The organism is Rathayibacter sp. SW19, from assembly GCF_030866825.1.
GTDB lineage: Bacteria > Actinomycetota > Actinomycetes > Actinomycetales > Microbacteriaceae > Rathayibacter_A > Rathayibacter_A soli.
In genome coordinates this window covers 3,098,797-3,329,482 of record NZ_CP133020.1, presented here as the reverse complement: position 1 = coordinate 3,329,482, position 230,686 = coordinate 3,098,797, and the positions used below count along the sequence as shown (strand labels likewise).

Below are 230,686 nucleotides of genomic sequence, written 5' to 3'. Positions count from 1 at the left end.
GTCGAGAACGTACGCGCGGGTCGCGACCGATGGTCATCCCTCTATGATGCAATCTTCGCGCAGATCGACACGATTGCACGTGCCGGCGCGGATGCCCTGGGTCGCGGTGACATTGCGCAGCTCGGCGATCTGATGAACATCAACCACGGGCTTCTGAACGCGCTGCAAGTTTCGAGCCCAGAACTGGAAATGCTGGTGGACGTCGCGCGGCGCGCCGGCGCGCTCGGCGCCAAACTGACCGGCGGGGGCGGGGGCGGCGCGATGATCGCGCTCGCGGAGCTGGACAATACGGCTGCGGTCGCGGCGGCGATGCGCCGGGCCGGGTTTGCGACCTTCGCTACGGAGATCCGCTAGTGGTATGTCTGCGAAATGATTAGTGTTTTGGTTGTTATTGTTGGTGGTTGGGGAGTCCGGCGCCTGCTTTGGTGATGTCCGGTGGTCAGCGTGCGATGCTGGTCGTGTTGTCGAAGTCGCAGACGGCGGCGCGTCGTGAGGCGAAACGGTCGCGTGTTTTGTAGTTGGCGGCCGATGGGGTTGCCAATTCCACGATTGCTCGGACAGTGTAGGTGGCGCCGGCCACGGTGCTCGCTTGGCGTAGCTGGTTCGAGCAGGAGGGGTTGGCGAAGTTCACGCGGGGTGCGTACTGGGCGGGGCGGTCAGCCGGTCATTCCGCGGTCGAAGATTGACGAGATCGTTGATTTGACATGGAGCTCCAAGCCCGGGGGCATACTCGGTGGTCGGTGCGGACGATGGCGGTCAGGGCAGGGGTGTCCCCGGCGCAGGTGCAACGCATTTGGGCGGTGCGCGGATTGGAACCGCACCTGGTCGACTCGTTCAAGCTCTCCAACGATCCGGCCTTCGAGGAGAATCTCATTGACGTCGTCGGCCTGTACTTGAATCCGCCGGAGCAGGCGATCATGTTGGGCATGGACGAGAAGTGCTCGATCCAGGCGTTGGATCGCACCCACCCGTCATTGCCGATGATGAAAGGGCGCGGGGCAACGATGACTCACGACTACAACCGCAATGCCACGACCACTTTGTGCTCGTGGTCGGAGATCGATTTTGCCTCGATCTCGTCACGGACAGGTGCGCTTCTAACGGCGTCCGTGGTAGGTATTGGAGGAACCATTGTGGCCGAAGTGCAATGGGTACAACTCATCATCGGGGTGCAATGGTCGCTGCTGCCCGAAAAAACCAACGCCTGACGCTCGTCTTTTGATGAAACCGACGCTGGGTGAACTACCAAAGCAGACCTGAGGTTCCCACGTCCGTTGTCGATCCATGCTAGATACTTTCGACTGTGTAGGTCACAAGTCGCCGAGCCTCGCGCGAAGCTTCTACGACATCGACGGCACCCAGATACATCATCGAATCACAGCAAGGGCGGATTGCTTGCCCGTTGGACGCACCGCATAGCAGCGGTCGTGGCGCCTCAAAGCCCATAGTTCCATTGTGCCTTCAGGAGACTGTAGATGCCATCAACTCTGAAAGGCACAGACCTTTCTGCTACCCCGTCGCGTAGATACGCTGATCTATTAGCTTGTGGCGCGGACTTGATTTGTCCGAATGGTCGTCGTTCGCCGCGGCCGCCCCTATGCTTCGACCCCTACAAGCCTTGCTCTTCCTCCTCTAATAGTGCTTGCTGGCGGCCCTCCTCGAGACCTGTCACTAGTGTTCGAGCCCACAATCTGACTGCCCGGGACTGTTTAGGTTCGCTTAGCCAGCTACGAACATCGGCGATCTGTCTTCCGAGGTGATCTGAAATGTTTCCGGTCCACATTCCGCTGATGAACTGGCCCCGCAGACGCGATTCAACTTGTGGATCGTTTCCATATTTGTCTATCAAGAAGCGGGCGACGGGGGAGAGCGGTCTGCCGCCGGGCTTTGTTACTCCGGCCAATGCACGAGCGCGTTCGACGCTTGCCCCTACCCACCGTTCTGCAATTTCCACGCTCAAGGCGTTTCCCAGCCAATTGTCGATTGACACAGAAAGCCTCCATTGGCCTTTGTCGAGCCGATCCATCAGGTCTACCCAGGCCGGCTCCCCTCCCAGCCTCACTGCATCCTGCAGGAGCCCCACTTCGGTGCTGCCCGCGAAAGCACTGAGCGCGCCTACGTCAATTAGGTCCGCAATCAGCTGTGCTACTCCCAAGGGGTTCGCCTCGACTTGCCGGGCAACCAGAACCGACCAGTCATAACTCTCGTTCCCGACGTTAGGAAATTCGGTCCTCCGCGCAACAAGCTCTGCAACAGCACGGTCGAGGTCGGGAAGTTGACCCTCTTTCCTGAACACCTGCATCGCGGCAAAGTCGATTGCAGCGTTGTAGTCCGTTTGGCTTTGAATACGCGTGTTCCACTGACTTAGATACCGAGCAGCCTCAGCCTGCTCAGCATCGTGAAGCCAGTAGGACAGAAGACGAGCAGCTTCGGCGACAGTGACTTGATTGATGTATCGCTCTACCCGCGCGATTGCTGCCGGGGTTCTTGCTCCACGGGCCGAGTATTGCAGAATGACTAAGGCTGGCAGACTAGTTTCATCAAGATACCGATCAAAGGCTTCGCTGTCGCCGGCGTCGACGAGTGAATGCAGGTAGGCGATCAAGGCTTCGCCGTTTGGCAGTCCTGCGAACTTGCCCAGCGCACGTAGCCTTATACCCCGGTCGATATCCAAGGATCCGATGGCACGACCGATTGCAAACGCCGCCGGCAGTTCCGGCGACGACTCCAGGAGTCCAACAAGCGCTTCCAGCGGATTGTGTGGATCGACCTGTTGTGCTACCTCAATCAGTTCAGGAACTACGTCGGCCGCTTCTCGGTCCCAGGTGCGGGTGTTTGCAAGAACGATGAGCCGCTCACCTGGCGTCTCGACCGGCAACAACGCTTCGAACTCAGCCAAATCGCTGGGGCGCGCGTCTTGGACGTCAGCCCGAGCAAACAATGTGCGCAACCCATCTACCTCGATACGCGTACGGGCGACGACCTCCGGAGAGAGTTGCCCAACGGCCTGACCGAGGTGACTTCGATTGATGTCGTATTCGAGAAGCCCGTGGATAGATCCGATCAAGCGCTTCTGCGCTTCTTCGGCGACGCCTGGATCGACATCCACTGTGAGATGGGCAAGTATGTCTATTGCAGAGTTTCGATATGCCCAGACTTCGGGCCAGCTATCTGGACGACCTCGGGGTTCGACCACGACGCCACCCTGAACTTCGCCCGAGATCATAATGGACTCGTGCGGGTCGAGCGCCCCACCTGCGGCCCGCGCGACTAAGAGCCGAACCCGCGGATCGCTGGACGCGGCGTACGCTTCCAAGTAGCCCATTCGCAGGGTTGGTGGCGCCGCGGTAGCGGGCAGCATGGTGCCAAAGAATTCTGTCCAAGTGCCTGAGGCATTATTGCTGTACGACTCGTTCTCGGCAATGGCGAGCCTAAGCAGTGCATCAGCGGCAGTGGAAAAGGTGCTGGAGTGCCACGCGAGCTTCTCCAGCGACCAAACCAAGTCTCGCCGTATGCCCAGAGTCCGCTGCAATTCGGCCTCCGAGGCGTCAGCTATGAGCTCGGCGAGGTGATCGGTCAGGAGTTCCGGCGAGAGCACCGCGAAGTGGACGAGCAAACTGGCGTTGTTTCCCTCGACCATCGATGAGAGTGAGTTTAACGGTCCACCGGTACCAAGGACTGCTTCCATAGCTGGGCTACCAGCCTCGAGTTCCCCGATGTCGGCGGCGCGCCTAAATAGACGCTCGGCCAGGTCAGCATCGATCGTTTGGAGCAAATCGGTGATGATTACCTCTCCGAACTGTTGCCATCCTTTGGCAGCCAAGAATATTGCCACGGGATGCGGACTCACGGTTCGGTATCTGCCTTGCCTCGACAGGAGCCCAAGTCGCTCCAATTCCACTAGAGCGCCGCGGAGGTCATCTGGCGAAAGGCCAACCCCGGCTGCGATCTTGTCGAGTTCTTCCCCGACGTCTCCGTCAACTCCAAACCTGCTAAATAGCGCGAGCGCGCAGCTGGCTAAAAAAAGTTGGCCTTCAGGAAGCTCCTGGACAAAGAACGCACGAAGGTCGTCCTCTGTAATGAACGCGCCTGCAGCGCCCGGACCGCGGTCGACGGCCACCTGCGCGAGTTTTAGTGCGTAGTCAATGTTGCCAGCCGCAATCTGAACGACTACTCGCTCGGCCTCGGGCGAGAGACTCGGGCGATTCGCGCGAAGCATTTCCTGCATCGCTTCGTCGGTGAAGTCTGACAGATCAAAGATCGGCGATCGTGTTGATCCCGCGGCCGGTTCCCCAATAGTCACAACGTGAATTCGTGAATCGACCGCGGCCAAAGCCGAGGCGAAAACTTCGTGCTCATTGCGGTCGCACTCGTCGATGACGACCACGGCAACGCGGCCCTGAGACCTAAGCTGGATAAGCACGTCAAGTGGGAAATGATCTGCTGCTGGGGAGTAAACGACAAGCGCCTCGTACGTCTGAGATCGCATCGCCTCGAGTACCATGCGGCTCTTGCCGAGTCCGCTGACTCCTTCGATACGAGAAGCAAACGAGGCGGTGGACTCAATCGAGTTTCGAAGACCCTCGATCTCAGCATCACGTCCAGGCGACGACGTCCAGGTCGTGTTATGTGGGTGTGACCCGCTCCATTCGTCGAAAGTTAGGACCCCGCGGCCAATTCCCCCAAACAGCGGGCTGGCGGCAAGGGCCGGGTACGTTTCGATCCATCGGGCGAGGGCATCAGCAGCGATGACCAGGATCTTGCTTTCAGGGTCAGCCACACCAAGTTCACGGGCTACCTCAACGAGCGCTGCCCTGCGACTAGCAATCATCTGAGAGGTCCGCGTGGCGCCCAGAACCAAGCGGTAACTCCCGCCAGCAGCCAATATCTCTTTCGCCCGGTTCGCCCCACGCAATTCTGTCTTGCATTCCGCTGGTGGTAGGTCTCCAGCCTTGAATTGCCAAGCGCTCTCTCCGGCCGGAATCCATTCCGTTCCAAGTGCGCCGTGCAAACCTGCATCGACGCCTCCGTCACCTAGATTTTCTAGATACGTTGTCTCGAGTGCCGCGCCAGCCATTCCATGAGCCGCAACCTCGGTGGCCAAAAGACGATTGATTGTTCGACCGAAGTTCGCCCCACCCAGAGCTCCGATCCTCGCAGGGTCAACTGAGAACGGGCCATACTCCGGCATCGCACTCCGTCCCATGCGGTTGAGCTTTTCTCCCGAAATTTTCGGGTCAGGTCGTTTCTGCCAGCTTTGCCGCCACTGTGTCGTGCAATGCCTTGACAACAGCTACTGGCGCTGGCTGCTCGATCGATTCGGCTCATGCCGCAGCAAGGCGACTCAAAGGCATACTCAGTTGCGGTCTCGCCAAACAAAATAACACTAGTGGTATGTCTGCGAAATGATTAGTGTTTTGGTTGTTATTGTTGGTGGTTGGGGAGTCCGGCGCCTGCTTTGGTGATGTCCGGTGGTCAGCGTGCGATGCTGGTCGTGTTGTCGAAGTCGCAGACGGCGGCGCGTCGTGAGGCGAAACGGTCGCGTGTTTTGTAGTTGGCGGCCGATGGGGTTGCCAATTCCACGATTGCTCGGACAGTGTAGGTGGCGCCGGCCACGGTGCTCGCTTGGCGTAGCTGGTTCGAGCAGGAGGGGTTGGCGAAGTTCACGCGGGGTGCGTACTGGGCGGGGCGGTCAGCCGGTCATTCCGCGGTCGAAGATTGACGAGATCGTTGATTTGACATGGAGCTCCAAGCCCGGGGGCATACTCGCTGGTCGGTGCGGACGATGGCGGTCAGGGCAGGGGTGTCCCCGGCGCAGGTGCAACGCATTTGGGCGGCGCGCGGATTGGAACCGCACCTGGTCGACTCGTTCAAGCTCTCCAACGATCCGGCCTTCGAGGAGAATCTCATTGACGTCGTCGGCCTGTACTTGAATCCGCCGGAGCAGGCGATCATGTTGGGCATGGACGAGAAGTGCTCGATCCAGGCGTTGGATCGCACCCACCCGTCATTGCCGATGATGAAAGGGCGCGGGGCAACGATGACTCACGACTACAACCGCAATGCCACGACCACTCTATTCGCGGCGTTGGAGGTGGCTGCCGAGCGTGTGACCGGTTCGTGCTTGGCCAAGCATCGTCACATTGAGTTCTTGAAGTTCTTGACAACGATCCAGAGGAACGTGCCGGTAGCGTTGGAGATCCACCTGATCCTGGAAAACTATGCCAGCCATAAGCACGCGAACGTGAAGGCTTGGCTGGCCAAACATCCGTGGTTTCGTCTGCATTTGACGCGGACATCATCGCCTTGGTTGAACCTCGTTGAGCGCTGGTTCCGCGAACTAACAGACAAAGCGTTAAGACGTGGCGGAGTTCCGTTCGGCACCCTCCCTGATCGACGCGATCGAGGACTATATGGCCGCCCACAACGGGAAGCCCAAAGCGCTCGTCTGGACCGCGAGCGCCAAGAGCATCCTAGAGAAGCTCGCCCGCAGACGCATCACCCTCCAAACCATCAACCAAACTGAGACATACCAGTAGCGCCGCCGCCGGAAAACAGGAGGTTGGCGTCACAGCAGGCCGAAATCGGCTGGTCCCGTGCGAACGCGTCAGGATGCCTGTTTTGAGGCGCGGAGCCCGCACGAGCGGCCCGGCGGCGCTCGGCGCTAGATTGGACCGGACACACATCACATTCGTGCCACTCGCTGCGGCCGAAGACGGGCGCACATGGGCTATCTCTTTCTCGGCATTGCGATCGCCGCCGAGGTCATTGCGACGACCTTCCTCAAACTCACCTCTGGCGAAGGCTTTCGATGGTGGGCATATCTCGTCGTGGTGGTCGGCTACATAGGCGCTTTCGCGAGTTTGTCCGCTTCGTTGGCGCACGGCATCCCCCTTGGAATTGCATACGCGATCTGGGCCGGAGTCGGTGTCGTGATGGTCGCGATCATCAGCTGGCTGGTTTTCCACGAAGCGATGACGCTTGCACAACTGGCGGGAATTGCACTCGTTCTTGGCGGGGTCGCCCTGCTGGAACTCGGCGGAGCGCGCTAACCCGCGCACGGACTTGATCGTTTCGCTTGACAGCCGAGCGCGATGAGGAACATGATGTTGCATATATTGAGTCATGTTGTACATGGTGCGAACTGTGTGTGATGCGAACGAAGGAGTTCGATGAGGATCTGCGCTCTCGAAGACATTCCCCTCGGCGAGGCGATGAGGGTCGATGCGGTCACTCCGCCGATCGCAATCTTCCACACTGAGGAGGACGAGTTCTTCGCCCTCGACGACACGTGTACTCATCAGAACGCGTCGCTGGCCGACGGCTGGGTCGAAGACGGCAGCGTGGAGTGTCCGTTGCACGCTTCGAGGTTCGATCTGAGAACCGGAGCAGTCGACGCTCCGCCCGCCAAGAGGCCCGTGCGTGCGCACACGGTTACGATCATCGACGGTGACGTCCACGTGTCGATCTCGGAAGCCGTACCCAACCTGCCGCCAGGCACGAGCTACTAGGGCGCGCGAAATGCGTGGCATCAAGACCGTCACGATCGTCGGCGCAGGATTGGCCGGACACGCGAGCGCCCGTGCACTACGACGGCAGGGCTTCGACGGAGCCATCACGATCATCGGCGACGAGGCGCACCGCCCTTACGATCGGCCGCCGTTGACCAAGGAATTCCTTGCGGGAGCGATCGACGAGGAGGAGCTCTCGCTCGAAGCCGAAGGGGAAGACCTTGGCGCAGACTGGCTTCTCGGAACCCGAGCAATCGGGCTCGACCCCGCCCAGCGCTTGGTCACCCTGGCCGGCGGTGCGACCCTTCGATCGGATGTCGTGATTCTCGCGACCGGCTCCTCCGCACGTACTTTCTCGGAACTGCCACCCGGTGCACATATCCTGCGCACCCTCGAGGAAGCAACCGCGCTGAAGGCTGAGCTTGTTCCGGGCGCGCGGCTTGTCGTCGTCGGTTCAGGCTTTATCGGCCTCGAAGTCGCTTCGACAGCGCGCGGCCTCGGACTCGATGTCACAGTGTTGGGGTCCTCAGACACGCCGCTGTGTCGCACGCTCGGCCATGACGTCGGCGTCGCCGTCCAGCAGCTTCAGCGCAGTCACGGAATCGTGATCAGGAACAACGCGCCGGTCGCTGCGATTCGCGGGTCCGAGCGCGTGACCGGCGTGGAGTTGGTCTCTGGTGAAGTAGTGCCGGCTGACGTGGTCGTCGTTGGAATCGGATCCATTCCTTCGGTGAGCTGGTTGGCCGGCTCAGGGCTGGAGTTGCCCGATGGCGTCGCTTGCGGCGAGTTCGGAGCGACAAGCGCACCGGGAGTCATCGCCGTCGGTGACTGCTGCGCCTGGTTCGATCCGATCCGGGGCCGCCACCACAGAGTGGCGCACTGGACCGACTCTCGGGAACGCCCGGTCGCGGCTGTTCACGCCTTGCTCACCGGGCAGCCGCCCGCCCGCCCGTTGCGGCCAAGCTACGTGTGGTCGGATCAGTGCGGCTCGAGGATCCAATTCGCGGGCCGGCTTCTGGGTGGAGAAGAGCCCGTCACCGAGGCGGGCAGCCTGGAGAGCGGCGATCTGTTCCAAGTCTTCCGGCGCGCCGGCGAGCCGGTGGCGGTTGTCGGGATCAACCAACAGCATCTTGTTGCGACGTGGACGAAACGCCTCGCGGCTGCAGCAGCACGAACCCAGCGTATGCCTGAGCAAGCTCTGGCATGAACCGGCAGGAAAGGGAGAGGCTGCCCGCCTCTCCGGCACGACTGAACAGGAGCAGGACCTACCATGATCATTGAACAAATCGAGGAGCCGCTTGCCGGCTCGCTGATGCCGACGTTGCCGGGATCCGCATACTCGGACCCTGAAGTCTTCGCGATGGAGCAGGAAAAACTGTTCGAGAAGTGCTGGTTCTGCGTGGTCAGAAGCAGCGAGGTCGCAAAGCCCGGCGCATTCAAGACCGTTCAGGTCGGCCGCGAGCGACTCATCGTGAGCCGCAATCGCAAAGGCGAGGCCAGGGCGTTCTACAACGTGTGTCGCCACCGTGGCAAGCAGGTGCTCCTTGGTGAAAGTGAGGATGCTCAGCGGTCATTCCAGTGCGGATATCACGCTTGGACCTACGATCTCGACGGCAAGCTCATCGCTGCCCCGAACCTCACAGACATGCCGGACATCGATCGACACGAACGAGGGCTGATCCCGGTTCATGTGCGCGAGTGGCTGGGCTACATCTGGGTCTGCCTCGCCGACGAGCCTCCCTCGTTCGAAGAGACCGTGCTCGGCGAGGTTGTCACCAGGCTCGGTGAGGTCTCAAACTTGGACCACTACCAGGTCGAGAGCCTGTCCGTCGGCAAGCGGATCACCTACGATGTCGCAGCGAACTGGAAGCTGATCATCGAGAACTTCATGGAGTGCTATCACTGCGCAACCATCCACCCGGAACTGACCGAAGTGCTGCCCGAGTTCGCCAACGGGCTTTCCGCGCAATACTACGTGAACCATGGCGCCGAGTTCGGCGAAGACATCCAGGGATTCACGGTCGACGGGTCTGCCGGCGTAGATCTGCTGCCGGGCGTCGCCGAGGATCAAGCGCGCCGGTACTACGCCATTACGATCAAACCGCAGGTCTTCATCAACATGGTGCCGGACCACATCATCTTCCACAGGATGTTCCCGATGGCTGCTGATCGCACGGTGATCGAATGCGATTGGCTGTACCTGCCGAGTGTTGTAGAAAGTGGCGTGGACCTCACCAAGTCCGTCGAGCTGTTCGATCGGGTCAACCGTCAGGACTTCAAAGCCTGCCAGGAGACCCAGCCGGCGATGTCATCGCGGATCTATGAAAATGGCGGCGTGCTGGTTCCGGCCGAGCACCACATTGGCATCTTCCACGAGTGGCATCGGAACCTCATGGCGTCATGACGGGTCGCTGTGGGTCAGCGCAGGTAACCCATTCGCGCGCTGATTTCCGTGGCGGCTGCCATCACAGTGGCCGCCATCGCAGGGGCGGCCACCGTGATGGCGGCACCCCCGTTCGCCGCCATCGTGCTGGCGGTGCGTTCCCGAGGTTGTTGGGGTTGCATCCGGTAGCTCGGACCCGAAACGGAAAGTGCCGCGACAACAACACCGCCGACACCGCGGATCGGTGCCGCAATGGCATCCAGGCCGACCTCGAGTTCGCTGTGACTTGTGGCGAATCCGTCCGCGACGGCATTGGCCAGTTCGTTCACGAGCACGTCTGGGTCGGTGATGGTGTCCTGCGTGAACGAAGCCAGGGGCCCGCTCAGCAGGTCCGACTTGAACGCCTCCGGCTGCCAAGCGAGCAATATCTTGCCGGAACTGGTGGCATGCAGCGGTGTGGAACGACCGATCCAATTGTTGACGGTTACAGCGCCTTTGCCATCGGCCTGATACACGTTGACGGCGAAGTCGTCTTGAAGGATGGCAATATTCACCGTCTCACCGAGGTCGGCGGCGAGTCGGTCGCAGATCTCTGCACCCTGCACGGTGACCTCGAGTCGCGAATGGATGGAACTGGCAAGGCGCAGCACGGTGGGTCCAAGCCGATAGCGTCCTCGAGCTCCTGCAATGTCCACCACCCCGCGAAGCCTCAGCACGGCGAGCAACCGAGACACCGTCGATCGGTGCACTCCGAGTTCGACCGCGACTTCAGAGACACTCGCCTCGCCGTGCCTGGCGATGATCTCCAGAACTGTTACGGCTCGATCGACGGACTGTGCGCCGGTTACATCGCTGTTCTCGTTGCTCATGGTGCGCCTAACCTACATTCGATGTGCCACCCTACGCCACAAGGAAGACTCGACTGATGATCACAACAACCTTTGACTACGTCATCGTGGGCGGTGGCAGCGCCGGCTGCGTGCTGGCCGACCGGCTCAGCGCCGACGGCACTCGGAGCGTACTCGTTTTGGAAGCGGGTCGCAGCGACTACCCGTGGGATCTGTTCATCCAGATGCCGGCGGCACTGATGTTCCCGAGCGGGAATCCGTTCTACGACTGGCGTTACGAGTCCGACCCGGAACCGCACATGAACGGCCGCAGGATTGCACACGCGCGCGGCAAAGTTCTTGGAGGATCGAGTTCGATCAACGGCATGATCTTCCAGCGCGGCAACCCGCTGGACTTCGAGCGATGGGGCGCAGATCCAGGTATGGAGAGTTGGTCGTTCGCGAATTGCCTGCCCTATTTTCGTCGAATGGAGAACGCTCTGGCGGCCGACCGCGACGACGAATTGCGCGGCAAGGGTGGACCACTCGTGCTCGAGCGAGGGCCCGCGACCAATCCACTGTTCGGGGCGTTCTTCGACGCCGCCGTCGAGGCGGGCTATCCACGCACGGATGACGTCAACGGCTACCGGCAAGAGGGTTTCGCTGCATTCGACCGCAATGTGCACAACGGCAGGCGTCTGTCCGCGGCACGCGCATATCTCCGGCCGAATCGGCATCGCCCGAACCTGACCGTTCGAACTCGGGCTCTGGTCACCGAGATCACGTTTTCCGGCACCCGGGCGACCGGTGTGCGCTTTCGGCACCGCAACCAGACCGAGCACGTCGCCGCTGGAGAGGTCATCCTGTGCGGTGGCGCGATCAACACGCCGCAACTGCTGCAACTCTCCGGAGTCGGCAACGCTGCTGAGCTCGCCAAGCTCGGCATCCGCTCTGTTGTCGATTTGCCGGGCGTCGGCGAGAACCTGCAGGATCACCTCGAGGTGTACATTCAGCACGCCTGCCTGGAGCCGGTCACCATGCAGCCCTACCTGGCGAAATGGCGCTACCCCATGATCGGTCTTCAATGGATGCTGCTGCGGAACGGACCCGCTGCATCCAACCACTTCGAGGGCGGCGGTTTCGTTCGGTCGAACGACGAGGTCGCCTACCCGAATCTGATGTTCCACTTTCTGCCGATCTCCGTTCGCTACGACGGCAGCGGGATGGATCGCAACCACGGGTATCAGGTGCACGTCGGCCCGATGTACTCGGACGCCAGAGGCTCTGTGAGGGTTACGTCGCGCAATCCGCGCAAGCATCCGTCGATCCGGTTCAACTATCTGTCCACTGATCAGGATCGACGCGAATGGGTCGAGGCGGTGCGGGTCGCCAGGGACATCCTCGGCCAACCCGCGATGAATCCGTACAACGGAGGCGAGACGTCCCCCGGCGCAGCCGTTGCGACAGACCAGGAAATCCTTGACTGGGTGGCACGGGATGCCGAGACGGCGCTTCACCCGTCGTGCACCGCGAAGATGGGACCGTCCAGCGATCCGATGGCGGTCGTAGATCCGCTGTCGATGCGAGTGCACGGTGCGGAAGGGTTGCGAGTCGTCGACGCGTCGGCCATGCCGTACATCACGAACGGCAACATCTACGCACCGGTGATGATGCTGGCAGAGAAGGCCTCGGACATGATTCTCGGGCGTGCGCCGCTGTCTCCAAGTGCCGCGCCGTTCTACCGGCGCTAGCGCGGCATCCGAAATCGCGGGCATTGCCGACTTTGCCGCATTGCTTGACATCGTTGCCGCTTCCGCCAGAGAATGTTGCAGACACAGCGACGTGATGCGGAATATGCAACAGTTCGAATTTTTCCGGCATATCGCTTGCCTGAGGCGCTTCCACAGCAACGCTCAGCGATGAAACACCAGGCTGAGCAAAACCCGAAGGACGTAGAACGTGAGTAGTTTGTCACCCGCACCCGCCAACGCTGAAGCGGAACTCAGCGTCGGAGGTCTCTACATCGGGGGCCAGTGGGTGACATCGGCAGGCGGCGGAGTCACGGAGATCCGTTGTCCGGCAGACGGCACCCCCGTCGCCACTGTGGTTCGCGGCAGCCGAGCGGACGCCGAGCGAGCGATAGCGGCGGCGAGGGCAGCGTTCGACAACGGAGTGTGGGCATCCGTCAGCGAGAAAGAGCGCGGTGCTCTGCTTCATCGCGTTGCCGAACTGCTGGCTCGGGACAAGCAGGTGTACGCGCGGGCAGAATCATTGGACACCGGCAAGCGACTGGTCGAGTCCGAATACGACATGGACGACATCATCGCCTGCTTCCGGTATTTCGGCGATGTTGCAGGCACGGACGCAGGTCGGGTTGTCGAGACCGGTAACCCGGATGCGATCAGCAGGATCGTGTATGCCCCCGTGGGGGTCTGCTCCTTGATCACGCCGTGGAACTATCCACTGTTGCAGGTGTCGTGGAAGGTCGCGCCGGCTCTGCTGGCGGGAAACACGTTCGTGCTGAAACCGAGCGAGTTGACGCCGTCGACGGCGATCCTCTTGATGAACACGCTCACAGAGGCCGGTCTGCCGGCAGGCGTGGCCAACCTGGTCACCGGCACCGGAGTCGAGGTTGGTTCGGTACTCACTTCGGATCCACGGGTCGACCTGGTCTCGTTCACCGGCGGCTTGAATACCGGCAAAACGATTATGGCGGCGGGAGCCGCGACGGTGAAGCGGGTCGCGCTGGAACTCGGCGGGAAGAATCCGAATATCGTCTTCGCGGATGCCGATTTCGAGACCGTCGTGGATCACATACTGACCGCTGTTTTTCTGCATTCCGGCCAGGTCTGCTCGGCTGGTGCCCGGCTCTTGATCGCGGAAGAAACGCACGATGACGTGCTGAACGAGGTCGTGCGCCGTGCAGGTCGCATTCGCTTGGGTGGCCCGTTCGACCAGACTGCAGAGGCCGGTCCGTTGATCTCAAACGAGCATCGGCAGAAGGTGCACGCGTACGTGCAGCGCGGCGTCGCAGAAGGAGCAATTCTGCGCTGCGGCGGTATCGTTCCCGACGATCCGGCACTGGCCGGTGGTTTTTTCTACCCACCGACGGTGCTCGACGGCTGCGATGCGGGCATGTCCGTGACCCGAGACGAATCCTTCGGTCCCGTGCTCACCGTCGAGACCTTCCGCAGCGAGGCAGAGGCTGTGCGCCTCGCGAATGACACCGACTATGGGCTCGCCGGCGCGGTGTGGACCTCGGATGCGTCGCGAGCGCAGCGCGTGGCGGGCGCGCTTCGTTGTGGGACGGTCTGGATCAACGATTACCACCCCTACGTGCCGCAGGCGGAGTGGGGCGGCTTCGGACAGTCCGGCAACGGCCGCGAACTCGGGCCATCCGGATTAGCCGAATATCGCGAGACGAAACACATTTGGCAGAACATCAACCCCAAACCGCAGCGGTGGTTTGACGGGTGAGCTCGGCGAGTGACACAAACAGTCCGTAACGCGCGCCTTCGATGACGTAGACCTTCGATAGCGCAGACCTTCGATGACGCAGGGAACGATGATGAGCACAATTGCACCGGCAGCAACAGCGACGGAGAGCGATGCTGCGTCGGAAGGCGCAGACTTCTCCATCAAGAACCTGTGGAAAGTCTTCGGCTCCGATGCGGCGAAGATCGCTGCCGACAGCTCACTGGCAGAACTGAGCGCAGCGGACATCCTGGAGAAGACCGGTTGCGTAGCAGCCGTGCGCAACGTCAGCTTCGACGTCGGGCGAGGCGAAGTGTTCGTGATCATGGGGCTTTCCGGATCGGGCAAATCGACGCTGGTCCGGTGCTTCACACGGTTGATCGAGCCGACCTCAGGTCAAGTTCTCATGGGTGGCCGGGACGTCCTCGGGCTCGGCACCAAGGACTTGCGCGACGTGCGGCGCCGCAAGGTCTCGATGGTTTTTCAGCACTTCGGTTTGCTCCCTTTTCGCTCCGTGATAGACAATGTGTCATTCGGCTTGGAGGTGCGGGGGATCGCCAAGGCAGCCCGCCGTGCCCGTGCGCATGAGGTGATCGAGCTCGTCGGGTTGCATGGTTACGAGGAGCGTTTTCCCGATCAGCTTTCTGGCGGCATGCAGCAGCGCGTCGGGTTGGCCAGGGCGCTTGCGTCCGACCCGGACGTCTTGCTGTTCGATGAGCCCTTCTCCGCGCTGGACCCGTTGATTCGGCGCGACATGCAGGCTGAGGTCATCCGGCTGCACCGCGACATGGGCAAGACCATGGTCTTCGTCACCCATGATTTGTCTGAGGCGCTCAAGCTCGGCGATCGCATTCTGATCATGGGGCACGGGGAATTGGTTCAAATCGGCACCGGTGACGAGTTGGTCGGGGCACCGGCCAACGACTACGTCGCGGACTTCGTCTCTGATGTTTCGCGAGCGCAAGTGCTCACCGTCAAGTGGGTGGTCCAACCGGTCCCAGACGGGCTCCCAGGTGATGGACCGAGCGTCGCGTCGGACACCGTGATCGTCGACGCGATCCCAGCGGTGCTCGGCTCGCCGATTCCGGTGCGCGTCGTCCAGAACGGCACGGTGATCGGCGTCGTCGATCGTGACGCGGTTCTGCGCGAAGTCGCCGGAGTGAAAAGCTTCTAATGTCGGCGAGTGAAATCGTGTCGGATAGCGCGATCAAACCACAACAGCGCGGCAAGCTACCTCGCTGGGTGATCATCGTCGCGATCGTGGTCGTGGTGTGGCTGATCGCGTGGCGTGTGTTCAACAACATGTTGAACTTGCCATTGCAGACCGCGCAATCGACACCCTTCCAATTGTGGCTGAACGAAGTCAACGCCTGGGTCGGGAACAACCGCGACAGCAGCCCGCTTTTCGTGTACTTCTTCGACGCGATCCGCGATACCGTCGGCTGGGTCGCTTCGGTGTTCACGCAACTCTTCGTTCAAACCAATGTCGGATTACAGCTCCCACAGATTGGCTGGCTCGGCGTCGTCGCGCTCGTCACCTGGCTTGCATGGCTGCTCGGAAACTACAAGGTCGCCATCCTCACGGCGGTCGGGTTCCTGATGCTTGGGCTACTCGGACTGTGGACCGAGTCGATGGCGACGCTCGCTCTGACCTTCGCCGCTGTGTTCTTCTCCCTTTTGATCGGGATACCCGTCGGCATCGCTGCAGGGCTCAGTACGCGCGTTGAGCGATGGGTCACGCCGGTACTCGACTTCATGCAGATCCTGCCGTCATTCGTTTACCTCGCGCCTTTGGCCCTGTTATTCTCGATCGGCCCTGCGTCTGCGGTGATCGCAACCGTCATTTACGCGGCGCCGCCGGTGACGCGGTTGACGGCCCACGGCATCCGGACCGTGCCACCAACGATTGCGGAAGCCGCAGACTCACTCGGCATCGGGCGGTCTCAGCGACTCTGGACTGTTCTGCTGCCCCTGGCGCGCCGGTCAATCGTGATCGGTATCAACCAGACGGTGATGGCCGCGCTGTCAATGGTCACCATTGCGGCGCTGATCGCGGCACCCGGCTTGGGCCAACCGGTGTTGCAGGGCCTTCAGTCCCTCAACGTCGGAATTGCGTTCGTTGCGGGCCTTGCGATCGTCATCATGGCCATTGTGCTCGACCGGGTGACAACCGCAACGGGTACCCGGGCCGAGGTTGCCGCACGCAGCGCCAACCCTGCACGCAAACGTGCTCGCCGGATCGGGCTCGTCATTGGCCTGGTCATCACGCTGATCGCAATATATCTGTCGCGCACCTTTCTGTGGGCAGCGCAATTCCCGGCCGGGGTTGACATCGGAGGATGGCTCAGCGACGCGGTCAACTCTTTCAGCAACTGGCTGCAGAGTACGTTTGCATTAGTCACGATCGGCCTCAATCAGGGCTTTACCGTTTGGATCTTGAACCCGTTCCAGGCCATGCTGACCCAAACACCGTTTGTGATCGTGATACTGGTCATCCTCACCATTGCACTGGTGTTCGGCGGGATCAAAGCGGCCGCTGTTTCGGCGGCCTGCCTTGCCGTGATCGTCGCAGTCGGGCTGTGGGAAGACTCCATGATCACGCTTGCTTCAACGATCATCGCCACGATCGCCACCATGATTCTCGGGATCGTGGTCGGGGTGGCAATGGGGCGGTCAGCGCGGATCGATCGGTTCATCCGCCCAGGCCTCGACGCAGCCCAGACAATGCCGTCGTTCGTTTACCTTGTGCCGTTCCTCGGGCTTTTCGGCGCGTCACGGTTCACCGCCATCGTTGCCGCAGTGATCTACGCAGCACCCGTCGCGATCAAGATCATCGCCGACGGTGTCGTGGCGGTCTCGAAAGAGACCGTGGAAGCGGCAGAGTCCACCGGCACCAGCCCATGGCAGACCATCACCAAGGTGCAGCTTCCGATGTCCAAGACGTCTCTCATGCTCGCCACGAATCAAGGCCTCATCTATGTTCTGGCCATGGTTGTTATCGGCGGCCTCGTCGGTGCCGGCGCCCTCGGCTACGACGTTGTGGCGGGCTTTGTCCAACTCCCGCTGTTCGGCAAGGGTCTTGCCGCCGGCATCGCAATCGTGATGCTCGGCATCATGCTCGACCGCATCACGCAAGCAGCGGCAAAGAGGAATGCCCGGGTGCCCGCCGCTGCGGGTGACACTCCGGTGGAAAGACGCACTCAACGCACCAAGAAAGGAATAAACCATGGCACGCAACAACGTGAGCCGGAAGCGCTACCTCAGTAGCGCAGCCGTGCTGACAACAGCCCTGCTGCTGATCACCGGGTGTAGTAGCTCGCTGAATACCGGCGGTGGCTCAACCGCTGCCGCATCGAAATGCGGCAACGTCAACCTCGCAATGAGCGACTGGGTCGGTTACACGGCAGACGCTGCCGTATATACCTATGTCGCGCAAACGCGGCTGGGATGCACGATCAAGCAGTTGCCTCTCGCCGAGCAGGTTGGCTGGCAAGGTCTCGGAGACGGAACTGTCGACGCGATCATCGAAAACTGGGGTCACGAAGACCTGGCGAAGAAGTACATCACCGATCAGAAAGTCGCCGTGGACGCCGGCTTGACCGGAAACATCGGAAAGATCGGCTGGTTCGTTCCGCCGTGGTTGGCAAAGGCGCACCCCGATATTCTCGATTGGAAGAACCTGAACAAGTACGCGGAGAACTTCAAGACGCCGGAATCCGGCGGGCAGGGCCAGTTCCTCGACGGTGATCCCTCGTTCGTCACAAACGACGCGGCGCTCATGACGAACTTGAAGCTCAACTTCAAAGTGGTGTACTCCGGCTCGGAGGCCGCACTGATTCAGGCGTTCCGTTCTGCGGAGACGAACAAGACGTGGATGATCGGTTACTTCTACTCACCGCAGTGGTTCCTCTCCGAGGTGCCCTTGAAGAATGTGAAGCTTCCTGCATACACAGCCGGCTGTGATGCCGTCGCTGCCGCAGTCGCCTGCGACTATCCGACGGACCCGCTGAACAAGATCATGTCGGTGAAGCTGGAGAAGAATAACAAGCCGGCAGCCAACCTGTTGAAGAACTTCCACTGGACCAACGATGACCAGAACCTGGTTGCGAAGTACATCACGGCAGACAAGATGACGCCGGCGGCTGCCGCTAAGAAATGGGTTGACGCTAACAAGAGCAAGGTCGACGCCTGGCTGAAGTAGGGCGCTTGCTCAGGTAGGACACCTGGTTCAGAAGATCCGGCAGCAGCCCGGATCCGATCGGCCAATCATCACAGTACGCGCCGGGCACTCGGGGAACCGGGTGCCCGGCTCTCAAGAGAAAGTGCGTTGCGAAGCGAAATGGTCACATCAACGGCTCAGCCGAGAGTAATAGTCATCGGAGGCGGTGTGGTCGGCGCCGCGCTGGCGGACGAGATCACCGCGAAGGGCTGGAGCGACGTCACTGTGGTGGATGCTGGGCCGTTGCCGGAAGCGGGCGGCTCGAGTTCGCACGCGCCGGGGGTCGTGTTTCAAACCAACGGGTCACAGGTGATGACACAGCTGGCGAAGTACACCGTCGACAAGCTGGGCGGCTTGCAGTGGAACGGTCAGCCGTGCTTCCTGCCTGTCGGCGGCCTGGAAATTGCGACGACGCCGGAACGGGCCAAAGAACTGCAACGGCGCCTGGGCTTCGCCCAGGCCTGGGGTCTGACGGGCGCCAGGCTGATGGACGCCTCAGAAGCTGCTGCGACCTGGGATCTGCTGGACCCGACTGTCGTACAAGCCGGGCTCTATGTGCCAGGAGACGGTATCGCCAAATCGGTTCGCGGTATCGCGGCCCAGCTGGATCGGGCGGTGTCTCGTGGTGCTCGGGTGCTGGACCATCACGAAGTGCTCGGGGTGACGACCTCGGGTGGCAAGGTGACCGGTATCGACACCGACCGGGGACACCTGGACGCAGACATCGTGGTCTGCTGCGCGGGTATTTGGGGGCCGAAGATTGCCGCGCTGGTCGACCAGCGACTCGCCTTGACGCCGCTGGCGCACCAGCACACCTGGACGAAACCGCTCGCTGCACTGTCCAACCGAGGCAGCGCCGAGGCAATATTGCCTGTGCTGCGTCATCAGGACGCCGACCTTTACTACCGGCAGAATTTCCAAGGCCTCGGGATCGGCTCGTATCGTCACCGGCCGATGCCGGTGGCCGTGGACGAGCTGACGCACTGGTCGGATGTGGAGCGCGCCGGATCGATGCCATCGGTGCTGCCGTTCACGCCGGAGGACTTCGAGTTCGCGCTGACCGAAAGCGCGCGCATCCTGCCGGCAACAAGGGGAGCGGAGTTGGAGGGCGAGATCAACGGCGTGTTCTCCTTCACGGTTGACAACATGCCGCTGCTCGGGCCGCACCCGAGCCTCGACGGCTTCTGGTTCGCTGAGGCGGTCTGGGTCACGCATTCGGCTGGAGTCGGCCGAGCGATGGCCGAATGGATCGTCGACGGGCAGTGCACGTCCTTTGACCTGCACGCGTGTGACATCAACAGATTCGAGAAGTTCCAGCTCGGGCCGACCTACGTTGAGGCCACTGATAGTCAGAACTTCGTTGAGGTATACGACATCCTGCACCCGCTGCAACCCAAGGAGCACTCCCGGCCACTTCGCACCACACCGTTCTATCCGCGCCAGCAGGAGCTGGGCGCGGTCTTCTTGGAGGCCAACGGGTGGGAGCGCCCGCAGTGGTACGCGGCGAACGATGGGTTGGTTTGCAGCGACCGGAACACCGGCTGGAATATCCCAAGGCCGGACGAGTGGGCGGCGCGCTTCTGGTCGCCAACCGTCGCCGCCGAGGCGGCCATCACTCGAACGGATGTCGCCATCTACGACATGACCGCGCTCAAGCGACTCGAGGTGACCGGCCCCGGTGCGACGGCCTTCTTGCAGGAGCTGGTCACTGGCAACGTCGACCGGGCCATCGGCTCTGTCACGTACTGCTTGATGCTCGATCAGAACGGGCACATCCACTCGGACGTGACCGTCGCGCGGCTCGGGGAGGAGTTCTATCAGGTCGGAGCGAACGGTGCGATCGATGAGGATTGGATGCGCCGGCGGCTGCCCGCGGCAAGCGCGGTGCAGGTGAGAGACAGCACGCCGGGCACGTGCTGCATCGGCATCTGGGGTCCGAAGGCGCGTGCGGTGGTGCAGTCTCTGACGGACACCGACTTCTCGCATCAAGGATTTGGATACTTCAAGGCCAAGACCGGCTATCTCGGCCTGGTCGAGGTGACGGCGCTGCGACTGTCTTATGTCGGTGAGTTGGGTTGGGAGTTGTATTGCACCGCCGACCTTGGTCTGACCCTCTGGGACACCCTGATGAGCGCAGGAGCGGAACACGGCATCATCGCGGCCGGCAGGGGCGCGTTCAATGCATTGCGCCTTGAGAAGGGCTACCGTTCGTTCGGCGCGGATATGAACAACGACCACACGCCCGCCGAAGCGGGGCTCGAGTTCGCGGTGCGGATGAACAAGCCGTCATTCCTCGGCCGAGATGCGCTGGTTGACGCGCCCGCGCCCGAACGGAGACTCAGCCTTCTTCTCATCGACGACCCGAACGGCGTTGTAGTCGGGTCAGAGCCTGTGTTCCACGGTGACCGCGTCGTGGGCTACGTGACCTCCGCCGGATACGGGTATACGCTCGGCACGCCGCTGGCCTACGCCTGGCTGCCGGCCGAACACGCCGTGCCTGGTACCCACGTCGAGATCGGGTATTTCGGCAGGCGCATACCGGCGACGGTGGCGGTCGAGCCGGCGTTCGACCCGGAGGGCGCTCGACTGCGTTGTTGAACCTAGCCGTGCGGAATGCTCAGAGCACGTCGCGGATGGTCGCCCCGAAGTTGATCACGTGCTCCAGCGCGAGCCGCTCGGCCCGTGCTTCGTCGCCGTCGGCAATCGCCTCCAAGAGTTGTGCGTGCTCGGCAATGTGTCCTGTGACGGTTGGCACTTTGTCGAGCACCAGGCACCAGATCCGGGTGGCGAGGTTGTCGTAGCGCACCAGAACGTCTTCGAGGTGCCGGTTGGCGGCTGCACGGTAGATCAGGCGGTGAACGGTGATGTCATAGCGCATCAGTTCACGCTGATCGCCGGTGGCTGCCGATGCGATGGAGGATATTGTTCCAGCGACCTCGCGCAGCTGTCTGCGCATCGATGGTGTGGACATCTTGGCTGCGCGGCGGGCAGCGAGGGGTTCCAGGAGTTCGCGGATCTCAGACACGTCTGCCAACTCTGTGATGTCGACGGTGGTGGCGAACGTGCCGCGCCGGGCGTATGAGACGACCAGGTGGTCGCTTTCCAACCGCTTGAGTGCTTCACGCACAGGGGTGCGGCCCATCTGCAATTCCCCCGCCAGGAGTCCATCGTTGATGGGGTCGCCCGGCCGGATGTCGAGCATGATCAGCTTGTCGCGGAGTTGCTGGTACGCGGCATCCGCCAAAGAAAGCGATGGTGACTCAGTGCCCGGAAGATCTGTGGTCAGACTCACGATCGAACTCCTTCGCCTCGTCGTTCGAGCGAATTCCCCCGGACGATTGACTTGATACAACATTCACCCTAACATGGAGACACTGCTGATATATCAGATTATTGAGGGCGAAATATCACGCACTCGAAGGGGAAATCTATGGTTGACGTGCTTCCCGAGCATCCTGACTTTCTCTGGCGCAACCCGGACCCCAAGCGCTCCTATGATGCCGTCATCGTCGGCGGTGGCGGTCACGGTCTGACGACCGCATACTATCTGGCCAAGAACCATGGCATGACGAATATCGCCATTCTCGAGCGCGGCTGGCTGGCGGGCGGCAACATGGCACGCAACACGACGATCATTCGGTCGAACTACCTGTGGGACGAGAGCGCGGCGATCTACGAGTTCGCACTCAAACTGTGGGAGAAGCTGCCGGAAGAGCTCGAATACGACTTCCTGTTCAGCCAGCGCGGAGTGCTGAACCTGGCGCACACGCTGTCTGATGTACGGGAAAGTGTGCGACGGGTCAGCGCCAACAAGCTCAACGGGATCGACGCCGAGTGGCTGGACGTCGACCAGGTTCGCGAGGTGTGCCCGATCCTGAACACCTCCGACAACATCCGTTACCCCGTGCTCGGTGGCACCTATCAGCCGCGAGGCGGCATCGCCAAACACGACCACGTTGCCTGGGCGTTCGCGCGCAAGGCCGATGAAATGGGCGTGGACATCATCCAGAACTGCGAAGTCACCGGCTTCGTCAAAGACGGCAACCGCGTCGTCGGCGTTGAGACCACCCGAGGGCGGATCAATACGGGCAGGGTCGGCCTGGCGGCCGCGGGGCACAGCAGCGTGCTTGCAGAAAAAGCCGGCTTCCGGCTGCCGATCCAATCGCATCCCTTGCAGGCTCTGGTCTCTGAACTGAACGAGCAGGTGCACCCGACCGTGGTGATGTCGAACCACGTGCACGTCTACGTGTCGCAGGCGCACAAGGGCGAACTGGTGATGGGGGCCGGCATCGATTCGTTCAACGGTTACGGGCAACGCGGCTCGTTCCATGTGATCGAGAGCCAGATGGCGGCAGCGGTCGAACTCTTTCCGATCTTCGCGCGCGCCCACGTGTTGCGCACCTGGGGCGGCATCGTGGATGTGACCCCGGATGCCTCGCCGGTGATCAGCAAGACACCCGTCGAGAACCTGTTTGTGAATTGCGGCTGGGGCACGGGCGGATTCAAGGCGACACCGGCGGCCGGCTGGACCTTCGCCCACACCATCGCCACCGGCGAACCGCACCCGCTGAACCGGGCGTACGGGTTGGAGCGATTCGTCTCCGGCGCCCTCATCGACGAACACGGCGCTGCTGCCGTGGCTCACTAGGAGAATCACCATGCTTCTGATCACGTGCCCGTACTGCGGCCCCCGTGACGAAACCGAATATCACTACGGCGGGCAGGCGCACATCCCGTTTCCCGCGGCAGAGGACGAGCTGTCCGACACGCAGTGGGCAGAGTACCTGTTCTATCGAGACAACCCGATGGGGCCGTTTGCCGAGCGCTGGGTGCACTCGGCGGGCTGCAGACGTTGGTTCAACGTTGTGCGCGACACCGTGACCTACGAGATCCTCGCCGTTTACCCGATGGGGCAGGACCGACCGGCGCTCGAAACCGGCGGGGGCATCCGATGAGCCCGGAGCAGACAGGGGCAGAGCAGGCCGACGCGGACCAGGCAGACGCGGACCAGCCGAACATCGGGCCGAGGCGGTTGCAGACCGGCGGCAGAATCGACCGCAGCACGCAGCTGAGGTTCACGGTCGATGGGCGGCCGTTCAGCGGGCATCCCGGCGACACCGTTGCGTCTGCGCTGCTGGCAAACGGGGTGATTTCCGTCGGGGATTCGATCTATCTCGGGCGACCGCGCGGCATTGTGGCGGCCGGCGTCGAGGAGCCGAACGCCATGATCAGGGTCAACGGTCGTTGTGCGGAATCAATGCTTCCCGCGCCCACCGTTGAACTGTTCGACGGGTTGGAAGCCGAGACGCTTTCTGGAGTTGGTCGACTGGATCCCGCAGAGGACGAGTCGATCTACGACAAGAAGTACGTTCACACCGATGTTCTGGTGATCGGTGCGGGCCCAACCGGTTTGTCGGCAGCGCGTACCGCTGCCCGCAGTGGAGCGCGCGTGATCGTCATCGATGAGCAGGCCGAGTTCGGCGGCGCGCTGTTGTCTTCGAGATCAGAGACGATCGACGGCGTGCCTGCGTCCGAATGGGTTGACGAAGCCGTGCAGGAACTGACCGCGAATTCAGAGTGCACTCTGCTGAGCCGGACGACCGTGTTCGGCAGCTACGACAGCAACTATTTGATCGCCCTCCAGCGCCGCACCGACCATCTCGGCGAAGCGGCTCCACAGAACGTGTCGCGTCAGAGGATCTGGCACATCCGCGCCCGGCAGGTGATCGTGGCCACCGGGGCGCATGAGCGTCCACTGGTCTTCGCGAACAATGACCTGCCCGGGATTATGCTCGCCTCTGCCGTGCGCACCTACCTGAACCGCTATGGGGTGACCGCAGGCTCTCGCGTGGTCATTTCGACCACCAACGATTGCGCATACGATCTCGCGTCAGACCTGAGGCATGCCGGAGTCGACGTGGTCGCCATCGCGGACACGCGCTCAAAGCTTTCCATTCGGGCTGCCGAGGTCGCTGCCGCCTCCACCCGCGTGTACACGGGCAGTGTCGTGGTTGCGGGCGTCGGTGAAAAGCGGTTGGCCGGTGTGCTCATCGGGGGCCTGAACGCAGACAACACGCTGGACGGTGTGGTGGAAACGGTGGAGTGCGACGTGCTGGCGGTCTCCGGCGGCTACAGCCCTGTTGTCCACTTGCACAGTCAGCGGCAGGGCAAGCTGCGGTGGGACGATGAGCTCGCGGCTTTCGTACCGGATGGCGCGGTCCGCGATCAGCAGGTGGTCGGGGCCGCCCACGGCGACTATGCGCTGGCCGACTGCCTGACCCGTGGTGCGGCCGCCGGTTTCGAGGCAGCGGCCGCTGCGGGATTCGCAGCGCCCGCCGCGTCTGCATCCGCTGCATCCGCGCCGCAAGCGTCAGTCTCTGGAGCATCGGCAGTTGCCATCACAGCAGCGCGGCCGATCTGGCTTGTGCCTGGGCTGACCGGCAAGGCACAGGACTGGGTCACCCACTTCGTCGATCTGCAGCGTGACTCGACGGTCGCAGACGTGGCTCGCGCCACGCACGCCGGAATGCGCAGCGTCGAGCATGTCAAACGCTATACCTCTATTAGTACGGCCAACGATCAGGGGAAGACCTCCGCCGTCAATACGATCGGAGTTATCGCCGACCTGTTGGGCGGCCGGTCGTTGGGCGAGATCGGAACGACGACGTACCGTGCCCCGTATACCCCGGTAGCGTTGGTCGCGTTGGCGGGCCGGCAGCGCGGCGAACTCTATGATCCCGCGCGGCAGACGTCGATTCATTCGTGGCACGTCGAGCACGGTGCCGTGTTCGACAACGTCGGACAATGGAAGCGGCCTCGGTTCTACCCGCAGCCCGGTGAGGACATGGCTGCCGCCGTCGCTCGCGAATGTCGCGCCGCTCGCGAGGGCGTTGCGTTCATGGACGGCACCACACTCGGCAAGATCGAGATCCGCGGTGCGGACGCCGGCGAATTCTTGAACCGCATCTACACCAACGCGTTCAAGAAGCTGGCGATCGGCTCTGTGCGCTACGGCGTGATGTGCCAGCCGGACGGAATGATCTTCGATGACGGCACAACCCTGCGTCTTGCCGAGAACTGCTACTTCATGACGACGACCACGGGAGGTGCGGCAAAGGTCCTCGACTGGTTGGAGGAGTGGTCGCAGACGGAGTGGCCCGAACTCGACGTCTACTTCACGTCTGCCACGGAACAGTGGACCACGATTCCGGTGGTCGGACCGCTGGCTCGCAACGTGATCGCGAAGATGGCTCCTGAGTTGGATGTCTCTGCCGAAGCGTTCCCGTTCATGACCTTCCGATCCACGGTGCTGGCCTCCGGAGTTCCGGCGCGCATCTGCCGGATCTCCTTTTCCGGTGAGCTCGCGTTCGAGATCAACGTCTCCGCCTGGTACGGGCGGGCCGTCTGGGAGGACGTCGCCGATGCAGGCGCCGAATTCGACATCACCCCGTATGGCACGGAGACCATGGACGTGCTCCGTGCCGAGAAGGGTTTCGTCATCGTCGGCCAGGACACGGACGGTACGACCACTCCACAGGATGCCGGCATGGGTTGGGTGGTCTCCAAAGTCAAGGATTTCGTCGGCCGACGCTCATTCAGCCGACCGGACACGGCCCGTGAAGATCGCAAACACCTGGTCTCTGTACTGCCGGTGGACCGCACAACTCTGCTGCCGGAAGGTACACAACTCGTTGCACTCGGGGCAGCGATCACACCCGACGCCGGGCCGGTCCCGATGGAAGGATTCGTAACGTCGAGCTATCGGAGCGTCGCGCTCGGTCGCACGTTCGGCCTGGCACTGATCAAGAACGGGCGAAACCGAATCGGCGAGCGCCTGCTCTCACCCGTCGGCGATGCGCTGGTGGAAGTCGAAGTCGCGCCCACCGTGCTCTTCGACCCGGAAGGAAAGAGACGAGATGGTTGAGCCGACCGCGATGATCAGGCCGGATATGGCCCGCAGCCCTCTTGTGCACCTGCAGTCTGCGATGGCGGGCGCGACAGTTCAGGGCCCCCGTGGTGTTTCGCTGCGCGAGATCCCCTTTGCGACCATGATCTCCGTGCGTATCGCCCCAGGAACACCGCAGGCCACGCGCCTGGCGGGCGTGCTTGGCGCTGAAATCCCGACCGCATGCGGGCGCGTGAGCGCCGGGTCAGTGAACCATGTTCTGTGGCTTGGCCCCGATGAATTCCTGGTGTTCAGCGAGCAAGACGCCACGCAACTGACGCAACTACTCACAGATGCGCTCGGTGAATCTCCGGCCCTCGTAGTGGATCTGTCTGCCAACCGCACGACGTTGGAGTTGAGTGGGCCAAGCGCCCGGGATGTGTTGGAAAAGGGTTGCAGCATCGACCTGCATCCGCGCGCCTTCGCGGCCGGGATGGCCGTGGTCACCATGGTCGGTGCTGCACCGGTGATCCTGTGGCAAACCGACGACACACCCACCTACCGTTTGCTCCCGCGAGCCTCGTTCGCCGACTACACGGCACGGTGGTTGCTGGACGCGATGGCCGAATTCGCCGAGCCGGAGGTGGCGTGAACCATGACCATCACCTATCGCCAGCCCGGCGCGACGGATTCCGAGCCCACCATCGAGCATGTGTTGACGCTGGACTGTCCAGAGGCGCCTGGCATCGTCCGCGCTGTTTCTGCGTATCTTTTCGATCACGGTTGCGACATCATCGACAACAAGCAGTTCGGCGATCGCCGGGCCGGGCACTTCTTCATGCGCGTGCACATCATCAGCGACGGTGACGAATCGACGACGGATGTCTTGCGCAGCGGTTTCGGCCCCGTTGCCGAGCAGTTCTCGATGCGGTGGAACCTGGAGAGGCAAGGCACGAAGCGACGGGTTCTCATCATGGTCTCAAAGTACGGGCACTGCCTGAACGACCTCCTGTTCCGTGCACGTAGCGGTGATCTGCCTATCGAGGTCGTTGCGGTCGTGTCGAATCATCGCGATCATGAGGGCTTGGTTCAGTGGTACGGCATCCCGTTCTTCCATGTGGCCGTGACAGCCGAGACCAAGCCCGAGGCCGAGCGTCGACTGCTGGAACTGATCGAAAGCTTCAACGTCGAACTCATCGTGCTGGCCCGCTACATGCAGGTGCTCAGCGACACGCTGTGCGCGGAACTGGCCGGCAAATGCATCAACATCCACCATTCCTTCCTGCCGAGTTTCAAAGGCGCCAGGCCATACGCTCAAGCCTACGAACGCGGAGTGAAGTTGGTCGGCGCGAGCGCGCACTATGTCACAGGCGATCTCGACGAAGGCCCGATCATCGCCCAGCAGGTGATTCCGGTGGATCACACCCTGGAGCCGAACGGCATTGCCGAGGTCGGCCGAGATGCCGAAACGGCCGCGCTGACCATGGCCGTGCGGTGGCACTGCGAGGGCCGAGTGATTACTCAGGGCCGTCGCACCGTCGTGCTGCGCTGAGCCCGCGACCGCTTGCCACCCGCTGAGGTGCACGACATAATAGTTGTATGACTGATACGTCTGTTACCGATAAATGGTATATCACGGAAAATGCGCGAACGCAGGACTACGTGACACCCGCGGTTCCGCGAGAGATCACGGACTTTCACGTGCAGTTGCCTGGGTATCAGTCGACCGAATTGCGAGAATGCCCCGAGCTCGCAGCGGGCCTCGGCGTCGGTCGCGTCTTCGTCAAGGAGGAAGCTGAACGCTTCGGTCTGCCGTCCTTCAAGATGGTCGGCGCATCCTGGGCGGTCTATCAGACACTGGTCGCCCGCACGGAAGATCCGGATCGCGGGTGGACGTTCGACGAGCTTGCAACGCGATTCGGCGGGGATGCCGGCTTGACGTTGGTCTGCGCGACGGACGGCAATCACGGGCGGGCCGTTGCCCACATGGCCAGGCTGCTGCGGCTGGACGCCCATATCTTCGTGCCGGCACAGATCGGTCAACGGGCAAAAGACGGGATCCTCGGGGAAGGCGCGACGCTGACCGAGTGCGATGCGCCATATGACGATGTGGTCGCTCAGGCGCGAGCAGCTGCCGCTGCCGATCCGCAAGCAATCTTGGTTCAAGACACAGCCTGGGATGGCTATGAGCAAATTCCCGCCTGGATCGTCGACGGATATTCCACGATCTTCCGCGAGATCGACGCACAGCTGGCCGACGTCGGTGTGGCGGGGCCGGATGTCGTCGTCACGCCGTGCGGCGTTGGTTCCCTGATTCAGGCCTGTGCCGCGCACTACCGCGGCACAGACCGCGGAGCGAATGCGACTCGGCCGACGCTGATCAGCGTTGAACCCCGGGACGCCGCCTGTCTGATTGAATCCTTGAGTGCGGGGCATCCGGTTGCGGTCGCAACAGGGCAGACACGGATGGCCGGCATGAACTGCGGCACGGTGTCCACCATTGCCTGGCCGATTCTGAAGCAGAGTATCGACATCGCTGTAGCCGTCACCGACGAGGAAGATGAGCAGGCCGTGCACGATCTCGAACGTCTCGGTGTCGACTCCGGGCCGTGTGGCGCCGCTGCGCTGGCCGGTCTCAGGGTTGCGCTCGGCAATGCTGCGATCCGCGCGAGACTGGGCGACATCAGCGGCAAGGTCATCGTGCTGCTCAGTACGGAAAGCCGTACGGCCAACCCTCTGGTCCAATAGCGGCTGACCCAAGGGCACCGCTCCCGTACACTGGACAGATCGAAAGGGAGTAGCTCCCACCGTCCGCACAGCGGGCGTAACGACGCGTCGACATACTGGCCTCCTCGGATAGGCGGCCCGGTGCGCCACCCGCGCAGCGGGCGAGCGAGACTTTCGGTCAGAAGATTCTGATCGAGGTTCCGTGATCATCCGGGCCGAGGCCGGAAGTTGCCAAGGAGCCGCGATGACTCAGCCGACAACACCACCAGACTCAACACCACCAGACCCAACACCACAAGGCTCAACGCCGAGCCCCGCTCGCACGCCCGCCGACATCCGTCGCTGGCGGCAATATCTGGCCAACGAGCGGGCAGAAGCGGCCGTTTACCGTGACCTTGCCTCGCGACGCCACGGTGAAGAGCGAGAAATCCTGCTTGCGCTTGCGGATGCCGAAACCCGGCATGAACAGCACTGGCTGACCCTGCTCGGTGCGGATGCGGGAAAAGCGCCCCGTGGTGACATTCGCACCCGGCTGATCGGCTTTCTCGCCCGCCGGTTCGGCTCCGTGTTCGTGCTCGCTCTCGCACAACGGGCGGAGTCCCGGTCGCCGTACCGAAACGATGCCGACGCAACGCAGGCGATGGCCGCAGACGAGCAGATTCACGAAGAGGTCGTGCGAGGGCTCGCCGCGCGCGGCCGCAACCGTCTCTCCGGCACGTTCCGCGCCGCAGTTTTCGGCATGAATGACGGACTGGTCAGCAACCTGTCGCTTGTGCTCGGCTTCGCAGCGGCCGGCGCTGCCAATCAGGTCGTGCTGCTGGCGGGCGTCGCCGGGCTGCTCGCGGGCGCGCTGTCGATGGGGGCGGGGGAGTACGTCTCGGTGCGGTCGCAGCGCGAGTTGCTCGAAGCATCCGCACCCAGCCCGCACACGCAAGGCGCACTGCCGCACCTCGACCTCGACGCAAACGAGCTCGCCCTCATGTACCGCGCACGCGGCATGGCCCCAGACGACGCCAAGACGCACGCGACCGAAGTCCTTCGGGCTGTGGCAGACGGTCGGTCCGCAACCGCCGTCGAAACGCCCGATGAGCATGAGGCGCTCGGCACCGGCCTTCAGGCCGCCGTCTCCAGCTTCCTCTTCTTCGCGTCGGGCGCATTGCTGCCCGTTCTGCCTTACCTCTTCGGACTACAGGGCACTGCGGCGGTGCTGACTGCCGCGGGGGTCGTCGGCGTTGCGCTTCTGGCGACCGGAGCGATCGTCGGCCTGCTCTCCGGTGCGCCGCCGCTGAAACGCGCCTTGCGGCAACTGGCAATCGGCTACGGTGCCGCAGCAGCAACCTACATTCTCGGGTTGATCTTCGGCACAACCGGACTGTAGCGATTCCGCTTGCCCAGGCGGAGCGGATGCCGCCACTCGGCTGCCAGTTCTGAGTTGCGCCTATTCTGGCGGCGCGCCCGGATCGCGACCCTCGCGCAACGCGGTCTTGCGCGCCTGCCGCTTCGCCTCCGCGACCGCGGCGACTTCGGGCGTCGGCGCCGTGCCGCCCAGGTGGGCGGGCTGCCACCACTGGCCGGCGCCGCCGCGGGGATAGCGACGCTGCAGTCCGTCGAGCAGCGACTGCAGTGTGTGCCGCAACTGCACGGTGGCCGAGCCGACGTCATCCGTCGACTGCACCGTGATCGGCTTGCCGATCGATACGCCGATGGGTGCTCGCCGCGCCTCGCGCAGCCGTGATTTGTGGTTCTTGGTCCTCAGCAGCTGGCCACCCCAGATGGCGATCGGCACAACGGGAACGCCGGCCTCTGCCGCCATTCTGATCGCGCCGGACTTCAGGTCACGCACAGTGAATGAGGCGCTAACGCCCGCTTCGGGAAAGATCCCGAGGAGTTCGCCGGAGCGCAGCGCATCGACGGCTTCCGCGTACGCTGCCTTGCCTGCCTGCATGTCCACCGAAATGTGCCGCATGCCGCGCAGCAACCAGCCGATGACGGGTTTGTCGAATGCGCCCTTCTGTGCAAGAAAACGGATGCGACGCCGGTTCTGTTTCCAGATCACCCACTCGGTCAGCGCGAAGTCCAGGTATCCGAAATGAGTGATCGCCAGCACGGCCCCACCGTAGTCCGGAAGATTCTCCCGCCCGGCGACCATCGGCTTGAGTGCCAGAACGCCGCCGAAATACAAGCGACCGATGGCGATTGCCGACGCGTATACCGGTTCCCGCTTCACCGGTCGAGGCTTGGCCGGGTCCGGTTTGGTAGCGCTCATGGTCAAACCCTATCCGGGCAGTCTGCAGTATTGCTGCCGTTGTGCGCCAACGTCGCACTGCCATCGGCCGGGATGCGGGCATGCCCGGCAGACGGGCGATGCGGGTCTACCGCCTCTTGCCGCCGATTCCGTAATACGCCATTCCCCACTTCACGGCTCTCTGGAGGTTTGGCAGCGTCTTGGCCGCCAGCGCGTCTACCGCCTCCGCGATGTCACGCTGCGGCCGCGGAAGACTGGCGATGTACGCAAAGACCGGCTTGTCTCCGACAGCCGCCTTCGCAGGGCTTGCCTTGCCGGTCATGGCCTCGGGCAACGACGTGGGCACACAGCAACTTCCGTCGCCCCGGCTGAACCATTCGCAGTCCGCGTGTCACGTGTGTCGTTCTCACTACTGCTCATTTCTTATCCCTCCTCGCTGAGGTAGGGGAGTCGTCGCTCGAACCGAATGAGGCCCCCGTCCGCAGTGCGCTCGAGGGTAGCGAGTTCGGTGGTCATCAGTTCTCCTTCGTGTTTTTGTGGATTTCGGGGGAAGTGCGTTCCAGGTGCCGTTCACGTGCGTTCAGACGGCCTGACCACTCCGCGCGGTAGGGCTCGAGCCAGGCGTCAAGATCGTGAAGCGGCATATCGTTCAGAATTGGTTGTGTCGAGAATTCTTGTGGTTCATTATTTCTCGTCTCGACGAGGGGTGGCGCCGAGAAGTGCGTCAGACGAGCATGTCCAACAGGTGTGCAAAGACGCTCCGCTGATATTCTGGCATTCCTGGCTCATGCGGGTCGTTTGGGTGCGCCTCAACTGGGACAAATGCCCGCCGGTTTCCGCAGAGCACGGTCTTCGGGTCGGCTCACGATAAGGAAATAAATGAACCTATGGATGCGACAAACGAGCCTCTAACCACGTCTGCAGCTGCCGCCGAGCCGCATGTGCGCGACCGCGCGCGTGTCATGCTCTACGTTGTACTGCTCGTCGGCGTGCTCGTCGTGAATGTGGTCGTGTTCGCGTGGGGCATGGTGGCTGGATGGTGGCAGCCGCACGCGACTAGCTTGCAGTTCATCGCGGCGATTTCCCAGCTGAACATCTTGTTCGCGGTTCTGCCGCGCCAGCACTGGATGGTGAACTTCATCTCCTGGGCGGCGACGCGGCCACCGTCGTCGTGGCCGTTGCGGTTACGTTGGCGGTTCGCGCAGTACTATCACGTCGGCGGCCTGCATGTCGGCGGCGCCCTGTCCGGCACGGCCTGGTACGTGCTCTACGTTGTGCTCCTGGCCCCCGCATGGGCCAACGGGGAATTGGGCTACGACGATTTCTCGGTGGGTTTCGCGCTGGCGATCGCGGTCCTGTTGCTCGCCATCTGCGTTCTGGCGACGCCCGGGTTGCGTACCCGACACCATGACCTGTTCGAGGCGTCCCATCGTTTCGGCACCTGGACGGTGTTCCTGTTTTCGTGGATCAACGCGCTGCTCCTTGCGCAACTGCAAACCCCGGCGCGCACCTTCGGCGAGGCGTTGTTCACCTCGCCGATCTTCTGGATGCTCGTGGCGTCGACCGTGCTCGCGGCATGGCCGTGGCTGTTGCTGCGGAGGGTGGCAATCACGGTCGAACACCCCTCTCGTCACGCGGCAATCGTGCGGCTGGATCACGGATCCGTTCCGCCGGTGGGTACGACGCGTGCGATCAGTCGGCATCCGTTGTTCGGCTGGCACCCGTTCGCGTGCGTGCCGGCAGTATCCGGAGACTCCGGTTATCGCATGGTGGTATCGCGGGCGGGCGGATGGACCTCGCAGTTCATCGATCAGCCCCCGACGCACGTGTGGGTCCGAGGCATTCCCACCGCCGGGGTCGCGAATGCGAAGCGGCTTTTCTCCCGGGTACTGTACGTGGTCACCGGAAGCGGTATCGGTCCCGTGCTGGGGCATCTCCTGACCGACACGCAGGGTGCCCGACTGGTGTGGGTCACCAAGGCCCCGCGAGAGACCTACGGCGATGGACTCCTCCACGAGGTGACCACCGCGCAACCCGAAGCGGTGATCTGGAACACCTCCGAGCAGGGCAAACCCGATGTGTTCACGCTGTCCTACGACGCGTATGTCATCTCCGGGGCGGATGCCGTGATCTGCGTCGCGAACAAGTCCGTCACCGACCGAGTCGTCGGCGAGTTCGAACGTCGCGGCATCCCCGCATTCGGTCCAATCTGGGACTCCTGAACTCCAGGCACGTGCTTAGAACGGCACTAGCGCACATCATGATGCGCGACATGCAGGCCGGAATTTGCATGGTTGCGCCCCTGAAGTCGCTTGGGAAAGGCGCTCCCCGGGACCACTCGGCGACCTAACTAGGGCAAGTCGCGCAATCGACCTTTCGTTCCGCACTTGCGGAACTATGATGGACACTGTGACGCATTATCGGATCAGCGAGGCCGCAGAGCTCCTCGGAGTGAGTGACGATACGGTTCGGCGCTGGGTGAGCGACGGCATCCTGCGCGCCACGAAGGATGATGCCGGTCGCCAGGTCGTCGACGGTGCCGCGCTGGCCGCGCATGCGCAGCAGATCGCGGTGGCAGCCGACGATACGAGCGGCGTGCGCCGCAGTGCACGCAACCATCTCGTCGGGCTCGTCACCGGAATCGTCATGGACGCCGTCATGGCCCAGGTTGAGCTGCAGTGCGGGCCGCACCGGGTCGTCTCGCTGATGTCGAGCGAGGCAGTGCGCGACCTTGGCCTCGAGGTCGGGTCCCGCGCCGTCGCCGTGATCAAGGCGACGATGGTGGTCGTTGAGACCGAGGGGCAGAGCACCCAGAGGCAGAGCGCTCAAAAGGAGAGCACAGAATGATCGGTCAATGTGCACGAGTACTCGTCGCCGTTGCGGGTGTCGCGCTGATGGCCGGCTGTGCCTCCGGTCAGAGCGGTTCTGGCCAGAGCGGTTCCGGTCAGAGCGGTTCTGAACAGGCCTCGACCGCGACGGGCTCATCCAGCTCGGACACCCTCAGCGGCGACCTGACGATCTACGCGGCCGCGTCTCTGACCGCGTCATTCAACGATCTGGCTGCGGAATTCGAAAAGGCTCACCCGGCTGTGACGGTGAAACCGATCGACTATGACGGCTCGTCCACCCTGGCGACCCAATTGGTTCAGGGCGCGCCGGCAGACGTCTTCGCCTCGGCCGACCAGGCGAACATGGACAAGGTAGCCACCCCCGGCCTGATCGACGGAACGTCCACCGTGTTCGCCAGCAACACCCTTGAGATCGTCGTGCAGCCGGGCAATCCCAAGAAGATCACCGGTCTCGCGGATCTCGCGAAATCCGACCTGCAGGTGGTGTTGTGCGCCCCACAGGTGCCGTGCGGCACCGCATCGCACAAGCTGCTCGACGCCGATAGTGTGACCGTCAAGCCGGTCAGCGAGGAGCAGAATGTCACAGCGGTGCTCACCAAAGTGGAATCCGGGAACGCGGATGCCGGGCTTGTCTACGTCACGGATGTCAGGGCAGCAGGCTCCGCCGTGTCCGGAGTGACAATTCCGGATGCGGACAAGGCCGTGAACCTGTATCCGATCGCCACTCTGAAAGCAGCCCCGAATGCTCGTGCCGCGGCCGCGTTCCTGAAATTCGTGCTGTCGAAGGACGGGCAGAAAGTGCTCGCTTCCTACGGCTTCGCGAAGCCGTGACGAGCGTGCGCGCATGAGAGGCGCGCAATCGTGACGGGCAGAGTTCCCCGGCTCCTGTACATACCGGCCATTATCGGTCTGACGCTGCTGATCCTGCCGATCATCGGGTTGCTGTTCCGGCTCGACTGGGCGACGGTGCCGCAGGCGATCACATCCCCGGCTGCGCGTGACGCGCTGTCGCTGTCGCTGCGCACCGCGACCATCGCGACGATCATCTGTTTTGTGATCGGAGTTCCGCTCGCGCTCGTCATCGCCCGCAGCCGCACTCGAGTGGCCGGCGTGTTGCGCGCACTGACGACGTTGCCCTTGGTGCTACCGCCGCTCGTCGGCGGCATCGCATTGCTCTACCTGCTGGGTCGCACCGGGTTGATCGGGGCATCGCTGGAGGGCTTTGGCATCCGCATCCCGTTCACGACCGCTGCCGTGGTGATCGCACAGTCATTCGTCGCACTGCCGTTCCTCGTGATCTCGGTGGAGGGCGCACTTCGAACGGCCGGTACGCGGTACGAGGCGGTCGCCGCGACCCTCGGGGCTGGGCGCTGGATCACCTTTCGGCGCATCACGCTGCCGCTGGTCGCCCCCGGACTGATCGCCGGAACCGTGCTCTGCTTCGCACGCGCTCTCGGCGAGTTCGGCGCGACCGCACTGTTCGCCGGCAACGCCGAGGGTGTGACGCGCACCATGCCGCTTGCGATCTACACCGCGTTCAACGGAGCCGGCGTGAGCCAAGACTCCGCGATCGCTCTGTCCCTGCTGCTCGTCGTCGTGGCGATCGTGATCCTGCTCGTGATGCGCAGCTGGAGAGCGGATGTGCCGCGATGAGCATCGGGACCGCGCTCGCAGAGCAACGCGCGCCCGCACTACAGACCGACATCGTCGTCACCCGCGGCAGCTTCACACTTGACGTTGCGCTGACCGTCGCCGATGGCGAGATCGTGGCGCTGCTCGGCCCGAACGGTGCCGGCAAATCCACTTTGCTCGCCGCGCTGAGCGGACTGATCGCGCCAGCCTCTGGCACGGTCACCGTCGCCGGGCGAACGGTCACGAGAAGGACGACGACCGACCGAGCTCACGCAGACAGCGCGGCATCGATTCGCCGCGTTGCCGTACCGCCGGAGCGGCGCAGGATCGGGCTGCTCAGCCAAGAGCCGCTACTGTTTCCGCACCTCAGCGCTCTGGAGAACGTGGCATTCGGGCGGCGTGTGCAGGGCATGCCACGCCACGAGGCGCTACGAGATGCCGCGGAGTGGCTCGCCGCGGTCGACCTCGCCGAGTTCGGAACCCGCAAACCGGCCGCGCTCTCCGGCGGCCAACAGCAGCGCGTGGCGATCGCGCGTGCTCTGGCAGCCCGCCCTGATGTTCTGCTTCTGGACGAGCCGCTCGCGGCACTTGACGTGCAAACCGCGGCCCACGTGCGGCGGCTGCTCGCCGAGCGATTGCGGGCATCGGGCACCACGACGATTCTCGTCACCCACGATGTGCTCGACGCCATCGTTCTGGCCGACCGCTGCGCAATACTGCACGACGGCCGCATCATCGACGACGGGCCGAAGTCTCGCGTTCTCGGGCACCCGAAGAACCAGTTCATCGCGGCGCTCGCCGGGGTCAATCTGGTCACCGGCGTCTCGGACGGTGCCGACGGGGTGCGCCGCCCAGACGGCAGCGTCCTGCGGGGGCAACTGATTGCAGACGGCCCCATTGCGGCGGGCGATCCGGTGTCGGCCGTGTTCGCTCCGTCCGCCATGCGCGTGCGCGCCGCGGCCCTTCCAACTTCCGGCACAGGCCTCGCCGATCAACAGCCCAATCAACTCATCGTCACGATTGCTGGGCTCGAGCCGGCGGCGGCCGGCGTGCGCGTTCGGTTGGTCGAGGATCCCGACCTGATCGTCGAGCTGTCACCGGCGAGCGCCGTGGCGCTCGAATTGAGTGCCGGCGTGCGACTGAACGCGTCGATCGATCCGGACGCCGTGAACATCCGCCCGATCGGGCCCGACATACACGCAACCCGCAGCTGAGCTCAGGCCGCCATACGACTCGTCGAAGGGGGGCGAGCGGAGTCGTATGGCGGCGGTTGCGAACCGTCAGGCCGCGCTTGTTGCGCTGTCAGTTGGCCGCGAGGCTCGCTGTCACGCTGATCGCGGTGCCCGCGAACAGGCGTGAGATCGGGCAGAGAGCGGATGCCTCGGCCACGATCGATTGGAACGTCGCGTCGTCCACCCCCGGCACGACCGCCGCGACGGTGATGTTAGACGAAACGATGGTCGGAACGCCATCGACGGCATCGAGCGTAACCGTCGAGGATACGGTCAGCTTCGTCGGCGTGAGCTTGTGCTCGCCGAGTGTCAGAGACAGCGCCATCGAGTAGCAGGACGAGTGGGCCGCGGCCGCGAGCTCCTCCGGGGAGGTCTTGCCGCCTGGTTGCTCCGTGCGCGCAACCCAGGTGACCGGCAACTCGCCGAGGCCCCCCGTTGCGCCGGTAATGACGCCGCTTCCGGCGGCGAGAGACCCGGTCCAGACGGTTTCAGCCGTGCGTGCTGCGATGCTCATAACGCCCACTTTCTTTTAGAGGAATTGTCTGCTCTAAAACTACCAGAATTGACCTCGCGCTGGCTATGCTCAAACCATGGACACCGCTTCAGAATCGGTTACCCCCGACCGCCCTGCCCCCCTCCCCGCCGACGCCCCGCGTAACCCGCGGTCGCGTTCACCGCGGAGCTTCCGTCACGAGTTGACAGAGGGCGAAGATGTAATCAATCCGGAGACATTCGCCGGATCTATTTCCCAGGATCGAGGCATTGCTCCGCGACTGCGCGTCGGTCGAAGCAAGTGGTTCAATCTGCTCTGGCTGATCCCGATCGGCCTCGTTCTGCTGATCATCGGCATCGCGGTCGCGAAGGGCATCAGGGAGTTGCCCGGTGTCGAAGCGTTCATGAAACAGTACCCGGGCACGTCAGAGCTACCCGCGGATGCTCCGGTCGGCTTCCCGGCGTGGCTGGGCTGGCAGCACTTCCTGAACATGTTCTTCATGATCTTCATCATCCGTTCCGGAGTGCAGATCCTCACAGACCACCCGCGCCTGTACTGGACGCGGCATTCGACTCCGGGCAAGGACTGGTTCCGCGTGCAACGACCGGTGCCGACCGACCCGCTCTGGACGGCGAAGAAAGACTCGATCAGCCTGCCGCAACAGGTCGGCCTGCCCGGCCTTCGGCACTCGATCGGCCTGGCGCGCTGGTGGCACCTCGGCATCGACACCCTGTGGCTGGCCAACGGCATCATCTTCTTCATCCTGCTGTTCACCACCGGGCAGTGGATGCGTTTGGTTCCGTTGCACTGGGACGTCATCCCGAACGCGATCTCGGTCGCCATCCAGTACCTTTCCTTGGACTGGCCCTTGGAGACAGGATGGACCAACTACAACAGCCTGCAGTTGATCGCCTACTTCGTCACGGTGTTCATCGCTGCGCCGCTCGCGCTGATCACCGGGCTCGGCATGTCACCTGCGCTGTCGACGCGGTTCCGCAAGATCAGCTCGGTGTTCAGCATCCAGACCGCGCGATCCCTGCACTTTCTCGTGCTGTGTTGGTTCCTGATCTTCATCGTCGTGCACGTCACGCTCGTGCTGACCACCGGGGCCCTGCAGAATCTGAACCACATGTACGCGAGCCGCAACGACCAATCCTGGGTCGGGTTCTGGATCTTCGCAGCGTCGATGGTCGTGATCATCGTCGGCTGGGTGGCTGCGACCCCGCTCACCCTGCGTTACCCGCGCAAGGTGCAGAGCATCGGCTACGCCCTGATCGGACCGGCACAGCGTCTGTTCGAGCACGTCGACTCGAAACCGGGGCAATACACCGAGAAGGACATCTCGCCCTACCTGTGGCACAACGGCCACTACCCCGATTCGGCGGAGTACAAGTCGCTGCGCGAGAACGACTTCGTCGACTACAAACTGGTCATCAACGGTCTTGTCGACAACCCGGTCGAACTCGACCTGCAACAGCTACGCGGCATGGCGTTCCATGAGCAGATCACGCAGCACTTCTGCATTCAGGGTTGGTCAGGCGTTGCCAAGTGGGGTGGAGTGTCGATGCAGTCGATCCTCGACCTGGTGAAACCGTCGGCGAACGCGAAGTGGGTGGTGTTCTACTCGTTCGGCGACGGGCCGGACAAGGGCATCTACTACGACGCGCACCCGATCGAGCAGATGAGCTACCAGCTGACAATGCTGGCGTTCGACATGAACGGCGAACCGCTCTCGTTCGGGCACGGCGCACCATTGCGCCTGCGCAACGAAGTGCAGCTCGGCTTCAAGATGGTCAAGTGGATCAAGGGCATCGAGTTCGTCGAGCACTACTCGGAGGTCGGCGGGGGTTACGGTGGATACAACCAAGACCACGAATTCTTCGGGTATCGCCAATCCATCTAGGCGCCCGACCGCATTCTGATTGACCCGGACAGAGAGAAACACGAGGCACATGTCATGACCGGCACGCTTGTGGACCGTTTGGGCCGGCCGTTGCGCGATCTGCGGATCTCGGTAACCGACCGGTGCAACTTCCGTTGCGTGTACTGCATGCCGAAGGAGATCTTCGGGCGCGATTACGCATTCATGCCGCGCGAAGAATTGCTGACGTTCGAGGAGATTACCCGCATCGTGCGGGTTGCCATGGGCCACGGTGTGCACAAGGTGCGGCTGACCGGCGGTGAGCCGTTGCTGCGCAAGAATCTTGAAGAGCTCGTCGGCATGCTCAGTGAACTGCGCACGCTTGACGGGCATCCGCTCGACATCGCACTGACGACGAACGGGTCCGCGCTCGCCGTCAAGGCGCAGTCGCTGAAGGATGCCGGGCTGCAACGCATCACCGTCTCCGTCGACTCGCTTGACGACGCGACGTTCCGCCGCATGAACGACGTCAATTTTCCGCTCGAGAAGATTCTGCACGGCCTCGAGGTCGCGCACGATGTCGGGCTCGGCCCGATCAAGATCAACATGGTCGTGAAAAAGGGCCAAAACGACCAGGACATTCTGTCAATGGCCCGGCACTTCAAGGGCACACCGTATGTGCTGCGCTTCATCGAGTACATGGATGTCGGCACCACCAACGGTTGGCAACTGCGCGAGGTGGTGCACTCCGATGAGATCATCAGTCGGATCAATGCAGAACTGCCGCTCGAACCGATCGATCCGACCTACGAGGGCGAGACTGCGGCGCGCTGGCGCTATCGCGACGGCGGTGGCGAGATCGGCGTGATCTCGAGTGTTTCGCATCCGTTCTGTTCCACCTGCAATCGGGCGAGGATTTCAACGGAAGGCAAGGTGTACACCTGCCTGTTCGCCTCGAGCGGGCACGACCTGCGCGAACTGATGCGCGGCGGCTGCACCGATCAGGAGCTTTCCGATGCGATTGCCATCCTCTGGTCGAATCGCACCGACCGCTATTCCGAGTTGCGTAGTTCACTCACGCCCGGGTTGCGGGCACGGCGCAAGAAGATCGAGATGTCCTACATCGGCGGCTGATTCGCTGAACTATTGGCGCTGAGTTACAGTCCGACCCATTCCGAGGTGCCGTCGGTGAACCGTTGGCGTTTCCAGATCGGCACGGTGTGCTTGATCAGTTCGACGAGTCGCTCGCACGCATCGAACGCTTCGGCGCGGTGCGGTGCAGACGCCGCGGCGTAGAGCGCCACATCCCCGATCGTCAAGCTGCCGACCCGGTGGGCAGCCGAGACCGCGCGCCCGGTCTCTTCGGCGATGCGGGTGCAGCAGTCGGCGAGGAATCGCTGCGCGTCCGGATGCGCCTGGTAATCGAGGGCGAGCACCGACCGGCCGACGTCGTGGTTGCGTACGACCCCGCAGAACAGCACGACGGCGCCGCAGTCCGGGGCCTCAACGGCGGCTCGGATGGCGGCCTCGTCGATGGGCCCAGTGGTGATCAGCGCAAGCGGAGACGAATCAGTCATTGTTTTTCGACTCTAGCGCGCCGCATCCAGAAGCGGCGTCAGTACCGCGAGCCAACGCTCGGGTCGAGAATCGCATACGCATTGACCCCACCGGCCAGATAGGAGACATTGTCGTGGCCGAGGCTGCGCATCATGCGCACGGCCTGCAGTGACCGCGGCCCAACGTGACAGTAGAACACGACAGGGATGTCAGAGCGCACGGAGCCGGAGCGCGCGAGGAGGTCGCCGAGCGGGATCAGTTCGTCGTTCGGGATCCGGGAGATCTGCGCTTCGATCGGCTCGCGCACATCGATCAGCTGAACGGCTGTGCCTGCCTGGAGCAGTTCGGCGAGCTGTCCAGGGCCGATCGCTGTTGGAAGCTTCTCGGCCGCGGCGGCCATTGAGGCGGCCGTGGCGGCCGGGGCGACGGCCGGTGTATCGGTGGCAGCTGCCGGCGCCGGGCTCACACCGCAGAATTGCTCGTAGTCGATCAGCGTCGTGACGGGCGCAGCATCCGGAATCGCGCGATAGGAGATCTCGCGATAGCGGCCGGTCAGAGCGTCGAACGTGGTGACGCGGCCAATCAGCGGCTCGCCGGTGCCGGTGATCACCTTGACGACTTCGGTCGCCAGAATCGCGCCGATCGCGGCGCAGACGCCCGGCAGCACTCCGCCGAGTTCGCAGGACAGCACTTCGTCGGCAGCGGGCGGTGTCGGGAACAAGTCGCGGTAGGTGGGCCCGTACGCGGCCCAGGCCACGCTCGCCTGCCCGCTGTAGCGCAGAATTGCGCCCCACACGAGCGGTTTCCCCGCGAGGGTAGCCGCGTCGTTCGTCAGATAACGTGTCGGGAAATTGTCGCTGCCGTCCACGATCAGGTCGTAGTCGGCGAGGATGCCCAGGATGTTGCCGGAATTCAGTCGAACCGGATGCCGCACGACGGTGATCTCCGGATCGATCGATGCGATCGTGTCGGCCAGCGAATCGACCTTGCGCCGACCGATATCGGACATCGAGTGCGCGGTCTGGCGGTGCAGATTGGACAATTCGACAACATCTGGATCGGCAATGCCGATGGTGCCGACTCCTGCGCCGGCCAGGTAGGGCACGGCGGCGCTGCCGAGCCCGCCGGCGCCGACGACGAGAACACGGGCAGCCTGCAGTCTGCGCTGCGCCAGTTCGCCGAAGCCAGGCAACAGCAGCTGCCGACTGAAGCGCGCCATCCGGGCTGCGGACAACGCTGGCCCAGGGGCCACCAGAGGCGGCACGCCCGCGCGCACCGCTGAGTCCGCACGTGACGAGATCTCGGTCGACGTGGCACTAGTCACGGATGCCTCCCTCGCAGCTCGGGCACGGTACTCAGTGCACCGTTCGGGTGATCGCGCTATCGAGTCTACGTGCCCGGCTATGACCTCGATCCAAGGGTAACCTGCGCACGTTGTTCCAACTCGGGAAAGGACAGCAACACGATGTCCGCGAGGGCGTCCAGCGGACGAGTCAACGGGTCGGTCGCAGGCAGGCCGAATTCAAGTTCGAGCTCGTCGATGGTCGTACCGATCTCGTCGGGTGCCATGTGTTCGTGATTGATGGTGATGCCGATGACCTGAGTGTCTGCGAACGTCTCGATGAGTGCGATCTCGCTGGCCAGACTCGGCATCGGCATCGTGGGAAAGTCGTCGAGGAACCCCCGCTTCGGCGCGTGCTGCACGATGACACCAGCCGGTCGGCTACCACGCAGGATGTATGCGGAGGTCAGGTAGGCCGGGTGACTGAGTGCGCCCTGCCCTTCGATCACGATGACATCGGGGTCTTCAGATTCAAACGCGGCCACAACTTGGGCTTCCATTTCGCCTGAACAGAACTGGGGCACGACTGCGTCGAGCGCCACGCCGTACTTGCCGCCCTGGATCAGAGCCGTCTGGCCAGTGCCCACCATGACCGCTTTGATGCCGCGTGCGGTGAGCGCTTGCACCAGCAGGGTGGCGGTGGTGCGCTTGCCGATGGAACCGTCCGTGCCCAGAACAGCGATGCGCGGGCAGGTCACGTCGAAGATCCGACCAGAGAAAACGCGGAGGTCCTTCTTCTCCTTCGGTCGACGGATGTCGATGATGGTCACGCCGGACAGGAGGCTTGCTGCGACGAATTCGGCGTCGTCGTTCAGAAACTCGTGCAGCCCGTTCACGATGTGCATGCCGCGGGCGATCCCGTCGAGAAGCACGGCACGTTGTGCCTGCGAGAGCATTCCGCTGGCAGGCGCCAGGCCGCAGATGAGGTAATCGGGCACCTGACCGGCGTGGCCGATGGCCTCTGCCAGGTTCGCCAGAACCGGGATGCCGTTTGCGACGCCGTCGAGGATCGCGCCGGCATCCGCCCCGGCCTGGCTGCTGTCGATGACGCTGAGGATCTCGTAGCGCTCGGAGTATCTGACGAGACCATTAGCGGTCTTGCCATCGGGGCGACCGAACAGCCCCTCGCAATAGATGATGGCCGTCGCACCGGCTGTGCCGGGCATATTGGAAACAGTTGGGGACATGGTCTTCCTCTGTAATCGCTTCTTCTGTACGCAACAGAGGAGGCGACGGCATCGTGGCCAAGCCTGCAACGGCGGGGCGGTCAACGAGAAGTCTTCCCTGAAAATCGGCGACCTGCCGATGACTGAAAGCTATCAGTGCAGTCTGTGAATCTGGACATGGCCGGCGGACTCGCCGCAGGACCCTCCCGTGAGTTCCTTGTCTTTGGCTGCCTTTGCTGATAGTCCTGAGGTATGGGCAGGGTTACGGCGCGACGCCGAGTCACCCGATTGACAGTGGGCACACCGGCGATTAGGCGAGAAGATTTGTTGGCCGCGGAAGAGCCGCTGGAGATCAGAGTCGGCGGACGGTCGCTTGCAGTGACCATGCGAACGCCGGGTAACGACCTGGATTTGGCGACAGGGTTCCTCGTCTCGGAGGGCATAATTCGACGCGGCGACCAGCTGGCGTCGGCCCGGTTCTGTGCCGGCGAATACGGCTCAACCGAGAACACCTACAACGTGCTCGACGTCACGCTGGCGCCCGGCGTGGTCGCACCGGATCCGGCGCTGGCGCGCGCGTTTTACACCACGAGCTCATGCGGGTTGTGCGGCAAGGCGAGTATCGATGCCGTGCACACGAAGTCGGCATACGAGGTGCGTAACGATCCGCTCGTGGTCGACGCGCAGCTGCTCACGACGTTGCCGAACGCGCTGCGTGCGGCCCAGGATGTGTTCGACAAAACAGGCGGGCTGCATGCGGCTGGCCTGTTCGACGGGCACACCGGCGAGCTGCTGGTGCTTCGCGAGGACGTCGGTCGACACAACGCTGTCGACAAAGTCGTCGGCTGGGCTGCTAAGGAGGGCCTGCTGCCACTCCGCTCCACTGTGCTGATGGTGTCTGGACGGGCAAGTTTCGAGCTCGTGCAAAAGGCGGTTATGGCAGGCATCCCGATGTTGGCCGCGGTTTCAGCACCGTCATCGCTCGCGGCTGAGTTGGCAACAGATTCAGGGATGACCCTGGTCGGCTTCCTCCGCGGCGAATCGATGGTGATCTACGCGGGAGCCGAGCGGATCGCACCTGAAGTCGAGGAAGGGTCGCGTCAGAGGGCGACGATCGAGAAAGGCACGCGCATCAAAGACGACGCGCGCATCACAGAAGGAAGTGCCGCATGACTATCGACGAGCGCAAGCTGGACGTCATCGAAGCTGAGCAACTCGAGGTGACGAAGCCGAAAACGTGGGCCGCGGGCATCCCGGGGATCATGCACTCGGTGGGCCCGGCCGTCAAGGACATGGGTGTGGCGCGTAGCGCGAAGCTGCTCACCTCGATGAACCATAAGGACGGCTTCGACTGCATGAGTTGTGCGTGGCCGGATCCCTCCCACCGCAAGGTTGCGGAGTTCTGCGAGAACGGTGCGAAGGCGGTGACCTGGGAGGCGACACCGGTGACCGTGCCGACCAGCTTCTGGGCTGAGCATCCGGTCGATGACCTGCTGACGCGATCGGACTACTGGCTGGGCATGCAAGGCCGGCTGATGGAGCCTGTCTACAAGCGAGCGGACAGTGACCGTTACGAACCGGTCAGCTGGGAGGACGCCTTCCGAATCATCGCCGACAAACTCAACGGCCTTGATTCCCCTGATCAAGCTGCGTTTTATACCAGTGGGCGCACCTCGAACGAGGCCGCATTCGAATATCAGACATTCGTGCGGGCATTTGGCACCAACAATCTGCCCGACTGCTCCAACATGTGCCACGAGTCCACCGGAGCCGCGCTCGGCGAAGTGATCGGCGTCGGCAAATGCACGGTGTTGTACGACGATTTCGCGAAGGCCGACCTGATCATCATCATGGGTCAGAACCCCGGCACCAACCATCCTCGGATGCTCACCGCCCTGGAAGAAGCCAAGCGCGCAGGCGCCAGCATCGTAGCGGTCAATCCGCTGCCCGAGGCCGGGCTGATGCGGTACAAGAACCCGCAGCGGGTCAGCGGCTGGTTCGGCAAAGGCACCGGCTTGGCAGACCAGTTCCTTCAGATTCGACTCGGCGGAGACATGGCGCTGATGCAGGCGGTGAGCAAGCGGGTGCTCGATGCTGAGGCAGCGCACCCCGGCACCGTTCTCGACCAGGACTTCATCGACCGGTACTGCCAGGGGTTCGACGAGTTGAAGGAGCACCTTGCGCACCTCGACGAACAGGTCGTGCTCGATGCAACCGGGCTGAGCAAACGGGAGATCGACGACCTGGCCGGGCGTTACCTGAAGGCGGACAAGGTCATCATCACCTGGGCGATGGGCCTGACCCAGCACAAGAAGGCCGTGCCGACGATCAAAGAGATCATGAACCTCTTGCTTTTGCGTGGCAACATCGGCAAGCCGGGCGCCGGAGCCTCTCCGATCCGCGGTCATAGCAACGTGCAGGGCGACCGCACGATGGGTATCTGGGAGAAGATGCCACCGGCCTTCCTCGACGCAATGGAAAAGGAATTCGGATTCCCGGTGCCGCGCGAGAACGGTGTCGACAGTGTCGATGGCATTCGCGCGATGGCAGATGGCAAGATCAAGGTCTGGATCGCGCTCGGCGGCAATCTCGTCGCGGCCATCTCGGACACCAGGGCGGCGGAGGCCGCAATGCAGGGCACAGAGTTGACCGTGCAGATTTCAACCAAGCTGAATCGATCGCACGCGGTGATCGGCACAGAGGCACTGATCCTTCCGACGATGGGTCGCACGGAGATCGACAGGCAGGCATCCGGAGAGCAGTTCGTCTCGGTTGAAGACACGGTGTGCGCCGTACACCCCTCGTGGGGCAAGGTCGAGCCGATCTCACCGCATCTGCTCAGCGAGGTGGCGATCGTTTCCCGCATGGCCCGGGCCGTTCTCGGGGACAAAGTCCCGGTGGACTGGGCCGGATTCGAGCGCAACTACGACACCATCAGGGAACACATCGGCCATGTCGCACCGGGTTGTTCGGACTACAACGAGAAGATCAGGCAAGACGGCGGGTTCATCCTGCCACACGGGCCGAGGGATTCGCGCACGTTCCCGACCGCGACGGGCAAGGCGATGCTGACCGTGAACGAACTCGAGGCGATCGAGTGCCCGCCCGGGCGACTGCTTTTGCAGACGATGCGCGCGCATGACCAGTTCAATACGACGATCTACAGCCTCAACGATCGCTATCGCGGTGTGAAGAAGGGGCGCGAGGTCATCTTCGTCAACCCGAAGGATCTTGAAGACCTCGGGCTGACTGACGGGCAAATGGTCGATATCTACAGCGAGTTCCGCGACGACGTGGAACGCGTCTGCCGCAACTTCCGGGTGATCTCCTACCCCTCGGCTCGCGGATGCGCAGCAGCATATTTTCCGGAGGCGAACCCGCTCGTGCCGTTGGACTTCACAGCAGAGGTCAGTAACACGCCCGCATCGAAGTCCGTGGTGATTCGGATCGAGCCGGCCGCCGTCGTGGTCGCCTGACAACGGTTGCGTAGGAATGGTTGCGTAGGAATGGTCGCGTAGGAACGGTCGCGTAGGAACGGTCGCGTAACGGGGGCTGTCGCCGCGGGCCGTAGGCTTGAGCGTTGTGGCCCACCTTCTCGGAGCGGAATCGCTCCACCTCGAATATCCGACACGCGTCATCTTCGACGACGTCACTGTCGGGCTGAACGAGGGCGATCGGGTCGGCGTTGTCGGCCGCAACGGTGATGGCAAGTCGACGCTGCTGTCGCTGCTGGCGGGCCGCATCCAGCCGGATTCCGGGCGGGTCACCCGGCGGGGCGGCGTCACGCTCGGCATGCTGGACCAGGCGGATGAACTGGACCCTGACATCATCGTCGGGCCTGCCATCGTCGGAGACCGTGCAGAGTACGTCTGGGCGGGCGATGCTCGCGTGCGTGACGTGCTCGCAGGGCTCGTGGGAGGCATCGCGTGGGATGCGCGCCTCGGCGACCTGTCGGGCGGGCAGCGCAGGCGGGTCGCGCTCGCTGCGTTGCTGGTCGGCGATCACGATGTGCTTTTTCTCGACGAACCGACCAACCACCTGGACATGGAGGGCGTCGCCTGGCTTGCCGGGCATCTGAAGACCCGCTGGTCGACGAACTCGGGCGGTCTGGTGGTCGTCACCCACGATCGCTGGTTCCTCGATGAGGTGTCCACGGCGACGTGGGAGGTGCACGACCGGATCATCGAGCCATTCGAGGGCGGCTACGCAGCATACATTCTGCAGCGGGTCGAGCGTGACCGGATGGCCGCGGCATCCGAATCGAAGCGACAGAACCTGATGCGCAAAGAGCTGGCCTGGTTGCGTCGCGGTGCGCCGGCGCGCAGCACGAAGCCGAAGTTCCGCATGGATGCCGCGTATGAACTCATCGAGAACGAACCGCCGCCCCGTGACTCCGTCGCGTTGTCGCAGCTCGCCGTTTCGCGACTGGGAAAAGACGTCGTCGATTTGATCGGAGCCGGGGTCGAGTTCCCCGTCGAGGGTCAGGGGCCGAAGACCGTGCTGCGCGACGTCGAATGGCGGATCGCACCGGGGGAGCGCACCGGCATCCTCGGCGTGAATGGCGCCGGAAAATCTACACTGCTCGGTCTGGTGGCGGGAACGGTTCTGCCGACCAGCGGGCGCGTCAAGCGCGGCAAGACCGTGAAGATCGCCGCACTGAGCCAGCAACTCGGCGAACTCGAGGACATTCTCGACGAGCGGGTGAGCACTGTCGTCGGCATGCAGAAGCGATCGTATGTCGCCGGGGGGAAGGAACTGACTCCCGGGCAGCTTCTGGAGCGACTCGGTTTCTCCAGCGCGCAGCTGTCGACGCCGGTCAAGGATCTGTCCGGCGGCCAGAAACGTCGGCTGCAACTGCTGCTGATTCTGCTCGATGAGCCGAACGTGTTGATTCTCGACGAGCCGACCAACGACATGGACACGGACATGCTCGCCGCCATCGAAGACCTGCTCGACTCCTGGCCCGGCACGCTGCTCGTCGTCTCCCACGACCGCTATCTCATCGAACGTGTCACAGACAACCAGTACGCGGTCATGGACGGCGCGTTCCGTCACCTGCCCGGTGGCGTCGACGAATACCTTGCTCTGCGTGGGGTGGCTGTTGCCGCGGGCGTAGCTGCGGATGCTGCTGCCGGGGCGGCGTCTGCGAATGCGAATCACGCGGCATCCGCTGGTTTGCCTGGCATGTCGCTCGGTGGGGCGGAGCGACGCAGCGCACAGAAGGAGCTGGCATCGATCGATCGCAAGCTGTCGAAGCTTGGCCTTCAGATCACTGCGGCGCACGTGCGGCTGGCCGAGCACGATCAGAGCGACTATGAGGGTCTTGGGTCGCTGACGGATGCTTTGCGCGACCTCGAGCGCGCCGTCGCGGACCTCGAGACCCGCTGGCTCGAGCTCTCCGAGGCTCTCGAGCGCTGAGCCGTACGCACATCGCCGCAAGTGGCCCTATCGCGGGTCCTGTAGCCCCCGAGCGCAGCGAGCACCCATCTCGAGACTCTCGTGACCCGCACAGTCAGGTCTCGATACACGTCCTCGCTGGCGCTCGGCCGTTACTCGACCACCGGTACCGCCGCCGCTCACTACCGAACCACCGACGCGTGCGCTCTGGCTCCGCGTCGACTTTGAGAGAGCTCTGGGTCATTTGACGCGGCATCCGCTCTCTCGTTAGAGTTCTGGCTATGGGAAATCGTTGGTATGCGTATTTTGCGTTGGCTCTGGAGGAGCCGACGGTCTAAAGCGCAGACCTCTTTCTCCTTCAGAGCCAACGGGCAGGAACATGATGTTCCTGCCTTTCGCCATTAACAGGCGGGTTGGCCGGATGTGAAAAAAACGGGCTCCGCCGGAAAGTCGGACGTCATGTTCTCAACACCGCACTCATCAACACGGCACTCATCAACACGGAACCTGCGGGTTACCTGCATCGAATCGCTGCCGTTGCCGCGTGATCTGGCGGAGCAACTGCCGCTCACCGACGACCACGCAGCGCTGGTCGACCGCAGCCGGCACGAGATCGAGGAGGTCCTCCGCGGCGAGGACGACCGGCTGCTCGTTGTCGTCGGCCCGTGCTCCGTGCATGACCCGGTTGCGGCGCTCGATTACGCACGCAGGCTCGCCGCCGTCGCCGAAGCGCACCGCGACGAATTGCTGATCGTCATGCGTGTGTACTTCGAGAAGCCCCGCTCGACCGGCGGCTGGAAGGGCCTCATCAACGACCCGTACCTCGATGGAACCCACCGCGTCGCGGACGGGCTTCGGATGGCGCGCTCCCTGCTTCTGGACGTGCTCGACACAGGCCTGCCCGTCGGCTGTGAATTCCTCGAGCCGACCAGCCCTCAGTACATCGCGGATGCCGTCAGCTGGGGCGCCATCGGCGCGCGCACGACCGAGAGTCAGATTCATCGGCAGCTCGCATCCGGACTGTCCATGCCGGTCGGTTTCAAGAACGCGACGGACGGCAATGTGCAGGTTGCCGTCGACGGCTGCACGGTCGCGAGCCAGCACCAAGTGTTCTTCGGGGTCGACGACGACGGCACCGCCGCCATCGTGTCCACGAGCGGCAACGACGCGACCCACGTCATCCTGCGCGGCGGCCGGGGCGCACCCAACTACAGCACTGCTGATGTCGCGAGCGCGGTCGCGCTACTGGCTCGCGCCGGTCGGCCGGGTCGCGTCGTAATCGACGCCAGCCACGCCAACAGCGGCAAGGACCACTTGCGTCAGGTGCGCGTCGCGCACGAAATCGCCAGCCAGGTCGCCGCGGGTGAGCCGATTTCTGGAATCATGCTGGAAAGCTTCATCGAGGCGGGCACGCAAACGCTGACTGACGCCGGCTTGGCCGGCCTGCGCTACGGACAGAGCATCACGGATGCGTGCATCGGCTGGGACGACACCGTCACGGTTCTCGAAGCGCTCGCGCGAGCATCCGCAGTGCGCCAATCGGGTGCAAGCCGATCGACTCGGTTTCAATCGAAGTCGAGGCTGAGCGTGCGCAGCAGCGAAGCGAGTCGGTGCTGATCGGCCGGGGTAAGGGTTGAAAGCAGCTCCGTTTCCGCGTCGAGCAGGCGCGTGATCGCGGCATCCACTCGAGTGAGTCCCTGCGCGGTCATCCTCACCAGAATGCCGCGGCCGTCGTGCGGGTCGGTTTGCCGCTCGACGAGTTTCCGTTCGACGAGTCGGTCGATGCGATTGGTCATCGTGCCGCTGGACACCAAGGTCTGCTGCAGTAGCGCCTTCGGGCTGAGCTGGTAGGGCGCCCCCGCGCGACGAAGTGCCGAAAGCACATCGAACTCCCACGATTCGAGGTCGGAGCGCTCAAATGCCCCGCGGCGGGCGCGATCGAGGTGTTTGGCCAGTCGGCCGACACGGGAGAGCACCTGTAACGGTGAGAAGTCCAAATCGGGCCGCTCGCGTAGCCAGGCGTCGACGATCCGGTCCACCTCGTCGCTGTCGCTTGCCATCCCCCCATTATCCTGTGTGCAGGCCGAGTAGCCAGCGAGCACTCCGCTGGTCGAGAAGTCTGCGAGCGCAGCGAGCAGGCGTATCGAGACCAAGGTCGTCCGCACTGCACAGGCGGGTCTCGATACTCGGATTCGCTGCGCTCATGCTCTACTCGACCACCGGTACCGTGCCCCTGGTGGTCGACAAGGACGGCCACCGACACGTTGGCGTGTGCGACGCGGCGCCGATGATCTGGCAAACTTGATGTCGCGTGGATTGAGAGTCGGCGCGATCCGCCTTGGTGTAATGGCAGCACGACAGCCTTTGGAGCTGTTAGGTCTAGGTTCGAGTCCTGGAGGCGGAGCAGTCGCAATGGAAGGCATCCTATGACAGACAGCTCACTCGCCATCATCGTCCTGGCGGCAGGCCAGGGCACCAGAATGAAGTCGGCGACACCGAAGCTGTTGCATCCGCTCGCGGGAATCCCGATCGTGAGTCACGTGCTCGCCAGTGCCCGCCAGTTGAATGCCGCGCACATCGTGACCGTCGTGCGGTTCGAGCGCGACCTCCTCGCTGAGGTCGTCGCCGCTGACCTTCCCGAGAGCATCATCGTCGACCAAGACGCGACACCGGGAACCGGGCGCGCCGTCGAGCAGGCGCTCACAGCGCTTCCCGCCGATTTCGACGGCGATGTGCTCGTCATCAACGGCGACGTTCCCCTGCTGGATGCCGCGACGCTGACCGACCTCATCGTCGCGCACCGCACGAGCGCGGCATCCGCGACGATTCTGTCGACGTTCCCCGCCGATCCCGCAGGCTACGGTCGGATCTTGCGCTCAGAGACCGGAGCCCTCGACGGAATCGTCGAGCACAAGGATGCGACGGATGCGCAGCGCGAGATCGGCGAGATCAACGCGGGCATCTATATCTTCGGGCTGTCCGCGCTGCGCGACCAACTGGCGTCACTCAGTACTGACAACGCGCAGGGCGAAAAATATCTGACGGACGTGATCCGCCTGCTGCGCGACGCCGGAGCCTCCGTCACGGCGATGCCGGTGGCGGAGTCGTGGAAGGTCGAAGGCATCAACGACCGTGCGCAGCTCAGCGACGCTGCTGCAAAGCTCAATGCGCTCATCATTCGGGGTTGGCAGCTGGCCGGAGTGACAGTGCAAGACCCGGCGACCACCTGGATCGACCTGAAGACAACACTGGCCCCTGACGTCACGGTGAAGCCGGGAACGCAATTGCTCGGCGCGACCGCGATCGAGCGCGGCGCGACCATCGGCCCGGACACCACGTTGGTGGACTGCGAGGTCGGCGAGAACGCGACGGTGAAGCGCACGGACGGAACGCTTGCGGTGATCGGCGCGGGCGCATCCGTTGGTCCGTTCTCCTATCTTCGGCCGGGCACGATTCTCGGTGCGGACGGCAAGATCGGCACATTCGTCGAGACGAAGAACTCGACGATCGGCATCGGCACCAAGGTGCCGCACCTGAGCTACGTCGGCGACACGGTCATCGGCGAGTACACCAATCTGGGCGCGGGTGCGATCACCGCAAACTACGACGACCTCACGAAACATCGCACCGAGATCGGTTCGCATGTGCACGCGGGGTCGCACAACGTGTTCGTCGCCCCCGTTAGAATTGGTGACGGAGCGAAGACGGGGGCAGGCACGATCGTCCGCAAGGATGTGCCGGCCGGCGCACTCGCGATCACTGTCGCATCGCAGCGGAACATGACCGGATGGGTCGAGGCCCACCGGCCGGGCACCGCTGCGGCGGACGCGGCAGCGGCGGCAGAAAACGAGGCGTAGGCTCCGGCAGCGCGAGCGTCCGGAGAGAAACGGGGAATCTCAGTGTCCGGAATCAAAGCCATGGGTCAGAAACGGCTCGTCCTCATCTCGGGTCGCGCCTATCCCGAGCTTGCGCAGGCGATCGCCGATGAGCTCGGCAGCGAACTCGTGCCGACTGATTCCCGCACTTTTGCGAACGGCGAGATCTATGCGCGCTTCGATGAGAGCGTGCGCGGCAGTGACGCGTTCGTCATCCAGTCGCATACCTCGCCGATCAATGAATGGCTGATGGAACACCTGATCATGGTGGATGCGCTCAAGCGCGCGTCTGCAAAGCGGATCACGGTCGTTGCGCCGTTCTACCCGTACGCACGGCAAGACAAGAAGGGCCGCGGCCGCGAGCCCATCTCCGCGCGGCTCATCGCGGATCTGTTCAAGGTGGCCGGCGCAGACCGGATCATGTCCGTCGACCTGCACGCCGCGCAGATTCAGGGTTTCTTCGACGGACCGGTGGACCACCTGTTCGCGATGCCGGTGCTGCTCGAGCACTTCAGGGCCAAGCTCGACGCATCGAAGCTCACGGTGGTGTCGCCCGACATGGGCCGGGTGCGTGTGGCAGACAATTGGAGCGACAAGCTCGGTGCACCGTTGGCCATCATCCACAAGCGCCGCGACCCGCTTGTGCCGAACCAGGTTTCTGTGCACGAGATCGTCGGTAACGTCGAGGGCCGCGTCTGCCTGCTGGTCGACGACCTGATCGACACTGGGCGCACCATCGTGCATGCTGCTCGGGCGCTCAAGGAGGCCGGTGCCACCGCGTGTGTTGTGGCCGCCACGCACGCTGTGTTCAGCGGCCCCGCCATCGAACTTCTGCAGTCGGATGTGATCGACTCCGTCGTCGTCACGGACACCCTGCCCGTGCCGGAAGAGAAGCGGTTCCCGACGCTGACCGTGCTGTCGATCGCCCCGCTTCTGGCGCGCGCGATCGAGCAAGTGTTCACCGACGGGTCGGTTACGTCGATGTTCGACGGTGCTGCGTAGCGCGATTGCCGGCTATTTCGACACCGGTTAATTGGGCGCCGGCCGGGCGACGGATTGGTCTTCAGAAGCCTCGAGCTCGTCGACAAGACGGGAGAGCGCGGGCAGCGCGCCCAACACCGAGCGCCGATCAGCGGCACCCAGCCGGTCGAGGGCCGCGCCGAAGCGCCGCTCGTGAGAGTGGAGCCAATCCTCCAGCACCGACAAACCGTGGGCGCTCACGCTGAGCCTGACAGCTCGACGGTCGTGCGTGTCGGCACTCCGAACAACCAGGTCGGCCAGCACCATCTGCTGAATGAGCGTGCTCACCGTGTTCTTTGCCAGTCGGTGACGCTCGGCGAGTTCGTTCACGCGCTGGCCGGGCCGGGCAGCGAGACCCTGCAAGATCTCGACCTGAGCCATCGGCAGTGACTCCCAGGAGTACTCGCTGCGGATGCTCGCGCGAAGCGTTCGCCTGAGCCGGGTGATGATGAGCGTCAGCGACCAGGCATCGGAGAGGTTGGCATCGTTCGTAGGACGCTCAGTCATTCTTCGATGATAGCAATAAAAGATCTGACATAGACTAATTCTGTGGCAGAGCTAATGCGTCGGATCCCGCACATCTGATGGGCAACATCAAGGCGATGTTCCTCGTCGAGCCGGCACGACCTGCCGCGATTCGTCGACTGCCGAATGCGCGCTGGCTGGCGGTGGGCACCGTCTGCGTCGGCGCATTCATGGGTCAGCTCGACGCCAGCATCGTCACGGTGGCCCTGCCGGACATGCATCGTAGTCTCGGCGTGTCTCTTGGGGCCGTGGCTTGGGTGGCCTTGATCTATCTGCTTGTGCTGGTCGGGATGGTCGCCGCCATCGGCCGGATCGCAGATATGGTCGGTCGGAAGCTGCTCTATTTGTACGGTTTCGCGATATTTACGGCGGCCTCGGTCGGCTGCGGCCTCTCCACGACACTCTGGCTTTTGCTGGCCATGCGCGTGCTGCAAGCGGTCGGTGCTGCCATGCTTCAGGCCAACAGCGTCGCGCTGATCCGCACCAATGTTCGGCGCACGGAGTTGCGTCGCGCCATCGGCATTCAAGGTGCGGCGCAGGCACTCGGGTTGGCGCTCGGCCCTGCGGTCGGCGGCGTGCTCATCGGGCTCGGCGGCTGGCAGTGGATCTTCTGGATCAATCTGCCCGCCGGCATCCTCGGCCTCGCCATGGGCTGGTTTCTGCTGCCGCGCACGCGAGCCAGAGCGCCGCGTGTTCCGCTGGACTGGTTCGGGCTGCTCACACTGTTGCCGGCGTCGGCGGCGATTCTGTTGGCATTCTCTGTTTTCGGACAGGGGGATCAGTTGCCGCTGGCAATCGGGCTCGGCGTCGCGGGCGTCGCGTTGGGCTGGATCTTTCTGCGCCTGCAGCGCAGCCGCGAGCATCCGCTAGTCGATCTGTCGCTGTTCGCTCGCTGGGGCTTCAGCGCCGGGATACTCTCCAGCGTGCTCAGCTACGCGGTGCTGTTCGGCCTCTTGTTCATCACACCGATTATGCTCGAGACGCAATTCGGTGCGACGCCCGCTGCGGCGGGCCTGCAGTTGGCAGTTCTCCCGCTCTTCCTGGGAGTGACCGCACCGGCCGCAGCCTTCCTTGCCTCTCGTGTCTCCACACACGTCGTTACATCGGTGGGGATGACCGTGACCGCTCTGGGCATCGTGCCTTTGGTTTTCAGCGCCGGATCACGCCCGATGGTTGTCATCGGGTTGGCGGTGATCGGAGTCGGCCTCGGCATCTTCACCCCCGCGAACAATGCCGCGGTGGCGGGGGCAGGAGCCGACGAACAAGCAGGCATGGTCAGCGGCGTCTTGAACATGACTCGAGGTCTCGGCACCGCGTTCGGAGTCGCTGCCGCGAGCACCGTCTACTCGTTTGCCGGCGCCGCGTCGACCGGTGCTGTGCCCACGTCCGCGACCATTGCGTTGCTCCTCATGTTCGCGCTGGCCGCGGCCATCGTTGCCGTAACCGGTGGGCGCGGGTCGCGTCGTGAGAACGCCTAACGTTGGACGAGAACGGATGCGACGCCGGCCGCGCACGCGAGCAGCGTCGCGGTGGTCGCCAGCGCGAGCGCTCCGGCAGGCGCGGCCGTCGGGCTGTTCGCTGTGTGCCCGGCCAGGGCCCGCGCACGAATATTGCCATAGACGACCGCAGCGCCGGCACAGAGTAGGAGAACAACGCCGACAGCGGTGAGCACAACCTGTCCGCTGTCCCAACCACTGCGGAGCGCCAGGAGCGCATTGATCGCAAGTGCCAGTGCGGTGCGCGACCACGACAACGCGGTGCGTTCACCTTGCAATCCGGGGTCGCGCGTCAGTGCCATGGCACCACAATCAGAACAGCGATGACGGCGGCAACGAGCAGCAGGATCGCGGCGACCAGCGGAACGGCGATTGTCAGCGGCAGTCGCCGGGCGTGGCGCATCGCGATCTCGTTCGCGCGCCACCGCCGATAGGCGATGACCGACAGTGCGGCGGAGAGAACGGCGAGGATGACGGCCAGAATCACGACCACGACGTGCGGCCCGATTGTGCTGGAGAACTGCTCGAGCAGAACGCCGCCGGCGAGCAGCGCCAGCGCCGTGCGAATCCAGGCAAGGAACGTGCGTTCGTTCGCGAGGGAGAATCGGTAGTCCGGGTCCTGCCCTTCTGAGCGCCACTTCGGTTCTCTCATCGATCCCTCATTTCGAATGCGACGCCCCCGCGCGTCGGCACCCTCGTAGCCTATTGCGGTCGCGCCCTCGGCGGCGCCTGGCCCTGCGGATGTCGGCGGTGCCGGGTACGCTTGATCAGTGACAGAATCCGCGCCGGGCCCGCTGACAACTGCGGGCGCACACCCTGTCGACGCACACGCTGTCGACGCACACGCCGTCGACGTAAACGCTGTCGACGCATCTGCGCTCGGGGTGGCCAGCGCTGCCACGGCCAAGCGCAACTCACGCGTGATCTGGCTGCTGTTGAGCGCCACCTTCGTGGTCATCCTCAACGAGACGATCATGAATGTCGCTCTGCGTGACATCATGCTCGACCTGCACATCGATGCGCGCACGGGGCAGTGGCTGACCACGGTGTTCATGTTGACGACGGCGGTCGTCATTCCGATCACCGGGTTTCTGCTGCAGCGCTTCAATACGCGACCGGTCTACATCACGGCAATGACCTCGTTCTCGCTCGGGACGCTGCTGGCCGCCCTTGCCCCGAATTTCGAGGTTCTGCTTGCGGCACGCATCGTGCAGGCGTGCGGCACTGCCATCATGCTGCCGTTGTTGATGACGACACTGATGACCCTTGTGCCCGCAGCCAGCCGTGGCAAGACCATGGGCAATGTGTCGATCGTCATTTCGGTGGCACCGGCAATCGGCCCGACTATTTCCGGCGTGATCCTCAGCACCCTGACCTGGCGTTGGATGTTCTGGCTTGTTTTGCCGATCTCGGTCGGCATGCTGCTGTTCGGCATCTGGCAGATGAAGAATGTCACTGAGCCCAAGCGAGTGCCGCTCGACGTGTTCTCGGTCGTGCTGTCCGCCTTCGGCTTCGGCGGGCTCGTCTACGGTCTGAGCCTCATCGGGGCCGGCGACCAGGCGGGTTCTGCCAGTCAGGCGTCGAGCTCGAACCTCCTGATGGCGATTGCACTGAGCGTCGGCGGTGCCGCACTTGTTGGTTTCATCGTGCGGCAGCTGGCGCTGCAGCGCAGCAACCGCGCGCTGCTTGACCTGCGCACGTTCCGTGCGCCGATCTTTTCCGTCGCGGTCGCGATGATGGCGTTGGCGACGGCAACCCTCTTCGGTGTGATCATCCTGATCCCGATCTATCTACAGCAGGTGCTGGGAGTCGCACCGCTCGAGACCGGCCTGCTGTTGTTGCCCGGTGGTTTGGTGATGGGACTGCTCGCCCCATTCGTCGGCAGGCTCTACGACCGGTTCGGTCCGATGCCGTTGGCCGCGCCGGGATCGATCATCGTGAGCGCAGGCATGTGGGCCTTGACTACAGTCGGCGCGACCACATCACCGTACTTCGTGCTTGCGGCACACGTCACACTGAGCATCGGGCTCGCCCTTTTGTTCACTCCGCTGTTCACGGCCGGGCTGGGCGCGGTCAAACCGTCTCTGTACTCGCACGGCAGCGCGATCGTCGGCACTGTGCAGCAGATGGCTGGCGCGGCAGGCACAGCCCTGTTCGTCACGGTCATGTCGGTGCAGGCCGCGTCGCTTGCGGGTACATCAACAGCTCAGCAGGCTGCGGCAGGGGGCATGAGTGCCGCATTCTTCGTCGGCGCGATCCTGTCGCTGTTCGTGATCGTTGCTGCGTTCTTCATTCGCAAGCCACCGGATGATGTAGGCGACTAACAGACGACGTGGGCGACTAACAGACGTAGCCGACTAACGGCCCGTGTGCCCGTGCTGGCGTGATTCTGGGTGGGTACCCGACTAGTGGGTCGAGGGCACCGTCGCGATCTCGCTGCGGTCGCCGGCCCACAGAGTGTGGAATACGCCCGGCTTGTCGACGCGCCTGTAGGTGTGCGCCCCGAAGAAGTCGCGCTGCCCCTGCACGAGTGCGGCTGGCAGCCGCTTCGAGGCGAGCGAGTCGTAATAGCTCAGCGCAGAGGCGAATCCCGGAACCGGGATGCCTGAGAGCGCGGCTGTCGAGACGATCCGGCGCCAGGCATCCCCACCGTCTGCGACCGCCTGAGCGAAGTAGGGGTCCTCGAGAAGCGAGGCGATGTTCGGGTTCGCAGCGTAGGCATCCACAATGCGGTTGAGGAACTGCGCGCGGATGATGCAACCGCCGCGCCAGATCTTCGCGATATTGCCCTTGTTGATGTCCCAGTCGTATTCTTTGGCTCCTGCGATGATCGCATCGAAGCCCTGCGCGTACGCAACGACCTTCGACGCGTACAGGGCGGCGCGCACGTCGTCTGCGAAGCCGTCGCCGACCGCGACCGGCGTCGGGCGATGCGTGATCGTGGCCTGCACGGCCTCGCGCTGCTCCGGGTGGCTGGAGACGGCCCGTGCGAACACGGCCTCGGCGATGCCGCCGACCGGCACGCCGAGCGCGAGGGCGTTCTGCACGGTCCACACGCCGGTGCCCTTCGAACCGGCCTGGTCGAGAACGATGTCCACGAACGGTTTGCCGGTTTCCGCGTCGACCTGACGCAACACCTCAGCGGTGATCTCGATCAGGTACGACTCGAGTGCGCCCGAGTTCCACTGCGTGAAGACATCCGCGATCTCGGTGGGCGAGAGCCCGGCAACGTTGCGCAGCAGGTCGTAGGCTTCCGCGATCAGCTGCATATCCGCATATTCGATGCCGTTGTGGATCATCTTCACGAAGTGCCCGGCACCGTCGGTCCCGACGTGCGTGACACAGGGCTCGCCCTCGGCAATGGCCGCGATTGACTCGAGGATCGGCCCGAGAGTCTTGTACGACTCGACCGACCCGCCGGGCATGATCGACGGGCCCTTCAGCGCGCCTTCCTCGCCGCCGGAGATGCCGGCACCGACGAAGTGGATGCCGCTGGCGCTAATCGCCTTCTCACGACGGATCGTGTCTGTGAACAACGCGTTGCCGCCGTCGACAATGATGTCTCCCGGTTCGAACCGTTCGGCCAGCTGGGTGATGACCGCGTCAGTGCCGGCACCGGCCTGCACCATGATGATCGCCGTGCGCGGCTTCGCCAGCGACGCGACGAATTCGTCGACGTTCTCGGATGCGACGAACCCGGCCTCCGGGTGTTCGCTCAGCAGTTCTTCCGTACGGGCGTACGTGCGGTTGTACACGGCAACCGTGTTGCCGTCACGGCTCGCAAGGTTGCGGGCAAGGTTAGAACCCATCACCGCCAGGCCGACGACGCCGATATTTGCTGTTGCTACTTCTGACACGGAAAGACTCCTTCAGGAACAGATGCTGACGGGGAAAGTGGGGTAGGCGGGCCCGACCGATGGTGTGCTCGGCAGCGTGCGCACGTGACCAGCCTAGAACGGTGGCAGCGGATGGGCGTCACTGTGACGAAACAGTAGCGACGAAACGTATGCCTGTGCGACGCTCATGTCCTGCTCGCCGAAGCCTCGATCGACCAGGTCAGAGTACGTGTCGTATGCCGCAGTCAACTGCGGTGCGACGGTGCCGGTCACCTCTGCCTGCGTCCGGGCGAAGCCGAGGTCTTTCACGAGCAGCTTGGCCGCGCCCAGAACGGAATAGTCCTTCTCAATCAGGCGCTGCGCGCGGGTGTCGAGCAGCCGACCGCCGGCGTAGCCACCCTGCAACACAGGCAGCAGTCGTGCGAGGTCGAGTCCGCTGCGTTCTGCAATCACGCTCGCTTCTGCCAGAGCGAGCATTGTGGAGGCGACGATCAGCTGGTTGCATGCCTTCGCGACCTGCCCTGACCCGAGCGGACCGAGCAGTACTGGAGTTCCCATCGCACGCAGGATCGGTTCGACGATCTTGAAGTCGGCGGCGTCACCGCCGACCATGATCGACAATTCTGCGGATGCTGCGCCCTCGGGCCCGCCACTGACCGGCGCGTCGATGACGCGGAGCAATCCGCGTGTGTCGACTGCCAACTGCGCGGCAAGTTCTCGCACGCCTTCAGGCGCCGACGTCGAGGAAATCACGAGGAGCGTGGGGGAGCGGATTCCGGCAAGAATGCTGTGTTCGCTGTGTTCGCTGTGTTCGCCGCCCTCGCCGAGCAGCAGCGTATGCAATTCGGGCAGATCGGGCAGCATGGAGACGATCACGTCGCTTGCCTCTGCCAGGTGCCGCGGCGTCGGGCTCACAGTCGCACCGGCGGCAACGAGGCCCTCGAGCCGTTGTGGCGAACGAGCGTAGAGCAGCACCGCCGAGACTCGGCCTGACCGTAGGAGATTCAACGCCATCGGTTCGCCCATGGTTCCGACGCCGACGAATCCGACGCGGGGCCTCTGCATTCTCGGCTGTTCGCTCGACATGGGGGCCAGTGTACCCAGCGGGTCATCTCACCCGGTCACCGGCCTGGATTGCGTGCTGGACTTTTCGCTACACTGGTCAGCAGTGCTGGCAATCGCTTGCCAAGAACATGGCGACCTGATGCAAGAGCACGACAAAGCGAGGGGTCCGGATGGCGCAGATCGGCGTACAGGCGATGATGCTGAAGCAGAACTTCGCACACGATGGTCCGTTCGAGACGCTGCGCGCGGTCAGTGAGATCGGCTATCACGCGGTTGAGGTCTCACAGATCCCGATGACGCCGGAGAACGTCGCGGAGTTGCAGCGTGCACGCGCAGAGCTCGGCATGAACATTGCGGCGTTGTCCGCCGTGGTCGAAGCCGGCGGCGCGGCCGCCAATGATTCGCTCGACGAGGACTTCGAGAAGGTCGTCGCAGACGCGAAAGCGCTTGACGCATCCATGATTCGCATCGGCATGCTGCCGTACGACGCGATGGCCTCGCTGCCGAAGGTCCTCGACTTCTGCGATCGCAGCAATGAACTGGCCGCACGGTTGAAAGACCACGGCATCGACCTGTACTACCACAATCACCACATCGACTTCGGAAGGTACGACGGCCGCTACCTGCTCGATGTCATTGCGGACCGCGCGCCGCTCATGGGTCTCGAGATCGACGTGCACTGGGTACAGCGGGGCGGGCTCGATCCCGTTGCGGTGTTGAAGAAGTATGGCGACCGCGTCGCGATGGTGCATTTGAAGGACTACCGCATCGGCCGAATTCCCGACGAGGCGTTCGCGGCGTTGGCCGCAGGGGACGGCGGCGCGTTCTCGCGTGCCTTCGCCGGCATCGTACAGTTCGCGGAAGTCGGCGAGGGCAACCTCGACTTCGCGTCGATCATCGAGACCAGTCTGGCCATCGGTGCGCAGTATTTGCTCGTCGAACAGGACGAACAATACGGTCGCACGCCGATCGAGTGCCTTCAGACCTCCTTCGACAATCTGGTCGCGCTCGGCTATGGAAACCTGTTCGCGGAGAAGGAGAAATGACATGAGCCGGGCATCGGCGTTCACGTGGACCCTGAGCGGGTTCGGCGATGAGATCGACCCGGACCCGCGCATCCAGATGGCCGTGCTTCACGCACTGGGTGCCAACCATCTCGAGGTGCGCAGCGCGTGGGGTGTGAACGTCGTCGACCTCGACGATGATCAACTGAATGCTCTGCGCTCGCTGCTTGTCGAGCAGCAGATGGCGGTCTCCGCCATCGCTTCGCCGATCGGCAAGGTGGATGTCTCGCTGGACGCCGAGTTCGAGGTCCAGCGATTGCGGCGCGTGATCCACGTCGCGCACGCGCTCGACACCGCGAACATTCGAGTGTTCTCCTTCTTTCGAGCAGACGGTGTTCCTGTCGGGCGCATCCGCGACGACGTCATGACGCGGATGCGCCTGCTCGCCGACGAGGCGGAGAAGGAGCACATCACCCTGCTGCATGAGAACGAGAAAGCAATCTATGGCGATGTTCCGGAGCGGGTGCTCGACCTGGTCGAGTCCGTCGGGTCGAGTGCGCTTCGCCTGGCCTGGGACAGCGCGAACTTCGTCCAGGTGGGCGTTGAACCGTACACCGACGGTTACGCGCTGCTGCGCCCCTACCTCGACTACCTCCAGGTCAAGGACGCTGTCGCTGCAACGGGGCGCGTTGTGCCGGCCGGAGAGGGAGACGGACAACTGCGGGAAACACTCACTGCCCTGCGCGACGACGGCTACGACGGCTTCGTCTCACTCGAACCGCACCTCGTTGATGCGTTCGAGCTCGGCGGGTTCTCCGGTCCGACCGAGTTCGGCCGAGCGGCCCGCGCCTTCGCAGGTTTGATCGCTGAACTAGGAGTGCACACGCAATGACCACACCTGAATCCACGGCGAAGACGGTTCGGCTGGGCATCATCGGATTCGGCACACAGGGCGCGCTCTATGCGGGTTTCCTGGCGGCGGGCCGGGTGCCGAACATGGCCCTCACCGCGATTGCGGACGTTGATTCTGCGGCCAGAGATCGGGCGCGCGCACTGTATCCGGATGTGTCGCTGTACGACGATCCGCTTGCGTTGCTCGACTCTGACAGCGTGGACGCGGTGGTCACATGCGTGCAGCATTACCTGCATCCCCAGTTGGCAATCGACGCTCTGAGTCGCGGCCTCCACGTGCTGGTGGAGAAGCCGACAGGCGTGTACACGAAACAGGTTGCGCGGTTGAACGCCTTCGCCGCGACGAAGCCGGACCTGACATTCGCCGTCATGTTCAATCAGCGCAACAACCCTCTATACCGTCGAATCAAGCAGATCGTCGAAGCCGGTGAGATCGGTGCGATCCGCCGCACCAATTGGATCATCACAACCTGGTGGCGCCCACAGGGCTACTACGACCAGAGCGATTGGCGTGCAACCTGGGGTGGCGAGGGCGGCGGGGTGCTCGTCAATCAGGCCCCGCACCAGCTCGATCTACTGCAATGGATCTGCGGGATGCCCAAATCGGTGTATGCCAAGGTCGGCTATGGCTTCCGCCGCAACATCGGAGTCGAAGACGAGGTGACAGCGCTCCTGGATTACGGTGAGGGAGCTACCGGCGTGTTCGTCACGGCAACACATGATCTGACCGGCACCGATCGTTTCGAAATTCTCGGCGATGCGGGCAAAATCGTGGTGGCAGACAGCAAGACGGCGGTGATCACCCGGTTGACACGCCCCGAACGTGAACTCAGCGACTCCATCGGCGCGGCTGAAGTGGCGCAACTATTCAGCGGGGCATTGGACACGAAGGACTTCTACACCGAAGAGACCCTAGCATTCGACTCGGCCTGGGGTGCTCAGCACGTGGGCGTGCTCGAGAACTTCGCCGCGAACATCCTGCACGGCACTGCCCTGATCGCACCCGGCTCGGACGGCATTCGCGGAGTTCGTCTCGCCAACGCAATCCACCTGTCGAGCTGGCTCGGGCGTGAAGTACCGATCGACTTCGACGAAGACGAATTCTTAGCCCTGCTGAACCGGCGTATTCGCGCAGAGGGCCTCTTTCCCGAACGTGAGTCATGAACGAGAACAGCGACGCGCCGAACGGGCCGAACACGCCGAAGGCGCCGACGATCTACGACATCGCACGGCTCGCGGGAGTGAACCCGTCGACGGTGTCTCGCGCGCTGAGCAAGCCGGGCCGGATCAGCGCCAAGACGGAGAAGCTCATCCAAGATGCAGCCGAGACTCTGCACTATCGGGTGAACCCAATGGCACGAGCGTTACCAACCGGGCACACCAACACTCTGGGCTTGATCGTGGCCGATATCACGAACCCGGTCTTCTTTCCATTCATCCGCGGCGCCGAGCGGGCCGCAGCACAGGCCGGATACACCCTGGTGTTGGCCGAATCGCACGAATCCGGCGAGTTGGAGATCGAAACGGCGTCGCGCATCGAGCAATCCGTCGACGGGCTCGTTCTCGTCGCGACGCGTTCGAGTGACAACCAGATCCGTGAACTGGCTGATCGCAAGCCGCTGGTTGTCGTCAATCGTCGAATCGAGGGCGTCGACACGCTGGTCGCCGACAGCGAGCCCGGGATCGATCAGGCTCTCGATCTGATCGCGACCTTCGGGCATCGCTCGCTTGCCTACCTCTCCGGGCCCGCGGACTCGTGGATGAACACCGCTCGGTGGCGCCTCATCCTAGCCAAGGCGCGGCAGCGCGGCATGACGATCGTCGAAATCGGGCCAGGGGCTCCAACTCTGGAAGGTGGGCGCGACGCGTACGAGCGGATCATGGCGTGCGGTGCAAGCGCGGTGCTCGCCTACAACGATCTGATGGCAATCGGGTTACTCCGGGCGCTGCAGGAGAATGGGCAACGGGTGCCAGAACGGCTGAGCATCATCGGATGCGACGACATCTTCGGCTCTGATTTCACCGCACCACCGCTCAGCACGATTCGTACACCGCTCGGAGCCCTCGGCGAACTCGCGGTGCTTCGAACGCTCGAGCGCGTCGCGGGCGCGCAGCACGACGCATCCGCCGCCCGAGCGGACGCGCTTGCGCCGCTTGCAACGGAGCTGATCGTTCGCGGCTCCACCGGTCCAGCTCCAACCGGACCAACTCCATCTGCATCTGCATCCGCTATTCGATGAGCAGTCTGCCGGGGCAGAACGATGCGAACGCACATTTTGGCAACCGGTTGACAAAGCTCTTCGCCGGCGATTGAATGGAGCAGTGAGCACGCCGTTAGAGTTGGACCCCGACCGCCTGTTTCCCGTCGATCCCCGAACGCGCGACATTGCTCGCGGCCTCTACGAAACGGTCGAAGCTCTGCCGATCATCTCGCCACACGGCCATGTCGACCCTCGCCTGCTGGTGGCAGACGAAGCGTTCGGCGACCCGGCCGAGCTGTTCATTCGCTACGACCACTACGTGACGCGGCTGCTGCACGCGGCCGGTGTGGACCTCACCGAGCTCGGCGTGGCAGATGAACGCGGTCGCGTCGTCGCGCCGCCGCGCGCGGTGTGGGCCACGTTCTGCCGCAACTGGCACTTGTTCGCAGGCACGGCATCCGGTTACTGGTTGCGCGATGTTTTCGCGCGGCTGTTCGAGATCGGCGAACTGCCCGATTCGCAAAACGCCGACGAGCTCTTCGACACGATCCAGGCGGCGTTGCACACCCCCGCGTTCCGGCCGCGCGCGCTATTCGAACGGTTCGGCATCGAGGTGCTCGCCACCACCGATGACCCCATGAGCGATCTCGCCGCCCACGGCGCCCTCCGTTCCGATCCGACGTTTCATGGCCGTGTCGTTCCGACTTTTCGACCGGATGCGTATCTCGACCCGACCTCGCACGGCTGGGCCGCGCGCGTTGCCGCGCTCGCTCAGTGGAACGGTTCTGCGGATTCGAGTTTCTCCGGCTACCTCGACGCGCTGGCCGGACGCCGACGCTACTTCGTCCAGCACGGTGCCGTTTCGGCTGACCACGCCGTCGTGCAGCCGCTGGCGGTCGAAATCGACCACGCCGAGGGCTCCGCGCTGTTCGCCAAAGGGCTCGAGGGAACGTTGACAGCGGAGGAGGCGCGCGCCTTCAGCGGCCACATGCTGCTTCAGATGGCACGAATGAGCGTCGATGACGGCCTGGTCATGACGATCCACCCGGGCGTGCATCGCAATCACAGCACCGAGACTTTCGAGCGGTTCGGGCCCGACATGGGTGCCGACATCCCGGTTCGCACCAACTATGTCGCACCGCTCAAGCCGCTGCTGGATCGCTACGGCAACAATCCCGACTTTCACCTGGTGCTGTTCAGCGTCGACGAGACGTCATACTCCCGGGAGATCGCGCCGCTGGCCGGTTTCTATCCGAGCGTGTACATCGGCGCACCCTGGTGGTTCCTCGATGCGCCCGATTCCGTGCAACGGTTCCGCGCGGCGGTTACTGAGACAGCCGGGTTTTATCGAAGTTCTGGCTTCATCGACGACACGCGTGCATTCATGTCGATTCCCGCTCGCCACGACATGTCCAGGCGTCTCGATGCGGCGTTCCTGGCGCGGCTCGTGCGCGAGGGCCGACTCGACCAGAAGACCGCGGAGCGCATCGCGCACGACCTCGTCGATACCATGCCACGTGCCGTATTCAAGCTATGAATGCCGCCGCCGCAACACCCGTCCCGCTCACCCGGCAGTCGTACGACCGACGCAGCGGCGTCACGCATGTGACACCGCCGGTGCGAATGGTGCATATCGGCCTCGGTGCGTTTCACCGTGCTCATCAGGCCTGGTATACGGCGAATGCTCGGGACAGCGACAACTGGGGGATTGCCTCATTCACCGGACGCTCCCGGGCGGCCGCCCGGCAGCTCGCCCCGCAGGACGGCCTCTATACCCTGATCGAGCGGTCGGATGCCGAGGACACGGCGACCGTGATCTCCAGCATCGTCGAGGCGGTCGACGGAGCCGATGTTGCCCGGCTGATCGCACTGGTCGCAGCGCCGACGACGGCAGTGATCACGCTGACGATCACCGAGCCCGGCTACCGTCTGACAGCTGACGCGCTGCCGGACCTCGACGATCCACTCGTGGTCGCAGACCTCGAGTTGTTGCAGGCAGCGGGCATGGGCGCCGATACGGGCCCAGGCGCGAGCCAAGGCGTGAGCCCGGTCACGACGCTCGGGCGACTGCTCCTGGCGCTGGATGCGCGTCGACGCGCCGGCGCCGGTGCGCTCGCGATCGTGCCCTGTGACAATGTGCCGAACAACGGCGAGTTTCTTCGGCGTGGCCTGACGGCGCTCGCGGCGAGGGTGAGTCCGCAAACGGCGGCGTGGCTGGCCCACAATGTCAGCTTCGTGTCAACATCCGTTGATCGCATCACCCCGAAGACCACCGCAGCCGACATCGCGACGGCGACGGCGTTGACGGGCTGGGCCGACAGCGCCCCGGTGGTCACGGAGCCGTTCACAGACTGGGTGCTTTCGGGCGCGTTTCCGGCTGGCCGCCCGGCGTGGGAGTCTGCGGGGGCCCGCTTCGTCGAAGACATCGCACCGTTCGAGCGACGCAAGCTCTGGCTGTTGAACGGTGCGCACAGTCTCTTGGCATACGCTGGATTGGTGCGTGGCCACACAACGGTCGCGGATGCGATTACCGATCCGGTCTGTCGAGGCTGGGTGACTGCGCTCTGGGACGAATGCGCGCGAAACCTGCCTCAGAAGGGACTTGATCTCGACGCATACCGGTCAGCGCTGCTGGCTCGTTTCGAGAACACCCGTATCGAGCATCAGCTCAGCCAGATCGGCAAGGAAGGCGCCACCAAACTGCGGGTGCGCGTTGCCGCCGTCGCCCGGGCCGAACGAGACGCCGGCCGTAGCGCGCAGGCCTGTGCCGTGGCCATCGGCGCCTGGATCGCGTCGTTGCGCGCCGGCATCGACCTGGCGGACGCGCAGTCGGCAGCTATTCAACGCGCACGGGAGCCGCGCAACGACGGCGCCCCGCGGCGTCTGCTCGATCTGATCGATCCTGAGCTCGCTCGGGACGACGCTTTTCTGGCGACCGTTGTGGCAGCGGCGGGGTCGTTCAGATAGCAGTTCACGCAACACAATCAGAAACGATGCAACTCGAACTGGAACGACGCAACATGAGCAGAATCGACGCAACGCGAACACAGGACAAGGACCGACATGAAAATTGACAAGGCCGAGGTCATCGTCACGAGCCCCGATCGCAACTTCGTGACGCTCAAGCTCACGACCAACGATGGGCTGACCGGGCTCGGGGATGCGACGCTCAACGGGCGTGAGCTCGCGGTCGCGGCATACCTGGGTGAACATGTTGTTCCGCTGCTGATCGGCCGCGACCCGCAGAACATCGAGGACACCTGGCAGTTCCTTTACCGCAGCGGCTACTGGCGCCGCGGCCCGGTGACGATGGCGTCGATCGCCGCCGTTGACATGGCGTTGTGGGACATCAAGGGCAAGGCGGCCGGAATGCCCGTGTATCAGTTGCTCGGCGGTGCGAGCCGCAACGGGCTGATGGCATACGGCCATGCCTCCGGCAAGGAGCTGCCCGAGCTGTTCGACTCGATCCGCGAGCACCAGTCGCTCGGCTACCGTTCGATCCGGGTGCAGACCGGCGTTCCCGGCCTCGAGTCGATCTACGGGATCGCCTCGAACAAGGGCCTTCCGGGCAATGAGGGCGTGCGCTACGACCATGAACCCGCTCAGCGTGGCGCGCTTCCCGCCCAGGAAGAATGGGACACGCGTGCATACCTGCGCCACGTTCCCACCGTCTTCGAGGCCGTGCGTAACGAGTTCGGTCCGGAACTTCCGCTTCTGCACGATGGACATCATCGGATGACCCCGCTTCAGGCCGCGAAGCTCGGCAAGTCTCTGGAGCCTTACGATTTGTTCTGGCTAGAGGACTGCACACCCGCCGAGAATCAAGAGGCACTGCGCCTGCTGCGGCAGCACACCACGACACCTCTGGCCATCGGCGAGGTCTTCAACACCGCGTGGGATTTCCAGAACCTCATCAAAGAGCAGCTGATCGACTATGTTCGGGCGGCATCCACCCACTTCGGCGGGATCACCCCGCTGAAGAAGGTCATGGACTACGCCGCGATGTACCAGATCAAGTCCGGCTTCCACGGGCCGACCGACATCTCGCCGGTCGGATTCGCCGCACAGTTGCACGTCGGGCTCGCCATTCACAACTACGGCATCCAGGAGTACATGCAGCACGGCGACAAGACCAACGCCGTGTTCGACCAGTCGATGACGTTCATCGACGGCTACCTGCACCCCGGCGAGAAGCCGGGGCTCGGCGTCGAGTTCGACGTCGACGAGGCCGGCAAGTACCCGTACGAAACCGCCTACCTTCCGTACAACCGTCTCGCCGACGGCACCGTACACGATTGGTGACCCGGCAGAATACAGGCATGGCTTCCGAAAACGTGTCATCGTTCGCCGCAGCGTCGTCGTTCGAAAGATCGTCGCATCCGCTTGTCGTCGTGATGGGGGTGTCCGGTTCGGGCAAGAGCACGATCGGTGCCTTGGTGGCGGATGCCCTCGGCGTCGCCTTCGTGGACGGCGATGCCTTGCATCCGCTCGCCAATGTTCAGAAGATGGCTGCGGGCACCCCGTTGACAGATGACGACAGGCGGCCGTGGCTGGCAAAAGTCGGGCGGGTGCTCGCCGACGCAGAAGGGACGGGACTGGTCGTCGCCTGTTCTGCATTGAAGCGGGCATACCGTGATGCGATCCGCGCGGAGGCGCCGGGCGCAATTTTTCTTTTGCTGAATGGATCTCGCGAAGTGTTGTCAGGGCGGCTCGAAGGCCGCACTGGTCATTTCATGCCACCCAGCCTGCTCGACTCACAACTGGCGACGCTCGAACCGTTGCAGCCGGATGAGCGCAGCGTCGTCGTTGATATCGGCGCGAGTATCGAGTTGGTCGTCACCGCGGCCGTCGCCGCCGTGCGTGAAGCCTGACCTGGCGCGCAAGCGCACCCATCTGGCGGTCGAGTAGCGAGCGCCAGCGAGTGTATCGAGACCAGAGGCGTCGCCGGGCGGTCTCGATACGCTCCGATCGACCAGCGGAAGAGCGTACGGCCCGCGGCAGTGTAAGCTTGATCCTTGGACTACGGCGAGGGATTGCCGCGCGACTTCCGGGCATCCGGATCGAGGCATCCGTAATCGACGCGGTGGAGTACGGCTTTGCAGCTATTCCTCACGCTGACATGCGTTCGAGTTGAACAACAGATCGAATATCTGGGCTGAAAGCCCGTAACAAGGAGTGCACCACCATGAGTGACGACAGTAACAAGGTCGCGGCAGAACTACGCGAGAACTTTGGCAAGGGCGCGGCTCGCAAGATCCGGGCCGCTGGCAAGATTCCGGCTGTGATCTACGGTCACGGCACAGCCCCGCAGCATGTGACTCTTCCCGGCCACCAGATCGGCCTGATCCTGCGCAAGGCGAACGCGGTGCTTGAACTGGACATCGCAGGCAAGAGCCAACTCGCACTGGTCAAGGATGTGCAGAAGGATCCGGTGCGCCAGATCATCGAGCACCTCGACCTCATCGTCGTCAAGAAGGGCGAGAAGGTTCACGTCGAGGTGCCCGTGCACCTGGAGGGCGAGTCCTTCCCCGGCACGATCGCGATGATCGACGTCAACACGCTCCGTCTTGAGGCCGAGGCCACGAACATTCCTGAGCGGATCGTCATCAACATCGAGGGTCTCGAAGAGGGTCAGCATGTGCTGGCCAAGGACATTCCGCTGCCAGCCGGTTCGGTGCTGGTCGATGAGCCCGACCTGCTGATCGTCGGCATCACTGTGCCGACAGGCTCCGCTGCGGACGAGGCTGCGGATGCGGCCGTGGCAGAAGCCGCCAGCGAGGCGAGTGCTGCCGCAGCGGCCGAGGCGGCCGCGGAGTAGTAGTCAGCCAGGAACAGAGCAACGAACGGATGCCGGGCCGGAGCGACGCGCTCCGGCCCGGCAGCCGTCTCACGATCTGGCTTGACGATCCGATGTCACGATATGAAGCAAACATGAGCGAGCGGACTTGGCTGGTTGTCGGCTTGGGCAACCCGGGGGCCGAATACGCCAACACCCGGCACAATGTCGGGCAGATGGTGTTGGCGGAATTGGCAAGCAGGGCATCCGCCAGGTTCAAGTCGCACAAGACCAACGCGACAGTCGCCGAGGGCCGGGTGGTGCCGGGCGGGCCGCGGTTCGTGCTGGCGAAGCCGAACACCTACATGAACGTGTCTGGCGGCCCGGTGGCGCAGCTTCTGCGGTTCTATTCGCTGGAGCCGGACCGTTTGATCGTGCTGCAAGACGAGCTCGATATTCCGTTCGACACCCTCAAGCTCAAATTCGGCGGCGGCCACGGCGGCCACAAGGGTGTGCGTGACATCATCGCGGCGATCGGCACCGGGGAATTCACTCGTGTGCGGGTCGGCGTCGGGCGCCCGCCCGGGAGTCGCGCTGCCGCGGACCATGTGCTGCGTGCCTTCAGCAAGGAAGAGCGCGCCCTGCTGCCGTCTCTGATAACGGATGCCGCTGACGCGGTCGAGCAGATCGCCAGCGACGGGCTGTCCGCGGCTCAGCTTCGGTTCCACACCGCCGAGAAGTAGGCTGCTTTCTGTTGGTTGAGGAGCGCCGCGAGCGCAGCGAGCAGTGCGTCTCGAAACCATCGCGTGCATTCCCGTTACGCTCGAAGCCATGACACTTTTCACACGTGAGTGGGGCGACGGCGATCGGTACGCTGTGCTGATTCACGGTGTTATGAGCAGTTCGCGCAACTGGCGCACGACCGGGCCCGCACTTGCGGAGCGCGGCTATCACGTGGTCGCTGTCGACTTGCCCGGACACGGGCAAAGCCCGCGCGCCGAGCACTATACGATGCAGTTGCTGGCCGACAGCGTGTTGGAGAGTGTGCCTGCCGGCCCGGAGTTGGCGATGGGCCATTCGCTTGGCGGGCTCACGCTGAGTCTGATCGTCGAGCGCCTGCAGCCGACGCGCGCGATATACGTTGATCCGGCGTTCGACATGCCCGAAATGGCGTGGTGGCAGCGGATGCTGATGCCGCTGCTGATGCGGCGGATGCTGAAGAGCAGTACTGATGAGGTGGCGGCGAAGAATCCGCGTTGGGATCGGCAGGATGCCCAAATCGAGTCAGAGGATTTTCACGCGTTCGATCGCCGTGTGATGGCCCTACTCAGTCAGAAGGGTGCGTTGCGGGTGCCGGAGCACGCCATGGTTCCGTCCCTAGTCGTGCGGGCGGACACCCGTGGGGTCGTTTCGCCGGAACTTGCTGACCGTCTTACGGCCCTGGGCTTCGAGGTACGCACTGTGGTCGGCACCACCCACACCATCAATCGCGATGACTTCGACGGCTTTCTGCGCGCTCTCGACGGCTGGATCTGAACCGTCCGCGGGAAGCACGAGCCGCATCGCGTCAGTTGCATTGCGTATCGGACGCGCACCGCCGCGCTTTCCGCAGCCGTCGTCGTTGTCGTGGACTCGCGGTCTCTCGCGATGTTAGGAGAGTTGCTAGAAGGCTCGTGGGGCGGTGTTGTGGGTGTGGCCGAGGGCCCTTTCCCATTGGATGGTGCCGTTTTTGTGGCGGATGATCGCCCTGTTGCCTTCGGTTGCGTTGAGCGGGATGAAGGATGCGCGTGTCGTTGTTCACCGGGTGGTCGGGGCCGATTCCGGCGCATCACTGCGGGGTCATGTGCGCATGAGTGTGGTTTGTGATTGGCGTGGTGTTCGGGCGAGTTGTGCGAGCCAGTTCGGGGGGTGGATGGTGGGTGTGCCGTGGTGCATTGTCACGGTCCAGATTCCTGTGTCGAGCATTCTGTGGTGCCACCAGCAGGCGAGCACGCCGTTGTCGACGTGGGTTGGCCCGCCGCGGTGATCGGGCACGACGTGGTGTGCTTCTGAGGCTGTGGCGGGGATGGGGCAGCCGGGCACGATGCACGTCAGTCCGTCTCGCGCGGCCATGGCTCGGCGTTGTGCTTTCGTGAAGTACCTGGACTTGCTGCCCAGCTTGATGATGCGCCCGCCGGGGCTGAGGATCACCGATTGGACGCCACCGTCACAGACGAATTGACGAACGACCGATGCCGGGATTGGGTCTTCGATGCCGGAAATCTTTCCCGTGGAGGTGCCCGTGTCGGGGTTGAGTGTGTTGGTGGTTGTGGTGATCAGTACGGTTGGTGGGGTGCTGAACTCTTGCGAGGCGCCGAAAGATTTGACCATCGCGGCGAACAAGTCGGCTTTCTGCTGTCCGGCCGTGCGCGGATCGGCCGCAATGCCTCGCTCCTCGTTCTCTTCCTTCTCGAGAAATTTCGGTGCGGTCCGCGGGGTGATGACAGCCTCTATCACTGCGAGGGTGATTGCGGCGATCTCTGGTGTGACGGCTCCGCCGAACGGGTGGACACCGTTCTTTGCTGTGCGAGACATCCAGAAGTCACGGCGTTGCAGGGCCTCTTCGGCAGACGGCTCGAGTCCGTCGGGATCCAGAGCGTCCCGCCAGGCTCGCGCCTGGATCCGGATCCGGTCCGCCGGCAGCGGGATACCGGTCATACCGGCCATGCCGGGCACCGGTGTTTCAGACGTGGCGAGCGTTTCGGACGCCACCGGCTCCCCGTCTTGTTGCATGAATTGCTGACCTGTCGCGGCAGCGACCAGGTGTCGCTCGGCGACCAGCAGGTCATCGATCGCGGCTCGGGGTGAAGCCGTCGACAGTTCACGTGTGATGGCCTCGGCCGCGTCCAACCCGATGCGACCCGTTGCCAACGCGGCCCCGACGGTCGAGAAGAGGGCGGGCAGGGCCGCGCCGGTCGCCGATGTGCGCGGCAACACGGTGGCGCCCAGCCTCAACCGTCGGCGAACAGTCCCGGATGCTGCGGCGGTGACGCGTTCGAGCAATTCGACCCCGTTGCGACACCCGCGGGCCGCTGCCAAACCGTTCGAACCGAATGCGGGGTCGCTGCGTTTGTCGACCTCCGTGGCCGTGGCCACCCGGAGCGCGTCGATGACCCGCCCCGCTTCCTCTGCCCGCGCCGTGAAGCGGAGTAGATCATCCGCGCTCATCGCCCACAGCGCGGAAGAATCGATGGTCGACGCGGCGTCGATCATGTTCTCCAGTGCGGCGGTCGGGTTGTCCATACCCGTAAGTCAACCAGGCACCACCGACATTGAGTAGGGCATGAATGCGCAGATCAGAAGCAACTTCCCGAGTGTGTGTCATTCGGACCAGTGTGCGTTATTCGGCGCGTCTGCGTCGTGCTCGCCGGGGTCTCGATACGCTCGCTAGCGCTCGCTACTCGACCACCGGCCCCCCGTTGGTCGAGTAGCGCGCGAGCGCAGCGAGTACGCGTATCCAGACCCGCGTTCACCACTCGACCGGTACCCCCGACCACCAGTCAGTCGACCGCGGTCACCTCCAGCAACCACACCTGCTCCGGATACGAAGCAGGAGCCTGCAAACCCGCGGAGGCCACACCGAGGATGCGCGGGTGCCGGCCCGACCGTGCAGGATCGGGCACGGCGATCGCGCGTCGCTCGAATGAATCCGCACACCTGGTGCAGAAAGGCCCGACAACTGCGCTGCAGTCGCCGGGCCCATGACAGGCTTGCGAGGATGCGCTTTACTCGCTGTCGAGGCCAGCCTCAAGTTCGATCGTGATCGTGACCTTGTCGCCGACCAAGACGCCACCGGTCTCGAGCGTTGCGTTCCAGCTCAGGCCGAAGTCCTCGCGGTTGACGGTGGTGTGCGCGGTTGCGCCGGCTTTGTAGTTGCCGTACGGGTCCGTGCCGAAGCCACCGAACTCGAAGTCGAAGGTCACCGGCTTCGTCGTGCCTTTGATCGTCAGCAGACCGTCGACCTTGTAGTCACCGTCGACGACGCGTGCGCCTGTCGAGACGAACTCGATCGTCGGAAATTCAGGCGCATTGAAGAAATCGTTGGTGCGCAGGTGGTTGTCGCGGTTCACGTCGCCTGTCGTGATCGACTCAACCTCAGCGGATGCTGTGACGCTCGAGTCGAGCGGGTTCTCACCGGTCACGAACGTCGCCGAGAACGTGTTGAACTTACCGCGGACCTTGCTGATCATCATGTGCCGGACGCTGAACCCGATCTCGCTGTGCGCGTGGTCAATGGTCCAGGTTCCGGCCCTGTAGCCGGGGATCTCAGTGGTGGCCGTAGTTGTTGTCATCGGGCAATTCTCCTCATGGTGTGATGGATCGGTTCCATACGTACGTGTATGCAAACGCATGGGGTCGCAGACTATTCCATGCATGTCGATATATTTCCGTCGGCGTCTATCTCCCGCTCGACGGGAGCACGGGAGTACGCGAGCGCAGGAGCACGTGAGCGCTCGGCACAGCACACCACGGTGCCGTGTCTGTGCACCCCCGTACACTTAGACGAGTGATCCTTGAGGGCTTAACACGTGCGCTTTCGCGCGCCCAAACTTTCGATAACGCCCTTGCGCACGCCGCACGCGACGCCGACTTCTCTCTGACCGATGGCCTTCGTGCCCCGCTGCTGGCTGGCCTGCTCGGCAAACGGCCCGAGGGCTTGCGGTCGATGCTGGTGATCACGGCGACCGGGCGCGAGTCGGAAGGCTTGCGAGCCACCCTCGCTGGACTGCTTCCGTCGGCGGAGATCCTCGACTTTCCAGCCTGGGAGACCTTGCCGCACGAGCGGCTGAGCCCGAGTGCTGAAATCGTCGGTCGCCGACTCGCCGCATTACGACGCATGCACGATTGGAACGACGCAGCAGGTGCGGCCACTGGGCAGCGGCCGCTGGTTGTCACCGCGTCGGTGCGGGCGGCCCTCCAGCCGCTTGCGGACAACCTCACCGAGCGTGAACCGGTCACGTTGCGAGTCGGCAGTCGCGGGAATGAGCTCGGCGCCATTGCGCTGCAGCTGGTCGACCTGGCGTACTCACGGGTCGACATGGTCACCCGCCGCGGCGAATTCGCGGTGCGCGGCGGCATCCTCGATGTGTTCCCTTCGGTGGCGGAGCATCCGTATCGCGTTGATTTCTTCGGGGACGAGGTAGAGCAGATTCGCGCTTTCTCGGTGGCAGACCAGCGCTCCTTGCCCGAGGAAGTCAGCGCCGTCACACTGCCGCCGAGCCGTGAACTCCTCCTCAGCACTGCAGTGCGGCAACGCGCCCGCGAGATGGCGAGCGAATTTCCCAATCTCTCCGGCATGCTCGCCAAAATTGCCGAAGGCATCCCGGTTGAAGGGATGGAGTCGCTCGCACCTGCGCTCGTCGATCGCCTGGTGCCGCTGACCCACTATCTGCCTGCCGGTGCCGCCATCGCGGTCATCTCACCCGAACGGGTCGCGTCGCGGGCCGTCAGCCTGGCTGAGACGAATCGTGAATTTCTGTCTGCAGCCTGGAGCGCTGCCACCGTTGGTGCGGCGGCGCCGATCGACCTGGCTTCCGGCGACTTCTTGACGCTCGGCGCACTGCGCGAGTCCGCGCAACGGCTGCAGGCCGGCCCCGCTGCCGCCGCGCACCCGTGGTGGACTCTCAGCAATTTCGACTCCGGCGAGGTGCTGCCGGAGGAACGCACGATCGAAGAACACCTGACGGTGCGCATTCAAGCGGATGCCGTACCCAGCTTCCAGGGCAACGTCACCGGCGCTCTCGATCACATCGCCGCCCTGTTGACAGACAACTGGCGCGTCGTGATCGCCGCGGAGGGCATCGGCCTTGTCGAGCGCGCCGCCGATGTGCTGGCTGAAAACGGTGTCGCCGCGCGTGTGGTGGAGGACTATCCGGATGACGCCGAACCCGGCATCGCCTATCTGGTGCGGGCCGTCGTCGGCCACGGCTTCGAACTTCCGAGCGAGAAGATCGCGCTGATCGGCGAGACCGAGTTCTACGGCCGCACCATCGGCTACGACTCGCGGCAGATCAAGAAGCTCGCGGTGCGACGCAAGAACGTCGTGGATCCGCTGCAGTTGAATACCGGTGACTACGTTGTGCACCAGACGCACGGCATCGGCAAATTCGTTGAACTGACGCAGCGCGAGGTTTCCAGCGGCGGGCGCAAACCCGTGAAGACCAAGCGCGAGTATTTGGTGCTGGAATATGCGCCGTCCAAGCGCGGATTTCCCGGCGACAAACTTTACGTGCCGACCGACCAACTCGACTTGCTCACGCGCTACGTCGGAGGTGAGTCGCCCGCTCTCAGCAAGATGGGCGGCAGCGACTGGTCGGCCGCCAAGGGCCGGGCACGCAAGGCGGTGCGCGACATCGCCGTCGAACTCGTGAAGCTGTATTCGGCGCGGATGGCCAGCAAGGGCTACGCGTTCGCACCGGACACCCCATGGCAGCGCGAGCTGGAGGAGGCCTTCCCGTTCGTGGAGACCCCGGACCAGCTGCAGACCATCGACGAGGTCAAGGCAGACATGGAGCGGCCGATCCCGATGGACCGACTGATTTCAGGCGACGTCGGCTTCGGCAAGACCGAGATCGCTGTGCGTGCCGCATTCAAGGCGGTCCAGGACGGCAAACAGGTGATCATGCTGGTGCCGACCACACTGTTGGTCAAGCAGCACTTCGAGACCTTCCAGGAACGTTTCGCTGGTTTCCCGATTCATCTGCGCGCGCTCAGCAGGTTTCAGAGCGACCGTGAGGCAGCCGAGACGATACGCGGCCTCGCCGATGGAACGGTCGACGTCGTCATCGGCACCCATCGGCTCCTGACCGCCGGCATCACGATCAAGGATCTGGGTCTTGTCATCATCGACGAGGAACAGCGCTTCGGGGTCGAGCACAAGGATGCACTGAAAAAGTTGAAGACCAACGTCGACATTCTGGCGATGAGTGCAACGCCGATCCCTCGCACACTGGAGATGGCGGTGACGGGTATCCGCGAGATGTCGACGCTGGCGACGCCGCCGGAGGACCGGCATCCGATTCTCACCTTCGTCGGCCCATCGTCGGATCGGCAGACCGGTGCGGCAATCCGACGCGAGTTGCTGCGCGAGGGCCAGATCTTCTTCGTTCACAACCGGGTATCCAGTATCAACCGGGTCGCCGCGCATCTGGCAGAGCTGGTGCCGGAGGCGCGCATCGCCGTCGCGCACGGCCAATTGCCCGAGCACGTGCTCGAACAGATCGTCGTCGACTTCTGGGAGCGCAAATTCGACGTGCTGGTCTGCACGACCATCATCGAGACCGGGCTGGACATCGCCAACGCGAACACCATCATCATCGATCGTGCAGACAAATATGGCCTCAGCCAGTTGCACCAGTTGCGCGGGCGCGTCGGCCGCGGACACGAACGGGCGTACGCCTACTTCCTCTATGACGAAAACAAGCCGCTTGGCGAGACTGCGCACGACCGGCTCTCGACCATCGCCGCGAATAACGAGCTCGGCAGCGGCATGCAGGTCGCGCTGAAAGACCTCGAGATCCGCGGTGCGGGCAACCTGCTCGGCGGGGAGCAGTCCGGGCACATCGCGGGAGTCGGCTTCGACCTGTATCTGCGGATGATCGGCGAGGCTGTCGGCGCGTTCCGGGGCGACGTTGCTGAGGGGCAGACCGAGCTGCGGCTCGAGCTGCCGGTCGACGCCCACATTCCAGAAGACTATGTCGATAGCGAGCGGCTGCGTTTGGAGGCATATCAGAAGCTGTCTGCCGCCAGCGCGCCGAATGCGGCAGACGACCAACTTGAGCACGTGCACGATGAGTTGACCGATCGCTACGGCGAGCTGCCGCTGGCGGTGCAAAACCTGTTTGCCGTGTCGCGACTACGTCGGCATGCGCAACGAGCCGGTCTCAGCGATGTCGTCGCAATGGGCTCGAATCTGCGCGTAGCGCCGGCAGCACTGGCCGACTCGATTCAGGTGCGCTTGAAGCGGATGTACCCCGGCTCGCGTTACCTCGCAGCGCAGCATGCCGTGCTCGTTCCAATGCCTCGCATCAATGGGGACGCGCTCGCCGACGCCGATCTGATCGGCTGGACGACGCAGGTGCTGGATGCGATCTTCCCGGTCAAGGAGACTTCCTCGGTGGTCGAGTAGCGAGGAACGAGCGTATCGAGACCCCATAACGAGGTCTCGATACGCGCGCTCGCCCTTCGACAACGCTCAGGGACCGAAGCTCGCGGGCTACTCGACAACCGCCGTCGCAACTAATCTGTGTTATCTTTACCAGAACAGATAGCGCAGATGGTGTGACGGAGAGCTGGAGGCGCAATGCAGATCGACATCGACCCGCTGTCCGATGTGCCGCTCTACCAGCAGCTGCGCGACCGCGTGGTCGAGGGCATCGCTGCCGGTCGTCTCGAACCGGGGGAACAGCTCGCCTCCGTGCGGCAGCTGGCGGTGTCGTTCGGCATCAACGTCGCAACGGTGAGCAAAGGTTACGACCTGCTGAGGCAGGAGGGCCTGATCCGCACCAATCACAAGTCCGGCTCCGTCATCGCGCGCGGACCCGATAGCGGTCCGGCGTCGAGTGAATTCGTTGACGACTGGCGGGCCAGACTCACCACCCTGCTCGCCGAGGCGAGTGCACAGGGGCTCAGTTCTTCCCGGATTTCCGAGTCCGTGGCCGACCTGCTTGCCGGGTTCGGCCACAACGTCAAAGGAGGCCGCGCATGACGTGGTTGGTTCTGTTCTTCAGCCTGCTGATCTGCACCCTGATCGCGGGTCTACTGTTCGCGATGCCCGCGATCGTGCATCCAACGGTGCCGCTCGGCGTCAGTGTGCCGCATGACCGGATCGGCGAGCCGGTCATCCGCACTGCTGTGCGCCGCTATCGCATCGCGATCGTCGGATGCTGGGTGCTCGCCGTCGCCGGCACCGTATTTCTCGCAGACCAAGCGGCTCTCGCGCTCGCCGTACCTGTTCTCGGGCTCCTGGTGCTCTGTACCGTCGCATACCTTGTGGCGCGCTCGTCGATCTTGCGAGCGAAACGCGCCGGCCGGTGGTACGAGGGAGTCCCGGTTCGGTTGACTGCGGATGTCACGGCGCTCGCGTCCCCGCGCCCACCGATCGGCTGGGCGATCGTCTCCGTCCTTCTGTTGCTTGTCACCATCGTGATCGGCGCTGTCGCGTACTCGAGCTTGCCCGACCCGGTGCCGGTGCATTGGAACGCTGCGGGCGAAATCAACGGATACGCCGCCAAGTCGGTCTGGTCGGTGTTCGGTCCGGTGCTGATCGGTCTGGGGCTCGTCGCCCTGTTGTTCGCGGCCTCGTACCTGGGCCGGCTGACGACGGGGCGGACCATCACGTCCGACTCGCTAGAAGAGGCTGCGCATCGGGCGGATGTGCAGCGCCGCCTGCTCGTGTCGATGCTCGGGCAGCTCGGCTTGGTGATCACCCTGATGATTTGCACGCTGACCCTCGCAGGATGGTTCGCGCCGAAATCGAATGTGCTGTTCATCGTGCTCCCGGCGGGGCTGATCGTGCTCATCGCCGCACTGCTCGTCGTGTTCGTTGTCCGCTACTCGCGGTCGATGGCGCGCTCACAGGTTGGTGCGCGCGCCGGCGGTTCGGCCACCGGCGGAACCGCTCGGTCCGACCGCGCGATCGACGCCCCAGACGACGATCGCTATTGGAAGGGCGGGCTGATCTACGTCAACAGGAATGACCCCGCCGTCTTCGTGCCCAAGCGCTTCGGCGTCGGGTGGACCGTCAATCTCGGCAGCGCGGGTGGATTCATACTCGGCTTGGTGCTGCTCCTGATCATCGTCGGCGCCATCACGATGGCCATCGTCGCACCCGGTAGCCAGCACCGCGCGCTCTAGGCGGTTCCTTTCACGGCCTGTATCGCGGTACGCGGATGCTCCCGTCGATACCGACGAGCGAGGGCCGAGACCAGGATGCCCGCAAGCACGATCGACACTCCGGATCCGAGCAGCACGGCAAGCGTGCCCTCGTCGATGATCTCTTGGCTTTCCCTGAAGGCCAACTCGTTCATGAGCAGGGACACCGTGAAGCCGATGCCACCCAGTGAGGAAATGACCAGCAACGCCCGCAGGCTGATCTTCGGCGCTTGCCCGCGCCGGCCGATGAATGAGCCCAGCCAGCCGCCGAGGGTGATGCCGATCAGCTTGCCGACGGGCAACGCGACCAGGATGCCCCAGAACGGCGCAGCCAACTGCCCGACGGAAACCTGAGGGATCGGCACCAGGGCGGCCGAGAACGCGAACAGCGGCAAGACCAGTCCGTTGGACCACGGTTCGAGTGCATGCGTGACGCGCCGCGCCGGAGTGCGTGCCATGACCAGCCCGAGCACGACGCCGGCGATCGTGGCGTGCACGCCGGAGCGGTAGACGAGCACCCAGGTGAGCACGGCCAGCAACACCATGATGACCGCGAGCGGAACGCGCATTCGTCCGCGCAGCATCCGGCTGAGCAGAGCGAACGCGAGCGCACTGATCGCGGCGAGCCCAAGCATCCCCAGATTCGGATTCGAAGTGAAGAACACGGCGATGATGACAATGGCGATCAGGTCGTCCAAGACAGCAAGTGCGAGCAGGAAGACTCGGAGTCGATTGGGCAGGCCGCGGCCGAAGACGGCGAGCACTCCGAGTGCGAATGCGATATCGGTCGCGGTCGGCACAGGCCAGCCCTGCGTGTATCGGCCGCCGGCGGTGAAGGCGAAGTAGATCAGTGCGGGCACGACGACGCCGCCGATCGCGGCGATGGCTGGATGCACCGCCTTGCGCACACTGTTCAGCTCACCGGCGACGAGCTCATGTTTGAGTTCGACTGCAACGATGAAGAAGAAGACAGCGAGAAATCCATCACTGATCCAATGCCCCACCGACAGGTCGAGATTGATGCCGGGAATGTTCAATTGGGCATGTTGCAGGGCGAGCAAGTTGGGTCCCATGGCCGTGTTGGCGAAGATAAGACCCAGTACGGCCGCACCGAGTAGGAGTGCCGCCGCCGAGCGTTCCGAACGAATGAGACTCACGGTTCTCCTGTCGAGAATTCTGCTTCGGCCCGGAGCGAAATGCCGCCGGCCGTACTGCGGTCTCCGCAGGCCGACCAGACTTCCCGGCACTCCGTCGCCCAGTCTAGAGCGCACGTGCTTGCGCGGTGCAAGAACGTGGGTGAGATGATGAACAAGCGTGAAGGGACCGGCCAGATGACCCAGTTCGATGCACTCGATGATTCCGTTAGTGGAGCTGGGTCGAAACTGGATGCGTTCGCGGCTGCGATGGCTGCCGTGCTCGATCGATGCGTGTGGAGCCAGGGGATGACGCACGCGTCGCTCGTGCCCTACCTCATCGAGGAGAGTTACGAACTCGTCGACGCCATTGAGGCCGGTACGGCGGACGAAATCATGGAGGAGCTCGGAGACGTATTGTGGCAGGTAGCGTTCCACTCCGAGATCGCCGCTCGCACAGCTGGTGAGGATTTCGACATCGAGGACGTCGCAGAACGGGTGACGGCGAAGATGGTGCGCAGGCATCCGCACGTGTTCGGCGACGAGGTCGCTCGCACCCCCGAAGAGGTGCTGCGGCTGTGGAGCGCGGCGAAGGCAGCCGAGAAGAAGACGCGCACGAGTGTGCTCGATGGCATCCCTCAAGGAATGCCTGCTCTTGCGCTCGCCGACAAATTGCTCGGACGGGCGGCACTGGTCGGCGCACGGCCCGCGGGCGGCGATCACGACGGAGTCGGCTCCGAGGGGGCGCCCCTTGCCGATGAGAGTGAACTCGGCGAGTTGCTGTTGGCAATCGTCGCATCCGCACGGTCGCAAGGTCTGGACGCCGAACGCGCGCTACGCGTGAGACTGCGCGGCCTTCAGGAAGAGATTCGACTGCGCGAAACGGGTGCCGCTGCTCGCTGAAGACGCGGCTCGCGGAAGACGCTGCTCGCGGAAGACGCTGCGCGCGGAAGACACCGCGCTCTGAAGACACTGCGCGCGGAAGCTACCGCGGCCGACGTTTCGGTTATCCGAATCTTCCGATGAGAGGACCCATTTTCTCACCGTACGGCTTTCGAGTACGTCGACCCTGCGTATCCGACAGCGAACGAGCGCTCAATTGGTGCACGTCCGACTCAAGCCAGGTCCCGTTGGGGACGCCGCCGACACGCGGGGGAGCGTGCTCAGGGCGACAACAACTTCATTTTACGCTCTCTGCCTGACAATTGCCGCCCGGATCTCGTAAAACGCGACTCCGACCGAATCGCTCGGCCGCGGGCGCTCGGCCGCAGATGCTCGGCCGGAATCGCCTCTGCCAGAATTGTCCGTATGGCTCGAGACGTGAATCCTCCCCGCGGTATGCGTGATTTTCTTCCGGCAGAGAAGGCGCGCCGTGAGCATGCGCTGGCCACAATCCGGCGCAGCTACACCGCGCACGGATTCGATGAGATTGAAACTCCGGTCGTCGAGGACGCCGCTCGGTTGCACTCGGGGCTCGGCGGCGACAACGAAAAGCTCGCATTCGGCATCCTGCGTCGAGGGCTCGATGCGGAGACCGTTGCTCGCGCTGCGGCAGCTGACGACATCGCTTCGCTGACCGATCTGGGCTTGCGCTTCGATCTGACCGTACCGTTGGCCCGCTTCTACGCGACGCATCGCGCCGAACTCCCGGGTGTCTTCAAGGCGATACAGATCGCGCCCGTCTGGCGCGCTGAACGCCCGCAGAAGGGTCGCTATCGCCAATTCGTTCAGTGTGATATCGACATCATCGGCGAGCCGGGTCCGCTTGCGGAGATCGAGTTGATCACGGCGACCGCAGCGACGTTGCGCGCCCTCGGAATCAGCGGTTGCCGCATCCGTATCAATCACCGCAGCATCCTGCGCAAGTTGGTCGCTTCGTGGCAGATCGCAGAGCGCGACTATGAGCGTGCCCTGATCACGATCGACAAAGAGGACAAAATCGGCGTCGACGGTGTTGTGGCCGAACTCGTCGAGCAGGGCCTGCTTGCCGAGGAACGTTCGCAAACCGCACGTGAGAACCTCGCTGGGCTGCCGAATGACGGTTGGAACCTGCTCAACACGAGGGCGTTGGTGCCATGGCTCGACGAAGACGCCTACCGAGAATTGCGTGCGATCCGCGACGCCGTTGCTCTCGTGGCGCCGGAGCTCCCTCTCGTCTTCTCGCACAACCTCGTGCGCGGAATGGGCTACTACACCGGGGCGATCTTCGAAATCCAGCATCCCGGCCTCGGCTATTCACTCGGCGGCGGTGGGCGCTACGACGGCATGATCGGCCGCTTCCTCGGCACCGATGTGCCGGCGACCGGGTTCTCGATCGGCTTCGAACGGATCGCCGACCTCGTCAAAACCCCCGCGGATGCCGTGGCCGACTCTGTCGTGCTCGTGCACGACAGTGATGTACCCCTGACCCGCCTAGTGGCGCTGAAGATTTCGTTGATAGCGGACGGCAAGCGCGTGCGGCTGGAGCGCCGCACGAAGAATCTGAAGGGACTTCTAGAGCGGGCAGCGGCATCCGGTTACGGGTCGTTCGCGCTGGTCGACGCCGAAGCCGCGGCAGATGCGGCGCTCGAATTCAAACCGCTGACCGTGCGTCACTAGACTTGCTCGCGGATCATTCCGACGTTTTCAATTTCCACCGCACGAAACCAAGGAGATAGTTGTGGCTCAGATCGAGGCTGTTGGTGCACGTGAAATTCTGGACTCGCGGGGCAACCCGACCGTCGAGGTCGAGGTTTTGCTTGAAGACGGCACCGTCGCACGCGCGGCTGTGCCCTCGGGTGCATCGACCGGCGCGTTCGAGGCATACGAATTGCGCGACGGTGACAAGGCCCGCTATGGCGGCAAGGGCGTCGAGAAAGCGGTCGACGCAGTTCTTGACGAGCTCGGCCCAGTAGTCGAAGGCTATGAGGCATCGGAGCAACGACTCGTCGATGCGGCCTTGATCGAGACGGACGGCACACAGAACAAGAGTCGGTTGGGCGCGAATGCCATTCTCGGCGTGAGTCTTGCCGTCGCCAAGGCCGCAGCAGACTCGGCGGACCTTCCGCTGTTCCGCTACCTCGGCGGCCCGAACGCCCACACGCTGCCGGTTCCGATGCTCAACGTGATCAATGGCGGCGCGCACGCAGACAACAATGTCGACATCCAGGAGTTCATGATCCTGCCGATCGGCGCATCGACCTTCCGCGAGGCCCTGCGCTGGGGCACCGAAACCTACCACAGCCTCAAGGCGCTGCTGAAGAAGCAAGGTCTGAACACCGGCCTCGGTGACGAGGGCGGCTTCGCGCCGGACCTCTCGAGCAATCGGGCAGCGCTCGATCTACTGGTCGAGGCGATCACCGCGGCAGGGTTCACACCGGGAACGGACGTCGCACTCGGAATGGACGTCGCCTCCAGCGAATTCTTCGCAGACGACGCATACACGTTCGAGGGCAAGAAGATCGGTGCCGCCGACCTCACCGCGTACTACGACGAGCTGCTCGCTGCCTACCCGCTCGTGACCATCGAAGACCCGCTCGCCGAAGACGACTGGGAGGGCTGGACACACCTGACCGGCCACATCGGCGGCAAGGTACAGCTGGTCGGAGACGATTTGTTCGTGACCAACCCGACACGGATCGCACGGGGCATTGCCGGCCACGCAGCGAACTCCGTGCTCATCAAGGTCAACCAGATCGGCACACTGACCGAGACCCTGGATGCTGTCGCACTCGCGCAGCGCGCCGGCTATTCGACCGTCATGTCGCACCGATCCGGCGAGACCGAAGACACCACCATCGCCGACCTTGCGGTCGCGACCGACGGCGGACAGATCAAGACTGGGGCCCCGGCACGCAGCGAGCGCGTCGCAAAGTACAACCAGCTGCTGCGCATCGAAGAGGAACTCGGTGACGCGGCGGTCTACGCCGGCCGCGGCGCATTCCCGCGCTTCACCGCGTAGCCCCTCAATGGTGGTCGTCTAGCCCGCGAGCTTTCGGTCCCTGAGCGAAGCCGAAGGGCGAGCAGGCGTGTCGAGACCCCCGACCGATCAGCTCACGCGGTCTCGATACAGTCGCTAGCGCTCCTTACTCGACCAACGGCACCGGTGGTCGAGTAGCCCGCGAGCTTTCGGTCCCTGAGCGAAGCCGAAGGGCGAGCAGGCGTATCGAGACCCGCGCGGCATCCGCGACCTCTGGGCGGCGCCGGGTTAGGCTCGTTTGGCCTAGACGTTGACAGGAGGCTGCGATGGCGGCGGAGGACCCGACGCGCGGATGGTTGCGCGGCATCCGATTCTCATGGTTCACGTTTCTGATGATGGGAATTCTCGTGTTGGGCGTGCTCGTTGTCGCGCCGACTCTGCAGCAGTATATTCAGCAGCGTCAGCAGATCGCCGATGTGCAGGCTGCCAATGCGGCACTGCATTCGAAAGTGAAGGCGCTCGACGCTGACAAAGCCCGGTGGAGCGACCCCAGCTACATCCGTGCGGAGGCGCGCGATCGACTGCTCTACGTGATGCCCGGCGAGACGAGCTATCTCGTGATCGATGATCGGCCGGCGGCCGCGAAGAAGGACACAACACCGGTCAGCAGCTCCATTCAGAAGACGCAGAGCGATTGGCTTGGTTCCCTGTTCGACTCTGTCATGACCGCAGGCCTCAGCACTCAGCCGGTCGGCACCCTTCCGATCTCGAACCCGGCCGGGTGATCCATGACGACACCCCCATTCGAGCCCTTCACCGACCGGGACATCGCCATCGTGTCAGCCCAGTTGGGCAGACCTGCCCGCAACGTGATCGGCATTGCAGCGCGCTGCGTCTGCGGGGCGCCGACCGTGGTTGCAACAGCACCACGGCTGGCAGACGGCTCGCCGTTTCCGACGCTGTATTACCTGAGCCATCCCGCCGCGACGGCGGCTATCTCGCAACTGGAAGCAACGCATGTGATGGTCGAGTTCGGCGAGCTTGTCGAGGCGGATGCTGCGGTGCGCGAGCAATACGCATCCGCTCACGCCGCGTACCTGGCCGATCGCGAAAGCATTGAGTTCGTCGAGGAGATCGCAGGATTCTCGGCCGGAGGCATGCCAACGCGAGTGAAGTGCCTGCACGCACTTGCTGCGCACGCACTTGCGGCTGGACCGGGAGTGAACCCGATCGGAGACCGCTCGCTGGAGCGAGCGGACTGGTCGCCGGACATCTGCCGTTGCCCGGACTACGGCGTCGACTGAGTCGGCATGGGCATCGGCCGTCGTGTGACCGTGTGAGGCGGCTCAATTTCTGGGCTGCTGGCTGTGGGGGTAGATTGAACTGATACTTTTTCTTTGAGGAGACGCTCTACTGTGCCCAAAATCCTGATCGTCGGCGGCGGATACGCCGGTTTCTACACGGCCTGGAAGCTCGAGAAGTGGCTGCGTAACGGTGAGGCAGACGTCACGGTCGTCGACCCGCTGCCGTACCTGACCTACCAGCCATTCCTGCCCGAGGTTGCCGCCGGCTCTATCGAGCCGCGTCATGCTGTCGTCGCTCAGCGCCGACACTTGAAGAAGACCACGGTGATCACCGCCAAGGTGACCTATGTGAACCATGCCGAGAAAAAGGCGACGATCACACCCGCGCTCGGTGAGCCGTGGGAGTTGGAGTACGACATCGTCGTGATCACCGCCGGCGCTGTGAGCCGCACGTTCCCGATTCCGGGCGTTGCCGATCAGGCGATCGGACTGAAGAACATTGAAGAGGCCGTCGCCATCCGCGATCGCGTCTTGACGAACTTCGACAAGGCTGCGGCGTTGCCGCCAGGCCCGGAGCGCGAGCGCCTCCTGACGTTCGTTGTCATCGGCGGTGGCTTCGCGGGCATCGAGATTTTCGGCGAATTGCGCTCATTTGCCAGCGCGCTGCTGTCGAGCTATCCGCAATTGTCGTTCGAGGAGACGCATTTCCACCTAATCGAGGCGATGGGCCGGATCATGCCGGAGGTGTCGCTGCCGACCAGCTATTGGGTGATCAAGAATCTTGCTCAGCGCGGGGCCGAAATCCACTTGGAAACGCAGTTGACCAGCGCCGTCGACGGTCGGATCGAGTTGTCGACGGGGGAGAGCTTCGATGCAGACCTGATCGTTTGGACGGCCGGGGTGATGGCGAACCCGAGCATCATCCGCCACACTGACCTGCCGATCGAGGAGCGCGGGCGCCTCAAGGTGCGCGCCGACCTGCGAGTGGGAGACGAAGACGACTTCATTCCAGACGCGTGGGGGGCCGGCGACGTCGCTGCTGTTCCCGACCTTTCCGGCTTCGGCGTCGGCGGGTACTGCGTGCCGAACGCACAGCATGCGGTTCGCCAGGGCAAGACGCTGGCCAAGAACATCGTCGCGACACTGCGGAGTGAGGGCGTACGCGACTATTTCCACAAGCCTGCCGGCGCGGTAGCCGGTATCGGCCTCGGTATCGGCGTGTTCCAGAAGGGCAAGCTCGGAATCACGGGATTGCCCGCTTGGGTGATGCATCGCGGCTATCACGGATTGGCCATCCCCAGCTGGGAGCGCAAATTCCGCGTGTTCTGGGGTTGGTGGAATAACCTGTGGCTCGGCCGCGACATCGTGTCGCTTGCCGCGACTCTCGAGCCGCGCGCCGCATTCGAGGAGTTCGCGTCGCGTCCGAAGCCGCCGGCTGCGGCTGCTGCCGCTCCGGCAGTCACTGCGAAGGCGCCGGTTAAGGCGAAGAAGGATGCCGCTGCGGAGAAGGTGATCGCAGCCAAGTAGGCCGCGAAACACGTGTCAGTCGAGGGGGTCCATCCGCGGATGGACCCCCTCGGCTGGTCTGCGACGGATGCCCACTGGTCCCGTAGCATGGAGCAGCACGCCCCCGTAGCCCAATGGCAGAGGCAGGCGACTTAAAATCGCCACAGTGTGGGTTCGAGTCCCACCGGGGGTACCTTTACCGGGTCCACGCTCGCCGGGCGCTCAGCGCAATGCGGGCGCGATGTAGCGTTGCCACAGCCACGCGGAGATGCTGATGGCCGCGAAAACGAGTGTGCCGATCGCGAGTGCCAGTGTTCCGGTTCGATGTGTTGCGAGGTCCTGGATCGGGACCAGGATGGCGAACAACAGCGTCTCGATTGCGATCGCGATCAGCAGCCAGATGCCCCGCGACCAGCGCAGGATTGCGCGGCCGGGGAGTGAACCCAGTGGCAGCACCAGCACCGCCGCCGATCCGACGGCCAGGAGAACGGTGGCATTCACGAACTCGGAAACGAACGCCGTAGTCACGGTGTCGGCGCCCGGCAGGAGATCCAGTACCAGCCAGCCGAGCGCGGCGAGAACCGCGAGCGAGCCGAGCTGCAGTGCCGCCAGCTTGCCACGGACGACCGCGGAGCCCGTGACCACTGTGACGACGACGATTACACCGTAGAGCAGCGTCGGCTGCAGTTGGAGGACCCTGCTGAAGGCGGATGCCGCGGCCACAAGCATCAGTGAGTAAGGCGCGAATGCTGCGGTCGCGGTGGTTCCTGCTGCACGTCGAGCGGCGAGCAGCGGTACTCCGATGGCGACCGCGCCGACGACGCCGAGCGCCAGGAACACGGCAGGAACCACGCGGAAGTACGCATCCGCTGTCGCGATCGGGCCGGCGAACGTGATCAGCGCAGTCGCGTAGAACGCTGCCGCAGCGGTGGTCACCCACGGCGGTGGCGTGCGCAGTGCCGGGGCTTGGTCGTATTCATACCTGCCACGGTTGCGCCCGAACAGCCGGAGCGGATAGATCGCCGCAGCCCTGCCGGCGTCCGCGCGCGCGCCGGCCACCGCGCCGGCGAGCAATCGTGCTGGAATCACCAATAGCGCAAGGGCGATCAGGGCCAACAACGCTGCGGGAAGCCAGGTCGACAACGTGTCGAGCCCTGACACGGAACGAACGGCGGCGGTGAACGGTGTCGTCGTCAGCGGGACCACCTGCGGTGCGGCCGGCGGCTGTGCTGCACCGGGCGCGGGCGGACTGCCGGGCGACGGCACGGTGGTCCACGGCGGCGCCTGCACTGTGGCGGACCCGCCGGGGGCGCCGGGTGAGGAGGGCGGTGCGGATGGCAGCACCGGGTTGGACGACGTTGAAGACGGCCCCGACGCTGGCCCCGACCCCGGCGGTGCTGAGGTGGTCACCCGAAGGCTTACCGCGGCACTGGCCGCGCTGGTGTTGCCTGCAGCATCTTGCTGGAGGGCGGAGATCGTGTACGTGCCCGGTGTCAGCGCCGCTCCGACGCAATGCCAGGTGCCCGCGTTGACTGCCGTCGAGCACAGCTGTTGCGAGCCGTGCGGCGTCGATGCCCATACCGTGACCTCGGCGCGGTCTTCGCCGACGCCGGAATAGACGGTCCTTCCATCCGATGCGATCGTTGAGCCTGTCGGAGGTGACGTCAACGTCGGGGCGATCGGTGCGGTCGCATCGAAGATCAGCGGCAACGGCGCGCTACTGTCAGATTCCCGACTACCGAATCCGGTCGGCCCGACCTGGCTGGCGCTGACCGCATAGCGGCCGTCGGCGAGCTTCGCGTCGAGCACGCATGCCCAGTTGCCGTTCGCGTCGGCCGCGAAGCTGCAGGTGGCGCCGGCGGAGTGCGCTCCACTCACTCGCGCGGTCACGACGGCGCCTGGGTAGCCCGTTCCGTGCACGAGGCCGTTGCTGATCACTCCGCCGCTGCCCGACTGGATGGTCGGTGGCCCCAGGGCGGTGACGATTGTCGTCGCGGTCAGCGCGGGGTCGCCGGTCACAACGGCGCGAAGCGTTACCGCGGCGCCATTCGGCAGGCTCACGGCGGCACAGCTCCAATGTGCACCTGCGGCAGCGACGATGCAGGCAGGGTCATCGCCGGCATCACCGACGAAGAGTTGGATCTCGTCACCGGGCGATCGCGTTCCGGACACCGTCGCGCTGCCGGATCCGATGAACGCGCCAGTCGCGGGAGAATCGATTGTTGGTGCGGCCCCCACCGCAACCGCGTCCGTCGCGCCCTCGGCGTTGTCGTTGCGGTCCGCTGACTTCGACGGCATCGCAGTCGGCTCCGAGGTCTGAAACGGTTGCGTCGTACTCGGCGCAGCAGAGGCAACCGCAGTCGGTGACGGCTGCTGGCTCTGCCCGTTCGCGTGCGCTGCTGGCGCGAACGCAAGAGCGAGACCCGCGATCATCAGGGCTCCGGCAATTGCCCCGATCGCTCGCGTCAACCGAGTGCGCCGAAGGTCCCCCGCAGCATGCCTGTGCACTATACCGACTATTCCACGTGTCAATGCCGCGGATGTCAAACCGGACTCGCGCAATAGTGCATACTTAACAACTGGGTCAAACGACCCAGTTGCGGTTGCCCGCAATCATTTTCCGCACGCTCAACGCCGAGCTGGAGGTCCCGTGCCGCGCATCCCCGCAGCTGAACGTCGATCCGCCCTCGTGCGCGCGGCCATGCGCGTCGTCGCGGAGCGCGGCGTCTCCGCTGCGACAACGCGCGCGATCGTCGCAGAGGCCGGGATGTCGCTTGCGAGCTTCCACTACGCGTTCACCTCGCGCGACGAACTGATGGGCGAGCTCATCAACTGGGCCGTCGACCAAGAAGAGCACACGATCGCGTCTGCGCTCGCCCCGGCGCCCGTGCCGGTGCCCATGCGCGACGCCATCCGGGCGGGGCTCGAAGAGTACTTCATCGGCGTGCGGCAGGACCCGCAGCGTGAGAAGGCGATGTTCGAACTGACACAGTACGCACTGCGGTCTCCGGGCATGGAAGAACTGGCGCAGCGGCAGTACCGGCGCTACTACGCGCTCGCCGAATCGACGCTGAAGATTGCGGCAGACAAGAGCGGTCAGTGTTGGACGCGCCCGCTCGCCGAGATCGCGGCTGCGCTCATCGCACTGACCGATGGGTTGACGATGTCGTGGCTTGTCAACCGTGACGACGAAGCCGCCGCGGCTCTGATGGATTTCGCGGCGGATGCGCTCGCTCGCCTTGCCGCAGACCCAACACAACTACCGAACACCTTGAGACGATGAGGTCCTGATGAGTACGACAGCAGCACGTGCAGCCCTGTTCGCCGAGCCCACCCGACGGGTCGGCGGGCGCTGGATCGCCTTCTTCGCCATGGCGTGGCTCGGCATCTGGATGGCGCAACTCACGCCGGTGCAACTGCTACTGCCCGCGCAGATCCAGGCGCAACTGCATACGACCGAGTGGGTGCAGAACGTCGTCGCGTTCGGAATCATCTCGGGGATCTCCGGGCTGTGCGCGGTCGTCGCCTTTCCGCTCACCGGGGCACTGTCCGACCGCACGACCAGCAGATTCGGCCGACGCCGACCGTGGATCGCGATCGGCGCGCTTGTCTTCGCGCTGTCGCTGCTGATCCTCGGCGCACAGACCACCATGGTCGGCATCGGCTTGTTCTGGTGCCTTGCACTGACGGGCTTCTGCATTCTGACGGCGGCGCTGACAGCGACCATCAGTGACCAGGTGCCGGTGGACCAGCGTGGTTACGTCTCCGGCTGGCTGAGCGCGCCGCAAGCGATCGGCACGATCCTCGGCCTCGTGCTCGTGATGACCCTGTTCACCGGCACCTTCTTCGGTTATGCCGCGATGGCCGTTCTCCTGCTGGTGCTCGTGCTGCCGTTCCTGCTGCTTCCGGATGCCGTGTTGTCGCGTGACCTGCGCACCGCCATGTCGATGCGAGGCATCCTCGAAAGCCTGTGGATCAGCCCGCGTCAGTATCCGGATTTCGGCTGGACGCTGCTCAGTCGCATCCTCGTCAATTTCGGCAACGCGTTCGGCACGACGCTGCTGCTGTATTTCCTGGAGTTCGGCCTGAACGACAAAAACGCGGAGAACGATCTGATCCTGCTGACCCTCATCTACATGGTGTTCGTGATCGCCGCGGCGCTCGGCTTCGGCAAGCTCTCCGACCGGCTGGGCAGGCGCAAATCGTTCGTCTTCATCGCGTCGACCCTGCAGGCCATCGCCGCGCTGATGCTGGCATTCGTGCCGATCTTGCCGGTCGCGATGGTCGCCGCGGGCATCCTCGGCCTCGGCTACGGTTGCTTCCTCGCCGTGGACCAAGCGTTGGCGACCCAGGTGCTTCCCGACCCGGCCGCTCGCGGCAAGGACCTCGGAATCATGAACATCGCCACGGCGGTGCCACAGGCGCTCGCCCCCCTGCTCGGCGCGTTCGTCGTTCTCGCGCTGAACGGATTCACGGGGCTGTTCATCATGTCCGGCGTGTTCGCCTTTGCCGGCGCCCTCGCGGTCTCTCGAGTGAAAGCGGTGCGCTGATGAGAATCGACCTGTCGGAATCCGCCGGCACGTTCGCCTGGGAACGGCCAGAGCGCTATTGGCCGAGCCTGACCGCCGCGACGCGTGAGCTCGACCCGCCGCTGGCGGTGCTCGAATTGGACGCGCTACGCCATAACACGCACGACATGCTGCGCCGCGCGGCGGGCAAGCGCATCCGGGTCGCGTCAAAATCGGTGCGTGTGCGCGACGTTCTCGATGCTGTGCTGGCAGTGCCCGGCTACGGCGGAGTGCTCGCGTACACACTGCCCGAGGCGCTGTGGCTGGCGATGGCGAGTGAGCACAACCCGGCGATCGAAGACGTCGTGGTCGGCTACCCGACGGCAGACCGAGCAGCGATCCGCCGCCTCGCCGGCTCGCCGGAGTCCGCCGCGCGGGTGACGGTGATGGTGGACTCGATCGCGCAACTCGACTTGATCGATTCCGTCGTCGCTCCGGACGCGCGGGAGAGCATCCGGGTCTGCCTTGAATTGGACTCGTCGTGGAACTCCCGCACGCTCGGCCACCTCGGCGTGTGGCGATCTCCGATCCACAGCCCGGATGACGCGCGCTCACTCGCCGCACAGATCGTCGCCCGACCCGGTTTCCAGCTAGTCGGCATGATGGGCTACGAAGCGCAAATCGCCGGGCAGGGCGACCAGCCGGCGGGCCGGCCCGCCTGGGGAGCGACCGTGCGCTGGATGCAGAAGAACTCAGAAGCCGAATTGCTCGAACGGCGTGCCGCAGCTGTGGCGGCAGTTCGCTCGATCGCCGACCTCGAGTTCGTCAACGGCGGAGGCACCGGTTCACTCGAATTCACCTCATCGGATGACTCTGTGACCGAGATCGCAGCCGGCAGCGGCCTGCTCGGCGGTCACCTGTTCGACAATTACCGCTCGTTCCGACCTGCGCCGGCGGCCGCGTTCGCACTGTCGGTCGTGCGCAAGCCGAACGATCACACCGTGACGGTGCTCGGCGGAGGCTGGATCGCATCCGGACCGCCCGCCGCCGACCGGATGCCGCAACTCGCGTGGCCGGCCGGACTCACGATGGTGGCTCGCGAAATGGCGGGCGAGGTGCAGAGCCCCTTGACGGGGGCAGCGGCCCCGGCGTTGCGACCCGGCGACCGGATCTGGCTCCGGCACACGAAATCGGGGGAGTTGAGTGAACACGTCAACGAATTCCAGCTCGTGGAAGGCGGAGTGATCGTCGGAACGGCTGCAAGTTACCGTGGCGAAGGCAAGGCATTCCTGTGACGGCGACGGGTGCGGTCTGGCGCAATTGGGGCCGGAGCCAGAAGGTGCGACCGGTACGAGTCGAACGACCGTCGAGCGTCGAAGCCGTGCAACGGGCGGTTGAGGCCGCGCGGAAGCAGGGTCTTACCCTCAAGGCGGTTGGCGCGGGGCACAGCTTCACCGGAATCGCGGTGGCGCCCGGCGTGCAGCTCGACCTCGACGATCTGAGCGGCATCGTCTCCGTCGATCGACAGCTCGGCCGCGTCACACTGGCAGCCGGAACTCGACTATTCACTCTCGAGCGTCTGCTCGAGCCGTTCGGGCTTGCCATGGAGAACATGGGCGACATCGACCGGCAGTCGATCGCAGGCGCCACATCAACTGGAACGCACGGCACGGGAGGACGCTTCGGCGGCCTGGCCACGCAGATCGTCGCCATGACGCTCGTCACGGGCAACGGCGAACTACTGCGCGTCAGCGAGACCGAAAACGCCGAACTTTTGCCCGCCGCACGGCTCGGGCTCGGGGCCCTTGGCATACTGGTCGACCTGACGATTCAGTGCGTGCCTGCTTTCCTGCTGCACGCCCTCGAACGGCCGGAACCGCTCGGTGCCGTCATCGACGCCTACCTGCAACGCTCCGAAGAGGAGGACCACTTCGAGTTCTACTGGTTTCCGCACACGGACACGGCGCTGACGAAGACCAACACGCGGCTGCCGGCAGACGTGCAAAGGCATCCGCTTGGTCGCGTGGGACGCTTCATTGAGGACGAGCTGCTGGCAAACGGGCTGTATCGCGGCGTGTGCCGCGCCGGCACTATCGTGCCGGGAATCATTCCGCCTTTCAATCGAGCGGCGCAGCGATTGACGGGCAATCGCGAATTCACGGATGCGTCTCCCCGCGTTTTCGTGACCAACCGCACCGTGCGCTTTCGCGAGATGGAGTACGCACTACCGCGTGAGGCCGTGCCTGCCGCGCTGGCCGAGGTTCAGTCATTGATCGCATCCCGTGGCTGGCGCATCTCCTTTCCCGTGGAGGTGCGCTCGGCAGCGGCCGATGAGAACTGGCTGTCGACCGCCTATGCGCGTGACAGTGGATACATCGCCGTGCACCGCTATCTGCACGAGGATCCGACCGAGTATTTCCAGGCGGTCGAGGCGATCATGGTGGCGCACGACGGCCGACCGCACTGGGGCAAGATGCACAATCGCGATGCGGCGGCTCTGCGGCGGGCTTATCCCCGGTTCGACGATTTTCTGGCCGTTCGCGACAATCTCGACCCGGACCGTGTGTTCGAGAACCCGTATCTGCGCACGGTGCTCGGCGCGTAGGCCGGCCTGACGCAAGACCACGTTGCACCGGCTGTCCCCCGAAGGCGGGTAGCAACCAGGTGAGGATAACTTGACCTCGCACTCTGTGCGCTGCCAAGATTCAACTGCGCGAATGCTGTGAAGTTACTGAGAGAAGCTCAACAAAGAGAATCTCAACACGACAACTCAACGTAGCGACGGCGCGACGCTCCTACTGACCGTCAGCGGATCTTCGGGCTGCCCGCAATACAGACCCCGCTGCCACCCGTCCGACCACGGGTGGCAGCGGTCGTTCCTCCCACGAACGAGCCTCTTGTCTACTTGATCCGGCCGCGTCACACTAAAGATCAGGGAGGCGTGAGCGTGAGCGCGTTGGCAGGGGCTATGCGCTCGGAGTGGTCGATGCCGGATAGCAGGTGGCCGCACGGCATGGTGATCGAGATCGACAATCACGATCACCGCATCTGCGAGTTGCTCTGGGCGCGCGATAGTTACCATATTGCGCAGGGATCGGATGATCTGCCGCCTGCGCTGTGGCCGGAGCCCACTATGCCGCCGGAGAACCATCCGGCCGCGGCGCTGCGACGGTCCTGGGCGCCGGTCTGGCGGCGACTGTGGGCGGCTGCCCTTGCCTGGTATGCGACACGCGACGGCGACGTCAACCTGGCGTCACATGCTCTCGCTGCCGACGAGCACACTGAGTTCGAGCAGTTGGCACGCGCGCTGGATCCGCCTTCGTGGTTCGATGCCGTCGGAACGGACAATTTCGACACGCTCGCGTTCGCACGCTGGGACGAGGATTCTGTCAATCTGTTGTTGAGCGCGCACGAGATCGGAGAGCCGGAGGACGCTGTGCTGGACAGCGTCGTCGCTGCGTGGCGGCGTGGCCTGGCGAGGATTGTCGAGATTCCGACGATCGGCGAGTATACGAGGGTGCTCAGTGAAAACACACTCCTCGTCACGGCGGCGACCCGAAGCAATCCTGGCGCCTACGACCGCGCGTTGAACGCATTCTGTGCTCGTCCGTGACCCTGTACGCCACGGCAGTTGAACGCCGTACCCACAAGGTGGGACGTCACGGAGTGCGCCGGCGCAGGGTGATGGAACCGAGCACGATAGCGCCGACCGCGTATGCGCCGATGATCAACAATTCACCGCCGATGTACGCGGCGTCATGGGTGTTCGCGGCCACAGCGTTCAGTGCGTCGATCGCGTGGGACAGCGGAAGCCAGTCGCTGATGATGTGCAGAGCATCCGGCAACTGATCGCGCGGCAGAAAGATGCCGCCGAGCAGGATCTGCGGGAACACGATCAACGGCATGAACTGCACCACCTGGAACTCGGTGCGCGCGAACGCACTGGCGAGCAGGCCAAGTGTTGTGCCGAGCACGGCATCGCTCACGGCAACGGCCAACAGCAGCCAGATCGAGCCCTTGATGGTCAGGCCGCACACCCACACCGCGAAACCAACCGCCAGCGCGCTTTGCACGACGGCAAGCAGGCCGAACGCGAGCGTATAGCCAAGGATCAGGTCACCCTTGCCCATGGGCATCGACAGCAGGCGCTCGAGCGTGCCGGTGCGCCGTTCCCGCAACGTTGTGATGCTCGTCACGAGAAACATGACGATGAACGGGAACAGGGCCAGCATCGCCGGCCCGATCGTGGCGAACACCGGCGTGTCTGTGAAGATCCATGCGATCAGCCCGATCAGCAGGCTGGGCACGAGCACGAGCAGTCCGACTGTGCGCGGGTCGTGCCTGATCTGATTCAGCACGCGGCCGGCCGTGGCCAGTGTGCGACGCGCGGTCATCGACTCGTCTCCGCGCTGCCGCGTGTGATCAGTGCGAGAAAGGCGCCTTCCGCGTCGGCTGCCCCCGTTGCCGCCAGCAGACCGTCCGGCGTATCGTCCGCCAAGATGTCACCACGACGCATGAGGAGCAGACGATCGCACCGGGTTGCCTCATCCATGACGTGACTGGAGACGAGCAGGCTGGTGCCGGTCGCTGCGAGCCGGTGGAAGAGTCCCCACAACTCCACGCGCAGAACCGGGTCGAGGCCGACCGTGGGTTCGTCGAGGATGAGCAGCTCTGGGGTGCCGAGCAGTGCCACAGCGAGGGACGCGCGACTGCGTTGCCCGCCGGAGAGGTTGCCGACGAGCGACTTTGCGTCCTCGCGCAGGTCCGTCTCTTCGAGCACTCGGTCGACGTCGGATGCGGGGGCGCCGACGATCCGCCGAAAGTAGGCGAGATTCTCCCGGATCGTGAGGTCGTCGTACACGCTGGCCGCTTGGGTGACGTAGCCGACCCTGCGGCGAAGCGCTGCCGAGCCTGCCGAAGAACCCAGGACCGTCACCTGGCCGGATGCGACGTTTTGAACACCGACGATGCAACGCAGAAGCGTCGTCTTTCCGCAGCCGCTCGGGCCGAGTAAACCGACGACCAGGCCGCTCGGCACGCTGAGATTCAGCCCGTGCAACACGCTGTGTCGTCCGCGGCGCACGTGCAGGTCGAGCACTGTGATCGCGGCGTGACCGGGTGGCACGTGCGGCGTCATCGCGACGTGCGCAGCATGGTGGCGGTGAGCGGATGCATCCACGAATCCGAGCCTACTGGCGCGCGACCGCCGTCGGGTTCGGAATCGTTGCTCGGAATCGTTGCTCGGCATCCACGCTCGGCATCCACGCTCGGCATCCACGCTCGGCATCCACGCTCGGCATCCACCCAATGGTTGCTTTGAGTGTGGTGAGAAGCCCGTGGGAGTGATCATTGCGCTGGGTAGGATGAACGGGTGTTCTGTAGTCGCAGGCACTAGTCAAGGAGTATGCCGCCATGGATTGGCTTATCCCCGTCATCATCATTGTCGTGATCCTTCTGATCATCGGCATTTACCTGTGGGCCACCTACAACTCACTGGTCACGTTGAATGTGCGCGTGGATGAGGCTTGGAGCGACATCACGGTGCAGCTGAAGCGACGCGCCGATCTGATCCCGAACCTGATCGAAACGGTCAAGGGCTATGCGGCGCACGAGCGTGGCGTGTTCGAGGACGTGACGAAGGCGCGGGCGGAGACACTGTCTGCGCAGGGGCCGGCAGACGCATCCGTCGCCGAGAACCACATGCAGAGCGCTCTGAAGAGCATCTTCGCCGTCGCTGAGGCATACCCGCAGTTGCAGGCGAGCCAGAACTTCTTGCAATTGCAGGCTGAGCTGGTCGACACCGAAGACAAGATTCAGGCGTCGCGCCGGTTCTACAACGGCGGCGTGCGGGAGCTGAACACCAAGATCAAGGTGTTCCCGAACAATATCTTTGCGAAGCGCCTTGGCTTCGCCGCCCGCGACTTCTTCGAGGTGGCAGACATTGCCGCTATCGCAGAGCCGCCGCGCGTGCAGTTCTAGCAGACTCAAGAGCTTCGATGTATCGGGCAATTGCGCGCAACAAGCGCAACACCGTGTTCATTTTGATCTTCTTTCTGGCGGTCATCGGGGGGCTCGGCTGGCTGGCGAGCGTGATCTACAACTCGCCGACGATCGTGATTCTGACGCTCGTCATCGCGACCGCATACGCGGTGTTCCAGTACTTCGCCGCCGGCAGTCAGGCATTGATGATGTCCGGCGCGGTTGAGATTCAGAAGACGGACAATCCGCGACTGTGGAACACGGTGGAGAATCTGTCGATCGCGACCGGCACGCCGATGCCCCGGGTTTACATCGTCAACGACCCCGCGCCGAACGCGTTCGCAACCGGTCGTGATCCGCAGCATGCATCGGTCGCCGCAACGACCGGCTTGCTCGATCTGATGGACAACGCCGAACTCGAAGGCGTCATGGCGCACGAGCTCGGCCACGTGCGCAACTATGACATCCGCGTGTCGATGATCGTGTTCGGGTTGACCGTCGCCGTCGGGTTCATCGCAGACATGTTCCTGCGGATGGCCTTCTTCGGTGGTCTCGGTGGACGCGGCAACAACAACAACGGCGGCGGGGGAGGCGGCAATCCGATCGTGCTGGTGTTCGGTCTCGTCGCCATGATCGTAGCGCCACTGGTCGCTTCGCTGGTGCAGATGGCGATCTCGCGTCAACGTGAATATCTGGCGGACGCAACGAGTGCGATGACGACGCGCAACCCGCAGGGGCTGGAGAGCGCGCTGCAGAAGCTGGCGGAATACGGCAGGCCGATGCAGAGGCAGAACTCGTCGATGTCGCACCTGTGGATTTCCAACCCGCTGCGGCCCAGCCTGATGGGGCGTTTGTTCAGTACTCACCCGCCGATCCCAGACCGGATCGAGCGGCTGGAAAAGATGGGCAGCAGCTTCTAAGCGGAGTGTCGCAGTTCGGCGGTCAGCTCCGTTGCCAGGTTGCCGCGTTCTGCAACCGTGATCGAGTCCAGGCCCTGCCAACTCGCGGTGTCGCGCAGCAGCGACGCGATTCGTGGAGCGGCATCCGTGGGCGCGCCAGGTTCTTGCCACGCGGCTTGTACGCGCAGGACGCCGGCATGACGGTCGTTCTTCAGATCGACGCGGGCGACGATGCGGTCATCCAACAGCACCGGCAACACGTAATATCCGTAGACGCGCTTGGGTTTCGGCGTGTAGATCTCGATTCGATAGTGGAAATTGAACATGCGCAACGCTCGTGCCCTCTCCCAGACCATCGGATCGAACGGGGAGAGCAGAGCGGATGCGCTCACCCGCCTGGGTAGGCGGGCGTCGCGGTACAGCCACACCGGCAGCGGGGCTCCCCGATGATCCCAGCCCGGAACGGTGACCGGGACAAGCTCGCCGGCGTCTTCGAGGTCGCGGATAGCGGCGAGTGCCGGTGCCTTCTTGAGGCGATAGTAGTCGGCCAGGTCGGCAAGCGTGCCGATACCGTGCGCGCGCGCCGAGCGTCGAATCAGCTCGCGGATCGCATCCGCCTTGGAGACGTGTTCGTTGAGTACGGAATTGGGCAGCACCTGCTCGGCAAGAGCGTAACGACGTTCGAAACGCGTTCGGCCCGCCGTGGTCACCTCACCCCAATCGAAAAGTGTTTCGAGTCCGGCCTTGACATCTGACCAGCCCCACCACGGACCGCGCCGTTTGTTGGCGTCGTGTTCGATCTGGCTGGCGGCCAGAGGGCCTTTTGCGGCCAGCTCGTCACGCAGCCACTGCAGCATAGATGCGTTGTTCGCCGCCCACGAATCCGGGTTCTTCAGCGCGTCGTGGCGGTAGAAATCCATTTTCCAGCGCAGCAGAGGCCATGTTTCAAGCGGGATGATCGCCGCTACGTGCGCCCAGTACTCGACATAGCGGCCTTTCGCCGCGAACGTGAGCCGGTCGAGGAGTGTTTTGTCGTAGCCGCCGAGACGGGCGAACACAGGCAGATAGTGGCTGCGCTCGAACACGTTGACCGAGTCCAGCTGAAGCAGGCCCAGCCGCTGGATGAGCAGGTTCAACTGCCGTGATCCGACCGTGGTCGGATGCTCGCCGCCGAACCCTTGTGCCACCAGGGCAACGCGCCGTGCAAGTTCGGGACTGATCGTGTGCCTCATAGATCTCGCAGACTACCCTGAACCTCCGACATAGACTGTGCGGATGACGGATCGCGGGGGAAGCAGTAGTCGGTCACGGCCGCCAGCGCAACGCAATCGCGATCGATTCGGGTTGGGGCGGAAGCAGACAGAGCCGGAGGACTTACCGAGCGTCGAGGAGTCGCTGCCCCGCGGCATCCGCATCGCAGGGGCGTGGTCCTGGCGACTACTCGCAATAGGCGCGGTCATTGCTGTGCTGATTTTCCTGGTGATCCAGCTGCGGCTGATCGTGATCCCCGTGCTCGTGGCGATTCTGCTGTCTGCGCTGCTGGTGCCGGTCGTCGATTTTCTGACCAGGCACCGCTGGCCGCGCTGGTCGGCGATCCTGATTGCCATGGTCGGGATGATCGTCATTGTCGGGGCTCTGGTATTCGTCGTCGTCGTTCAGATTCGAGGCGAACTCCCTGCACTGCAGAGGCAGAGCCTTGCGGCGTATGACAACTTCAGGGATTGGCTCGCCAGGCCTCCGCTGAGCTTCACGGATGCCCAACTGAACGGTTATCTCGCGCAGGCCTGGGCCGCGCTGCAGCAAGACAGCCAATTGCTGATCTCTGGGGCGGTCTCCATCGGCTCGACGTTCGGGCACCTGCTCGCCGGAATCTTCCTCACACTGTTCAGCACGCTGTTCATGCTGATCGACGGCAAAGGCATCTGGTCGTGGGTGGTGCGCATCTTCCCGAAAAAGGCTCGACCGGCGGCCGACGGCGCGGGAAAGGCCGGCTGGGGCACGCTGCGAAACTTCGTGCGGGTGCAAATCCTCGTCGCATCGATCGATGCTGTGGGCATCGGCCTGGGAGCGTTCTTCCTCGGTCTGCCACTCGTCGTCCCGATCGCCGTGCTTGTCTTCCTCGGCTCGTTCATCCCGATCGTCGGCGCCGTGATCACCGGCGCGCTGGCCGTCGTCGTCGCCCTCGTATACAACGGCTGGGTCGCGGCGATCATCATGCTGGCGGTCGTTCTGGCCGTGCAACAGCTTGAAGGGCACGTGCTCCAACCGCTGATCATGGGGACGGCCGTGAAGGTGCACCCGCTGGCGGTCGTGCTCGTCGTGGCGGCCGGATCGCTGCTCGCCGGCATCCCCGGCGCGCTGTTCGCCGTGCCGCTGGCTGCCGTGCTCAACGTGATGGTGCAGCACGTTTCGAGCGGCGCATGGCGCATGACGTCGGCACCGCCCTCCAACTCCGAACGTTATCTTCTCTGGCAGACGGTGCCCGTCCGACGGCGCGGTCGTCGCCGGTGATGCCCACAGCGTATGCCGTCGAGCGTATGCCGTACCAAGCATGTTCGCGCCCATAGACTGAATCAATGCCGGTCTCGACGAAAACACCCACCAGCCAGTTCAGCGGACCGAGTCTGGCCGAGATCGAAACTGCTCGAGAGATCGTCTCGAAGGTGGCGGAACCGACACCTTTGGAAAGCTCACGCTATTTGGCTGAGTTGCTCGGTGTTCCGGTCTACCTCAAGTGTGAGAACTTGCAGCGCACCGGGTCATTCAAGATCCGCGGAGCGTACAACCGGATGGCCAAGCTCACGGAGGAAGAGCGTCGTCGCGGCGTCGTCGCGGCGTCTGCAGGCAACCACGCCCAAGGGGTTGCGTTCGCGGCGCGCGAACTCGGCATCAAGGCCACGATCTTCATGCCGCTCGGTGTCGCGCTTCCGAAACTTCAGGCGACCCGCAACTACGGCGCCGATGTCGTGCTACGCGGCAGCAGCGTCACAGAGCCGCTCAATGCCGCCGCCGAATTCGCTGCCGAAACCGGCGCTGTCCTGATTCCTCCGTTCGACCACCCGGATGTCATTGCCGGGCAGGCAACGCTCGGCTTGGACATCTTTGACCAGCTCCCTGAACTTGGCGCGGTCATTGTTCCTGTCGGTGGCGGGGGCCTCATCGCCGGCGTCGCGAGCGCGGTCAAGCAGCGGGCTGCAGCTGCCGGCAGGACCATCAAGGTCATCGGCGTGCAGGCGGAGAACGCGGCCGCTTACCCGGCTTCACTCGCAGCAGGTACAGCGACCGACGTCCGCATCGGGGCCACCATTGCAGATGGCATCGCCGTCGGTAGGCCCGGTGAACTCAACCTGGCGATCGTGCGTGAGCTGGTTGACGAAATCGTCACCGTCTCCGACGATGACACGGCTCGCGCCCTGCTTGTTCTTCTGGAACGCGCCAAGCTCGTTGTCGAACCGGCTGGCGCTGTCGGTGTTGCAGCGATCCTCGCAGGCAAGGTGCATGCAGAAGGACCGACTGTCGCCATTCTGTCCGGCGGCAACATCGACCCGTTGCTCATGCAACGGATCATCAGCCACGGTCTGGCGGCGTCCGACCGCTACCTGACACTGCGTATCATGCTTCCAGACTTACCCGGTCAGCTGGCGCGCACGTCTGAGCTCGTTGCACAGGCCGGCGCCAACGTGATCGAGGTGCTGCACACTCGTCATGGCCACGGCCTGCAGATCAGCGAGGTCGCCCTCGAACTGAGTGTTGAGACCCGGGGATCCGAGCATCGCGATGAAGTTGTGCGCCGGCTACGCGACGCCGGCTACGACCCGATAGTCGAACAGGACTGATGCCCGGTTTGTGGTGACTTCCGGCTACTGGCCGGTCCAGGTCTCGACGTTGGTGACGACAGCGGTGATTTCACGCCCGTTCGGCGCTGTGTAGCTGGTCGTGGCTCCAACCTTGAGCCCGAGGATTGCGGAGCCCAAGGGGCTTTGCTCGCTGTAGACAGGAAGATCCCGGCCGCCGGCGATCTCACGACTGCCGATGAGGAACCGAGTGCTGTCGCCGGCAATCGTGGCGGTCACGACCGTGCCGGGTTCGACGATGCCGCGGCTCTCCGGCGCCGAGCCGACCTTGGCGGTGCGCAGCAACTGTGTCAGTTGCACGATGCGCGCTTCCTGAACTCCCTGCTGGTCTTTCGCAGCGTGGTAGCCGCCGTTCTCCTTGAGGTCGCCCTCTTCGCGCGCCGCCTCGATCTTTTTCGCGATCTCCTCACGTCCGACGGTACTGAGGCTCTCCAGCTCATCGCGGAGGCGGTCGTATGCCTCTTGCGTCAAAAAGGTGACCTGAGTGTCCTGCGACATGCTGAACTCCTGAAGAAATGCGTGAATGGGCGGGCCTACGATTGACGCCCCGACGTATCCGTCAGGGCGTATCGCAATAGCTTAGGTCAGCCAACAGGAATCGACAAACCCCGCCTGGGACTGTTGCGTGGTGAGCAGCGTGTGCGTGAACGTGCGTGTGCGCTCGGCAGACGCGGGGATCTCGACGATCTTCCAGCCGACGATCGTGAAATCTTCTGTCTGCGCGTCGATGGCGCACGCGATCGCGTGATTCGCAGGCCCGGTGACCGTGAATGAGATCTCAGCATGATGAGCGTCTGTGATGTTGCTGCCTGACACCTCCGCCGTGACGCTGCTGGTGGCGGCGGGTGCACTGCCGGGGCCGGCCCAGACATACCACGCGATGACCGCGGCGGCGCACGCGAACAGCGCTCCGGCGAGCCACCAGACGCGACGCGGATTGTGCGGCGTGCGTCCGTAGCGCGTGTCGAGCCGGTCCTCGGCATCCGCCAGTTGGGCCACAGAGATTTCTCCAATCGCGGCCGGCTCCCGATGGTCGTGAGCATGGAGGCGACCGATAGTCTTGAGTACTAGATTACGACGAGATTCGTGACCGAAGAGCCCGAACGATGAACCCTCGAACGATGAACCTCCAAACAGCGAAACCCCGAACAGCGAAACCCCGAACAACGAGACCCCGAACAGAAACGGTGACCAAGCGGTGACACAGCGACTGATGGCGGTGCATGCGCACCCCGACGACGAGTCGAGCAAGGGAGCCGCCACGTATGCGTACTACGCACACCGCGGCGTTCAGGTGCAGATCGTGAGTTGCACGGGCGGCGAACGGGGCGACGTGCTCAACGATGGCCTTGAGAATCGTGCCATGGCCGAGCGGGATCTGCCCGGACTTCGTCGGCTCGAGATGGCGGCGGCGCAGGCTGTCATGGGTGTCGATCACCGCTGGCTCGGCTTTCAAGACTCCGGCATGGCCAGGGAAGACGGCACGGTTCCGCCGAACTCGTTCGCGGACATCCCCCTTGAGATCTCCGCCGAGCCGCTTGTGCGATTGATCCGCGAGTTCAAACCCCAGGTACTCGTGACCTACGACGAGAACGGCGGATATCCGCACCCAGACCACATCCGTTGCCACGAGGTGTCGCTCGAGGCATACCGGGCCGCAGCAGATCCCGCGCGCTACCCCGGCGATGGAGAGCCGTGGCAGGTCTCCAAGCTCTACTATGACCGCATTTTCAACGCACAGCGGATGCGCAGCGTCTACAACCTCTTGAAGGAAACGGACCCTGAGTCTCCGCTTTTGGAGGAGTTCACGAAGATGCGTCGCTGGGCGGACGACAGCCCGGACCTGGCGACGACGAAGGTACCGAGCGGTGACTTCTTTCCGGCCCGCGACGCAGCGCTGCGCTCACACGCGAGCCAGGTGTCGCCGGACAGCTCGTTCTTCTTCTGGCCGGACGACCTGCAGTTGCGGGCGTGGCCATATGAGGACTACCAACTCGTCGATTCCAAGGTGGAGACGACCATGCCGGAGAGCGACCTGTTCGCCGGCATCGAGGACGCGGGCATCGAGGGCGAGGCATGATCGGCACCGTGTTGCGTGGCTGGGAGGCGATCTCGACGCGTTGGGCCCAGGGGGTGTCGACGGCGACATCCACCCCGAGCCCCGCGCCCAAGGTGCCGAATGCAGACCTTGTGACCCCCGGGGTGTGGGGGTTCCTCGTCATCTTTCTGATCGCCATCGTGACGATCCTCCTGGTGATCGATATGACCAGGCGGATCCGCCGTACGCGCTATCGCGAGGAGATCGCCGCAAAGCTCGATGCTGAAGAGGCCGCGGCACGGGACGGCAGCGACGAGAACTGACCCTCAGCCGTTGTAGGCGGGCGCGAGCGCGATCAGTAGGACCGCCACCCAATGACACATGAACGCCAAGACGGTCAGCGTGTGGAAGATCTCGTGGAAGCCGAAACGGCCCGGGAACGGGTTCGGCTTCTTCATGCCGTAAATCACAGCGCCCGCCGTGTACAGCAGACCGCCGACGATCACGAGGATCATCATCGGGGCGCTTGCGGCGAACAGATCGACGATGTACATCATGGCGCCCCAGCCAGTGCCGATGTACAGGGCGACGTACAGCCAGCGGGGCGCGCCGATCCAGAAGACGCGGAATGCGATGCCGAGCACGGTCGTGCCCCACACGACGGACAGTAGCAGGATGCCTTTGCTCGGCGGCAGCGCAAGCACGGCGAGTGGCGTGTACGTTCCGGCGATCAGCAGGAAGATGTTCGCGTGGTCGATCCGCTTGAGAATGGCCTTGGTGCGCGGTTTCCAATTGAAGCGATGGTAGAGGGCGGAGTTTCCGAACAGCAACATCGATGTCAGCATGAAGACCGCGCAAGCCCACTTCGCGGCTGGGCCGTCGGCGACGCTGATGAGCACAATGCCGGCCGCGATCGACAGCGGGAAGGTGCCCGCGTGGATCCAGCCGCGCCAGGTTGGTTTGACCTCGCCCTGGGACGCCGTTGCGCGCGTCGTGCGCTCGGGATGGCGGACGGCGGGCGCAGACATGGTGCAACAGTACGGCAGCGCGCAGGGTGCGCGCTGGGAGTTTCAACACGGTAACGTAGCGATGTGAGAAAGCGGAAGGTACCCCTCGGCAGGGGCTTTCTCTACGGCATCTACCAGAACCGCCTGCGACGCAGTCTCGACGGTGAGAACCTGCCGCGTCATATCGCAATGATCATCGACGGCAATCGACGGTGGGCGCGGCAGAGCGGCATGGACCGGGCCTCGCACGGCCACCGAGCGGGTGCCGCGAAGATGCGCGAGTTCCTGGAGTGGTGCGACGACCTCGGCATCGCAGTTGTGACCCTGTATCTTCTGTCGTCCGACAATCTCACCAATCGCGAAAGCGAAGAGATCGCCGATCTGATCGAGATCATTGCCGAGCTCGCCGAGGAGCTGTCGCACTACCGCGATTGGCGGGTGCAGCACGTCGGCTCGATTGCCGGATTGCCGGAGCCTCTCGTTGCGGCGCTGAAGGCAGCCGAAGCCCGCACGAAGTCCAAGACTGGGCTGCACGTCAATCTCGCGGTCGGGTATGGCGGTCGAAAAGAGATCACAGATGCGATGCGCAGCATCGTCGCTGAGCATCACGCTGAGGGTCGCAGCCTGGAGAATCTCGCCGAGCGGCTGACCCCCGACATGATCGGTGCCCACCTGTACACCGGAGGCCAGCCCGACCCTGACCTGGTGATCCGCACCTCTGGCGAGCAACGGCTCAGCGACTTCATGCTGTGGCAGAGCGCGCACAGCGAGTTCTACTTCGTCGAGGCACTCGGCCCCGACTTGCGCGAGGTCGACTTCCTGCGTGCCGTTCGCGACTATTCACGCCGCAATCGGCGCTTCGGGGGGTGAGATTGCGCGCATGACGACGATCGAAGCCTTCGCTTTAGGCTTTGTCGAAGATCCCGGGTATCTGGATTACGGCCGGGTCGGCCCGCTGTCCGCCACGGTCATGGCGGAGTTGCAGGGTGGCGTCGACACGCTCGGCAAGGCCCGTTTCGGCAGCGTTGCGCTGCTGCACGATGAGGCGGAACGGCTGCACGCGGCCGCGGCGAGCCTCCTGGGATTTCCGGCGGACCAGATCGTGACCCAGCCGAACACGGGAACAGGCCTCATGCATGCCCTGTTCGGTATCAGCGGGCCGGTGCTGATCTCCGCGGCGGAATTTCCAAGCATCACCCTTGCCGCTGCCAGGGCGGCAGAGTCGCTCGGCAGGCTGGAACCGGTCTGGATGCAATCGGAGCACGGGCGCGTCACTCCGGGCCAAGTCGCGGAACACCTCACCGACGACACGACGGCGGTCGTGGTCAGCCTGGTCGACTCGCGCACGGGTTACCTCACCGATATCGAAGGCATTCGTCAGGTGATCGGCGACCGCCTGCTGATCGTTGACGCAATTCAGGGTCTCGGCGTCGTCGACGCGCCGTATTCGGTTGCGGATGTCGTCGCATCCGGTGGCCAGAAATGGACGAGAGCGGGGTGGGGAACCGGCGTTCTCGCGATGAGCGAGCGAGCCATCGAACGCATCGAGCCCGTGTTCAGCGGGGCGAGCGGAACGGACGCGTTCGAGCCGTTCGACGAGATTTTCCCGCCTACCCGCGGTGCACGCGCGTTCACGCTAGCGAATGCGGATCGGCTCGCTGAGGCCGCGTTCGCCGCCGCGCTCGAGGAGATCAGCGAGGTCGGAGTTGCGGCGATCCAGGAGGCGGTGTCGACGCAGGTCGATGCCGTCATCGAGCTCGCAGACGAGTTCTCGCTCGCGGTCGCGTCGTCGCGCGACCCGCGGGAACGAGCTGGGATTGTGATCCTGGCTCCGGAAGCGGACGAGCTGACTCGACTGCGCGCAAGCCTGTTCAACCACGGGGTGACAGTCACCACCCGCGGCAGTGTCGTGCGCCTGAGCGTGCACGCGGTCACTGCCGACGAGACGTTGGACATGCTGCGCGGCGCGTTCACGGAGTTCGCTCGCGTCGGCTAGGACGCTCTGCCCGCCCGCTTGCCTGCCTTGCGGCACCGACATCCGCTGTTCATCAGCCTTCTGCGTGTCGATCCGCTGAATGCGCAGATAGCACCGTAGCGTCGGAATCACCGGGCACGGCGCTCGGTCGAGACGGCCACGTAAGTTCGTCCCGCGAACACCTGGCCGACTCGCCAACAAAACCGCAGTGCCTGTGAGCACGCGGGGTGGGAGTGGTTGTGGCCGCGACAGGTACCCGAGCACCGAACAGCAACACAGCGCCAATCAGAAACACAGCGCCAACCAGCAACACAGCGCCAACCAGAACAGGCGAGAGGCAGACACACAGCACAGCGTCAAACGCCAGCGAGAGCACGATCAAACAAACCGAGCGTACCTATGTGTTGGATACCTCGGTTTTGTTGTCCGACCCGCAGGCGATCTTCCGGTTCGCCGAGCACGATGTTGTCATTCCCGTCGTGGTGATCAGTGAGCTCGAAGGCAAGCGCAACGATCCGGAGATCGGATACTTCGCCCGGCAGGCGTTGCGCAACCTCGACGATCTGCGCGAGCAGCACGAGCGACTCGACTTTCCGATCCCCGTCGGCCAGGGCGGTTCGTTGCGCGTAGAACTCAACCACTCGAACATGTCGGTGCTGCCGAGCGGCTTGCAGCTCGGCGACAATGACTCGCGGATTCTGGCGGTGGCACAGAATCTGGCCAACGACGGCCTCGCCGTCACGGTGGTCTCCAAGGACATGCCATTGCGCGTCAAAGCCGCATCTATCGGCTTGGCAGCCGAGGAGTACCGCGCTGAACTCGCCGTGGATTCCGGCTGGACCGGCTTGGCCGAAATCACCCTCGGCTCGAACGACATGGCGCTGCTCTACGAGCAGGAGACCATGACTTCATCGCTTGTTGCAGAGTTGCCGATCAACACCGGGCTCGTCGTACATTCCGATCGGGGGTCTGCACTCGGGCGGGTAACCGGTGAACGCGAGTTCAAGTTGGTGCGTGGTGACCGTGACGTGTTCGGGTTGCATGGCCGTTCGGCCGAGCAGAGACTGGCTATCGACCTGCTTCTCGACCCCGAGATCGGCATTCTGTCGCTCGGCGGACGAGCCGGAACCGGAAAGTCTGCGCTGGCATTGTGTGCCGGCCTGGAGGCCGTGCTGGAGCGGCAACAGCACAAGAAGATCATGGTGTTCCGGCCGTTGTATGCGGTCGGCGGGCAGGAACTCGGCTACCTGCCCGGGGACCAGGGCGAGAAGATGAACCCGTGGGGGCAAGCGGTGTTCGACACGTTGGGCGCCCTGGTCTCCGACAACGTGCTCGAGGAAGTGCTCGAGCGCGGGATCCTCGAGGTGCTGCCGCTGACGCACATCCGTGGACGTTCGCTGCACGATGCGTTCGTGATCGTGGACGAGGCACAATCCCTTGAACGCAACGTTCTTCTGACGGTGCTCAGCAGGGTCGGGCAGAATTCACGTGTCGTGCTCACCCACGATGTTGCGCAGCGGGACAACTTGCGCGTTGGCAGGCATGACGGTGTCGCGAGCGTCATTGAGACGCTGAAGGGGCATCCGCTGTTCGCTCACATCACGCTGACACGGTCTGAGCGCAGCGCGATTGCGGCGCTCGTCACCGAGATGCTGGAGGGCCCCGAACTGCTGAACTGACGGCGCCGCCCCCTGTGGATAACTTTGACGGACGGATGCCGCCCGGCGCTAGTCTCGTCGCATGACGACCGATCGGATGAGTCCTGGCAGTCAGCCGCTCCGGCGTCGGGGCGTGGATGCGCTCTGGCAGGTTCCCGTAGCGGCGGCACTTGTTGCGATCGCCGCCGTATCGGTGGGGATTCGCCCTGAGTTGGTCGGATTCCTCTATCTGGCGTTGGTGAGCTCCGAATTGTGTCGCACTGACGTTACCCAACGGCGGCTTCCGAATGCGCTCGTGGTACCCGGATACTTCGCGACGGTAATCGGATTGGCGTTCGGCTGGCTGCGCACAGGAGTGCCCCCGGTGACCGCCGTCCTCGCCGGAGCCGGCGCATTCGCGTTCCTGTTGTTGCTGAGCGCGGGCGGGGGCATGGGAATGGGCGACGTGAAACTCGGCGGCCTGCTCGGCCTCAATCTCGGAGTGCTCGGTGTGGCCGCCGCCGTGGCGGGGCCGACAATCGCTTTCGTGATCGGTGGGCTTGCCGGTGTTGTCGCGCTGATCCTGCCGGCCTCCGGCACGCGTATTCCGTTCGGTCCGTACCTGCTGATCGGGTTCTGGGCCGCGAGCGCCCTGCCGATGTTCGGGATCGGCTGAACCCGATTAGCGAAGCCCGGGCCGGGCTAGTTCGGGTGCGTCATCGAGAGCACATCGAGGGCGGAATCCAATTGCTCGATGCTCAGCTCGCCGCGGTCGACGAAACCGAGCGCGAGCGTCGCCTCACGCACAGTGACCGCGTTTGCCACGGAATACTTCACAATTTTCGCAGCCTGCTCGTAGCCGATGATCTTGTTCAGCGGCGTCACGATCGACGGGGAAGATTCGGCCAGCGCGCGCGCTCGTTCGATGTTCGCCTCAAGGCCGGCCACGGTCTTGTCAGCCAGCACCCGCGCTGAACTCGTCAGCAGCCGGATCGACTCCAGCAGTGCAGTGCCCATCACGGGGATCGCCACGTTCAGTTCGAACGAGCCGGACGCCCCGCTCCACGCAATCGTTGCATCGTTGCCGATGACGCGCGCGGCAACCATGAGCACAGCCTCCGGGATGACCGGGTTGACTTTGCCGGGCATGATCGACGAACCGGGTTGCAGGTCGGGCAGGTGAAGCTCGCCGAGCCCGGTGTTCGGGCCGGAACCCATCCAGCGCAGGTCATTGCAGATCTTCGTCAGGCTCACCGCGATGACACGCAGTGCACCGGATGCTTCGACCAGCGCATCGCGGTTCGCTTGCGCTTCGAAGTGGTTGCGGGCTTCGGTGATCGGCAGCTCTGTTTCGGCTGTGAGCAATTCGATGACCAGCTGCGGGAATCCGAGCGGTGTGTTGATTCCCGTGCCCACTGCGGTGCCGCCGAGGGGTACTTCCGCGACACGATGCAGCGTGCCCTGCACGCGTTCGACTCCGAGCCGGATCTGCGACGCATAGCCGCCGAACTCCTGACCGAGGGTGACCGGAGTGGCATCCATCAGGTGCGTACGGCCCGACTTGACCGCGTCTTTCCACAGCTCGGCCTTCTCCTCGAATGCCACAGCCAGGTGGTCGAGGGCGGGGATCAACTCATCAATCAGCGCGCTGGTCACGGCAACGTGCACCGAGGTGGGGAACACATCGTTCGAGGACTGCGACGCATTGACGTGGTCGTTCGGATGCACCGGGCTGCCCAGACGCTGCGTCGCGAGGGCAGCGAGCACTTCATTCATGTTCATGTTCGAAGACGTGCCGCTGCCGGTTTGATACACGTCGATCGGGAACTGATCGGCGTGGCCTCCGTCGATCACCTCGTCGGCGCTGGCAGCGATCGCCTCGGCGATGGCCGTGTCAAGCACCCCCAGCCGCGCATTGGCCAGGGCCGCCGACTTCTTGATCCTGGCCAGTGCGACGACCTGGGTCGGCTCGAGCCGTGTTCCCGAAATCGGGAAGTTCTCCACGGCTCGCTGTGTCTGAGCACCGTAGAGGGCTGACGCGGGCACCCGCACCTCGCCCATCGTGTCGTGTTCGATGCGATATGCGCCGTCGTCGGCGTTGTCCACCACGATGTGTTCCATTTCTCCTGAAGCGGGCGTCGGGCCTAGCTGAGGCCGACTTTGATGTCCGCAACCACGCGCCCATGATGAAGCTCGTAGTTGCCGCTGACAATAGCCAGGTTACCCTCAGCCACTGCGTGGCTGATGATCTCGGACTGCTCCAGCAACTGCGAAACGGTCGTGCGCAAGTGCTGAAGTCCGACCTCGTGTGCGTCGACCGTGGCGGGGTCGATTGCAGCACCCGGTGCCGTGTGGGTGACGGTGCGTACAGCGGGAACGATCGGTGCGATCAGATGGGCGATGTGCGGGGGCAGGGGCGCGGCATCCGCCGCCTGCGACTCGATCGCCGCACGCACACCACCACAGGAGTCGTGCCCGAGCACAACGATCACGGGCACAGACAGCACCGCGACGGCGTATTCAAGCGACCCGAGCACGGAGTCTGAGATGACCTGCCCGGCATTGCGGATGACGAATGCGTCTCCGAGACCGAGGTCGAAGATGATTTCTGCGGCCAGGCGCGAGTCGCTGCAGCCGAAGATGGCCGCGATCGGATGCTGTGTGACCTGCGTTTCTCGTCGCCGCTCGACATCCTGACGTGGGTGCTCCGGTGTGCCGTTGACGAATCGCTGGTTGCCGTGCTCGAGTGCACTCCACGCTTGTTCAGGATTGAGACTCACTGACTGCCTTTCTGATGGTTGGCCTTGATTTGCGCCGCAAGCGACTGCGCGACCGTGTCGAATTCGCTGGGCTTCGCCGTGCCGAGGAGCACATACGTACTCGCTCCAGAGGCGGCGGTGAGCGCATATTCGACATTACCGACATCCGCCGCGCTGTTGCGATTGTCGTAAACCGTCCAGGTGACTCCATCAATGGTGACCGCACCGGTTCCGGTGGTGTCCTCGAGCAATTGAGACAGCCAGGTGTCGTTCGCGCTGAACCCTTGCGTGAACCCGATGTACTGCCTGCTCGGCGTGATCAGTCCCACGTACCACGAATCGACGCCGTTGCCATCCGCTGTGCGCAGTGCGGCAGAATTCGACGTCCACGCCTTCGACAACTTCGGAACGGCGAGCGGGTCAGGCTCAGAACCCTGCCCCGTCGCCGCGATCGCCGCGAAGTCGACGTTCGTCTCAGACAGCGGCGTGGAGCGCGGGACCATCAGGATGATCACGGCGACGATTGCCAGCGTCGCCAGCAGCGAGTACACGAGGTTGTTGACAGTCTGCCGCGATCGATGATTTCGGGAGTTCAGGGCTGTGCGCGCCGCCGTTTCCTGGGGTGTCTCCGGTCGACCGAGTTCGGCGACGATGGGCGCGCGAGAATTGTTGTCGGTCATCCGTTCGCTGTGCCCTCGGCTGCCACTGCGCCTGCCCGAGCGGCATCGAGTCGTGCCTTCGCTCCGATCAACCATTCCTCGCAGCGACTGGCCAAAGCCTCGCCGCGCTCCCAGAGTGCGATCGACTCCTCCAGTGTCGCGGAACCCTGCTCGAGCTGCGCGACGACCCGCACGAGTTCATCGCGCGCTTGCTCATAGCTCAAGTCCTGGGTTGGCGCGTCGTCGGATGGCACTTCAGGTGCGAGCGGTGTTGCGGTGTCGTTCGACGGGCCGGGCATGGCCTCTATTCTATTCGCGCGCCTTGGCGCCGGCTGAGATCGCGCCGAGAGCTCCATCGGCAACGGTCACCGTGAGCTCGGTACCCTCTGGGGCGTCGTCGCTGCGCCGCAGAACGCTGCCGTCAACGGTTTGCACGATGGCGTATCCGCGGTCGAGGGTGCCCTGTGGAGACAACGTTCGCAGCCGAATCGTGAGCTTCTGTGCGTCGCTTTGAGCACGCTCGAGCGCGCGGCTGGCAAGTTCTGCACCGCGAGCGACGAAACGTGTGAGCTCCTGGGCTCGCGTGTCTACGATCCACGCGTTGTCTGCAAGGGCGGGACGAGAGCGAAGCTGGCCCAGCCGATCGATCTCGTGACCGATCAGGCCCGTCAGCCGCGTGCGCAACCGCGTGCGCGCTTGCTGAACGAGCACCAGTTGCTCCGCGACGTCGGGCACGACGCGCTTGGCGGCATCCGTCGGCGTTGACGCGCGCAGGTCGGCGACATCATCGAGCAGCGGGCGATCAGCCTCGTGCCCGATCGCACTGACCAGGGGGGTCACACACGCAGCCGCGGCTCGCACGAGCGACTCGTCGCTGAAGCCAAGCAGATTCTGGAAGTCGCCTCCGCCGCGCGCAACGATGATCACATCGACCTCAGGATCGGCATCGAGGGTGCGGATGGCTGCGGTCACCTCTGCAACGGTGCGCTCGCCCTGCACCGCGGCGTACACAACCCGGAAGTTCACGGCCGGCCAGCGCAATTGCGCGTTGCGCAGAACGTCTTTCTCGGCATCCGAATCTTTGCCGGTGACCAGGCCGATGCAGTGCGGAAGGAACGGCAGCGGCTTCTTGCGGCTGGTGTCGAACAGACCCTCGGCCTTCAACTGGGCGCGCAGTCGTTCCAGCCGTTCCAGAAGATCGCCGAGCCCCACGTGACGCATCTCGAACACCTGCATCGAGAGGGTGCCGCCCTTGACCCAGTAATTCGGTTTCATCAGGGTGATCACCCGGTCGCCCTGCTTCAGATCGGCGGGCAGTCGACCACGCACGGACGACCAGATTGTGAATCCGACGGTGGCGTCTTGGCTCAGATCCTTCAGTTTTCCGTAGACGTTGCCGCCGGAGACTCCCCACTGCACGATCTCGCCCTCGACCCATGCTGTGCCTAACCGGTCGATGTAGGCCTTGATCTTGTTGGCCAGGACAGCGACCGGCCACGGTGCCTCCACGGTGGGGGGTGCATCCGTCACGTTCGTCGCCTTCCCTGGGCCGGCTGGACTGCGTTGGTCAGGTCGCGCTCGCCGTAGACTTGACGCGTGAGCGACACGACTATCAGCCTTCCGACCCCGGAAATGCCCGGCGCTCGGGCCAGGCTCAAGGATACCCCGGTGTCCGGACACAAGCGGGTGCTGCTCGCCGCGCCGCGCGGGTATTGCGCCGGTGTCGATCGTGCCGTTGTCGCCGTCGAAAAGGCTCTCGAAAAGTTTGGAGCGCCGGTCTACGTGCGCAAGCAGATCGTGCACAACGTGCACGTTGTTTCGAGCCTCGAGCGGCAGGGCGCGATCTTCGTCGACGATGTCGACGACGTGCCGGTGGGGGCGCACGTGGTGTTCAGCGCTCACGGCGTCGCGCCGTCCGTGGTGCGATCCGCCGCCGATCGCGGTCTCCAAGCCATCGACGCGACCTGCCCGCTGGTCACCAAGGTGCACCGCGAGGCCGTGCGTTTTGCCAGAGACGACTACGAGATCCTGCTTATCGGCCATGAGGGGCACGAAGAGGTCGAGGGAACCGCGGGTGAAGCACCGGAGCACGTGACCCTGGTCACCAGCCCGGATGCGGTTGACACCCTTGTCGTGCGTGATCCGGAAAAGGTCGTCTGGCTGTCACAGACCACTTTGTCCGTTGACGAGACCATGGAGACCGTGCGTCGCCTGCGCGCACGTTTTCCGAACCTGCAGGATCCGCCCAGCGATGACATCTGCTACGCGACTCAGAACCGTCAAGTGGCGATCAAGAAGGTCGCAGAGGAAGCAGAACTCGTCATCGTGGTTGGGTCGGCGAACTCCTCCAACTCTGTTCGACTGGTCGAGGTGGCACTCGAGCACGGAGCCAAGGCTGCGCACCGCGTCGACTATGCCGCCGAGGTGAAGCAGGAGTGGCTTGAGAATGTGAACACCGTCGGAGTGACCAGCGGGGCATCCGTGCCTGAGGTGCTGGTGCGCGAACTACTCGCCGAGCTGGCAGAAGCCGGCTACGGCGACGTGCAGGAGATCAAGACGGCAGAGGAAGATCTCATGTTCTCATTGCCGAAGGAATTGCGTGGAGACCTGACCGGAGCGCGGGACGATCGTGCCTTGGGCGGCCGCAGGAAGGCCAGCGCGCGATGAACGAACCGGATCGGCGGCCACGACCGCAGTACGGCGAGTACGCCTCACCGGAAGAGCAAAAGGCGAGCATTCAGGTGCCCGCCGAACGCGCGCACGACGAATCGGTGCCGATCGCGCGTGCCACACCGATCGCGCACGAAAACGCGGGGCACGGGCATCCTGTCGATGGGCAGCCGGGTTTCTCGCAGCGTGCGCCTGGCGCTCCGGGGACCGGCAGTGCGCGGCTGACGTCCGCGCATTCCGGAGACCGGATCTTCGCCATCGCCCTGTTGGCGCTGGGACTCCTGAATGTCGTGTTCACCGTGCCGGGCCTGTTTGACCTGTCGAGCACCATCAACGCGACTTTTCAACAGATGGGCGTCGGATCGTTCACGCCGACACCCCTCGCGCACGCACTTGGCATCGCCTTGGCCGTGTTCTACATCGTCGCCTGGATCGGCACCCTGCTTTTGACGATGCCGCGCCTGCGCACCGGTCGGGTCGCGTTTTGGATTCCGCTCGTAGCAGGCGTTGTCGTGACACTGGTCAGCATGATCTGTTTCCTGATCCTTTTTCTCGGTGACCCGAGCTTCGTTGCATACATGACGAAGAACGTCTGACGCTGGTTTCCGCGACAATCTGCGCGCTGGCGATACGCTGGAGACAACCCGAGAGGAGCCGCCTGTGCGCGTCGGAATTGCCCGTGAGTCTCGTGCGGGCGAACGCCGCGTTGCCGCGACTCCTGAAACCGTCGAACAACTGGTGGGCCTCGGCCTGGATGTGAGGGTCGAGTCCGGTGCTGGGGAATGTGCCGGTTACCCCGATTCCGCCTTTAGCAAAGCGGGCGCGAGGATCGCCGAACGCCTGGTCGTCGAAGACCTCGACGTGCTCGGCCACGTGCGGCCCCTCGACCCGCAGCTGGCCGGACGGCTGCACTCCGGCGCGATCACCATCGGCCTTGCCTCGCCCGGCACCGAATTGGAAACGGTGCGCGTGCTCGCCCGCGGTGGTGTGACTGCATTCGCGCTTGAGCTGGTGCCTCGCATCTCGCGCTCGCAGTCGATGGATGCGCTCAGCTCGCAAGCGCTCGTCTCCGGCTATCGCGCGGTGCTGGAGGCAGCCATCCGCTTTCCGCGGTTCTTTCCGCTCTACATGACCGCGGCGGGCACCATCCCACCGGCCAAGGTACTCGTGCTCGGCGCAGGCGTCGCCGGCCTTCAGGCGATCGGCACCGCGAAGCGTCTTGGTGCGCGGGTGTCAGCCAACGATATCCGGCCATCGTCGGCCGAGGAGGTGGCCTCCATCGGCGGCACGTTCATCTCGCTGGACGTCACAACGGCGGAGACGGCCGGCGGATACGCGCGCGAGTTGAGCCAGGATCGCGGTGCGCGCCAGCGAGAGCTGCTTGCTCCGCATGTCGCGTCATCCGATGTGCTGATCACCACGGCCGCGATTCCCGGTCGCGCTGCCCCGCTTCTGGTCACGAAAGAGATGGTGGCGGCGATGCGCCCGGGTTCCGTCGTGATCGATCTGGCTGCGGAATCCGGCGGGAATGTCGAGGGTGTCATCGCCGGGGAGGACGTGCTCGTGCCGGTCCAGGACGGCCAGGTCACCGTGGTCGGATTGGCGGATGCCCCTTCCGCGGTCGCGACGGACGCCTCGCGGCTGTATGCGAAGAATGTCGCCAACCTCTTGGCGCTGATGACGACGAATGGCGTGGTCGCACCCGACTTCAGTGATGAGATCGTCGCGGCAACCTGCCTGACACACGACGGCGAAGTGCGGCACGCGCCGACCGCGGCGGCACTGGCAGAGGCTGCGGACGGTGCCTTGGTGCCCGGCGAGACGCAGCGTGACGACGTGCATGAGACGCGAGAAGACGATCTGCATGAGGCGCAGGAGCGCCCCGCGAACGAGGAGGACTGATGGATGCTGTGACGCTCTTGACGGTGGTCGTGCTGTCGGTGTTCGTCGGCTTCGAGGTCGTCTCGAAAGTGACGAGCAAATTGCACACTCCGTTGATGTCTGGTGCGAATGCGATCCACGGCATCATCCTGGTCGGAGCGATCATCGTCGCCGGCCAGACGAGCAACCCGTGGCTGCTCGGCATTGCGTTGGTGGCGGTCGTGCTGGCCACAGCGAACATGGTCGGCGGCTTCGTTGTCACTGACAGGATGCTGGAGATGTTCCGGGGCAGAAAGCCTGTGACAAAGCCGGCAGCCGCGCCCGGTGCGGCGGTCGGCCCGGTCGCCGGGCAGGCAGCTGGTCAGGTCGCCGGCCCGGCACCGAAGAAGGATGACGCCGAGTGAGTCTCCTGCCGCCGGAGTGGGCCGCGCTGCTCGACCTGGTCGCCGCCGTTTGCTTCATCGTCGCGCTCAAGGGGCTGAGTTCGCCGCGCAGTGCACGTCGCGGTAATCTGATCGGGGCCGGCGGCGCTTTGCTTGCGGTGCTCACGGTGTTCTTCTCGACCCGGCTCGTGAACCTTCCGTGGATCCTCGGCGCAATCGCGCTGGGCGCACTGATCGCCGTACCGATCGCACGGCTCGTGAAGATGACCCAGGTTCCGCAGCTTGTCGCCGGCTTCAACGGAGTCGGCGGCGGGGCGGCCGCCTTGGTGGCTGTGCTCGAACTCGGGCATTCCCCGAATCCGTGGGTGCGCCTCGCTGTCGTGTTCACCATGCTGGTCGGTGCCGTGTCATTCTCCGGGTCGGCCGTGACGATCGGAAAGCTTCAGGGCATCATCAGCGGGCGACCGCTGATGTTCGCCGGGATGCGCTGGGTGATGACCGGCGTGCTGGTTGCCTGCGTCGTGTCGGGCGGCATCGTGATCTGGTTCGGTGCGTGGCCGTGGGCAGTCGTGCTTCTGGTCCTCGGCCTCGGTGCGGGCCTCCTGCTCGTGCTGCCGGTCGGTGGTGCCGACGTGCCGATCGTTATCTCCCTGCTGAACGCGTTCACGGGCGTCGCGGTCGCGGCATCCGGAATCGTGCTGGCCAATGTGCTGCTCGTCGTGGCCGGCACGCTCGTGGGCGCCAGCGGAACGATTCTGACGAAAGTGATGGCGGCCGCGATGGGTCGCGGGCTCACAGGCATCCTCTTCGGAGCGTTCCGGGGCGGTTCGAGTGCGGGCTCGACCGAAGTCAGCAACCGCCCCGTGCGCACCTCAACCACGCAAGACGTCGCCGTGCTGCTCGGTTACGCGCAGCGCGTCGTGATCGTGCCCGGCTACGGGCTGGCAGTGGCACAGGGACAGCACACTGTTGCGGAACTTGCCGCCGAGCTCGAGTCGCGCGGGGTCGAGGTGGAGTACGGCATCCACCCGGTCGCCGGCCGCATGCCCGGGCACATGAACGTGCTGCTCGCCGAGGCGAATGTGCCATACGAGTCACTCAAAGAACTTGACGAAGTCAATCCGGAGTTCAAGAACACGGATGTGGCACTCGTCGTCGGCGCCAATGACGTGGTCAATCCGGCGGCGAAGTCGACGCCTGGTTCACCGATCTACGGGATGCCGATCCTCGAGGTCGGGCAGGCGGCTCAGGTGGTGTTCCTGAAGCGATCTATGCGTCCAGGGTTCGCCGGCATTGAGAACGAACTGCTCTACGACCCGAAGACCACGCTGCTGTTCGGAGACGCCAAGGACTCGCTGGCGAAGGTGCTCGGGGCCGTCAAAGCTCTGTAATGGTCACAGTGCTGTAATGGTCACAGTGCAGTAATGGTCACAGTGCGGTAATGGTGACAGCGCAGTAGCGGCTCGCTGTCAGCGTGGCTACTTGCCTGACTGGTCGGCTGAGCCGAGTTGCTGGGCGGCCTCGATGACGCGCTGCGCCATTGCCGTCTCTGCGACCTTGCCCCAGGCGCGCGGATCGTAGACCTTCTTGGTTCCGACCTCGCCGTCAACCTTGAGCACGCCGTCGTAGTGCGTGAACATGTAGCCAGCGATCGAACGGGTGAACGCATACTGCGTATCCGTATCGACGTTCATCTTGATGACACCATTGCTGACGGCTTCTGCGATCTCCTCAGCGCTGGAACCGGAGCCGCCGTGGAAGACCAGGTCGAGCGGCTTCGGCCCGTGGCCGTATTTCTCGGCCAGGCCGGCCTGGATCTCGCCGAGCAACTCGGGGCGCAGCTTCACGTTGCCGGGCTTGTACACGCCGTGCACATTGCCGAACGTCAGCGCGGCCATATAGCGGCCGTTCTCGCCAAAGCCGAGCGCATCGACGAGTTTGCTCGCGTCGTCGAGCGTCGTGTAGAGGTGCTCGTTGATCTCGTGGCTGACGCCGTCCTCTTCGCCGCCGACGACACCGATCTCGACCTCGAGGATCGCGTTGATCGCCTTCGTGCGCTTGATCATGTCCTGCGCAATTGTCAGGTTTTCCGCAAGCGGCACGGACGAACCGTCCCACATGTGCGACTGGAATATCGGACCCCGGCCCGCCTTGACCTCTTCTTCACTCGCCGCGATCAGCGGCAGGACGAAGTCCTCGAGGGCGGGCTTCGGGCAATGGTCAGTGTGAAGGGCCACCGTAATGGGGTAGTTCTTGGCGACCTCCGTGGCGAACTTCGCGAACGCGATCGCGCCTGTGGCGCGCGCCTTCACGGTCTGGCCCGCGAAGTAGTCTGCGCCGCCTGTCGTCACCTGGATGATGCCGTCGCTGCCTGCTTCGGTGAGGCCCTGAAGCACCGAGTTGATGGTCTGCGACGACGATACGTTGAACGCCGGGTAGGCGAACCCGTTCTTCTTCGCTTTGTCTAGCATCTCGGCGTATTGGTCCGGGGTTGCGATGGGCATGGAATCTCCTCGAGCGTCGTGCAGTGAACGGGGCCAAGTCTAGTCAGCAGCGAGCGTCAGCGCCCCCGGTGGTCGAGTAGCGAGCCCCAGCGAGCGTATCGAGACCCCCGTAGAGCAGGTCACGGGGTCTCGATATGCCTGCTCGCTGCGCTCGCGGGCTACTCGACCACCGAGGGGTTACGCCAGCTCGCTGCGCTCGCGGGCTACTCGACCAACGAAGGGTTACGCCAGCTATTGCGCGGGATCAGGCACGGGTGTTCGGCGCGCCGGATTCCGCTGGCTCAGCGCATCGCCGTCGGTAGACTGGGCGAGTTGGCAGTGTTGCTTCGACTGAGGTTTCCTGCCGCGTGTCCGCACAGCATTCGACCCTTCAGGAGGACTCACGTGACCAACACCGACACCGCGTCGCTCTATTTGCACCCCGACCGCAACCTCGCACTCGAGCTGGTCCGTGCCACCGAGGCGGCGGCGATTCGCGCCGCACCGTGGATCGGCAAGGGACGCAAGAACGATGCCGACGGTGCCGCCGTGGATGCGATGCGCACATTTCTCGGTACCGTCAATTTCGACGGCGTCGTCGTGATCGGCGAAGGGGAGAAGGACAACGCCCCGATGCTGTACAACGGCGAGCACGTCGGCAATGGCAGAGGGCCTTCGTGCGACATCGCCGTGGACCCGATCGACGGAACGTCGCTCACGGCGGCGGGCCGGCAGAACGCGCTCTCCATGATCGCGGTGTCCGATCGGGGCAGCATGTACGACCCGTCGGCCGTGTTCTACATGAACAAGATCGTGTGTGACGCATCGGGAATCGGGGTCATCGACATTCGCAAGCCGGTCGCGGAGAATATCCGTGCACTTGCGAAGGCGAAGGGCAAAGAGGTCGGCGAAATGCGGATCGCCATCCTCGACCGGCCGCGCCACACCGAGTTGATCGACGAGGTCCACTCGGCGGGAGCAGGCACCCGATTGCTCCTGGACGGCGACGTCGCCGGCGGGATCAATGCCGCCCGCTACGAGTCATACATCGACATGTGCGTCGGGGTCGGCGGCACGCCCGAGGGCATCATTACCGCGTGCGCGGTGAAAGCGCTCGGCGGCCTGATCCAGGCCCAGTTGCGGCCGAAAGACGACGCGGAGCGACAGCGGGCCATCGACGCAGGGCATGACCTGGATCGCGTGCTCGAAGCCGAGGACCTGGTCAAGGGCGACAACACTTATTTCGTCGCCACCGGCGTCACCAACGGTGAACTCGTGCGCGGAGTCGAACGCAAGGGTCCGATCATTCGCACCGAGTCCGTCGTTCTTCGCTCGAAGTCGGGCACTGTTCGCCGGGTGGTCGCAGACCACCTCGTGGAGAAGTGGCTCTAGTCTCGCGCCGTTGACTGCGACTAGGCAGATTGCACGAGCCGTTGATTGAGGAGCGAGCGCCAGCGAGTGTCTCGAAATCGTTACTACAGCAGGGCTTGTGGGCGCTGTCCTGAAGAGTGAGACAAGAGCAACTCGAAGGGAATCCCTCGCTCATCGGATTCCGGGGCCAGCGCAGGAACTGAACGGGAGTGACTGTCATACGTATCATGCAACGGGGTGCCGGTGGCCGAAGCTGGGCTGTGAGCGACGGCGCGACTGGGGCTGCTGAATTCGATCATGTTGACGATGAACAAGCGACCGAAGAGGCGCGCAGCGTTTGGCGCTCAACCGTGGTAATAATCCCGCGCTTCCAACGGCGCATCCGCACCGAGGCTGAAGTGCCGATTGGGGCCCGAGTCAAGCGCCGCCGGATCGCGGCCGCACACGCGGTCCACGAGGCGCCACACTGGCGCTGCAAAGACGGCGCGACGCGATGCGGTGACCACCTGCGATCGATGGGATTTCAAGAGCTTTAGCGCGCTCGGGAATGGCCTGTCAAGAGACGAGTACACGCTGCGGTTGATCAATCCTGCCCCCAGTTTGGGGTGCAAGCACTCACGTCGATAGCGGGAGAGCAGTAATCTCCGAAGAACACAAACGCATTTCGGAGGAACCTTGGATTTTATCGAACGCCTCAATGCTCTCGCCACCAAGGTTCGGAATCAGAGCGGATTCATCCAGACCGAAGAAGCCACCAAGAATGCATTCGTCATGCCATTTCTGGCAACCGTTCTCGGATATGACGTGTTCGATCCTCTCGAAGTCGTGCCGGAATTCACAGCCGACATTGGGCTGAAAAAAGGTGAGAAGATCGACTACGCAATCATGCGGGACGGCGAAGTTCAGATCCTCGTCGAATGCAAATCGTCGACGATACCGCTCGACTTGGAACACGCGTCACAACTCTTTCGATACTTCGCCGCCACCAACGCTCGGATTGCGCTTCTAACAAACGGGCAGGTGTACAACTTCTACACCGACCTCGACGCACCAAATCGGATGGACGACAAGCCGTTCCTCGTTCTCGATCTAGCGGAGATCGATCCTGTGCTCGTCGCGGAGTTGTCCAAGCTGACCAAGGACACGTTTGACCTTGATTCCGTCATCAGCGCCGCTGAAGAACTCAAATACGTCAGCCAGATCAAGCGTGCAATTGGCGCGGAATTCCGAGATCCATCCGATGACTGGGTCAAATTCTTTACGTCGCGTGTCTATCCGGGCTCGTTCACGCAAAAGGTCCGCGAACAGTTCACAGGCCTTGTCGCAAAAGCTGCATCTCAGTACCTCAATGACCAGGTCAACGGACGGCTAAAGACGGCGCTGGGCACAAATGAGTTCACCTCTGCTGAAGTCAGTGACGACCCGAAGCCTCATCAAAGCAGTGACGCGGTCGAAAATGACGCGCGTCACAATACCGACATCGTCACCACTCCAGACGAGCTCGAAGGGTATGCAATTGTCAAAGCCATTGGCTGTAGCGAAGTGAAACCTGAACGCATCGCCAGTCGGGACGCGAAGTCCTATTTCGCGATCCTCCTCGACGACAACAATAGGAAGCCCATCGCGCGTCTTCACTTTAACCAGAGTATGCAGAAATACGTCGGAGTCTTTGACGCCGACAAGAATGAGACGCGGCACCCGATTGCAACATTGGATGAGATTTACCGGTATGCGGACACGATACGCGATTCGATCAGAGGTCACTTGTAGCGCATCGGCTGCGCTACGCAGGGGTAGCCCGTAGATCAACATCAAACTTCAGACGTCGCGACATCAACAGCTGGAGGCAACGTTGACGAGGACATTGATCCCCGTCGCGTGTGCTTGCCGGATGACAGCGCGTTCTCATCGGGCCCCGAATTGACACCGTGAAACGTGACCTCAACACGTAGGACGTCGTCCAAAGGCTCTATTTGTTGGTCGTGCTTGCCGGGCCATCCTCGGGTGTCGTCGTCAGTTCGAATGCAGTGAGCTCGCGCGGTGCCTCCTCGATGCCGGGCAGGGATCCGAGCACCTTTGACTCGTCCAACACGCCCAGCTTGCGCGCGCTCGGCAGCACTTGGCGTTCCAGCGAGCCGACGAACGCGTTGTAGTCTTTGACGCTTCGCTCAATCGATCTGCCCAGCTTTTCCACGTGTTCAGACAGCTTCGACAGGCGCGCATAGAGTTCGCGGCCGACATCGAACAGGGTCTTCGCGTCTTCGGTGAGCACGTCTTGTTGCCAGCTGAACGCGACTGTCTTCAACACCGACCACAGTGTGACCGGGGAGGCCAGTGCGACCCGTTTGCCGAACGCGTAGTCCATGATGGCCGGATCGGCCTCCAGCGCACTGGAAACCAGCGATTCGCTCGGGATGAAGGCGATCACCAACTCGGGCGAAGCATCCAGGCCGTTCCAGTACGCCTTTCCGGCGAGCGCGTCGATGTGCGAACGCAACGCCTTCACGTGCGCGTTCAGCAACTGTTCGCGTTTCGCGCCCTCTTCACCGGTGGCGGTTGCCGGGATCTGGCTGGCTTCCAGGTACGAGTTGAAGGGCACCTTCGCGTCGACGGCAATATTCTTGCCGCCGGGCAGATGCACGACCATGTCGGGGCGCCCGGCACCGGCATCGGAGTTGATGCTCGATTGCAGGTCGAAGTCCACCCGTTCGATCAACCCGGCCGCCGCCACCACGTTGCGCAGCTGGGTCTCGCCCCAGACCCCGCGCGTGCTGTTGCTTTTCAACGCGGATGCGAGCGTTTCGGCCGTGCTGCGCAGGCGCTCCTCCGATTCGGTCGCCGACTTCAACTGCTGGCTCAGCTCACCGTGCTGACGGCTGCGCTGGGATTCGAGTTCGGTGACCGTGTTCTGCATTGTGCGCAGGCTCTCCTGCACCGGGGTGAGCGCCTGAAGTACTTTGCTCTCAGCGCGGTCGCGTTCCCGCCGGGCGTCTTCATCCAGGCGTTGCCGTTCGATCTGCTGACGGTTCTGCTCCTGCAACCCGGTGACTTGCTCGCGCAGCGCGCGCGTCGTCGCCTGGGCAGCCGAGAGTTCGGCCGCCAGCTGGCCGGCGGCGGATGCGGCTGCACCGCGGGCATCCGCCAGAGCCACCTGATGTTGTGCCTCGAGAACCGCCGGATTCAACTGCGGGTCGGTGCTCGCCCTGCGGCGCGCGAGCAGGGCGGTGACGAGCGCACCGAGAGCGGCGCCGACCAGAAGGCCGATGATCAAGGCGAGTACCGGGTCCATGTCGATAGTCTGTCAGCGACCGCTGACACTGCGTGGTGGTGCCACGTCGTATGCTGCGCGTCGCGCGGCGGCGCTCAGGCAGCGTCGGCGCTCAGGCAGCGTCGGCGATGGCACCGATGTGCCCGAGGTGCACGGCCACGGCATCCGCCAACTGAGCCATCGATTCGGCGCCATGCCGCTTGGCCGCATGCACCATGATCGCCGCGCACGCTTCCGAGTCGGCGAGAGCGTCGTGGTGATGGAAGTCTTCAAACCCCGCTGCCATCGCAGCGACGGGCAGGCGGTAGGAGTCCAAATGGTAGGTCCTGCGCGCGACCTGCAGGCTGCACAGATAGTCGAAACTCGGGCATGGCAGTGCCGTCGCCGCGCACGCACCGCGGATCACGCCCATGTCGAATCCGGCGTTGTGCGCCACAAGGATGTCGCCGTCGGCGAATGCGACAAGTTCGGGCAGCTGTTCGCGCCAGCCGACGGCACCGAGCACGTCCTCGGAACGGATGCCGTGGATGCGCGTGTTCCATTCGAGGAACTCATCGTGGCCTGCCGGTGGCTGGATCAGCCAACCGACCCGGTCGACGGCCTTGCCGTCGCGCACCTTCACCAGCCCCACGGAACACGCCGATGCGCTGCTGGAGTTCGCGGTTTCGAAGTCGATTGCGGTGAAGTCCAGGGGCACGGGTCCATGTTCTCACGTCGCACCGTCACGGTGCTGACCGCGTGCGGCGTTCCACAGACCCGCTGCTGCGTTCCGTCGCCGGCGCTAGCCTGGAAACATGGCGGAGCGAACCGACAAGTCCAGGCGCGCGGCATCGTTCGATTCCGTGGCGGGCGTGTACGAGGAATCGCGCCCCGGGTATCCGCAGGAGGCAGTCGACTGGCTCGTGCCAGCGGATGCCGCCCGCGTTGCCGACGTCGGCGCGGGCACCGGCAAGTTCACGCGGCTGCTCGAGCGGCCCGGCCGCCAGCTGGTCGCAGTCGACCCGTCGCCGCACATGCTCGACGAGTTGCGTCGTGCCCTTCCCACGACGGATGCCCGTCTGGGCTCGGCCGAGCAGCTCCCGCTTGAGGACGCATCCGTTGACGCTGTCACGTTCGCACAATCCTGGCACTGGGTCGATGCGCCTGCGGCGACCGCAGAGGTCGCACGGGCGCTGCGGCCCGGCGGAACCCTCGGCCTGATCTGGAATCTGCGCGACGAGCGCGTCGAGTGGATGCGCGAACTCGGCGTGGCCATGCACGCCGACGGTGACCAGTTCACCGATGACGTCGGTGTTCCACAGGTTGGCGCACCATTCGCAGAACCCGAGGCAGCGCAATTCGGCTGGGCCAGCATGCTCACGCGCGAAGGGGTGCTCGATCTGGTCCGCTCGCGCAGTTACTTCGCGTTGATGACGGACGCCGAGCAGGATGCGACGCTGGATGCGGTTTCGGCCGTGCTTGCCAGGCATCCGCAGACCGCGGGGCGCGATTTCATCGAGTTTCCGTACGTCACGGTGTGCTTTCGCTACCGTCGTCCGTAACGGTTTCGCTGTGCGCCACTCTGCGCTGCGTGCGCCACTTCAACTGGCACACGCTGCCGGAATTGGCGCAGCGCGCCGAGCAGCGAGGTCGGCAATCGGCCCGCCGGTAGACTGGACCCCCGTGGCTCTCACTATTGGAATCGTCGGCCTGCCCAATGTCGGCAAGTCAACCCTGTTCAACGCGCTGACCAAGAATCAGGTGCTCGCGGCGAATTATCCGTTTGCGACGATCGAGCCGAACATCGGCGTCGTCAACCTCCCGGATGCACGGCTGGACAAGCTGGCCGAGATCTTCTCAAGCGAACGCATCCTGCCCGCTGCGGTCTCGTTCGTCGACATCGCCGGCATCGTGCGTGGTGCGAGCGAGGGGGAGGGGCTCGGCAACAAGTTCCTCGCGACGATTAGAGAAGCGGATGCGATTGCTCAAGTCGTGCGCGGATTCTCCGATCCCGATGTGGTGCACGTCGACGGGGCGGTCGACCCGAAGTCGGACCTGGAGACCATCAACACCGAGCTGATCCTCGCCGACTTGGAGACGCTTGAGAAGGCGATCAAGCGCTACGACAAGGAGGTGCGCGGAAAAAAGCTCGACGCATCCGTTCTCGCCGCGGCGCAGGAAGCGCTCGAGGTGCTGCAGAAAGGCACGCCGTTGTCGGCCGCATCGCTTGACCTCGCGCCGATCGCAGAACTCGGGCTGTTGACGGCGAAGCCGTTCATCTATGTCTTCAACGTCGATGAGGCCGTTCTGACGGATGCCGCCAAGAAGCAGGCGCTCGCCGATCTGGTCGCGCCGGCACAGGCCGTGTTCCTGGACGCGAAGATCGAGTCGGAACTGATCGATCTCGACCCGGCGGATGCTGCTGAGCTGCTCGCATCGACCGGTCAGGATGAGAGCGGGCTGGATCAGCTCGCGCGCATCGGCTTCGACACGCTCGGGCTGCAGACCTATCTGACAGCGGGCCCGAAAGAGTCGCGTGCCTGGACCATCCACAAGGGCTGGAAGGCCCCCCAAGCCGCCGGGGTGATTCACACCGACTTCGAGCGCGGCTTCATAAAGGCTGAGGTGATCTCATTCGAGGACCTGGTGGAGACCGGGTCTGTGCACGAGGCGCGCGCGAAGGGCAAGGCGCGCATGGAGGGCAAAGAATACGTCATGAAAGACGGCGACGTGGTCGAGTTCAGGTTTAACGTGTAGCGTTATTGACGCAGGGCGTTATATGCTGTTGGTGTGATCAGATCGTTCGCGGACCGTGACACCGAGCGTGTCTGGCGTCGCGAGCCGGCGAAGCGATTCGATCCGCGTATTCGCAAGACGGCGAATCGGAAGTTGCATCTGCTGGATGCGGCGACGACGTTGCAGGCGTTGCGTGTTCCGCCCGGCAACCGCTTGGAAGCGCTCAAGGGTGTATGGGCCGGTCAGCATAGTATTCGCATCAACGACCAGTGGCGGATCTGCGTCCGATGGACCGACGCCGGGCCCGAAGACGTCGCGATCGTCGACCACCACTGAGGAGCGATGATGTCTGAGAAGCTGTACCCGCCGATCCATCCGGGTGAAGTCCTAATGGAGGATTTCATCGGAGGCTTCGGCATCACGCAGAACAAGCTCGCCGTGTCGATCGGCGTCCCGCCGCGGCGGATCAATGAGATCGTGCACGGGAAGCGGGCCATCACAGCCGACACCGCACTGCGACTGGGACGGTATTTCGGGGTCGACCCGCAGTTCTGGCTCAACCTGCAGACGCAGTACGAGTTGGAACTCGCGGAGGATCGCGTGGCCGATCAGATCGCCGCGATCACGCCATTGAAGGTCGCATGACGGGTTGGCGCTCGGACCGTGTCGGCTCTGCCCGCGAGGGGACAACCCCGACCGTGCTTGATGAACTTGACGCTTCCGTTGCCGTGATCGGCAATGCTCAGTGGTTTCCCGACTTCTCCCTGAATTCCAGATCGCCCAGCCATTCATAGTGCGCGAAATGTCGGATTGCCGAGTCATTCCGACGTTTCGCGCACTATGAGTGACGCTCGCACCGGATCTCCGGCCGATTGCGGCTGACGGGTCGACAAAGGCTACGCGCGAGTGGATACGACCGGGCCACTCGAACTGGAGGGGGGCCGCGTGCGAGGATCGAGACATGCCGGAGTCCCCTGAGGTGCAGGCGCTTGTCGAGTTCGTTGCGATGCGCACAATCGGCCATACCATCCGCGAATTCGACGTTGTGGATTTCCCGTCGTACAAGTCGAGGTCGACGTCGCCCACCACTGCGACGGCCGCTCGCGTGCGCGCCGTTCGACGGCACGGCAAATATGTCGATGTAGAGCTCGAGGTTGCCGACGGTGATGGCGGGCGCGCATCGCACCTGGTCGTGAGCTTCGGGCGGCACGGTTGGTTGGCCTGGTACGACCGGATGGCGCGGGAACCCCACCTGCCCGCCGAGCCGTCATCGGCGCCCGCGGTCGGCCGGGTCAGCTTCGACGACGACAGCGGTTTCGACATCACCGATGGTGGCCAGTTTCGCAGCGTCGGCATCTGGATCGTCGGCAACCCGAGCGATGTTCCCGCGATCGCGCGGCTCGGCCCCGATCCGATCGATCCGGGCTTCACCCGTGAACAATTCGATCACCCGATCATCGGGCGGCGTAAGAAGCTCAAGGCTGTGCTGCAGGAGCAGGAATCGTTTGCAGGCATCGGCAACGCGTACTCGGACGAGATCCTGTTCCGCGCACGGCTCTCGCCGGCCATCCACGCGGCGACACTGTCGCTCGACGAGCGTGATGGACTGTATGACGCGATGATTCGGGAACTGCGCGAAGCGGTTGACGCCCGGCGCGGCGTCCCCATCGATCAGCTGAAAGCTGCGAAGGTCGCGGCGATGAAGGTGCACGGGCGCGCCGGCGAACCGTGCCCCGGCTGCGCCGGCACGATTCGTGACTTCACGTTCTCGGGCACGTCGGCGCAATACTGCCCCGAGTGCCAGACCGGCGGAACCGTGCTCTGACGATCGCCGACCGCATCCTGGGGTCCGCGGCGCGCAGGTCCGGGCCGGCCGCCCCCGGATCGGGCCGCTCTCTGAGTTTCTGGTGCGCAAGGTGTCGTTGTCATCTGGGCGAACGACACTTCGCGCACCACTTGCCGGCCTGAGGCGGCCCGCGACGGCTTGCGACGGCCGGGTAGCTGTCGACGGCCGATTTTGGCCGGTCGCTGCGCATGCCGGACGAGTAGGGTCGATTCACGGGGACAAGTCACGTGCGCCGACTGTGCGCAGGCGCGGGCCCTCGCAGGCATGGCCCCACGCATGTTAAGCACACGGAGGTTCACGAGCATGAGCAACCACACCTATCGCGTCACCGAGATCGTCGGCACGTCACCGGACGGTGTCGACCAAGCCATCAAGAACGGGCTCGCCCGGGCGTCGCAGACGCTTCGCGGCATCGACTGGTTCGAAGTCGTCTCGACCCGCGGCGAAGTCGAAGGCGGCACGGTCGCGCACTTTCAGGTCACCTTGAAGGTCGGCTTCAAACTCGAGGATGCCGACGGCTGAGCCCGCGCGTTCCGCGCCGCAACCCGCTGCAGCAGCCGGAGAGCTCGAGTTCGCGTCGGAGGGCGCCACGCTTCGAGGTCGCCTGACTCTGCCGGCCGGCGGGCATCCGGTGCCGACAATTGTGATGGCCCACGGTTTCTCCGCGACCGCGCGCGGGATGACCGCCGACCGGTACGCGGCCGCATTCGCGGACGCCGGATTCGGCACGTTCCTGTACGATCACCGCGGGTTCGGCCAGAGCGGCGGTGAGCCGCGCGGTGAGGTCAACACGTGGATCCAGGCGCGCGGATACCGCGACGCCCTCGACCTGGTTGCGCCGCTGCCCGGCGTTCGCGAAGACCGGCTGGCCCTGTGGGGCGACTCGTTCAGCGGCGGTGTTGCACTGGGCGTTGCCGCCGTCGATGCCCGCGTCACCGCACTGCTGCTGATTGCGCCGGCGTGCGGGCGAGACGTGCAACCCGATGATCCAGACGGCGAGCTCTACGCGCGCATGCGCGAGCGGATGCTGGTGGGCGACCCGCGCGCATCCGCCCCCGAGTGGCGTGGCCCGATGCCCGTCGTATCGGTCCACCCCGAGTCTGAGTCCGCCGCGCTTCCGGTCGCGAGCGCGTTCGACTGGTTCACCGAGTACGGCCTCAGGCCGGGCACGGGGTGGGAGAATCGCGTTGTGTTGACGGCGCCGCGACGGGACACGTGGCATCCGATGATCTGGGCTGCACACGTGCGAGCAGCAACCTGCACGATCCTCGGTGCGGGCGACGACATGCCGGGCGCGAGCGCCTTCGCCGCGCGGCGCACCTTCGAGCTGCTCGCCGGACGCAAAGAATTGCACGAGGTCGACGGTGGCCATTTCGGGATGCTGCGCTACCCGAGCGCGGTTTTCGATCGGGCTGCGGCGATTCAGGTCGCCTTCTTGAGAGGGTTGGAAGGTAGCGCGGCCACGATGTGATTGAGGCAGCCACGACAGTGATGCGTGAACCATGCTGGACGATCGGCGGTAGCGGCACTGAATAGCGTTGCATGAAATTGCGCATCAATTGATGATATCTTTGATGCAGGAGGTCAATCATGCGAACGACGGTGACACTCGATGACGACGTGGTCGCAAAGGCGGCTGAGCTCACCGGTCGCGCGGAGACTTCGGTGCTCGTGCGACTGGCCTTTGAAGCGTTGGTCGAGCGAGAGAGCGCTCGACGCTTGGCGTTGCTCGGTGGCAGCGACCCGCAGGCGTCCGCCGCGCCGCGACGGCGCGTTGCATAGTCGATGATATTGGTCGATACGGCGGTCTGGATCGACCACCTGCACCACGCGGAGCCGATGCTCCTCGAATTGCTGAAGCGGACCCAGGTTCTCGGGCATCCGATGGTCATCGGTGAACTGGCTCTTGGAAGCCTGCGTGATCGAGGAGACGTGCTCGGACTCCTTGCTCAGTTGCCATCGGCGACGGTTGCGACTCACGAGGAGGTGATGCAGCTCGTTCAGCAGCGGCGTCTGTTCGGCCAGGGCCTCAGCCTGGTCGACGCTCACCTTCTTGCTTCCACGCTACTGACACCCGGGGCCAACATCTGGACGCGTGACAAACGGCTGGCCGCCGCAGCCGCCGCGCTCGATGTGGCATTCGGACACGACGACTAACACGCAGACAGCCAGCCAGACAGCGAGCCAGAGGAGGATCGTGCCCGACCCGATAGTCGACAACCCCAGGCTTGCCGAAATCTACGACGCATTGGATCCGGACCGCAGCGACCTCGATGTGTATGCGGCGATGGTCGACGAGTTCGGCGCGCGGAGCGTTCTCGACATCGGATGCGGCACCGGTACGTTCGCCTGCATGCTCGCGCAGCGCGGATTCGACGTGACCGGCGTCGATCCCGCGGCCGCATCGCTCGACGTCGCGCGAACAAAATCTGGCGCAGAACGAGTGCGCTGGATCCGGGGCGACGCGACAACGCTGCCACGCCTTCACGTGGATCTCGCCGTGATGACGGCGAATGTGGCTCAGGTCTTCTTGACCGACGAAGCCTGGATGGCCACGCTTCAGGGCATCCTCGAAGCGCTACGACCAGCCGGACGGCTCATCTTCGAAGCCCGCGATCCTGCACGCAGAGCCTGGGAAGACTGGACGCGTGCGAAGTCATTCGTGCGCGTGGACATCCCCGGTATCGGAGTCGTTGAATCCTGGGACCAGGTCACTGCAGTTGACGGACCGTTGGTGACGTTCGGTGGCGAGACGACCTTCGAGTCGGATGGCGCCGTCGTCACCTCGCGCTCGACTCTGCGATTCCGGGATCGAGAAGAGATCACTGGCAGCCTGCAGGCATCCGAATTTCGCGTGGTCGAGGTGCGCGATGCGCCCGATCGACCTGGGCGTGAATTCGTCGTCGTGGCGGCGACGATAGCCGGCCGGGCCGACTAGCAACCAACAACAAGTGGCTCCGAGGGCGCGCACCTGCGTGCCCTCGGAGCCACTTGCACTTCTTGACACAAGGTCAGTTCGCGACGATGCCCTCTCCGCCCACAGCGCCGGGCACCGTGACCGTGCCAATGCTCTGGAGCGATCCGTTCGGGGCAACGCGGAATTCATCGACGTTGCCAGCGGCACCGGTCTGCACATACAGGTACTGGCCATCGCGCGAGACCGCAGCATCGACGGTACCGGCATCCGTCGGGGTGGTGCCGAGCGCGGTGAGCGCACCGTCTTGGCCGAGCTGGTAGCCGCTGAGGGTGCCGCTTCCGGCGTTGGATGCGTACACGAACTGACCGTCGATCACGAGCCAGCAGGTTGCTTTCTGGCCCGTCGCCTGCTCTGAGATCTTCGTCAGAGACCCGTCAGAATTGACCGTGAAGCTAGCAACCGAATTCGTGCCGGCTTCGCTGGTGACCAGCCGGCCGGCGGCGTCGAACTGGAATCCGAACGGGACTGCGCCCGGCAGGCTGGTCACGACCGGCAGCTGCGACGGCCCCAAGAGATTCATGGTGAACACATCGAACGAGCTCGTGCCGCCCTTGGTGGCAATCACGAGCTTTGACCCGTCGGGCGTGAACGCGATCTGGGCCGGCGTGCTGGTGAACTCAGGGGTGGCGTTCGGGTTCAGACCGAGTGCGCGATGCCACGCGGGCACGCTGATGAGATGACCGCCCAGGTTGAGGAAGCCTTGGATCGATCCGCCGCCGCGCGCGTTGAGCACGAAGACGCGGGCTCCGTGGGCCGCAATGCTGACCGGCGCCTCACCGTTGGATCCGATCACCTGACGTTGAATGAGCCGGTCGCCGAACTGAAGGAAGGAGGTAATCGTGTTGCTTCCTCCGTTCACCGCGAAGACGGCGTTGCCGTCCGCGGCCAAGGAACTCTGCGAGGCGAGATGGTCGACGACCGACCCGCCGAGCGCCACACCGAGGCCGCCGGTCGGGTACGTCCCTGCCTGCCGGAGGGTGCCGTCTGGCAAGCGATCGTAGCTGACGATCGCGTTGCCGGTCAGGCCGTCCGTCTGCACGAGTACGGTGCCGACCGGTCGGGCATTGGGTGCGTCTGCGGCGACAGTGTCCGCGTTTGCGGCGGTTGCACCCGCACCGATCAGGCTTGCGGTGGCGATCGCGGCCACACACAGTCGTGTTGCAATTTTCATGATCTTCCTCACTTCTTGTCTGGCCACGGAGGCCGGGGCTGGATGGTACTGCCGGAGTTCGCGCGCGCCGTTTCAGCTCGCCCGCAGTGGTTTCACCTCGCCACGATCAGCTGGCCACGAACACCTCGCCACAGTGGCGGCGCACGAACCAGATAAGCAGCCGGTGCGCGAGCGGAGGACGAAGCTTTCAGGCCCGTAACCGGATATTTCAGAGTCGTAAGAATTCGCTGTTCGCTTACACCGCTGGCCCGTCTACGCTCGGATCATGCAGTCTGGGGCGCGGATCATGGTCGTCGAAGACGATGCCACTGTGCGCACCGTCATCGCCGATCATCTCCGTGCGGCCGGATGCGATGTGGTCCAGCACGCAGACGGCGAAAGCGCCCTTGCCGCGGTGCACGAGCGGATGCCGGACCTCCTCATCCTCGACCGCATGCTTCCGCATATCGATGGCGACGAAGTGTGCCGACAGGTGCGCGCCGTCTCCGCTGTTCCGATCATCATGCTCACCGCGCTCGACAGCGTTGAGAGCCGCATCGAAGGGCTCGAAGGCGGCGCAGACGACTACCTGACGAAACCGTTCTCGCTTCGGGAATTGCAGCTTCGAGTCAATGCCCAGCTGCGCCGCACCGCCGCCGGTGCGGCGGCAGGAGCACCGCTGGAGTTCGCCGTCGGCCAGTTCCGAATCGACCCTGCGCACCGTCGGGTGTGGGTGGCGGGGCGTGAGATCGACCTGACCACCCGCGAGTACCAATTGTTCCTCTACCTTGCTCGCAACCCGCAGCGAGTGATCAGCCGGGAGGAGATCATGCGTGAAGTGTGGCAGTGGGGCTTCGGCGACGCATCGACGGTCACGGTGCATGTTCGCCGACTTCGCGAGAAGATTGAGCCGGATCCTCGGTTTCCGTGCTTCCTCATGACCGAGTGGGGCGCGGGCTATCGGCTGAGTGTCGACGGCGGAACATCGTGCTAGCGGCTCCTGCCTTCCTGCTCGTTGTGGCGACCACCCTTGCGGTGACCGCTTCCGTAACCGCTCTCACGCTCGTCGTGTTGCGAGCGGCGCGTCGCGCAGGCATCGCCGCCCGGCTTGCGATCGTGCTGGCCGGGGCCGTGCTCTCAATCACGGCTTCGGCTCTCGCCGTCGCCGCGGAGATGTATCTTTCGGCCCATGACCTGAACGTGCTCGGCTGGGTGATTGGGGTCTCCGCTGTCATGAGCGTTGCCGCCGCGTGGCTGGTCGCTCGTTCGGTTGTGCGGTCTTCGACGGCTGCCGTTGTCTCGTCAACTCGGCGCGTCGGCCGCGGCGACATCGTCGATGCGCCTGCGACCGGTCTGCGTGAGTTCGATGCGGTTGCGGCAGAGCTTGCGTCAACGTCACAGCGGTTGGCAGACGCACGTGCCCAAGTCGCCGAGCTCGATGAGGCGCGAAAGCAGTTCTTCGCGTGGATCTCCCACGATCTGCGCACACCGCTTGCCGGAATGCGCGCGATGGCCGAGGCGCTTGAAGAAGGCACAGCTCCCGACCCGCGCGCCTACGCCCGACTCATCCGGGGCAAGGTTGATAGTGTCACCCAATTGGTCGACGACCTCTTCGAGCTGTCCAAACTGCAGACGGGAACCCTGGAGCTCCATCCGGAAGCCGTCGTGCTCCTCGATCTGGTTTCGGATGCCGTTTCAGACGTTCAGACAGTCGCAGCGGGCCGAGGAATCCAGATTGCGCAAGACCGGATCGGCAGTCATATCATCTGGGCCGACCCGCGCGAGCTCACCCGCGCCATCGGGAACCTCCTGACCAACGGCGTGCGGCACGCCCCCGACAACAGCACGATCCTGATCCGAGCGGACACGTTGTCAGACGGCCAGCTCATCCTCAGCGTCATCGACCAGGGCCCGGGCGTGGCGGCGGAGAATCTCGGCCGAATGTTCGACGTCGGCTGGCGGGCGGACAGCTCTCGCACCGCCGATACCCCGGGGGCGTCCGCCGGCGCAGGTCTCGGGCTGGCAATCGTGCGCGGAATCGTCGAAGCGCACGGCGGCCGTGTTCAGGCGCGGCAAAGCGAGGCCGGTTTTCAACTGGATCTCATCTTGCCCCCCGTTGCTGCGTGAGCGACCCAGGATACTCGCCAGTCGCCCACTCCGCTTCGACCGTCGCCGGCCCGGTTCCGATGCAGGCCTAGGCTGGAAGCATGAATTTTCGTTACCTCGGCAACTCCGGTTTTAAGATCTCAGAAATCACATATGGCAACTGGCTGACGCATGGCTCGCAGATTGAAAACGACATCGCGTTCGCGTGTGTTCGCGCAGCTCTCGACGCAGGGATTACCACCTTCGACACCGCGGATGTCTACGCGAATACCGCGGCCGAGACCGTCCTGGGCGAGGCATTGAAAGGACAGCGACGCCAGTCGATCGAGATCTTCACCAAGGTGTTCGGCCCGACCGGGCCAAAAGGTCATAACGATGTCGGTCTGTCGCGCAAGCACATCTTGGAGTCAATCGACGGCTCGCTGACCAGGCTGCAGACCGACTACGTCGACCTGTACCAAGCACACCGCTATGACGTCGAGACTCCGCTCGAAGAGACAATGCAGGCGTTCGCGGATGTCGTGCGGGCCGGCAAGGCGCTCTACATCGGCGTGAGCGAATGGACGGCGCAGCAGCTGCGCGACGGTCACGCACTTGCGACACAGCTCGGCTTTCAGCTCATCTCGAACCAGCCGCAATACTCGGCGCTCTGGCGCGTCATCGAGGCGGAAGTCGTGCCGACCTCACGCGAACTCGGCATCTCGCAGATCGTCTGGTCCCCGATCGCGCAGGGTGTGCTCACCGGCAAATACAAGCCGGGAGCGGGCCTGCCGGAAGGCAGCCGGGCAACCGACACGAAGGGCGGCGCGAATATGGTCAAGCGTTTTCTGCGCGATGACGTGCTGACCCGGGTACAGAAGCTCACCCCGATCGCAGGCGAGCTCGGCCTGTCACTGGCGCAACTCGCGGTCGCCTGGGTTCTGCAGAACGACAACGTCGCATCCGCCATCATCGGGGCCTCCCGGCCGGAGCAAGTGCGGGAGAACGTGAGGGCGTCCGGTGTCACGATCCCGGCCGAACAACTTGCCCGGATCGACGTGGCGCTCGGCAACGTCGTAGAACGCGACCCCGCTCGTACTCTTGAGAGTTCTCCGAAGACGCGCGAGGCGTAATCCTCAGCGGCCGAAGGCCGCGGGCGCTCGTGCTATCCAGTTCCTGTGCGTCACTTGCTGCGTCGTGCGCCAGTTGAAATGGCGCTTGACGCACGAAGTGGCGCACCGGGCACGTCGACGCGAAAGAGAAACGGGTGGCAGGGCCGAAGCCCTGCCACCCGTTTTTTGGAAGTCTCGTTCGCCTTACAGCGGGCGGATGTTCTCTGCCTGAAGACCCTTGGGTCCGCGGACGACCTCGAACTCGACCTTCTGGTTCTCTTCGAGCGAGCGGAAGCCGCTTGCTGCGATCGCCGAGAAGTGCGCGAAGACGTCGGCGCTGCCGTCGTCCGGTGCGATGAAGCCGAAGCCCTTTTCCGAGTTGAACCACTTGACGGTTCCGGTTGCCATAATTTCTCCTTGAGAGTTTGCCAGGCCCCGACTGTCGGGACCCTTGTCGCGGTGTTCTTTTCCGCCCCTCAGAGAAGCGGCTTTCGGATCCGGGTGGACCGTGCGCCGCTTAAAATTCCTGCGTAACACAACAACTGCCGGTTAAGCGTAGCGTATGCCGTGCCAAAACGGCAGTCACAATATCAGATCGCGACTGAGCGTGATTGTGTGATGCCGTGCACCTGCTCGACGGCCGCACGCACAGCGTCTGCAACCTCGACGAGCGCCTGCCGGTCGATGTCGGCACCCCAGGAGAAGCGCACGGCGCTTTTCGCCACGTCCTCCGGGTAGCCGAGCGCGATGAGCACGTGCGACGGGTCGTCGCTGCCGGCAGCGCAGGCCGAACCGCTGGAAGACACAATGCCTCTTCGCTCAAGCTCGAGCAGCACCGACTCGCCGCTGGCGCCGGGGAAGACGAAGGACGCACTCGTCGGCAGACGCCGCTGGGGATGTCCCGTCAGTTCTGCGCCGGGCACGCGCGCGGTGACGGCCGCGATGAAGGCGTCACGCGCATCCGCCGCTTGGTTGGCATTGTGCCGGCGATCTTGCTCGGCTAGCTGCACGGCGCGAGCGAGCGCGACCGCTCCCGCGAGATTCTCTGTGCCGGACCTTTTACCGCGCTCCTGCCCGCCGCCGTGCAACACCGGCTCGAGAGGGATGCGTCCGCGCACGAACAGCGCACCGATGCCTTTGGGAGCCCCGAGTTTGTGACCGGCGATGCTCAGTGCGTCGACGCCGAGTGTCGCGACTGAGCAGTCCAGCCAGCCGGCCGCCTGCACTGCATCGGTGTGGAAGGGAACTCCGACAGCGTGTGAGGCGGCGGTGAGCTCGGAGATCGGCTGCACCGTGCCGATCTCGTTGTTCGCGTACATGACGGTGGCTAGCGTTGTGTCGGGGCGCAGGAGGGCGGTGAATGACTCGAGCGACACGATGCCGTGCCGGTCCACCTCAGCGAAGCTGACGTCGAACCCGTGAAAGCGGCGCAGATACTCGATGCTTTCCAGGACGGCCTCGTGTTCGATCCGGGTGGTGACGATATGCCGCCCACACGGTGTTGCCAGGGCGATGCCCTTGACGGCCAGATTGTCCGCCTCGGTTCCGCCCGAGGTGAAGATCACGTCGTTCGCGCGGCAGCCGAGCCAGGCTGCAACCCGCTTGCGTGCATCCGTCAGTGCGCGCGCGGCCACCTCGCCGACAGAGTGATGGCTGGACGCGTTGCCGTAACTGCTGGTCAAATAGGGCCACGCTGCCTCAAGCACGTCTCGGCGCACCGGAGTGGTGGCCGCTGCGTCCAGGTAGATCATGCGGGATCACCGCCGGCATGATCGACGACGATGTCGAGTCCGAGATCCAAGGAACGCACACTGTGCGTCAGGGCGCCCGCCGAGATGATATCCACGCCCGTTCGGGCGATCGCGCCGACTGTTTCCAGGCTCACGTTGCCGCTCGCCTCAACGATGCATCGGCCGTCGATCAGCGCAACGCCTTGCCGCAGTTCGTCGAGCGAAAAGTTGTCAAGCATGATTGTGTCGACCCCGGCGGCGAGCACCGGTTCGATCTGGTCGATGCGGTCGACTTCGACTTCGAAGTGCGTGGTGTGCGACAGCCTCGATCGCGCCAGACGCAGCGCCTCGGTGAGGTCGAGACCGCCGGCAGTCAGCAGCACGAGATGGTTGTCCTTGGCCATCACGGCATCCGACAGCGAGAAGCGGTGGTTATGACCGCCGCCACAAACGACAGCGTGCCGCTCGAGCGCACGCAGCCCGGGCGTCGTCTTACGGGTGTCGACGACGCGCGCGCCGGTGCCGGCAGTCTCTGCCACGAATGCGGCGGTCAGGGTTGCGATGCCGCTCATCCGTTGCACGAGGTTGAGCGCGACCCGCTCGGCCCGCAGCACACCGCGCGCGGGACCCACGACGGATGCCAGCGTGTCACCCTTCGCGAACGCGCCGCCTTCGTCGATCAGCAGCGTTGTCGTGGTCGACGGGTCGGTCGCCGCCATCGTGGCGGTGAACACGGCGCCGCCGCTGAAGATGCCGGGTTCTCGCGCGATCAGTGTGGCGTGCGCTGCCGCCGCCTGCGGGATGAGCAGCTCGCTGGTGATATCGCCCCAGGGGGCATCCTCGGCGAGCGCGTTGCGCACAACGTTGTCAATGAGCTGCGGGGTCAGCATCTGAGGGCGTCCTCTCGAGTCCAGGTGAGATGGCGTTCGAATTCGGCGGATGTCCGTGGAAAGTCCGAGCGTGCGTGGGCACCCCGCGACTCGGTGCGCTCGCACGCCGAGTGCACAAGAATCCTGGCGAGTTCAAGCAGATTCGCATCTTCAAGCTGCTCGATCGTGGCGGATGCCGGATCCACACCACGCCACGCGCTGAGGGTGACTGCCGCGCGCTCGAGCGAGTCGCCCGAGCGAAGCACGCCTGCGGCGTCCCACATGAGCTGCTGCATCGCGCTCCGGTCGACGACCTCGTTGGTCGAGCGGTGCCCTGAGGAGGCCCAGTCCCTGAGCTTGCCGAAGGGCGGCCGTCTCGAAGGGTAGGGAGCGCTAGCGACTGTATCGAGACCCCGTCCGCCGATGTCTTTCGCCGCACGCGCAGCGAACACGAGCCCCTCCAGGAGGGAGTTCGACGCGAGCCGGTTGGCGCCGTGCACACCGGTGCAAGCCGCCTCGCCGACGGCGTAGAGGCCAGGCAGCGACGTGCGTCCGTTGAGGTCGGTTGCGATTCCGCCCATCCAGTAGTGGGCGGCAGGGGTGACTGGAACCGGCTCGTGGGCCCAGTCGAACCCGGCCGCCCGCGTTGCCGCATCGATCGTCGGGAATCGTTCCGCCAGGAAGGATCTGCCGAGCGCTGTCGCGTCCAGAAGAACCGGCCTACCGCCCTGCGTCGCCATCTCTGCCGCGATCGAACGCGCGACGACGTCGCGCGGCGCGAGTTCGGCATCCGGATGAACGCCGCGCATGAACCGGTCGCCGGCAGCGTTGAGCAGCACGGCACCCTCGCCGCGGACGGCCTCCGACACCAAGAAGTTGCCCGGCACAGCCAGCGCGGTGGGGTGGAACTGGTAGAACTCGACATCGGCCAGCGTGGCGCCTGCTCGCCAAGCCGCTGCGATTCCGTCCCCGGTCGCGGCTTCGGGGTTGGTCGTGTGCCGGTACAGCTGTCCCGCTCCTCCTGTCGCAAGGATGACCGTGTCGGCGAACGCGCGCTCTGTGGCATCGCCGCATCGCAGCTGCACACCGACGACATGACCGGCGTCGACCTCCAGGTCGGTCAGGAACGCATTTTCGGCCACGGCGACGGTGGATGCGCGCACCACGTCCACCAGCGACTTCTCTATTGCGGCTCCGGTCGCGTCGCCACCTGCGTGGAGCACGCGAGCGTGCGTATGAGCGGCCTCAAGCCCGCGGGCCAGGTTGCCGCCTTGACGATCAAAATGCACACCGGAGGCGATCAGGTCGCGGATTCCGTCGGCCGCGCCGGTGCACAGTGCCTCCGCGGCCGCGTAGTCAGACAGGCCTGCCCCAGCGCGGAGCGTGTCGAGGATGTGTGCTTCGGTGCTGTCCGATTCGCGCGCCCTTTCCCCGCCGTCGACGGGAGCGCCGAGCCCTGCCGACAGCACGGCAGCGATGCCGCCCTGCGCGAAGCGCGTATTGCTGTCGCAGAGCGTTGCTTTCGTGATCAGGGTCACGCTGTGCGTTGCACTCAGTCTCAGGGCGGCGCTCAGGCCGGCAATACCGCTCCCGACGACGATGACGGATGGCATCTCACGCGGCCGAGACGCTACCGGGTCGGGCCGCAAGCATCCGTTCGAGAGCGATTCGAGCGGGAACGGCAACGGAGTCCGGAACGGTGATCTGGTTCAGCACCTGACCGCGCACCAGTCCTTCGAGCACCCAGGCCAGGTACCCGGGGTGGATCCGGTACATCGTCGAGCACGGGCAGACGACCGAGTCCAGGCAGAAGATCGTGTGCTCCGGGTGCTGTGCCGCCAGGCGCTGCACCAGGTTGATCTCGGTTCCGATCGCGAAGACCGATCCGGCGGGAGCGGACTCGATCGCTCTGCGGATGTAGTCGGTTGAGCCGTACTCGTCCGCCGCGTCCACAACCGGGGCCGGGCACTCCGGGTGCACGATGACGCGCACATCGGGATATTCGGCGCGAGCATTCTCGATCTGCTGCACCGTGAACCGCTTGTGCACGGAGCAGAACCCATGCCAGAGAATGACCCGCGCTCCGTTCAATGCCGCTTCATCGTTGCCGCCGAACAGTTGCCGGGGGTTCCACATGGGCATCTGCTCGGCGGTGATGCCCATTGCGTTCGCGGTGTTGCGGCCGAGATGCTGGTCGGGAAAGAACAGCACCCGCTGCCCGCGGTCGAACGCCCAGTCGAGTACGGCCGCGGCATTCGATGAGGTGCACACGATGCCGCCGTTCCTACCGCAGAACGCTTTGAGATCGGCGGAGGAGTTCATATACGTCACCGGGATGACCGGAACGCGCCCTGCGGCATCCGGTTCGGTGCCGTACAGCTCCTCAAGTTGTTCCCAGCATTCCTCGACCGAATCGAGATCAGCCATGTCGGCCATCGAGCAACCGGCTGCAAGATTGGGCAGGATCACCTTCTGTTGCGGGCCGGTGAGAATGTCAGCAGTCTCTGCCATGAAGTGCACACCGCAGAAGACGATCGCCTCGACCTCGGGCTTGGCTTTGGCCGCGTTGGCGAGCTGAAACGAATCTCCAACGAAGTCTGCGTATTGCACGACTTCGTCGCGCTGGTAGAAGTGGCCGAGCACGACGACCCTCTCGCCGAGCGTTTCTTTGGCCGCGTGGATGCGGTTGCGCAGCTCCTCTGCGCTGGCAGTTTTGTATTCGTCGGGGAGCTCACCTTGAACGGGTGCGTCGGCCGGTAACGGGTCGGCGTTCGAGGCGCCTGGGCCATACCCGACATCCTTCGGGTCATACTCCCATGGAGCCTCGACGAGGTGGGGGTCGCAGATCGCCCCGTCCTGCTCGCCGGCGTCGATCAGTTTGATGTTCAGGTCGACGGATGCCGTGATGGTCATGTCGAGCGCTCCTTACTCGGGGATTCTCTGTTCTCAGAAATTCGCGGATGCCGCGGATGTCTGCGGCGCCGGGAATTGAGGGTCGGCTGCGGTGTTGTACCGATAGAGCCGGGGTGGCCGATGTCGTGTGCCGGTGACGCGCTCGCCGGTGTCCACGATCGCCGCGGATGCCTCCATGGTGCGGCGGAAGTTGGCAGGATCCAGCCGTCGACCGAGCACGGCCTCGTGCACCTCACGCAGTTGCGCGATGGTGAAGGTGTCGCCGAGCAGTGTGTGCGCGATGCGGCTGTACTCCATCTTGTTGCGCAACCGCCAGAGCGCGTACTCGACGATCGTGTTGTGATCGAATGCCAGAGTCGGCAGTTCGTCTGCCGGAAACCAGCGCACATTCTGGCCGACGAGCGCGCGGCGGGCTTCGTTCGAGTTGACGAGCGCCCAGTACACGATCGAGACGACGCGATCGTCGGGTGAGCGGTCAACGTCTCCGAACGCATAGAGCTGTTCGAGGTAGGTCGGAACGAGGGCGGTGGTCTCCTGCAGGGACCGGCGCGCGGCATCCGCAAGTCCTTCGGTGCCGCCGAGCGGTCCGCCGGGCAGCGCCCACTTGCCGTCGTATGGCTCGCGGATGCGGCGCACCAGCGGAAGCCACAGCGTCGGCTCGTGCCCTGCCCCGCCGAATCGATCGTCTGTGCGCAGGGCGAAGATGACCGTCGATACAGCCAGCGTCACGTGCGCCGCGCGTTCCTCGTCGGTCATGATTGCTCGCATCATCCGTTCAGGTTGATAAGACTATAACTGTGAGTATAGCTATAGGTTTGACTGACTCTAACGTGCATATCGAGCAGCGTCCCTTCCGGTGGCCGAGTAGCCCGCGGAACGTGCGCTCTCGTCGAGTACACGTCGCAGTGCTCGCACACGATAGGCTAGGTGTGCGCATTGGCGCGACTGTTGCAACTGAGCAATTCCAACTGAGCAATTCCAACTGAACACTTCAAACTGAACACTGGGCCGAAATGATCGATGCGGGAGAGTCCGTCGCACAGCGAACGGGCACCGAAGGAGCAATCCTCCCCGACAATCTCTCAGGTATCCCTACCGCGTCGAGCTGGCCACTCTGAAAAGCGAATTTCGCTTCGCGAAATTCGGGTTGAGAAAGCCGCCCGCGGCCGTCTCGAAACCTGAACATCTTGCGCAACGACGTTCCGCCCACGGTGAAAGCTGCTCTTACCGAACTCCGCCAGGACTCGGGGGGTGGAGCGAAACTCTCAGGCCGGATGACAGAGGGGGAGTTCCCGATGCGGGCCCGCGTAGCGTGCACCGCACCACTCTCGCGCTGGGCACGGCTCGCGCAGACCGGAGAACTCATGACCTCGTCAGAATCGCCACGCCAGGAAGAGCAACACGAAGAGCGCGCGGAAGAGCCCGCGGAGCGATTGTCTCCGCTTAACGATGCGCACGTCGCGGCTGGTGCGAACTTCACCGACTTTGCCGGCTGGCAGATGCCGGTGCGCTACACCAGCGATCTCGCAGAGCACCGCGCAGTTCGTACCGCTGCCGGGCTGTTCGACCTCTCGCACATGGCCGAGATACTGGTCCTGGGGGCGGAAGCCGGTGTCGCTCTGGATCACGCCCTCGCCGGTAAGATCTCCGCTGTCGCACTCGGGCAGGCGAAGTACAGTCTGTTGCTGCATCCGGCAGGCGGAATCATCGACGACCTCGTCGTGTATCGCACGGGCGAGGATCGGTTCATGGTTGTCGCAAACGCCGCGAACCGTGAGATCGTCGCGACGGAGCTGCGCGCCCGCACCGCAGGCTTCGACGTCGACACCTACGACGAGAGCGACGATGTCGCACTGATTGCCGTGCAGGGGCCCGCTGCCTTGAGCATCCTCGGCGCGGTCGAAGGCTTCGCGGTCGAGGGCGGCCGTCCTGATGGGGCAGAGTTCGCCCGAACGCTCACGGAGTTGCGGTACTACTGGTCGTTCGCGGGGCTGTTCCGCGAACACCCCGTGTTGTTCGCCCGCACCGGATACACCGGGGAAGACGGTTTCGAACTCTACATCGCGCCCGACGACGCACAGGAACTGTGGGACGCGCTGCTGGAGGCCGGCGCTGCGCACGGCCTTGTTCCTGCAGGCCTCGCCAGCCGTGACACACTCCGTCTCGAGGCAGGCATGCCGCTCTACGGCCACGAGCTCGGTCTCGACACCTTCCCAGCCCAGGCCGGGCTCGGCCGCGTCGTCAACCTCGCCAAGGATGTCGACTTCGTCGGCCGTTCAGCCAGTGAAGATGGCCCGTCAGCGGATGCCCCGGTGCTGGTTGGTCTCGTCGGTGACGGCAAGCGTGCCGCCCGCGCCGGCTACGAGGTCTTCGCCGCAGCATCTGACACGTCATCGCAGAGTGAAACCGGGGCAGCGATCGGCACGATCACCTCCGGTGCACTCTCGCCGACACTCGGCCACCCGATCGCCCTCGCCTATGTGGCGCCGGCTTTCGCCACACCCGGCACAGAACTGACCGTGGACATTCGCGGCAGCAAACTCCGATTCACCGTCACAAAGCTCCCGTTCTACAGCAGAAAGAAGAACTGATCATGGCCGCCCCAGAAACTGGTAACCCCGAGGACCTCGTTTACACGGCAGAGCACGAATGGCTGCGCATCGACGGCAGTATCGCCACCGTCGGAATCACGGATTACGCCGCTGAGAAGCTCGGTGACGTCGTCTTCGTCGAGCTGCCGGACGTCGGCAGCGCTGCGGCCGAGGGAAAAGTCGTCGGTGAGATCGAGTCGACGAAGTCGGTCGGCGAATTGTTCGCCCCGGCGAATGGCACGATCACGGAAGCGAACGAAGCTGTCGTGGCCTCCCCGGAGCTGGTCAACAGCGACCCGTTCGGTGATGGCTGGTTGATCAAAATCGAACTGGCCGGCGACGCGCCCACGTTCCTGAGCGCATCCGAGTACACCGCGCTGGTTGGGGAGTAGCAGCGCAGATGACTGAACTCTTCTCCTCGCGTCATATCGGTACCGATAGTGACGCGCAATCCGCGATGCTCCGCGCACTCGGCTACGACAGCGTCGACGCACTCGTCGAGGCGGCGGTGCCGCGCTCGATCGCAATCGACGCACGCACATCCGGTGCAATCGCAGACTCGGTCATCCCGCCCGCGGCATCCGAACGCGAGGTGCTTGCCGAGTTGCGTGCGCTCGCGAGCAGCAACACGGTGCAGCGGTCGATGATCGGTCTCGGTTACTACGACACGATCACGCCGGCCGTGATCAAGCGCAACGTGCTGGAGAACCCCAGCTGGTACACCGCATACACGCCATACCAGCCGGAGATCTCGCAGGGGCGCCTCGAGGCGCTTCTCAATTTTCAGACGATGGTCACCGATCTGACCGGGCTCGACATCGCAAACGCGTCGATGCTCGATGAGTCGACTGCGGTCGTCGAGGGCATGCTGCTGGCTCGTCGCGCCTCGAAATCGAAGTCGAATGTGTTCCTCGTCGACGCGGACGCACTACCTCAGACCAAGGCGCTGCTGGCGAACCGAGCGGATGCCGTCGGCATCCAACTGGTTGAGCACCGCTGGTCGAGTAGCGAGCGCCAGCGAGCGTATCGAGACCCAGCGACGTCGAGCCCGGGCCCGGCGAAGTCGGATCTCGATACGGCCGCGGGCGGCCTACTCGATCAACCGGTTGATGTATTTGGCGCGTTCGTGCAGTACCCGGGGGCATCCGGCCGGGTCTGGGACCCGACCGCAGTCATCACGGCGGTCAAGGCGCAGGGCGGCGTCACGGTTGTCGCTGCAGACCTGCTCGCGCTCGCGCTGCTGAAGTCACCCGGCGAACTCGGAGCAGATATCGCCGTCGGCACTACTCAACGGTTCGGGGTTCCAATGGGCTTCGGTGGCCCGCACGCCGGCTACATGGCCGTGCGCAAGGGGCTCGAACGCCAACTGCCGGGCCGGCTGGTCGGCGTCAGCCAGGATGCCGTCGGCAAGCCCGCCTACCGGCTCACCCTGCAGACACGTGAACAGCACATCCGCCGCGAAAAGGCCACGAGCAACATCTGCACTGCGCAGGTTCTTCTCGCGGTGATGGCTGCGATGTACGCGGTCTACCACGGACCGCACGGCATCAGTGCGATCGCGCGCAGCGTGCACGCCCAGACGGTGCTGGCGGCGCACGTTCTGCGCGAACACGGCGTCGATGTCATCTCAGACTCGTACTTCGACACCCTTCAGGTGCGGGTGACGGATGCTGCGGCCACGCTCGCGCGCGCACACAAGCATGGCATCCAGTTGTATGCGGCCGACGCGACCACCGTGCAGTTGAGTTTTGATGAGGCGACAACCGCAGACATCAACGCCGGCATTCCCGTCATGGCCGGGCTGCTCGCAGCGTTCGAACCGCACGCGGGCCAGCCGCAGCAGACTCCGGACGACGAGTCGAACTTCGGCGCACTGGCGCGCACCTCCAGGTACCTCACGCACCCGGTCTTCAACAGCTACCACTCCGAGACCGCCATGATGCGCTATCTCAAACTGCTCGCGGACAAGGACTACGCGCTCGACCGCGGCATGATCCCGCTCGGCAGTTGCACCATGAAGCTCAACGCTGCCACGGAGATGGAGGCGATCACCTGGCCTGAGTTCGCGGGCCTGCATCCGTTCGCCCCGGCCGAGGATGTCGCGGGTTCGCTCGAACTGATCAACCAGCTCGAGAGCTGGCTGGCCGAAGTCACGGGCTATGACACCGTGTCGCTGCAGCCGAACGCCGGCAGCCAGGGGGAGCTCTCCGGGCTCCTCGCAATCCGTGGCTACCATGACTCGCGCGGTGAGACTGAGCGCACCGTCTGCCTGATTCCGCAGAGCGCGCACGGCACGAACGCGGCATCCGCCGTTCTGGCCGGAATGCGCGTCGTGGTCGTGGCCACCGACGAGCTCGGCAACGTCGACCTCGACGACCTGCGCGCGAAGATCGCCGAGCACGCACCCGAATTGGCGGCGTTGATGATCACCTACCCGTCGACGCACGGCGTCTACGAGCACGAAGTGAAGGCTATCGCGCAGCTCGTGCACGACGCCGGCGGGCAGGTGTATGTCGACGGCGCCAACCTGAACGCGCTGCTCGGCTACGCCCGGTTCGGCGATTTCGGCGGTGACGTGTCACACCTGAACCTGCACAAAACTTTCTGCATCCCACACGGCGGGGGCGGGCCCGGTGTCGGCCCTGTTGCGGCCAAGGCGCACCTGGCGCCGTTCCTGCCAGGGCACCCGATGGCTCAGCGCACCGATCACTTTTCGGCAAGCAAGGGGAGTGTCGTTCACGGTGGGCGCCCGGTGTCCGCGGCGCCATACGGCAGCCCCAACATTCTGCCGATCAGCTGGTCATATGTGCGGATGATGGGCTCGGACGGCCTCAAGCAGGCGACCGGTGCCGCTGTACTGGCGGCCAACTACATCGCCGTGCGGTTGCATGAGCATTTCCCGGTTCTCTACTCCGGTGAGAACGGTCTGGTCGCGCACGAGTGCATCCTCGACGTGCGCCCGCTCACCGAGGCGACAGGGGTGAGCGTCGACGATGTGGCCAAGCGCCTGATCGACTACGGCTTCCACGCCCCGACGATGAGTTTCCCCGTTGCCGGCACACTCATGGTCGAGCCCACCGAGAGTGAAGACCTCGGCGAGCTCGACCGTTTCATCCACGCGATGATCGCGATCAAAGCCGAGGCGGATGCTGTCGCCGCAGGCACCTGGCCGGCCGACGACAACCCATTGCACGGTGCCCCGCACACTGCAGAGTCGGTGATCGTGGGCGAGTGGGAGCATGCCTATACCCGTGAGCAGGCCGTGTATCCGGTCTCGACGCTGGTGCGCAACAAGTACTGGCCGCCTGTGCGACGCGTCGATCAGGCCTGGGGCGACCGCAACCTGTTTTGCGCCTGCCCGCCGCCGGAGGCGTTCGAGTAACGCGGCGTCGTGGTCGACCAGCGAGCGCATCCGTTCGGTGGTCGAGTAGCGAGCGCCAGCGAGCGTATCCGTCGGTGGTCGAGTAGCGAGCGCCAGCGAGCGTATCGAGACCTGCCGCACGTGGATCTCGATACGCCTGCTCGCCCTTCGGCTGCGCTCAGGGACCGAAAGCTCGCTGGCTACTCGATCAGCGGGGGTCACTTGGTCGGGAAGAGCCCCGGCCACCAGGCGACCGCGAGCGGGTAGCCGACGAACGAAATGACGTCGATAACCCAGTGTGCGATCACGAGCGGCATCACACGCCCCCAGCGGGCATAACACCAACCGAAAACGATGCCCATGGCGGCGTTTCCGAAGAACGGTCCGATACCCTGGTACAGGTGATAACTGCCGCGCAGCCCCGCGGCGGCGAAGATGATCGTCCACTTGCCCCAGCCCAGTTCTCGCAGGCGGGTGAACAGGTAGCCGATGACGATCACTTCTTCCTGCAACGCCGAGCGCAGCGCAGAAAGGATCAAGATCGGAACGGTCCACCAATAGCTGTTCAACGGAGCCGCGACGACATTCACCGTTACTCCAAGCGCCCGCCCGACGAAATAGAGGGCGAGTCCAGGCACGCCGATCACGCCGAGCAGGGCGAGCCCACCGAGAAGGTCTCGTCCCGGTCTCGTGAAATCAAGCCCGATGCGGCGAAATGCACTCCTGCTCGGCTGCCACAACAGATACAGCACGAGTGCGACAGCGAAAAGCGCGAAGAAGATATCGAGGAACTGATACGTGAAGTCCTGCCACTGCACGCTGCTCTGTGACTGATTAAGCGACGCCGACTGATCCGAAAGCGGCACCGGCGTCGTCAGCCGGGCGATGATGTTGACGATGGAATACACGGCGGATGCCCCGAGCGAGAGCCCGAGGACGATTGCGATCTCCCACCACAGCCGCACACGCGTGCCGCGGGGATCGATCAGCTGGCTAGACACCGCCCCATCTTGCCACGGGAGCACACCTACGGGGCGGCATGGGATCGGCTCAGCGCCAGTGCGGCGAACGAGCCGGGGCAGCGTTGATCTGGGGGCAGATGCCAGACAATTGCATCACGCGCGCGATTTCGCAACAAATGAGCGAATGACGCAAGAATCGCGCATCTGAGTTACGACGGCGTAACAGTTTCCTGCGCGGTTTGCTCAGGAGCACTGCGGCTCTCTATCGTCATTCTTATCAAGTGCGGTAACGACGACACCATTGTTGTGCCGTATGCACCATTCCTATAGGAGGAACATTGAAGATCACGCGGAAGCGACTACGCCCCGTATTGGGCGCCGTCGCCGTCGCCTCAGTCGCGGGGATGGTACTCGCAGGCTGCACGACGTCTGGAACAACCACACCGACGTCTGCCACAGGCGGCACAATTACCATCGCACAGGTGAACGAGGCAACCTCGTTCAACTACAACACGCCGCAGGGCAACCTCGACACCAATGGGCTCATCTGGCAGATGACCCAGCCACAGTTTTTCACGCTCGACCAGCAGTACAACGTAGTGCCGAACAAGGATCTGGGCACCTACGAGAAGACCAGCGATGACCCGCTGACCGTCAAGTACACACTGAACAAGGGTCTGAAGTGGTCCGATGGTCAGCCGATGACCGCGGATGACCTCATGCTCGGTTGGGCACAGTCCTCCGGCTACTACGAGTCTGCAACGACCGACGACAAGGGCAATGTCACCAAGGGCGTCGAGTACTTCGCGAGTGCCGCAGGGTACCCATGGGCGTCGAGCATGCCGACCGTCAGCTCGGACAACCTGTCGATCACGTTCAAGTACACCAAGCCATACGTGGACTGGAACCTCGTCAACCCGATCCAGTTCCCGGCTCACATCGTCGCCAAGCAGGCCGGTGTCAGTGAGGCCGACCTGATGAAGGCGATCAAGGACACGCCGGCCGGCGACGTGAGCAACCCGGCTCCGGCCAACGAGACCCTCAAGAAGGCCTCGAGCTTCATCAACACGGGCTACGACGCGACGTCGATGCCGACCAACAAGGACGTCGTTGTTTCGGGCGGCCCGTTGATGGTCACCGGATGGACGCCGAAGCAGTCGATGACATTCACGAAGAACCCCGACTATGTCGGTTCTCACTCGGTGAAGTTCAACAAGCTCGTGATGCGTTTCATCGGCGACGCGAACGCTCAGGTGACGGCTCTGCAAAACGGTGAGGTCGATGCGATCCAGCCGCAGGCATCCGCTGACACGGTTGCGGCGCTGAAGAAGATCACCGGCGCCAAGGTCATCCAGGGCAACCAGGCCGCATACGACCACCTCGACCTGAACTTCAAGTCGAGCGTGTTCAGCGACCCGACCGTTCGTGAGGCGTTCCTGCTCACGGTCCCGCGCGAGCAGATCCTGAAGTCCATCGTGACCCCGGTCGTGCCGAGTGCCAAGGTGCTCGACTCGCAGATCTGGCTGCCTGACCAGAAGCAGTACGCGGCAGCGGTCAAGGAGAACGGTTCGAGCGCATACGACACGGTCGACATCGCGAAGGCCAAGTCGCTGCTGGCGGGTAAGACCCCGACTGTGAAGATCCTGTACAACACCAACAACCCGAACCGCGTGAACTCGTTCCAGGCGATTCAGGCCTCGGCGAAGCTGGCCGGCTTCAACGTGACGGATGGCGGCTCGCCGGAGTGGAGCACGCTCCTCACCGGTGGCGACTACGACGCGTCGATCTTCGGTTGGATCAACCCCGGTGCCGGTAACGCGCAGATCCCGCAGTTGTTCCAGATCGGTAACTCTGGAAACTACAACAACTTCAACAACCAGCAGGCCAGCGACCTCGCTGTGGAGACGCAGTCGACGCTTGACCCGACGAAGCTCGACTCGCTCAAGCTGCAGATCGACAAGCTGGCGTTCTCGGACACCTACGGCCTGCCGCTTTTCCAGCTGCCTGGTGTGTTCGCGAGCGACAGCAAGCTTCAGGGTGTGAAGTGGTTCGGTGGACAGAACGGCATCACGTGGAACGTCTGGGATTGGACCAAGAAGTAACGATCCTTCAGTTCCGCCCCTCAGTAAATCTGAGTTAGTCTGAGGCGCCGGGCTCTATACAAGAGTCCGGCGCCTCAGCGCTGAGGCGGTTCCATCGACGTAGGATGAACCGCAGCCATCCGCTGCGGCGCATCTCCCGGCCCGTTACAACGGCGCACGCTACAAGTTCCGCAAAGGTAACCCGAAACTATGGTGAGTTTCATCGCGAGACGCATAGTCGTCTCCATCCTGATCTTGATCGCAGCATCGTTCATCATGTATGTGCTGACTGCGAACGCCGGAGATCCTCTCGCTGATCTCCATGGCAGCAGTTCGCCTAACAGGCAGGCCTTGATCGAGGCCCGCACACACACTCAACACCTGGATCTTCCGTCTCCGGTGCGCTGGGTCTTCTGGCTTGGCGGCGTTGCCAAGTGCGTGATCCCATTCGCCAACCAGTGCGACCTGGGCACGACGTTCTCCAACCAAGCCGTGCTCGTGCTGCTGCCGCAGGCGATGACCTCCACCTTGCAGTTGGTCACTCTGGCCTTCCTGCTCGCCGTGGTCCTGGGTATCGCCCTCGGCATGGTGACCGCACTGCGGCAGTACAGTGCCTTCGACTACAGCATCACCTTCGTCAGCTTCTTCCTGTTCTCACTGCCGTCCTTCCTGATGGCCGTCATGCTGAAGGCGTTCGTCGCGATCGGCTTCAACAACTTCCTCGCCGATCCGGTGATCGGGCCCGTGGCACTGGTCGTGATCGGCATTCTCGTCGGTGGCATCTGGCAGTTGCTGATCGGGGGAACCTGGCAGCGGCGGGTCATCGTCTTCGCTGTCTCGGGGCTGGCGACGTCGCTGGTGCTCTGGTACATGTCAGTCACCAACTGGTTCCTGAAGCCTGCGCTCGGGCCGATCGTGATCACTCTGCTGATCGCGGGCGTCGCATACGGCACGACGGCGATCATGGCGGGCATCCACAACCGCAAGGCGCTGCTGACGGCGGGGATCACCGGTGCCATCGCAGTGATCTGCTACTTCAGCCTGCAGTGGCTGTTTGATATTTCATCGCTCGGCACCCTGATCTTCCTCGCCGTCATCGCAATCGTGGTCGGTATCCTTGTCGGATTCCTGCTCGGCGGCTATGACCGCGCGCTGTCGATGCGCGTCGGCGCAGTGGTCGCGCTGCTCTCCGGAGGATTGGTGCTGCTGGACCGGTTCATGCAGTCCTGGCCCGCATACCTGAATCTCGACCAGGTCAACGGGCGCCCGATCGGTACTGTGGGTGCGCAGACGCCGAACCTCGTCGGCGACGTCTGGATCCAGGGCATAGACAGCTTCACCCATTTGCTGCTGCCGACGATCAGCCTGCTGCTGATCAGCTTCGCGGGCTATACGCGCTATTCTCGCTCCGGCATGCTCGACGTGCTCAACCAGGACTACGTGCGCACCGCCCGTGCGAAGGGCCTGCCAGAGCGCACCGTGATTGTGCGTCACGCCTTCCGTAACATGCTGATTCCACTGGCGACGTTGGTCGCGACAGACATTGGCGCTCTACTCGGTGGCGCGGTGATCACCGAAACGGTGTTCGCCATCAGCGGCATGGGCGCATTGTTCGTCGCGGGGTTGCAACGAACGGACGTGAACCCGGTGATGGGCTACTTCCTCGTCGTTGCAATCACCGCCATTACTTTCAACTTCTTGGCCGATCTCGCATACGCGGCGCTCGACCCGCGGGTGAGGACACACTGATGAGCACAATCCAAGGCAACCCGCTGGAGCCGCACATCTCACCGGAGCCCGAGGTTGCGCCGGTTGCCGACGAGGAAGAGCGGGGCACCAGCCAAGGGCGGCTGATCTTCCGACGGTTCATGGGCAACAAGGTCGCGGTCGCCTCCGTGATCATCTATTTGTTCGTCGTGATCTTCGCGATCTCCGCCATCGGCCTCGGGCCGATTCCGGGTTGGTGGAAGTACACCTATACCGAACTGAATCCGCAGTTGAACCAGGGCGCGCCGACGCTGTCGCTGATCCCGCAGTGGCTCGGTGGTGCAGGCATCCATCTCGGTCAGCATCCGTTCGGGCAGGACAGCATCGGCAAGGACTACTTCGCCCTGACGATGCGGGGGATTCAGAACTCGGTGCTGGTCATGCTGGTGCTCGGCCTTTTTGCGACTGTGCTCGGTGTTGTGGTCGGCGCGATCGCCGGATACTATCGCGGCTGGGTCGACGCCGTACTGATGCGCATCACCGACGTGTTCATCGTCATCCCCGCGATCGTGATCGGCGCCATCGTCGGTCGCACCGCGAACGGCATGGGTGCATTCGGGCTTGCAATCCTGTTAGGGGCGATCTCCTGGATGGTGATCGCACGTCTGGTGCGCAGCGAGTTCCTGTCGCTGCGCGAGCGCGAGTTCGTCGAGGCGGCGCGAGTGGCGGGTGCTTCCGACATGCGCATCATCTTCAAGCACATTCTGCCGAACGCCGTCGGTGTCATCATCGTGTCGTCGACACTGCTGATTGCATCCGCGATCCTGTTGGAGACGGCACTGAGCTACCTGGGCTTCGGTATCAAGGCGCCGGACTCCTCGCTGGGCTTGCTGGTCAGTCAGAATCAGTCCGCATTGCAGACGAGGCCGTGGTTGTTCTGGTGGCCGGGTTCGTTCATCGTTCTCCTAGCACTGCTGGTGAACTTCGTCGGCGACGGCCTCCGCGACGCGTTCGATCCGCGACAGCGTCGGTTCAGCATCCGTCGGACGAAGGAGCAGCCGTCTGCGACCGCCGAGCACTCATGATGGCGCTGACAGCTGAAGCAGCCCTCTGGCTACAGGGCTACGAGCGCATACAATCCGGCAACGCCGAGCGCCAACAAGGCTCCGTTCGTCCACCAGTGCCAATGCGTCGGAACACGCGTCTTCTCGGCGATACCGGCCTCGATCGCGCCGGAATCGCGCAGCATCGCCCAATGGTCGCGCACGATCTGGGCCGCCTGTCCGGATTCGCTGGCCAGCAGATCGCCGGGTCGCACTCGACCGCCCACCGTAGGGACGGCATCCACTCGACCGTGTTGTTCGGCTCGGCGCGCCATGCTTGTGCCGGTGCGCCCGGGAGCGGGCGCCGCCCACGCGGCGTACTGATGCCCGGGTGTGTACAGTGTGAGGGCGTAGCGGGTATCGACCTGGATCAGCGCGGTCCACGGCACGTCAATGGTACGCAGCACATTGCGGATGCGTACACCTGCGTCGCTCACGCGCACGTACGGACGCCACAGTGCAGTCCACGCGAACAGGCTGAAGAACACGCCTGGAACGATCGCGAGCACGCGGCTTGCGCCGCCGGTGATCAGCGTCGTCGTCACCAGCATGGCAGCCAAGGCCCAGATCACGATCGCGAGCACGCGATTGAAGCGAGAAATGAAGACGGTGTCGGAGTTCGCCTCGGATTGTGCCATGAGTCAATGGTGACAGCATCCGTGGCGCCCGCACACCCTGCAGAACGAATGCACGCACCGATCGGTGTCGTGGAAAGGACCACCTACTGATGGCCGCTGTGACAAGAACCGTGACAACTGATGAGACCCCGGTGCTGCAGGTCACCGACCTCAGCGTCGACTTCGGCGTCGACAACGTGTGGGTGCCGGCCGCGATCAAGATGAACTACTCGATCAAGCGCGGTGAAGTGATGGCGTTGGTCGGTGAATCCGGTTCTGGCAAGAGCGTGAGCTCGATGTCGATCCTTGACCTTCTGCCGAGCAACAGCCGCGTCACCGGGAGTATCAAACTTAACGGTCGCGAATTGCGTGGCATCTCTGCTGCGCAGATGCGAGCTGTGCGCGGCAACGACGTGGCGCTGATCTTCCAGGAGCCTATGACCGCACTGAACCCGGTGTTCACCGTCGGTTTCCAGATTGTCGAAACATTGCGGGTGCACTACGGCATCTCACCGCACGAGGGCAAGGAGCGTGCGCTCGAACTGCTGCGGATGGTCGAGTTGCCCGACCCGTTGAAAGCCTTCAACTCCTACCCGCACCAGTTGTCGGGCGGGCAGCGGCAACGCGCGATGATCGCTCAGTCGATCTCGTGCGACCCTGGGTTGTTGATCGCCGATGAGCCCACCACGGCGCTCGATGTGACGGTGCAAGCCGAAATTCTCGACCTGTTGCGCAGCCTGCGTGACCGCTTGAACAGTGCGATCCTACTGATCACGCACGATATGGGCGTCGTCGCCGACCTTGCGGACAACATCTCCGTCATGCGTCGCGGAGTGATTGTCGAATCCGGCACAGCACACGAAATTTTCAACAACCCGCAACACGAGTACACCAAGGCGTTGCTCGACGCCGTGCCTCACCTGGGGCAGGGTTCGGACGGCGCAGACGTCGACATGACGGCGACACTCGCCGTTGTGGCGGAAGGCGAGATCGAAGACGCCGAACTGCGCGATCGTGTTGCCGAAAATGAACGCATCGCGGCAGAAGCAAAGCGTGCTGCCGACCGGGAATTGGCCGTGCTGCCGGCCGTGCTCGATTTCTCTGATGTGGTGATCGAGTATCCGGGCCGCGGCCGCGTCAAAGCGTTCCGCGCCGTCGATCACATCGATTTGCAGATTCACGAGGGCGAGGTTGTCGGCCTCGTCGGGGAGTCGGGTTCAGGCAAGACCACTCTGGGCCGCGCAGCGATCGGCCTTTTGCCGATCACATCCGGCACACTGAACGTCGTCGGCACTGACCTGTCGCATGCGACAAAACGGCACGTGCGTGATGTGCACAAAAAGGCGGGAATCGTCTTTCAAGATCCGTCATCATCGCTCAACCCGCGGATGACGATCGGCATGAGCATCGGTGAGCCGCTATTCCTCGCCAAGAAGGCGAAGGGACACGCGCTCACTCGGGCCATCGAGGGGCTGCTCGACTCGGTCGAGTTGCCGAGGAACTATCGCACGCGTTTCCCGCACGAACTCTCCGGCGGACAAAAGCAGCGCGTCGGCATCGCCCGCGCGCTCGCCCTGAAGCCGACGCTGCTGATTGCAGACGAGCCGACGTCTGCGCTGGACGTGTCTGTGCAGGCGACCGTGCTCGAACTGCTCAAGGTGCTACAGAAGGAACTCCACTTCGCCTGCCTGTTCATCACTCACGATCTGGCCGTGATCGACATTCTGGCCGATCGCATTGCCGTGATGCACCTCGGCAAGCTCGTCGAGGTCGGTACACGCGATGAGATCCTGCGCCACCCGAAGGATCCGTACACGCAGAGGCTGATCGCCGCCGTGCCCCTGCCCGATCCTGAAGTGCAGCGTGAGCGGCGGGAGCTCCGTGCCAAGATTCTGGCGGCCGGGTCTGACGAGTACGCGAACACCGACCTGCACCGTGACGCCATCGAATATGGTGCGCCAGAGGATTACCCGGCCGCCGACAACTACGAAGCGCCCGGCAGCAACGATCGCGACCGTGGGCCTACGGACTGAGAAAGCACAGACCGAGCCTGAGAGCCGGCTGCGCAGGCCAGGTCGCCTCGGGCGGTAGACTGGCGAGGTAGGGTGCGTTGGCTCGCCCCTGCGGGCGCGCTTCGCCCCACATCTCCCGCGTGAAAAGTTCCGTTGTCCGTGTGCCTCGCAGCACCGATGGCAGGCTCCTTGCGCCCCCATCTTTGAGGAAAAAACAGCTATGGCACGTGCCACCCGTGAAGACCTGCGTAACGTCGCAATCGTCGCCCACGTCGACCACGGCAAAACCACCCTGGTTGATGCCATGCTCGGTCAGACCCACTCGTTCTCCGAGCACGCTCATGTCGAAGAGCGCGCAATGGACACCAACGAGTTGGAGCGCGAAAAGGGCATCACGATCCTCGCCAAGAACACGGCGATCAGCTATCGCGGTATCCACGCGGCCACGCATGGCAAGGGCGGCCCGATCACCATCAACGTGATCGACACACCCGGGCACGCCGACTTCGGTGGAGAGGTCGAGCGCGGCCTGTCGATGGTCGACGGCGTGGTGTTGCTCGTCGACGCCAGCGAGGGGCCGTTGCCGCAGACCCGCTTCGTGCTGCGCAAAGCGCTGGAAGCCAAGTTGCCCGTGATTCTGCTCGTCAACAAGACCGACCGGCCGGATGCCCGCATCGACGAAGTCGTGACGGAGAGTCAGGATTTGCTCCTGGGCCTCGCCAGCGACCTCGCGGACGACGTGCCCGACCTCGACCTCGACGCGATTCTGGATGTGCCGGTGGTGTACGCGTCCGGACGCAACGGTGCGGCCAGCCGCAACAAGCCCGAGAACGGTCAGCTGCCAGACAACCTGGACCTCGAACCGCTGTTCGACGCGATCCTCACCCACATCCCGGCACCCACCTATGATGACGAGGCGCCGTTGCAGGCGCACGTCACCAATCTGGATGCCTCGCCGTTCCTCGGTCGTCTCGCTCTGCTCCGCATCTTCAACGGCACCCTGAAGAAGGGGCAGACTGTCGCCTGGGTGCGTCACGACGGCGGCGTGCATAACGTGCGCGTCACAGAATTGCTGATGACCAAGGCGCTTGACCGGTATCCGGCTGAAAGCGCTGGACCCGGTGACATTGTGGCCGTTGCCGGCTTCGCAGACATCACCATCGGCGACACACTCGCCGACCCAGACGACGTGCGACCACTGCCGGCGATCGTCGTCGACGACCCGGCCATTTCGATGACGGTCGGCACGAACACCTCCCCGCTGATGGGCAAGGTCAAAGGGCACAAGCTGACAGCACGGATGGTCAAGGACCGCCTCGACCGTGAACTCGTCGGCAACGTGTCGCTGAAGGTGCTCGACATCGGTCGTCCGGACGCGTGGGAGGTGCAAGGACGTGGAGAACTGGCCCTGGCCATCCTGGTCGAGCAGATGCGGCGCGAAGGTTACGAGCTTACAGTCGGCAAGCCGCAGGTCGTCACCAAGCTTGTGGACGGCAAGGTGAACGAGCCGTATGAGCGGCTGACGATCGACGCCCCGGAGGAATACCTCGGCGCGATCACTCAGCTGATGGCGGCACGCAAGGGTCGCATGGAGAACATGGCGAACCACGGCACTGGCTGGGTGCGCATGGACTTCATCGTTCCTGCCCGCGGCCTGATCGGCTTCCGTACCGAGTTCTTGACCATCACCCGCGGCACCGGCATCGCCAACGCGATCTCGCACGGCTACGGCGAATGGGCCGGCTCCATCGTCACGCGCAGCAACGGCTCGATCGTTGCAGACCGGTCCGGTGTTGTCACGCCGTTCGCGATCATCGCGTTGCAGGAACGCATGTCGTTCTTCGTGAACCCGACAGAAGAGGTCTACGAGGGCATGGTCATCGGTGAGAACTCGCGTTCGGACGACATGGACGTGAATATCACCAAGGAGAAGAAGCTGACGAACATGCGTCAGTCGACCGCTGACAATTTCGAGTCCATGACGCCGTCACGCCAGTTGACGCTCGAGGAATGCCTCGAATTCGCCCGTGAAGACGAGTGCGTCGAAGTCACGCCGACGGCGGTGCGCATCCGCAAGGTCGAACTCGACGCCCACAACCGCGCGCGCGCGACGGCCCGCCTCAAGAAGCAGGACGCGTAGCCCTGTTGGTCGAGTAGCGAGCGCCAGCGAGCGTATCGAGACCCCGGCACGAGGTCTCGATACGCTCGCTCGCTGCGCTCGCGCGCTACCCTTCGAGACGGCCGCGGGCGGCCTCCTCAGGGCATCGCTCGACCACCGGGCTGGGCATGGGGGCTACATATCCGACGCTCGGGCTCAGCTGAAGAGCGACTCGCCGATGTAACTGCCGACCTTCGGCGCCGGTGGTACCGCGAACAGTGCCGAACCGATGTGTGAGATGTACTCATTGAGTCTGTCGACAGCGCCGAGCTTCTTCTGCAGTGTCACGAAGTGCGCAGGGTCGTTCATATACGCGATGAAGAGCAGTCCGGCATCCATCTGACCAAACTGGCTGATGCCGTCGGTGTAGTTGTAGGAGCGGCGCAGAATCTTGATCCCGCCATTGTTCTCATGCGCAGCCAGTGCGATGTGTGCGGTGTCAGAGATCCGCAGGTCGCCGCCCTTGTCGCGAGAGTGGAAATCGGGGGTGGTGTGCTCAGTGCCGCCGCTGAGCGGTGAACCGTCGAGCTTGGTACGGCCGAAAACGGTCTGCTGATCGCCGATGTGGTCGGCGTCCCAGATCTCGACATTCATCTGGATCTTGCGGGCGACCTGGTAGGTGCCGCCGTCCATCCACGCCTGGTCGGACTTCGGAACCCAGACGTGACGGGCGAAGTCGTCATCCGTCGACACATTGCGTGTTCCGTCTTTGAAGCCCATCAGATTGCGCGGGGTTTGCTGATGCGGCCCCGCGGAGGCGCGACCGAAGCCCATCACGGTCCAGCGCGTTGTGACCGTATCCCTGGCCATCCTGGCCAAGTTGCGGATTGCGTGGTAGGCGACCTGTGGGTCGTCTGCACACGCTTGGAGGCTCAATTCGCCGCCGGTGAGCGCGGGGTCGAGTTGGTCGCTTGGCAGCGCCGGCAGGGGGGCCAGCAGCGCGGGTCTGCGGTGCGCGAGTCCGAAACGGTTGTCGAAGAGCCCGGGCCCGAGGCCGATGGTTACCGTCAATCCGTGTGGGCCGAGGTCGAGCGCCTCGCCGGTGTCGATCGGAACGGCGACAGACCGTGCCGGGGCGGGCGAACCGATCGTCTTGCCCTGCATCAGTTGCGCGATCGCCGCCGACCAGCGGGCCAGCAGAACCTGCAGGTCGCTCTGGCTTTCGGATGCCATGTCGAACGTCATGAGGATCCCATAGCGTTGCGGTTCGGTCTGGATGCCCGCCTGGTGCGTGCCTCCATAGAACGGGTAGGTCAGCGATCCGTCGACGTCCGCATCGGGTGTGGCTGCTGCTGCGTTGACGGCGATGGTGCCGCCGACACCGGCGAGCGCTCCCGCGGCGAGGCCTCCGGCGGCCCCGGCGAACAGGCCGCGTCTGCTCAGCTTGTTGTGCTTTGACATCAGTGCCTCGGACATCAGTGCGCGGTCGCTACTTTTTCGGCGATGGTCGAGAGCGGATCCTGCAGTGCTTGCACCGCCTGGCTCAACTTGTTGGCGTCTGTGCTGCGCAATTGCGCGGTGTAACTCACGTAACCGCCGAGCGCCGACGGATCGCGGTAGCCCTCGAGCATCGTGTTGACCGCCTCGAACTGCTTGGAGATCCGTGCGGTCAGGTTCGCATCGATCTTCTTCATGCCCGGTTTGAGGAACGCGAAGGCCTGTTGGGCGCCCTCGACGTTCGCTGCGAAGTCGACCAGATCGATGTGGCTGAACTGCTCCTCTTCGCCCTTGATCTTCGAGGACTGGACTTCTTCCAGCAACCCGGCGGCACCGTTGGCGAGGTCTTCCGGCTTGTAGGCGAGCTTCTTGGCGAGCGTTTGCAGCTTCAGCACATTGCGCTGCAGCTCGGCAGCCAATGCGACCGCGGACGGAGTGATGGCCTTGTTCTGGAACAGGTCGCGCTCGACGGCGTGAAAGCCGTGCCAGCCGACGGCGTCATCGAGGTTCGACGCCCGCATGTCGATGAGGTAGTCGAGGTTTCCCGCGTTGTCGGTCGCGGCGAATCCGGGCAGGGTGAACCCGGCGACATCCGATTCGATACGCTCGTAGAACGGGCGGGCGAGCGCGTACGCATTCTGAGCCTCAGCGAGGTTCCCGCTATCCACCGCGGCCGTGAGGTTGTGGACGGCCGTCACCATCGCGGTGACGACGCCGGTGACATACGTTGCGTAGCCATCGGTGCCCTGCTTCAGGATCGACTGCACACTGCCGGTCGGGGTCGCGGCCTTGCCGGTGACGGTGAAGGTCTGAGTCTCCTTCTGGGCGCCCGGGCATTGCACCTGGTAGGTTCCGCCGCCGAGAGTGAGGGTGAAGCTCACGGGCTTCAGCCCTGGGGCCAGGTTCTCCTTCTCGCCGATGATCCGTTGCTGGCTGAGCAACTCGACCTCGGTGATGGCCGTCGAGCTTTCATTCTTGACCGTGAACGTAACCGGGCCGGCCGGCGCTGAGGTAGCGGACAGTGCGCAGGTGTCGTTGCTGCCATCGCTAGCGAGTGTGATCGATACCTGTGCAATACCGGACTTCGCTGGCGCGTCGGCTGAGGCACCGTCCGTGGAACACCCGGCCAGCGAACCGGTGACGGCCAATGCTGCCGCCGTCACAAGGGTGGCGATCGCGCTCCTGCCGCGGCGGGATCTACGACTGGGCTGCATAGCTGGTGCTCCTTGTACTGGTGGGGTCGGATGCCGCGGCATGCGCTGCGCGCAATGCCGTCGCAACGGCTGCCTTGTGCAGCCGCCGACGCCGCACGAGAGCGCTGGCTGTCAGTAGGAGTGCGGCAACGAGCAGGGCGAGAGGCAGGTAGAGCTTCCAGAGCAGCACTTCGCCGACGGATGCCGCGGCCGCGTTCGCGGCCGCGACTGCGGCGCTCACGTGGCCGGGGGAGACGCTCCAGTTGTTCAGCTCGTCGGTGCTCTGCGCTCCGGGTGCAACACTGAACGTACGCGGCGAGGTCAGCCCCCCGCCGGAGATCGTCAGAGTCGTCTGCGCTGTGGACGTCGCGTCGAGCATGCGCCCGTCGACGCTCCACACCGTTTGGGTGACGTTCTGCACCCAGGACGCCTTGAACGGGCCGGGGTTGGCCTGCGCGTTCACGCCGACCGGAAGGCGGCCGTTCTGGAAGCCGAGCAGTTCGGTCAGCGTGATCGACGCCGGATTCGTTGCCGGGCTACCGGTCTGGGTGTGCTCCCAGCGCACCGCCGCCACGCCGTCGCGCGTGGCCGAGGAGCGCTCAGAGGCGCTGAACACGGCTGTTTGTCGTACCGAGTCGCGCTGCACGATCAAGCGGGCGCTCGAGGCATCCGTGACGAGGGTGGCCGTGCCGCCGCCGGTCAGCGGCGCAGCCGCAGGGGTCGCGAGCGCGGGCGCGGCCGGGATCGCGATGGCAAGGATCAGTGCAACGGCACCGAGCCCCGCCGCAATCGAAAGCTTGACGGTCTGCGCGTTTTCGGGAGTAGGCCTGTGGCGAGCAGGCCACAGGCAGTAGAGCAGCATCGGGATCAGGTAGAGCAGCCAGCCGAGCACTTCGATGACACGCGGGTCCGCCGGGATGCCGAGCACCCCGGTCAGCAGCGCGGACTGGATCGAACCGTTCGGTGTCAGCCAGGTCAGATCGACGGTCTTCTGCTGGCCGAAGGTGAACCAACCTGCGGCATATGCCGTTCGCAGCATACTCACGACCAGTCCGGCGGCAACGAATACCAGGAAAATTCCGGTGACCTTGAAGAATCTGCCGAGATTCAGGCGCAGCCCGCCGTGATAGATCGCGATCCCGATGCCCACCGCAATCAGGATGCCCACGAGCGTGCCGAGCACGGCGAGCGCGGTGTCTTCGGACGCCTGGAAGGTCGCGAGCAGGAACACCGACGTCTCGAAGCCTTCTTTGAGCACGGCGAGAAAGGCCATCCCGGCCAGCGCCCACGTCGCGCCGTTGCGCAGGGCGGTCGTCGCCGACGACTCCAGTTCTCGCCTCATGCCGCGAGCATGCGTGTTCATCCACACGATCATGCCGGTCACGAAAACGACGGCGACAGCGCCGATGATGGATTCCATGCCCTCCTGCTGCGCTTGCGGCAGGCTCGCCGACACGAATTCCAGCCCCACGCCTACACCGACGCTGAGCAGTACGGCGAGAATGACGCCCACCCACATCGCCTTCAGTTGCTGCCCGTTGCGACGAAGGAAGGCTGCGATGATGCCGACGATCAGTGCTGCTTCAAGCCCCTCACGAAGGCCGATCACCAGGGTAGCGAGCACGAATGGCCTTGTCTCTTGGGTTCAGGGCAAAAGATGTGCAACCGGCCGGCAGTTCCGATGCCAGAGGCACGATGCCGGCTGCAGTTGGTAAGCCTAACCTTACTTCGCGTGAACACGCAAACGATTCCAGTCGTACGGCAGGGCACTCCCGTAGACTTGCGCGCATGGTAGCCCGCATCATCAACTCGGTACTGCTGTTTTGCGCGGGCGCCGTCTTCGGGTTCATCGGAACGGTCGCGCATCAGTCGTCCGTGACCGTGGCGGGCATCACGATCGCCTGGGGGTTGATCGTCGCCTTGGTCGGCTGCGGATGCCTGTTAGCCGGCATTCGGCTCGTCACCATCGGTCGTATCCCGGCGCTGATGGCTGCGCTTGGGTTGCTCGTGACGATCACCGTGTTGTCGTTCAAGAGTGCGGGTGGTTCTGTGCTGATCCCGGACAATCTGGCGGGCAAGATCTGGGTGATCGCACCGGTCGTGATCGCGGCGGTCGTGATTGCGTGGCCTCGCGTCGTTCGCGTTCGGGCCGGCGCGTAAACTGAAAATCTGCTCCTCGTGAAGGGAAACCGGTCGCAGTGACTTACGTGATTGCTCTACCGTGCGTCGATGTCAAAGACAGGGCGTGTGTGGACGAGTGCCCAGTCGACTGCATTTACGAGGGTGAACGTTCGTTATACATCCACCCGGATGAATGCGTCGACTGCGGTGCCTGTGAACCGGTCTGCCCGGTCGAGGCGATCTACTACGAAGACGACCTTCCGGAAAAGTGGGCGGACTACTACAAGGCGAACGTCGAGTTCTTCGATGACCTCGGTTCTCCTGGCGGAGCGGCGAAGATTGGCGTGATCGCCAAGGACCACCCGCTGATCGCGGCTCTGCCGCCGCAGGGCTAGTCGCCGATGCGCGAGCTGCCGGACTACCCGTGGGATGCCCTGGCGCCGTTTGCGCGGCGCGCGGCCGAGCATCCGGACGGTGTGGTCGACCTCTCCGTCGGGTCCCCTGTGGATCCGACGCCCGACGTGATTCGCACGGCGCTGGCGGCGGCAACGGATGCGCACGCCTACCCGCAGACTGCCGGAACTCCGCAGCTGCGCGAGGCAATCATCGCCTGGTTCGCGCGCCGGCGAAATGTTCATGGGCTTCTGCCGAGCAACGTGCTGCCGAGCATCGGGTCGAAGGAAATGGTTGCGCTACTCCCGCTGATGCTCGGGCTCGGCGCCGGCGATGTGGTTGTGCACCCGCTCGCCGCCTACCCGACCTACGCGATCGGGGCCGCGATCGCCGGCGCCGAAGCTTTCCCGGCGGACGATCCGGCGCTGTGGCCCCAGCGCACCAAGCTGGTCTGGTTGAACAGTCCGGGCAATCCGGATGGCCGGGTTCTGGACGTTGACGCCTTGCGAGCGGCGCGAGCCCGGGCCGCCGAACTCGGTGCTGTGATCGTGAATGACGAATGCTACGCAGAGCTCGGCTGGGAGGGGCGCTGGGCTCATGAACCGATCCCGAGCATCCTCGACGAACGTGTCGTGCAGGGTGATCGCACCAATGTGCTTGCGATCTACTCGCTGAGCAAGCAATCCAACCTGGCCGGCTACCGCGCTGCGTTCGCGGCCGGATGCAGCGCGCTGATCGAGCGATTGCTGACCGTGCGCAAACATGCGGGCCTGATGCTGCCTGCCCCGTTGCAGTCGGCAATGGTCGTGGCTCTTGGCGACGACGCGCACGTGGCGATTCAGCGTGAACGGTATCGAGCACGCCGCGCGATAGTGAAGCCGGCGCTCGAGGCGGCAGGTTTTCGCATCGATCACAGCGAAGCCGGTCTGTATTTGTGGGCGAGTGAGGGCCGCGACGCGTGGGAGAGCATCCGTCGCTTGGCAGAGCTCGGCATCCTTGCCGGGCCCGGCACCTTCTATGGCGGATACTACCCCGAACATGTGCGCCTCTCGCTGACGGCAACCGACGAGCGGATCGCAGCGGCGGCGTCCCGCTTGACGGCGTCGACCCTCGACCACCCGGTTCGGCACTGATTGCACCGATTGGACGGTTCCACCAGCTGGAGGCGCGATCTTTTGGCGGATGCGACAGTAGCCGTCCTTTGCCCATAGGCTGTATTTGCGCACTTCGACACGCGCGATCCACAAGATCGGGCTGTTCGCGCACCAGTCAAGCCATCAGGAGGCGTTGTGAGCGGAACCGGCACAGGAGCGGAGCCTGACAAAGCGATTCTCAACTTCCCGGGCGGGAGCGCAGAATTCCCGATCCGGGAGAGCTCGCAGGGCGCCTCAAGCATCGACTTCTCGACCCTGACCCGGCAGACCGGTCTCACCTCACTCGACTATGGCTTCGTGAACACTGCCGCCACGCAGTCTGCGATCACCTACATCGACGGCGATGCCGGTATTCTGCGCTATCGCGGATATCCGATTGAACAGGTCGCGAAGAACTCGACATATCTCGAGGTCGCCTGGCTGCTGATCTACGGAGAGCTGCCCACGGCCGGCGAGTTGGGCGAATTCGAGGAACGGATCGCCCGGCACACGTTGCTGCACGAGGACCTCAAGAAGTTCTTCGACGGGCTGCCGCACGACGCGCATCCGATGTCCGTGCTGTCCAGTGCCGTGTCCGCGCTGTCGACGTTCTATCAAGACTCGCTGAGCGTGCAGGACCCGGAACAGGTTGAGTTGTCGACCGTTCGGCTGCTGGCGAAGATGCCGGTGATCGCGGCCTATGTGCACAAGAAGAGCCTCGGCCAGGCCTTTCTCTACCCCGATAACTCGCTGAGTTTCGTCGACAACTTTCTGCGCCTGAACTTCGGCACAATGGCAGAGCAGTACGACGTCAACCCGGTGCTGTCTCACGCACTGGAGCGCCTCCTGATCCTGCACGAGGATCACGAGCAGAACGCGTCGACGTCCACCGTGCGACTGGTCGGTTCCACACAGGCCAACCTGTTCGCGTCCGTATCGGCCGGAATCAACGCGCTGTACGGCCCACTGCACGGCGGTGCGAACGAAGCTGTGCTCGACATGCTGGCTGAGATCCAATGCTCCGGCGAAACCGTCGAACGATTTGTCGAACGCGTCAAGCGCAAAGAAGACGGCGTGAAGCTAATGGGCTTCGGGCACCGCGTTTACAAGAATTTCGACCCGCGCGCCAAGCTGGTCAAAGAGAGCGCCGACGAGGTGCTGGAAGCGTTGGGCGTTCACGACCCGCTGCTGGACATCGCCAAGGAGCTCGAGGCCGTCGCGCTGGCAGACGACTACTTCATCGAACGCAAGCTGTACCCCAACGTCGACTTCTACACCGGCGTCATCTACAAGGCCATGGGTTTTCCAGCGCGGATGTTCACGGTACTGTTCGCCATCGGCCGACTGCCCGGGTGGATCGCCCACTGGCGTGAGATGAACCAGGACCCTGCGATGAAGATCGGTCGCCCGCAACAGCTTTACATCGGAGAGCCGGAGCGCAACTGGCCGAGCGGGCGGCTCGGCTAGGGCTTCAAAGTCAGCGTGTTGGTCGTGGCTGCCCTGACGGCACCTGCGCTGAACGCCCACGGCCTGGTGCGGTTCGTCTGCCACAGTGGCGCTTGATCCACATAGTTCGGGTGGAATGCGTGCCCAGACTCACCCGTCAGGTTGATCCAGGTTGATGCGTCGAAGTTCGAAAGATCGATGACCTGCCGCATCGACGGCACCCAGTTCACCTGGTAGCCGACCGAGGCATCCCAGCCGACCGCGTCTACGACAGAGGATGCGCCGCCAACCGGGTACGGTCCGCGATTGAACAGCCACTCGATCGGTGCGATGCCGGATTCTCCAAAGCTGGCGTTCGTCAATTCGAGCTGATGGATGCTGTCCCACCGCCACGAAGACGGATCAGACCCCATCAGATCGGTCGCTTCTTCGGCTGCCTGTCGTGCCGAGTACGTCAGCATTTCGTCGAGGCCCGCAACGCCGAGCTTGCTGTCAGTCCACCACGGTGACTCCGGTTGCTCGACGAGGGAGCCCACCACCTGGAACCAGCGGTCTCCTCCGACCGGCTGTGCACTCGCCGGCATCTTGCGGCCGAACGCATCGTGCAGCAGGTTGCGCCAGAAGACGTTGAAGTACGCTGCAGCCGCGCTGTCGGGGTCGTCGTGATAGTTCCAGCCCTTGAGCAGGCTGATCGCGTCACCGGCGGCACCGTTCAGATGCAGCGAAACGAGCAGCGGCGCGAGGGTCGCTGCATTTGCGTCGTATTTGTCCGCCTGGATCGAAGACATGTCAGCCGCTGAGATCTTCTTACCGCTCGTCAGTAGCGTCTGCAGTCGATTCGTGATCTGGTTGGCGCGGTATCCGGAGTCCCAATCCTGGGTGATCATCACCGGATACTCAGGGCCGACGGCTGCGTTGTTCGCCGTCACAATGTAACCTTTCGGCGGATTGTAGACGCTCGGCAGCTGATCGAATGGAACATAGCCGCTCCACCCGTATGAGCTCGTCCAACCGGGCACAGGAAGGGTGCCGTTTCCCTGTTTGCGAATCGGGATGCGCCCGGGTGCCTGGTAACCGATGTTGCCCTCGACATCCGCGTAGACCAGATTCTGCGACGGCACGTCGAAGTCGGCGGCGGCGGCCCGGAATTGGGTCCAATTCGTTGCCTTGTTCATGGCGAAGATCGCTTGCGCGGTGTGCCCGGGTTGCAAGGCAGTCCACTGCAACGAAAGTTGGTATTTTCCGGCAGGGATTCCGCTATGCGCCTTGCTGTAGCTCTGTGCGATCGTGCCGAAATCGGTCGTGATCCCGGTGACGATCGGGCCGTGGTCAGTGGACTTGATGGTGAGCTTCTGGGCCGGCGCGCCAGCGACCTTGATCGTTTCGGTTCTCTCGACGAACGGCTTGATAGCGCCGTCGTATTCGTAACCCTTGTCGCTGACCTTCTCGAGGTACAGGTCGGCGACGTCCGGGCCGAGGTTGGTAAAGCCCCACGCGATTTTGTTGTTGTGACCGATGACGACCCCGGGCAGGCCGGAGAAGCTGTAGCCGGCCACGTCGAACGGGCACGCCGCAGAGACTGTCGCGCAGTGCAGGCCGACCTGGTACCAGATGCTCGGCATGACGGGGCCGAGGTGAGGGTCGTTGGCCAGCAGCGGTTTGCCGGTGGCTGTGTGACTGCCGGCGACCACCCACGAGTTCGAGCCGATGCCGTTGCCGGCCGGTCCGAGGAGTTCCGGTACCGCTGCCATCGTGGTTTGCAGTTCCTCGAGCGGTGCGAGTGCGTCAGCCGCGACGCTCGTGCTCGTGTCCCCCGGCGTCGTGAGCGCGACCGCGGGTTTCGCATCCGTCGTCACTGTGGTGTCGCTGCCGCCGCCGAGCCCGGTGATCGTCGGATGCTGTGCATACGGGTAGTCGGGATGCAACTGGGCCACTTGGGCAGGGGTCAGTTTCGTGGCCAGCACAGCGCGATCGATCTCGTCTTCGAGGTTGGAGCGAAGATCCCACGCCATGGCCTTCAGCCAGGCGACCGAGTCAACGGGCGTCCATTTCTCGGGCGTATAGCCAGAGACCTGCAGGCCGAGAACGGCGTATTCGAGGGACAGGTCCGCGCCCTTATGGGTCTTCAGGTAGGCGTTCACGCCGTCGGCATAGGCCTGGTAGTACGACAGCGAGGTCTTGTCCATCGCTTTGACCTCTTGTTCGGCGACAGTGCGCCAGCCGAGCGTGCGGATGAAGGCGTCTGTGCCGACCTGACTCTTTCCGAACAATTCGGCCAGCCGTCCTGCTGTCACATGCCGACGGAAGTCCATCTCCCAGAACCGGTCCTGGGCGTGAACGTAGCCCTCCGCCATGAACAGGTCATGGGAGGTCTGTGCCGTGATCTGAGGGATGCCGGCATCGTCGCGCTGCACTGTGACCGGCTTGTTCAGCCCGGGCAGGTCGACGTTTCCCTCGAGCGTGGGGAAGGAGCGGGTGACGGTCCAGAAGCCCAGCACGCCGGCGACGATTGCCAGCGTGGCCACGATTGCGAGCAGGATGCCCATCACCCGCCAGAACGGATGCCGTCGGCCGATGCGCGCTTCGTCTGTACCCACGTCACTCCCTCGTGCTGAACGGATGTTGGCAATCGTAGCTGAAGCGCTCGGCCGAGTCGGCTCAACATCCGCTGCGTCGGCCGGCGCCGTTCTCGGTCCGGCCGTCGGTCGCGTCTACCTGGTTGCGCGCGTCCACAACCGGCTTGCCGTCGCGCCGGTTGTCGCGATGACGAGGCGCCCCCCGAGCACAGCGAGCGCCGCAATCTGGGCGTGCGCCGGTAGAGCGGTTTCGTGCCAGCCTGCGCATTCCGGCGTGACTGAGAAGAGCCTCACGCGGCCGTCGATGCGTGCCAGGACCTCGACCGTACCGCGATCGATGGTGGCTTGGAGCGGTTCGACCAGTGATCCACCCGGCCCCGCAGCGGCCGCCGTGGCACCAATTGACGCGCTGCCGCGTAACGGCAATTTCCAGCACAGCAGGCGGCTGGGCACTGACGTGCTGTTACCGATCAGCACGCAACTCGTCGATCCGCACACGGGCGTGACTGCGGTCGCACCGGGCGCGACCGCGGTCGCACCGCGCATGTCAGAGGTCGCGCCAAGCGGCAATGCACTGCGTAGCCACGTGGCGCCGTTCGAGGAAGTCCAGGCGAGCGGGACCGTGCCTGTGCCGGTCAGGCTCTGCCCCGCTGCCAGGAATCCGCCCGAGCGATCGGTCACTCCGAGCGCGCTGGTTTGCTCACCGGGGCCGGAGGCCATGCCGGGCGGTGTGGAGTGACGGGTCCAGTGCACGCCATCGCGCGATGTCCACGTCGCGGCTCCGTAGCGTGCGCCGGGTGGGTCCCAGGAACCGACGATCAGCGCGAGCGAACGGGTGGCCGACTCCGCAGCTTGGCCGATGGCATCCTCTCCGCCGAGGAGGGTGATGGGCTGCTCGTGTTCCACCAGGCCGGCCGTGGTTCCGCGCCACAGCGTCGGCCGCGGATTGCTGTGTGCGCCGCCGTAGGCCTGTCCGAAGGCGCTGATGCGGTTGTCAGCGACCGCGGCCATGATGAACTCCGCCTGCTTGCCATAGCCGGTGGCCGGTGTCGTCCTGATCGCCTGCCAGTTGTTGAGCTCGGTGACCTGCCAGGCTGCAGGTGCCCGCCCACGACCCGCCGGCACTGACCCGAAGGCAAGCATCCGATGGTCGTCGGCTGCGAGCACGAGGGTTCGAGCGCCACGACTCGGCGGCGCGATTTCATGCCAGCCTGCAGAATCCTTCAGCGCGGGGTGCGTGCGGGTTGACGGAACACACCCCGTCACTACCGTGATGACTGACAACGTGGCAACGAGTGCCGCCGCGATGCGTCGCCGGATCCTGCTCGGGCCGGATGGGTGTTCCGCCAGCATCGCAGCATTGTTTCACATCATGAGTCAGGCGTGAAGGGCGGGGTTGAGCCGAATGCCCGCGCCGCTGCGCTGCAGTACTTCTACCGCGCCGGTCAGTGAGTTGCGGCGGAACAGCAGATTCGGCACACCGGAGAGCTCAACCGCCTTCACCGTTTGAGCGACCCCGTCGGCGGTGGGCGGCGCGCCGACGACGACTACCTTGGTGCCCGCGGTCACGTACAGGCCCGCCTCGACGATACAGTCGTCGCCGATCGAGATGCCGATCCCGGAGTTCGCTCCCAGCAAGGCCCGCTCGCCGATCGCAACCTGCTGGGTGCCTCCGCCGGACAGAGTGCCCATGATGGATGCGCCACCGCCGACGTCCGATCCGTCACCGACCACAACCCCCTGCGAGATGCGACCTTCCACCATGGAACTACCGAGCGTGCCCGCGTTGAAGTTCACGAAGCCTTCATGCATGACGATGGTGCCCGGTGCGAGATGTGCGCCGAGCCGTACACGCGAGGCATCCGCGATGCGCACGCGGTCTGGTGAGACATAGTCGAGTAGACGCGGGAACTTGTCGATGCCGCTGACCTGGATGCCCGCGCGTTGCAGTGCCGGTCGCAACCGGTCGAAGTCGGCAGGCAATACCGGGCCGGCGTTTGTCCAGGCAACGATCGGCAGAACGGCGAACACACCGTCGAGATTGATCGTGTTCGGCTTGACGAGCAGGTGCGAGAGCAGGTGTAGCCGCAGGTAGGCATCCGATGTCGATGCCGGCGGCACAGCGAGTTCGATCTCGACGGTCACCGCATCGATGTGCACACTGCGTCGCGGGTCGTCACCGGTCAAGGCCGAAAACTCGGCGGGCACGATCCAGCGATCTCGGCCAGCCGGAAGCGTTCCGAGTCGCGGCTCGCGGAACCAGGTATCGAGCACGGTGCCATCGGAAGCGATTGTGGCGAGGCCGTAACCCCATGCGTGCGTGGGCGCGGCCGACGTTGAGGTTTCCTGGGAGGGCATGGCTCTAGATTAGTAGGGTGCCTCTGGACCTGACCGCCTCGTCGATCGACATCACCCGCCAGCTCTGCGACATCGATTCGGTGTCCGGCAATGAAACCCGGCTCGCCGACGCGATCGTTGCCGCGCTCGCCGGAGCGGATCATCTCGAGGTCATCCGGGAGGGCAACACGATCGTTGCGCGCACGGCACTGGGTCGGGCGCGGCGTGTGATCATAGCTGGCCACCTGGACACGGTGCCGGTCAACGGCAATCTGCCGACTCGATTCGAACCGAAAAGCGCCGGCGCGACACCCGTCGAATACCTCTGGGGTCGCGGCACGGTCGACATGAAGGCGGGCGTCGCCGTGCAGTTGAAGTTGGCGCTCGAGCTGGTTGCGCCGACCGTGGATCTGACCTGGATGTGGTACGACAACGAAGAGGTCGACGCGAGCCTGAACGGGCTCGGGAAACTTGCCGGCGTTCGCCCGGAGCTGTTCGCCGGCGATTTCGCCATCCTCGGCGAGCCCACGAACGGCGCAGTCGAGGGCGGATGCAACGGAACGTTGCGTTTCGACCTGCGCACGCACGGCAAGCGGGCGCATTCGGCTCGCCCCTGGGCCGGTGAGAACGCCATCCACAAAGTCGCTGGGATCCTTGCGATCCTGGCGGCGTACGAGCCGCGACAGGTCGATGTAGACGGACTCGTCTACCGCGAGGCACTCAACGCGGTGATGATCACCGGTGGTATTGCGACTAACGTGATCCCAGACGAGTGCACGGTGCACGTCAACTACCGGTTCGCACCGAGTCGCTCCGGGGAACAGGCGATCGATCACGTGCGCGAGCTGTTCGACGGCTACGATCTCACCGTTGCCGACCTGTCTGAGGGTGCCAGACCCGGATTGGACGCACCGCTTGCACAAGGGTTCATTGCGGCGCTCGGCGTCGAGGTCAAACCGAAGTACGGCTGGACTGACGTCGCACGATTCGCACGCCTCGGAGTGCCGGCGGTCAACTACGGCCCCGGCGATGCCCTGCTGGCCCACACGGACGACGAACGGGTCGCGCTGCAGCAGATCACCGATTGCGAACGGGGCCTTCGCACCTGGTTGAGCGCGGCGGATGGTTGACACCGACCTCGCTGCGGCCCCGGGCGACCAAGCGGCCCCGGGCGATCAGGCGGCGCGCGGCACTCACCCCGTACGCAGCTGGCTGACCCGCTGGTGGGTGCAGGTACTGGCGGTTTTCGTGGCATCGCGGATCGTGTCATCCATCCTGCTTCTGATCTTCGCCAGCGTGCAAGGGCCGAATCCGTGGACGGGCGCGCGCCCGGGCTTTTTCCAATTCGCGTCGATCTGGGACGGGCGTTGGTACCAAATCGTCGCGGGCTGGGGTTATCCCGCCCAGCTGCCGCTGGATGCCGCTGGCAATGTCGCGCAGAACGCGTGGGCGTTCATGCCGGGCTATCCGTGGCTGGTGTCTGCGGTGATGTTCCTGACGCGGATGCCGTGGGAGGTCGCGTCTGTCGTCGTCTCCGTCGGCTTCGGGCTGGGCTCAGCGCTCTTGCTATATCGGCTGTTTCGGTTGCGGCTGGGGCATTCGACCGCATTGTTCGCAGTCGCGTTGTTCTGCTTTGCGCCGACGTCGCCGCTGCTGCAACTGGCCTACGCCGAATCGATGTATCTGTTCTTGCTGATCCTCGCTCTGTATCTGCTATTGCAACGGCGCTATTGGACGATGCTGCCGGCGATCGCCATCATGGCGTTCACCCGGCCGAGCGGGCTGGCATTCGCGCTCGCCATGGGCTTGCACGTCGTGTACCGCTGGGTGGTGCGGCGACGAGATCCGTTCCCGGTACGTGAGCGTGTCGCATCCGTTGTCGTCACGATTTTCAGCGCGCTCGCCGGGCTCGCCTGGCCGGCCATCGCTGCAGCGGCGACCGGTTCGCTCGGCGCATATACCGACACCGAGTTGACCTGGCGTGCAGACTACATCGGGCGGGTGCACCTGCTGCCGTTCGCACCATGGGTTCAAGGCGCTGACTGGTGGTTCAGCGTGTTCCTCGGCCTGCCCGCCTGGCTCGGCTATCTTGCGCTGGCGCTTGTGATTGCAATTTTCGCCGTCTGCATGTTTCTGCCTGCAGTGCGGGCGCTCGGGGTCGATTTGCGGCTCTGGGTCGCAAGCTACGCGCTCTACCTGCTCGCGGTGTTCTTTCCGCAATCGAGCACATTCCGCCTTCTGATGCCGATGTTCCCGTTGCTCGGCGCGCTGGCCATACCCAAGAGCAGAATGTATCGCACGGCGTTGATCGTGCTTTCCATTGCCGGCCAGGTCGGTTGGCTGCTCATCTGCTGGGGAGTAGACGGCGCTGACTGGTCTCCACCGTAGACCGGCCACGCAACATCGATACGATCACGCTGTTCGCGGCGGGCGATCGGCTGCTCGATTTCGCAGGGCACCCGGTCATGGCCGATAATGGGTAGTACATCCACGAAAGGGGAGCTACATGGCGGCCATGAAGCCGAGGACCGGAGACGGACCCATGGAGGCCGTGAAGGAGGGGCGCCTGATTATCGTGCGCGTCCCGCTCGAGGGTGGTGGCCGCTTGGTTGTTTCGGTCAATGACGCCGAGGCCAAGGAGCTCCACGACGCACTCGCCAGCGTCGTCAACGCGTGAAGAACGCGTAAAGCTCGTCAGTCGGAGAGTTTCGTAATCTGAAGCAGCCCGTCGCCGACCGGTGACAGTGCGCTGACAACGGCGCCGGATGCTGCAATCTCGGTCACGAGAGTGCGGAACCCCGTCGCGACCTCATCGCGTTGAGCAGGATCAGCGACCCGACCCTTCCACAGGGCGTGTGCGACGAGCACCGTGCCTCCTGGACGAACCAGACGCAATCCGTGCTCGACGTACTCGATGACGGATGCCGGGTCCGCGTCGACGAAAACGATGTCGTAGACGTTCTCATTCATCCGCGGCAAGACATCCAGCGCGCGTCCGGTGATGAGCCGCACTCGGTTGGCTGCGATGCCTGCGTCCGTGAAATTCACCCGGGCGTGCTGCTGGTGATCCAGTTCGGAATCGATCGACGTCAGCATCGCCCTGGTGCCACCGGTGAGCAGCCACAGGCCGGAGACACCGACTCCTGTGCCGATTTCTACCACATTGGAAGCACCCGTCGCAGCGACGACCACCGCAGCCTGGGCACCGATGGCCGCACCGATCGGGTTGATGCCGAGCTCGATCGATTGCACACGTGCCCGGGCGATCACCTCACTTTCGGCGATGATGTCGTTCGCGAATTTCCAGTTTTTGTCTTTGTCTGACACGACGAAACGGCCTCCCTGCGCTAAGGATAGGGGCAGGACTGGTATCAAACGTGCAGGCTGCACACGTTAGTCTGAACTAGTGTTCGGATTGACCTTCGAGAAGCTGCTCATTATTGGGCTGATCGCTGTCTTTTTGCTCGGGCCTGAGCGTCTGCCGCACTACGCCGGACAGCTCGCAAAGCTGGTGCGCAATCTGCGCAATATGGCCAATAATGCCAAAGACCGCATGCGCGACGAGATGGGCCCCGAGTTCGACGAGGTCGACTGGAAGAAGCTCGATCCTCGCCAGTACGACCCGCGGCGCATCATCCGCGACGCACTGCTTGAAGACGACGACGAACCGCGAATCACCCGGCCCGATCCGGATGTCACTCCCACGGCTGTCATCGAAGCGGATGCCGCTGAACCCGCGTCGGATTCCGCTGAACCTGGCGCGGATGCCGGCGTTACGGCCGGCTCCGCTGAAGGGGTCGATGCACCGTCCAGTGAGGTGGCTGCCGTCGATGCCGAAACGGCTGCATCTGGGGATGACGCACCCGCCGATCGTAGTGGTGAGCTCGTGACTGCGGCGAACGTCATGCCGCCGTTCGACTCAGAAGCGACCTGAGCCGCCCGCTAGCGCTCCGCGGTGGCGGCAACCAGGTTGCGTTCGAGAGCCTCGAGCGTCGCGAGGGCGGCCTGTTCGCGCTCCGGGTCGAATGAGCCGATGGTGAGCTGCTCCAGCTGCCGCCAGATCGTGTCGAGTTCAGTGCGCAAGTGCATGCTGGCGGGGGTCGGCTCGATCAACCAGGCGCGCGCGTCGGTTGGATCCGGCCGGCGGCGCACGAACCCTGCCCGCTCGAGTCGCTGAATCGTGCGGGTCATTGTCGCTGCATCGGAGTCGAGAACCCTGACGAGGTCGATCTGTCGTTGCTCTCCGTGGTCCCAGAGGTGCATCATCACCAACTCTTGGCCAGGGTACAAGCCAGTGGCCCGCAGAAGTGAGCCGGCGAGCATCCGGTGAAGGCGTGCGACGCGGAAGATCGCGTGGCTGATCGGGCCGCCTGCCGCGGTCGTCGGCCTTCGAGCGGCCCCGTGTGCGCCGTTGATTCCCTGCTCGGGGGTGGCCGTTTGACCGGCCTGCGATTGCGCCACCATCAGCATGCTCCCTTGTGCTCGGTCTCCAGTTTAGATCATAACTGTTCGAACAGTATGTAGACCATGTCAGAGATTTTAATTTCCGGGAATAAAGGCGATTGAGTATTACCTGTTCGAACATGTAACTATGAAAAGGAGTATTGTCATGAAGATTCTTGCAACGGGCGCGACCGGCGCGGTCGCTCACCTTGTGGTGCCGGCTGCCGTGCGTGCGGGGCATGAGGTGCGGGGCCTCGTGCACGACAAGTCCAAGGCAGGCGTTCCGCAAAGTCTGGGTGCCCAGGAGACCGTATTCGCCGACCTCCGCGACCCTGATAGCCTTGACGCCGCGCTCGAGGGCGTTGACGGCGCGTTCCTGATCACTCCCGCGTTCGCGCCCGATGCGACGGAACTCGGCCTTGCATTCATCGCCGCTGCGCAGCGGTCCGGGGTGCGCAAGATTGTCTACTCCGGCGTCTACCATCCGTCACTTCCCCTCGAGAACCACGCGAGCACGCGCCCGATCGAAGCCGCACTGTACGCGTCGGACCTCGATTTCACGATCCTGCAGCCTGCGATGTTCATGCAGGGGCTTGACGGTGCCTGGCAGCAGGCCCGCAGCAGCGGCATGCTCGTCATGCCGTGGTCGAAGCACTCCCAGATGACATATGTCGACTATCGTGACGTGGCCGCTGTCGCGGCACTCGCGTTCACCGATGCGCGGGCGTCGTACGGCACGTTCGAGCTGGCCGGCGGCGGCATGATCGACCGGATGCGATTGGCCGAAGTCTTCAGCGCAGCATCCGGCATGCAGATCATCGCTGAGGACCTTCCGGCGGGTATGCCGAATCGGCGAATGCCCGCAGGACTGCTGAGCATGTTTGCCGACTACGACCAGCACGGTTTCCACGGAGGGAATCCCTTCGCGCTCCAATCGCTTCTCGGGCGCACACCGCGTTCGATCGAGGAGTACGTCGCGGAACTCGTGCACTCAGCGTGAACTCGCGCGAACAACTATTTTCCGCCACAACCACGCACAACATCGACCAGGAGAACCTCATGACAACGACGAACGAAACGATTGATCCGACTGTGCCCATTGGCCCCGCAGCACTCGCAGCACTGTGGCAGCCGACGCGGGTCGGTGACCTCCAGCTGCCGCATCGGCTCGCGATGGCGCCGATGACCCGCGACCGCTCGCACGCCAACGGCGCTCCCAGCCAGTTGAACGTGCGCTACTACGCCCAGCGCGCGTCCATGGCGCTGATCATCACTGAGGGCACCCAGCCTTCCGAAGACGGCCAAGGTTACCTGCTCACCCCCGGTATCTACACCGACGAGCACATCGACGGATGGCGCAATGTCACCGACGCCGTGCACGAGGCCGGCGGCCGGATCGTGATTCAGCTGATGCACGTTGGTCGCGTCTCTCATCCCCAGAACACGCCACACGGCCGCCAGCCCGTCGCACCGTCTGCGGTTGCACCGGCGGGTTCGATGTTCACGAGCACCGGAATGCAGCCGATTCCGGAGCCAAGAGAGTTATCGAGTACAGAAGTGCGCGGCATTGTCGAGGAGTTCCGCCACGCCGCCAGAACGGCGATCGCCGCGGGCGCCGACGGCGTGGAGATCCACGCTGCGAACGGATACCTCCTGCAGCAGTTCTTGTCGAGCAACGCAAACCGTCGCACCGACGAATACGGCGGATCGATTGCCAACCGCATTCGGCTGAGCGTAGAAGTGGCTGCGGCCGTCGCCGAGGAGATCGGAGCCGGCCGCACCGGTATTCGCGTTTCGCCGGGAAGTACTCTTGGCGACATCGTCGAGGATGATGTGGACGAGCTGTACAGCGCGCTCATCCGGGCACTTGCACCGTTGGATCTCGCGTACCTGCATATCGCGTCCAACGACGACGCTGTTCTGCGCAATGTGCGCGGCCTCTGGCCGGGTACGCTGCTGCTCAATCGTGCTGGATCTGACCTCAGCGCCCGCGTGCGCGATGTCGAAGAGGGTCTCGCAGACGTGGTCACGGTCGGAAGCCTGGTGCTGGCCAACCCGGATCTCGTCGATCGGCTCACACTCGGTGCCCCCCTGAACACCCCGGATCGCAGCACGTTCTACGGTGGGGACGAGCGCGGCTACCTCGACTATCCGACGTTGGGGCTGACGCCAGTCGAGCAAGCGGCAGGTGAGTGAGTGGCAGTGACGCGGAAACTCCGCGACGGCGCCGCGGCACCATAGTCGGAGGCCGCCCGGGCGTGACCGCGGGGTTCGGGCAGCCCATCATTCGATAGGCTGCCCGAATGACCGTAATGGAGCGGGTGCTTTCCCGAAGAACCGTAGCGCGCTACGCGATCGGATCGCTCGGAACGGGCGGGTTCTCCACCCTGCCCGGGCTGGTGTTGGTGTACTACCTCACGGACACCCTCGGCGTTGCCGCGCTGGCCGCTGGAATCCTCGTCACAGCGGCGAAGATCTGGGACGTCATCATCGATCCACTGATCGGCGCGCGCAGCGATCGGCAGCTGGCGCACGCCGGTTCGCGCCGAGGGCTGATGCTGCTCGGCGGCATCAGTCTGCCGCTGTTCTTCATCCTGACCTTCGCCGTGCCGGCCGGCGCTCCGCCGCTTGCCGGCGGCCTGTGGGTGTTCGTGGCGTTCTTGCTCACGGCGACCGCGTTCAGCCTGTTCCAGGTGCCGTATATCGCACTGCCCGCCGAGCTTTCCGACGGCTATGACCAGCGCACGCGACTGCTGACCTGGCGAGTCGTGGTGTTGACCTTCGCGATTCTGCTGTTCGGGGCGGGCGGACCTGCGTTGCGTTCGGTCGGTGGGGACAACCCGTATCTCGGCTACTTCATCATGGCGGTTGCGGCCGGTGTCGTGATCGGCGTCGGCATGGTGGTCTCCAGTTTCGTTGCACCGAAACAGCTGCCGATAGCCGGTGTGGTGTCGCGGGCGAAGGTGTCGCTGCGCGCTCACTACGCAGAAGGCATCCGATCACTGCGTCAGTCGCAGCCGTTCCGGGCTCTGCTGCTCGCGTTCCTGCTGCAGGGGATGGCGACCGGTCTGATGCTTGCTGGAGCGAACTACGTGGCCACGTGGGTACTGCATTCCGAGGATGCCGTGACGTTCCTGTTCATCGCCCTGATTGGCCCGGCGCTGCTGGTGACGCCGCTGTGGGGCGTGATCTCGCGCCGGATCGGCAAGGAGCGCGGATTCCTCTTCGCCAGCATTCTGTTCGGGATTGCGGCACTGTCGATGGTGCTGCTGATCTGGGCGCCTGGGCCTTGGGTGTATCTGCCGGTCGCTCTCTGCGGAGCGGGCTATGCAGGCATGCAGTCGTTGCCGATGGCAATGTTGCCCGACGTGATCTCGCACGATGCGGTCAGCAACGGCCCGGGCCGTGCTGGGATCTTCGGCGGAATGTGGACGGCGGGGGAGACCACGGGAATGGCGCTCGGCGCGACTGTGCTGTCGATCGTGTTGGCTGCGACCGGCTATCTGGCGCACTCCGGCACAGCCACGGTGGCGCAGTCGGCCGAGGCTGTGACCGGGATCGTGCTGAGTTTCAGTGTGGTGCCCGGCGCCCTGATTGCCGTCAGCCTCATTCCGTTACTGAAATATCGATTGCGAAAGGGAGACATCGATGGGCGTTGAAGTCACTGCGATTCTCGATCGGCTTCACACCCTGCGGCAGGCGGATGCCCCAACTTATGGTGGACGCGTGCTGTCGTATGTGTACGATGCCGGTCGCGCCGACCTGGACGAACTCGCCGCTGCTGCCGCACTTGCCATGCAATCCGTCAATGGACTGGACCCCACCACGTTCACGTCCGTCGCCGTGCTCGAGCGCGAGGTCGTCGGTTTCGCGCGCACGTTGCTCGGTGGAGACGGTGATGCAGACGGCGAGGTGGTGGGCTCAGTCACGACCGGTGGCACCGAATCCTGCCTGTTGGCGGTCAAGACAGCGCGTGATGTCTGGGTCGCTGCGGGTGGGATCGGTCGTCCTCGTCTGCTGGCGCCCGTGACCGTGCACGCTGCTTTCCAGAAGGCAGCCCACCTGTTCGGACTCGAGTTGGACCTCGTCGCCGTCGACCCCGACACCGGCAGGCTCTCCGCCGCTGCGCTGATCTCGAGGCTCGGCCCGGATGTCGCGGTCGCTGTGGTCTCGGCGCCGTCGTATCCGTTTGCCGCGCTGGACCCGGTCGTCGAGGTCGCGGCGGCGTGCGCGGCTTCTGGAATCGCGTGCCACGTGGATGCGTGCATCGGCGGCTGGATCCTGCCGTTCTGGCCGGACGCATCCGGGGTAGACCTCGCCGCCTGGGATCTACGCGTGCCCGGTGTGACCAGCATTTCTGCGGACCTGCACAAGTACGGTTACGCGCCAAAGGGTGTCAGCGTGCTGCTGCAGCGCGGCCGGGATCGGCAACGTGCACAATATTTCGCGACCACCCGGTGGCCGGGCTATCCGGTCGTGAATCCGACGTTGCTCGGTTCGAAATCGGCGGGCGCGCTCGCGGCGGCGTGGGCGATCATTCAGCGGCTCGGCACGGATGGCTTCGCCCAGCTGGCCGGCGCGTGCGCGCGAGCGACCTCGCGGTTGCGCGACGAGATCGCCGCCATCGACGGATTGCGCGTCGTTGGTGACCCGGTCGGCCCACTGATTGCCGTCGCGATGGACGACACGGTGCCGGCTGAGCGTCGCGTCGACCCGCACCATTGGGCAAACCGGGTTCGCGCCCACGGGTGGATCCTGCAACAGCAGCCTGGCCTCGGCCAGCCCAACGGCACGCGACTGCCGCACACCACCCACCTGACGATCACGCCGGTGACCGAGCAGCACGTCGACGAACTCACCGGCGTGCTGCGGCTCTCAGCCGACGAGGCGCGCGGCATGCCGACCGCGACGGCCGAGCAGGTGCTCGGGGCGCTGCCCGCCGAACTCGTGATTGCGCTGTCCGCATCGGACGCAGCGCCGTTGGATTCCGCGAGCGCTTTCTCACTGTTGCGCCGCATCGGGCTCATTGGCCAATCGGACGACGGTCGGCTTCCTGACCGGATGGCGCCGTTCCTGGCGTTGGTCGAGGGGTTGCCGCATCCTCTGACCGAGCGCCTGCTGACCGAATTGCTAGCACGGGTGGTCGAGCCTCTCTAACGAGCGGGCACGCGGGGGCAGGCGGGATCAAGCGGGCGAGATGCCGAGCGGGCGGCCGGCCAGGCCGCGCCCGCCGCGCGCGATGTGTTCGGCAACCGAGCGGATGGCGATACTCGCCGGATCGTGCGGCGCTTCGAGCACGATCGGCGAGCCGGCATCGCCGCCGACGCGCAGAGCGACGCTGAACGGCACGGACGCGAGCAGCGGTACCGGCGCATCCTGCCCGGCCGACAGTCGCGCCGCGACCTCGGCCCCGCCGCCGCTGCCGAACAACTCGAGCACGCTGCCATCCGGTTGCCGAAGCCCCGCCATGTTCTCGACGACACCGAATAGGTGTTGCCCGGTCTGCCGGGCGACCGTGCCGCTGCGCTCGGCAACATCCGCCGCCGCCGGTTGCGGAGTCGTGATCACGATGACCTCGGCATTCGGCAGAAGCTGTCCGACGGAGATCGCCATGTCGCCCGTTCCCGGAGGCAGATCGAGCAGCAGCACGTCGAGGTCGCCGAAGTAGACATCGGTCAGAAACTGGTTCAGCGTACGGTGCAGCATCGGTCCCCGCCAGGCCACGGCGGACCCGCTCGCGCCCTTCGCCGGATCAAGGAACATGCCGATCGAGATCACCTTCACGCCGTGTGCGACGGGCGGCAGAATCATGTCGTCGACTCGGGTGGGAACGGCCGCGACGCCCTCGTGCACGAGGCCGAGGATGCCGGGGATCGAGAACCCGTAGACATCCGCATCGATCACGCCGACAGTGCGGCCCTGCTCGGCCAGCGCGACGGCGAGGTTTGCGGTCAGGGTCGACTTTCCGACGCCGCCCTTTCCGCTCGTGATCGAGAAAACTCGGGTCAGCGAGCCGGGGCCGAAGGGCATCGTTCTTGCCGCTTTGTCGCCGCGCAACTTTTCGGTCAACGCCGTGCGTTCACTCGGCGTCATGACACCGACGACGATTTCAGCGGATGCGACTCCTGGCGTCGCGAGGACGGCCGCCGTCACCTCGCGCTCGATCGCGCGCGCAGCCGGGCATCCGACGATTGTGAGCTTGATCTGCACGACCGCGTGGCCGGCGCTGTCGACGGTGATGGAACCGACCATGTCGAGTTCAGTGATCGGTTTGCGGATCTCCGGATCGATCACCCCCGCAAGGGCGGCGCGAATGCGCCCTTCGACCTGCACATCAACCACTCACGGGCTCCGCCTCGGGCTCCTTGTTGCGGTCCAGCTCTTCGAGCAGGGCGCGCAGTTCGGCCCGGATGAAATCCTTCGAAGCCATGTCGCGCACGGCCAGACGCAGCGCGACCACTTCCCTGGCGAGGTATTCGGTATCGGCAAGGTTGCGCTCGGCACGTTGACGGTCTTGTTCGATCTGCACGCGGTCGCGATCGTCCTGACGGTTCTGCGCCAACAGAATCAGGGGCGCGGCGTACGAGGCCTGCAGCGAGAGCACCAGGGTCAGGGCGATGAAGCCGAGACTGACGGAGTCGAAGCGCAGATGATTCGGAGCCAACGTGTTCCAGCTGATCCACAGGATGCAGAACAGGGTGAGGAACAGGAGGAACCACGGTGTGCCCATGGCCCGTGCGATCCACTCGGTGAATCGACCGAAGGTGTCATTGGAATCCCGCGAGCGACGCGGTAGTACAGAGGAACGCAGGCCCTTCGGTGCGTCCAGTCGGGCATCGGCTTTAGCTGCTCGTGCCATTGCTCATCCTCCGTCCTGTGCTGATTGAACCTGTGCTGCTTGAACCTGTACTGCTTGAACTTGTGCTGATCGGAATGCTGCTCGTGTCGCTCGCGGTATGCTGGCGTTTTCGCACGTCATCGTTCTCGTCGTGACTTCGCCAGTCGTCTGGGAGCAAGTAGTCGAGGATGTCGTCAATGGTCACCACCCCGACGAGCCGATGATTGTCGTCGACGACCGGCACGGACACCAGATCGTAACTGGCCAGGATGCGGGACACCTCGGCCGCCGACGTGTCGGCGGTCACCGGCTCCAGGCTTTGGTCGAGGATCGTGCCAAGCCGCTCGTGCGGCGGATACCGCAGCATCCGCTGAAAATGCACCATGCCGAGAAAGCGTCCCGTCGGAGGTTCGTACGGCGGCAGCGTCACACACACGGCTGCACCGAGCGCGGGTGGCAGCTCCGCTCGGCGGATGAGGGCGAGCCCCTCAGCTACCGTCGCATCTGCGGAGAGAATGACGGGCTCGGTCGTCATCAGCCCACCCGCCGTATCCGGGGCGTAGTTGAGCAGCATGCGTACGTCGTCGGCTTCCTCAGGCTCCATGAGCTGCAACAGGTGCTCGCGCCGCTCGTCCGACAGCTGTGCGATCAGGTCCGCGGCGTCATCCGGCTGCATCTCATCGAGCACGTCGGCCGCACGCTGATCGTTCAGCTCGCCGATGATTTCGACTTGATCGACTTCAGGCATCTCTTCGAGCGCATTCGCAAGGCGGTCGTCTGGGAGTTCGCCGGCGACTTCAAGGCGCCGTTGCAGGGGAAGGTCGAGCAGGGTGTTGGCCAGGTCCGCGGGTTTCAGATCAGAGTAGGTGGCGATGAGCTGTTCCGCGGACTGCGCCTGCCCGTGCACCGACTGCTCGGTGACTTCTGCCCAGGTGGTGAACGTGGTTGCGCCCTTGGCAAACGGTGACGGGCTGGTCTTCGGTCGACGCACGAACAACTGCGCGATCGACCACTCTCCGGAACGGGTCGCCTCGATGGCGACGTCTTCGATCGTCGCCTTGCCCGACCCGTCTTTGAATACGACCGTGCGCCCCAGGATCTCTGCGATCACCCGCACTTCGCCTCCGCGCTGCTCGAAGCGTCGCACGTTGATCAGCCCCGTCGTGATGATCTGGCCGCTGCCGAAGCTGGTCACCCGCCCGATCGATACGAAAACGCGCCGCTTGCCCGGAATCTCAACGATCAGACCGACAACTCGAGGCGGATCGTTCTTGCGGTAGACCACCAGAACGTCGCGCACTTTGCCCACGCGGTCACCCGCGGGGTCGAAGACGGTGCACCCCGCCAATCGGGCAACAAAAACTCTGGTGGCGCTCACAACTAAACCTTAGTCCGGGCCCCCTGGAAGCATGGGACAATGGCGGCGTGAGCAATCAGAACCCAATGGGCGGCCGACGGCGGGGCGTGTTCCCCACTCTGCCCAGCGGCGAGGCCATCGCGACATACCAAACCTATCCCGAAGCGCAACAAGCGGTCGACGTGCTGGCACGAGCCGATTTTCCGGTCAATCGCGTCTCGATCGTCGGCAGCGATCTGAAGAGCGTCGAGCGGGTGACAGGCAAGCTGAGCTGGGGTCGCGTCGCGATCGCGGGGGCGGCATCCGGTGCTTGGTTGGGACTGTTCTTCGGGCTGCTGCTCGTGATCTTCTCGCCGGCAACCTCGCTCGGTTTCATCATTGCAGCGCTGCTGATCGGCGCCGGATTCGGCATGATGTTCGGCCTGGCTTCTTACACCCTCAACCGCCGGCGGCGAGACTACACGTCGATGACGCAGGTCATGGCCACGAGCTACTCGGTGCTCGTCGAGTCGGACCTGGTCAATCGCGCCCGCAACGTGCTGTCCGGCGGGAGCGGACTGAACGGCGAGGAGCACCCGCGCGAGCACAGGCATTCGCACGAGCCGGCGCATCCGTCAGATCCGCCCGCCGCATTCGTTCCGCCGGCGGCGCATCCGTCGGATCCGCCGCCGGCCCGCCCACGCTACGGCGAGAACCCGGCACCGCGTTACGGCGAGAACCCCGAACCCCGCTATGGCGAGAACCCCGAACCGGACGACGACGGACACACAGGCGACTCAGCGAAGCGCTGACGCCGCGCTACGCGGTCAGTGCCTGCTACGCCGTCAGGCGTGCGATCCAGGCCTCGACGTCATCCGCCGTGCGGGGGATGCCGATCGACAGGTTCTCGGCGCCATCCGCGGTCACCAGAATGTTGTCCTCGATGCGCACGCCGATGCCCCTGAATTGCTCGGGCACGCTCAGATCGTCCGGCTGAAAGTACAGCCCGGGCTCGATCGTGAAGACCATGCCGGGTTCGAGCACGCCGTCGATATACATTTCACGGCGGGCTTTCGCGCAGTCGTGCACGTCGAGCCCGAGGTGGTGGCTGGTGCCGTGCACCATATAGCGGCGGTGGTGCTGGTTGTCTGCCTTGAGTGCTTCGTCAGCGCTTACCGGCAGCATGCCCCACTCCGCGGTACGTCGCGCGATGACAGCCATCGCTGCCTGGTGGATCTCGCGAAAACGGATGCCGGGGGTCACGATCGCGAACGCGGCATCCGCCGCCTCGCGCACCGTCTCGTAGACCAGGCGTTGCGTGTCGCCGAACGTGCCGTTGATCGGCAGGGTGCGGGTGATGTCGGCCGTGTAGTAGCTTTCGGCTTCGACTCCTGCGTCGATCAGGATGACGTCCCCCGGAACAACGGGGCCGTTGTTGCGAGTCCAATGCAGAATGCAGGCATGAGGTCCGGAGGCCGCGATCGTGTCGTACCCCACCGTGTTGCCGTCGGCGCGCGCGCGAGAGTTGAACACGCCCTCGACCAGCCGCTCGCCACGGCGGTGGGTGCTGATGCGAGGCAGATCGCGGATGACGTCGTCGAAACCGCGGGCCGTCGCCGCGATCGCGCCGCGGAGTTCGCCGAGTTCGTAGTCGTCTTTGACGAGTCGCATTTCAGAGAGATCCTGAGCCAGCAGGCTGTCTCCTTCGTGCGCATCCACGTCGGTGACGTCGTCGTTTACGAGCCGTAGGCCGTCGATCGTGGCCGTGATCTCCTCATCCGCTTCGCGTACGAGGAGCGTGTCGTCAGCTGCCAGGTCGATGACATGTGCGAACTCGGCGATGCCGCGGGTGGGCAGCGCCAGATCGCCTGCGACCTGCGCGAGCGAGGGCCGCGGACCGATCCAGAACTCGCCGATCTCCGGGTTTGCGTAGAACTCGTCGGAATCCCGTCCGGCGCGCTCGCGGAAATACAGGGTTGCATCGTGCCCGGAGTCCGTCGGCTCGAGCACGAGCACGCTTCCTGGCTCCGAATCGGAGGCCCATCCGGTCAGGTAGGCGAACGCGGAGTGGGCGCGGAACGCATAGTCGGTGTCGTTCGAGCGCTGCTTGAGCCGGCCAGCCGGGATGATCAGCCGCTTTCCCGGATAGCGTGCCGAGAGCCGTGAGCGTCGATCTGCGGCGTAACGGGCCTGCGCGCGCGGCGCGGGAACGGCGTCGTCGCGCTGCGCCCAGTTGCTGCCGATATAGTCGCGGAACCGGCTGGACACCGGAGTCGTCGACCGATTCGACGTCGCGCGTGGTGCGGGCGAATCGGCGACCCCGGTGCGGATGCCTGTGGTTGCGGACGTTTCTGCGCTTGCGGACGCTTCTGTGCTTGTTTCGCTGCTCGTGGCCATGCCTCCATTCTCGCACCGCGCCCGGGCCCGCGACATTGCGCCGGCAGCCCGGGCATAGCATTGGGGGATGCCCGGTGAAGATGAGTTTCGGGGTCCGATCGACCTGCATACGCACTCGAGCGTCTCCGACGGAACTCAGACTCCGGCCGAGCTCGTGCGGGCCGCCGCTGCGGCCGGCCTCGGCACGATTGCGCTGACCGACCACGACACGACCGCGGGTTGGTCGGATGCTGGTGAAGCAGCATCCGCAGTGGGGATCAGGTTGATTCCCGGCATGGAGCTGAGCACCCGCTACGGCTGGAAGAGTGTTCACATGCTGGCGTATCTGTTCGACCCGAACGAGCAGGCGCTCGCTGCGGAGACCGTACGGATTCGACAGGCGCGACTGACTCGAGCCAAGGCGATCGTCGAGCGGCTTGCAGCGGATTACGACATCACCTGGGAAGACGTGTTGGCGCACACGACGGAAGGCGCGACGATCGGGCGCCCGCACATTGCCGACGCGCTCGTCACCCGCGGCGTTGTCGCTTCACGCACCGCAGCGTTTCAGACACTGCTGCATCCCCGTGGCGCCTACTACGAACCGCTCTACGCGCCGACGCCGCTTGACGGCGTGCGGTTGATCACCGGCGCCGGTGGCGTAGCAGTGCTCGCGCATCCGGCGACCTATGGACGCGACGGGGTCATCAAAGAGGACTATCTGCTGCGCCTGATCGATTCCGGCTTGTTCGGGTTGGAGATCGAGCATCGCGAGAACACGGAAGACGGCAAGGTTTACCTGCGGCAACTCGCCGAGAAGTATGGGCTCGTCGTCACCGGCTCAAGCGACTATCACGGCAGCGGCAAGCCGAACAAGCTTGCCGAGAACACGACCTCGCCGGAGGTGCTCGAGCGGATTATTGCCGCCGCGACCGGATCGGGGCCGATCCTGCCGCGCACGCGCGCTGCCGGCTAGCTCGCGTCCAGTTCGGTCGGGACGACGATCACGTCGACCAAGGCGCCATTGCGCCACACAGTCATCTCGATTGGGCGGTCGATCGCTCCCTCGACCATCATCTTTTGCACCGCCGTGGTTGTCACGACGCGCTCGTGGCCCAGCTCGACGACGATATCTCCGCGGTGGATGCCAGCCAGTTCTGCTGGACTGTTCGCCGAAACACCTGCCACCTGTAAACCCGTCGGCGACCCGATGCGCTTTGCGAGCTCGGGGGCGAGCACGATCTGTGCTCCGGCGATGCCGAGCCAAGCGCGACGCACACGGCCCTTGCTCATCAGCGTTGCGATAATCGCCCGAGTTGTCGAATTGATCGGCACGGCAAGGCCGACGCCGAACCCCGCGACCGCCGTATTCACTCCGATCATCCTGCCGCTATTGTCGGCGAGCACGCCGCCGCTGTTGCCGGGGTTCAAGGCGGCATCCGTTTGGATGACCTCGTCGATCACCCGGCCGGCGGCGGTGGGCAGCGAGCGGCCGAGCGCGGAGACGATTCCGGCTGTCACGCTGCCGGCGAGACCGAGAGGGTTGCCCAGGGCGACGACCAACTGTCCGACACGCAATTGGGCGGCATCCCCGAGTTCGATGGGCGCTGGGACCTCGCCACGAGCGTGCAGCACCGCCAGATCCGACAACGGATCACGGCCGACGATGTCGAGCGCAACCGATGTGCCGTCGGAGAAGGTGCCGGTCGCACGCTGGGCACGCTCGACGACGTGTGCACTCGTGAGGAGAAAGCCATCCTTCGTAATGATGCTCGCACTGCCGGCGCCACCGCCGCGCGCCGTGCGAACAGCGATGCTCGCAACGGTCGGCAGCACCGCCTCGGCCACGCTCACGACGGTGCGCGAGTACGTGTCGAGTGAATCGTCGTTGCTCATGTTTTTCAGAATCGCACGATTCGAACGGAGATAGGCCGACGTTCGCTTCGGGCGCACCAGCCCGGCGTTTCGGCTTCGCTCAGCGACCGGTCGCGGACAAACTACGCGGCGGGTGTCGCTGTTCCTCCACTGCGGCGACGGTTGCGGCTGCGGCGACGCGGTGCACTGTTGCCGTCGTGGTGCTGCACACCGAGCCCGTCGTGGGTCCCCGTGGCGGTGGGTGCGGCATCCGGACCAGCAGGCGAGGTCTGCGCGTGCGGAGCGCTTGCCGATGCAGTTGCGGTGCCAGTGCCGTGGGTGCGCCTGCGATTTCGGTTGCTTCCACCGCGCTCGCCACCGGATGCGGGGCTTGTCGAGGATGCCGCGCCACCCGTGCGGTGATCCGAACCGGACCGGTGAGCGCCACCGTCGCTCTTGGCCGCCGGTGTCGGCTTGAGTCGCCCTTTGGCGCCGACTGGAATGTTCAGGTCCGCATACAGGTGCGGTGAAGAGGAGTACGTCTCGACAGGCTCGGGCTGGCCGAAGTCGAGAGCCCGATTGATCAGCGACCACTTGTGCATGTCGTCCCAGTCGACGAATGTCACCGCGATGCCGGTCTTGCCGGCGCGGCCGGTGCGACCGACACGGTGCAGGTAGGCTTTCTCGTCTTCGGGGATGGTGTGGTTGATCACGTGCGTGACGTCGTGGACGTCGATGCCGCGAGCGGCGACATCCGTGGCGACCATGATGTCCTTCTTGCCCGCCTTGAACGCGGCCATGGCGCGCTCGCGCTGCTCCTGGTTGAGGTCGCCGTGCACGGCCGCCGCGTTGAAGCCGCGGTCGTTGAGCTCTTCGACGAGTTTGGCCGCCGCACGCTTGGTGCGCATGAACACGATGGTCTTGCCGCGACCCTCGGCCATCAGGATGCGGCCGATCACCTCGTCCTTGTCCATGTTGTGGGCGCGGTAGACGAGGTGCTTGATGTTCGCCTGCATCAACCCCTCGTCCGGTGCGGATGCGCGGATGTGGATCGGCCGGTTCATGAAGCGACGCGCGAGGGCGACGATCGGGCCGGGCATCGTCGCCGAGAACAGCATGGTGTGACGGGTGGCCGGCACCTGGTTGAACAACTTTTCGATGTCGGAGAGGAATCCGAGGTCGAGCATCTTGTCGGCCTCGTCGAGAACCATTTCGCGCACGTTCGAGAGGTTGAGCAGGCGCTGGCCTGCCAGGTCGAGCAGGCGCCCTGGGGTGCCGACCACGATCTGCGCTCCGGCCTTCAACTGTTCGATCTGACCCTCGTAGGCCTTTCCGCCGTAGATCGAGACGATCTTCGTGTTGCGGTTGCCGGCCGCCAGTTCGAGGTCCTCGCTCACCTGCACGCACAGTTCACGGGTCGGGACCACGATCAGCGCTTGCACGCCGGGTTCGGGGTCGACACCGAGCCGCTGGATCAACGGAAGACCGAAGCCGAACGTCTTGCCGGTGCCGGTCTTGGCCTGGCCGATGATGTCCTGTCCGGTGAGCGCCAGCGGAATGGTCTGTTCCTGGATCGGGAAGGGTTCGAGAATGCCTTTGCTTGCAAGGGCGTCGACCATGTCCTGGTCGATGGAGAGTTCGGAGAAAGTCACGAAATATATGCCTGTCGGTTGAGTCGATCGAAAAGAATCGCAGATGGCTACGCCCTTTTCTGTTCGTCAGTCGTCTCAGGCGTAGAGCCGCCGATCCAATGCCGACGGCATGCCTAGTCTACCGGGGCGTGCCCATTACACTGGCACCGTGGCATCCTGGTTCAAGTCGCGGCGTCTGCCGACGGAGATTCCGCGGCTGAAGCCGCGGAGCGAAAGGGCTGCCGCCGAGCGTGTCGACTTGGCCGAGATCACCCCGGAACTCTTGCCATACCTTGGGCAGGTCGCTTACCTGCAGCTCGAGGCGTTTCAGGTCTTGGCGCGCGTGGTCGTGTCGGTGCCCGACCTGGCGGCGAAGGAAGGAATTGCGGCGGCCGCCGGTGCGGCCTTGGCAAAATTCCACGGGCTCGTTGCGGAGATCCGCCGGCACGACGCCGACCCGACCGACGTGATGCAGCCGTTCGTCTCGGCAATCGACGCATTTCAGGCGCTCACTGCAGGCGCGGATTGGCAGGAGACGCTGCTCGGTGTGCACGTGACGACGGGGCTGCTCGATGATTTCTTCATCCGCCTCGCGGTCGGACTGCCCGGTGACGTCGGTCCGCGCACCGCGCGTCTGCTCGGGGCGGATGCCGGCACAGACGACATCATCCGGATTCTGCAGGAGCAACTCGCCCTCGACGAATGCCTCGGGTCTCGGCTGGCGATGTGGGGCCGGCGCCTCGTCGGTGACACGTTGCTCGTGGCGCGCTCGGCGCTGCCGCACCCGACCAACGGCGACGCGGACCGTGCGAGCCTGGTCAGCGCCAACACGGTCGAGCAGCGGATCGAGCCGGTCTTCACCGACGTGATCGCCGCGCACACCAGGCGCATGGACGAACTCGGTCTGACCGCGTAGTTCGAGCCGTCTCGGGCCCGCGGTTACGCTGCGACTCGGGCGGCACCCTTGCTGAGGTCGCTCAGCAGCGCATTGTCGCTGCGTTTGCGCAGTTCCCCGATCAAGAGTCCGGCTGCGAATGTGACAAGCACCGTCACGATGAGGGTGATGGTCCAGATCCAGCCGCCGTTCCACTTGAGGCCGGCCCAGGTGAGAGCGACCCAGACGACGGCGGCAACAGCCGTGCCGATTGCAGGTACCAGCACACTTCCGTGCCGGTGGCGTTCGGGCAGCACGTAACGCGCGATCAGGCCGATGACGGCGCCGGCAAGGCTGATGAAGAGCAGCTCCATTGCAGTTCCCTGGGCCGACTACGCGACGAAGCCGACGCGGCGGGACTCTTCGGAGCCGATCTGAACGTAGCCGATGCTGGCGGTGGGGACCACGTAGACCGCGCCCTTGTCATCCGTCAGCCGTAGCACGCCGGTGTTGCCCTCAAGCGCCGCAGTGACGGTCGCAGTGACGTCGGCCGACGACTCTTCCGTCTCGAAGCTGAGCTCGCGAGGTGCATTGAGAATACCGATCCGAATATCCACGTGCGATGCCTTTCGGTCTTGCCAGGGGCTGAACTGCCTCGCTGTCTAGGTTACGGGACAACGCACCGGCCCGCGCCGCGTCCGGTGCGTTCGTTCTCTATAGGCGGAAGCACCGCAGCGAGCGCCGGCAGCCCCCGCCGGTCGAGTAGCGAGCGCCAGCAACCCCCGTTGGTCGAGTAGCGAGGAACGAGCGTATCGAGACCTGAGGCCCCCATGTGCCGGGTCTCGATACGCCTGCTCGCTGCGCTCGCGGGCTACTCGACCAGCGAGTGCCGTTGGTCGAGTAGCGAGCGCCAGCGAGTCCCGTTGGTCGAGTAGCGAGCGCCAGCGAGTGTATCGAGACCTGAGGCGCCCGTGTGCCGGGTCTCGATACGCCTGCTCGCTGCGCTCGCGGGCTACTCGACCAGCGAGTGCCGTTGGTCGAGTAGCGAGCGCCAGCGAGTGTATCGAGACCAGAGACCAGGACTCAGGCCCACTCACCGCCCAGCTCTTGAAACAGGGTGAGCGGCATTCCGTCTGGCGCATCGAGCCGAGAGTTCAGCGAGTTCCACGGAGTTCGCGTCGGCTCTGCCACGATCGTCGCCCCACCGTCAACGAGTTTCGCGGTTGCGGTCACGCTGTCCTCGACTTGGAACGCGATGCGGATCTTTCCGGCGACACGCCGCCCGACTTCGACCTCGTCGATGAAGTCCGCCTGTCGGGAATCGGCCAGCTCGATCGTCGCCTGCCCCGCGTCCAGCAAGGTGACTCGACCATCGTTGGGCGCGGAGTACGCCGCATTCTCGGTTAGGCCGAGAGCGTCGCGGTAGAAGGCGAGGATCTCGTCGTAGTTATCGACGGTGATGACGAGCCGAAGCTGCTGCACAGATGACATGCACTTTCTCAACTACGTGAGGCTTCAACTTGTTCCTCCAGGATTCTGCGTGCACGCGCTAGCCTGGCTTCCAGTCAACGATCGGAAGTGGTCATGATGAGGCGGAGATCTGCGGGGCTGGTCGGCCTCGCGGCGATATTGCTCATGGTGACGACCGGCTGTACGACGGCACAACAGCAGCCTGCGCGGCATCCGTCGTCGGCGACCGTGGGGACCTCCGTCGCGAACGAATGCCCGGTCACCCCGGCCACGCGGGACGGAATCCCGCCTGCCCTGACGCAGCAAGGCTACGGGGCGGTGTTCGGCAGCGGAAACCTTTGGGTCGGGGCTTGGTGGCAGGACCCGCAAGCTCTCGAGCAGGCCCGTTCGGCTGAACGCGGCGATCCGGAGTACCCGTATGGCTACAAATACCCGACCTGGACTCTCAGGCAGGGCGAAGTGACTGACGCCGGCGGTGCACCGCGGATCACTGTTAAGGCTCTCGACAGGCAGGGGCGCGGCACCGGCTCGACCGGCGGCTACGCGACTTCTACGACGCCGGGCGACAGTGCAGGAATGCACTGGTGGCCGACCGTTCTGGGCGTTTCTGCGCGCGGTTGCTGGCAAGTCACCCAAACCGTCGGTAACGACAGCATCAGCTACGTCGTCGAGATCTGATCAGATGAAGCGGTACCTGACCGAAACCTGCGGTGTTCAGCTGCCCTCGGTGAAGAGCGCGGCGTACCGGGCAAGGTACAGCGGCCAGCCGGCGTGGTCGCCGACACCGTCGCTGACTGCTTGCCAGCCGGGGCCGTGCCGGTCGATGTTGCGATGCTCCAATTCGACCCGGGTGCGTTGCGTGGTTTCGGCGAGGAACCGAACCTCGACCTCGCTGGCATTCTCCGGATTGCTCTCGAGCTGCCACTGCGGGCCGATGTCCCAACTGAATACGACTCGGTCGGGCGGCTCGTAAGCCAAGACGCGAGCCCATCGGCACTCGCTGCCATCAACGCCGCGGTCGTAGATATGACCGCCGACCCTCGGCTCAAAAACAGTTTCGGCGATCGGCACATCGAGCAGATTGTGCTCCGCAGGCTTGAAATCACCGAATCGCTCCGTGAACACTGCGAAGGCGTGCTCGATGGGCGCCTCCACGACGATTTGCCGGCGGACCACCGCGGTCGCTGCCTCGGTCATGTTTCCTCCTCAACTGGTTGTTCGACGACATCTTTGTATGCGGTCAATGCCCGGTTCCAGAAGGTGTCGAGCTGGTCGCGTAGTGCGCTCACCCCGGCCGGATTGAGTCGGTAAACCCGCCGGGCGCCCACCGAGCGCTCGATGACGAGGCCGGCATCCTTGAGAACCTTGAGATGCTGGGATACCGCGGGCCGACTCACGGGTAACTGCGCGGCGAGTTGGCCGACCGCCCGTGGGCGCTCGGCCAAGCATTCGATGATGGCGCGCCTCGTTCTGTCACCGAGGGCTTCCCACCCGTCAGCCGTTCGGTAAGCGGCCACGAACGGTAAGTTATGTCTTACTATTCGGGATTGTCAAGAGCCAGGATTCGATCGAGGGCGCGGCGTTTCAACGCTGCCGGCGGGCACTGTCTGTGGAAGCGGCTACCTTTGCTCACGTGACCACAACGCGTTTTCGCACGGCCCCGGACGCCGCCGCACCGGCTGCTGACTCGCCGGGCGCTGCGGTGACCCTGGATGCGTCCCAGCGCACGGTCGTCGAACGTGCGGATGCGGCATCCGCCGTTGTGATCGGTGCCCCGGGCACCGGCAAAACGACCACATTGATCGAGGTCGTCGCCGATCGTGTGCTGCACCGCGGTTGGCGGCCCGCCGACGTGCTCGTGCTGACGACCGCGCGCACGACCGCAACGCGACTTCGCGATCGGCTCGCACTGCGCCTGCAGGTCGCGACGAGCGGACCGATCGCGCGCACCGTCAATTCGATCGCGTTTGACATCGTGCGGCATGCCGCACGCGATGCCGGCGCCCAGTCACCTCGGCTGCTGACCGGCGGTGAGCAGGACAGCGATATCGCACAGCTGCTCGCGGGGCACGATGAAGACGGCTCAGGCCCGACTTGGCCCGACCTGCTCGGGCCCGACGTGCGTCGCCTCCGTGGATTCCGCACCGAATTGCGGGAGCTGATGATGAGGGCGACCGAGTACGGCGTGACGCCGGAGCGGTTGGCGCAGCTGGGCGGCGCACATGATCGACCCGAGTGGATCGCGGCTGCCGGCTTTCTGGTCGACTACTACAGGGTGATCAGCAGCGCTCGAGCGCAGCAGTTCGATTCGGCCGAACTCGTTCAATTCGCCGTCACGGCCCTGGGTGCGGGACAGGCGCCTGAGGCCGTTGCCGGCCTGCGCCTCGTACTCGTGGACGATGTGCAGGAGCTCACGACCTCGGGCGTTGCACTGCTGCGGGCGCTCGCAGCACGCGGCGCGGCGGTGATCGCGTTCGGCGACCCGGATGTCGCGGCAAACGCCTTCCGCGGCGGTGAACCAGACAGCCTCGGGCGGATGAGCGAACTGCTGGGGCTTCCGTCACTTGCGACGCTGTTCTTGTCGAGCGCGTATCGGCACGGCGCCGTGCTGCGTGCGCTCACGCAGACGGTGACAGAGCGCATCGGCACGGCCGGGATCGTCGGCCACCGTCGCGCGATCGCCGCCGACCCACCGGATGGCGTCGACTCGACCGACGTCGTCGACCCGATCGTTCGCATCGAGGCGGAAACCCCGGCACGCGAATGGGCTGCGATCGCGCGCGTGCTGCGCGAACACCACCTGTTGTGCGGCATCGATTGGGCGCAGATGGCGGTCGTGGTTCGCAGCGGCGCGCAGGTTCCCGCGGTCGCTCGCGCCCTAGCACTCGCCGATGTGCCGACGCACACCGCTGTGGGCGGTCGACCGTTGCGCGACGACAATGCCGCCCACAGCCTGCTCACGATCATCGACACGGGCATCGGCCGCACCGCTCTGACGCCGCAGAACGCGACGGCGATGCTGACGGGGCCGTTCGGAGGGCTCGACAAACTGACCCTGCGCCGCCTACGCCTCGCTCTGCGCGCCGAAGAGCTTGCAGGCGGAGGCAATCGCACCGGCGATGACCTGCTCGTCGACGCGTTGGAAGCCCCAGGGCGCTTCACCACGATCGACGACCGGGTGGGTCGCAACGCTGCCAAACTGGCTCAGACCTTGCATGACCTGCGGCAACTCGCGGCTTCCGGGGGCAGCATCGAAGAACTGCTGTGGTTGGCGTGGGAGAAGAGCGGCCTCGCGTCTGTCTGGTTCGATCAGGCGCTCGGCAGCGGCATCGTCGCCACGGAGGCGAATCGCAACCTCGACGGCATCCTTGCGCTGTTCACCGCGGCGAAGCGGTTCGTCGAACGCGACCCGACCGCCGGAGCGACTGTGTTCCTCGACAGCGTGCTCGACGCCGAAGTTCCCGAGGACACTCTGGCGCCTCAGGCCGCGACCGAAGCCGTGCTGGTCACGACACCGCAGGGTGTGGTCGGGCTCGAATTCGAGGTCGTCGCGGTCGCCGGCCTGCAAGACGGCATCTGGCCGAATCTACGGCTGCGCGGCTCCCTGCTCTATCCGGGTCAGCTTGTTCGTGTGGTGACGGGTCTCGGCGACGCTGCGCTGGATGGCCGCAAGGAAGTACTCGGCGACGAACTGCGGATGCTCGCGCTCGCGCTTTCCCGCGCTCGCCGCCAGGTCATACTGGCGGCGGTCTCCAACGAAGACGAGTCCGCGAGCGTCTTCTTCGCTCTGCTGCCGGAGTCGGCGGTCGTCGTGGATTCCGGCCGTGCTCCGCTGTCGCTACGCGATCTGACGGGGCGGCTGCGCCGCGAACTCACAACGCCAGTCGCACGGGCCGACCGGTTCGCCTCAGAGGTGCAGCCTGCGGCAGGTCGAGTTTCGACGTCGCAGCGTACGACCGCACAAAACAGCACTGGACAAAACAGCACTGAACAAAACAGCACTGAACAAAACAGCACTGGACGACACAGTGCAGCCGCGGGCTTGGCCCAGCTGGCGGCCCAACGCGTGCCGGGGGCGGACCCCGCAGACTGGCACGGCTTGATCGAACTGTCGACGAAGGAGCCTCTGTACCTCGATGAGGAACCGGTGCCGGTGTCTCCATCGCGATTGCAGGCTTTCGAAGATTCGCCGTTGGACTGGTTCATCGACACGGTCTCCGGCTCGCAGACGAGCACCGCCATGGGCATCGGCACGATCGTGCACTGGGCCATGGAGACCGCCACCGATGCCACCCTCGACACGGTCTGGGCCAGCGTGCAGAGCCGTTGGAACGAATTGCTGTTCGAGTCGCCGTGGATTGCCGAGCAACAGCAGCGAGCAGCACGCATCCTGGCCGCGGGTGTGGCGGAGTATCTCGCCGACTTCGAACGGGACGGCAAACAACTCGTCGCAGCAGAACGTCGCTTTCATCTCGACGTCGGCCGCGCGAGGGTCAACGGTTCGATCGATCGACTAGAACGTGCCGCCGACGGTGGAGTCGTCATCGTCGACCTGAAGACGGGCGCTGCGATCACCCGGCAAGACGAGATCGACGCACATCCGCAGCTCGGTGCTTACCAGCTCGCCTATGCGTCGGGGGTGCTGGATCAGTTCCTCGATGAACTGGGCGTGCATCACTCCGGGGGCGCGAAACTGCTCTACGTGAAGAAGGGGGTGCGCAAGAAGTTGTATCGCGAAGCGGTGCAGGCTCCACTCACTGAAGAAGAGCTCGAGGGCTTTCGAACGCGCATCCGCCAGGCCGCGATCGGCATGGCTGCGGCTGAGTTCAGAGGTGCGCGGGAGTTGACGCAGTGGGGCATGAACACGGCGCAGCGCGCGCTGCATCGGGTGAGGGCGGTCAGCAGTGACTGACTTTGTGCAGCCGCGTTCGCCGATGATCGGCGCAGCTCAGATTGCGCGGGCTCTCGGCAACCCACCGCCGACGGCCCAACAGCAAGCGGTCGTCGAGGCGCCGTTGACGCCAGCCCTCGTGATCGCGGGCGCCGGAAGCGGCAAGACCGAGACCATGGCCAATCGCGTGTTGTGGTTGCTTGCCAATGGGCACGTGCGCGCAGGCGAGATCCTCGGGCTCACGTTCACCCGCAAAGCAGCGGGGGAGTTGGCCGAACGCATCCGAAAACGGGTTGGCAAGCTTGCCGACGTCGGGCTGATGCCGAGCGACTACGACCCATTCGACCCGCCGAACGTTGCAACGTACAACTCGTTTGCGAACAGCATCTTTCGCGACAATGCGATCCTGATCGGTCGGGAAAGTGACGGCGCAGTGCTCGGTGAGGCCAGCGCCTGGCAGTTGGCGCGCACAATCGTCGTGGGCAGTTCCGACCCGCGTCTGCCAACGCTCGACAAGAACGTCGATGGCGTAACGAAAGCCGTGCTCAGCCTGAGCCACGCGCTGAGTGAGAACGTTGCGTCCGCGGCGGAGGTCAGCGCGATGGCGCAGGAATTCGCGGCGCTCGGCGAACTGCCGCCTGGAGGACGCGGAGCGTATGAGGCGGCCGCCGAACTGGCCAGCAGCATCGGGGCGCTGCCGATACTGCTCGACCTTGCAGAGCGGTTCGCGGATGCGAAGCGGTTGCGTGGCTTCGTCGAATACTCCGATCAGGTCGCGCTCGCTCTCGATATCGTGCGCCGGGTGCCGCGGGTGGCCGCCGAGTTGCGCGAACGCCACGCGATCGTGCTGCTCGACGAGTATCAGGATACGTCGGTGGTGCAAACCTGGCTGCTGTCCGAACTGTTCGCCGATCACCCCGTCATGGCCGTCGGCGACCCGAACCAATCAATCTACGGATGGCGCGGCGCGAGTGCCGGCAACCTGGACCAATTCGGGGCGCAGTTCGGCGGTGGGCACTGCGAGCAATTTGTGCTGACCACGAGTTGGCGCAATGGCCACGATATCCTCGCCGTCGCCAACGCCCTGGTCGCGCCGCTGGGGGGTGGCACCGGTTTGCCGGTTGAAACTGTGCCGGTTGAAACTGTGCCGGTTGAAACTGTGCCGGTTGAAACCGTGCCGGTTGAAACTGTGCGGGTTGAAAAGCTGACTGCGGGGCCGAACGCATCCCATCGGCGGGTCGAGGTGATCATCGAGGAGACACTGCCCGACGAGGCAGACGCGAGTGCACGCTGGCTCAAGGAACGGCTGGCAACGCGCGATGGCCAAGAAAAACCCAAAGCAGCGATGCTGTTCCGCGCGCGTAAGACGCAGGGCGCGTTCATTGACGCGCTACGCCGGCACGGCGTGCCCTACCACGTGCTGGGCATCGGTGGGCTCCTCGCCGAGCCCGAAATCGCCGACCTGGTCAGCGCGCTCGCCGTGGTCAACGATCCGACCGCCGGGTCGGAACTCGTGCGGCTGTTGGCCGGGTCGCGCTGGCGAATCGGGGTGCGCGACCTGCATGCGCTCAGTCGTGTGGCGTCCGGGCTGCGGGATCGCGACTACGCCCAGCAACCGTTGGACGAGGAGGTGCGAGAGAGGCTGCGGGCATCCGTCGCAGAAGGGGAGGGCGGCTCGGTTGTCGAAGCGCTCGACTTCGTCGCGCACGCGCGCGATGGCCACAGCCAGTTGCGTGCCTTCAGTCCAGCAGGGTTGGAACGGATGCGTCAGGCCGGCGGACTCTTCGCCCGACTGCGCGCTCGGGCCGGCCTCGACCTGATCGACTTCGTCACGCTCGTCGAGCAGGAGCTGCTTCTGGACATCGAGGTGACCGCGAACGAGAGCCGGCCAGGTGGCCGGGCTGCCCGCGCGAACATGGACGCCTTTTTCGACGCGCTGCACGGCTATCTTGCCGTTAGTGAAACGGCCGGGCTCGCCGGCTTCCTCGGCTGGTTGCGCGAGGCGGAGTGGCGGGACGGGCTGGCACCGCGCCCGGAGGAACCGGAACCGGGCACGGTGCAACTGCTGACCGTTCACGGGTCGAAAGGGCTGGAATGGGATGTCGTGGTCGTGCCGCGGTTCGTTGACAGCGAGCTGCCGGCATCCGCAAGCGACGGGTCTGGAGGGTGGCTCGGTTTCGGACAACTGCCGTACGAGTTTCGCGGCGACTGTGACGAGTTGCCGGTGTTCGACTGGCGCTCAGCGCAGACCCGCAAGGAACTGTTGGATGAACGGGATGCATTCAAAGCGGCGGTCAAGAACCGCCACGAATTGGAGGAGCGACGGCTGGCGTATGTCGCCGTCACCCGCGCCCGGCATGCACTACTGCTGAGCGGTTCGTTCTGGGCCACCCAGACCCGGCCGCGTGTTCCCAGCCCGTTTCTCGTCGAGTTGTCGGAGGCTGGGGTCATCGGGTCGCTGCCTGAAAGCAGCGAATTGGAAGAGAATCCGCTCGGCGAGGTCGACGACACCTTTGCCTGGCCGCTGGATCCGCTCGGCAATCGGCGCGAGTCGGTGGAAGCAGCCGCTGAGTTGGTGCGCGCGAGTGCGCCAAGTGATGCTGGCGTGTGGCAACACGAATTGGACGTGCTGCTTGAGGAACGCCGCCGTCGCCTCGACGGCGCGGGGACCATCCAGTTGCCGACACGCGTGCCCGCCTCACGGTTCAAGGACTATGTGAGCGACCCGTCCGCGGTAGCCGCCGGATTGCGGCGGCCGATGCCCGAGAGGCCGTATCGGGCGACCCGGCTCGGCACGCTCTTCCACGAGTGGGTTGAACAGCGCTACGGCGTCGGCGGCACGAGCGAGACGATCGATGCGTTCGACGCGGAATTGGATCTCGAGCCGGACTCGGTCGCCGAAAGCGAGCTCGCCCGCCTGCAGGCGACGTTCGAAGCCTCTCCGTGGGCCGGGCGCCGCCCGATCGAGGTCGAGCGCGAGATCCATTTGCCGTTCGACGGGCGCATCGTCATCTGCAAGATCGACGCAGTGTACGAGGAGGACGGCCGTTACCAGGTCGTCGATTGGAAGACCGGCATGGCACCGGCGGATGCTGACGACCTCGAACGCAGGCAGCTTCAGCTGGCCCTGTATCGGGCCGCGTACGCGCATTGGGCCGATGTCGCCCCCGACCGCATCGATGCGTTCTTTTATTTCGTCGCGGACGACGCGATCATCACGCCAGAGCATGTCGACGACGAACAACAACTCCTAGCCCGCTGGCGACGTGCGTTGCGCACGCAGTAGCGTCGGATCACGCCGGTTCAGTCCTCGTTGGGTGCAGGCCGATCGCCCTCGCGGTCGTCGACAGGCTCGAGGCCGACGGCGTAGTCGTCGTCGCGGCCGAGCGGTGTGCGTTCGAGCATGGCTTCGACATCCGTGACGGCCATGATCGGCCCGGTCTCCAGATTGAGCGGTGTAGCGCTGTCGCTATGCACCGTGTCGGCGAGCGATGCGAGCATCGAGACGGCATCGTCGACGATCGATTGGTCATGCAGTTCGCGACCGTGCAGCAGCCAGCGTGCGATTTCGAGTTCCGCATACAGCATCGAGCGACGGATGAACTGCCGGTCGGTCGTCACCTGTCGTGCGGCACCGTAGGCGCCCAGTGCGCTCTCGGCCGCGTCGCCGCGCATCCCGAGCATCCAGTGCAGATCGCGCGCGGGGTCTCCGACGCTGAGAGCGGACCAGCCGAGTACGCCGACAACGGTTTCGTCCGAGATCAGTAAGGAATCCACGGACAACGCGCCGTTGATCACGACGGGCTGGAACTGCCAGAGCGCGTTGTCGCTCGCTGCATCGCGCCAGCGGTCGCGCAGTGCGGCCGGCAGCAGTCCGGTCGCGGCCGCCGAATCGATAACCGCAACAGTTGCCGTGTGCGAATCGGCTGAGTTCAGCACCGGCAGGCCGGCATCGCCGACGAATCCGGTCGGCAGTGAATGGATGGCAGCGATCCCGCGCCCGATCGAGCCGGCCAGACCATCCTCGCCGGGCTGGATGTCTTCGACGGCCACTTTGTCACCGGGAAGAAAGTCGTAGACGACGGCGCGGGTACTTCCGACCGGTGCCTGACCAACGAACGTCGGAACGTCAAACGGCAGCCGCCCCCTGGTGCCCGCCGTCAACGCACGCAACGCGACCAGGTCCGCACTCTGCTCCGTTTCAGCAACCTGTGACGTCGGCACACGGATGATCAACTCGCGTCCGTCGCGCCCGTTCAGCAGCGCGGCGTCGTAATCGCCGTGGCCGCCGTAGCTGTAACTGCGGGTGCCGGCGACATCAAGTCCCGCGACAGCGGAGGTAGCCAGCGCGGCTAGAGTGAGATGGGATCTGGCCATACCGTCTAGGGTAGGTCGACATGCCCCGGCTCATGCCGTTCGCCACGCCTGCGTAGCAGTTCGCAACCAGGAGAGGTTCGGTGCACGAAGACGCACAAGGAAGAAGAATGCGAGACTCCTGGCAGGCGCAGCTGCCCCTGGCTCGGACCGCCGTGGACCGGGACGCGGGTCGAAGGATGCACCCGGCGCTCTTCGATGAATTGCTCGCAGACCCGAAGACACGGCTCGTGCCGCTGTGGGGCGGCCGCGCGCTCCTTCGGGCTCCGAATCCGGATGCTGCAACTCCGCCCGCGCTCGCGCTGCTTCCGACAGACGCGGTGACCTCGGCGCTCGTGCGGGTCTATCTCGGGCTGACCCTCGAGGCCTCAGACATCGAACCCGCTGGGACGCCCGTGATCGCCGTTGTGCAGACGGACGCTGCCGCCGCTGAACTCGATCCTGATGAATCGCATTGGGTGAACCTGCGCAGTGTCGCAGCTGAGTTGAGCGATCGGGACGCCGGAGTGTTCACTGAAGCCTTGGCGATCACGAACTGGCATGCGTCTCATACCCATTGCCCGCGGTGCGGAACGCCGACCGTTGTTGAGCAGGGTGGGTGGATGCGCCACTGCCTGGTCGATGACAACGAAGTGTTTCCGCGCACCGACCCGGCGATCATCGCAGCGGTGCTCGATCGAGACGACCGGCTACTGCTCGGTTCCAACGCGATGTGGGAGAACAACCGCTGGTCGTTGCTGGCCGGTTTCGTTGAAGCAGGCGAGTCGTTCGAATCCGCGGTCGCGCGGGAGATTCTCGAAGAGTCCGGCATGCGGGTCGTCGACCCGAGGTATTTGGCGTCGCAACCATGGCCGTTTCCGGCGTCGATCATGGTCGGATTCCGCTGCTGGATCGCGGAAGATCAAGACCCGGCAGCATTACGGCCGGACGGCGAAGAGATCCTCGCGCTACGTTGGTTCAGTCGTGACGACCTCTGGCGCGAACGCGACGACCTGCTGTTGCCGGGCGGAGCATCCATCGCCCACGCGATCGTGGCCGACTGGTACGGAGGGCCGCTCGACGCACCGCCGAGTGAGAACGTTCGAGCGCAGGCGACATGAACGCGCCAGGCCCGGAGGCGCTGCTCGAGGCGCTTGATGCCGGGCAACGCGTCGCGGCGGAGGCGCTGCTCGGCCCGGTCTGCGTGCTCGCCGGGGCGGGCACCGGTAAGACGCGCGCTATCACTCATCGCGTCGCGTACGGCGTCGCCACGGGCGTGTACGCTCCGAACCGGGTGATGGCTTTGACCTTCACCGCCCGTGCCGCCGCCGAACTTCGCGGCCGGTTGCGCCTGCTCGGCGCTGGAGGCGTCGCGGCGCGCACCTTCCACGCTGCGGCGCTGAGCCAGCTCAACTATTTCTGGCCGCTGGTGATCGGCGGCAAGCTGCCGACACTGCTCGACGGCAAGGCGCGGCTTCTCGGGCACGCCGCCGAACGACTGAAGATCAAAGTGGACACCGCGACGCTGCGTGACATCGCCGCAGAGATCGAGTGGCGCAAAGTCTCCGCGCTGAGCATCGACCAGTATGCGGATGCCGTCGGCGCCACCGCGAGCTCGCCCGGTTCCGCGCGCCGCAGCATCCCAGACGGGCTGAGTGCAGACCAGTTGATTCAGTTGCAACGGGTGTACGAGGAACTCAAAGACGAGCGGCGTCAGATCGACTTCGAAGACGTGCTGCTGGCCTGTGCCGGCATGATCGAGACGGAACCGTCCGTTGCAATGCACGTGCGCGAGCAATACCGGTTCTTCGTCGTCGACGAGTATCAAGACGTGTCACCGCTCCAGCAGAACCTGCTCGACCTGTGGCTCGGTGGGCGCAACGACGTCTGCGTCGTCGGCGACGCAAGCCAGACGATCTACTCATTCGCCGGTGCGCGCAGTTCTTACCTGCTGGACTTTCCGCGACGATACGACAACGCTGCCGTCGTGCGGCTCGAACAGAACTACCGCTCGAGCCCGGCCATCGTCGCAACGGCCAACCGCCTCATGCGCGGCCGCCCCGGAGCGATCGTGCTGCACACAGCTGCCACCGACGCAGCGACCGGCCCAATCTCGACCGGCCCAGCCCCGACCGGCCCAGCCCCGACCGGCCCAATCTCGACCGGCCCCGCCCCGACCGGCGCAATCCCGACAGTCACGGCGTATCCGCACGACATGGCCGAGGTCCGCGGTGTCGCAGCGGGCATCCAGGAGCAGTTGACCGCGGGGGTGAAACCGGAGTCGATTGCAGTGCTCTATCGCGTCAACGCGCAGGCCGCGGCATTGGAAACAGCACTGAACGATGCCGGAATCAGCTTTCAAATCCGGGGTGCGAAGCGCTTCTTCGATCTGCCCGAAGTGCGACAGGCCGTGCTGGCACTGCGTGGCGCGTCAGTGTCGATTACCGGTGAGCCGCTGTTCAAATCGGTGAGCGACGTTCTGCGCTCTCTCGGCTGGTCGCAGCAGCAGCCGGAAGCACGCGGGGCCGTACGCGATCGCTGGGAGTCGTTGAATGCCATCATGGGGCTGGTCGACCAGGCTGACCCTACGACGACGCTGCGCCGCTTCACCGATGAGTTGCTGGAGCGCCAGGCGGGTCAGCATGAGCCGACCGTGTCGGCGGTGACCCTGGCAACGCTGCACTCCGCGAAAGGGCTCGAATGGGAATCGGTCTACCTGATCGGGCTCAGTGAAGGACTCGTGCCGATGAGCTATGCGACCACCTTCGACCAGATCGACGAGGAACGCCGCCTGCTGTATGTCGGAATCACGCGCGCGCGACGCCGCCTGCAGTTGAGCTGGTCCGCCCAGGGGAGCGGTCGCGCGCTCCAGCGAGTTCCGTCACGTTTTCTGGCAGAGATCGGCACCGGCAGTCCTCGTGAATCCAGTGTGCGAATGCACTGACGAGCCCGGAGCTTTCGTCGACCAGGATGCTGCTGCTCGCGCTCAGCCCGCCGGGCGAACCCACCAGACGTGCTGCCAGAATACGGGTTGCGCGCGTTGCAGCATCCGCGGAGCCGAGCGTGGTCTCGGCGGCGGCGTTCTTGCCGGCGAGCTGGGTCGCCATCGCAGGCCAGGCTGGATCCGCATCGACCCGTTCGAGCTCGATGCAGTGCAGACAGGGGCCGTCGCCGGGTTCAATGAACGGGCCGATCCGCACAAACCGGTCGCCGAATACGACGGGCAGATGCGGGATGTCGCGACGCAGCCACGCGCCGTGCCGTGCCGGGGTGATCGCGAAGCGGGCTACGATCACCGCGGCATCGATCACGCCGGCATCTTCGTCTGCCACATCCATTCCGTTCTGCGGGATCAGCTCGCGCAGTAGCACCGCGCAGCGACCCATTCCGTCAACGGCGACCCGCGGCCGGGGCGGAAGAACTGCACCCTCGACCGTCTGCGGCAGCAGGGCGGGGCGCAGTGCGGCAAGAAGTGCCGCGATCTCCGACGGTGTCGCGCCGGCTTCGGTGCCGATCAACTCAAGGCCGGAGCGTGGCACGCCGACGGCAAGTGCCGCGAGCATGCGCTGGGTCGCGGTGGTGGCATCCGGGAGCGTGCAGGTGGGGATGTCAACCCCCACCTGCATGCAATACGGGTTTCGCCAGAGAACCGGAATGCGAGGATTCAGTCGAAGCACCATGAAGGAATGATGCCGGTTTTCGCGGATGCCGCGCGAAAGTTATCCACAGGCGGCGGCGCAGCGCTGCCCTCGCCGAGTCGCTCCGACGATCAGGCTTCGGTCGGGCGGTCGGATCCGTCGTCGCGCAAGAGGTCTTCGAGCGCTTGATCCACCTCGTCCAACTCCGGTTCCTCGCCGCGTGCTGCGGCGGACAGGCGCGCAACGAGCGCGGCCGGATTGTCCAGGTCTTCCGAGGTCGGGAGGAGGTCGGGATGCGACCACAGGCCGTCCCGGCCGTCGTTTCCGACGGCATCCGTCACCGCTTGCCACAGCGCGGCAGCCTCGCGCAGCCGACGCGGCCGCAATTCAAGCCCGACCAACGTGGCGAACGCGGACTCGGCGGGCCCGCCGGCCGCGCGACGGCGCCGAACCGTCTCCGCCACGGCATCCGTCTTCGGCAGGCGGGCGGTCGCTCTGGCCGTGACGACGTCGACCCAGCCTTCGATCAGGGCGAGCATGGTCTCCAAGCGGCCCAGCGCCGCCAGTTGCGCCTCGGTCTTCGGCGGGATCAGCGCACCGCTGACCATGGCCTGCCGCAATTCCTCTGGATTAGCCGGATCGAAGCTCTCCGCGAGCTCCTGCATCCGCTGCGTGTCGATGTGCAACCCTTTGGCGAACTCGGTGATCGAGGTCAGCAGTTGCAGCCGCAACCACTTGGCGTGCCGGAACAGACGGGCGTGTGCTAATTCACGCACCGCGAGGTACAGCGCCACCTGGTCGACGGGAATGTCGAGCCCTTCTCCGAACTCGGAGACGTTCTGTGGCAGGAGGGCAGCCGTGCCGTCTTCAAGCAGAGGGATGCCGACATCGCCTCCCGAGACCACTTCTGAGGCGAGCTGGCCGACTACTTGGCCGAGTTGCATCGCGAACAGGGTGCCGCCGACAGCACGCACCACGTTGCCTGCGCCTGCAAGCATCGCCTGCATCTCTTCTGGGGCTTGCTCTTGGAGCACTTGGGTCAGCGCGTTCGAGATGCTCGTGGCCACCGGTTCGGCCAACTGCGTCCACAGCGGCATCGTCAATCGCACCCACTCCGGGCGCCCGATCAGCTGAGGTTCCAGCACCAGAGCCGAAATGTCTGTGACCTCGTCGAGCCAGAGGGCAGCAACGTGGAAGGCTTGTTCGAGAGCGGCGCGTTGCGCTGGGTCGGTGGGCTTCGCATCCTTCGCCGCGAGTTCTTTGCCCTGCTCGAGCGCGAGATTCCAGTTGATGCCGTCTGAGCCGTTTCGGATGGCGTTCTGCAGCTGCCCGAGCAGCTGCTGGATCGCGGCAGGATCATTGGGCAGCCCCGCCGCGCCCGCCAGCTGGCTCGGGTCGATCGAGGAGTTGCCGGACAGGATGTCGCGCAGCATGTTCTGGAACTCGTCGTCGGCGTTGTCGGCGTTGTCGGGTTCGTTCTCAGCCATCTCATCCGCCTCTTTCATACCAGGGCAACCTTTCAGGCGCAGAATCTACGCTAACCTGTGCTGCTCGGCGGTGGATGGGAATTGCCCTAAGCTCGTGCATCGAGGTGTCCGCCCGTCGCGAACACGCCAGCGAGGAAGGACCGTGGCACGTGACGCTGTTCTCTGCTGACGACTCGGAATCAGCCCGGGTGCCGCAGTGGCAGCCGGCAGCCCGGCCCCGAATGCGGCGGAGCGTCATTGTCGGATGGGTGCTGCTCGCGATCGCAATAGTCGCCGTGTTGGTGCTGGGTGTGAGCCCTGCGCCCTACGTGATCGAGCAGCCGGGGCCGGTGTTCAACACGTTGGGTTACGATCAGCCGGTGTGGCCGAAGCAAGCAGCTGGCAGCAACCCGCAGCGGCTCATTTCAATTCCGGACACCAAAACCTATCCGACCTCCGGCAGCCTTGATCTGCTGACCGTCGGTGTGCAGGGCAACCCGAAGCAATTGCCGAATTGGCTCGACGTGATCGAGGCGTGGTTCGACCCGAGCATGGCGGTCATCCCGGTTGATGTCGCGTTCCCGCCGTCTGTGTCGGTCGACGAGCAGAATCAGCAGAACGAACAGATGATGGTCGATTCGCAGCAGGACGCGATCGCAGCCGCGCTGAATCAACTGGGTTACAAGTTTCCACAGGCGGTGGCGGTCAAACAGGTGATCTCCGGCACACCGGCAGCCGGCGCGCTGAAGGTGGGCGACGAGATCAACACGGTGAACGGCACTGCGATTCCCGGAGTGCAGTCGCTGCGCTCAGCACTGGCGAAGAACGGGGCGGGCAATCCCGCCAAACTCGGCATCACGCGCGAAGGCGCCACGCAGACCGTCACCGTCACACCAACGGATCGCGACGGTGCCGTCATCCTCGGAATCGGTGCCGGCATGGACTACACCTTCCCGATCAACGTGAAGATCCAGCTGAACAACGTGGGTGGGCCGAGCGCCGGGCAGATGTTCGCGCTCGGAATCATCGACAAGCTCACGCCTGGTGCGCTCAATGACGGACAGCGTGTCGCAGGCACAGGCACGATCGACAATGAGGGCAATGTCGGGGCAATCGGTGGCATCCAACAGAAGATGTTCGGTGCACGCGCCGCCGGTGCCCAATGGTTTCTCGCCCCCGCGTCCAATTGCGACGAAGTGACGGGCCACATTCCGAACGGCATCCGCGTTTTCGCGGTCAAGACGCTGAAGGACTCGCTGACGGTGCTCAAGACCATCAGCGAGAAGGGCAATATCGCGGGGCTGCCCGCGTGCCCCGCCAAGTGACCGCGTCGTTCTGCTGCGAGACCCGGTCCCGGCGGTCGCACTGCTCGGCCCGAGCGCATCCACAGGCATCCGCGCCTAGGATGGTTATTCCACGCTTGCACAGCACAGCGACCTGGACAGAACACCGATGAGGGCAAACACGTGACATCCACAGCAACAGCGCGGCCGAATCGGTCTCGACGAGCGGCCATTTGGATCACTCTGGCGATCATCGTCGCCCTGCTGATCGGCTTCTTCATCTTCGCCAGCCTCTATGCGGATGTGCTCTGGTATTCGCAGGTCGGCTTTTTAGAGGTGCTCACGACCCAGTGGGCCGCCGGTGTCGTACTGTTCATCATCGGCTTCTTGGCGATGGCGTTGCCGCTCTGGTTGGCGATGCAACTGGCATACCGGCTACGACCGGTCTATGCAAAGCTCAGCGGTCAATTGGATCGTTACCAGCAGGTCATCGAGCCGCTGAGAAGGCTGGCGATGTATGGCATCCCGATCGTCTTCGGGCTGTTCTCGGGGGTGGCAACGGCGAGCCGGTGGCAGACCACGTTGATGTGGTTGAACGGCACGCCGTCCGGCAAGACCGACCCGCTGTTCCATCTGGACATTTCGTTCTACCTGTTCGACCTGCCGTTCTACCGTGGGCTCGTCGGGTTCTCATCCGCCGTCGTCATCATCGCGCTCATCGCAACGTTGGCAACCAGTTACCTGTACGGTTCCATCAGGATCAGCGGTCGCGAGGTGCGCATCTCGAAGGCTGCACGCGTGCAGATCGCCGTGATTGCAGCGCTATATCTGCTTCTTCAGGCCGTCAGCATCTGGCTCGACCGCTACGTGACGCTGACCGACAGCAATGTGCACAACATGATCAACGGTGCTGCCTACACCGACGTCAACGCCACGATTCCGGGGCGCACGATCTTGGCGGGTATTGCGATCGTCGTGGCGCTGTTGTTCGTGCTCACCGCGTTTATCGGTCGCTGGCGTTTCCCGATGGTCGGCACAGCGCTGCTGCTGGTCTCCGCCATCGTCGTCGGTGCCCTCTTCCCCTGGGGTGTGCAACAGTTCCAGGTGGAACCGAGCATCAAGACAATCGAAGCGCCGTACATCACGCGATCGATCAACGCAACGCGTGACGCGTATGGGGTGTCGAACGTGCAGGTGAAGTCGTACAACGCGGTCACCGACGCTGAGGCAGGGCAACTGCGAAAGGATGCGACCACCACCGCGAGCATCCGCATCCTCGACCCCGCGATCGTGTCGCCTGCTTTCGGCCAGTTGCAGCAGTTCAAACAGTATTACGGCTTCCCGCAGACTCTGTATGTGGACCGTTACAACATCGACGGTAAAGAGCAGGACACCGTGGTGTCCACTCGTGAGCTTCACCAGTCGGGCCTCGGTGCGGCGCAGAACTGGTACAACGACACGATCGTGTACACCCACGGCTATGGTGTCGTCGCTGCCTACGGCAACCAGCGCACGTCTGACGGTCAGCCCAACTTCCTCGAGTCCGGCATCCCGACCTCGGGCAAGCTCGGCAACTACCAGCCGCGGATCTATTTCGGCACGGATTCGCCGAAGTATTCGATTGTCGGCGCACCAGCAAGCAGTAAGCCGGTCGAACTCGATTACCCGGCAGGCACCGGTGCGAACCAGCAGACCTACACGACCTACAGCGGCAACGGCGGGCCGAAGCTCGACAACGTCTTCAATCAGCTCGTGTATGCGCTCAAGTTCCAGGATCAGGAGATCTTGCTCTCCAACGCGGTGAACAAGGATTCGCAAATCTTGTACAACAGAGACCCCGCGTCACGCGTGCGCGCCGTTGCGCCGTATCTGACGCTGGATTCCGACCCGTACCCGAGTGTGATCAACGGGCGTGTTCAGTGGATCATCGACGGCTACACCACCAGCGACGCCTACCCCTACTCGGCCCAGCAGAGCCTCAGCGATGCGATCGCAGACACCCAGACGCCGAAGCAGTTGTATCCGATGGACGACATCAACTACATTCGCAACTCGGTCAAAGCAACGGTTGACGCATACACGGGCAAGGTCACGCTGTACGCGTGGGACACGAGTGATCCGATTCTGAAGACCTGGCAGAAGATCTTCCCCGGGACCCTCAAGCCGCTGAGTTCGATGAGCGGCGAGCTGCTCAGCCACGTGCGCTACCCGGCCGACCTGTTCAAGGTGCAGCGCAGCATCCTCGGCACGTACCACGTCACCGATCCGGGCTCCTACTTCTCCAGTGAGGATGCCTGGAAGACACCGGAAGACCCGAACTCGGTCAATAACACCCAGCCGCCGTATTACCTCACGATGCAGATGCCTGGGCAGAGCGCACCGACGTTCTCGCTGTATTCGACCTATATTCCAGAGGCGACCAGTGAATCCAACCGCAGTGTTCTGCGCGGCTATCTCGCCGTCGACGCGAATGCCGGCAGTACCCCTGGCCAGGTGGCGAAAGACTACGGAACTCTGCGGATGCTGCGCCTGCCATCCAACGACAACGTGCCGGGCCCGGGCCAGGTTCAGGCCAATTTCGACGCAGACACGACAGTCTCGACCTATCTCAACCTGCTCAGGCAGGGGTCAACCGACGTGAAGAACGGCAACCTGCTGACGCTACCCGTCGGTGGTGGGCTGCTCTATGTCGAGCCGGTATACGTGCAGTCGAAGGGCACGACCAGCTACCCGCTGTTGCAGAAGATCCTCGTCGCTTTCGGCAACAAGATCGCGTTCGAAGACACGCTCAGCCAAGCGCTGGACGTGCTGTTCGGCGGAAACTCGGGTGCGACCACCGGTGACACGGGTGTTGTCACGAACCCGACGACTCCGCCCTCGACGACGACGCCCGGTACGGGCTCTGCCGCGAACAACGCGGCGCTGCAGAAGGCGCTCGCTGACGCTCAGGCCGCAATCTCGGCCCGCCAGGCTGCGCTGACGGCCGGTGACTGGGCGGCATACGGTGTCGCAGACAAGCAGTTGCAGGATGCGATCGCCGCGGCGCTCGCCGCCGAGTCTGCGACTCCGACATCGACGCCGACGTCAACGCCGACTTCGACGCCCAAACCGACGCCGACCAAGTAGCTGAAGGCCGCGGCTTGGGACTCCGCGGCCCTGATTATCCGGTGACGGTCTCAGCGCGAGGGCGGGCCCGCCACACGATCACCAAGATCAGGTACGCGGCCGCGAGCACCGTGACGACGGTGGCCATCAGGGACCAGTTTTCAGACGTGGTTCCCGTCGAGAATGAAATGCCGACGATGACGGTTGAACTGATGCCGGCCAGGCATCGCGTGGTCTGGAACAAGCCGGCCGCCTGGCCCCGTTGTCCTGCCGGAGCGGCCACATACAGCGCCTGGGTCAGGGCGATCAGCAAGACGCAATACGGGATGCCGAGCGCAGAACCGACGAGGATGACGACCAGCGGAGCGGTCGAGGCGGCGAGCACACCCATGATCGCTGCCGCGATCACCGATCCTGCGCCACCGAGGATCAGCGCAAACCGCAGGCCGCGCCTGTCGATCAGCTTTTCCACGAGCGGACTCAGAAATACCGTAAACGCTGCGAGCGGGATCATGAGCGCGCCGACGACATCCGCGCTGTAGCCGCCGTTTTCTTCGAGAAACGGCGGCAGCCCGAACAGAACCGTGTAGAACAGCAGATTGACCAGCAGGAAGCAGGCATACACACGCAGGAGCGGCGTGTTGGCTGCGAGCAGCCGCAGATCGATGAACGGGTGGGCGTAGTGCAGTTCTCGCCAGACGAACAGCGCCGCCATCACGACGACGACGGCGAGAAGCCACCAGCGAGGGTTGCTCGGCAGCCCGAGCAGGAACGTCAGGATGGCGATGATCGACGCCGAGAAGGCGAGAATTCCTGGGATGTCGGATTCCACGAGCGTCTCCCGAATGGGCACGCTGCGCCGGATGCCGTCGGCCGGCGCAAGCAGAAGCACGCCGACCAGGGCGATTGCAGCGAGCGGCACGTTGATCCAGAAGATCGCCTGCCAGCCGAATTGGGTGATCAGGACTCCACCGATGATCGGGCCGATGGCCGCTGTTCCCGTGTCGATCGTCTGGATTCGCCCGATCATTTTCGAGGCGCTCACGCCGGATTTCTCCGAAATCGCGCGTAGCATCGCGGTCGCGGACGGGAACGCGGTTGCCATGCCGACTGCGAACAGGATGCGTGCTACACAGACGATCCAGAACGCAGGTGCGAACGGTGTCAGGGCGCCGGTCACAATGATGACAGCCATTCCGAAGGTGAAGAGGCGCCTGGGCCCATGGCGGTCCGCGATGCGCCCCATCAGCGGCTGCAGCGCAGCCGAAGCAAGATAGTAGGTCGTGATCACCCAGGTGACAGTGGCGAGATCCAGGGTGAAGTCACGACGCAGCGTGGCGAGGGCGACCGCGATCATGCCCGAGTTCAAGGCGCTGAGTGCCGTGCCGACGCAGAGCGCGGCCATGGTGCGGCGGGGATGCGCGTGTGCTGTCGGCATTGAGGTCATCGAAGGTTGCCCAGCGCAGCGACCTGCTGAGGCCCGAACGGGAACACTCCATCCGGGTCGTACAGTGCACGCACCTGCGCCAGTCGGTCGCGGATCGGCGCCGACCAAGCGGCATCGAAGTTTGCCGGCACTGCCATGTCGCCGGCGAAGTTCACGCTTGTGATCGGCACGGTGAGTCTCTTCGCGGATGCGAACAGCTGTGCGGCCCGCGCCGCCGCGGCCGGGAACTCGGCTTTGCCGGTTGCGACAAGGCGCAGCATCAACGCGCCTTCGCGTCCGCCCGCTGCGGTTGTATCCGCTGTGTCTTTGGCAACGGCGCTGCCCAGGTGTCGCAGTTCCGATTCGAAGAACGGCGAGTCAGAACCGGGTCCGACGCTCTGAAGAAATGCGGTGACCAGCTCTGGGTCGAGCGCGCTCAGCTCGATGCAGAACGATTTGAGGGTCAGCGGCTCTTCTGGGTCTTCGTGTATCGCACGGATGTCTGCGAGCGGTAGTGCGGCAATCGTGTCGCGCTGCACGGGGGCGAGCGCTCGCAACGGCGCGGCAAGCCGTTCGCCCTCCGCGAGCTCGCCCGGGTATGCAAATCGCAGGTGCAGAACGCTGCGATGAGGCTGGTCGTCGGGCGCATCGTCCTTGTCTGGTAGGCGCAGCAATGCGACGGATGTCGACACTCGTGCGGGCGCATCCGGGAGCCAGGCAGCCCAACCGCGCAGCGCAGCCTCAATGTTTTCCGCTCCCTCGAAGTAGAGTCCGCCGGCGTACAGCGCGGGAATCGGCGCGAGTTCGATTGTCATTTCCGTGACGACGCCGAACCCGCCCTTGCCGCCGCGCAACGCCCAGAACAAGTCGGTGTTCGTGTGTGCATCCGCGGTAGTGATTTCGCCCGTGGCGGTGATGACGCGAAAGCGGCGTGCCCAGTCCGAACTTAAACCATGACTGCGTGCCAGCGGTCCGAGTCCGCCGCCGAGCGTGTAGCCGATGGCGCCGACTGAGACGGAGGAGCCGACGATCGGGGCGAGGTCGAATGTGGCTGCGGCTTCCACGACGCTCTGCCACAGGACGCCGGCACCGAGTGTCGCCAGCCGTGTCTGCGGGTCGATCCGCACGTTGTCGAGGCGTTTCGTGGTGATCATGACGCCGCCCGCCGGCGGTTTGCCCGAACCGTGCCCTGTGGCCTGAACCCGCACCGGCAGGCCGTGCCGCACCGCGAATCGCACGGCCGCGGCGACGTCGGCCTCGTTCGCGGCGCCGACCACGATATCCGGGTCCTGTGTGCGCGAACGGTTGAAACAGGCGACCTCCGCCGCGATGTCGTCGTCGTCGCGACCGAACACCGCGCCCGCCACCTGGGAGCGAAGCTCGGCGATGGACTCGGCGGTGAGTGCGGCATCAGCGGTCATGTCGCGAGTTTATTCTGCCTCCTGGTATACCAGTACACATTGCATCGCCTGTGCGGCAGATTTGTGCTGACCGCCCATTGTGGCGGGCGCTGTAGCCCACTCACGCATAGCCGTTCGTCGCTCGCCGGTTCACGCAGGCCGGCTGCTGAGCCACGCCATCCGCCCGAGTTTGGAGTGCAGCCACCGGTCGAATCCCCACGCTCCACCGGCTCCGACGACACCCAGCAAGGCGAACGCGATCACGTACGCGGGGGAAGCCCCGACGTCGGTCGCACCATCGCCGTATGGGCCGCCGAATCCCTCTCCCGTTGTCCAGATGGTCATCGAGAGCACCGCTCCAGCGGAACAGACCGCGTTGGTCAGACTGCCGGTGAGTAGCCCAATTGCAATCAGTGACTCGGCCAGCGCCAGCAGTATGGCGAACGCGCGGGGATCGGTTGCGACCAGGCGTGTCCAGCTGTCGATCCACGCGTGCACCGGGGCCGGCTGCCCGTCGCCGACTTCGGACAGCTTGGCGAGGAGGGTGTGCTGCGCGAAGGAGGGGAGCCACTTCAACCCAGCGTCGACCGCCCAGATCAAACCGAACGCGATCCGCACGATTGCCACGGTTCGACGCTTCTGCACCGTCAGGAACAGTCCGCCACGCGACCGGCTGCCCAGCGGAGATCGCGCCGGGTCGTTCGTGCCGAGTGCGCGGGTGGCTGCGCCGGTGCCAGCGCGGGTGAGCGCGCTGGTCGCCGGCGCAGCCGGATCTCGCACGGTGGTCACTTGAACTGCTTCGGGAACTGCTGAATGATGCCGGCGCTCAGCATGTCGGACATCTCCTGCATGTGCTGTTCGGCAGTGCCGTAGTCGACGATTTCCTTCGCGTAGTCGCCTCCCAGTGCGTCGGTCGCGTATGCGATCGTCTGGGTGATGTGCACGTGCATCATCTCCTCCATGTCGGCCGTCTTCCAGTTCGGGTTGGCCGCTGCGAGGAAGTCGCCGATTGCCTTGGCGTTGCCGTACCAGGCATCGACGGCGGTGTTCAGCGCTGCGGTGTCCCCGGCCTTCGCTGCGGTCAGAACCGGTACCGCATCGTTGATGTGCTCCTTCAGCAGCGTCGTCAGCTGGTCGCCAGCCGCATCGCCGTAGAACGGCTTGATCGCGTTACCGATGTCGGTCTGGTTCTGGAGCAGGCGGCTCAGGGTCGGCGTCAGCGCCGACGATCCCTCGGCGAATGCGACGACCGTGGCGTTTGTCCACTCCATGTGCTGCGCCCACAGGTGCGCCATCGCCGTGTACAAGCCGACCTGCGTCGACATCGCTGTGGTGCTGTGCTGTGACGACATGTCCACCATCGATACGGCGGCTGGCGGTGCTGCGGAGGCCGGCGCTGCGTCTGTGGTGCTGCATCCGACGAGCCCCATCGTGCCCAGCAGGCCGATAGTCGTCAGTGCCGCCGTCGTGAGGGCCATTCGCGGGTGGCCGTTGATTCTGTTCATGATCAGGTGCCTTTCTTGGTTGAGGGCTGGCTTTCTGTCATGTCAGATGAGTGCCGCGGCAGCCTGATGTCTTACCGGGCGAAGCGAATCTGAAGATTCAGGGTAAGAACTGTGTGTTCGGTGATACAAACAGTTCATGGAGAACCACGCGGACGGGGTGCTCGAGCGAGACGACGCTGCACCGGACAGTGAACTCGACGATGCCTATTTGTCGGTGGAGGAATCCATCGCCGGAGATCTGGTTGACCCCGCCTACGACTGGGTGGGTCGGCTCACGGGCCCCCAGCCGGCACGTAACGAGGCGATTCGTCGATTGCACACATTGATGATCCGTGCCGCGCGGTTCAAGCTCAGTCGCATGGGCGAGGCGCCGCGCCTCGGCCGGGCGCGCGCCGAGGTTATCGTGCAGTCGAGCGCCGACGAGGCCGTGGTCGCGATCCTCGCTCGGCTGGGTACGTTCGAGGGACGCAGCCGTTTTACGACCTGGGCGTACAAGTTCGCGATCCTGCACACGGCGACGGCGGTGCGGCGAGAGCTCTGGTCGCGCGTCGAACTCGACCTCTCGTCGGTGCCGGAGCCGGTGACGCGGCTCGGCGACCCGCTCGAGCACGTTGAGGGTTCCGCGCTGGCCGATGCACTGCGCACGTGCATCGCGCGATCCCTCACCCCGCATCAGCAGCGCATCCTCATCGCGATCGTGGTTGAAGGCGTCCCCATCGACGTGGTTGCTGAGCGCCTGAACACCACCCGCAACACCGTGTACAAAACCCTGCATGACGCGCGCAAGCGATTGCGGGAGGGTCTGATCGCACAGGGCTACCTCGATCCTTCCCGCGGAAGGCCCGATTCTTCCCTCGGAGGGCCCGATTCTTCCCTCGGAGGGCCCGATTCTTCCCTCGGAAGGGGGGTGAAGCAATGAATACTCAGAGTTCGTGGACCGACGCCATCGTAGAACAGGCGACCGGCCCGTTCGAACCGTGGCTGTCATGTGACGAGTGTTTCGAGCGCTCTGATTCGGCACTCGAAGACCTTCTCGATCGACACGTGCCGTTGCCTGAGGATCTCCGTGCCCACTTGCGCGGCTGCTCCGCTTGCAGCGACGAAATGGAGACGCTGGCCGAGATCGCCGCCGCCGATCGCGGCCTCGACCCAGTCGAGGGCCGAGCGCGTCTCGACGTGCAGATCACGCTCGATTAGGCGGACGGTCTGGATGCGCACGCCCGCGGCACATTCGAGAGCTCGGGCGATGGCGCATCTCCATGGGGCAAGAGGCCAGGATTGACTCCGGAGTAGTCCAGCCCGCCTGCGGGACGGCCGTGACGTGAGCGGGGTTGCGCGGTCAGCCAGGCTGTCGATGAGCAGGTCCAGCCGCGCTCCTGTGGCTGGCGCAGGCTTCGCAGCTGCGTTTACTGGCCGGGCTGGGCGACGATGTCGAGTGCGGACGCTTTGAGGAATCCACTGACACACATTGACGCGGGGCCGCAGTCGGTTCGCCTGTACCGGCTCGCACCGAATCCGCTATCGAATACGAATCGAGCCGTTCCTTCAGCCCTTGAGTCCTGTAGAGGCTAGTCCGTCAATGACGCGGCGCTGCAACACGATGAACATGATCAGCACCGGTGCCATCGCCATTAGGCTGGCGGCCATCAGGACGGGATAGTTGATCTGTCGGTTGCCTGACAGGGTTGCCAACCCTGCCGCCAGCGGCATCTGATCGGCCTGGGTCGAGACAACCAAGGGCCACAGCAGCAGATTCCACGAGAACAGGATTGTGGTGATGGCCAAGACGCTGATGCTCGGGCCAACGAGCGGCAACATCACCTTGGTGAAAATCTGGAATGGGCCCGCGCCGTCGAGGCGCGCGGCTTCCTCAAGTTCGATGGGCAGGTTTTTGAAAGCGGTGTACATCAGGAAAGTGCCGAAAGCGCTGAACAGACCCGGCGCGACGATCCCCATCAACGTGTTGAGCCAGCCGAGGGATTGCACGATTTGGTACTGCGACAGCAGATAGACCTGAGAAGGAATGAGGAGTATCGAGAGGACTACTCCGAACAGGAAGATCCGGCCGCGGAAATGCATGCGGGCGAAGGCATATCCCGCGAACGTGCAGAGCACGATCTGCACGCCGGTCTGGATGATGGTGATCAGCACCGAGACCTGCAGCTGGCTAAAGAAGGGCAGCAGGCGGAATACGTCGGCATAGTTTTGCCACTGCAGCACCGACGGCCAGAAAGTGGGAGTGACCGACTGCACTTCAGCCTGCGTGGACAGCGACATGACGATCTGCCACAGGAAGGGGAAGGTCATCACGAACCCGCCCACCGCCAGCACGAGGTGAACCCACCAGAGCCTGCCATCCCGCGGCATCCTGCGGGGGGCATCTTTCTGAGTCACCAGAATCTGCCGTGTCATCGTGCCACTCATGACTGCACCAACCGTTTCTGAAGCCGGAACTGGATCAGCGTGATCAGCCCGATGAGTACGAAGATCACCATCGCGATGGCGGCCGCGAGACCTTTGTCGTTATCGACGAATCCGGACGAGTAGAAGTAGAAAACGACCGACATCGTGTGAGGCAACACCGGGTTGTTGCTACCCAGTAGCACATACAGCAGGTCGAAAAGCTGGAAACTGCTGATCGTGGTAATGATCAGTACGAAGAAGATGCTCGGGGTGAGCAGCGGCACCGTGATGGATCGAAATTGCCGGGACCGAGACGCGCCATCCACGCGTGCCGCCTCGTAAAGGTCAGGCGGGATGTCCTTGAGTGCGGCGCCGAGGATGATCATCGAGAACCCGAGCGACGACCACAGCCCGACGATCGAGACGGCTAGCAGTGCAAATCCGGGAGCCGCGATCCAGTGCGGCCCCACGATCCCAAAGAGCGAGAGCGCCCAGTTGAAGATACCGAAGTCACCGTTGAAGATGATCCGCCACACCAGTGCGATCGCTGCGGGCATCGCGATAAATGGCATGAAGAACAGCACCCGGTAGAACTGGGCGAAGCGCAGTCCGGGCGTTTCGAGCAGGGCCGCGAACCAGACCGCGATCGGGATTCCGAGGAGCACGATCACCGTGTAGATCGCAGTGTTCAGCAGGGACTGGTAGAACTGCGGGTCGGCGAACATGGATTGGTAGTTCGTCAAACCGTCGAAGGTTGCTCCTCCGAAGGGGCCGCCCTTCGTGAATGAGTACCAGAACGTCTGCAGGATCGGCCAGATATAGAAGACCCCGACCCCGACCAGCAACGGGGCTGTGAACAGCCAGGGCCATACTCCGTCGCTACGCCAGCGGCTCGCCCCACGCCGAGGATCGCTGTTGCGAACCTCAGCGTGAGCCGTTCCAGCTTGGGTCTCGCCACGCGCTTGCGCGCGCATCGTCATGTCGTCACTCCTTCGCCAGTGCGGCATCCATCTGGGTGGCTAGCTCCTTCAGAGCTGTGGCGACCGGCACCTTCCCGGAGAATGCGTCGGGCAGGAACTTAGCTTCCAGCGCGTTCCAGGCCGCCGTATTCTTGGAGATCGGCAGCGGCTTGGCGTAACTGAGCTCGTCGAGGAACACCTGCAGGTGCGCGTCCGGCATCGACTTCACAAACCCCTGCTGAGTCTTGTTGAACGCCGGTATCACCGCGCCCATATCACCCTGTTGCTGTTGTGCCGACTTGCTTGCGAGGTAGACCTGCAACGCCTGCGCGGCCGCCTTGTTCTTACTGTTTGCCGCCACGACATTCGAGACGCCGTGGATGACCGTGGCCTGATCCTTGCCCTTGGGCAGCGGGACGACCATGATGTCGCTTTCGATCTTGTTGCCAATCAGCCCCGCGCGGAACCAGGATCCGCCCTGGTACATGGCCAACTTGCCGGAGAGGAACCACTGGTCTGCGGTAGTCTCGGTCAACTGAGCCATTGTCGGCGAGGCGCCCGACTTGATCAGGTCGGTCCAGAACTGGATGCCTGCCTGCGATTCGGGTGTGTCATATCCCGATTTCTTGCCGTTCGCGGAGACGACGTAACCTCCCGCCTGGAAGATTGTGTCGTAGTAGGTGGTCTGTCCATCCATGCCGGCGGCGGCACCATAGTCACCATCGGCCTTCAGGGCCTGTGAGATCTCTGCGCCGGTCTTTTGGAAGTCGTCCCAGGTCCAGCCGACCTGAGGTAACGCGACACCGGCCTTCTCGAAGAGGGCCTTGTTCACCCACACGGCAATGGTGTCGAAGTCCTTCGGCACCGCATACTGCACGCCGTCAAGCGAGTACATCTGATCGAGCGACTTCGGATAGTTCGCCGGGTCGATTGCACCCGACTTTACCTCAGAGGTGATTGGTTCGATCTTGCCGTTGGACGCATACAGTTGGAAGTTTGGTCCATTCATCCAGAACAGATCTGGAAGGGTGTCACTGGACGCCTCAGTCTGGAGCTTGGTCCAGTAGTTGCCGAACGGCGTCACGTCGACGTTCACTTTGATATTGGGATATTCCTTGTTGAATCCCTTCAAGTTCGCCTTGATCGCCGCGACTTGGTTCTGATCCCAGACCGCATAGGTGAGGTTGGCTTTGGTATCGTGATTGGCCGTCGCGTTTGATGCTCCGGACGAGGAATCACCGGTATTCCCCGATGAGCAGCCAGCGAGCATCGCCCCGACGGCGAGCACCGTCCCGGCGGCTAGAATGAGTTTTCGCATCGTATTCTCCTTTGAATGTGAATCGAGGGTGGTGCAGCCCGGGTTGGCGGATATCGGCCGCTAACCCGGGAGCCGTTCCGGCGACGGTTCACTCGTTTCCAGGCGAGCGGCCACCGCCGGATCGACGGGTGGAATCCGAATCGGTATCGAACCGGAACGAAGAGACTCGGTTGCTGCGATACCTGCAGCAACGGCGTTTCGTGATGCAACCGGTGACGTCACCGTGGGCGTCCCCTGAGTCACGAAGTCCAAAAATTCTTCGACTGTGCGTGCGTCCGCGTCGTCGTGCCCCGACGCGTCACCGTGGATCGGGTACTCAACATCGCCTTCAGGTCGATACTCCCGACGCCGGTTCCACACGCGGACGACCCCTCCGGCGGAATCGCCAAAGTTCTCGAGGCGACCTTGCGTCCCAATCACCGTGTAGTTCCGCCAGTAATCCGGAGTGAAGTGGCATTGCTCGTACGAGGCAAGCACCCCGTTGTCGAGTTTCATCAGCATCATCGAGATGTCTTCGACATCGACCACGGGGTTCAGTCCGGTCTGGGCGAGTGGCGGCCAATTATCGAATGAGAACCATTCGGGCATGAGGCGTCCCGAGTTGTCACGTCGATCTGTGATGTTGCCGTAGACGCTCAGCGCTCCCATGCCTGATACAAGGGTTGAGTAGCCTCCGGCGAGCCAGTGGATGACATCGATGTCGTGGGCACCTTTTTGAAGTAGCAGCCCTGTCGACTTCGTGCGGTCGGCGTGCCAGTCCTTGAAATAGTAGTCGCCTCCATTGCCGACGAAATGCCGGCACCAGACGGCCTTGACCTCACCAATCTCGCCGCGGCCTATGATCTCGTGCATGAGGCGGATCGCCGACATGTGGCGCATGTTGTGGCCTACATATAGCCGGGTCCCGGTCTCGGCTGCGGCCGCCAGGATCTGGTCTGCATGGTCAAGCGTGATGGCCAGAGGCTTCTCCAGATAGACCGGGATGGCGGCGTTCAACAAGTCAACGGCGATGGCGGCGTGAGTGTGATCAGGCGTGGTCACGAACGCGGCATCGATGTCATCTCGCGCTGCAATCAATTCGCGATGGTCGCGGTAACCCGAAAGTCCCGGCCCGAAAAGGCTCTCGGCACGGGCATAGGCCGCCAGGTTCGGGTCGACGAACGCCACCACGCGCGCGCGTCCGGATTCGACCGCGTGCTGCGCTAGGGACGCGCGCGACCCGACTCCCACGACCGCCAGACGCAATGGGCGTGCTTCATGTTCGCTCATGCTGCTGCTCCCGCGAGTGAGCGCGCACTGGCGACGTCGATCCTCGGCTCCGGCAAGCTCACGCTGCCATAGACGGACACTGACGCCACTTTGAACGCATGTACAAGCATGCCGAGCGCGACTGCCTCGGCGCCCAGCTCGGACGCGATGATTGTGGGGCTCACTGGCACGGGGATCGCCTCGCAAACCGCTTCGCGGAGTGGGTCGAGTAACACGCCGCCCGCCTGCGAAAGTCCACCACCGACGACGATAAGGTCGGGATCCACGGTCATCGCCGCGATCGCAATTCCTGTCGCGAGCCCGTTGGCAAACCGTCGGACTTCTTCGAGCGCATTCGCTTCTCCGTTCGCGGCCAGGCGGAAGACTTCTTCGCCCGATGTGCCAGATCTCCAGGTGAGCTGATCGTGGCGATCGTCGACCGCCATCGAAAAGGCGATTCCACCAATCTCGCCCGCCGCACTGTGATGGCCGCGACGGAGTTCGCCGCCCAGAATGAGCGCCATCGACACGCGGTGACCGGCGAACAGGTACATAACGTCTTCGGCTAGGCGGGCGGCGCCCAATCGGTGTTCCGCCAGCGCCGCCATGCGGATGTCATTCTCAACCACCACGGGACAGCCGTAGGCACGACCTAGGTGGCCCGAGATGTCGACGCCCTCCCAGTCGGGGAGGTTTCGAGATACGATGATGCGACCATCGTGTCCTACGATGCCCGTGACGGCAACGCCAATGCCAACCAGGTCGGATGCCTGCACGCTCGCATCCTGCAGGCATCGGTCGACGACCCGCCGAACTCCGATCATGCGTTCGGGGCCAATGACGTCATCTCCGGTCGGTTCGTCAATCCACCTGACGATTCCGCCTCCCAGATCGGCGAGCGCGACGCGGACGCGGTGTGGGCCGACATCGACCGCAGCGACGTACCCGGCGCCCGGACGGAACGAGTACTTGCGAGCAGGGCGGCCGGCTCCGCGACCGCCTGTCGTGAGATCGTCAAGAACTGACACCACGCCGCGGCTCATCATTGCCTCAAGCCCCGCCTCAACGGTGGGCCTCGACAGGCCGGTACGACTCGATAAGTCCGCCACGGTGCCCTGCCCATGATCGCGCAGGGCAATGGCGCAATACGCTGCGTTTCGAGCCCTGGTGCTCAAGGGCTCCGTACCGGTAGAGAAGTCCACGACAGCCACTAGTGTTCACCGGCTCCTAACGATTGTGGCGCTGCTATTTTTAGAATGAAACCACATTGCGTATTAATCTGAATTCAGTATGGCGTTAAAAACAGCAATGTCAAGCGATATACGTAAGCCGCTTATATAAATAAGGAACGTTAGGGCTGTTGTGAGGCGCTCGGCGATTGGGACTTGGCGAAGCGCATCTCAGATCGTGGAGAACTCGGGGTGGTGGCATTTTCTGCTTGACTCAGCCCCGACGGGGGTGGTTACAGTGTCCCCACCGCATTGAACGTCATGCTGATTACGATCGTGGAGGTACTCATGGCTACAACCGCACTACCACCGGTTGTCGACTCGGAAACCTGGCAGAACGCCCTCGCCGAACTGCGCATCAGGGAAAAGGCCGCGACGAGGGAACTTGACCGGATCGCAGCGCAACGGCGCCGGATGCCAGCGGTTGCGTTACCTGACTACACCCTCGAAGGTGAAGACGGGCCCGTGCGGTTGGCGGACGTCTTCGAGGGCGCGTCGCAGCTGATCGTCTACAACCACATGTGGTTTCCCGGTGAGGAGTGGCAGTGTCCAGGCTGCACCGGCTTTACCTCGCAGTTCACCAGGCTCGACTTTCTCGACGGCTATGACGCCCGGTTCGTCATCGTCACTCAGGGTCCGATCGACGAAGCGCTCGCCTACAAAAGGCGGGTGGGCAACCAGATGACCTGGTACTCGACGGCCAACAGCCCCTTCGGCGCCGATGTCGGCGCGGAACCTGGCGGCGGATTTGCCGTGAACGTGTTCCTGCGCGACGGCGACACCGTGTATCGCACGTGGCACACGAACGGCCGCGGCGTCGAGCAACTCGCCCACACGTTCGGACTGGTCGACGTGCTGCCGTATGGTCGTCAAGAAGAGTGGCAAGATTCCCCGGCCGGTTGGCCGCAGCATCCGACATATGCCGAGGGGGCAGGATCACGAGGCATCGCGGCGCTCTACGGAGCGGATGCGTAGCGACTCGCGCCGGACCGTTTGCGAACCGTGACCGGCCCCGCACCGAAATTCACACCATCAGCGCAGCCGAAGCGCGAATAGTAGAGGTATGACGGTTTTCGTCACCATGTTGCTGCTCGTGACCGTCGCCGCGAGCTTGGGCGAGACGTATGCTTTCGTGACCTACCGCGGGCTTGTGAGGGGGAGCCATCCGCGCTACGTGTGGCGCACCGCCTACCTCCTGCTGGCGTGGAGCGTGATCGTGTTGTGCGTCGGGCTGGCATTCCTCGACGTCGTCGAGGGTGACACCCTGTTCGCCGCTCTTTGGCTGGCGGTAGCCGGGATCCGCGCGTACCAGTTGTACCTCAACCGCAAATCGGATGATGACGACTGGTTCAAGGGCCGCGGCCACAAGATCTGGGCGGGTATCAAGCGCCGCGTCACCAGCTTGGCGCCGACCGGGGCGCCGGTGCCGCAGCCGGTTAGAGCGTGACGCCTCCGCGCGAGACCGTCGGGACTGCGCTGGCCACCTAGGAGTCAGGCGCTAGTCGAGCCGGGGAGGGCTGCCGCTGTTGCAGTAGAGCGATGGTTGCCACCGCTGCGACGACGATGACCGCGCCGATCCACTGCCTGCCTGTGAGTTGCTCGCCGATCATCGTCGCTGCAGCGAGTCCGAACACCGGTACCAGGGTGATGAATGAGCCGGCGAATGATGCGGTCACGTCGGCGAGTCCGGTCAGATACAGCCAGAAAGCGACTCCGTAGTAGAGCAGGCCCGAAGCTATCGCCCACAGCCACGTCGTGGAGGGAACCGAGGAAATCGAGCCGGCGTGCGGCCACAGCAGCTGGCTGATCACCAGGACGACCACGGCGAAGACCAGCGCCGCCGCCTGCTGCACACCCGCGACGGCAATCGAGGCGTCGTCGACCAGCAGCCGGCGGGTGATCACCGTGTACAGCGCGCAGGCGCCGACGGCGGCGAACGTGAGGAATACGCCGATTACGGTGCCGGCGGCCCCGGCCTGATACACAACGAGAAGCACTCCGATCACGGCGACCGCTAGAGCGGCGCCGAGCCCGGCAGTGATTCGCTCGCGGAGCAGCAGCATTGCGAGCACGAGGATGAGCACCGGCTCAGCAGCCCAGATCAGAACCGACATGCTTGCGCTGATCGATGCGAGACCGAGCAGGCCCAGCGCGTATGCGAGGCCGGGATTGAGGATGCCGAGCGCCGCCAGCCGCCGCAGTTGTGGCGTCCACGTGATCCGGACTCGTTTCACCCAGATCCCTGCGAACAAGAAGACAGTGCTGGTCGCCAACTGTACGGTCAGGAGCATGATCGGTTCCACCGTGCCCAGCGCGTATTTGCTGATCACCGTGCCGACACCCCAGCAGCATGCTGCGCCGATCAGCATCAGCACCGGTCGCCGGCGCACACGCGAAAGCCCCGCCGGAGACGTACTCATCGCTGATCGTCGTCGCTTCCCGCCCACGGGGCCGTCGTGGGCAGTTCGTGAGCCGGAATCTTGCCCGCGAGGGATCCCATGACCTGTTCAGCGGCCCGCGGAAACTGCTCAATACACGCCGCGTTCACGATGTACCAGCTCGAGGTGCCCGATCGGTCGAGCAGCACGAATTCGTCGTCGAGCAACCGTTGGAGATGAACCGATATCGTCGACTGGGCCAAGCCGATGGTCTGCGCGATTTCGCCGACGCGCATTGGCCGCTTCTCGCTTGCCAGCACGTGCAGCACCTGAAGCCGGGTTGGGTCGGCCATGCACCGAAACCACGATGCGTACGTCTCGGCCCGTTCCCTGCTCAACGCACTCATTGAACACCCTTCATCGTTCATCGACGATAAACGATGACCGGATGCTCGTCAAGCCTTTTCGACGTCAGATCGGCGGCGCTGCACCGCGAGCGTGATCGCCGATCATAATCGGGCCGACATCCGAGCAATATCGAGTTGCGTGCTCCAGGACTGGCTCGCGATCTGCACGGCATCCCACGGTGAGCCGAGGGGAGGCGTGTAGGAAAGGTCGAGTTCGCTGAGGCCGGCCACCGGCATCCGATGGAACAGTGCGGTCGCGTAGGTGTCGACTCGCTTGGCAGTTTCCGTGCCGAGGCTGCCGACAAGTTGTGCGCCGAGCAGCTCGCCCGACTCACGGTCGCCGGTGATGCGAATGCTGATCGGTTGCGCGCCCGGGTAATAGGCCTTGTGATCGTCGGCAATCGCCGTGTTGCTGAATGGTGTGTAACCGGCGGCGGCAGCGTCGCGGTCGCGCAGACCGGTGCGGGCAGCGACCAGATCGAAGACCTTGACGACTTGCGTGCCCAGGCTTCCGGCGAAGCGAGCGCTGCCGCCGAGCGCGTTCTCGCCGGCCACGCGGCCTTGCTTGTGTGCTGTTGTGCCGAGGGGCAGATATGTCACGCCCAGCTGGCGGTGGTGCGTCACAACGCCGTCGCCGGCGGCGAAGACGTGAGCCAGGCCGGTGCGCATGGCTTCGTCGACGGCGATCGCACCGCCTGCGCCGCGCGTGGCGCCGGCACGATCGAGCAAGTCCGTATTGGGTTTTACTCCGACCACCGCCAGCACCAGCTCCGCGTGGTGCTCGAATGCCGCATCGTCGCGGATGCCTGACACGGTGAGTCCGCTCCCGCTGCGGGCGACCGCGGTGACTCGAGCGTCGGTGATGACTTCGACCCCGTGACGGGTGAGTTCTTCGTGCACGAGGGCTGCCAGTTCGGGGTCGAGGGTGGAGAGCACTTCGGCGCCCCGCTGCAGCTGCGTGACTTTCAGACCCCTGACGGTCAGCGCCTCTGCCATTTCCAGACCGACATAGCCTGCACCGATGATGATCGCCGTCTCAGGGCGTCGGGTCTCCAGAAACCGCTCGAGCGCGAAAGTGTCGCCCATTGAGTGCAGCACATGAACACCGTCATCCGGGCTGAGCGTGTCGAGCCCGGCGATTCCGGTGCGGGAGGGTGATGCGCCGGTGCCGACGATCAGCTCGTCATAGTTGATGGCAGTTTCCGCGCCGCCGGGCAGTCGAACGTGGAGCCGCTGGCCGGCAACATCGATCTCGGTCGCCAACGTGTCGAGCCGCAATGTCATGCCGGTCGCTTCCAGATCCGCGTGAGTTCGGTGCGCCAGACTCTGCCAGGGGCTGACTTCGCGCGAGAAGTAGTACGGGATGCCGCAGATCGAGAAGTTGGGATAGGCATCCGCAACGACAACGGTCACCTCGGCGGACGGGTCGAGTTCGCGGGTGCGCAGGGCGGCGGAGATGCCGGCATCGCTTCCGCCGATTGCAACGATGTGCATGGATGGGCCCTTAGCTGAGTTGGCGATTATTGTGGGCGATCACCACGTCGTCGGTGGTGCGACCGACGCGTGGGTAGAAGAGCACGAGTAGCGCAAGACCGACGGCCGTGCCGATCACCTGCATGCCGACGAAGCCCGGGGCAGAAGTGGGTGCGATTCCGGCGAACGTGTCAGAGAACATCCGCCCGACCGTGATGGCCGGATTCGCGAACGACGTCGAGCTGGTGAACCAGAACGCGGCCCCGATGTATCCGCCGACTGCCGCCGCAGTCAAAGCTCCGCGGCCGGTGCGGGCGAGGGCGAAGATCAACACAATCAATCCTGCGGTTGCGACGACCTCGGCCAGTAGGTGGCCTGGGGTTGTGCGATCTTTCGTCGAGATTCGGGTACCGATGTCGAACATGGCGTTGGCCAAGACGGCGCCGCAGATGCCGCCCGCGCATTGAGCGAGAACGTACGCACCGACATCCGCCAGGCTGATTCCTGTGCCGCTGCGCCGGCCGAGCAGCCAGTCGGCGGCCGAGATCAGCGGGTTCAAGTGTGCTCCCGAAACCGGCGCGAACATCAGGATCAGCACCGTCAGACCGAGCGCCGTCGCGATGCTGTTCTCAAGGAGTTGCAAGCCGATGTCGTCGGGTGAGAGGCGCTGCGCTGCGATGCCCGACCCGATGATCACGGTTACGAGCAGGCCGGTGCCGATGAATTCGGCGCTCACTCGTCGCCAGAAGTGCGGGCGGACGTGGGTTGCAACTGAGTGGGTCGATGGCACTGGACTATCTTGACGGAATGCGTTGCCTCAGTCAATATTGAGTCAATGGAACACGAGGCGATCGATAAGTTGGAGCGACGTGCGGCGAAACATGCGGCCCTGGCCGATCCTGCCCGCCTGCGCATTGTCGACCTCCTCACGCTCGGGGATGTCTCGCCCGGCGACTTGCAAGCAACCCTGCGGATGCCTTCGAATCTGGTCGCCCACCACCTGAAGGTGCTGGAGGGCGAGGGCCTGATTGTTCGCAGGCGCTCGGAAGCGGACCGTCGTCGCAGCTACGTTCACCTGGTGCCGGATGCCCTCGTCGGCATCGCGCCGGATGCTGCGGAAAGCGTCAAAAGAGTCGTTTTCGTCTGTACCGCGAACTCTGCCCGGTCTCAGTTGGCAGCCGTGCTCTGGCACGGGGCCAGCGCGATCCCCGCGGCTTCGGCAGGCATGCATCCGGCCGAGCGCGTGGCGCCGGGCGCGCTGGCGGCCGCGCAGCGCCATCACCTGAGTTTGCGGGCGGCTCGGCCCCGCTCGATCGCCGACGTGCTCACCGATGACGATTTCATCATCACCGTGTGCGACCACGCGCACGAAGAGCTCGGCGACGTCGGCGGACTGCATTGGTCGGTGCCCGACCCGGTTCCTGTTGGAACGGATGCCGCGTTCGACACAGCGCTGGAGGAATTGGCCAGCCGGGTCGAGCACCTCGCCCCGCGACTGAGCGCTATCCGTTAGTCGAAGGGCTTTGGCCCGCGGGTGGTTCAGAGCCAGAACACGGAAAGGTTCTCTGCGAGGCTTCGGCCTTGGTCGTAACCTCCTCACGCGGCAGGCAGGCGCGTCGACGGGTTCAACGCGTTGGCGTTGAATACGTCGCCCGATCGGGCATCCGGAAAGACGATCTCGACGATGCTGCCTGTCGTGCGCAGTTCGTCGACCTGGGTTGCGAGAGCCATGCCCCACTCGAGCGGATGCCGTGACCGGCCGCTGAACGGATCCAGCACGAGTACCCGCCCGTATCCTGCCGCCAGATCGGTGTTGGAGCCGCGTCGATAGCCGCCGTCGAGGTAGCGGTGCTCAGCGACGCGGTAGGGGCCGAAGGGGCCGAAGCCGTTGCTGGTGCTGGCAGCGACTGCGTCGACCAGGTCGACACCGCTGTCGCTGTCGAACACGACGGACTCGCCGGTTTGGGCGTTAACAGCAGTGATCAGCACCCGCTGGCGGGGCCACTGATGCTTCGGGAGCCGAGCCGCCACGATGTCGCGCCAGCGGGCTTGGCTCGAGCCGTCAGCGGCATCCATTTCGAGCGCCGCCGCGCCGATCCTGCGGCGCATGTCGGACGCATCCTCGGAAACAGCGATGATCTTGCCCGACCACTCCATCGAGCCCGGCCCCGAGAGGTAGCTCGGCTTCGGGCTATCCGGGGGTTTCACCTCCTGCTCGTCGATCACGATCATGAGGACGATAGCACGCGTGGCGACCCAAGATTCCTGCCGGCCGAGCCAATCCGGTGGATCATGGTGACGTGAGTTGGCGGTGGGTTTCTGACGAATCACGGAGGTCGTGCGATGCAGCTGGCCGTTATCGGAGCTTCAGGTAGAACCGGGCTTCTCGTCCTTGATGTCGCGATCGATCGGGGTATCAGAACGGTTGCGATCGTTCGCGATCCAAGACGACTCCCCAGGCAGCCGAGCCTGCTGCTTTCGATTGCGGCAGCGGATGCCCGGGACGCCGGCGCGCTCGAACGAGCACTGATCGGTGCGGAAGCTATCGTATTCGCGGTCGGCCCACGAGGACCGGGATCCCGAGGAGTACAAGCTGATGGTGTGCGCGCGTGCCTGGCGGCGATGAGCGCTGCCGGTGTAGGCAGGATCGTCGCGGTCAGTGGCGCCTGGGTAGACAATCAGCACGACGGTGCGTTCTCGCGATTCGTCGTCAAGCCGGTGTACCGGAGCGCGCTGAAGGCCTCCTATCTCGACATGGTCGACATGGAGCGCGCTCTGACCGAAAGCGATGCCGATTGGACGGTGCTGCGGCCGCCGGTTCTGACCAGTGGCCCGCCTCGTCATCAATATCGTTCACGTATTGGGCGAGATGTCCCATTCGGCTTCACGATCGCGCGTGGCGATCTGGCCGAGGCGCTCGTCGATGTCATCGCGGATCGGTCAACTTTTCACGCAGCGATTGGGGTTGCGCGTTGAGCGGCGCGATTGAGTGGAATCCGCATGCATCGTCGATGGCGCAGCCGCTGGCCAACCTCAGCGGGGAAGTCGTCGCGACGGATGCGCGGCCGGCCGCGTCGCCGAGAGTCACCGCGTTCGTGCCGCGAGCAACACACCATACCGCTT

202 protein-coding genes, 2 tRNA genes, 2 pseudogenes and 1 riboswitch (2 of these 207 running past the window's edge) are annotated in these 230,686 nt (G+C 64.2%); of the genes and pseudogenes, 128 read left to right on the top strand and 78 right to left on the bottom strand.

Going from position 1 to position 230,686, the window contains the following annotated elements:
- Positions 1-354, top strand: partial view of a hydroxymethylglutaryl-CoA reductase, degradative gene (locus QU604_RS15555; protein ID WP_308465526.1) — the 3' portion only. It extends 2,031 nt beyond the left edge of the window; the window shows 354 of its 2,385 coding nt (coding positions 2,032-2,385); its start codon lies beyond the left edge, outside the window; the stop codon is at positions 352-354.
- A gap of 350 nt (positions 355-704) precedes the next feature.
- Positions 705-1,208 carry a hypothetical protein gene (locus QU604_RS22210; protein WP_409349972.1) on the top strand — a complete coding sequence of 168 codons (504 nt, stop codon included), beginning with the start codon at positions 705-707 and terminating at the stop codon, positions 1,206-1,208.
- Positions 1,209-1,609: 401 nt separating this feature from the next.
- Here the strand turns inward: QU604_RS22210 and QU604_RS15545 are convergent, their stop codons facing one another.
- Entirely contained in the window at positions 1,610-5,104 is a 3,495-nt protein-coding gene (locus QU604_RS15545; RefSeq protein WP_308465525.1) for an ATP-binding protein, read from the bottom strand.
- Positions 5,105-5,437: 333 nt separating this feature from the next.
- Here QU604_RS15545 and QU604_RS15540 point away from each other — a divergent pair.
- The 5 genes and pseudogenes from QU604_RS15540 to QU604_RS15520 all read left to right on the top strand — a co-directional run bounded on the left by QU604_RS15540 (position 5,438) and on the right by QU604_RS15520 (position 9,915).
- Positions 5,438-6,539 (top strand): annotated as a pseudogene (locus tag QU604_RS15540) (IS630 family transposase).
- Positions 6,540-6,725: 186 nt separating this feature from the next.
- Entirely contained in the window at positions 6,726-7,052 is a 327-nt protein-coding gene (locus QU604_RS15535) for a DMT family transporter (RefSeq protein ID WP_308465524.1), read from the top strand.
- A 120-nt stretch (positions 7,053-7,172) separates the two neighbouring features.
- Positions 7,173-7,511, top strand: a complete 339-nt coding sequence (locus tag QU604_RS15530; protein ID WP_308465523.1) for a bifunctional 3-phenylpropionate/cinnamic acid dioxygenase ferredoxin subunit — start codon at positions 7,173-7,175, stop codon at positions 7,509-7,511.
- Between the two features lie 10 nt (positions 7,512-7,521).
- Positions 7,522-8,718: an NAD(P)/FAD-dependent oxidoreductase gene (locus QU604_RS15525; RefSeq protein WP_308465522.1), complete on the top strand. Its 1,197-nt coding sequence runs from the start codon at positions 7,522-7,524 to the stop codon at positions 8,716-8,718.
- 63 nt (positions 8,719-8,781) lie between these two features.
- The gene (locus tag QU604_RS15520; protein WP_308465521.1) at positions 8,782-9,915 is read left to right on the top strand and encodes an aromatic ring-hydroxylating oxygenase subunit alpha; all 1,134 of its coding nucleotides are present in this window, start codon (positions 8,782-8,784) and stop codon (positions 9,913-9,915) included.
- A 14-nt stretch (positions 9,916-9,929) separates the two neighbouring features.
- On the opposite strand, the gene QU604_RS15515 is transcribed toward QU604_RS15520, so the two are convergent.
- Positions 9,930-10,763, bottom strand: coding sequence for an IclR family transcriptional regulator (locus tag QU604_RS15515; RefSeq protein WP_308465520.1), 834 nt, complete (start codon positions 10,761-10,763; stop codon positions 9,930-9,932).
- 56 nt (positions 10,764-10,819) lie between these two features.
- Here QU604_RS15515 and betA point away from each other — a divergent pair, with 56 nt between their 5' ends.
- The 6 genes from betA to QU604_RS15485 all read left to right on the top strand — a co-directional run bounded on the left by betA (position 10,820) and on the right by QU604_RS15485 (position 21,012).
- Positions 10,820-12,472, top strand: a complete 1,653-nt coding sequence (gene betA, locus QU604_RS15510) for a choline dehydrogenase (protein WP_308465519.1) — start codon at positions 10,820-10,822, stop codon at positions 12,470-12,472.
- 208 nt (positions 12,473-12,680) lie between these two features.
- The gene (locus QU604_RS15505) at positions 12,681-14,198 is read left to right on the top strand and encodes an aldehyde dehydrogenase family protein (RefSeq protein ID WP_308465518.1); all 1,518 of its coding nucleotides are present in this window, start codon (positions 12,681-12,683) and stop codon (positions 14,196-14,198) included.
- 88 nt (positions 14,199-14,286) lie between these two features.
- Positions 14,287-15,369, top strand: coding sequence for a quaternary amine ABC transporter ATP-binding protein (locus tag QU604_RS15500; protein ID WP_308465517.1), 1,083 nt, complete (start codon positions 14,287-14,289; stop codon positions 15,367-15,369).
- Positions 15,369-17,462 (top strand): ABC transporter permease, encoded by a 2,094-nt coding sequence (locus tag QU604_RS15495; RefSeq protein ID WP_308465516.1) that lies wholly within the window; start codon positions 15,369-15,371, stop codon positions 17,460-17,462. The genes QU604_RS15500 and QU604_RS15495 overlap by 1 nt, the downstream gene beginning before the upstream one ends.
- Positions 17,422-18,396: an ABC transporter substrate-binding protein gene (locus tag QU604_RS15490; protein ID WP_308465515.1), complete on the top strand. Its 975-nt coding sequence runs from the start codon at positions 17,422-17,424 to the stop codon at positions 18,394-18,396. The genes QU604_RS15495 and QU604_RS15490 overlap by 41 nt, the downstream gene beginning before the upstream one ends.
- Positions 18,397-18,534: 138 nt before the next feature.
- Positions 18,535-21,012, top strand: a complete 2,478-nt coding sequence (locus QU604_RS15485) for a GcvT family protein (protein ID WP_308465514.1) — start codon at positions 18,535-18,537, stop codon at positions 21,010-21,012.
- A gap of 19 nt (positions 21,013-21,031) precedes the next feature.
- On the opposite strand, the gene QU604_RS15480 is transcribed toward QU604_RS15485, so the two are convergent.
- Positions 21,032-21,706: a GntR family transcriptional regulator gene (locus tag QU604_RS15480; RefSeq protein WP_308465513.1), complete on the bottom strand. Its 675-nt coding sequence runs from the start codon at positions 21,704-21,706 to the stop codon at positions 21,032-21,034.
- A gap of 138 nt (positions 21,707-21,844) precedes the next feature.
- Between QU604_RS15480 and QU604_RS15475 the strand changes: the two genes are divergently transcribed.
- The 7 genes from QU604_RS15475 to QU604_RS15445 all read left to right on the top strand — a co-directional run bounded on the left by QU604_RS15475 (position 21,845) and on the right by QU604_RS15445 (position 30,404).
- Positions 21,845-23,062: a sarcosine oxidase subunit beta family protein gene (locus QU604_RS15475; RefSeq protein WP_308465512.1), complete on the top strand. Its 1,218-nt coding sequence runs from the start codon at positions 21,845-21,847 to the stop codon at positions 23,060-23,062.
- 10 nt (positions 23,063-23,072) lie between these two features.
- Positions 23,073-23,369, top strand: a complete 297-nt coding sequence (locus QU604_RS15470; RefSeq protein WP_308465511.1) for a sarcosine oxidase subunit delta — start codon at positions 23,073-23,075, stop codon at positions 23,367-23,369.
- Positions 23,366-26,338, top strand: coding sequence for a sarcosine oxidase subunit alpha family protein (locus QU604_RS15465; protein WP_308465510.1), 2,973 nt, complete (start codon positions 23,366-23,368; stop codon positions 26,336-26,338). The genes QU604_RS15470 and QU604_RS15465 overlap by 4 nt, the downstream gene beginning before the upstream one ends.
- Entirely contained in the window at positions 26,331-26,951 is a 621-nt protein-coding gene (locus tag QU604_RS15460; RefSeq protein ID WP_308465509.1) for a sarcosine oxidase subunit gamma, read from the top strand. Before QU604_RS15465 ends, QU604_RS15460 begins: the two co-directional genes overlap by 8 nt.
- A gap of 3 nt (positions 26,952-26,954) precedes the next feature.
- Positions 26,955-27,851: a formyltetrahydrofolate deformylase gene (purU, locus tag QU604_RS15455; RefSeq protein ID WP_308465508.1), complete on the top strand. Its 897-nt coding sequence runs from the start codon at positions 26,955-26,957 to the stop codon at positions 27,849-27,851.
- Positions 27,852-27,898: 47 nt separating this feature from the next.
- Positions 27,899-29,047, top strand: coding sequence for a pyridoxal-phosphate dependent enzyme (locus QU604_RS15450; protein WP_308465507.1), 1,149 nt, complete (start codon positions 27,899-27,901; stop codon positions 29,045-29,047).
- 223 nt (positions 29,048-29,270) lie between these two features.
- A complete protein-coding gene (locus tag QU604_RS15445; RefSeq protein ID WP_308465506.1) occupies positions 29,271-30,404 on the top strand; it encodes a VIT1/CCC1 transporter family protein in 1,134 nt (377 codons plus the stop codon).
- Positions 30,405-30,464: 60 nt separating this feature from the next.
- Here the strand turns inward: QU604_RS15445 and QU604_RS15440 are convergent, their stop codons facing one another.
- Positions 30,465-31,292, bottom strand: coding sequence for a lysophospholipid acyltransferase family protein (locus QU604_RS15440; RefSeq protein WP_308465505.1), 828 nt, complete (start codon positions 31,290-31,292; stop codon positions 30,465-30,467).
- A gap of 106 nt (positions 31,293-31,398) precedes the next feature.
- Positions 31,399-31,617: a hypothetical protein gene (locus QU604_RS15435; RefSeq protein WP_308465504.1), complete on the bottom strand. Its 219-nt coding sequence runs from the start codon at positions 31,615-31,617 to the stop codon at positions 31,399-31,401.
- Positions 31,618-32,158: 541 nt separating this feature from the next.
- Here QU604_RS15435 and QU604_RS15430 point away from each other — a divergent pair.
- From QU604_RS15430 to QU604_RS15410, 5 genes are all read left to right on the top strand, one after another.
- Positions 32,159-33,493, top strand: coding sequence for an FNR domain-containing protein (locus QU604_RS15430; RefSeq protein ID WP_308465503.1), 1,335 nt, complete (start codon positions 32,159-32,161; stop codon positions 33,491-33,493).
- 187 nt (positions 33,494-33,680) lie between these two features.
- Positions 33,681-34,118: a TOBE domain-containing protein gene (locus QU604_RS15425; RefSeq protein ID WP_308465502.1), complete on the top strand. Its 438-nt coding sequence runs from the start codon at positions 33,681-33,683 to the stop codon at positions 34,116-34,118.
- Complete coding sequence (gene modA / locus QU604_RS15420; protein ID WP_308465501.1) at positions 34,115-34,951, top strand: molybdate ABC transporter substrate-binding protein; 837 nt, start codon at positions 34,115-34,117, stop codon at positions 34,949-34,951. The genes QU604_RS15425 and modA overlap by 4 nt, the downstream gene beginning before the upstream one ends.
- A 30-nt stretch (positions 34,952-34,981) precedes the next feature.
- A complete protein-coding gene (locus tag QU604_RS15415; RefSeq protein WP_308465500.1) occupies positions 34,982-35,773 on the top strand; it encodes an ABC transporter permease in 792 nt (263 codons plus the stop codon).
- Entirely contained in the window at positions 35,770-36,966 is a 1,197-nt protein-coding gene (locus QU604_RS15410; protein WP_308465499.1) for an ABC transporter ATP-binding protein, read from the top strand. The genes QU604_RS15415 and QU604_RS15410 overlap by 4 nt, the downstream gene beginning before the upstream one ends.
- Positions 36,967-37,054: 88 nt before the next feature.
- Here the strand turns inward: QU604_RS15410 and QU604_RS15405 are convergent, their stop codons facing one another.
- The gene (locus QU604_RS15405) at positions 37,055-37,498 is read right to left on the bottom strand and encodes an OsmC family peroxiredoxin (protein ID WP_308465498.1); all 444 of its coding nucleotides are present in this window, start codon (positions 37,496-37,498) and stop codon (positions 37,055-37,057) included.
- A 76-nt stretch (positions 37,499-37,574) separates the two neighbouring features.
- On the opposite strand from QU604_RS15405, the gene QU604_RS15400 reads away from it, so the two are divergent.
- Together QU604_RS15400 and moaA are read left to right on the top strand one after the other, a co-directional pair.
- Positions 37,575-39,380 carry a molybdopterin-dependent oxidoreductase gene (locus tag QU604_RS15400; protein WP_308465497.1) on the top strand — a complete coding sequence of 602 codons (1,806 nt, stop codon included), beginning with the start codon at positions 37,575-37,577 and terminating at the stop codon, positions 39,378-39,380.
- Positions 39,381-39,434: 54 nt separating this feature from the next.
- Positions 39,435-40,472: a GTP 3',8-cyclase MoaA gene (gene moaA, locus QU604_RS15395; protein WP_308465496.1), complete on the top strand. Its 1,038-nt coding sequence runs from the start codon at positions 39,435-39,437 to the stop codon at positions 40,470-40,472.
- A gap of 23 nt (positions 40,473-40,495) precedes the next feature.
- Here the strand turns inward: moaA and QU604_RS15390 are convergent, their stop codons facing one another.
- The 3 genes from QU604_RS15390 to QU604_RS15380 form a co-directional block, all read right to left on the bottom strand.
- On the bottom strand, positions 40,496-40,915 hold the full coding sequence (locus QU604_RS15390) for a molybdenum cofactor biosynthesis protein MoaE (RefSeq protein WP_308465495.1): 420 nt from the start codon (positions 40,913-40,915) through the stop codon (positions 40,496-40,498).
- 38 nt (positions 40,916-40,953) lie between these two features.
- Complete coding sequence (locus QU604_RS15385; protein WP_409349971.1) at positions 40,954-42,219, bottom strand: ThiF family adenylyltransferase; 1,266 nt, start codon at positions 42,217-42,219, stop codon at positions 40,954-40,956.
- Between the two features lie 77 nt (positions 42,220-42,296).
- Entirely contained in the window at positions 42,297-43,424 is a 1,128-nt protein-coding gene (locus QU604_RS15380) for an N-acetyltransferase DgcN family protein (protein WP_308465494.1), read from the bottom strand.
- 231 nt (positions 43,425-43,655) lie between these two features.
- On the opposite strand from QU604_RS15380, the gene fdhD reads away from it, so the two are divergent.
- The 4 genes from fdhD (at position 43,656) to QU604_RS15360 (ending at position 50,417) form a co-directional block, all read left to right on the top strand.
- Entirely contained in the window at positions 43,656-44,576 is a 921-nt protein-coding gene (fdhD, locus tag QU604_RS15375; protein WP_308465493.1) for a formate dehydrogenase accessory sulfurtransferase FdhD, read from the top strand.
- Positions 44,573-46,879, top strand: a complete 2,307-nt coding sequence (locus QU604_RS15370) for an FdhF/YdeP family oxidoreductase (RefSeq protein WP_308465492.1) — start codon at positions 44,573-44,575, stop codon at positions 46,877-46,879. Before fdhD ends, QU604_RS15370 begins: the two co-directional genes overlap by 4 nt.
- A 106-nt stretch (positions 46,880-46,985) precedes the next feature.
- Positions 46,986-48,821 carry an ABC-F family ATP-binding cassette domain-containing protein gene (locus QU604_RS15365; RefSeq protein ID WP_308465491.1) on the top strand — a complete coding sequence of 612 codons (1,836 nt, stop codon included), beginning with the start codon at positions 46,986-46,988 and terminating at the stop codon, positions 48,819-48,821.
- Positions 48,822-49,259: 438 nt separating this feature from the next.
- Positions 49,260-50,417 (top strand): 3-deoxy-7-phosphoheptulonate synthase, encoded by a 1,158-nt coding sequence (locus tag QU604_RS15360; RefSeq protein WP_308465490.1) that lies wholly within the window; start codon positions 49,260-49,262, stop codon positions 50,415-50,417.
- Here the strand turns inward: QU604_RS15360 and QU604_RS15355 are convergent.
- Positions 50,366-50,860: a MarR family winged helix-turn-helix transcriptional regulator gene (locus QU604_RS15355; RefSeq protein WP_308465489.1), complete on the bottom strand. Its 495-nt coding sequence runs from the start codon at positions 50,858-50,860 to the stop codon at positions 50,366-50,368. The genes QU604_RS15360 and QU604_RS15355 overlap by 52 nt on opposite strands.
- A gap of 272 nt (positions 50,861-51,132) precedes the next feature.
- Between QU604_RS15355 and QU604_RS15350 the strand changes: the two genes are divergently transcribed.
- The 3 genes from QU604_RS15350 (at position 51,133) to QU604_RS15340 (ending at position 53,677) form a co-directional block, all read left to right on the top strand.
- Positions 51,133-51,204: transfer RNA gene (locus QU604_RS15350), tRNA-Gln, on the top strand.
- A 22-nt stretch (positions 51,205-51,226) separates the two neighbouring features.
- Positions 51,227-52,657 (top strand): bifunctional UDP-N-acetylglucosamine diphosphorylase/glucosamine-1-phosphate N-acetyltransferase GlmU, encoded by a 1,431-nt coding sequence (gene glmU, locus QU604_RS15345; protein WP_308465488.1) that lies wholly within the window; start codon positions 51,227-51,229, stop codon positions 52,655-52,657.
- Positions 52,658-52,699: 42 nt separating this feature from the next.
- Positions 52,700-53,677, top strand: coding sequence for a ribose-phosphate diphosphokinase (locus tag QU604_RS15340; RefSeq protein WP_308465487.1), 978 nt, complete (start codon positions 52,700-52,702; stop codon positions 53,675-53,677).
- Positions 53,678-53,704: 27 nt separating this feature from the next.
- Here the strand turns inward: QU604_RS15340 and QU604_RS15335 are convergent, their stop codons facing one another.
- Positions 53,705-54,202, bottom strand: coding sequence for a MarR family winged helix-turn-helix transcriptional regulator (locus QU604_RS15335; protein ID WP_308465486.1), 498 nt, complete (start codon positions 54,200-54,202; stop codon positions 53,705-53,707).
- A 77-nt stretch (positions 54,203-54,279) separates the two neighbouring features.
- On the opposite strand from QU604_RS15335, the gene QU604_RS15330 reads away from it, so the two are divergent.
- Complete coding sequence (locus QU604_RS15330) at positions 54,280-55,698, top strand: MFS transporter (protein WP_308465485.1); 1,419 nt, start codon at positions 54,280-54,282, stop codon at positions 55,696-55,698.
- Here the strand turns inward: QU604_RS15330 and QU604_RS15325 are convergent.
- Both QU604_RS15325 and QU604_RS15320 read right to left on the bottom strand, forming a co-directional pair.
- Positions 55,695-56,018 carry a DUF202 domain-containing protein gene (locus QU604_RS15325; RefSeq protein ID WP_308465484.1) on the bottom strand — a complete coding sequence of 108 codons (324 nt, stop codon included), beginning with the start codon at positions 56,016-56,018 and terminating at the stop codon, positions 55,695-55,697. The genes QU604_RS15330 and QU604_RS15325 overlap by 4 nt on opposite strands.
- Positions 56,009-56,368 carry a YidH family protein gene (locus QU604_RS15320; RefSeq protein WP_308465483.1) on the bottom strand — a complete coding sequence of 120 codons (360 nt, stop codon included), beginning with the start codon at positions 56,366-56,368 and terminating at the stop codon, positions 56,009-56,011. The genes QU604_RS15325 and QU604_RS15320 overlap by 10 nt, the downstream gene beginning before the upstream one ends.
- A gap of 232 nt (positions 56,369-56,600) precedes the next feature.
- On the opposite strand from QU604_RS15320, the gene QU604_RS15315 reads away from it, so the two are divergent.
- Complete coding sequence (locus QU604_RS15315; RefSeq protein ID WP_308468939.1) at positions 56,601-58,040, top strand: DHA2 family efflux MFS transporter permease subunit; 1,440 nt, start codon at positions 56,601-56,603, stop codon at positions 58,038-58,040.
- 81 nt (positions 58,041-58,121) lie between these two features.
- Here the strand turns inward: QU604_RS15315 and gndA are convergent, their stop codons facing one another.
- Entirely contained in the window at positions 58,122-59,525 is a 1,404-nt protein-coding gene (gene gndA, locus QU604_RS15310) for an NADP-dependent phosphogluconate dehydrogenase (RefSeq protein ID WP_308468938.1), read from the bottom strand.
- A 141-nt stretch (positions 59,526-59,666) separates the two neighbouring features.
- Positions 59,667-60,638, bottom strand: a complete 972-nt coding sequence (locus QU604_RS15305; RefSeq protein ID WP_308465482.1) for an NAD(P)-dependent oxidoreductase — start codon at positions 60,636-60,638, stop codon at positions 59,667-59,669.
- Positions 60,639-60,787: 149 nt separating this feature from the next.
- Between QU604_RS15305 and QU604_RS15300 the strand changes: the two genes are divergently transcribed.
- The 11 genes from QU604_RS15300 to QU604_RS15250 all read left to right on the top strand — a co-directional run bounded on the left by QU604_RS15300 (position 60,788) and on the right by QU604_RS15250 (position 72,046).
- Positions 60,788-61,663, top strand: coding sequence for a sugar phosphate isomerase/epimerase family protein (locus QU604_RS15300; protein WP_308465481.1), 876 nt, complete (start codon positions 60,788-60,790; stop codon positions 61,661-61,663).
- A gap of 1 nt (position 61,664) precedes the next feature.
- On the top strand, positions 61,665-62,513 hold the full coding sequence (locus QU604_RS15295) for a sugar phosphate isomerase/epimerase family protein (RefSeq protein WP_308465480.1): 849 nt from the start codon (positions 61,665-61,667) through the stop codon (positions 62,511-62,513).
- The gene (locus QU604_RS15290) at positions 62,510-63,697 is read left to right on the top strand and encodes a Gfo/Idh/MocA family protein (RefSeq protein WP_308465479.1); all 1,188 of its coding nucleotides are present in this window, start codon (positions 62,510-62,512) and stop codon (positions 63,695-63,697) included. Before QU604_RS15295 ends, QU604_RS15290 begins: the two co-directional genes overlap by 4 nt.
- Positions 63,694-64,773, top strand: a complete 1,080-nt coding sequence (locus QU604_RS15285) for a LacI family DNA-binding transcriptional regulator (RefSeq protein ID WP_308465478.1) — start codon at positions 63,694-63,696, stop codon at positions 64,771-64,773. Before QU604_RS15290 ends, QU604_RS15285 begins: the two co-directional genes overlap by 4 nt.
- Before the next feature lie 82 nt (positions 64,774-64,855).
- Positions 64,856-66,271, top strand: a complete 1,416-nt coding sequence (uxaC, locus tag QU604_RS15280; RefSeq protein ID WP_308465477.1) for a glucuronate isomerase — start codon at positions 64,856-64,858, stop codon at positions 66,269-66,271.
- Positions 66,268-67,701, top strand: a complete 1,434-nt coding sequence (locus tag QU604_RS15275; RefSeq protein WP_308465476.1) for a mannitol dehydrogenase family protein — start codon at positions 66,268-66,270, stop codon at positions 67,699-67,701. The genes uxaC and QU604_RS15275 overlap by 4 nt, the downstream gene beginning before the upstream one ends.
- A gap of 96 nt (positions 67,702-67,797) precedes the next feature.
- On the top strand, positions 67,798-69,036 hold the full coding sequence (gene manD / locus QU604_RS15270) for a D-mannonate dehydratase ManD (protein ID WP_308465475.1): 1,239 nt from the start codon (positions 67,798-67,800) through the stop codon (positions 69,034-69,036).
- A 17-nt stretch (positions 69,037-69,053) separates the two neighbouring features.
- Entirely contained in the window at positions 69,054-69,605 is a 552-nt protein-coding gene (locus QU604_RS15265; RefSeq protein WP_308465474.1) for a gluconokinase, read from the top strand.
- A 314-nt stretch (positions 69,606-69,919) separates the two neighbouring features.
- Positions 69,920-70,552 (top strand): 50S ribosomal protein L25/general stress protein Ctc, encoded by a 633-nt coding sequence (locus tag QU604_RS15260; RefSeq protein ID WP_308465473.1) that lies wholly within the window; start codon positions 69,920-69,922, stop codon positions 70,550-70,552.
- A gap of 113 nt (positions 70,553-70,665) precedes the next feature.
- Positions 70,666-71,253, top strand: a complete 588-nt coding sequence (gene pth / locus QU604_RS15255) for an aminoacyl-tRNA hydrolase (protein ID WP_308465472.1) — start codon at positions 70,666-70,668, stop codon at positions 71,251-71,253.
- Positions 71,254-71,341: 88 nt separating this feature from the next.
- A complete protein-coding gene (locus QU604_RS15250) occupies positions 71,342-72,046 on the top strand; it encodes an alpha/beta fold hydrolase (protein ID WP_308465471.1) in 705 nt (234 codons plus the stop codon).
- Positions 72,047-72,349: 303 nt separating this feature from the next.
- On the opposite strand, the gene QU604_RS15245 is transcribed toward QU604_RS15250, so the two are convergent.
- Both QU604_RS15245 and QU604_RS15240 read right to left on the bottom strand, forming a co-directional pair.
- A complete protein-coding gene (locus QU604_RS15245; RefSeq protein WP_308465470.1) occupies positions 72,350-73,792 on the bottom strand; it encodes an HNH endonuclease in 1,443 nt (480 codons plus the stop codon).
- Positions 73,793-74,274: 482 nt separating this feature from the next.
- Complete coding sequence (locus QU604_RS15240) at positions 74,275-74,841, bottom strand: YceI family protein (protein ID WP_308465469.1); 567 nt, start codon at positions 74,839-74,841, stop codon at positions 74,275-74,277.
- A gap of 215 nt (positions 74,842-75,056) precedes the next feature.
- On the opposite strand from QU604_RS15240, the gene mfd reads away from it, so the two are divergent.
- From mfd to QU604_RS15225, 3 genes are all read left to right on the top strand, one after another.
- Entirely contained in the window at positions 75,057-78,677 is a 3,621-nt protein-coding gene (gene mfd / locus QU604_RS15235; RefSeq protein ID WP_308465468.1) for a transcription-repair coupling factor, read from the top strand.
- 174 nt (positions 78,678-78,851) lie between these two features.
- Positions 78,852-79,256 carry a GntR family transcriptional regulator gene (locus tag QU604_RS15230; RefSeq protein WP_308465467.1) on the top strand — a complete coding sequence of 135 codons (405 nt, stop codon included), beginning with the start codon at positions 78,852-78,854 and terminating at the stop codon, positions 79,254-79,256.
- Complete coding sequence (locus QU604_RS15225) at positions 79,253-80,404, top strand: DUF1648 domain-containing protein (protein WP_308465466.1); 1,152 nt, start codon at positions 79,253-79,255, stop codon at positions 80,402-80,404. The genes QU604_RS15230 and QU604_RS15225 overlap by 4 nt, the downstream gene beginning before the upstream one ends.
- Here the strand turns inward: QU604_RS15225 and nhaA are convergent.
- A complete protein-coding gene (nhaA, locus tag QU604_RS15220; RefSeq protein WP_308465465.1) occupies positions 80,401-81,579 on the bottom strand; it encodes a Na+/H+ antiporter NhaA in 1,179 nt (392 codons plus the stop codon). The two genes, QU604_RS15225 and nhaA, sit on opposite strands and share 4 nt — an antisense overlap.
- A 144-nt stretch (positions 81,580-81,723) precedes the next feature.
- Here nhaA and QU604_RS15215 point away from each other — a divergent pair, with 144 nt between their 5' ends.
- The 7 genes from QU604_RS15215 to QU604_RS15185 all read left to right on the top strand — a co-directional run bounded on the left by QU604_RS15215 (position 81,724) and on the right by QU604_RS15185 (position 88,456).
- Positions 81,724-82,458, top strand: coding sequence for a nucleoside triphosphate pyrophosphohydrolase (locus tag QU604_RS15215; RefSeq protein WP_409349970.1), 735 nt, complete (start codon positions 81,724-81,726; stop codon positions 82,456-82,458).
- Between the two features lie 405 nt (positions 82,459-82,863).
- Positions 82,864-84,153: a histidine--tRNA ligase gene (gene hisS / locus QU604_RS15210; RefSeq protein ID WP_308465464.1), complete on the top strand. Its 1,290-nt coding sequence runs from the start codon at positions 82,864-82,866 to the stop codon at positions 84,151-84,153.
- A 61-nt stretch (positions 84,154-84,214) separates the two neighbouring features.
- Positions 84,215-85,495 (top strand): phosphopyruvate hydratase, encoded by a 1,281-nt coding sequence (gene eno / locus QU604_RS15205; RefSeq protein ID WP_308465463.1) that lies wholly within the window; start codon positions 84,215-84,217, stop codon positions 85,493-85,495.
- A gap of 284 nt (positions 85,496-85,779) precedes the next feature.
- Positions 85,780-86,238 (top strand): FtsB family cell division protein, encoded by a 459-nt coding sequence (locus QU604_RS15200; RefSeq protein WP_308465462.1) that lies wholly within the window; start codon positions 85,780-85,782, stop codon positions 86,236-86,238.
- A gap of 3 nt (positions 86,239-86,241) precedes the next feature.
- On the top strand, positions 86,242-86,757 hold the full coding sequence (locus tag QU604_RS15195; protein ID WP_308465461.1) for a DUF501 domain-containing protein: 516 nt from the start codon (positions 86,242-86,244) through the stop codon (positions 86,755-86,757).
- Positions 86,758-86,868: 111 nt separating this feature from the next.
- Positions 86,869-88,284, top strand: coding sequence for an NAD(P)/FAD-dependent oxidoreductase (locus QU604_RS15190; RefSeq protein ID WP_308465460.1), 1,416 nt, complete (start codon positions 86,869-86,871; stop codon positions 88,282-88,284).
- A 99-nt stretch (positions 88,285-88,383) separates the two neighbouring features.
- Positions 88,384-88,456, top strand: a tRNA-Leu gene (locus QU604_RS15185).
- 29 nt (positions 88,457-88,485) lie between these two features.
- Here QU604_RS15185 and QU604_RS15180 read toward each other — a convergent pair.
- A complete protein-coding gene (locus QU604_RS15180; RefSeq protein WP_308465459.1) occupies positions 88,486-90,696 on the bottom strand; it encodes an Ig-like domain-containing protein in 2,211 nt (736 codons plus the stop codon).
- A gap of 217 nt (positions 90,697-90,913) precedes the next feature.
- On the opposite strand from QU604_RS15180, the gene QU604_RS15175 reads away from it, so the two are divergent.
- The 5 genes from QU604_RS15175 to QU604_RS15155 all read left to right on the top strand — a co-directional run bounded on the left by QU604_RS15175 (position 90,914) and on the right by QU604_RS15155 (position 96,384).
- Positions 90,914-91,546 carry a TetR/AcrR family transcriptional regulator gene (locus tag QU604_RS15175; RefSeq protein ID WP_308465458.1) on the top strand — a complete coding sequence of 211 codons (633 nt, stop codon included), beginning with the start codon at positions 90,914-90,916 and terminating at the stop codon, positions 91,544-91,546.
- Between the two features lie 7 nt (positions 91,547-91,553).
- Entirely contained in the window at positions 91,554-92,813 is a 1,260-nt protein-coding gene (locus QU604_RS15170) for an MFS transporter (RefSeq protein WP_308465457.1), read from the top strand.
- The gene (locus tag QU604_RS15165) at positions 92,813-94,066 is read left to right on the top strand and encodes an alanine racemase (protein ID WP_308465456.1); all 1,254 of its coding nucleotides are present in this window, start codon (positions 92,813-92,815) and stop codon (positions 94,064-94,066) included. The genes QU604_RS15170 and QU604_RS15165 overlap by 1 nt, the downstream gene beginning before the upstream one ends.
- Positions 94,063-95,376, top strand: coding sequence for an FAD-linked oxidoreductase, L-gulonolactone oxidase family (locus tag QU604_RS15160; RefSeq protein WP_308465455.1), 1,314 nt, complete (start codon positions 94,063-94,065; stop codon positions 95,374-95,376). The genes QU604_RS15165 and QU604_RS15160 overlap by 4 nt, the downstream gene beginning before the upstream one ends.
- Positions 95,377-95,718: 342 nt before the next feature.
- Positions 95,719-96,384 carry a hypothetical protein gene (locus QU604_RS15155; protein ID WP_308465454.1) on the top strand — a complete coding sequence of 222 codons (666 nt, stop codon included), beginning with the start codon at positions 95,719-95,721 and terminating at the stop codon, positions 96,382-96,384.
- A gap of 46 nt (positions 96,385-96,430) precedes the next feature.
- Here QU604_RS15155 and QU604_RS15150 read toward each other — a convergent pair whose 3' ends face one another.
- The gene (locus QU604_RS15150) at positions 96,431-97,165 is read right to left on the bottom strand and encodes an ABC transporter permease (RefSeq protein ID WP_308465453.1); all 735 of its coding nucleotides are present in this window, start codon (positions 97,163-97,165) and stop codon (positions 96,431-96,433) included.
- Complete coding sequence (locus tag QU604_RS15145) at positions 97,162-97,908, bottom strand: ABC transporter ATP-binding protein (protein ID WP_308468936.1); 747 nt, start codon at positions 97,906-97,908, stop codon at positions 97,162-97,164. The genes QU604_RS15150 and QU604_RS15145 overlap by 4 nt, the downstream gene beginning before the upstream one ends.
- Positions 97,909-98,183: 275 nt before the next feature.
- On the opposite strand from QU604_RS15145, the gene QU604_RS15140 reads away from it, so the two are divergent.
- Together QU604_RS15140 and QU604_RS15135 are read left to right on the top strand one after the other, a co-directional pair.
- Positions 98,184-98,750, top strand: coding sequence for a LemA family protein (locus QU604_RS15140; protein ID WP_308465452.1), 567 nt, complete (start codon positions 98,184-98,186; stop codon positions 98,748-98,750).
- Between the two features lie 17 nt (positions 98,751-98,767).
- On the top strand, positions 98,768-99,670 hold the full coding sequence (locus QU604_RS15135) for a M48 family metalloprotease (protein ID WP_308465451.1): 903 nt from the start codon (positions 98,768-98,770) through the stop codon (positions 99,668-99,670).
- On the opposite strand, the gene QU604_RS15130 is transcribed toward QU604_RS15135, so the two are convergent.
- On the bottom strand, positions 99,667-100,881 hold the full coding sequence (locus QU604_RS15130; protein WP_308465450.1) for a winged helix-turn-helix domain-containing protein: 1,215 nt from the start codon (positions 100,879-100,881) through the stop codon (positions 99,667-99,669). The two genes, QU604_RS15135 and QU604_RS15130, sit on opposite strands and share 4 nt — an antisense overlap.
- 43 nt (positions 100,882-100,924) lie before the next feature.
- Here QU604_RS15130 and QU604_RS15125 point away from each other — a divergent pair, with 43 nt between their 5' ends.
- Positions 100,925-102,160: an AI-2E family transporter gene (locus tag QU604_RS15125; protein WP_308465449.1), complete on the top strand. Its 1,236-nt coding sequence runs from the start codon at positions 100,925-100,927 to the stop codon at positions 102,158-102,160.
- Between the two features lie 65 nt (positions 102,161-102,225).
- The gene (gene ilvA, locus QU604_RS15120) at positions 102,226-103,485 is read left to right on the top strand and encodes a threonine ammonia-lyase (RefSeq protein WP_308465448.1); all 1,260 of its coding nucleotides are present in this window, start codon (positions 102,226-102,228) and stop codon (positions 103,483-103,485) included.
- Positions 103,486-103,509: 24 nt separating this feature from the next.
- On the opposite strand, the gene greA is transcribed toward ilvA, so the two are convergent.
- The gene (greA, locus tag QU604_RS15115; RefSeq protein ID WP_308465447.1) at positions 103,510-104,001 is read right to left on the bottom strand and encodes a transcription elongation factor GreA; all 492 of its coding nucleotides are present in this window, start codon (positions 103,999-104,001) and stop codon (positions 103,510-103,512) included.
- Between the two features lie 81 nt (positions 104,002-104,082).
- Positions 104,083-104,502, bottom strand: a complete 420-nt coding sequence (locus QU604_RS15110; RefSeq protein ID WP_308465446.1) for a DUF4307 domain-containing protein — start codon at positions 104,500-104,502, stop codon at positions 104,083-104,085.
- 214 nt (positions 104,503-104,716) lie between these two features.
- Here QU604_RS15110 and mca point away from each other — a divergent pair, with 214 nt between their 5' ends.
- Together mca and QU604_RS15100 are read left to right on the top strand one after the other, a co-directional pair.
- Positions 104,717-105,583: a mycothiol conjugate amidase Mca gene (gene mca / locus QU604_RS15105; protein ID WP_409350034.1), complete on the top strand. Its 867-nt coding sequence runs from the start codon at positions 104,717-104,719 to the stop codon at positions 105,581-105,583.
- Positions 105,580-105,864 (top strand): hypothetical protein, encoded by a 285-nt coding sequence (locus QU604_RS15100; RefSeq protein WP_308465444.1) that lies wholly within the window; start codon positions 105,580-105,582, stop codon positions 105,862-105,864. Before mca ends, QU604_RS15100 begins: the two co-directional genes overlap by 4 nt.
- Positions 105,865-105,867: 3 nt before the next feature.
- Here QU604_RS15100 and trhA read toward each other — a convergent pair whose 3' ends face one another.
- Positions 105,868-106,569, bottom strand: coding sequence for a PAQR family membrane homeostasis protein TrhA (gene trhA / locus QU604_RS15095; RefSeq protein ID WP_308465443.1), 702 nt, complete (start codon positions 106,567-106,569; stop codon positions 105,868-105,870).
- A 63-nt stretch (positions 106,570-106,632) separates the two neighbouring features.
- On the opposite strand from trhA, the gene QU604_RS15090 reads away from it, so the two are divergent.
- The 4 genes from QU604_RS15090 to QU604_RS15075 all read left to right on the top strand — a co-directional run bounded on the left by QU604_RS15090 (position 106,633) and on the right by QU604_RS15075 (position 110,836).
- A complete protein-coding gene (locus QU604_RS15090; protein ID WP_308465442.1) occupies positions 106,633-107,418 on the top strand; it encodes an isoprenyl transferase in 786 nt (261 codons plus the stop codon).
- A 10-nt stretch (positions 107,419-107,428) separates the two neighbouring features.
- On the top strand, positions 107,429-108,544 hold the full coding sequence (locus QU604_RS15085) for an aminotransferase class V-fold PLP-dependent enzyme (RefSeq protein WP_308465441.1): 1,116 nt from the start codon (positions 107,429-107,431) through the stop codon (positions 108,542-108,544).
- A 356-nt stretch (positions 108,545-108,900) separates the two neighbouring features.
- The gene (locus QU604_RS15080) at positions 108,901-110,202 is read left to right on the top strand and encodes an RNA 5'-3' helicase PhoH2 (protein WP_308468935.1); all 1,302 of its coding nucleotides are present in this window, start codon (positions 108,901-108,903) and stop codon (positions 110,200-110,202) included.
- Between the two features lie 61 nt (positions 110,203-110,263).
- The gene (locus QU604_RS15075) at positions 110,264-110,836 is read left to right on the top strand and encodes a prepilin peptidase (RefSeq protein ID WP_308465440.1); all 573 of its coding nucleotides are present in this window, start codon (positions 110,264-110,266) and stop codon (positions 110,834-110,836) included.
- Between the two features lie 26 nt (positions 110,837-110,862).
- Here QU604_RS15075 and QU604_RS15070 read toward each other — a convergent pair whose 3' ends face one another.
- From QU604_RS15070 to xseA, 5 genes are read right to left on the bottom strand one after another with little or no spacing between them, the layout of a single operon-like run.
- Positions 110,863-112,281: a class II fumarate hydratase gene (locus QU604_RS15070; RefSeq protein ID WP_308465439.1), complete on the bottom strand. Its 1,419-nt coding sequence runs from the start codon at positions 112,279-112,281 to the stop codon at positions 110,863-110,865.
- Between the two features lie 23 nt (positions 112,282-112,304).
- Positions 112,305-112,940 (bottom strand): carbonic anhydrase, encoded by a 636-nt coding sequence (locus QU604_RS15065; RefSeq protein WP_308465438.1) that lies wholly within the window; start codon positions 112,938-112,940, stop codon positions 112,305-112,307.
- Positions 112,937-113,599 (bottom strand): DUF4245 domain-containing protein, encoded by a 663-nt coding sequence (locus QU604_RS15060; RefSeq protein WP_308465437.1) that lies wholly within the window; start codon positions 113,597-113,599, stop codon positions 112,937-112,939. The genes QU604_RS15065 and QU604_RS15060 overlap by 4 nt, the downstream gene beginning before the upstream one ends.
- A complete protein-coding gene (locus tag QU604_RS15055; RefSeq protein ID WP_308465436.1) occupies positions 113,596-113,877 on the bottom strand; it encodes an exodeoxyribonuclease VII small subunit in 282 nt (93 codons plus the stop codon). Before QU604_RS15055 ends, QU604_RS15060 begins: the two co-directional genes overlap by 4 nt.
- Before the next feature lie 10 nt (positions 113,878-113,887).
- A complete protein-coding gene (gene xseA / locus QU604_RS15050) occupies positions 113,888-115,108 on the bottom strand; it encodes an exodeoxyribonuclease VII large subunit (protein ID WP_308465435.1) in 1,221 nt (406 codons plus the stop codon).
- Positions 115,109-115,210: 102 nt separating this feature from the next.
- On the opposite strand from xseA, the gene QU604_RS15045 reads away from it, so the two are divergent.
- The 5 genes from QU604_RS15045 (at position 115,211) to QU604_RS15025 (ending at position 119,903) form a co-directional block, all read left to right on the top strand.
- Positions 115,211-116,245: a 4-hydroxy-3-methylbut-2-enyl diphosphate reductase gene (locus QU604_RS15045; protein ID WP_308468934.1), complete on the top strand. Its 1,035-nt coding sequence runs from the start codon at positions 115,211-115,213 to the stop codon at positions 116,243-116,245.
- The gene (locus QU604_RS15040; RefSeq protein ID WP_308465434.1) at positions 116,242-116,844 is read left to right on the top strand and encodes a DUF6264 family protein; all 603 of its coding nucleotides are present in this window, start codon (positions 116,242-116,244) and stop codon (positions 116,842-116,844) included. The genes QU604_RS15045 and QU604_RS15040 overlap by 4 nt, the downstream gene beginning before the upstream one ends.
- Positions 116,845-116,908: 64 nt before the next feature.
- Positions 116,909-118,150, top strand: coding sequence for a Re/Si-specific NAD(P)(+) transhydrogenase subunit alpha (locus QU604_RS15035; RefSeq protein WP_308465433.1), 1,242 nt, complete (start codon positions 116,909-116,911; stop codon positions 118,148-118,150).
- A complete protein-coding gene (locus QU604_RS15030; RefSeq protein ID WP_308465432.1) occupies positions 118,150-118,533 on the top strand; it encodes an NAD(P) transhydrogenase subunit alpha part 2 in 384 nt (127 codons plus the stop codon). The genes QU604_RS15035 and QU604_RS15030 overlap by 1 nt, the downstream gene beginning before the upstream one ends.
- Complete coding sequence (locus QU604_RS15025; RefSeq protein WP_308465431.1) at positions 118,530-119,903, top strand: NAD(P)(+) transhydrogenase (Re/Si-specific) subunit beta; 1,374 nt, start codon at positions 118,530-118,532, stop codon at positions 119,901-119,903. Before QU604_RS15030 ends, QU604_RS15025 begins: the two co-directional genes overlap by 4 nt.
- An 87-nt stretch (positions 119,904-119,990) precedes the next feature.
- On the opposite strand, the gene fbaA is transcribed toward QU604_RS15025, so the two are convergent.
- Entirely contained in the window at positions 119,991-121,016 is a 1,026-nt protein-coding gene (gene fbaA / locus QU604_RS15020; protein ID WP_308465430.1) for a class II fructose-bisphosphate aldolase, read from the bottom strand.
- A gap of 384 nt (positions 121,017-121,400) precedes the next feature.
- Here fbaA and glpX point away from each other — a divergent pair, with 384 nt between their 5' ends.
- Complete coding sequence (gene glpX / locus QU604_RS15015) at positions 121,401-122,387, top strand: class II fructose-bisphosphatase (protein ID WP_308465429.1); 987 nt, start codon at positions 121,401-121,403, stop codon at positions 122,385-122,387.
- A 654-nt stretch (positions 122,388-123,041) separates the two neighbouring features.
- Entirely contained in the window at positions 123,042-124,136 is a 1,095-nt protein-coding gene (locus QU604_RS15010) for a type I restriction endonuclease (RefSeq protein ID WP_308465428.1), read from the top strand.
- A gap of 199 nt (positions 124,137-124,335) precedes the next feature.
- On the opposite strand, the gene QU604_RS15005 is transcribed toward QU604_RS15010, so the two are convergent.
- Positions 124,336-125,655, bottom strand: coding sequence for a DNA recombination protein RmuC (locus QU604_RS15005; RefSeq protein WP_308465427.1), 1,320 nt, complete (start codon positions 125,653-125,655; stop codon positions 124,336-124,338).
- Between the two features lie 91 nt (positions 125,656-125,746).
- Positions 125,747-126,331: an exonuclease domain-containing protein gene (locus QU604_RS15000; RefSeq protein WP_308465426.1), complete on the bottom strand. Its 585-nt coding sequence runs from the start codon at positions 126,329-126,331 to the stop codon at positions 125,747-125,749.
- Positions 126,332-126,428: 97 nt separating this feature from the next.
- Here QU604_RS15000 and QU604_RS14995 point away from each other — a divergent pair, with 97 nt between their 5' ends.
- The 10 genes from QU604_RS14995 (at position 126,429) to QU604_RS14950 (ending at position 133,133) form a co-directional block, all read left to right on the top strand.
- Positions 126,429-127,175, top strand: a complete 747-nt coding sequence (locus tag QU604_RS14995; protein WP_308465425.1) for a class I SAM-dependent methyltransferase — start codon at positions 126,429-126,431, stop codon at positions 127,173-127,175.
- Between the two features lie 121 nt (positions 127,176-127,296).
- Complete coding sequence (ychF, locus tag QU604_RS14990; RefSeq protein WP_308465424.1) at positions 127,297-128,370, top strand: redox-regulated ATPase YchF; 1,074 nt, start codon at positions 127,297-127,299, stop codon at positions 128,368-128,370.
- A gap of 33 nt (positions 128,371-128,403) precedes the next feature.
- Positions 128,404-128,685: a type II toxin-antitoxin system RelE/ParE family toxin gene (locus tag QU604_RS14985; RefSeq protein WP_308465423.1), complete on the top strand. Its 282-nt coding sequence runs from the start codon at positions 128,404-128,406 to the stop codon at positions 128,683-128,685.
- 9 nt (positions 128,686-128,694) lie between these two features.
- A complete protein-coding gene (locus QU604_RS14980) occupies positions 128,695-128,994 on the top strand; it encodes a HigA family addiction module antitoxin (protein WP_308468933.1) in 300 nt (99 codons plus the stop codon).
- A gap of 316 nt (positions 128,995-129,310) precedes the next feature.
- Positions 129,311-130,174, top strand: coding sequence for a DNA-formamidopyrimidine glycosylase family protein (locus QU604_RS14975; protein WP_308465422.1), 864 nt, complete (start codon positions 129,311-129,313; stop codon positions 130,172-130,174).
- 324 nt (positions 130,175-130,498) lie between these two features.
- Complete coding sequence (locus QU604_RS14970) at positions 130,499-130,717, top strand: dodecin (protein WP_308465421.1); 219 nt, start codon at positions 130,499-130,501, stop codon at positions 130,715-130,717.
- The gene (locus QU604_RS14965) at positions 130,704-131,666 is read left to right on the top strand and encodes an alpha/beta hydrolase (protein WP_308465420.1); all 963 of its coding nucleotides are present in this window, start codon (positions 130,704-130,706) and stop codon (positions 131,664-131,666) included. Before QU604_RS14970 ends, QU604_RS14965 begins: the two co-directional genes overlap by 14 nt.
- Positions 131,667-131,785: 119 nt before the next feature.
- Positions 131,786-131,977 (top strand): type II toxin-antitoxin system VapB family antitoxin, encoded by a 192-nt coding sequence (locus QU604_RS14960; protein ID WP_308465419.1) that lies wholly within the window; start codon positions 131,786-131,788, stop codon positions 131,975-131,977.
- Between the two features lie 3 nt (positions 131,978-131,980).
- A complete protein-coding gene (locus tag QU604_RS14955; protein WP_308465418.1) occupies positions 131,981-132,352 on the top strand; it encodes a type II toxin-antitoxin system VapC family toxin in 372 nt (123 codons plus the stop codon).
- 40 nt (positions 132,353-132,392) lie between these two features.
- Positions 132,393-133,133 carry a class I SAM-dependent methyltransferase gene (locus QU604_RS14950; RefSeq protein ID WP_308465417.1) on the top strand — a complete coding sequence of 247 codons (741 nt, stop codon included), beginning with the start codon at positions 132,393-132,395 and terminating at the stop codon, positions 133,131-133,133.
- A 73-nt stretch (positions 133,134-133,206) separates the two neighbouring features.
- Here the strand turns inward: QU604_RS14950 and QU604_RS14945 are convergent, their stop codons facing one another.
- A complete protein-coding gene (locus tag QU604_RS14945; protein WP_308465416.1) occupies positions 133,207-134,343 on the bottom strand; it encodes a lactonase family protein in 1,137 nt (378 codons plus the stop codon).
- A 265-nt stretch (positions 134,344-134,608) separates the two neighbouring features.
- Between QU604_RS14945 and QU604_RS14940 the strand changes: the two genes are divergently transcribed.
- The 3 genes from QU604_RS14940 (at position 134,609) to QU604_RS14930 (ending at position 137,540) form a co-directional block, all read left to right on the top strand.
- Positions 134,609-135,316: a response regulator transcription factor gene (locus tag QU604_RS14940; RefSeq protein WP_308465415.1), complete on the top strand. Its 708-nt coding sequence runs from the start codon at positions 134,609-134,611 to the stop codon at positions 135,314-135,316.
- Positions 135,310-136,449 carry a sensor histidine kinase gene (locus tag QU604_RS14935; RefSeq protein WP_308465414.1) on the top strand — a complete coding sequence of 380 codons (1,140 nt, stop codon included), beginning with the start codon at positions 135,310-135,312 and terminating at the stop codon, positions 136,447-136,449. The genes QU604_RS14940 and QU604_RS14935 overlap by 7 nt, the downstream gene beginning before the upstream one ends.
- A gap of 80 nt (positions 136,450-136,529) precedes the next feature.
- Positions 136,530-137,540, top strand: a complete 1,011-nt coding sequence (locus tag QU604_RS14930; RefSeq protein WP_308465413.1) for an aldo/keto reductase family protein — start codon at positions 136,530-136,532, stop codon at positions 137,538-137,540.
- Between the two features lie 183 nt (positions 137,541-137,723).
- On the opposite strand, the gene QU604_RS14925 is transcribed toward QU604_RS14930, so the two are convergent.
- The 6 genes from QU604_RS14925 to QU604_RS14900 form a co-directional block, all read right to left on the bottom strand.
- A complete protein-coding gene (locus QU604_RS14925) occupies positions 137,724-137,927 on the bottom strand; it encodes a cold-shock protein (protein WP_308465412.1) in 204 nt (67 codons plus the stop codon).
- Positions 137,928-138,109: 182 nt separating this feature from the next.
- Entirely contained in the window at positions 138,110-139,270 is a 1,161-nt protein-coding gene (locus QU604_RS14920) for a cysteine desulfurase family protein (protein ID WP_308465411.1), read from the bottom strand.
- Positions 139,267-140,139, bottom strand: a complete 873-nt coding sequence (gene nadC, locus QU604_RS14915; protein ID WP_308465410.1) for a carboxylating nicotinate-nucleotide diphosphorylase — start codon at positions 140,137-140,139, stop codon at positions 139,267-139,269. The genes QU604_RS14920 and nadC overlap by 4 nt, the downstream gene beginning before the upstream one ends.
- On the bottom strand, positions 140,133-141,731 hold the full coding sequence (gene nadB, locus QU604_RS14910) for an L-aspartate oxidase (protein ID WP_308465409.1): 1,599 nt from the start codon (positions 141,729-141,731) through the stop codon (positions 140,133-140,135). The genes nadC and nadB overlap by 7 nt, the downstream gene beginning before the upstream one ends.
- A 1-nt stretch (position 141,732) precedes the next feature.
- Positions 141,733-143,031, bottom strand: coding sequence for a quinolinate synthase NadA (gene nadA, locus QU604_RS14905; protein WP_308465408.1), 1,299 nt, complete (start codon positions 143,029-143,031; stop codon positions 141,733-141,735).
- A 33-nt stretch (positions 143,032-143,064) separates the two neighbouring features.
- The gene (locus QU604_RS14900; protein ID WP_409349969.1) at positions 143,065-143,802 is read right to left on the bottom strand and encodes an NUDIX hydrolase; all 738 of its coding nucleotides are present in this window, start codon (positions 143,800-143,802) and stop codon (positions 143,065-143,067) included.
- A gap of 242 nt (positions 143,803-144,044) precedes the next feature.
- A riboswitch (glycine riboswitch) is annotated at positions 144,045-144,139 on the top strand.
- Between the two features lie 256 nt (positions 144,140-144,395).
- Here QU604_RS14900 and gcvT point away from each other — a divergent pair.
- From gcvT to gcvP, 3 genes are read left to right on the top strand one after another with little or no spacing between them, the layout of a single operon-like run.
- Positions 144,396-145,622, top strand: a complete 1,227-nt coding sequence (gene gcvT / locus QU604_RS14895) for a glycine cleavage system aminomethyltransferase GcvT (RefSeq protein ID WP_308465407.1) — start codon at positions 144,396-144,398, stop codon at positions 145,620-145,622.
- A gap of 2 nt (positions 145,623-145,624) precedes the next feature.
- Positions 145,625-146,014, top strand: coding sequence for a glycine cleavage system protein GcvH (gene gcvH, locus QU604_RS14890; protein WP_308465406.1), 390 nt, complete (start codon positions 145,625-145,627; stop codon positions 146,012-146,014).
- Between the two features lie 8 nt (positions 146,015-146,022).
- Complete coding sequence (gene gcvP / locus QU604_RS14885; RefSeq protein ID WP_308465405.1) at positions 146,023-149,004, top strand: aminomethyl-transferring glycine dehydrogenase; 2,982 nt, start codon at positions 146,023-146,025, stop codon at positions 149,002-149,004.
- A gap of 197 nt (positions 149,005-149,201) precedes the next feature.
- Here gcvP and QU604_RS14880 read toward each other — a convergent pair whose 3' ends face one another.
- Positions 149,202-149,984: a CPBP family intramembrane glutamic endopeptidase gene (locus tag QU604_RS14880; protein ID WP_308465404.1), complete on the bottom strand. Its 783-nt coding sequence runs from the start codon at positions 149,982-149,984 to the stop codon at positions 149,202-149,204.
- Positions 149,985-150,427: 443 nt separating this feature from the next.
- Here QU604_RS14880 and QU604_RS14875 point away from each other — a divergent pair, with 443 nt between their 5' ends.
- The 3 genes from QU604_RS14875 (at position 150,428) to QU604_RS14865 (ending at position 154,818) form a co-directional block, all read left to right on the top strand.
- Positions 150,428-152,047, top strand: coding sequence for an ABC transporter family substrate-binding protein (locus QU604_RS14875; protein WP_308465403.1), 1,620 nt, complete (start codon positions 150,428-150,430; stop codon positions 152,045-152,047).
- 189 nt (positions 152,048-152,236) lie between these two features.
- A complete protein-coding gene (locus tag QU604_RS14870) occupies positions 152,237-153,775 on the top strand; it encodes an ABC transporter permease (protein WP_308465402.1) in 1,539 nt (512 codons plus the stop codon).
- Positions 153,775-154,818, top strand: a complete 1,044-nt coding sequence (locus QU604_RS14865) for an ABC transporter permease (RefSeq protein ID WP_308465401.1) — start codon at positions 153,775-153,777, stop codon at positions 154,816-154,818. The genes QU604_RS14870 and QU604_RS14865 overlap by 1 nt, the downstream gene beginning before the upstream one ends.
- A gap of 29 nt (positions 154,819-154,847) precedes the next feature.
- Here the strand turns inward: QU604_RS14865 and QU604_RS14860 are convergent, their stop codons facing one another.
- Positions 154,848-155,474 (bottom strand): PH domain-containing protein, encoded by a 627-nt coding sequence (locus QU604_RS14860; protein ID WP_308465400.1) that lies wholly within the window; start codon positions 155,472-155,474, stop codon positions 154,848-154,850.
- 89 nt (positions 155,475-155,563) lie between these two features.
- Between QU604_RS14860 and QU604_RS14855 the strand changes: the two genes are divergently transcribed.
- Together QU604_RS14855 and typA are read left to right on the top strand one after the other, a co-directional pair.
- Entirely contained in the window at positions 155,564-157,486 is a 1,923-nt protein-coding gene (locus QU604_RS14855) for a dipeptide ABC transporter ATP-binding protein (RefSeq protein WP_308465399.1), read from the top strand.
- Between the two features lie 199 nt (positions 157,487-157,685).
- A complete protein-coding gene (gene typA / locus QU604_RS14850) occupies positions 157,686-159,605 on the top strand; it encodes a translational GTPase TypA (protein ID WP_308465398.1) in 1,920 nt (639 codons plus the stop codon).
- A 174-nt stretch (positions 159,606-159,779) separates the two neighbouring features.
- Here the strand turns inward: typA and efeB are convergent, their stop codons facing one another.
- Genes efeB through efeU form a run of 3 tightly spaced genes read right to left on the bottom strand, consistent with a single transcriptional unit; the run spans position 159,780 to position 163,877 of the window.
- On the bottom strand, positions 159,780-161,024 hold the full coding sequence (gene efeB / locus QU604_RS14845) for an iron uptake transporter deferrochelatase/peroxidase subunit (RefSeq protein WP_308465397.1): 1,245 nt from the start codon (positions 161,022-161,024) through the stop codon (positions 159,780-159,782).
- 14 nt (positions 161,025-161,038) lie between these two features.
- On the bottom strand, positions 161,039-162,274 hold the full coding sequence (efeO, locus tag QU604_RS14840; RefSeq protein WP_308465396.1) for an iron uptake system protein EfeO: 1,236 nt from the start codon (positions 162,272-162,274) through the stop codon (positions 161,039-161,041).
- Positions 162,258-163,877, bottom strand: a complete 1,620-nt coding sequence (gene efeU / locus QU604_RS14835) for an iron uptake transporter permease EfeU (protein ID WP_308465395.1) — start codon at positions 163,875-163,877, stop codon at positions 162,258-162,260. The genes efeO and efeU overlap by 17 nt, the downstream gene beginning before the upstream one ends.
- Before the next feature lie 164 nt (positions 163,878-164,041).
- On the opposite strand from efeU, the gene QU604_RS14830 reads away from it, so the two are divergent.
- From QU604_RS14830 to QU604_RS14815, 4 genes are all read left to right on the top strand, one after another.
- Entirely contained in the window at positions 164,042-164,413 is a 372-nt protein-coding gene (locus tag QU604_RS14830) for a hypothetical protein (RefSeq protein ID WP_308465394.1), read from the top strand.
- A gap of 38 nt (positions 164,414-164,451) precedes the next feature.
- Entirely contained in the window at positions 164,452-164,769 is a 318-nt protein-coding gene (gene fdxA, locus QU604_RS14825; protein WP_308465393.1) for a ferredoxin, read from the top strand.
- 6 nt (positions 164,770-164,775) lie between these two features.
- Positions 164,776-165,900 (top strand): succinyldiaminopimelate transaminase, encoded by a 1,125-nt coding sequence (gene dapC / locus QU604_RS14820; RefSeq protein ID WP_308465392.1) that lies wholly within the window; start codon positions 164,776-164,778, stop codon positions 165,898-165,900.
- A gap of 156 nt (positions 165,901-166,056) precedes the next feature.
- Positions 166,057-167,367 (top strand): citrate synthase, encoded by a 1,311-nt coding sequence (locus QU604_RS14815; RefSeq protein WP_308465391.1) that lies wholly within the window; start codon positions 166,057-166,059, stop codon positions 167,365-167,367.
- Here the strand turns inward: QU604_RS14815 and QU604_RS14810 are convergent.
- The 3 genes from QU604_RS14810 to dapD form a co-directional block, all read right to left on the bottom strand.
- Positions 167,364-169,943 carry a penicillin acylase family protein gene (locus QU604_RS14810; RefSeq protein ID WP_308465390.1) on the bottom strand — a complete coding sequence of 860 codons (2,580 nt, stop codon included), beginning with the start codon at positions 169,941-169,943 and terminating at the stop codon, positions 167,364-167,366. The two genes, QU604_RS14815 and QU604_RS14810, sit on opposite strands and share 4 nt — an antisense overlap.
- Before the next feature lie 114 nt (positions 169,944-170,057).
- On the bottom strand, positions 170,058-171,275 hold the full coding sequence (locus QU604_RS14805; RefSeq protein WP_308465389.1) for a hypothetical protein: 1,218 nt from the start codon (positions 171,273-171,275) through the stop codon (positions 170,058-170,060).
- 24 nt (positions 171,276-171,299) lie between these two features.
- On the bottom strand, positions 171,300-172,280 hold the full coding sequence (gene dapD / locus QU604_RS14800) for a 2,3,4,5-tetrahydropyridine-2,6-dicarboxylate N-succinyltransferase (protein ID WP_308465388.1): 981 nt from the start codon (positions 172,278-172,280) through the stop codon (positions 171,300-171,302).
- A gap of 17 nt (positions 172,281-172,297) precedes the next feature.
- Between dapD and dapE the strand changes: the two genes are divergently transcribed.
- The 3 genes from dapE (at position 172,298) to QU604_RS14785 (ending at position 174,936) form a co-directional block, all read left to right on the top strand.
- On the top strand, positions 172,298-173,389 hold the full coding sequence (gene dapE / locus QU604_RS14795) for a succinyl-diaminopimelate desuccinylase (RefSeq protein ID WP_308465387.1): 1,092 nt from the start codon (positions 172,298-172,300) through the stop codon (positions 173,387-173,389).
- The gene (locus tag QU604_RS14790; RefSeq protein WP_308465386.1) at positions 173,382-174,647 is read left to right on the top strand and encodes a putative hexosyltransferase; all 1,266 of its coding nucleotides are present in this window, start codon (positions 173,382-173,384) and stop codon (positions 174,645-174,647) included. The genes dapE and QU604_RS14790 overlap by 8 nt, the downstream gene beginning before the upstream one ends.
- Before the next feature lie 118 nt (positions 174,648-174,765).
- Positions 174,766-174,936, top strand: a complete 171-nt coding sequence (locus QU604_RS14785; RefSeq protein WP_308465385.1) for a DUF3117 domain-containing protein — start codon at positions 174,766-174,768, stop codon at positions 174,934-174,936.
- 17 nt (positions 174,937-174,953) lie between these two features.
- On the opposite strand, the gene QU604_RS14780 is transcribed toward QU604_RS14785, so the two are convergent.
- Positions 174,954-175,586, bottom strand: a complete 633-nt coding sequence (locus tag QU604_RS14780) for an O-methyltransferase (protein ID WP_308465384.1) — start codon at positions 175,584-175,586, stop codon at positions 174,954-174,956.
- 79 nt (positions 175,587-175,665) lie between these two features.
- On the opposite strand from QU604_RS14780, the pseudogene QU604_RS14775 reads away from it, so the two are divergent.
- A pseudogene (locus QU604_RS14775) lies at positions 175,666-176,037 on the top strand (Sec-independent protein translocase TatB); the annotation flags it as partial.
- Positions 176,038-176,201: 164 nt separating this feature from the next.
- Here QU604_RS14775 and QU604_RS14770 read toward each other — a convergent pair.
- Complete coding sequence (locus tag QU604_RS14770; protein WP_308465383.1) at positions 176,202-176,723, bottom strand: MarR family winged helix-turn-helix transcriptional regulator; 522 nt, start codon at positions 176,721-176,723, stop codon at positions 176,202-176,204.
- A gap of 145 nt (positions 176,724-176,868) precedes the next feature.
- Between QU604_RS14770 and QU604_RS14765 the strand changes: the two genes are divergently transcribed.
- The 4 genes from QU604_RS14765 (at position 176,869) to QU604_RS14750 (ending at position 181,859) form a co-directional block, all read left to right on the top strand.
- Positions 176,869-177,702, top strand: coding sequence for an SDR family oxidoreductase (locus QU604_RS14765; protein ID WP_308465382.1), 834 nt, complete (start codon positions 176,869-176,871; stop codon positions 177,700-177,702).
- Between the two features lie 59 nt (positions 177,703-177,761).
- On the top strand, positions 177,762-178,898 hold the full coding sequence (locus QU604_RS14760) for an alkene reductase (RefSeq protein ID WP_308465381.1): 1,137 nt from the start codon (positions 177,762-177,764) through the stop codon (positions 178,896-178,898).
- A 107-nt stretch (positions 178,899-179,005) separates the two neighbouring features.
- On the top strand, positions 179,006-180,361 hold the full coding sequence (locus tag QU604_RS14755; protein ID WP_308465380.1) for an MFS transporter: 1,356 nt from the start codon (positions 179,006-179,008) through the stop codon (positions 180,359-180,361).
- Complete coding sequence (locus QU604_RS14750; protein WP_308465379.1) at positions 180,351-181,859, top strand: pyridoxal phosphate-dependent decarboxylase family protein; 1,509 nt, start codon at positions 180,351-180,353, stop codon at positions 181,857-181,859. Before QU604_RS14755 ends, QU604_RS14750 begins: the two co-directional genes overlap by 11 nt.
- A 27-nt stretch (positions 181,860-181,886) precedes the next feature.
- Here the strand turns inward: QU604_RS14750 and QU604_RS14745 are convergent, their stop codons facing one another.
- From QU604_RS14745 to QU604_RS14735, 3 genes are read right to left on the bottom strand one after another with little or no spacing between them, the layout of a single operon-like run.
- A complete protein-coding gene (locus QU604_RS14745) occupies positions 181,887-183,044 on the bottom strand; it encodes a P-loop NTPase (RefSeq protein ID WP_308465378.1) in 1,158 nt (385 codons plus the stop codon).
- Positions 183,037-183,561, bottom strand: a complete 525-nt coding sequence (locus tag QU604_RS14740) for a DUF1003 domain-containing protein (protein ID WP_308465377.1) — start codon at positions 183,559-183,561, stop codon at positions 183,037-183,039. The genes QU604_RS14745 and QU604_RS14740 overlap by 8 nt, the downstream gene beginning before the upstream one ends.
- Complete coding sequence (locus QU604_RS14735) at positions 183,545-184,918, bottom strand: magnesium transporter MgtE N-terminal domain-containing protein (protein ID WP_308465376.1); 1,374 nt, start codon at positions 184,916-184,918, stop codon at positions 183,545-183,547. The genes QU604_RS14740 and QU604_RS14735 overlap by 17 nt, the downstream gene beginning before the upstream one ends.
- Positions 184,919-184,965: 47 nt before the next feature.
- On the opposite strand from QU604_RS14735, the gene QU604_RS14730 reads away from it, so the two are divergent.
- On the top strand, positions 184,966-185,688 hold the full coding sequence (locus QU604_RS14730) for a YflT domain-containing protein (RefSeq protein WP_308465375.1): 723 nt from the start codon (positions 184,966-184,968) through the stop codon (positions 185,686-185,688).
- 25 nt (positions 185,689-185,713) lie between these two features.
- Here QU604_RS14730 and QU604_RS14725 read toward each other — a convergent pair whose 3' ends face one another.
- On the bottom strand, positions 185,714-187,273 hold the full coding sequence (locus QU604_RS14725; RefSeq protein ID WP_308465374.1) for an aminopeptidase P family protein: 1,560 nt from the start codon (positions 187,271-187,273) through the stop codon (positions 185,714-185,716).
- A gap of 67 nt (positions 187,274-187,340) precedes the next feature.
- Here QU604_RS14725 and QU604_RS14720 point away from each other — a divergent pair, with 67 nt between their 5' ends.
- The gene (locus tag QU604_RS14720; RefSeq protein WP_308465373.1) at positions 187,341-188,228 is read left to right on the top strand and encodes a PHP domain-containing protein; all 888 of its coding nucleotides are present in this window, start codon (positions 187,341-187,343) and stop codon (positions 188,226-188,228) included.
- Here the strand turns inward: QU604_RS14720 and QU604_RS14715 are convergent.
- Positions 188,225-189,148 (bottom strand): S1C family serine protease, encoded by a 924-nt coding sequence (locus QU604_RS14715; protein WP_308465372.1) that lies wholly within the window; start codon positions 189,146-189,148, stop codon positions 188,225-188,227. The genes QU604_RS14720 and QU604_RS14715 overlap by 4 nt on opposite strands.
- 101 nt (positions 189,149-189,249) lie before the next feature.
- Positions 189,250-190,758: a DEAD/DEAH box helicase gene (locus QU604_RS14710; RefSeq protein ID WP_308465371.1), complete on the bottom strand. Its 1,509-nt coding sequence runs from the start codon at positions 190,756-190,758 to the stop codon at positions 189,250-189,252.
- 148 nt (positions 190,759-190,906) lie between these two features.
- On the opposite strand from QU604_RS14710, the gene QU604_RS14705 reads away from it, so the two are divergent.
- Positions 190,907-191,653: a ferritin-like fold-containing protein gene (locus QU604_RS14705; protein ID WP_308465370.1), complete on the top strand. Its 747-nt coding sequence runs from the start codon at positions 190,907-190,909 to the stop codon at positions 191,651-191,653.
- Between the two features lie 23 nt (positions 191,654-191,676).
- Here QU604_RS14705 and QU604_RS14700 read toward each other — a convergent pair whose 3' ends face one another.
- The 3 genes from QU604_RS14700 to QU604_RS14690 form a co-directional block, all read right to left on the bottom strand.
- Complete coding sequence (locus tag QU604_RS14700; protein ID WP_308465369.1) at positions 191,677-191,985, bottom strand: hypothetical protein; 309 nt, start codon at positions 191,983-191,985, stop codon at positions 191,677-191,679.
- Positions 191,986-192,003: 18 nt separating this feature from the next.
- A complete protein-coding gene (locus QU604_RS14695; protein WP_308465368.1) occupies positions 192,004-192,228 on the bottom strand; it encodes a DUF3107 domain-containing protein in 225 nt (74 codons plus the stop codon).
- Between the two features lie 466 nt (positions 192,229-192,694).
- Entirely contained in the window at positions 192,695-193,102 is a 408-nt protein-coding gene (locus QU604_RS14690) for a VOC family protein (RefSeq protein ID WP_308465367.1), read from the bottom strand.
- Between the two features lie 93 nt (positions 193,103-193,195).
- Between QU604_RS14690 and QU604_RS14685 the strand changes: the two genes are divergently transcribed.
- Positions 193,196-193,759 (top strand): hypothetical protein, encoded by a 564-nt coding sequence (locus tag QU604_RS14685; protein WP_308465366.1) that lies wholly within the window; start codon positions 193,196-193,198, stop codon positions 193,757-193,759.
- Positions 193,760-193,795: 36 nt separating this feature from the next.
- Here the strand turns inward: QU604_RS14685 and QU604_RS14680 are convergent, their stop codons facing one another.
- Together QU604_RS14680 and QU604_RS14675 are read right to left on the bottom strand one after the other, a co-directional pair.
- Complete coding sequence (locus tag QU604_RS14680) at positions 193,796-194,278, bottom strand: SRPBCC family protein (protein WP_308465365.1); 483 nt, start codon at positions 194,276-194,278, stop codon at positions 193,796-193,798.
- Positions 194,275-194,598 carry an ArsR/SmtB family transcription factor gene (locus QU604_RS14675; protein ID WP_308465364.1) on the bottom strand — a complete coding sequence of 108 codons (324 nt, stop codon included), beginning with the start codon at positions 194,596-194,598 and terminating at the stop codon, positions 194,275-194,277. Before QU604_RS14675 ends, QU604_RS14680 begins: the two co-directional genes overlap by 4 nt.
- 116 nt (positions 194,599-194,714) lie before the next feature.
- On the opposite strand from QU604_RS14675, the gene QU604_RS14670 reads away from it, so the two are divergent.
- Complete coding sequence (locus tag QU604_RS14670; protein ID WP_308465363.1) at positions 194,715-197,993, top strand: PD-(D/E)XK nuclease family protein; 3,279 nt, start codon at positions 194,715-194,717, stop codon at positions 197,991-197,993.
- The gene (locus QU604_RS14665) at positions 197,986-201,258 is read left to right on the top strand and encodes an ATP-dependent helicase (protein ID WP_308465362.1); all 3,273 of its coding nucleotides are present in this window, start codon (positions 197,986-197,988) and stop codon (positions 201,256-201,258) included. The genes QU604_RS14670 and QU604_RS14665 overlap by 8 nt, the downstream gene beginning before the upstream one ends.
- Positions 201,259-201,275: 17 nt before the next feature.
- Here the strand turns inward: QU604_RS14665 and QU604_RS14660 are convergent, their stop codons facing one another.
- Positions 201,276-202,349 carry a phosphotransferase gene (locus tag QU604_RS14660; RefSeq protein ID WP_308465361.1) on the bottom strand — a complete coding sequence of 358 codons (1,074 nt, stop codon included), beginning with the start codon at positions 202,347-202,349 and terminating at the stop codon, positions 201,276-201,278.
- 107 nt (positions 202,350-202,456) lie between these two features.
- Here QU604_RS14660 and nudC point away from each other — a divergent pair, with 107 nt between their 5' ends.
- Together nudC and QU604_RS14650 are read left to right on the top strand one after the other, a co-directional pair.
- Complete coding sequence (nudC, locus tag QU604_RS14655; RefSeq protein WP_308465360.1) at positions 202,457-203,446, top strand: NAD(+) diphosphatase; 990 nt, start codon at positions 202,457-202,459, stop codon at positions 203,444-203,446.
- Positions 203,443-205,269, top strand: coding sequence for an ATP-dependent helicase (locus QU604_RS14650; RefSeq protein WP_308465359.1), 1,827 nt, complete (start codon positions 203,443-203,445; stop codon positions 205,267-205,269). The genes nudC and QU604_RS14650 overlap by 4 nt, the downstream gene beginning before the upstream one ends.
- Before the next feature lie 825 nt (positions 205,270-206,094).
- On the opposite strand, the gene QU604_RS14645 is transcribed toward QU604_RS14650, so the two are convergent.
- Positions 206,095-207,450, bottom strand: coding sequence for a zinc-dependent metalloprotease (locus QU604_RS14645; RefSeq protein ID WP_308465358.1), 1,356 nt, complete (start codon positions 207,448-207,450; stop codon positions 206,095-206,097).
- 149 nt (positions 207,451-207,599) lie between these two features.
- Here QU604_RS14645 and QU604_RS14640 point away from each other — a divergent pair, with 149 nt between their 5' ends.
- On the top strand, positions 207,600-208,754 hold the full coding sequence (locus QU604_RS14640) for a YlbL family protein (protein ID WP_308465357.1): 1,155 nt from the start codon (positions 207,600-207,602) through the stop codon (positions 208,752-208,754).
- A 141-nt stretch (positions 208,755-208,895) separates the two neighbouring features.
- Positions 208,896-211,838, top strand: a complete 2,943-nt coding sequence (locus tag QU604_RS14635; protein WP_308465356.1) for a UPF0182 family membrane protein — start codon at positions 208,896-208,898, stop codon at positions 211,836-211,838.
- A 34-nt stretch (positions 211,839-211,872) separates the two neighbouring features.
- On the opposite strand, the gene QU604_RS14630 is transcribed toward QU604_RS14635, so the two are convergent.
- The 4 genes from QU604_RS14630 to QU604_RS14615 form a co-directional block, all read right to left on the bottom strand.
- Positions 211,873-213,255 (bottom strand): MFS transporter, encoded by a 1,383-nt coding sequence (locus QU604_RS14630; RefSeq protein WP_308465355.1) that lies wholly within the window; start codon positions 213,253-213,255, stop codon positions 211,873-211,875.
- A gap of 5 nt (positions 213,256-213,260) precedes the next feature.
- Positions 213,261-214,664, bottom strand: coding sequence for an FAD-binding oxidoreductase (locus QU604_RS14625; protein WP_308465354.1), 1,404 nt, complete (start codon positions 214,662-214,664; stop codon positions 213,261-213,263).
- A gap of 129 nt (positions 214,665-214,793) precedes the next feature.
- A complete protein-coding gene (locus QU604_RS14620) occupies positions 214,794-215,432 on the bottom strand; it encodes a hypothetical protein (RefSeq protein ID WP_308465353.1) in 639 nt (212 codons plus the stop codon).
- The gene (locus tag QU604_RS14615; RefSeq protein WP_308465352.1) at positions 215,429-216,148 is read right to left on the bottom strand and encodes a hypothetical protein; all 720 of its coding nucleotides are present in this window, start codon (positions 216,146-216,148) and stop codon (positions 215,429-215,431) included. Before QU604_RS14615 ends, QU604_RS14620 begins: the two co-directional genes overlap by 4 nt.
- Positions 216,149-216,284: 136 nt before the next feature.
- Between QU604_RS14615 and QU604_RS14610 the strand changes: the two genes are divergently transcribed.
- Positions 216,285-217,067: an RNA polymerase sigma factor gene (locus QU604_RS14610; RefSeq protein ID WP_308465351.1), complete on the top strand. Its 783-nt coding sequence runs from the start codon at positions 216,285-216,287 to the stop codon at positions 217,065-217,067.
- Positions 217,064-217,345 carry a hypothetical protein gene (locus QU604_RS14605; RefSeq protein ID WP_308465350.1) on the top strand — a complete coding sequence of 94 codons (282 nt, stop codon included), beginning with the start codon at positions 217,064-217,066 and terminating at the stop codon, positions 217,343-217,345. The genes QU604_RS14610 and QU604_RS14605 overlap by 4 nt, the downstream gene beginning before the upstream one ends.
- A 348-nt stretch (positions 217,346-217,693) precedes the next feature.
- Here QU604_RS14605 and QU604_RS14600 read toward each other — a convergent pair whose 3' ends face one another.
- The 5 genes from QU604_RS14600 to QU604_RS14580 are packed head-to-tail and all read right to left on the bottom strand — an operon-like array spanning position 217,694 to position 223,119.
- Positions 217,694-218,572 (bottom strand): carbohydrate ABC transporter permease, encoded by an 879-nt coding sequence (locus tag QU604_RS14600; RefSeq protein ID WP_308465349.1) that lies wholly within the window; start codon positions 218,570-218,572, stop codon positions 217,694-217,696.
- Entirely contained in the window at positions 218,569-219,531 is a 963-nt protein-coding gene (locus QU604_RS14595) for a carbohydrate ABC transporter permease (protein ID WP_308465348.1), read from the bottom strand. Before QU604_RS14595 ends, QU604_RS14600 begins: the two co-directional genes overlap by 4 nt.
- Before the next feature lie 4 nt (positions 219,532-219,535).
- The gene (locus QU604_RS14590) at positions 219,536-220,828 is read right to left on the bottom strand and encodes an ABC transporter substrate-binding protein (RefSeq protein WP_308465347.1); all 1,293 of its coding nucleotides are present in this window, start codon (positions 220,826-220,828) and stop codon (positions 219,536-219,538) included.
- A 60-nt stretch (positions 220,829-220,888) separates the two neighbouring features.
- Entirely contained in the window at positions 220,889-222,097 is a 1,209-nt protein-coding gene (locus tag QU604_RS14585; RefSeq protein ID WP_308465346.1) for a Gfo/Idh/MocA family protein, read from the bottom strand.
- Entirely contained in the window at positions 222,094-223,119 is a 1,026-nt protein-coding gene (locus tag QU604_RS14580) for an ROK family protein (RefSeq protein ID WP_308468931.1), read from the bottom strand. Before QU604_RS14580 ends, QU604_RS14585 begins: the two co-directional genes overlap by 4 nt.
- 474 nt (positions 223,120-223,593) lie before the next feature.
- On the opposite strand from QU604_RS14580, the gene QU604_RS14575 reads away from it, so the two are divergent.
- Positions 223,594-224,280 carry a DUF899 domain-containing protein gene (locus QU604_RS14575; protein ID WP_308465345.1) on the top strand — a complete coding sequence of 229 codons (687 nt, stop codon included), beginning with the start codon at positions 223,594-223,596 and terminating at the stop codon, positions 224,278-224,280.
- An 88-nt stretch (positions 224,281-224,368) separates the two neighbouring features.
- Complete coding sequence (locus QU604_RS14570; protein ID WP_308465344.1) at positions 224,369-224,752, top strand: hypothetical protein; 384 nt, start codon at positions 224,369-224,371, stop codon at positions 224,750-224,752.
- A gap of 37 nt (positions 224,753-224,789) precedes the next feature.
- Here the strand turns inward: QU604_RS14570 and QU604_RS14565 are convergent, their stop codons facing one another.
- The 4 genes from QU604_RS14565 to QU604_RS14550 form a co-directional block, all read right to left on the bottom strand.
- Positions 224,790-225,725 carry a DMT family transporter gene (locus tag QU604_RS14565; protein WP_308465343.1) on the bottom strand — a complete coding sequence of 312 codons (936 nt, stop codon included), beginning with the start codon at positions 225,723-225,725 and terminating at the stop codon, positions 224,790-224,792.
- Positions 225,722-226,090, bottom strand: a complete 369-nt coding sequence (locus QU604_RS14560) for an ArsR/SmtB family transcription factor (RefSeq protein ID WP_308465342.1) — start codon at positions 226,088-226,090, stop codon at positions 225,722-225,724. The genes QU604_RS14565 and QU604_RS14560 overlap by 4 nt, the downstream gene beginning before the upstream one ends.
- Positions 226,091-226,192: 102 nt before the next feature.
- Entirely contained in the window at positions 226,193-227,584 is a 1,392-nt protein-coding gene (locus QU604_RS14555) for an FAD-dependent oxidoreductase (RefSeq protein ID WP_308465341.1), read from the bottom strand.
- A gap of 10 nt (positions 227,585-227,594) precedes the next feature.
- On the bottom strand, positions 227,595-228,299 hold the full coding sequence (locus QU604_RS14550) for an aquaporin (protein WP_308465340.1): 705 nt from the start codon (positions 228,297-228,299) through the stop codon (positions 227,595-227,597).
- 99 nt (positions 228,300-228,398) lie between these two features.
- Here QU604_RS14550 and QU604_RS14545 point away from each other — a divergent pair, with 99 nt between their 5' ends.
- The gene (locus QU604_RS14545; protein ID WP_308465339.1) at positions 228,399-229,076 is read left to right on the top strand and encodes an arsenate reductase/protein-tyrosine-phosphatase family protein; all 678 of its coding nucleotides are present in this window, start codon (positions 228,399-228,401) and stop codon (positions 229,074-229,076) included.
- A gap of 83 nt (positions 229,077-229,159) precedes the next feature.
- Here the strand turns inward: QU604_RS14545 and QU604_RS14540 are convergent, their stop codons facing one another.
- Positions 229,160-229,795, bottom strand: a complete 636-nt coding sequence (locus QU604_RS14540) for a patatin-like phospholipase family protein (protein WP_308465338.1) — start codon at positions 229,793-229,795, stop codon at positions 229,160-229,162.
- A 111-nt stretch (positions 229,796-229,906) separates the two neighbouring features.
- Here QU604_RS14540 and QU604_RS14535 point away from each other — a divergent pair, with 111 nt between their 5' ends.
- Positions 229,907-230,539 carry an NAD(P)-dependent oxidoreductase gene (locus tag QU604_RS14535; protein ID WP_308465337.1) on the top strand — a complete coding sequence of 211 codons (633 nt, stop codon included), beginning with the start codon at positions 229,907-229,909 and terminating at the stop codon, positions 230,537-230,539.
- Here the strand turns inward: QU604_RS14535 and QU604_RS14530 are convergent.
- Positions 230,490-230,686, bottom strand: the 3' portion of a protein-coding gene (locus tag QU604_RS14530) for a hypothetical protein (RefSeq protein WP_308465336.1). Its footprint extends 493 nt past the window's final position; only the last 197 of its 690 coding nucleotides appear in the window; the start codon falls outside the window, past its right edge — the gene reads right to left on this strand; it ends in the stop codon at positions 230,490-230,492. The two genes, QU604_RS14535 and QU604_RS14530, sit on opposite strands and share 50 nt — an antisense overlap.

Excerpts from the sequence above, each read along its gene's own strand:
- QU604_RS22210 (WP_409349972.1), top strand. The coding sequence starts at position 705 with ATGGAGCTCCAAGCCCGGGGGCATACTCGGTGGTCGGTGCGGACGATG.
- QU604_RS15535 (WP_308465524.1), top strand. The coding sequence starts at position 6,726 with ATGGGCTATCTCTTTCTCGGCATTGCGATCGCCGCCGAGGTCATTGCG.
- QU604_RS15530 (WP_308465523.1), top strand. The coding sequence starts at position 7,173 with ATGAGGATCTGCGCTCTCGAAGACATTCCCCTCGGCGAGGCGATGAGG.
- QU604_RS15525 (WP_308465522.1), top strand. The coding sequence starts at position 7,522 with ATGCGTGGCATCAAGACCGTCACGATCGTCGGCGCAGGATTGGCCGGA.
- QU604_RS15520 (WP_308465521.1), top strand. The coding sequence starts at position 8,782 with ATGATCATTGAACAAATCGAGGAGCCGCTTGCCGGCTCGCTGATGCCG.
- QU604_RS15515 (WP_308465520.1), bottom strand. The coding sequence starts at position 10,763 with ATGAGCAACGAGAACAGCGATGTAACCGGCGCACAGTCCGTCGATCGA.
- betA (WP_308465519.1), top strand. The coding sequence starts at position 10,820 with ATGATCACAACAACCTTTGACTACGTCATCGTGGGCGGTGGCAGCGCC.
- QU604_RS15500 (WP_308465517.1), top strand. The coding sequence starts at position 14,287 with ATGATGAGCACAATTGCACCGGCAGCAACAGCGACGGAGAGCGATGCT.
- QU604_RS15495 (WP_308465516.1), top strand. The coding sequence starts at position 15,369 with ATGTCGGCGAGTGAAATCGTGTCGGATAGCGCGATCAAACCACAACAG.
- QU604_RS15490 (WP_308465515.1), top strand. The coding sequence starts at position 17,422 with ATGGCACGCAACAACGTGAGCCGGAAGCGCTACCTCAGTAGCGCAGCC.
- QU604_RS15485 (WP_308465514.1), top strand. The coding sequence starts at position 18,535 with ATGGTCACATCAACGGCTCAGCCGAGAGTAATAGTCATCGGAGGCGGT.
- QU604_RS15475 (WP_308465512.1), top strand. The coding sequence starts at position 21,845 with ATGGTTGACGTGCTTCCCGAGCATCCTGACTTTCTCTGGCGCAACCCG.
- QU604_RS15470 (WP_308465511.1), top strand. The coding sequence starts at position 23,073 with ATGCTTCTGATCACGTGCCCGTACTGCGGCCCCCGTGACGAAACCGAA.
- QU604_RS15465 (WP_308465510.1), top strand. The coding sequence starts at position 23,366 with ATGAGCCCGGAGCAGACAGGGGCAGAGCAGGCCGACGCGGACCAGGCA.
- QU604_RS15460 (WP_308465509.1), top strand. The coding sequence starts at position 26,331 with ATGGTTGAGCCGACCGCGATGATCAGGCCGGATATGGCCCGCAGCCCT.
- purU (WP_308465508.1), top strand. The coding sequence starts at position 26,955 with ATGACCATCACCTATCGCCAGCCCGGCGCGACGGATTCCGAGCCCACC.
- QU604_RS15450 (WP_308465507.1), top strand. The coding sequence starts at position 27,899 with ATGACTGATACGTCTGTTACCGATAAATGGTATATCACGGAAAATGCG.
- QU604_RS15445 (WP_308465506.1), top strand. The coding sequence starts at position 29,271 with ATGACTCAGCCGACAACACCACCAGACTCAACACCACCAGACCCAACA.
- QU604_RS15440 (WP_308465505.1), bottom strand. The coding sequence starts at position 31,292 with ATGAGCGCTACCAAACCGGACCCGGCCAAGCCTCGACCGGTGAAGCGG.
- QU604_RS15430 (WP_308465503.1), top strand. The coding sequence starts at position 32,159 with ATGGATGCGACAAACGAGCCTCTAACCACGTCTGCAGCTGCCGCCGAG.
- modA (WP_308465501.1), top strand. The coding sequence starts at position 34,115 with ATGATCGGTCAATGTGCACGAGTACTCGTCGCCGTTGCGGGTGTCGCG.
- QU604_RS15410 (WP_308465499.1), top strand. The coding sequence starts at position 35,770 with ATGAGCATCGGGACCGCGCTCGCAGAGCAACGCGCGCCCGCACTACAG.
- QU604_RS15405 (WP_308465498.1), bottom strand. The coding sequence starts at position 37,498 with ATGAGCATCGCAGCACGCACGGCTGAAACCGTCTGGACCGGGTCTCTC.
- QU604_RS15400 (WP_308465497.1), top strand. The coding sequence starts at position 37,575 with ATGGACACCGCTTCAGAATCGGTTACCCCCGACCGCCCTGCCCCCCTC.
- moaA (WP_308465496.1), top strand. The coding sequence starts at position 39,435 with ATGACCGGCACGCTTGTGGACCGTTTGGGCCGGCCGTTGCGCGATCTG.
- QU604_RS15390 (WP_308465495.1), bottom strand. The coding sequence starts at position 40,915 with ATGACTGATTCGTCTCCGCTTGCGCTGATCACCACTGGGCCCATCGAC.
- QU604_RS15380 (WP_308465494.1), bottom strand. The coding sequence starts at position 43,424 with ATGTCCCCAACTGTTTCCAATATGCCCGGCACAGCCGGTGCGACGGCC.
- fdhD (WP_308465493.1), top strand. The coding sequence starts at position 43,656 with ATGGGCAGGGTTACGGCGCGACGCCGAGTCACCCGATTGACAGTGGGC.
- QU604_RS15370 (WP_308465492.1), top strand. The coding sequence starts at position 44,573 with ATGACTATCGACGAGCGCAAGCTGGACGTCATCGAAGCTGAGCAACTC.
- QU604_RS15360 (WP_308465490.1), top strand. The coding sequence starts at position 49,260 with ATGTTCTCAACACCGCACTCATCAACACGGCACTCATCAACACGGAAC.
- QU604_RS15355 (WP_308465489.1), bottom strand. The coding sequence starts at position 50,860 with ATGGCAAGCGACAGCGACGAGGTGGACCGGATCGTCGACGCCTGGCTA.
- glmU (WP_308465488.1), top strand. The coding sequence starts at position 51,227 with ATGACAGACAGCTCACTCGCCATCATCGTCCTGGCGGCAGGCCAGGGC.
- QU604_RS15335 (WP_308465486.1), bottom strand. The coding sequence starts at position 54,202 with ATGACTGAGCGTCCTACGAACGATGCCAACCTCTCCGATGCCTGGTCG.
- QU604_RS15330 (WP_308465485.1), top strand. The coding sequence starts at position 54,280 with ATGGGCAACATCAAGGCGATGTTCCTCGTCGAGCCGGCACGACCTGCC.
- QU604_RS15325 (WP_308465484.1), bottom strand. The coding sequence starts at position 56,018 with ATGGCACTGACGCGCGACCCCGGATTGCAAGGTGAACGCACCGCGTTG.
- QU604_RS15320 (WP_308465483.1), bottom strand. The coding sequence starts at position 56,368 with ATGAGAGAACCGAAGTGGCGCTCAGAAGGGCAGGACCCGGACTACCGA.
- gndA (WP_308468938.1), bottom strand. The coding sequence starts at position 59,525 with ATGGGTTCTAACCTTGCCCGCAACCTTGCGAGCCGTGACGGCAACACG.
- QU604_RS15305 (WP_308465482.1), bottom strand. The coding sequence starts at position 60,638 with ATGTCGAGCGAACAGCCGAGAATGCAGAGGCCCCGCGTCGGATTCGTC.
- QU604_RS15300 (WP_308465481.1), top strand. The coding sequence starts at position 60,788 with ATGGCGCAGATCGGCGTACAGGCGATGATGCTGAAGCAGAACTTCGCA.
- QU604_RS15295 (WP_308465480.1), top strand. The coding sequence starts at position 61,665 with ATGAGCCGGGCATCGGCGTTCACGTGGACCCTGAGCGGGTTCGGCGAT.
- QU604_RS15290 (WP_308465479.1), top strand. The coding sequence starts at position 62,510 with ATGACCACACCTGAATCCACGGCGAAGACGGTTCGGCTGGGCATCATC.
- QU604_RS15285 (WP_308465478.1), top strand. The coding sequence starts at position 63,694 with ATGAACGAGAACAGCGACGCGCCGAACGGGCCGAACACGCCGAAGGCG.
- QU604_RS15275 (WP_308465476.1), top strand. The coding sequence starts at position 66,268 with ATGAATGCCGCCGCCGCAACACCCGTCCCGCTCACCCGGCAGTCGTAC.
- manD (WP_308465475.1), top strand. The coding sequence starts at position 67,798 with ATGAAAATTGACAAGGCCGAGGTCATCGTCACGAGCCCCGATCGCAAC.
- QU604_RS15265 (WP_308465474.1), top strand. The coding sequence starts at position 69,054 with ATGGCTTCCGAAAACGTGTCATCGTTCGCCGCAGCGTCGTCGTTCGAA.
- QU604_RS15260 (WP_308465473.1), top strand. The coding sequence starts at position 69,920 with ATGAGTGACGACAGTAACAAGGTCGCGGCAGAACTACGCGAGAACTTT.
- pth (WP_308465472.1), top strand. The coding sequence starts at position 70,666 with ATGAGCGAGCGGACTTGGCTGGTTGTCGGCTTGGGCAACCCGGGGGCC.
- QU604_RS15250 (WP_308465471.1), top strand. The coding sequence starts at position 71,342 with ATGACACTTTTCACACGTGAGTGGGGCGACGGCGATCGGTACGCTGTG.
- QU604_RS15245 (WP_308465470.1), bottom strand. The coding sequence starts at position 73,792 with ATGGACAACCCGACCGCCGCACTGGAGAACATGATCGACGCCGCGTCG.
- QU604_RS15240 (WP_308465469.1), bottom strand. The coding sequence starts at position 74,841 with ATGACAACAACTACGGCCACCACTGAGATCCCCGGCTACAGGGCCGGA.
- QU604_RS15230 (WP_308465467.1), top strand. The coding sequence starts at position 78,852 with ATGCAGATCGACATCGACCCGCTGTCCGATGTGCCGCTCTACCAGCAG.
- QU604_RS15225 (WP_308465466.1), top strand. The coding sequence starts at position 79,253 with ATGACGTGGTTGGTTCTGTTCTTCAGCCTGCTGATCTGCACCCTGATC.
- QU604_RS15215 (WP_409349970.1), top strand. The coding sequence starts at position 81,724 with ATGATGAACAAGCGTGAAGGGACCGGCCAGATGACCCAGTTCGATGCA.
- hisS (WP_308465464.1), top strand. The coding sequence starts at position 82,864 with ATGGCTCGAGACGTGAATCCTCCCCGCGGTATGCGTGATTTTCTTCCG.
- QU604_RS15200 (WP_308465462.1), top strand. The coding sequence starts at position 85,780 with ATGGCGGCGGAGGACCCGACGCGCGGATGGTTGCGCGGCATCCGATTC.
- QU604_RS15195 (WP_308465461.1), top strand. The coding sequence starts at position 86,242 with ATGACGACACCCCCATTCGAGCCCTTCACCGACCGGGACATCGCCATC.
- QU604_RS15180 (WP_308465459.1), bottom strand. The coding sequence starts at position 90,696 with ATGATCGCGGGTCTCGCTCTTGCGTTCGCGCCAGCAGCGCACGCGAAC.
- QU604_RS15170 (WP_308465457.1), top strand. The coding sequence starts at position 91,554 with ATGAGTACGACAGCAGCACGTGCAGCCCTGTTCGCCGAGCCCACCCGA.
- QU604_RS15165 (WP_308465456.1), top strand. The coding sequence starts at position 92,813 with ATGAGAATCGACCTGTCGGAATCCGCCGGCACGTTCGCCTGGGAACGG.
- QU604_RS15150 (WP_308465453.1), bottom strand. The coding sequence starts at position 97,165 with ATGACCGCGCGTCGCACACTGGCCACGGCCGGCCGCGTGCTGAATCAG.
- QU604_RS15145 (WP_308468936.1), bottom strand. The coding sequence starts at position 97,908 with ATGACGCCGCACGTGCCACCCGGTCACGCCGCGATCACAGTGCTCGAC.
- QU604_RS15140 (WP_308465452.1), top strand. The coding sequence starts at position 98,184 with ATGGATTGGCTTATCCCCGTCATCATCATTGTCGTGATCCTTCTGATC.
- QU604_RS15135 (WP_308465451.1), top strand. The coding sequence starts at position 98,768 with ATGTATCGGGCAATTGCGCGCAACAAGCGCAACACCGTGTTCATTTTG.
- QU604_RS15130 (WP_308465450.1), bottom strand. The coding sequence starts at position 100,881 with ATGAGGCACACGATCAGTCCCGAACTTGCACGGCGCGTTGCCCTGGTG.
- QU604_RS15125 (WP_308465449.1), top strand. The coding sequence starts at position 100,925 with ATGACGGATCGCGGGGGAAGCAGTAGTCGGTCACGGCCGCCAGCGCAA.
- ilvA (WP_308465448.1), top strand. The coding sequence starts at position 102,226 with ATGCCGGTCTCGACGAAAACACCCACCAGCCAGTTCAGCGGACCGAGT.
- greA (WP_308465447.1), bottom strand. The coding sequence starts at position 104,001 with ATGTCGCAGGACACTCAGGTCACCTTTTTGACGCAAGAGGCATACGAC.
- mca (WP_409350034.1), top strand. The coding sequence starts at position 104,717 with ATGGCGGTGCATGCGCACCCCGACGACGAGTCGAGCAAGGGAGCCGCC.
- QU604_RS15100 (WP_308465444.1), top strand. The coding sequence starts at position 105,580 with ATGATCGGCACCGTGTTGCGTGGCTGGGAGGCGATCTCGACGCGTTGG.
- trhA (WP_308465443.1), bottom strand. The coding sequence starts at position 106,569 with ATGTCTGCGCCCGCCGTCCGCCATCCCGAGCGCACGACGCGCGCAACG.
- QU604_RS15085 (WP_308465441.1), top strand. The coding sequence starts at position 107,429 with ATGACGACGATCGAAGCCTTCGCTTTAGGCTTTGTCGAAGATCCCGGG.
- QU604_RS15075 (WP_308465440.1), top strand. The coding sequence starts at position 110,264 with ATGACGACCGATCGGATGAGTCCTGGCAGTCAGCCGCTCCGGCGTCGG.
- QU604_RS15070 (WP_308465439.1), bottom strand. The coding sequence starts at position 112,281 with ATGGAACACATCGTGGTGGACAACGCCGACGACGGCGCATATCGCATC.
- QU604_RS15060 (WP_308465437.1), bottom strand. The coding sequence starts at position 113,599 with ATGACCGACAACAATTCTCGCGCGCCCATCGTCGCCGAACTCGGTCGA.
- QU604_RS15055 (WP_308465436.1), bottom strand. The coding sequence starts at position 113,877 with ATGCCCGGCCCGTCGAACGACACCGCAACACCGCTCGCACCTGAAGTG.
- QU604_RS15045 (WP_308468934.1), top strand. The coding sequence starts at position 115,211 with ATGCCCGGCGCTCGGGCCAGGCTCAAGGATACCCCGGTGTCCGGACAC.
- QU604_RS15040 (WP_308465434.1), top strand. The coding sequence starts at position 116,242 with ATGAACGAACCGGATCGGCGGCCACGACCGCAGTACGGCGAGTACGCC.
- QU604_RS15030 (WP_308465432.1), top strand. The coding sequence starts at position 118,150 with ATGGATGCTGTGACGCTCTTGACGGTGGTCGTGCTGTCGGTGTTCGTC.
- fbaA (WP_308465430.1), bottom strand. The coding sequence starts at position 121,016 with ATGCCCATCGCAACCCCGGACCAATACGCCGAGATGCTAGACAAAGCG.
- QU604_RS15005 (WP_308465427.1), bottom strand. The coding sequence starts at position 125,655 with ATGGACCCGGTACTCGCCTTGATCATCGGCCTTCTGGTCGGCGCCGCT.
- QU604_RS14995 (WP_308465425.1), top strand. The coding sequence starts at position 126,429 with ATGGCGGAGCGAACCGACAAGTCCAGGCGCGCGGCATCGTTCGATTCC.
- QU604_RS14980 (WP_308468933.1), top strand. The coding sequence starts at position 128,695 with ATGTCTGAGAAGCTGTACCCGCCGATCCATCCGGGTGAAGTCCTAATG.
- QU604_RS14975 (WP_308465422.1), top strand. The coding sequence starts at position 129,311 with ATGCCGGAGTCCCCTGAGGTGCAGGCGCTTGTCGAGTTCGTTGCGATG.
- QU604_RS14970 (WP_308465421.1), top strand. The coding sequence starts at position 130,499 with ATGAGCAACCACACCTATCGCGTCACCGAGATCGTCGGCACGTCACCG.
- QU604_RS14965 (WP_308465420.1), top strand. The coding sequence starts at position 130,704 with ATGCCGACGGCTGAGCCCGCGCGTTCCGCGCCGCAACCCGCTGCAGCA.
- QU604_RS14960 (WP_308465419.1), top strand. The coding sequence starts at position 131,786 with ATGCGAACGACGGTGACACTCGATGACGACGTGGTCGCAAAGGCGGCT.
- QU604_RS14955 (WP_308465418.1), top strand. The coding sequence starts at position 131,981 with ATGATATTGGTCGATACGGCGGTCTGGATCGACCACCTGCACCACGCG.
- QU604_RS14945 (WP_308465416.1), bottom strand. The coding sequence starts at position 134,343 with ATGAAAATTGCAACACGACTGTGTGTGGCCGCGATCGCCACCGCAAGC.
- QU604_RS14940 (WP_308465415.1), top strand. The coding sequence starts at position 134,609 with ATGCAGTCTGGGGCGCGGATCATGGTCGTCGAAGACGATGCCACTGTG.
- QU604_RS14930 (WP_308465413.1), top strand. The coding sequence starts at position 136,530 with ATGAATTTTCGTTACCTCGGCAACTCCGGTTTTAAGATCTCAGAAATC.
- QU604_RS14925 (WP_308465412.1), bottom strand. The coding sequence starts at position 137,927 with ATGGCAACCGGAACCGTCAAGTGGTTCAACTCGGAAAAGGGCTTCGGC.
- QU604_RS14920 (WP_308465411.1), bottom strand. The coding sequence starts at position 139,270 with ATGATCTACCTGGACGCAGCGGCCACCACTCCGGTGCGCCGAGACGTG.
- nadC (WP_308465410.1), bottom strand. The coding sequence starts at position 140,139 with ATGCTGACCCCGCAGCTCATTGACAACGTTGTGCGCAACGCGCTCGCC.
- nadB (WP_308465409.1), bottom strand. The coding sequence starts at position 141,731 with ATGCCATCCGTCATCGTCGTCGGGAGCGGTATTGCCGGCCTGAGCGCC.
- nadA (WP_308465408.1), bottom strand. The coding sequence starts at position 143,031 with ATGACCATCACGGCATCCGTCGACCTGAACATCAAACTGATCGACGCC.
- QU604_RS14900 (WP_409349969.1), bottom strand. The coding sequence starts at position 143,802 with ATGATGCGAGCAATCATGACCGACGAGGAACGCGCGGCGCACGTGACG.
- gcvT (WP_308465407.1), top strand. The coding sequence starts at position 144,396 with ATGACCTCGTCAGAATCGCCACGCCAGGAAGAGCAACACGAAGAGCGC.
- gcvH (WP_308465406.1), top strand. The coding sequence starts at position 145,625 with ATGGCCGCCCCAGAAACTGGTAACCCCGAGGACCTCGTTTACACGGCA.
- gcvP (WP_308465405.1), top strand. The coding sequence starts at position 146,023 with ATGACTGAACTCTTCTCCTCGCGTCATATCGGTACCGATAGTGACGCG.
- QU604_RS14870 (WP_308465402.1), top strand. The coding sequence starts at position 152,237 with ATGGTGAGTTTCATCGCGAGACGCATAGTCGTCTCCATCCTGATCTTG.
- QU604_RS14865 (WP_308465401.1), top strand. The coding sequence starts at position 153,775 with ATGAGCACAATCCAAGGCAACCCGCTGGAGCCGCACATCTCACCGGAG.
- QU604_RS14860 (WP_308465400.1), bottom strand. The coding sequence starts at position 155,474 with ATGGCACAATCCGAGGCGAACTCCGACACCGTCTTCATTTCTCGCTTC.
- QU604_RS14855 (WP_308465399.1), top strand. The coding sequence starts at position 155,564 with ATGGCCGCTGTGACAAGAACCGTGACAACTGATGAGACCCCGGTGCTG.
- typA (WP_308465398.1), top strand. The coding sequence starts at position 157,686 with ATGGCACGTGCCACCCGTGAAGACCTGCGTAACGTCGCAATCGTCGCC.
- efeB (WP_308465397.1), bottom strand. The coding sequence starts at position 161,024 with ATGTCAAAGCACAACAAGCTGAGCAGACGCGGCCTGTTCGCCGGGGCC.
- efeO (WP_308465396.1), bottom strand. The coding sequence starts at position 162,274 with ATGCAGCCCAGTCGTAGATCCCGCCGCGGCAGGAGCGCGATCGCCACC.
- QU604_RS14830 (WP_308465394.1), top strand. The coding sequence starts at position 164,042 with ATGGTAGCCCGCATCATCAACTCGGTACTGCTGTTTTGCGCGGGCGCC.
- dapC (WP_308465392.1), top strand. The coding sequence starts at position 164,776 with ATGCGCGAGCTGCCGGACTACCCGTGGGATGCCCTGGCGCCGTTTGCG.
- QU604_RS14805 (WP_308465389.1), bottom strand. The coding sequence starts at position 171,275 with ATGCTGGCGGAACACCCATCCGGCCCGAGCAGGATCCGGCGACGCATC.
- dapD (WP_308465388.1), bottom strand. The coding sequence starts at position 172,280 with ATGCCCTCCCAGGAAACCTCAACGTCGGCCGCGCCCACGCACGCATGG.
- QU604_RS14790 (WP_308465386.1), top strand. The coding sequence starts at position 173,382 with ATGGTTGACACCGACCTCGCTGCGGCCCCGGGCGACCAAGCGGCCCCG.
- QU604_RS14785 (WP_308465385.1), top strand. The coding sequence starts at position 174,766 with ATGGCGGCCATGAAGCCGAGGACCGGAGACGGACCCATGGAGGCCGTG.
- QU604_RS14770 (WP_308465383.1), bottom strand. The coding sequence starts at position 176,723 with ATGGTGGCGCAATCGCAGGCCGGTCAAACGGCCACCCCCGAGCAGGGA.
- QU604_RS14765 (WP_308465382.1), top strand. The coding sequence starts at position 176,869 with ATGAAGATTCTTGCAACGGGCGCGACCGGCGCGGTCGCTCACCTTGTG.
- QU604_RS14760 (WP_308465381.1), top strand. The coding sequence starts at position 177,762 with ATGACAACGACGAACGAAACGATTGATCCGACTGTGCCCATTGGCCCC.
- QU604_RS14755 (WP_308465380.1), top strand. The coding sequence starts at position 179,006 with ATGACCGTAATGGAGCGGGTGCTTTCCCGAAGAACCGTAGCGCGCTAC.
- QU604_RS14750 (WP_308465379.1), top strand. The coding sequence starts at position 180,351 with ATGGGCGTTGAAGTCACTGCGATTCTCGATCGGCTTCACACCCTGCGG.
- QU604_RS14740 (WP_308465377.1), bottom strand. The coding sequence starts at position 183,561 with ATGGCACGAGCAGCTAAAGCCGATGCCCGACTGGACGCACCGAAGGGC.
- QU604_RS14725 (WP_308465374.1), bottom strand. The coding sequence starts at position 187,273 with ATGGCCACGAGCAGCGAAACAAGCACAGAAGCGTCCGCAAGCGCAGAA.
- QU604_RS14720 (WP_308465373.1), top strand. The coding sequence starts at position 187,341 with ATGCCCGGTGAAGATGAGTTTCGGGGTCCGATCGACCTGCATACGCAC.
- QU604_RS14715 (WP_308465372.1), bottom strand. The coding sequence starts at position 189,148 with ATGAGCAACGACGATTCACTCGACACGTACTCGCGCACCGTCGTGAGC.
- QU604_RS14700 (WP_308465369.1), bottom strand. The coding sequence starts at position 191,985 with ATGGAGCTGCTCTTCATCAGCCTTGCCGGCGCCGTCATCGGCCTGATC.
- QU604_RS14690 (WP_308465367.1), bottom strand. The coding sequence starts at position 193,102 with ATGTCATCTGTGCAGCAGCTTCGGCTCGTCATCACCGTCGATAACTAC.
- QU604_RS14685 (WP_308465366.1), top strand. The coding sequence starts at position 193,196 with ATGATGAGGCGGAGATCTGCGGGGCTGGTCGGCCTCGCGGCGATATTG.
- QU604_RS14680 (WP_308465365.1), bottom strand. The coding sequence starts at position 194,278 with ATGACCGAGGCAGCGACCGCGGTGGTCCGCCGGCAAATCGTCGTGGAG.
- QU604_RS14660 (WP_308465361.1), bottom strand. The coding sequence starts at position 202,349 with ATGGCCAGATCCCATCTCACTCTAGCCGCGCTGGCTACCTCCGCTGTC.
- nudC (WP_308465360.1), top strand. The coding sequence starts at position 202,457 with ATGCGAGACTCCTGGCAGGCGCAGCTGCCCCTGGCTCGGACCGCCGTG.
- QU604_RS14650 (WP_308465359.1), top strand. The coding sequence starts at position 203,443 with ATGAACGCGCCAGGCCCGGAGGCGCTGCTCGAGGCGCTTGATGCCGGG.
- QU604_RS14645 (WP_308465358.1), bottom strand. The coding sequence starts at position 207,450 with ATGGCTGAGAACGAACCCGACAACGCCGACAACGCCGACGACGAGTTC.
- QU604_RS14630 (WP_308465355.1), bottom strand. The coding sequence starts at position 213,255 with ATGCCGACAGCACACGCGCATCCCCGCCGCACCATGGCCGCGCTCTGC.
- QU604_RS14625 (WP_308465354.1), bottom strand. The coding sequence starts at position 214,664 with ATGACCGCTGATGCCGCACTCACCGCCGAGTCCATCGCCGAGCTTCGC.
- QU604_RS14615 (WP_308465352.1), bottom strand. The coding sequence starts at position 216,148 with ATGAACAGAATCAACGGCCACCCGCGAATGGCCCTCACGACGGCGGCA.
- QU604_RS14610 (WP_308465351.1), top strand. The coding sequence starts at position 216,285 with ATGGAGAACCACGCGGACGGGGTGCTCGAGCGAGACGACGCTGCACCG.
- QU604_RS14605 (WP_308465350.1), top strand. The coding sequence starts at position 217,064 with ATGAATACTCAGAGTTCGTGGACCGACGCCATCGTAGAACAGGCGACC.
- QU604_RS14600 (WP_308465349.1), bottom strand. The coding sequence starts at position 218,572 with ATGAGTGGCACGATGACACGGCAGATTCTGGTGACTCAGAAAGATGCC.
- QU604_RS14595 (WP_308465348.1), bottom strand. The coding sequence starts at position 219,531 with ATGACGATGCGCGCGCAAGCGCGTGGCGAGACCCAAGCTGGAACGGCT.
- QU604_RS14590 (WP_308465347.1), bottom strand. The coding sequence starts at position 220,828 with ATGCGAAAACTCATTCTAGCCGCCGGGACGGTGCTCGCCGTCGGGGCG.
- QU604_RS14585 (WP_308465346.1), bottom strand. The coding sequence starts at position 222,097 with ATGAGCGAACATGAAGCACGCCCATTGCGTCTGGCGGTCGTGGGAGTC.
- QU604_RS14580 (WP_308468931.1), bottom strand. The coding sequence starts at position 223,119 with ATGAGCCGCGGCGTGGTGTCAGTTCTTGACGATCTCACGACAGGCGGT.
- QU604_RS14575 (WP_308465345.1), top strand. The coding sequence starts at position 223,594 with ATGGCTACAACCGCACTACCACCGGTTGTCGACTCGGAAACCTGGCAG.
- QU604_RS14570 (WP_308465344.1), top strand. The coding sequence starts at position 224,369 with ATGACGGTTTTCGTCACCATGTTGCTGCTCGTGACCGTCGCCGCGAGC.
- QU604_RS14565 (WP_308465343.1), bottom strand. The coding sequence starts at position 225,725 with ATGAGTACGTCTCCGGCGGGGCTTTCGCGTGTGCGCCGGCGACCGGTG.
- QU604_RS14560 (WP_308465342.1), bottom strand. The coding sequence starts at position 226,090 with ATGAGTGCGTTGAGCAGGGAACGGGCCGAGACGTACGCATCGTGGTTT.
- QU604_RS14555 (WP_308465341.1), bottom strand. The coding sequence starts at position 227,584 with ATGCACATCGTTGCAATCGGCGGAAGCGATGCCGGCATCTCCGCCGCC.
- QU604_RS14545 (WP_308465339.1), top strand. The coding sequence starts at position 228,399 with ATGGAACACGAGGCGATCGATAAGTTGGAGCGACGTGCGGCGAAACAT.
- QU604_RS14540 (WP_308465338.1), bottom strand. The coding sequence starts at position 229,795 with ATGATCGTGATCGACGAGCAGGAGGTGAAACCCCCGGATAGCCCGAAG.
- QU604_RS14535 (WP_308465337.1), top strand. The coding sequence starts at position 229,907 with ATGCAGCTGGCCGTTATCGGAGCTTCAGGTAGAACCGGGCTTCTCGTC.